The sequence below is a fragment of the Leucobacter allii genome, assembly GCF_022919155.1.
Classification (GTDB): domain Bacteria; phylum Actinomycetota; class Actinomycetes; order Actinomycetales; family Microbacteriaceae; genus Leucobacter; species Leucobacter allii.
This window is the reverse complement of record NZ_CP095045.1, coordinates 2,999,468-3,225,376: the sequence shown is the minus strand read 5'-3', so window position 1 is coordinate 3,225,376 and position 225,909 is coordinate 2,999,468. Positions and strand designations below refer to the sequence as shown.

The window sequence follows — 225,909 nt, the reverse complement described above, 5'->3', positions numbered from 1 at the left end:
CTCACGGTGCCGATGGCCGCCGCCCGCCTCGTGAGCCGCCGCTTCGGCGCGCTCATCCCGCTCGCGATCCTGCTCCCGCTCGCGGCGGGCGCGCTCGGGCTCTGGCTGTCCTTCGCGTGGTCGGTCGGCGCCGGGGCGACGGTGTCGCCCGGCGCGGTCGTCGTGCTCCTCCTCGTCGCCGGCTACGTGCTCGCCGCGCTCGCGCGCCGGATCGCGGGGGCGCTGCGCCGCCGGAGGACCGCATGAGCTACTTCGCCCTCGCCGCGCTCGAGCTCGCGCTCCTCGGCCTGCTCTCCGCCGTCGCGGGCACGCTCATCGTGCTGCGCCGGCGCTCGTTCTTCGCCGTGGCGCTCAGCCACGCGACCTTCCCCGGCGGCGTCGCCTTCGCCATCCTCGGCTGGAACCTGCTCATCGGCCAGGCGCTCTTCGCGCTCCTGCTGGTGCTCGCCATGACGCTGCTCGCGCGCATCCCCGGGCAGGGGCGCCAGGTGACGAGCGGCGTCGTGCTGTCCTTCGGCTTCGCCCTCGGCACGCTGCTCGCGGCGCTCACGCCGGGGCTCGGCGTGCCCGTCGAGGCCCTGCTCGTGGGCTCGCCCCTCGGCGTCTCCCCGAGCGACGTCGCCGCCACCGCGATCGTGCTCGTCGTGACGCTCCTCGTGGCGGCGGTCTTCGGCCGCCGGATCCTGTTCCACACCTTCGACCCGGTCGGGTACGCGGCCTCCGGCTTCCGCGTGTGGCCGATCGAGCTCGCCGTGACCGGCGCGATCGCCGCCGCCGTCGTCGTCGCGATGCCGGCCGTCGGCGCGATCCTCGGCGTCGCCGTGCTCATCGCCCCGGCCGCCGCGGCACGGGTGCTCGCGCCGCGGCTGGCCTGGATCCCGCCGCTGGCGGCCCTCATCGGCGTCGCCGGCGGGCTCATTGGGCTGTGGGCCTCGCGCGAGTTCGGGATCGCGGCCGGCGGCTCCGTCGGCGTCGTGCTCACGGGCATGTTCGTGCTGGCGCTCGCCGGGCGATGGCTCGCCCGCGCGCTGCGCCCGCGGCGACGTGCGCCCGTGGCGAACCCGCGCGCGGAGGAGGAATTCCGGGAACTTCGCTACGGTTGAGGCAGAGCGAGGCGGACGAGCGAGCGGGAGGTGCGAGGTGCAGCCGAAGCGGAATACCTGGCAGCGCGAGGCGGTGCGATCGGCGCTCGCGGAGCGCGAGGGCTTCGTGAGCGCGCAGGAACTGCACCAGGCGCTGCGCGACGGCGGCTCGACGATCGGTCTCGCGACCGTCTACCGCGCGCTCGGCGGCCTCGCCGACAGCGGCGAGGCCGACTCCCTGCAGTCGCCCGACGGCGAGAACCTCTTCCGCTCGTGCGAGACCCCGACGCACCACCATCACCTCATCTGCCGCAGCTGCGGGGCGACGCGCGAGCTCTCCGCCGCGGTCGTCGAGGAGTGGACGCGCCGCGTCGGCGCCGAGCACGGCTTCACCGAGATCGAGCACGTCGTCGATCTCTTCGGGATCTGCGCGGACTGCCGCGCCTGAGCGCGCGCTCGTATCGCCTGAGCGCGCGCGTGTCGCCTCAACGCGCTCCCGTATCGCCCGAGCGTCTCCTGGGTGACAGCTCGGTAACAATGCTTGCCGTGAAATGGGCGCACTGAGCCTGAGCTCTGACACATCTTCGTGAATGCCAGGGCGAAGTGCTCGTTGATCAGGACTTTACGGAAACACTAGTGGCTTTCGTCGATTCCGCACAAGGTCTGGTCAGCCAGCGGTCCGCCCCGCTACGATCCCGGGTATGACACCAGCTGAAGCGACGCAGCCCGGGGCGACGACGCCCGGCACGGCGAAGACCACCGCGGTCAGAGTGGTCCGCGACGACCGCGAACCCCTCGTCGTGGTCGAAGGCGTGAACAAGCACTACGGCGAGCTCCACGTGCTCAACGACATCAACACGCAGGTGGGCCGCGGCGAGGTCGTCGTGGTCCTCGGGCCCTCCGGCTCGGGCAAATCGACGCTCTGCCGCGCGATCAACCGCCTCGAGACCATCGACTCCGGCACCATCACGATTGACGGGCAGCCGCTCCCCGAGGAGGGCAAGGGGCTCGCGAAGCTGCGGGCCGACGTGGGCATGGTGTTCCAGTCCTTCAACCTCTTCGCGCACAAGACGATCCTCGAGAACGTCACCCTCGGGCCGATCAAGGTCCGCGGGATGTCCCGGAAGGCCGCCGAGGAGAAGGCCATGGCCCTGCTCGACCGCGTCGGGATCGCCAACCAGGCGAAGAAGCTCCCCTCGCAGCTCTCGGGCGGCCAGCAGCAGCGCGCCGCGATCGCCCGTTCGCTCGCGATGGACCCGAAGCTCATCCTGCTCGACGAGCCGACCTCGGCGCTCGATCCGGAGATGATCAACGAGGTGCTCGACGTCATGATCGGCCTCGCGAACGAGGGCATGACGATGGTCGCCGTGACGCACGAGATGGGCTTCGCCCGGCGCGCGGCGGACCGCATCGTCTTCATGGCCGACGGCCAGATCGTCGAGGAGGCGACGCCCGAGCAGTTCTTCACCGACCCCCAGACCTCCCGCGCGAAGGACTTCCTCTCGAAGATCCTCGGCCACTGAGCCGCCGGGAGGCGCGACCGACCACGCTCCGGCACCGCCGGACTCATCGAAGAGAAGGCAGGCACTCCATGCGAATCACCCAGTACGCGGCAGTCATCGCGGCCGTCGGCGCCCTCGCGCTCACGGCCTGCGCATCGGGCTCCCCGAACGACGCGGGCGGCGGGGAGGAGACCTCCGCGCCCGTCGAGGACGTCACGTTCGACGAGGGCACCACGATGGCGAAGCTCAGCGAAGCGGGCAAGATCACCATCGGCACGAAGTTCGATCAGCCCCTGTTCGGCCTCATGAATCCCACCACGAACGAGCCCGAGGGCTTCGATGTCGAGATGGGCAAGCTCATCGCGGCGAAGCTCGGCCTGTCCGAGGACCAGATCGAGTGGAAGGAGGCCGTGTCGGCGAACCGCGAGCCCTTCATCCAGAACGGCGAGGTCGACATCGTCGTCGCGACTTACACGATCAACGACGAGCGCAAGGAGGTCATCGACTTCGGCGGGCCCTACTACATCGCGGGTCAGGATCTCCTCGTGCTCACCGGCAACCCCGAGGGCATCGAGGGCATCGACGATGTCGCAGGCCAGAAGGTGTGCTCGGTGACGGGCTCCACCTCCGAGCAGAACCTCAAGGACGCCGGCGTCGAGGTGCTCGCCACCGACACCTACTCGAACTGCCTCGAGCCGCTGCGCTCGGGCGAGGTCGTCGCGGTCTCCACCGACAACGTGATCCTCGCGGGGCTCGCCGACCAGAACCCGGGCGAGTTCGAGGTCGTGGAGAACCCGTTCACGGAGGAGCCCTACGGCATCGGCCTGAAGAAGGACGACCAGGAGTTCCGCGACTTCATCAACGACACCCTCGAGGCGTCCTTCGAGGACGGCGCGTGGGCCGCTGCGTGGGAGAGCACCGCCGGCAAGGTGCTGTCGACGCCCGAGCCGCCGACGATCGACCGGTACTGACCCCGCGCCGGATCGGCGACGATCCGGCGCCCATCGACCCCCGGGGCCGCACGGCCCCGGGGGACCGCCCCGACGAAGGGATCCCGCGTGGACGTCCTGCTCGCGAACGCCGGCGACATCGCCGCCGGGTTCCTGATGACCCTGAGGCTGCTGCTCTTCGGCGGCCTCGGCGCGCTCGTGCTCGGGGTGCTCGTGGCGATCATGCGGATCTCGCCGATCGCCTCGCTGCGCGCCTTCGCGACGGTCTACACGGAGCTCTTCCGCAACACTCCGCTCACGCTGCTGCTGTTCTTCATGGTGTTCGTGCTGCCGATGATCGTGCCGGACAAGCCGCCGTACGTGGTGCTCGCCTCGATCGGCCTCGCTATCTACACCTCGCCATTCGTCGCCGAGGCCCTGCGCAGCGGCATCAACGGCGTGCCGGTCGGGCAGGCCGAGGCCGCGCGCTCGATCGGCCTGCCCTTCGGGCAGACCCTCACGCTCATCGTGCTGCCGCAGGCGCTGCGGATGGTCGTGCCTCCGCTCATCAACGTCTTCATCGCCCTCACGAAGAACACCTCGGTGGCCGGCGGCTTCTTCGTCGTGGAGCTCTTCGCCACCGCGCGTCAGCTCACCAACGCCAACGGGCAGGCCGTCATCCCCATCCTCGTCGGCGTCGCCTGCTTCTACCTGCTGATCACCATCCCGCTCGGCCTCATCGCCGGGCAGATCGAGAAGAAGGTGCGGGTGCTGCGATGACCCAGGCCAACGTCCTGTACGACGCCCCGGGGCCGCGGGCCCGCGCGCGCTCCCGCGTCATCTCCGTCGTCGGCGTGATCGCCCTCGTCGCGCTACTCGGCTGGGTGGTGTGGCGACTCGCGCAGCCGCAGGTCGCCGTCAACGGCAACGAGACGCCCGGCATGTTCTCGCCCAGCCGCTGGGACGTGCTCGCCTACGGCGAGGTGTGGCGCTACATCGTGTCGGGCGTCTGGAACACGCTCAGGGCCGCCTTCACCGCCATGGTCGGCGCGATGCTCGTCGGCATGCTCTTCGCCTTCGGCCGGCTCGCGGAGCGCGCCTGGATCCGGGTGCCGGTGACCGTCGTGCTCGAGTTCTTCCGCGGCATGCCCGTGCTGCTCATGATGCTCTTCATCCTCCTCGTGGCAGCGACCGGCGCCTTCTGGGCCGTCGTCATCGCGCTCATCGTCTACAACGGGGCGATCATCGGCGAGGCGCTGCGGGCCGGCATCGTGGCGCTGAACACGGGCCAGCGGGAGGCCGGCCTGTCCATCGGGCTCACGCCCGTGCGCACCCGGCTCATGATCGAGTTCCCGCAGGCCTTCACCCAGATGCTGCCGATCATCATCGCGCAGATGGTCGTGCTGCTGAAGGACACCTCGCTCGGCTACATCGTGGCGTACCCCGAGCTCGCGTCGACCGTGAAGAACGCCTCGAACTTCTACGGCAACGGCTACATGTTCACCTTCTGGGTGGTCGCCGTCGCCATCTACCTGGCCATCAACCTCACGGTGTCGTGGATCGGCCGCCGGGCCGCCCGCATGGCGGCCGCCAGGCGGGCGTGACCCCGGCCTACGTCGACCCGGCGGACGGGCGCCGCTACCCGCTCGCCGTGCCGCGATGGCGCGGGGACCCGGCCGCCGGCGGTCCGGAGGCGGGCGGCGCCGCGCGGGGTCCGCTCCGCATCACGCCGCACGCCGGACTCGGCTCCGGCGAGCCCGAGACCGGTGCGCGCGGCGTCTGGCGCTACCGCGCCGCCCTGCCGGTCGAGGTGCCCGAGCCGATCTCCCTCGGCGAGGGCGGCACCCCGCTCGTGCCGCTGCCCTGGGCGGGGGCCGGCGTGCTCGGCAAGCTCGAGTGGTGCTCGCCGACGGGGAGCTTCAAGGATCGCGGGGCGAGCGTCATGCTGTCCGTGCTGCGCGCCCAGGGGGTCGACGCCGTCATCGAGGACTCCTCGGGCAACGGCGGCGCCGCGGTCGCGGCCTACGCCGCGGCGGGAGGGATGCGGGCCGCGGTGTTCGCACCGGCATCGACCTCGCCGGCGAAGCTCGTGCAGGCCCGGGCGCACGGCGCGCGCATCGAACTCGTGGACGGTCCGAGGGAGGCGGCGCAGGCGGCCGCGATCGCCGCGGCCGAGCGCGGCGAGGGATGCTACGCGAGTCACAATTGGCAGGCGTTCTTCCTCGAGGGGACGAAGTTGTTGGCCTATGAGATCTGGGAGGATCTCGGCCGCCGCGCCCCCGACTGCGTCGTGCTGCCCGTCGGCGCGGGGAGCAGCCTGCTCGGCTGCGCCATCGGCTTCGGCGAGCTGCTGCGCTCCGGGAGGATCTCGCGGCTGCCGCGGCTCTACGCCGCGCAGCCGCTGCACTGCTCGCCGCTCGACGCCGCGCATCGCGCCCCCGGAGCGGCCCCGCGGCCGGTGCTGCCGACCGTCGCCGAGGGCACCGCGATCGCCCGGCCGCTGCGCCTGCGCGACATGCTCGACGCGGTCCGGGAGAGCGCGGGCGGCACGGTGGCCGTCTCCGAGGCGGGCATCCGCGCGGCGCACGCCGCCCTCGCCGCCCGCGGCCTCTACGTCGAGCCGACGAGCGCGACGGCCGCGGCGGGTCTCGCCGAGCTGCGCGCGTCGGGCGACATCGGGGCGGGGGAGACCGCGATCCTCGTCCTCACCGGGTCGGGGCTGAAGACCGCGGCGTAGCCGTTCACTCCCCGGGCTCGGGATCGGGCGCGTCCCGTCCGGCGCGCCGCGCGGCACGGCGCTCGGCACGGCGCTCGGCCCGGTGCTCGGCCGCGAGGCGGCGGCGCTCCGCGCGGGCCGCGCGCCGTTCGGCTCCCGCGCGCCGTCGATCCTCGGCGAAGCCCTGCTGGGCGTCCCTGGCCTCCGCGGCGGCCTCGGCGATGGGCTCGGAGCGGAGCCCGGCGCCGCCGGTACCCGCCCGCCGCGCGCGACGTTCGGCCCGCTTCGCGAGCCGTCGCTCGTGCCGCCGCTCCACGAGGGTGTAGAGGATCGGCACGAGGATCAGCGTGAGCAGCGTCGACGACACGAGCCCGCCGATCACGACGATGGCGAGCGGCTGGGAGATGAAGACCCCGCCGCCGGTGAGCCCGAGCGCCATGGGCACGAGGGCGAACACCGTCGCCGCCGCGGTCATGAGGATCGGCCGCAGTCGCAGCCGGGTGCCGTGCTCGACGGCCTCGGCGAGCGTGGCGCCCGCCTCGCGCAGGCGGTTCATGAGGTCCATGAGCACGATCGCGTTCGTCACCACGATGCCGATGAGCATGAGGAGGCCGATGAGCGCGGGGAGCCCGAGGGCCGTACCGGTCGCGAGGAGGCCGAGGATCGCGCCGGTCGCGGCGAACGGGACCGAGATGAGCAGGATCAGCGGACCCCGGAAGCTGCGGAACGTCGCGACCATGACGAGCAGCACGAGCATGATGGCCGCGAGCATCGCCGTGCCCAGCTGCCCGAACGCCTCGTCCTGCTCGGCGGCCGCGCCGCCCTGCTCGAAGGTCACGCCCGCGGGCAGTTCGGCCGTCGCGATCGCCTCGTCGATCGCGAGGCTCGCCTCGGTGAGGCGCCCGTCCTCCGGCGTCACGGTGAGGGTGACCTGGCGCTCGCCGTCGGCGCGGGTGATGGTGGGGGCCGTGAGCTCCTCCGTGACCTGCGCGATGGCCGAGAGCGGGATCGCGGTGCCCGTCACCTCGGCGGCGGCGCGCTGCTCCGCCTCCGCGGCCTCCGCCTCGGCGGCCTGCTCCGCGGCGTCGCGCTGCGCCTGCTGCAGCGCCGCGATCTGCTCGTCCATGCCGGCGACGCCCGACTGGGCGCCCTCCAGCGCGCCCTGCAGCGCGGCGATCTGCTCGGCGCGCTCCTGCTGCGCGCGGAGCATCGCATCCTCCTCGGGGCTGCGCGGCTCCTCGGGGACGACGGGGGCCTGCACGAGCGCCGCGAGCTGCTCGTTCAGCGCTCCGATCTGGGCCGCGAGCTCGGCGCGCTGCTGCGAGGCCTCGGCGAGCTGCCCGGCGAGCTCGTTCTCGGCGCCGGCCTGCGCCTCGGCGGCCTGGGCCTTGGCGCGCTCCTCGAGCGCGTCGGCGGCCGCCTTCTGGGCCGCGGCGGTCTGCTGCGCCGTCACCGGGAGGAGGATCTCCCCGAGCCGGTCGGCCGTCCGCTCCGCGCCCGGGGTGCGCAGCACGATGTCCCGCTCGCGCCCCTCGAACATGAGCGTGCCGACGGTCTCCCCGGCGAGCGCGTGCTGCACGGCGGCGGCGATCGTCGCGCGGTCGAAGCCCAGGCGGGTCGCCTCCGCCTCGTCGACGGCGACGCGCAGCACGGGCTGCTCGCCCGTCAGCTCGCTGCGCACCGAGCGCACCCCGTCGGCCTCCCCGAGCTGCTCCTCGAGCTGCTCGCTCGCCGTGCGCAGCGCCGCGGGGTCGTTGCCCGCGATCTGGAGCGCGATGCCCTCCCCCGTGCCTGCGGTGAAGGCGTCCTGCGAGGCCAGCGCGAGTTCGCCCGCGTCGGGGAGCCCGTCGATGGCGCGCTCGACGGCCGCCTCCACCGTCGCGGCCTCGGCCCCCTCGTCGAGCTGCAGGTCGTACCCGATCTCGGTCGGGGTGCCGGGGGTCGGCACGGGGATCGAGGTCATGACGTCGGCGATCCCGGGGATCTCCGCGAGCGCGGCCTCCACGGGCTCCGCCGCGGCGACGAGATCGTCGGCGGCCTCCGCGGGCGGCGCCTGGGTGAGCCGCAGCGTCTCCTGGCCCGACGAGCCGAGGAAGTCGGTCTGCAGGAACGCCGTCATGGCGAGCGTCGCGACGAGCAGCGCCCCCGAGGTCACGAGCGTGATGACGGGGTGCCTGCGGGTGGCGCGCAGCGCCGGCATGCAGGCGCGCTGCAGGCGGTCGGGCGCGGTGTCGAGCTCCGCGAGTTCGCCGTGCTCCGCGAGCTCGGTGTGCTCCGCGAGTTCTGCGTGCTCCGCGGGCTCGGTGTGCTCCGCGAGTTCTGCGGGCTCGGGATCGGGCGACTCCTCTCCGCCCGCCGCGTCGCGCCGCGGGGCGGGGGCGTTCCGCAGGAACCAGTAGGCGAGCACCGGGACGATGGTGAGCGCGACCACGAGCGACGCGACGAGCGCGAGCGAGACGGTGATCGCGAAGGGCCGGAAGAGCTGGCCCGCGATGCCCGAGACGAAGGCGATGGGGAGGAACACGGCGACCGTGGTCAGCGTGGAGGCGGTGATGGCGCCCGCGACCTGCCGCACGGAGGCCACGACCCCGGCCGTGGTGAGCGGACCGCTCCCGCGGCGCCTGCTGATGTTCTCGATGACGACGATGGAGTCGTCCACGACGCGGCCGATCGCGATCGTGAGCGCGGCGAGGGTGAGGATGTTCAGGGTGTTGCCGCTCCACCACAGCCCGATGAGGGTGATGAGCAGCGAGAGCGGGATCGACACCGCCGCGATGATGGTCGAGCGCCACGACCAGAGGAAGGCGAGGATGACGAGCACCGCGAACAGGAGCCCGAGCCCGCCCTCGACCGAGAGGTCGTGGATCGACTGCTCGATGAAAGGGGCCTGGTCGAAGATCGTGACGAACTCGGCGTCGAGCACGGGTGCGAGCCGGTCGAGCTCCGCGTGCACCGCGTGGGAGATGTCGACGACGTTGGCGCCCTGCGTCGGGGTGATCTGCAGCGTGAGCGCGGGCTTGCCGTTGACGCGCGAGAGCGCCTCGGCCGGGACCGTGTCGGCCGTGACGTCGGCGACGTCCTGGATGCGCACGACGCCGTCGGCGGTCGGGAGGGGCAGTGCGGCGATGTCCTCCACCGAGGCGAGGCCGGTGCCCACGGTGACGGGGATGGGCCCGTCCTCCGACGCGGCCTGCCCGGCGGGCAGCGCCGCTCCGTGCGCCTGGAGCACCGGCCCGATCGCCGCGGGATCGACGTCGAGCCGCTGCAGGTCGGCCGGGAGCAGGGCGATCGAGATCCGCTGCTCCGCCTGGCCGGCGAGCTCGACGGTGCGCACCCCCGGCACGGCCTGCAGCGCGGGCACGACCGTCTGCTCGAGCGCGTCGCCGAACGCCTCGCCCGCGTCGCTCGATCCCGCGCTGAGCACCATCGCGGGCATGTCGTCCGCCCCGCCGGAGACGACCTGGGTCTCGGTGCCCGAGGGGAGCGCGGAGCGCAGTCCGTCCACGGCGGAGCGGATCGTGCGCAGCGTCTCCTCGTCATCGCCGCCGAACGGCCACTCGACGAGGATCTGCGCACTCCCGCTCGTGGTGGTCGACGTGACGCTCGTCACGCCGGGGATGGCCCGCAGCGCCTGCTCGACCGGCTCCGTAACGGCCGTCGCCATCTCCTCGGGCGCGAGCCCGGAGGAGCCGGCCGCGACGTACGCCATCGGCACCTGCATCGACGGCATGAGCTCCTGCTTGAGCGCCCCCATGGAGACGATGCCGAGGACGGCGACCGCGAGGGTCGTGAGGCCCACGATGAGGCGGTTCTTGAGGCTCGTGCGGGTGAGGAGGGACATGGCGCCTTTCGGGCGGGCGCGGCGGCGTCGGGCCTCCCTGGCGGGAGTCGCCGGCCGGCGCGCGGACGGGGAAGCGCGGACCGGACGAGGTCGCGTCGCTCCAGTCTTCCCCCCGCGGTGCGGGGTCCGCATCGTGCCGGGGTACCATTTCCGCTCATCCCCCGGGAGGATTCCGGGAACCCCGAATCCTCCGGAGGGATGGCCCGCCGCGGCGCCCGCCTCAGCGCCGCGGGACGACCGTCACCCAGGCGGGGTGCTTCGCGGTGCGTCCGTCGCCGCTCGAGCGCCCGGTGAGACGGCGGCCGACCCACGGCAGCACGTGCTCGCGGGAGTAGCGCAGCTGCTCGCGCAGCGTCGGGGCCGCGATCGGTTCGGCATCGACGATCCAGTCGCGCGGCTGTGGGTGCCCGAGGGCGCGCAGCACGTTGGCGGCGACGCGATGATGCCCCACGGCCGCCAGGTGCAGGCGGTCGTGCGACCAGTACTGCCGGCCCGCGAGCTCGGCGTCGTTCCAGTTGTCTGCGAAGGCGCCGATGCCGAGCCGCTCGACGATCCCGCGCGCCGCCGCGACGAGCGCGTCGCCCTTCGCGCGGACCCGCGCCCCGCTCGGGAGCCCGCCCGTGGGGTTCGCCCCCGCGAGCAGCAGGGGCTCCGCGCCCGCCTCCTGGATGCGGCGGAGTGCGCGCTCCGTCTGCGCGGCGATCCACGCGATGTCGGTGCCGGGCCGGAGCATGTCGTTGCCGCCGCCGTTGAAGCTCACGAGGGTGGGGCCGAGCGCGAGGGCGGGCTCGAGCTGCTCCGCGATGATGGGCGCCAGGAGCCGGCCGCGGATCGCGAGGTTCGCGTACTGCACGGGGGCGCCCGTCGCGTCGGCGAGCCCCTGGGCGACGAGGTCGGCCCAGCCCCGCACCGAGCCGTCCGGCCGTTCGTCGCCGACGCCCTCCGTGAAGCTGTCGCCGATCGCGACGTAGCGGAGGGCGGCGGGCCGGGGCGTCTCGATCACCCGTCCAGCGTACGCCCGTCCGCGGCTTGCCAGAACGCCCGGGGTGGTCTAAGCTCGATCTTTGGCTGTGCGCAGTCCCAGCGCACGGACCGCGGGACCCCGATCCGGAACATCGATCCGGGGGCCTGCAGACAAGAAATCTTGGGTGGGGTCGTCCGGCTCCACGGTATGAGAGGAACCACCATGGCAGCAGTGTGCCAGGTGACCGGCGCCGTTCCCGGCTTCGGTCACAACATCTCGCACTCGCACCGTCGCACCAAGCGCCGGTTCGATCCGAACATCCAGAAGAAGACCTACTTCGTGCCCTCGCTCGGCCGCAAGGTGACCCTCACCCTGTCGGCCAAGGGCATCAAGGTGATCGATGCCCGCGGCATCGACGCCGTGGTCGCCGATCTCCAGAAGCGCGGGGTGAAGTTCTAATGGCGAAGGACAAGGACGTACGTCCGATCATCAAGCTCCGCTCGACGGCGGGCACCGGGTTCACCTACGTGACGAAGAAGAACCGTCGCAACACCCCCGACCGCCTCGTGCTCAAGAAGTACGATCCGGTGGTCCGCAAGCACGTCGACTTCCGAGAGGAGCGTTAATCATGGCCAAGAAGAGCATGATCGCGAAGAACAAGCAGCGTCAGGCCATCGTCGCCCGCTACGCCGAGAAGCGCCTCGAGCTGAAGAAGGCCCTCGTCGACCCCAACGGGACCGACGAGAGCCGCGAGGCCGCCCGCGTGGCCCTGCAGAAGCTCCCCCGCAACGCCTCGCCGGTGCGCGTGCGCAGCCGCGACGTCATCGACGGGCGTCCCCGCGGCGTCCTGTCGAAGTACGGCGTCTCCCGTGTGCGCTTCCGCGACATGGCGCACCGCGGCGAGCTGCCCGGCATCACGAAGTCGTCCTGGTAGGACGCGGCGACGCCGTCCGGTGACGGGCGGAGCGCCGAGCGGGCGCGGATCCTCCGGGGATCCGCGCCCGCTTTCGTCATCCCCCGGCGGCTCGCGTAGAATGCGGGGGTCGGGTGCAGGGGTCCGCCGATCAGGCGGACGGCGCGCGGCCCGCCGGCGTCCCGGCGGGTCCCGCGGAGCGGAGGGGGCTGGGATGGTCGAGTTCGCTCCCGTGCGGCCCGAGTCGACCGCGGCGCTCGTCGCGCGCAAGCTCCGCGAGCTCATCTCCGGCGGCGTGTTCCGCCCCGGGCAGCAGCTCATCGAGGTCGATCTCGCCCGGAGCTTCGGGGTGAGCCGAGGGATCCTCCGCGAGGCGCTGCAGCGGCTCGCGCAGGAGGGGCTGCTCGTGAGCCGCCCCAATCGCGGGGTCTTCGTCGCCGAGTTCGGACCCGACGAGGTGTTCGACATCTACACCGCCCGTCTCGCGATCGAGCGCGCCGCCTGTCTCAAGGTGATCGAGGTGCTGGGAGCCGGGCCGGAGCTCGCCGATGCCCTCGATGCGCTGAGCGACCGGCTCGAGGCCGCGGTGCGGGGCGATGCCTCGGAGTCCGCCGCCGTGGATCTCGACATCGAATTCCACGAGTGCATGGTCGCGGCGGCGCGGAGCCCCCGGCTCGACCGGATGCACGCGACGCTCGCGGCCGAGTCGCGGATGTGCCAGCGCGCGCTCGACGGTCCCGTGTATCCGGCCCCCGCGCGCATCGCCGAGCATCGGGGGATCGCCGCCGCCATCCGATCGGGCGATGTGCCGCGACTGCACGTCCTGCTCGCGGCGCACATGGATCGCGCGGTCGAGGCTATCGTCGCGCGCCTCGCCGACGCGCGCGAGGGGGCGCCGGGCGCGCTATCGCCGTAGGGCGATCACGCTCACCTCGACCGGGGCCCCGTCGGGGAGCGCGGCGACGCCGACCGCGGCGCGGGCGTGGCGACCGGCCGCTCCGAACGCCTCGATGAAGAGTTCGGACGCGCCGTCGATCACCCAGGGCTGGCGCGCGAACGCCGGGGTGCAGGCGACGTAGCCGGTGACCGAGACGATGCCGGCCACCTCCCGCAGATCGCCGAGGTGGGCTCGGAGCGCCGACACGGCGCCGAGCGCCGCATCGCGGGCGAGGAGCCGCGCCTCCTCGGGTGCGACGCCGTCGCCGACGATGCCGCGCAGCCGCAGTCGCCCGTCGACGTGCGGGGTCTGCCCCGCGACGCACAGCAGACCGCCGGCCTCCCGCACGGGGACGTAGTTCGCAGCCGGCCGGGGCGGCGGCGGCAGCAGCGGCGCGATGCGGGCGAGGCCGTCAGCGCCTTCGGAGTTCGTACTGGACATTCGGCCTCCCGAGTCGCACTCTAGATGGTAGGAATGTTGACAATCCTACCGGATGATGAGCGAAGGGGAACGAGATGGTCGAGTTGGGGGAGCTGCGGGGCCGGCCCGCGAAGCGGGAGGCGCTCGGGATCGTCGCGCCGTTCGATCTGGAGCTCGATCGCGAGCTGTGGCGGTGGCTGCCGCCGGACGTCGATCTGCTGATGACCCGCACCCCGGCGGTCGGCACCGCGGTGACCGTCGACTTCGCGCGCGAGCTCACGCGCGGCGCCGCGGTGCCCGAGGGGGTGCGCAGCGTCACCGCCGGGCGGGCGCGCGTCGTCGCCTACGCCTGCACCTCGGCGAGCTTCGTCGGCGGGCGGGCGGGCGACGCGGCCATCCGGGCCGCGATGCTCGCCGCCGGCGCCGACGGGGCGATCACCGCCTCGGGTGCGATCGTCGAAGCGCTCCGGGCGCTCGGGGCGGCGCGCGTCGCGGTGGCGACGCCGTACCTTCCCGAGCTCTCCGCGCTGCTCGACGTGTACCTGCGGGAGCACGGGATCGAACCGGTCGTGAACGCCGCCCTCGGCCTCGACCGCGAGATCTGGAACGTGCCGTACGCCCGCACGGCCGAGCTGATCCGCCAGGCGGATCGCCCGGACGCGCAGGCGATCGTGGTGAGCTGCACGAACCTGCCGACGTACGCCCTCATCGCGCCGTTGGAGCGGGAGCTCGGCAAGCCGATCGTCACCGCGAATCAGGCCACGATGTGGGCCGCGCTCGCGCGCATGGGGCGGCGCGCGAACGGACCCGGGCAGGCGCTCGTCGACCCGCCGGGCTACTCCGCGCGCTCGTAGCGCAGCGTCTCGCCCGCCGCCCCGTTCATCCAGAGATCCTGGCATGCCGCGGCGAACTCCCCGAAACCGTCCTCGATCTCGGCGAAGACGTTGCCGGGGATCCAGCCGCGGTCGCCGTTGATGAGCAGGTTGTTCCGGCCGTAGAACACGGCGAGGTCGACGATGCGGTCGCCGGTGTCCCCGCCTTCGCCCGTGCGGTAGCCGTAGCCTGGCGCGCCGAGCTCCGACCCCGTGAAGCTGAAGTAGCAGACGTCGCGCGGGATCGGGGTGATGGTGGTGTTCTCGGGGCCGGGCTCCTCGGAGGCGAACGCCGGAACGAGGTTGTAGATCTCGTTGCGCGCGTACTTGCCGTGGTAGACCTGGCCCTCCTGGGGGAGCGCGTCCCAGACCGCGTCGGCGGTGCGCGGGGCCGCGTCGTCGAGCAGCCGCGCGCGGCAGCTCACGCCGCGCTCGACGAGGGTGATGGTGATGTAGCGGGTCATGGCACTCCTTCGTGATGTGGCGTCGTGGCCCCCGGGTCGGCCGCGTCGCGGGCGGCGCCGCACCGGTTCCGAGGGAATCGATTGACAGGCTAGGTCGGGCCGTGCATCATTGTCAACAATCCTACTGTCCGAAGATATGCGAATCGCCGACGGCCTCGTTGCCACCTCGAGCCCAGCACGAAAGGATCGATATGTCGACCATCGGATTCCTCTACCCCGGGTACGGTGCGGAGGATGACTACCCCTACATGCAGTCGCTGATGCCGGAGGACGTCACCTTGAAGCTCATCCACACCTCCGTGGGCGTCGACGCCCACGAGGTCGATGCGCTGCTCGATCTCGGCCGGAGCGACCGGCTGCTCGCAGGGGCCGAGGCGCTCCGAGCCGACCGGCCCGACGCCGTGCTCTGGGCGTGCACCTCCGGCAGCTTCGTGTTCGGGCTCGAGGGCGCCCGCACCCAGGCGGCAGAGGTCGGTGCGGCGCTCGGCATCCCCGCCTCCTCGACCTCGCTCGCCTTCGTCGACGCGATCCGCGCGCTGGGCGTCGCGCGCGTGGCCATCGCCGCGACCTATCCGGAGGACGTCGCGCGGCACTTCCGCACGCTGCTGGAGGACGCCGGGATCGCGGTCGTGTCGCTCGTCAGCCACGACATCGTGACCGCCGCGCTCGCCGGCGAGCTGGACGACGACGGCGTCGTCGCGCTCGCCGCGAGCAACAACCCGGAGGAGGCCGAGGTCGTCCTCCTCCCCGACACCGCGATGCACACCGCCCGGCTCATCGAGCGCTTGGAGCGGGCGCTCGGCAAGCCCGTGCTCACGGCGAACCAGGTCACGCTCTGGCAGGGGCTCAGGCTCGCGGGCCGGGAGCTCCCCGTGCCCGCGATGGGCGCGCTCTTCGAGCGCACCGGATCCTGAGCCCGGAGCGCACGCGCGTCGGACGACCGAACCCCACCACCACCCCACCACCAGGAACACCAGGAACGCAGAACACCGAGGAACTGGAGAAACCCATGACCGAACTGCCAGCCCCCAGCGCCGCGGGCCCGGCCCGGACGACGGACGTCGACCCGAAGACGATCCGCAAGGCGGTCGCCGCCTCCGCAATGGGCAACGCGATCGAATGGTTCGACTACGGCGTCTACGCCGTCGCGGCCACCTACATCACCCTCAACTTCTTCCCGTCCGACACGGGCACCGGGACCGTCTGGACGCTCGCCACCTTCGCCCTCTCCTTCCTCGTCCGCCCGCTCGGCGGCATGTTCTGGGGCCCGCTCGGCGACCGGATCGGCCGCAAGGGGGTGCTCGCGCTCACGATCCTCATGATGGCGGCGTCGACGTTCCTCATCGGCTGCCTCCCCAACCACGACGCGATCGGGATGTGGGCCCCGGCGCTGCTCATCCTGCTGCGCATGGTCCAGGGCTTCTCGACCGGCGGCGAGTACGGGGGAGCGGCGACGTTCATGGCCGAGTACGCGCCGGACAAGAAGCGCGGCTTCTACGGCAGCTTCCTCGAGACCGGCACGCTCGGCGGATTCGCGCTCGGCTCCCTGATCGTGCTGCTCGTGAGCCTCGCGCTCGGCACCGAGATCATGGGGGAGTGGGGCTGGCGCATCCCGTTCCTCATCGCCGGCCCGCTCGGCCTCATCGGCTTCTATCTGCGGAGCAAGCTCGAGGACACGCCCGTGTTCCAGGAGCAGGAGGAGCAGAACGCGCAGGCGGCGAAGGAGGGCGTGCAGCGCGGCGTGTGGAAGGAGCTCTTCACCCACTACTGGAAGGCGATGCTCATCATGTCGGGGCTCGTCATCGCCCTCAACGTCGTCAACTACACGCTCCTCACCTACATGCCCACCTATCTCGAGCACAGCGTCGGCATCGACCCGACCGTCGTCCTCGTCGTGATGTTCATCGGGCAGTTCGGGATGATGCTCTGCGTGCCGTTCTGCGGCGGGCTCTCCGATCGGCTCCGCCGCAAGCCGATGTGGATCTTCTCGCTCGTCGGGCTCTTCGTCTGCGCGATCCCCCTCTACCTGCTCATGGGGCAGGGACTCGGCTGGGCCATCGTCGCATTCGTGCTGCTCGGGCTCCTCTACATCCCGCAGCTGGCCACCATCTCCGCGACCTTCCCCGCGTTCTTCCCGACGCACGTGCGGTACGCGGGCTTCGCGATCACCTACAACGTGGCGACGGCGATCTTCGGCGGCACCGCTCCGATGGTGAACGAGGCGCTCATCGAGTCCACCGGGTTCATCCTGTGGCCGGCGGTCTACATGATGGCCGCGTGCGTCGTCGGCCTCGTCGCGGCGCTCGCCATGAAGGACACCACGGGCGTCTCGATCCGCACCGCACCGGTCGGCGTCGTCGCGGTCGGCGAGCGCATCCCCGCGCCGGGCGAGGCGGTCGCCCGCCCCGCCTGAGCGGAGCCGGGGCGCGGCGGAGCCGCCGCGCCCCGCACGGAAGGAGGACGCATGCGCGTCGACTGCATCATCGAGCACGCGAGGATCCTCACGCAGGACGAGGAGCGGCCCGCGAGCGACCGGCTCGCGGTGCTGCACGGGCGCGTGGTCGCGCTCGGGGACGACTGCGCCGGGCTCGTGGCCGCGCGCACCGTCGATGCCGGCGGCGCGGTCGTCGTGCCCGGCTTCAACGACGCGCACGCGCACTCCGTCTGGTTCGGCCACACGCTGCTGGAGACGGACCTCTCGGCCTGCGCCGGGCTCGACGAGCTCTACGAGCGGATCGCGCGCGCCGCCGAGCGGGGGCGGTCCGAGCCGGAGGCCGATCCCGATGCGTGGATCGTGGCGTCCGGATACAACCAGATGGACACCGGGGGCGTCTACCCCGACGCCGCGGCCCTCGACCGGGCCGCCGGCGGGCGACCGGTCTGGGTCAAGCACACCTCGGGCCACTCCTGCATCGTCAGCGGACGGGGCATGGCGCTGCTCGGCATCGACGGGACGGAGCGCTTCGACGGGGGCCTCGTCGTCCTCGACGACGCGGGCCGGCCGACGGGCCTGCTCGAGGAGTCCGCGATGGAACTCGTGCAGTCGCGCCTGCTGCCGGCGTCGCAGGACCGGATCGTCGCCGCGCTCGCCGCCGCGGGGGCCGTCTACGCGGCGGAGGGGCTCACGAGCGTGACGGACGCCGGCATCGGCGGCGGCTGGATCGGGCACAGCGCCCAGGAGTTCGCGGCCTATCAGACGGCGCTCGAGCGCGGCCTGCTGCGCACCCGCATGCAGCCGATGCTCGTGGGCGACGTCCTCAGGGACGTCCCGCTCGGCGCGGAGACGTTCCGCGGGCTCCCCGGCGGGCTCCGCAGCGGGCTCGGCGACGAGCGGCTGCAACTCGGGCCCGTCAAGATGTTCCTCGACGGCTCCATCCTCGGCAACACCGCGCGCATGTCGGAGGGGTACTGCAACCACCCGGGCAACCACGGCTACTTCCAGGGAGACGTCGAGGAGATGCGCGGCCGCGCGCTCGCCGCGGCCCGCGCCGGCTGGGCGCTCGCGATGCACGCGGTCGGCGACGAGGCCGTTGGGCTCGCGATCGGGATCCTGCGCGAGCTCGAGGCGGAGGGCGTGCGGCCGCCGCTGCCGCACCGCATCGAGCACGGCGGCGTCGTGACCGACACCCAACTCGCGGAGCTCGCGCGGCTCGGGGTGCCGATCGTGGCGCAGCCGTACTTCCTGCGCGCCTACGGCGACGGGTTCCGGGGATACATCGGGGACGCGCGCGCCGCCGCATCGTTCCGGCTCGCGAGCCTGGTGCGCGCCGGGCTCCCGGTCGCGGGGAGCTCGGACCGCCCCGTCGCACCGGGGCGCCCGCTCGCCGTGATGCAGGCGGCCGTCGAGCGTCTCACGGACTCGGGCTGGGTCTACGGGGCGGATGAACGGCTCACGGCGGCCGAGGCGCTGCGCGCCTACACGGTCGGCTCGGCCGAGGCGACCGGCTGGGGCGGGCGCAAGGGGCGTCTCGCCCCCGGCTACCTCGCGGACCTCGCGGTGCTCTCGGACGACCCCACGCGGGTCGACCCGGGACGGATCGGCCGGATCGAGGTGCTCGCCACCGCCGTCGGCGGCGCGCCCACGCACGACGCGGCGGGCCTGTTCGGAGAGGCGGCGGCATGAGCGGCCGGGGTCTCGGCACCGCCCTGGTGACGGGCGGGACGTCCGGGATCGGGCTCGCGATCGCCCGCGGGCTCGTCGCGCGCGGCTTCGGCGTCGTCGTGACGGGGCGCACGGTCCCCGAGCGGGGCCTCGGCTCGGGGATCCGCGGCATCGCGATCGACCACGCGCGCCCCGACGCGGCCCACGCGGTCGTGGCGGAGCTCGACGCGCTCGGCGACGCGGGCGCGGTCGACTGGGAGGCGGAGCCGCTCACGGCGCTCGTCAACAACGTCGGCCGGCGCCACAACGACCGTATCGCGGAGCTCGAACGCGACTCGCTGCTCGAGACCTTCGCGCTCAACACCGTGTCGCACATGCTGCTCACCCGCGCCCTCGCGCCGCGCCTCGGCGCGGCGGCCGGCGGGCGCGGGGCCGCGGGCGAGCGGCGCAGCACCGCGATCGTCAACATCAGCTCCCGTCTCGCGGCCGTCGGCATGCCGGGCGTGAGCGGCTACGCGGCGAGCAAGGGAGCGCTCAACGCCTTCACCGTGGCCGCGGCGGTCGAGCTCGCGCCGAGCGGCGTGCGCGTCAACGCGGTCGCGCCCGGCATGACGCGCACGCCGCTCATCGCGGCCTGGCTCGCCGAGCAGCCCGACCCCGAGGCCGCGGAGGCGGAGGTCTCGGCGCGCGTCCCGCTCGCCCGGCTCGCGCAGCCGGAGGACATCGCGGGCGCCGCCGTCTTCCTCGCCTCCCCCGAGTCCGGGTACATCACGGGAGCGGTGCTGCCCGCCGACGGCGGCTACACGGCGTCGTGAGCGGCGATCGCGGCCCCGAACGCCGCCGCGATCGCGGCGCGGCACGCCGTGTTCGCCGCGGACCGCTCCGTGCCGCGGCGCAGCACCAGGGCGTGCTCGCGGTGCAGCCCCCGGGGAGATCCGGCGCGGCGCGCACGCGGCGGGGGAGCCCCGCCGCCGCGGTGGCGGGCAGGAAGGCCGCGGCGTGGCCGAGCTCGAGCAGGCGCCGGTGCACGGAGGGATCCGGCGAGACGTAGCGCACCCGCGGCTCGAAGCCTGCGCTCCGGCACAGCCCGAGCGCCCAGCGCGCCGCGTCGCTCGACTCGGGCTCCATCGCCCAGTCGAGCTCGGCCGCGGCGCCGGAGCCCGCGGGCAGGTACGGCACGACGGGCTCGTGCCCGATCCCGATCCGCACGATCCCGGCCGCGGGCGGCCGCGGGTACCCCGCGTACTCGTCGACCACGGCGATGTCGGCGCGCCGCGCCAGCACCTCGGCGAGGGCGCCCTCGGGCTCCCGCTCCTCGAAGACGAGGCGGAGGCCCGGGGCGCTCCGGCCGAGCCGGGCGACGACATCGCCGAGCAGCCCGACGGCGAAGGAGTGGAACCCGACGAGACGCACCTCGCGCGCGCCCGACGGCCCGCCGCCGCGGCCCGTCCGCTGCTCGGCGAGCTCCGCCTCGGCCTCCTCGAGGATGGCGAGCACGTCCTCGGTGCGGCGCACGAGCGCCTCTGCGGCCGGGGTGAGCCTGACGCCGCGGCCGCGCGCCTCGAGCAGCGCGATCCCGAGCGCGCCCTCGAGGCGGCGCAGCTGCTGCGACACGTTCGACGGCGTCGTGCGCAGCGCCTGCGCGGCCGCCGAGATGCCGCCGTGCACGGCGACCTCGCGCAGCAGCGTCAGCTTGTCGACGTCGAGCATCCCGCCTCCTCTCTTCACTGTCGATTCACAATACTGTTCGATCATGCCAGCTTCATCGAAATGTCGAGTCTCCCTAGGCTGGGGGCAGGCACCGTCGCACCGCACGCACCGTCGCACCGCAGGAGGACCCCATGACCGCAGCACTCGTCGCCCCGGCCGAGCTCGACGCGCGCCTGGAACGGGTGCGCGCGGCCATGCGCGGGGCGGAGCTCGACGGGCTCCTCGTCGCCGACCCGGCGAATATCTTCTACCTGAGCGGCTACAACGCGTGGTCCTTCTACACGCCGCAGCTCCTCTTCGTGCCGCTCGAGGGGGAGCCGGTGCTGGCCATGCGCGAGATGGACGCGCTCGGCGCGCACCGGACGGCGATCCGCTACGCGGACGGCGTGCTCGGCTACCCGGAGCCGCTCGTGCACCGGCCCGACACCCACCCGATGGTCTGGGTCGCCGAGCAGCTGCGCGAGCGCGGGCACGCCCGCCGCGGCCGCATCGGCTTCGAGGGCGACGCGCATTTCTTCGCGGTGCGCTCGTACCTCGCCCTGCGCGAGGGGATCCCCGAATGGGACCTCGTGGAGAGCCGGGAGCTCGTGAACTGGGTGCGGCTCGTGAAGTCCGACTTCGAGATCGGCGAGATGCGGGCCGCCGGGCGGGTCGCGAGCGCCGCGATGCGCGCGGCCGTCGACGCGATCGAGGAGGGCGTGCCGCTGTACGAGCTCGCCGCCCGGGTCCAGGCCGCGCAGGCCCGCGGCGTGGCGGGGGCCGACGGCGACTACCCCGCCATCGTCCCGATGTTCCTCTACGGCGACGGCGCGGACACGCCGCACCTCACCTGGACCGACGAGCGCTTCGGCGCCGACACGGCCGTCTCGATCGAGCTCGCGGGCGCGCACCACCGCTACCACGCCCCGCTCGCCCGCACCGTCGCGCTCGGCCGCCCGAGCCCCGAGCTCGAGCGCCTCGCCGCCGTCACGGTCGAGGGCCTCGACGCCGCGCTCGCCGTGCTCGAGCCCGGCAGGACCCCGGCCGACGCGCACGCGGCGTTCTCGCGCGTCCTCGCCGGGCACGGACTCGAGAAGCGCTCCCGCCTCGGCTACTCGATCGGCATCGGCTTCCCGCCGGACTGGGGCGAGCGCACCGTCAGCCTGCGCGCCGACGACCGCACCGAGCTGCGGGAGAACATGACCTTCCACGTCATCGCCGGCATGTGGATGACCGGCTACGGCTTCGAGGCCTCCGAATCCGTGCGCGTGGCCCCCGGTGGCGCCGACGTGCTCACCGACGCCCCGCGACGCCTCATCGTGAAGGAGACGCCATGACCCGCCTGCTCGCCCCGCCGCGTTCCGACCGGGAGCTCGTCGGCTCCCTGATCGATTCCTCGACGGCCCTGCTCGCCGCGCAGACGCACGACGTCGTGCGCTTCGCCATGGGCGCGCCGAGCGAGGACCTCATGCCGATCGCCGAGCTCGACGAGGCCTTCGCCACCGCGCGCCGTGGCCGCTACGACTACGGCGATTCGGCGGGCGAGCCCCGGCTGCGCGAGCAGATTCTCCGGCTCGCCGCCGAGGCCGGCGCCCCCACGCGCGACGAGCGCGTGCTGGTGACGACCGGCGGGATGCAGGGCCTCGACCTCGCGTTCAAGCTCTGCCTCGATCCCGGCGATCTCGTCATCGTCGAGGCGCCCACCTACACGAACGGCCACGCCACGGCGCTCAGCTACGGCGCCGAGGTGCTCGGCGCCCCGACGGACGCGGACGGACTCGTCGTCGACGCGCTGCCCGGGCTCGTGGAGCGCGCCGGCCGGCTCCCGCGGGCGATCTACACGATCCCGACCTTCCAGAACCCGACGGGCGTCACGATGAGCCGCGAGCGGCGCGTGCGCCTGCTCGAGCTCGCCGAACGCTGGGGCGCCCTCGTCATCGAGGACGACCCCTACGGCATGCTCCGCTTCGACGGGGATCCCGCCCCGAGCCTGGCGCAGATCGCCCCGGATCATCCCCTCGTCTTCCAGGTGCGCACCTTCTCGAAGACGATCGCCCCCGGACTCCGCGTCGGATGGATCGACGTCGATCCGGAGCTGCGCGAGCGCGCCGTCGCCGCCAAGCAGGCCATGGACACCTGCACGGGTGTACCGGTCCAGCACGGCGTCGCCGCCTTCCTCGAGGCCGGGCGGCTGCGGCCGCACGTCGACCGGCTGCTGCCGCTCTACCGCGAGCGCAAGGACGCCATGCGCCGCGAGCTCGACCGGGTCTTCGGCGACCGGGTCGTCGCCACCGATCCCGAGGGCGGCTTCTTCCTCTGGCTGACCTTCACCGGCGAGCTCGGAGGCCTCGACACCGAGGCGCTCTTCCCCGATGCGCTCGCCGAGGGCGTCGCCTACATCCCGGGGCCCGCGTTCACCGTCGACGGATCCATGCGGGACGCGCTGCGCCTGTGCTTCGCCACCTCCTCGCCCGAGCGCATCGCCGAGGGCGTCGAACGGCTGGCGCGGGCGGCCGAGCGAACCGCGGGCGGCGGCGCGGGCGGCGTCCGATGAGCGGCGCCGTGGGCGGCGCCGGCGCGGCCGCGCGGGCGATCGCGGCGATCGACGCGGCGCGCATCGCCGCCGACACCTGCGAGCTCATCGGCGGGCGCGGCGAGAACCCCGGCGAGACCGAGGCGGAGACCGTCAGGCGGCTGCGCGCGGCGTGCGAGCGCATCGGCGCGACCGTCGAGCTGCAGGAGCTCGCCCCCGGTCGCCCCAATCTGCACGCCGCGATCGGCCCCGAGGACGGGCCCGCCGTGCTCTTCCTCGGGCACAGCGATGTCGTGCCGGCGGGCGAGGGCTGGAGCGCCGACGCCTTCGCGGCGCGGCGCGTCGCGGGCGTGCGCGGCGAGGCGATCGTCGGCCGCGGCGCCGCCGACATGAAGGGCGGACTCGCCGCGGTGCTCGCCGCGATGGCCGCCGTGCACGGGGAGGCGCCCGGCATCCGGCTCGAGCTCCTGTGCACGGTCGACGAGGAGGACCGCTCGCAGGGGGTGCGCGCCTGGCTCGCCGAGCATCCGCCGCGCGACTACCTCGCCTGCATCGTCGCCGAGCCGACCGACCTCGAGATCGTGATCGGCTGCCGGGGTGCCACGAACCTGGCCGTCGACGTCGTCGGCGCCTCGGCCCATGCCGGTCGGCCGGCGGACGGCGCGAGCTCGATCTCGGCGGCCGCGCGCATCGTGGAGCTCGTGCGCGGACTCCACGACCGCGCCGTCGCCGGTCCCGCCGACCCGCTGCTCGGCACGCCGACATGGAATGTCGGCACCATCGCGGGCGGCAGCGGCACCTCGATGGTGCCGCGCGCGACGAGCCTCACGATCGATCGCCGCACGATGCCGGGGGAGGACCCGGGGCGGATCCTCGACGCGCTCCTCGGCCTCGCCCGCGCCGACATCGCGGCGTCGGGGATCGCCGGCGCCGAGCGCATCGAGGTGCGGGGGCGCGTCGACATGGTCATGCCGGGGTTCCGGGCCGACGACGCGGCGGCCGTGGTCGGCATCGCGGCCGACGCGCTCCGCCGGCTCGGCGCCGCCGTCGCGATCACCGGGTGGACCGCCGCCTGCGAGGGCGGCTTCATCGCCGAGCATCACGGCGCCCCGACGATCATCCTCGGCCCAGGCGACATCAACGCCCAGGCCCACCAGCCCGACGAGCGCGTCGAGCTCGCCGACCTCGTCACGGCGGCCAGGGCCTACGCGCTCATCGCCCTCGGGCTGGCGGCGTCCTCGCCGGCGACGCCGGCCGACCGCGGGCTCCCGCAGACCATCGCAGCAGGAGGAACAGCACATGACTGACGCACGCGTCGCCCTCGTGACGGGCGCCACTTCCGGGATCGGGATCGTCATCGCCGAGCAGCTGCGGGAGCGGGGGCTCCGCGTCGCCGTGACCGGCCGCAGCGCGGAGCGCGGCCGGGAGGTGGAGCGCCGCCTCGGCCCGGGGGCGCGCTTCCTCCGCGCCGACCTGACCGAGACCGGGGCGGCGGCGGAGGTCGTGGCGCGCACCGTCGCCGAGTTCGGTCGGCTCGACGTCGCCGTGAACAACGCCGCCATCGACCACACGAACGAGCTGCTGGAGGTCGGCGAGGAGGAGATCCGCCGCACCTTCGAGACGAACACCTTCGCGGCCATGAACCTGCTCATCGCCGCCGCCCGGCAGATGCGGGAGCAGGGCGACGGCGGCTCGATCGTGAACGTCACCTCCCGTCTCGCGAGCATCGGCGTGCCGACGATGGGGGTCTACAGCGCCTCGAAGGGGGCCATGCTCGCGTTCACGAAGGCGGCAGCGATCGATCTCGCGCCGCATGACATCCGGGTGAACGCCGTGGCGCCCGGCATGACGCGCACACCGCTCTACCAGGAGTGGCTCGACGGCCTGCCCGACCCCGAGGGCGAGGCCAGGCGCGTGGCCGAGGCGATCCCGCTCGGCCGGATCGCCGAGCCCGCCGACGTGGCGGCCGTCGTCGCCTTCCTCGCCTCGCCGGAGGCCGCGTACCTCACGGGCGTCTCGATCCCGGTCGAGGGCGGATACCTGGCGAAGTAGCGACCCGCGCACGGCCCGCACCGTTCGGACCCGATGCGGTGTCGAATGTTGTATTGTAGGACAACGGGACAACGTGTGTCCCGGATGAGCCGCATGGAAGGACGCATCACATGACCCTGCTCACGCCCTCCGCGGAGCGCACCGCCGCCTCCGACGCCGCCCTCGCGAGCCTGCCGGGCTTCGCGAACCACGAGCCGGGCGCGGGCGAGTTCGCGGTGCTCGACCCCTCGACCGAGGAGCGCATCGCCACGCTTCCGAGCTTCGATGCGGCCGCCGCCGTGGAGCAGCTCGGCATCGCCGACGCGGCGGGGCGCGCTTGGGCCGCGACCACGCCGCGCCACCGTTCCGACACCCTCCGCCGGGCGTACGAGGTGCTCCTGGCGAACCGGGACCGGCTCGCGGCGGTGATCAGCCGCGAGATGGGCAAGACCCTCGTCGAGGCCGCCGGCGAGGTGCAGTACGCGGGCGACTACGTCCGCTGGTACGCCGAGGAGCTGCTGCGGCCGGGCGGGAACTACCGCGAGAACCCGGCGGGCGGCTCGACGATCCTCACGAGGCGCGCCCCCGTCGGGCTGTCCGTGCTCATCGCCCCCTGGAACTTCCCCATGGCCATGATCACCCGCAAGATCGCGCCGGCGCTCGCCGCGGGCTGCGGGGCGGTGATCAAGCCCGCGAGCCTCACCCCGCTCACGACGCTGCTCACGGTCGAACTCATGGTCGAGGCCGGGGTGCCGCGCGAGCTCATGCGCGTCGTCACCACCACCGACTCGCGCGCCTTCAGCGAGGCCGTCCTCGCCGACCCCCGCACCCGCAAGATCTCCTTCACCGGTTCGACCGGGGTCGGCTCGACGCTCATGGGCCTCGCCGCGCGGCACGTGGTCAAGAGCTCGATGGAGCTCGGCGGCAATGCGCCCCTCATCGTGTTCGACGACGCGGATCTCGAACGGGCCGTGGAGGGGGCCTACGCCGCGAAGATGCGCAACGGCGGGCAGTCCTGCATCGCCGCCAACCGGATCCTCGTGCAGGACGGCATCGCCGACGCCTTCGTCGAGGCCTTCGCGGAGCGCATGGCCGGCGTGCGGCTCGGGCACGCGATCGCGGAGGGCGCCGGGCTCGGCCCCGTCGTGAACCGGGCCGCGGTCGAGAACTTCTCCCGGCTCGTCGGCGACGCGGTGGAGCGCGGCGCCGAGCTGCGCGCGGGCGGCTCGGCGCGGGAGGGCGCCGGCTACTTCTTCGAGGCGACCGTGCTCGACCGGGTGCCGGCGGGTGCCGAGATCGCGAACACCGAGATCTTCGGCCCGGTGGCGGCGATCAGCCGCTTCTCCGGGGAGGCCGAGGCGATCGCGGCCGCCAACCATACGCCCTTCGGGCTGGCCGGCTACGTCTTCACCGAGAACCTCGACCGGGCCCTCAACGTGGCCGACGCCCTCGAGACCGGCCTCGTGGGCATCAACAACGGCGTCCCCTCCAATCCGGCCGCCCCCTTCGGCGGGGTCAAGCAGTCCGGGCTCGGCCGCGAGGGCAGCGGCGAGGGGCTCGAGGAGTACCAGGAGATCCGTTTCTACAACATCGCCCGCCGAGCGACGGCCGAACCGCGCCCCGCATCCCGCACCGACGCATCCTGAAGGAGCCACGCATGACCACCATCGCCACCCGCCCGAAGCGCATCCGCACCGCGGTGCCCGGCCCCCGCTCGCAGGCCCTCAACGCCCAGCGCGAGGAGTTCGTCTCCGCCTCCGTCTCGCCGCTCCTGCCGGTCTACATCGACCGGGCCGAGGGGTCGATCCTCACCGACGTCGACGGCAACGAGTTCATCGACTTCGGCTGCGGCATCGGCGTCACCTCGCTCGGCCACGGCAACGAGGCGGCGCTCGGCGCCATGCTCGCGCAGAGCCGGAGGTTCACCCACACCCTCTTCACGATCACGCCGTACGAGCTCTACGTCGAGGTCGCCAGGCTCCTCACCGAGATCACCCCCGGAGACTTCGCCAAGAAGTCGGTGCTCTCCTCGACCGGCGCCGAGGCCATCGAGAACGCGGTGAAGATCGCGCGCGCCCACACCCGCCGCAACGGCATCGCCGTGGTCGACCACGGCTACCACGGGCGCACGAACCTCACGCTCGGCATGAACTACAAGGCGCAGCCCTACTCGGCGCACGTCGGTCCCCGTCCGGGCGAGATCTACCGGATCCCGAACTCCTACCCGTTCCAGGACGGGCTCGACGGCGCCGAGGCTGCGCGCCGCGGGATCCGGCAGCTCGAGAAGACCTCGGGCGCCCAGAACCTCGCCTGCCTCGTGATCGAGCCGATCCAGGGGGAGGGCGGCGTGGTCGTGCCCGCCCCCGGATACCTCGAGACGCTGCAGGCCTGGTGCCGTGAGCACGGCATCGTGATCATCGCCGACGAGATCCAGACCGGCCTCGGGCGCACCGGCAGGCTCTACGCGAGCGAGCACTTCGGGCTCGTGCCCGACCTCGTCGTCACGGCGAAGGCGATCGCGGCGGGGATCCCCGTATCGGCGGTCACCGGCCGGTCCGAGATCATGGACGCGATCCCCGCGGGCGGGCTCAGCGGCACCTTCAGCGGCAACCCCGTGGGGTGCGCCGCGGCCGTCGAGGTCATCCGTCAGCTCCGGGAGCCCGGCGTGCTCGAGCGCACCGTCGAGATCGGCGAGCGCATCCAGGCCGGCCTCCGTGCGCTGCAGGCGAAGCACGCCGTCATCGGCGACGTCCGCGGCCTCGGCGCGCTCCACGGCGTCGAGCTCGTCGACGCCGCCGGCGAGCCCGACGCCGCGGCCTTCGCGCGGGTGCACCGCGAGGCCGCGGCGCGGGGCCTCCTCACGATGGCGGGCGGCAGCGACGGGCACGTCCTGCGCCTCCTGCCCCAGGTGAACATCTCCGACGAGCTCATCGACGAGGCGCTGGAGATCCTCGACGCGGCGTTCGCCGCGCGGTAGCGGGCGCTCCGCCGCCGCTCCGGCCGCGCGGCTACCGGGTCGCGGCCGGAGCGGCGGCGGCGATCCGCGCGGTCAGGATCTCGGCGAGCCGCTCGTGGTTCTCCTCGATGTGCCCGGCGAGGAGGTCGTGCGCGCGATCCCGGTCGCCCGAGAGGATCGCATCGATGATCCCCTGGTGGCGGTCGATGATCGACGCCTTCGGATGCGCGTACTCCTCATCGGTGTAGGAGAGCACCGTGAAGTAGAAGACGAGCTCCTTGCCGATCTGCCGGTAGAAGCTGCTCATGCGCTCGCTGCCGAGCAGATCCACGATCGCCTGGTGCAGGGCGAGGTCGGCGGCCACGATGGCCTCGGCCCGCTGCTGCTCCGAGGTGCGCGTGAGCTGCGCGAAGGCCGCGCGGAGCTGCTCGAGCTGCGCCTCGCTCGGCGTGCAGCGCACCGCGGCGAGCTCGAGCTGGCGCCGGGTGCGGGTGAGATCGTCGAGGTCCTCGAGCGTCGGCGTGCTGACGATCGCGCCGCGGTGGATCTCGTACTGCACGAGACGGCTGCGCTCGAGCAGGCGGATCGCCTCGCGCAGGGAGTTCCGCGAGACGCCGAGCTTCGCGGCGAGGCTGCTCTCCCGCAGCGGCTCGCCGGCCGGCAGGGTGCCCGAGACGATGAGCCCCACTAGGGCGTCGGCGACGGCCTCCGCGGTGCTGACCCGGTGGAGCGCGATATCGGAGATCTCAGGCATTGTCCTACAACCTTAGCGCCTCGGGCGCCGGCGGCGCCCCGGTCCGCTTCGGGCGAACAGCGACACGCCGCATCGGGAAATCCGGCGTAAAATCCGCAGAATTCCAACGAACTGGGGTAGATTCGTAGCGATCAACCGATCGGACCCTCCGTAGCGGTGGGGAAACCTGAACCAGATCAGGGGCGTGGCGATCGCGTCGATGCCCTGGAAGGACACAACATGGCACTCAACAAGACCGAGCTCGTCGCGAAGATCGCCGCTGAGACCGGCCAGAGCCAGGCTGCGGTTTCGAGCGTGATCGACGGCCTGTTCGCCGCTGTCTCCGAGACCGTCGCCGGCGGCGAGAAGGTCTCGATCCCGGGGTGGATCTCCTTCGAGACCGCGACGACCGCCGCGCGCACGGGCCGCAACCCCCGCACCGGCGACACCATCGAGATCCCCGCGGGCAAGCGCGTCAAGGTCTCGGTCGGCTCGAAGCTCAAGGCTGCCGTGAAGTAAGTTCACCGCATCGATACGGCCCCGGCCCTCCGCAGGAGGACCGGGGCCGTTCGCGTTCGGCGGGAGCGCGTCAGCCCCAGACCTCCGCGGCGATGTCGACGACGGCGCGGACCTTCGCCCACTGCTCCTCCTCGCTCAGCAGGTTCCCCTCCTCGGTGGAGGCGAAGCCGCACTGGGGGCTGAGCGCCAGCTGCTCGAGCGGGGCGAAGCGCGCGGCGTCCGCGATGCGGCCGCGGATCACCGCGGGATCCTCGAAGGCGCCCGACTTGGTCGTGATGAGGCCGAGGACCACGCGCTTGGGACCCGCGGGGAGGAAGCGCAGCGGCTCGAAGCCGCCGGCGCGCTCGGAATCGTACTCGAGGAAGTAGCCGTCGTAGTCGGTCCCCGCCAGCAGCTGCTCCGCGATGGGCTCGTAGCCGCCGGAGGAGACCCAGGTGGAACGGAAGTTGCCGCGGCAGACGTGGGTCGTGACCGTGAGATCCTCCGGCTGGTCCGCGAGGATGCGATTGATGAGGTCCGCGTAGCGCTCCGCGATCCCGTCGGTGTCGATGCCGCGCGCCCGCGCCTTCTCGAGCTCCTCGGTGCTGCACAGGTACGCCCAGGCCGTGTCGTCGAACTGGAGGTAGCGCGCCCCGAGGGCGTAGAGGGCGCTCACGGCGTCGCGGTAGGCCTGCACGAGGTCGTCGACGATGGCGTCGCGCCCGCCCGGGTAGGCGACCGGGTCGATGTGGCCCTGCTCGAGACGGAAGTCGAGCACGGTGGGCGCGGGTATCGTGAACTTCGCCGCGAGCCCCGCGGCGGCCGCGAGGTCGCGGATGCGGACGAACTGCGCGAGGAACGGGTTGTCGGCGCCGAAGCCGATCGGACCGGAGATGTGCACGCCGCGCGGGCGGGTCTGTACGCCCTGGAACTGGATGCCGTGGTCGAGCTCGACGATGTCGACGCCCTCGAGGGAGCCGAAGAAGTCGAAGTGCCACCAGGACCGGCCGAACTCGCCGTCGGTGGCGAGCCGGAGACCGCTCGCGGCCTGCCGCGCGACGAGATCCGCGATGGCCGCGTCCTCGACGGCTCGGAGCTCGTCGGCCCCGATCCCGCCGTCGGCGAATCGGCGCCTGGCGTCGGCGAGCGGGGCGGGGCGGAGGAAGCTGCCGACGAGGTCGGCGCGGTACGGAGCGGCGTTCATGCTGCGATGATAACGGCCGGCGCGCCCGCGGGCGCGCGGCGGCGTCACGCGGCGTCGCATTGCCCTCCTCGTCGGGGCGGATCCCCACGCGGGTGCGCGTAGGCTGGTCGGGTGCCCCGTCTGCTCCGCGTCCTCGCCCCCGCCGTCCTCCTCGCGGCGACGCTCGCGGCGGTGCTCCTCGGGCTCGGGATCGGCGGCGCCGCGGACGAGCGCGCGCTCGCCGATCCCGGTGCCGTCGTGCGCTACGGGCTGCCCCTCTCGCGAACGCTCGTCAACGTGGCCATGGCCGGGCTCATCGGCGCCGTCGTGATGGCCGTCTGGGCGGTCGCGGGCGAGGGCCGCGACCCGGATGCGCGAGGCGCCGGCGCCGCTTCGGGCGGGCGCGAGGCGGGCATCGCGATGGACGTGGCCGCGGGCTCGGCCGCCCTCCTCACCGTCGCGAGCGCGGCCACGATCCTCTTCACCTACGTCGACGTCTCCGGCCTCGCCTTCTCCCTCGACGCGAGCTTCGGCGCCGGCCTCGCGCAGTTCGTCACCGAGATCGAGCTCGGCCGGCTGTGGCTCGTCGAGCTGCTGCTCGCGGCGGGCACCACGGTGCTCGCCTTCGCGATCCGCGAGCGCCGGCTCACGCTGCTCGTGCTCGTCGCCGCGCTGGCCACCGCGCTGCCGCTCGCCTCGCAGGGGCACGCCGCCGGCGCGTCCGGGCACGCCCAGGCCGTGAACTCGCTGCTCGTGCACCTCGTGGGCGCCGCGGTCTGGCTCGGCGGGCTCCTCACGCTCGTCTTCCTCGCGCGCGCCGTCGACCGCCCGCGGCTCGCGGTCCTGACGGCGCGCTACTCCACGCTCGCGCTCTGCGCCTTCATCGGCGTCGCCGCCTCGGGCGTGGTGAGCGCGTGGCTCCGCGTGGGCACCTGGGACGCCCTCCTCGGCACCGGCTACGGACGGCTCGTCATCCTGAAGACCGCGGCGCTCGTGCTCCTCGGCGGCTTCGGCGCGTTCCAGCGCTCCCGGCTCATCCCGCGCATCGTCGCGTCGCCCCGCGGCGGTCGGGTCTTCGCGTGGTTCGTCGTCGCGGAGCTCGCCGTGATGGGCGCCGCGAGCGGCATCGCGGGCGCGCTCGGCCGCACGGCGACGCCCGTCTCCTTCGAGCCGGCGCAGGAGCAGGGCTCGGGCATCAGCCCGGCCGAGTGGCTCACCGGCGACCCGCTGCCGCCCGAGCTCACCCCGCTGAGCTATCTCACCGAGTGGAAGTTCGACCTGGCCTGGGCCCTCGTGAGCGCCTTCGGCATCGCGCTCTACCTGGCCGGCGTGATCCGCCTCGCGCGGCGCGGCGATCGGTGGCCGGTCGGCCGCACCATCGCCTGGATCCTCGGGATGCTCGTCCTGTTCTACACGACGAACGGTCCGTTCAACGCGTACGAGGCGTATCTCTTCAGCGTGCACATGCTCGGCCACATGCTGCTCACGATGCTCATCCCGCTCGTGCTCGTGCTCGGCGCACCGGTGACGCTCGCCCTGCGCGCGTGCGAGAAGCGCGGCGACGGCTCCTGGGGCGGGCGCGAGTGGATCCTCTGGGGCGTGCAGACCCCGTTCTCCCGCATCGTCACGCACCCCGCGGTCGCGGCGGTCGTGTTCGCCGGCTCGCTCTGGGTCTTCTACTTCACCCCGATCTTCCGCTGGGCGATGGCCGAGCACCTCGGGCACCAGTGGATGATCGTCCACTTCCTCATCTCCGGCTACCTCTTCAGCCTGTCGATGATCGGCGTCGACCCCGTGCCCTACCGCTTCCCGTACCCGCTCAGACTCGTCACCCTCTTCGCGACGATGGCCTCGCACGCCTTCTTCGGGGTGACCCTGATGACGGGCGACGGGCTCATGCTCGCCGACTGGTTCGGGGCGATGGGACGCAGCTGGGGCGCGACACCGCTCGAGGATCAATCGGCGGGCGGGGGGATCGCGTGGGGCATCGGCGAGCTGCCGACCCTCGCGCTCGCCCTCATCGTCGCCGTGCAGTGGTCGCGGAGCGATGCGAAGGAGCAGCGGCGCAAGGACCGCGCCGCCGACCGATCGGACGACGCGGAGCTGCGGGCCTACAACGCGATGCTCGCCCGGCAGGCCGAGCGCGACGCCCGGGCGCCCCGGAGATAGGGACCCGGGCGCCCCGGGGGCAGGGGCGCCCGGGCGTCCCGCGGGACGGCGCTACGCGCCCGCGAGGGCGGCCGGCGCCGAATCCGGCTCGGGCTCCGGCTCCGGCTCCGCGGCCGGTCCGGTCGCGGCGGGCTCGGTCGCTGCCCGGGCGACGGCGGCCGCGACCGCGTCCGCGACGCGGGGATCGAGCGGGCTCGGCACGATGCGGTCGGCCGCGAGCTCGTCGCCCACCAGCGCGGCGATCGCCTGCGCGGCCGCGAGCTTCATCGCGGACGTGATGCGCTTCGCGCCCGCGTCGAGCGCCCCGCGGAAGATGCCGGGGAAGGCGAGCACGTTGTTGATCTGGTTGGGGAAATCGCTGCGGCCCGTCGCGACGACGGCCGCGTGGCGCGCCGCGACCTCGGGCCGGACCTCCGGATCCGGGTTCGACAGGGCGAAGACGATGGCGTCCTCGGCCATGCCGGCGAGGTGCGCCTCGGGCACGGTGGAGGACGAGACGCCGATGAAGACGTCGGCGCCGGCGAGCGCCTCCGCCGTGCCTCCGGAGACGCCGCGCGGATTGCTGCGCGCCGCGAGCTCCGCCTTGACGCCGTCGACGCCCGCGCGGCCGGGGAGGAGCACGCCGCGCGAATCGAGCAGGACGATGTCCTCGATGCCGGCGTCGAGGAGCATCTTCGCGACGGCGATGCCGGCGGCGCCCGCGCCCGAGATGACGACGCGGAGGCCGGCCAGCTCCTTGCCGACCACGCGCGACGCGCCGAGCAGCGCGGCGAGCGCCACGACGGCGGTGCCGTGCTGGTCGTCGTGCATCACCGGCATGTCGAGCGCCTCGATGAGTCGCGCCTCGAGTTCGAAGCAGCGGGGGGCCGCGACGTCCTCGAGGTTCACGGCGCCGAAGCTCGGGGCGATGCGGACGAGGGTCTCGACGATCTCGTCGACATCGGTCGTGTCGAGCACGATCGGGATCGAGTTCAGGCCGCCGAAGCGCTGGAAGAGCGCGCTCTTGCCCTCCATGACGGGCAGCGAGGCGGCGGCGCCGATGTCGCCGAGCCCGAGCACCGCGGTGCCGTCGGAGACCACGGCGACGAGGCGGGAGGCCCAGGTGTGGCTGGCGGCGACCGCGGGGTCGGCGGCGATCGCGCGGCTCACCTGGGCGACGCCGGGGGTGTACGCGATGGAGAGGTCCCTGGTGGTCTCCAGGGGGCGTGCGAGCGCGACGGAGAGCTTGCCGCCCTCGTGCTCGGCGAAGATCTCGGCCTCCGGGATCGGGGGCACGGCGGATGACGGGTCAGACTGCATGTACGGTTCCCTCACGGTGAGTGTCGTCGAATCGTCGCGGCGTTGCGCGATCAGGCGGCAGACGCGGTCACCGCGGGATGATGCGGGACGGCGCCCGTTACTGGGGCGTCTGATGTGACGTGGAAGGCCGAGTCTATCGGATGGTCGGCGGCGCCGAGCGCCGGGGCGCCCCGGGACGCCCGGGCGCTCAGCGTCCGGGCGCGCCCGCGTCGGTCGCCGTGACGTCGGCGCGATGGAAGTTGAGGTGCGAACGGGATGCCGTCGGCCCCCGCTGCCCGAGATAGCGCGAGTACGTCGCGCCCGAGCCGTAGGGCCGCTCGGCGGCTGAGGAGAGCCGGAAGAAGCAGAGCTGGCCGATCTTCATCCCGGGCCACAGGCGGATCGGCAGCGTCGCCACGTTCGAGAGCTCGAGGGTGACGTGGCCCTCGAATCCCGGATCGATGAAGCCGGCCGTCGAGTGCGTGAGGAGCCCGAGACGGCCGAGCGAGCTCTTCCCCTCGAGCCGCGCCGCGATGTCGTCGGGCAGCGAGACCTGCTCGAAGGTCGAACCGAGCACGAACTCCCCGGGATGGAGGATGAAGCCCTCGGCCGGATCGACCTCGATGAGGCGGGTGAGCTCCGGCTGCTCCTCGGCGGGGTCGATCACGGCGTACTTGTGGTTGTCGAACAGCCGGAAGTAGCGGTCGAGCCGTACGTCGACGCTCGAGGGCTGCACCATCGACGGTTCGCTCGGGGCGAGCCCGATGCGCCCGGACTCGAACTCGGCCTTGATGTCGCGATCTGAGAGCAGCACGTGCTCGATTCTACGGGGCCGCCGGCAGTCCCCGCGCGTCGATGATGTCCTGCACGAGGTGCTCGGCGATGGCCAGCGAGGCGGTCGCCCCGGGCGAGGGGGCGTTGCGCAGCAGCGCGACCGCTCCGCGGTGCTCGATCACGAAGTCGTCGACCAGGGTCCCGTCGCGGGCGACGGCCTGGGCGCGCACGCCGCGGGGGAGGCTCGTCACCGGCGCGTCGGCGATCGCGGGGACGTAGCGCGCGGCCCGCCGCACGAGGCGCCGGCTCGAGAGCACGCCCAGGCCCTCGGAGACCGCCGCGGGGAGGTTGCGGCCGGCGAAGCGCCAGAATCCCGGTTCGCGGAGCACCTCCCGGACGTCGCGGGCGTCCGCCCCGACGCCCGTGTAGCGCTCGCGGGCGGGCGAGAGGAAGGCGTTCGGGCCGATCGTCATCTCGCCGCCGACCCGCTTGGTGAGGTGGACGCCGAGGAACGGGTACCGCGGGTCGGGCACCGGGTACACGAGCCCGCGGGTGACCGTGCGGAACTCGTCTCCGAGCCGCAGGTACTGCCCGAAGAAGGGGATGATCGCGGGGGACCGGGCGCCGCCGGCGAGTCGCCCGAGGCGATCCGACTGGAGCCCGGCGCAGACGATCGCCGCGTCGAAGACCTCGCTGCTCCTCGGCGTCGAGATCCGCACGCCCTCCGCGCGCTGAGCGATCGAGACGACCTCGGCGCCCAGGCGGACGGCGCCGCCCCGGCCGCGCAGATCCGCCGCGAGGCGCTCGGTGAGCCGCGGGTAGTCGATGATGGCGGTCGCGGGCGAGTGCAGCGCCTCGAGGCCCACGGCCTGCGGTTCGAGCGCGCCGAGTCCCGCGGGCCCGACGAGCGACACTCCGGGGACGCCGTTCGCCCGGGCCCGCGCGTGGATGTCGCGCAGCCGCGGGAGCTCCTCGGGATCGAGCGCGACGACGACCTTGCCGCAGCGTTCGAACGGCACCGCGTGCTCGGCGGCGAACTCGGCGAGCAGCGCCGCGCCGCGGCGGCACAGCCGCGCCTTCAGGCTGCCCGGCTGGTAGTAGAGGCCCGCGTGCACCACGCCGGAGTTGTGGCCGGTCTGGTGCCGCGCGAGCTCCGGCTCCTTCTCGAAGACCGTGACCTCGGCCCCGGGGAATCGACGGGTGAGTTCTCGGGCGGTCGCCACGCCGATGATGCCGCCGCCGACCACGGCGAAGCGCGCGGGCGACGGCATCAAGACGGGCCTCCTCGGAGCGCCGGACGAACGGTCAGTGCTTGCGGTATTGGTAGGGGTTGCTGAGAATTTCGGTCTCGGGAATCTCGGGATACATCCCGGCCCGCCAGGTCTCCTCGCCGAGCGAACCCCGGAGGAATTCGATAGTGTTCTCCAGCTGCGTCCGCGCCGCGGGAACGCGCGTGCGGTCGACGAGTTTGCTGTCGAACTTAACCGGTGCTCCGCCGACGAGCACGGTGTGCACATCGCCCCGTCCCGCCTGATAGACGACATGGCCGTAGGGATTCAGGATCGGCGTCATCGTCGGCGAGTCCTCGTTCTTGATGAGGACAACATCGGCGAGCTTGCCGACCTCGAGACTGCCGACCTCGTCGAGCTTGCCGATCGCGCGGGCGCCGCCGCGCGTCGTCCAATCGACGACGTCCTCGACGCGTAGCGTGGCATGCGTGACGGTGTCGTTCGTCTGGTGCGCGATGTAATGCTCGAGGGAGCGATCGGCGCCGATTGTGGAGCGCATGGCGGAGAACATGTCGGAGCTGAACCAGACGCTCGTGTCGATCGACAGCGATGCCGGGATTCCGTGCTTGCGCAGCGCGCTGGCCGGCGGGTATCCCTGGCCGCACGTCTGCTCGCTCTCCGTGGAGAGGGAGACGGTGCCGCCCGTCGCAGCGATCTTCTGGTAGGACTCGTCGCTGAGCGTGGCAGCGTGCACGTAGGTGTAGCCAGGCTGCATCACGCCGTGCTGGTACATCATGTCGATGCCTTTGTCGCCGGTGGCTCCCCAGACGCCGGCGTGCGTCGTGACGGGGATCTCGAGCTCGCGGGCGGTCGCGAATGCGGCGGCCTCGGGGAAGCCGTCGTCGCCGGGCACATCGAAGGCGAGCTGCGTCGCGAAGATCCGCGAATCGTCGCGGGCCTCCGCGATCACTCGGCGTACCGCGGGGTCCTGAGTCCACTCCCAGGGCGCGGCGTGGATATTGCCGTAGGCGAAGACGAAGCGCCCCGGCGAGGTCGCGAGGACCTCTACGGCGGCCTCGCCGTGTGCCGGCGTGCTCAGCCCGTGCGACCAGTCGACGCTCGTGGTGACGCCGCCCTCGATCGCGTCGAGCGCAGAGATGAGGTTGCCGGCGGCGATGTCCTCGGGGCGGAACTTCATGCCGTGCTCGAGGTAGTACCAGACGAAGTACTGCGACAGCGTCCAGTCGGCGCCGTAGCCGCGCATCGCGGTCTGCCACATGTGGCGGTGCGTGTCGATCATGCCCGGCATCACGATGCCGCCAGCCGCGTCGATCTCGAACGCGTTGCTCGGGGCGTCGAGGTCCGGGCCCACGGCGGCGATCTTGCCGTCGATGACGAGCACGTCGGCGTCCCGCAGCACCGTGTGGGACTCGTCCATGGTCAGCACGATCCCGTTGCGGAACACGATGGGCTGCCCGTCCTGAGGCAGGGCGTGGTCGGTCATGGGCATATCCTCCTTGATTTGCTGGTGACGTCGCGAGCAGCGCCCGCATCCGGGACGGCGAAGTTGACATTCTTGCTCGGGTCGACTTGACTCCTGAGTTAAGCAGTACTGAACGAAGTTGTCCAGTCGGACTTCCGGGGGGTCGATCGAAATTGAGCCGATCCCCAGGTCGGTCGGACGCCACACCGAAGGAGAAATGTGAGCAAGAAGACTATCGTCGTCGTCGGGGGGACCTCTGGGATCGGCCTGGAGATCGCCCGGGACAGCATCGAGCGGGGCGACCGCGTCGTGATCACCGGGCGTGATGCCGAGCGCGCCCGGGCCAGAGCAGCCGAACTCGGACCGGAGGCGGATGGGATCGCCCTGGATATCTCGGAGCCGGAGCAAATCGCCGCGCAGCTCGCGTCGATCGAACGCGTCGACGGCCTGGTGCTCGCGGCGATCGAGCGTGACGCGAATACGATCCGCGACTACGACATCGCGCGCGCTCGACGGCTGGTCACGCTCAAGCTCGTCGGCTATGCGGAGACGGTGCACGCGCTGCTGCCGAAGATGGCGAGTTCCGTGGAGACGGGCGTTGTGCTCTTCGGCGGCCGGGCGAAGGATCTGCCCTACCCCGGATCGACGACGGTCTCGTCGATCAATGGCGGTGTCGTCGGGTTGACGAACACCCTTGCCCTCGAACTCGCTCCGATCCGGGTGAACGCCCTGCATCCAGGGATCATCGGCGACAGTCCGTTCTGGGCGGGCAAGCCGGAGGCTGTGCTGGATCAGTACAAGAACCGGACGCCGGGCGGCGAACTGGCGACGATGGAGGATGTCGTGGGCGCCACGCAGTTCCTGTTGCGGAATACGGGTGTATCCGCCGTCAACCTCTACGTGGATCGCGGCTGGAATGTCACCTGAGCGAGGAGGGGCTCCGCGAGTACCGGAGCCGACGATTCTCTGGGAGGGCGTCGCTCCGGAAAATTGTTATAGTTATCGAAACTAGTATTGTATGATCGCAGCGTGGCGGTCGCACGCCGTGCGACCGCCTCTTTTCAATGACGAGAGGACCACGATGACCGAGAGCCGATACGCGGAGCTGCTGACCGAGGATGCCCAGCAGCTCGAGGAGCGGCTGCTCGCCGCGGTGCGGGACATGGCGGATGAGATCCGCGAGCGCGCCGTAGAGGCGCAGCAGATCACGCACATCCACCCGGCGATCCACGAGCGCTTTCTGGAGCTCGGGCTCTACCGGATGTACATCCCGAGGGCGCACGGCGGCCTGGAGGTCGCGCCCGCGACGTTCTTCAAGGTCGTCATCGAGATCGCCCGGGCGGATGTCGGGACCGCGTGGTGCTTCTGCCTCTCGGCGAACCACGCGCTGATGGTCGCGAACTGGTTCCCGGCAGCGATCCATGCCGAGGTGTACAACAGTGGTGATTTCCGTGCAGCTTCAATGTACGCTCCGACAGTGAAAGCCACGCCGGTCGAGGGCGGCTACCAGCTCGACGGGGTCGTCAACTACTGCTCGGGCATTCCGTATTCCACCTACTTCCTCGGTCAGGCGCGCCTCCCCGGCCTCGATGCCGAAGGCAATCCCCGGATCGGTCTCTACCTGGCGCCCGAGGGATCGTACGAGATCCTCGACGACTGGGGCCATATGATCGGCCTCAACTCTTCCGGTTCCAACAGCATCCGATTCACCGAGGCCTTCCTGCCCGAGCGCTTCATGGTCGAGGACGCCAACCTGATCGACTACGCCTTCGACGCGGACAGCCCCGGCTATCAGGCCTATGGCAACTCGATGTACTCCGCGCGGCATAACAGCAGCTTCGCCCTGGCGCTCGGAGCGATCTGCGTCGGCGGCGCGAAGGGCGCGCTCGACGAATACCGGCACGCGATGGACACACGGAGGATCACCGTCCCGCCGTTCTCCCCGCGGACCGAGGACCCCGACTTCCAGCGCTACTACGGCGGCGCGATCGTGAAGATCGCCACCGGCGAGGCGGCGCTCCTCCACGCGTTGGACGAGTGGCTCGTGGCGACGGAGAAGAACGTCAGCGGCGAGCAGTCGTTCACGATCGCGATCGACAATCTGCTCGGCGGCATCGGCCGTGAGATCATGCTGCAGATGTGGGAGGTCGTGGAGAAGGACCTCTATCGCACGATCGGGGCCTCCGCGTCGAAGAAAGGCGAGCGTTTCGAGCTCGTCTTCCGCGATATGGCGCAGGCCGCCGGGCACCGGAATCCGCAACTGCGGGATGTCGCCTTCCGGCAGATCGCGCAGGACGCGCTGCAGGGCGCGTGAGCGGCATGGTGGCGGCGACGCTTCCCGAGGAGTTCGCAGCGTACCCGCTGCGGACCGTGCGGAAGGGGCAGTTCTGGATCGCGGGCGAGCGCGTCGACGGCGAACGCGGGCTCGTGCAGCGCGCGCCGCTCTACGTCGAGTGGGAAGCGCCGGCCGAGATCACGCAACCCTATCCGCTCGTGCTCGTGCATGGCGGCGGCGGCCAGGGAACGGACTGGAAGGGGACGCCAGACGGGCGCCCCGGATGGCTCGACCGCTTCGTCGACGAGGGGTACCTGACCTACGTCGTCGACCGGCCGGCGCACGGCCGTTCGTGGGCGCACCCCGACGTGGTGGGAGAGCTGGGTGCGCAGTTCAGCTATGACCTCGCCGTCGGACTCTTCGATACGCCGACCCCGGGGCACGACCAGGCGCCCTGGAGCGATCGGATCGGCGACCCGCACCTCGACCAGCTCATCGCCGGCATGGGATTCATGCCGGCTGACCTCGCCGAGTCCCAGCGCCTGGATCAGGAGCGGATCGGGAGGCTGCTCGAGCGGATCGGGCCGGCGGTACTCGTCACACATTCAGCCGGCGGCCCTGCGGGCTGGCTGGTCGCCGACGCGCATCCCGAGCTGGTACAGGCGATCATGGCGATCGAGCCGATGGGCCCGCCGTTCTTCGAGTTCGGACCGGGAAGCCGGTTGGACTGGGGCGTGACCGCGGCGCCGCTGCGGTACTCGCCGGAGGTGCGCGATCCCGCTGAGCTGGAGCGCGACCCCGCCGCCTACCGGCTGCCCTCGCTCGCGGGCATCCCGACCGTCGTGATGGTCGGCGCGTCCTCGCCCTTCGCCGCCTGGGCGGGGGGTCTGGTCGATTACCTGCGTACTGCAGGTGCGAATGTCGAGCTGATGAACCTCGCCGATCACGGCGTCCCGGGGAACGGGCACGCGATGATGTTCGAGAAGAACTCGAATGCCGCGATCGTGCCCGTGCTCGATTGGATCGCGGACGCGGTGTCCTGATTCCGGTTCCGCCGTAGCGGAAGGTCCGGGCCCGGTCTCAGGACCGGGCCCGGACCTTCCGATGCCGTCCCCGTGCTACATCGTCAGCGGCTGGCCGAGGAGCACCCGGCCGAGCGAGCCAAGGAGCACATCGTGTTGCGCTCCGATGTGGGTGCGATACATCGCGGCGTCGGCGGAGTATTTGCCGAGCTTCGAGCCGGCGAGGCCGGAGGCGGAGGTGCCGGCCGTCGAGCACGCGATCTCGATCGCCTGCTGGGCGAGCTTCGCGGCCTGCACGATCTGCCCACGCAGGCGCACGTCCTCAACGGTGGTGAACTCCGCGCCGCCGCGGGTCCACGCCGTGTTCAGTTCTTCGAACTCGCGCAGTGCGCCGAGCATGAGCGTCTCCGACGACTCGGCGAGCGAGACGACCTGGCCGTACCAGAGCTGATAGTCCGGCGACTGCGATCGCGGGATGCGCGGAGGGAAGCTCGAGCTGCGCTCCATGAGGGTCTCGTACTCGTCCTTGCAGGCGAGTGCCGCGCCGACCTGGGTCTGCGTGAGCCCGGCGATGAAGAAGGCCGAGGTGCGGCCGAGGTACAGGGGATTGCGGTGCAGGCGATAGCCGGGAGTGCCGTCCTCGCCCCATTCGACATCCTTGAAGTTGAACGGAACGACGTTGTACTCGGGGACGAACGCGTCCTCGATTTCAATGCTGTTGGAACTCGAGGCATGGAGTCCGATCGTCTTGCCCGCGCCCCAGTCGTCGAGGATGGTGAAGTCCTTCCGCGGGATGATGAACATGTGCAGTTCGCTCGAACCGTCTTCCTGGACGATCGGGGCGACCGGCATGAAGTGCGTGCTGTAGGTGCAACCCGAGTTGAAGTTCCACTTCCCGCTGAGCGTATAGCCGCCGTCGACCCGCTGCGCGTCGGCGCGGAGCGGAAAGGCGCGGGAAGCAGCGATGAAGGGTGCCGCGGATCCGAAGGCCTCGTCCTGCGCGCGCTGCGGGAAGTGGGAGGCGAACTGATATGCATGGCTTGCGCCGAGCTCCCAGGACCAGCCGACGCCGGGGTCGCCGCGCGAGATCTCGATCGCGACGCGGAAGAAGGTTTCCAGGGAGACCTCGAGACCGCCGTAGCGCTTCGGACGGAGCAGATCGTACAGTCGATGCTCGGCGAAGGCCTCGTGGATCTCCTGCGAGTAGGTGCCGAGCTCCGCGTGCTCGCCCTGCAGCTCGCGCAGGCGCTCGCGGAGCCCTCGGGCGCTGGCGACGAGTTCGTCGGCGCTCGGATCGGCCGCGACGGCCGTGGCCGGCGCGGTGGTTTCGAGAGTGGGGGTCATGGGGTCTCCCTTGCTTCTTTGCTGGGCGTGTGGCGCGCTTGAGGATGGATATATATAATAACTATATCTATTCCTGCGAGGCCGATCAAGACGACGACTGATTAGAGTGGTGGCATGAACAGCGAGGCGACGAAGGCCGAACTCCTCGGAGAGCTCGGCGAGCGTGTGGTGGAGATATTCCGAGCGCTGCAACCCGAAGTGCTCGTCGATCGCCCGGGGCTGATCGCGGTGACGCGCTCCGAGTCAGAAATCCTGCGCTTCCTCGTGACGGATCCCGGCACCACGGTGACCCACATGGCGCGGGTGTTCGGTCAGCACAAGAGCAACACGAGCACCCGCGTCGCCGCGCTCGTGGAGAAGGGGCTCGTGCGCAAATCCACCGGTGAGGGCGACGGGCGCGAGGTGCGGATCCACCTGACCGAGCTCGCCGAGCAGAACTTCGCGAGTTATCGCGAGATATGGGCGGAGCGGCTGGCGGAGGCTGCAGCCGGGCGCGAGGACGAGCTCGTGGCCGCCGTCGACCTGCTGCGTGCGCTCGCCGAGAACCTGGCGCGCGAGCGGAACGCCGAGTACCTCATCCCGGATCCGAGCTGAAGTCCACGAACACTCCGCTGAGGTCGTCCAGGCTCTGCGATCGGCGTGCGACGCCGTCGATCTCGTCGAGGCGGTAGCGTCCGGTCAGGATCCGAGAAGCGTCGATGCGCCCTGCCGCCAGCAGCGCGATCCACTCCGGCATGTCGCGATCCAGAACCAGTTGCCCGTTCTGGCAGCCGAGCACGCGCTTGCCGAGCACGGTGAGGTGCAGCTGCGGGATCGACACCTCGGTGTCGGCGTGAGCGACCCCGGTAAGCACGGCCGTGCCTGCCCGACGGGTCATCAGCACCGCCTCCCGTGTCGCCGTCGCCGATCCCGCGGCCTCAATCACGGCATCGGCGCCGCGGCCCGCGGTGCGGGCCCGCACGGTGTCGACGGCGTCATCCCCGGAGGGGTCCACGACGGCGTCCGCGCCGAGCTCCAGCGCGAGTCGACGGCGCTCCGGATGCGGGTCGATTCCGATCACCTCGCCGGCACCGGCGAGGCGCGCTGCCTGCACCGCCCAGAGCCCGAGGTGCCCGAGGCCGAGCACTGCGACCGCCTGCCCTGTCGCGACCTCCGCGATGCGGAAGACCGCGCCGAAGGCGGTGGAGATGCCGCAGCCCAGCAGGCTCGCCTCGGCGGCCGGAAGGTCCGCCGGCAGCGGGTGCAGCTGGATTCGATCGACGCGCAGGCGGCTTGCGTACGCGCCGACACGGCCCGCCGCACGGACCTCGGTGCCATCGGGCATGGCGCCGACGACAGGGTCGCCCTGCTCCATCAGTACCGAGCACTGGTCGGGCCGTCCCTGCCGGCAGTAGAAGCACTCCCGGCACTGCGGGGTCCCTGCGACGAGCACGCGATCGCCGATGGCGAGGTCGGTCACCCCGGCGCCGAGCGCCTCGACCTCTCCCACCGCCGTATGGCCGAGGACGACCGGCGGACGCTTGCCGCGCATTGCGCGCCACCCCATCCAATCGGTCGAGCAGAACGGGGCCGCAAGCGTCCGCACGAGCACCTGGCCAGGGCTCGGGCTCCCCAGATCGATCGACGTCAGCGCGAAGGGAGTGTTGAACTCCGTCAACACGGCGGCGCGGGCGAGCATGCGCGCCTCACTCCCCGTGGATGAGGCGCGCGACCTGGCTGCGCAGCTGCACGAAGCGCGGCAGCTCCCGCGTGGCGATCTGATCGCGGGGGAAGGGCAGGTCGATCTCGACGTCGCTCCGGACGTGCGCCGGGGGGTGGGAGAGCACGATGACGCGGTCGGCAAGGTACACGCTCTCATCGATGTCGTGGGTGACGAAGAGGATCGTCATCCCGTGGTGCTCGCGGATGCGCAGCACGAGGTCCTCGAGATCCTCCCGGGTCTGCGCATCGACCGAGGCGAAGGGCTCGTCCATCAGCAGCAGCGTCGGGCGGTAAGCGAGTGCGCGGGCGATCGCGACGCGTTGCTGCATGCCTCCCGAGAGCTGCCAGGGATAGCGCCGCTCGAAGCCAGCGAGGCCGACCTCGGCGAGCGCCTCGCTCACGGCGCGCTGCATATCCGCCTTCTGCGCGCCGGCGCGCTTGAGCGGGAAGCCGACGTTCGCCGCGACGCTCAGCCAGGGCAGCAGCGAACGGCTGTAGTCCTGGAAGACCATGGCCATCCCATCGGGTACCCCGGTGATCCGCGATCCGGCGACCCACACCGCGCCCTCCGTGGGCTGCTGCAGACCGGCGAGCGTGCGCAGCAGCGTCGTCTTGCCCGCGCCGGACGGGCCGACGATCGAGACGAACTCGCCCGGCATCACCGAGAAGTCGAGGCCGTCGAGCGCGTGATGCGCGGCGTCGCCCGTCCCGTAGACGTGGGAGACCGCGTCGACCCGTACCAGCGGTTCCGTAGCGGCGGGAGTGGTGGTCGGAGGCATGTCCGCTCCTTCTAGATCTTGGCGCGGGACAGCCGGTGCCACGCGAGGGTACGATGCTCGATGCGTTCGAGCAGCAGGTTGATGAGCAGGCCGAGGATCGCCAGCGCGAGCATCCAAGACCACATGTCGAGCATCTGGAAGCGCCCCTGTGCCTGGATGAGGAGGTAGCCGATGCCGTTCGTGGCGAGCATGAACTCGGAGACGATCGCGAGCAGCAGGGCCGCAGTGCTCGCGATGCGGAGCCCTGCGAAGATCTTGGGCATGGCCGCGGGGATGACGATGGCGAACAACTGCCGGGCGCGGGAGACCTGGAAGATGCGCCCCATCTCGAGCATGGTCTTCTGGATCGTGCCGACGCCGGAGGCGGTGTTGATGAGCACGAACCAGGAGACTCCGTACGCGATGAAGGCGACGCGCATGTCGTCGCCGCCGCCGAGCAGCGTGATGAAGAGCGGGAGTGCGGCCGTCGCGGGGACCGAACGGAGGAACTCGACGATCGGGGTGATCGCATCCCGGGCCACGCGGTTCAGGCCCATGAGCACGCCGAAAACGATGCCCCAGGCGGAGCCGAGGGCGAAGCCGAGCAGCATCCGTCCGACCGTCGCGAGGAAATCGCCGAGGGGACCGGCGACCCCGCCGGTGGAGAGTAGGCCCCACAGGTTCTCCGCGATCGCCAGTGGCGGGGGGAAGAACGGCGAAGCCGCGGCGACGGCGGCGAGCTGCCAGAGCGCAACGAGCACGAGCAGTGGGATGAGGAGATATCCGAGCGCGGCGGCGGCGTGCCGGGTGCGCCGCGGGAGCGGGGTGCTCCGCCGCGGCACGGCGATGCCGTGGGTGAGCAGCCTGCGGGGCGTCGTCTGTGTCATCACTGGACTCCTCGGGTCGTGGCGTCCCAGGCGAAGAAGCGGCGCTCGACCCAACCCAGGAGCAGGTTGATCACCAGGCCGAGCACGCCCGCGGTGAAGGTCGCGGCGAGCACGGTGAGATAGGAATCCGCGTCGCCGTAGGCGCGCGTGCGGGAGATGAACGCCCCGAGCCCCTGCGAGCCGCCCGCAATGAGCTCGACGGTGATCACGACGATCAGAGCGATGGAGGAGGCGATGCGCACGCCCGTCGCGATGAACGGGGTGGACGCCGGGATCACGATCCGCCGGATGACCCCGAAGCGGGAGACGCCGAAACTGCGCGCCATCTCCTTCGTGTAGGGGTCGACGTCGTGGACGCCGTAGAGGGTGTTGAACATGATCGGCCAGACGGCGGCGAAGACGACGATGACGAGCTTCATCTCGAGGCTCGAGCCGAGCACGAGGATCACCAGCGGCACGAGCGCGACCGGCGGGATCGGGCGGATGAGCTCGACGATGGCGCGCGCCGAGCGGTAGACCGGCTGGGACAGCCCGAAGACGACGCCGAGCGGGACGGCGATGGCAATGGCGATCGCCATGCCGAGCAGGTACGCGGTGAGCGTGGCGAGCACGTCGGCGCGGAAGATCGCGTCGCCCCAGAGGGAGACGGCACGCAGCAGCACCTCGGAGAACGGCGGGAGGAAGCCGCTCGTGATGAGCGAGGATCGCGAGGCGATCTCGAGGATCACGACCAGTGCGAGTACGCCGATGCAGCCGCGGCGGAGCGCGACGCGGCTGCCGCGCCGAGCGCTCCGGCGCGGTGCGGACCGTGGGCTCTCGGGGCCGGAGCTCCCGCCTCGCGCGGAGGCCTCAGCAGTCGGTCGGAGCGTCGAGGACATGATCCGTGAAATCGAACTCGTCGGCGAGCAGGCCGCTCTCGAAGTAGATGTCGGCGTTGCGCTGGATCTCTGCGAGTCGGTTCGTGCTCTGGTAGTCGAGCATCACCTCGGACGCGGCGACCTCCGCCGGGGCGCCGAGCAGCGACATGAACTGCTCCTCGAAGAGGTCGCGGTCATCCACGAGGGCGCCCTGCGCTTCGAGCAGCGTGCACTGGATGGCCCGGACCGTCGCGGGGTTCTGGTCGATGAATGCCTGCGAAGCGATCCAGCCGGACTCCGCCATGCCGGTGTACTCGCCGGTGCCGTAGTCGAAGACGGCCGTGCTCCCCAGGTCGCGGACGGCGGCGAGGGTCGGGCCGACCGCGCTGGACGCATCGATCGTGCCCTGCTCGAGTGCCGCGGCGACCTCGCCATAGGGGAGTTCCACCCAATCGACGGCGTCGGGGTCGAGCCCTTCGGCGAGCATCGCGTGGCGCAGCTTGATGGCGTGGCTCGAGGTGAGAGAGATCACGTTCACTGTGCGGCCCTCGAGATCCGCGAGGGAGGAGATCCCGGAATCGGGCAGTGCCTCGAGCGATCCGGTCTCGGGAGTGCTCGCCCAGCCCTCGGCGATGACGACGATCGGCAGGCCCTGGTTGATCGCGTCGATCACCCCGAAGTAGCTGGAGTTGGCGGCCGCCGTGTCGCCGGAGACGACGGAGGTGACGGCGACACCGCTGTTGTCCACGTACACCGGTTCGATCTCCAGCCCGTGCTCCGCACCGGTCTGCTCGACGGCGAGCTGGAGCGGGACCGTGCCGGGGCCCTGGATGCCGCTGATGCGTACTGCGCTCATTTCGGGGCCGTCATCCGTGGCCCCCTGAACAGCGGTACCGCCATCGCCGGAGGAGCAGGCGGCTAAGACGACGATCGCGCTGAGTGCGAGTGCCGCGCGGAATCTGCGACGGGAGATCGGGGCGTGGGAGACGAACATAAAGCGGTCACTCCTTCGTAACGGCGCATGACGAGCATTTCGTCAGACAGTAGTACATCACAAGTGATCCGTCAATCATACAATCCGGTGGCGCGGTGGCGCGGTGGCGCGGTGGCGCGGTGGCGGCAGGGCCGCCGGGAGGGGTGCGCGGCGCGGATGTCAGGCGGCGGAGCCCTGGGACTCCCGCAGATGCCGCAGTGCGGTCACGGCCGCATTGCGGACGTGCTGGGCGCAGAGCCGTGCGGCCTCCGCCGGTTCGCGGCGCGCCGCGGCCGCGGCGACCTCGCGCAGCTCGGCGACGGCCGCGCCCGAACGCCCCGGCTCGCTCATCGAGGTCGCGCGGAGCAGGCGCACGCGGGCCTGCAATCCCTCGATGATCCCCGCGAGGGTGGGGCTCCCCGCGCCCTCGACCAGGACCTCGTAGAACTGGTCCTTCGAGTCGAGCACGACGCGGATGTCCTCGGTGCCGGCGGAGGATGCCGCGAAGTGCTCCACGGCCTCGGAGAGCCGGGCGAGCTGAATATCGTCGGCGCGCTGCACGAATCGCTCGATGAGGAGCGATTCGAGCAGCGCGCGGATCTCGTAGAGGTCTTCGGCCTCGTCGAGGGAGGGTGTGGAGACGATGGCGCCACGCTGCGGGACGACGGTGACGAGGCCCTCGCTGGTGAGTTCGCGCAGCGCCTCGCGCACGGTGGTGCGCGAGACCTGGAGCTGCTCGATGAGCTCGCGCTCGACGAGGCGCTGTCCCGGGCGGAACTCGAAGTTGAGGATGGCGGTGCGCAGCGCCTGGATCACCTGCTGGCGCAACGGGGCGGCAACGCGATCCATCGCGGGCCTCGTCCAGGGGGATGCTGCAGGCGCTGAATCGCTCATGGCCTGTCCTCACTCTCGGTAGTGGTGATCATATCGCTCCGACGGCGAAGATGTATGACGAAGACCTTATCCGACGGCTGCGCAATAGCGCGAAGATATAGTACTGTATGACGATCGGTCAATCGATCGACAATGGTGTCGGAAGGAGCAACGGGAATGGACTACGCAGGGCTCGAGGGCAAGGTTGCGATCGTCACCGGGGGGACCGGAGGGATCGGCGAGGCGATCGTGGATCGCCTGATCCGCTCCGGATCGAAGGTCGTGATCGTCGGCACGAATGAGGAGCGCGCGCAGCAGCTCGCAGCGAAGTACCGTGAGCGCGCCATCGGGGTTGGGGCCGATGTGTCGACGGAGGCGGGCGTGGCGAGCTACATGGAGGCGGCGATCACCGTCTTCGGCTCTGCGGATCTCCACGTGCTGAACGCGGGCATCGCGGGCACTCCGGCGCAGCTGATCGCCGACGCCAGTGTCGAGGAGTGGGATCAGGTGATGGGGGTGAATGTCCGCGGACCGTTTCTCGGGATCCGGGCGGCGCTCCGCCACTACGCGACCGCGGGGGTGACGGGCTCGATCGTCGTGATGGCGTCGATCGCGAGCCTGCGCGGCGCGGCTGATCTGCTCGCCTACACGGCGTCCAAGCATGCGGTGGCGGGGCTCGTCGAGGGCGCCGCGGTGCATGCCGGGCCGGTCGGCGTGCGGGTGAACGCCGTGGCGCCAGGCCTGATCCCGACGCCGCTGTTCGGCGAGGCCGGGATGGAGAACATGCGCCAGCGCGCTTCCACCTCGCCACTGCGCCGCGCTGGCGATCCGGATGAGATCGCGGCGGCGACGGCGTTCCTGCTCAGCGAGGACGCCTCCTATATCACCGGCACGCTGCTGTCCGTCGACGGCGGCTCGAGCGTGCAGAACAACTGTCGTTACGGCGGCGGGGCGGGCCTGTGGGATCCTGCGGAGATCGACGCGCCGCTGCTGAAATCGTTCGGACGCCTGGACTAATCTGTCTGATTGTCATACGGTAATAACATCTGAAACGGAAGTGCTCGACGACGAGCACGGAGGGAGAACGCCGTGTATATCGTGACCGGAGTGGGCGGCTATGTGAGCTCGCGGGTTGCCGAGGCGCTACTCAGGAGCGAACCGGCCGAGCGCCTCATCGTGACAACGCGGAGCGCCGAGACGGCGGAGCGCTGGCGCGCGCGCGGCGTCGATGCGCGCATCGCGGACTACAATGATTCGGCCTCGCTGCAGCGCGGCTTCGAGGGCGGACGCTCCATCTTCATGATCTCCGGCATGGAGGCCGGCCCTCGCAGGCAGCGGCAGCACGGCGACGTGGTCGACGCCGCTGCCGCCGTCGGCGTGGAACACCTCGTCTACACCTCCTTCCTCGGCGCGGATCATCCCGGCGCGAGCTCGGTGGAGGTCGCCGATCATCAGTTCACCGAGCAGCGTGTGCGGGAGAGCGGCATGCGCTGGAACTTCATGCGCAACAGCCAGTACGCCGACGCCATGGCGGAGAACCAGGCGGCGATCGCTATCGCCTCCGGCGTGAGCGCGGGGAACACCGGCGGTGGCCGCGTCTCATTCGTCTGCCGCGACGACGTCGCCGAGGTCGCCGCAGCCCTGCTGCTCGGCGCGGGAGAGCCGAACACCGGGTACGACGTCACGGGTCCGGAGGCGTTCACCTACCGCGAGGTGGGGGAGATGATCTCCTCCCTCTCCGGTGCTCCGATCGAGATGCGGGACCTCAGCGACGACGAGATGTACGCCCTCTGGGACGGGCTCGGCGTGCCGCGCTCCGCGGACGGTGACTTCTCGGCCTCGCCCGTGCCGTGGGGTAGCGACGGGATGGTGACGCTCGGCCGAATGATCCGCGAGGGTCATTGCGGGAACGTGACCGATGTCGTCGAGCGGTTCACCGGGCGTCCGGCGCGGAGCCTCCGGGACCTGATGCGGGGCGCGCAGGCCGCGTGGCCCGCCCCCGGGAGCGCATCGGCATGAACGAAGCGCAGTACGAAGTCGTCATCGTCCGCTACGGCACCCGCAGCGGACACCGCGGCGAGGTCTACCTGAACTATTCGATCTACGGGGAGCCCGACGCCCCGATCGGCATGGACTACTACGTCTGGGTGATCCGCAACGCGCACCGCACGGTGCTCGTGGATACCGGCTTCTCCCCGCAGGGCGCGGAGCATCGGCAGCGGACCTTCGTCCGCGCGATCCCCGAGGTGTACGCCGCGCTCGGGATCGACCTCGCCGCGGAGCAGACGCTCGTCGTCACCCATGCCCACTACGACCACATCGGCAACCTCGCCCTGTTCCCGCGCGCGCAGGTGCACATCAGCGGCGCGGAGCTCGACTTCTGGCTGAGCCCGATGGGCGAGCGGAAGCAGTTCAGCCACTCCACGGAGCCCGACGAGATCGCGGCCCTCAGCACCGCCGTCTCCGAGGGTCGCGTCACGCGGGTCGGCGAAGGGGAGATCCTCGCCCCCGGCATCGAACTGCTCGAGATCGGCGGGCACACGCCGGGGCAGCTCGCGGTGAAGGTCGCCACCGACGAGGGGACCGTGCTGCTCGCCTCCGACGCGATCCACTACTACGAAGAGTACGAGTCGGACCTCCCCTTCGCCTTCGTCGCCGACCTTCCCGCGATGTACGCCGGCTTCGACCGGATCAGGGGCCTGATCGAGCGCGGCGAGGTCGACCACCTCGTCTCCGGGCACGACCCGGACACCCTGCAGCGGTTCACCCCGGTCGCGGACGGTCCGCTCACGGGCATCGCCGCGACCATCGGCCATGCGTCGCACGCACACCACCACGAGGAAGCAGAGCAATGACAGAACGAGCGGGATTCATCGGTCTCGGGAACATGGGCGGACGCATGGCGCGCCGTCTCATCGAGGGCGGCGTCGTCGTGCACGGCTTCGACCTGGATCCTGCGGCCGCGGCCGCGATCGGCGCGAAGGCTCACCCCGCCGCCGCGGACGTCCTCGCGCAGAGCGACGTCGTCTTCCTCTCGCTGCCCGACAGCCGCGTCGTGGAGCGCGTCGTGCTGCAGGACGAGCGCTTCCTCGCCGGCCTGCGGGCCGGGATGACCGTCGTCGACCTCAGCACCGCGGCCCCCGCCTCCACGAAGCGGATCGCGGCGGCCCTCGCCGAGCGCGGCGCCGCCTACGTCGATGCCGGCATCTCCGGCGGCGCCGCCGCCGCGGAGCGCGGCACGCTCACACTGATGGTCGGCGGCGACGCCGCAGCGCTCGAGCGCGCCCGACCGCTGATGGGCCGCTTCGCCGCGAAGATCGTGCATATGGGGGCCTCCGGCGCCGGGCACTCGACGAAGCTCCTCAACAACTTCCTGAACGCCATCAGCCTGTCGGCCACGGCCGAGGTGATGGTCGGCGCGAAGCGGGCGGGACTCGACCTGCAGCAGGTGCTCGAAGTGCTCAACGCGAGCTCCGGCGTCAACTTCGCGACGCTGAACCGCTTCCCGCACATCATCGAGGGGGACTATCTCGAGGGCGGGCTCACGAACGCACTGATGATGAAGGACGTCGTCCTCTACGTCGAGCACCTGCAGGAGCTCGGGGTCGTGTCCATGAACGCCCCCGGCCCGCTCTCCAGTTTCGGCCTCGCGAACGCCCTGGGCTACCGCGACGCCATCAGCAATACGGTCGTCGACGCCATCGGCGACGTCTCGGGCGGCGTCCGCCTGCACGACGGCGCCTGAGCGCGACGACTCCACAGAGATCGAGGAATCAGCATGACTGTCAATGAAGCGAGCCACCGCCAGACCTACGAGGAAGGGCTCGAGATGCGCCGTCAGGTGCTCGGGCACGACCACGTCGAGCGTTCCCTCGCGCAGGTGAGCGAGTTCGGCCGGCCCATCCAGGAGCTCGTCACCGAGTACTGCTGGGGCGGTGTGTGGACGCGGGAGGGGCTCGACCCCAAAACCCGCAGCCTGATGAACATCGTGATGCTCTCCGCGCTCAACCGCGGGCACGAGCTCGGGGTGCACGTGCGCGGCGCGATCCGCAACGGCGCCACCGTGGAGGAGATCCAGGAGGCGCTCATCCAGGTCGCCATCTACGTCGGCATGCCGGCCGGGCTCGAGTCCTTCCGCATCGCGGAGGCGAAGCTCGACGAGATGCGCGCGGCGGGCGAACTGTGAGCGAGCCGACCACGATCGGTTTCATCGGGCTCGGCAACATGGGCACGCCGATGTCGCGGCGCCTGCTCGATGCCGGTCTGGCCGTGCGAGGCTTCGACCTCGACGCCGCGGCGCGCGAGCGCTTCGCTAGCAACGGCGGCACCGCCTTCGACGACGTCGCCGCGATGGTGCCGGGCTGCGCGCTGCTCATCCTCATGCTGCCCAACTCCGACATCGTCGAGACCGTGCTCGAAGGCGAAGCCGGCGTGCTCGGGCGGATCGATCCGGACACCCTGATCGTCGACATGAGCTCCTCCGAGCCGCTGCGCACCCGGGCGCTGGCCGAACGTGTCGCCGCACGCGGCGGGCATCTGGTTGACGCCCCGGTGTCGGGCGGGGTCGGCGGGGCGAACGCCGGCACGCTCTCGATCATGGTCGGAGGGGAGGCCGCCGACGTCGCCCGCGCCGAGCCGGTGCTGGCGCACCTCGGCCGCGTCAGCCACGTCGGCGCCGCTGGCGCCGGGCACGCGCTGAAGGCCATCAACAACCTGATGTCGGCGACGCACCTGTGGGTGACGAACGAGGCGCTGCAGACCGGGATCTCCTTCGGTCTCGCCCCGGAGGCGATGCTCGAGGTGGTGAACCGCTCCAGCGGCCGCTCGGGATCGACGGAGCACAAGTGGCCGAAGTTCATCCTCGGGGAGAGCTACGACTCCGGCTTCAGCCTTGCGCTGATGCTCAAGGACATGCGGATCGCGACGGGACTGGCCGAGCATCTCGGGGTGCCGCACGCGCTCAGCGACGAGGCGGTGCGCCACTGGCAGATCGCCGCCGAGGATCTCGGCCGGGGCGCCGACCACACGGAAGTCGCGAGATGGCTCGCGCAGCACACGGAAGGACCGGAGGGACGATGAGCGAGAAGGACACGATCCGCGAGCGGGCGGAGGAGATCCTCGGCGAGTGGAACGGGAAGTTCCAGGCGGTCCTGGATCTGGACCCGGCGTTCATGGACGCCTACACGAAGCTCGAAGCGGTGCCGCATCGCAAGGGCGCGCTCGATGAGAAGATCCAGCATCTGATCCGGCTCGCCGTCGCCGCCAACGCCACGCACCTCTACGTGCCGGCCATCCGGCGCCATATCCGACGCGCGTTCCAGGCGGGGGCCACGCCGGCCGAGGTGATGGAGGTGCTCGAGTGCGCCGCGACCCTCGGCATTCACGCGATGAACATCGGCGTGCCGATCCTGGCCGAGGTGCTCGAGGAGGCCGGGCTCCGCTCCGGGCCGCGCGAGCTGGACGCGTACCAGCAGGGGCTGAAGGAGGACTTCACCCGCAACCGCGGCTACTGGCACGCCTTCTGGGATGAGATCCTCGAGATGGCGCCCGAGTTCTTCGAGGCGTACACCGACTTCTCCTCGGTGCCGTGGAAGAGCGGACCGCTCGAGCCGAAGGTGAAGGAGTTCGTCTACATCGCCTTCGACACCGCCGCGACCCACCTCTACACCTCCGGCCTGCGCCTGCACCTGCAGAACGCCGTGCGCTACGGCGCGACGGAGGGCGAGCTCGTCGAGGTGATGGAGATCGCCGCGACGCTGGGCATGCACGGCGTCTTCGAGGCCGCGCCCGTGCTCGCGGAGGAGATCCGCTCGCACGGCGAGGGGAGCGGAGCACGATGAGCGCGCAGCCCGCCTACCGGCTCGACGAGGCGACGCTCGCCGCGTTCCGCGAGATCCTGCCCGCCGACGCGATCGTCGTGGACGAGGCCGGCCGCGACGCGTACCGCGATCCCTACTGGCACCAGGAGGATCGCAGCTACGACTCCTCCGCCGTGCTCTACCCGGCCACCACCGAGGAGGTGCAGGCGGTGATGCGCGTCGCCGACGCGCACGGCGCCCCGATCTGGGTCTCGTCGCAGGGGCGCAACAACGGCTACGGCGGTCCCTCGCCCCGTGTGCGCGGCAGCGTGCTCGTGAGCCTGCGCCGCATGAACCGGGTGATCGAGATCAATCCGACGCTCGCCTATGCCGTTGTGGAGCCGGGGGTCACCTGGTTCGATCTGCACGAGGCGCTGCAGGCCGGCGGGCACGACGACCTGATGGTCTCCGTCCCCGATCTCGGCTGGGGCTCCGTGATCGGCAACACGATGGACAGCGGGGTGACCTACCTGCCGCTCGGCATGGACTACCAGGCGCCGACCGGGCTCGAGGTCGTGCTCGCCGACGGCTCCCTGCTGCGCACCGGCATGGGCGCGATCCCGGACTCCCCCTCCTGGCACGTCTACAAGCGCGGGCTCGGGCCCGTGCTCGATCCCCTGTTCGTGCAGTCGAACTTCGGCGTCGTCACCCGCATGGGCTACTGGCTGATGCGCCGGCCGGCCGTCTACGCCCCGCTCTTCCTGACGGTGCCGCGCGCCGAACAGCTCGAGCAGGCGATCGACATCCTCCGCGAGCTGCGTCTGGACGGGGTGATCCGCGGGGTGCCGGTGATGCAGAACACCATGACGCTCTCCTCGCACTTCCCGGAGCTGCTCGGGAAGATGCAGGCGCAGAACGCGACGTTCTCCGAGGCGCAGCTGCAACAGCTCGCCGACGAGAGCGGCGTCGGCCGGTGGGGGATGCGTACCGCGGTGTGGGGCGACGAGAGGATCGTCGCGCGCCAGATCGAGCAGATCCGCGAGGCGTGGGCGGCGATCGACGGCGCCAGGGTCGACCATCACCGCAGCTACCGGCGCGACGAGTGGGACCAGATCGAGCACTTCGTCGACAAGGTGCAGGCGGGTATCCCCAGCCTCGACATGATGGAGTCGTTGCCGGAGGGCATCGGCCATGTCGGCTTCTCCCCGGTGGTGCCGCTGGAGGGGGCGCGGATCCGCGAGGTGGCCGAGCTGCTCGAGCGGATCGTCGTCGAAGAGGCCGGCAGCAATTTCGTTGCCGGCATCTGCGTCATCAGCGAGCGCAGCGCCATGATCGTCAGCGGGCTGGTGTTCGACACGACCGATGCGGAGCAGACCACGCAGGCCTACGCGACCGCCAAGTCGATGGTGCGCGCGGCCGGCGAGCGCGGGTACGGCGAGTACCGTGCGCATCTCGACTTCATGGACCTCGCGGCGGAGCAGTACTCCTACGGCGACTTCGCCTACCGCCGCTTCGTCGAGAAGATCAAGGACGCCGTCGACCCGAACGGCATCCTCATGCCGGGACGCCACGGCATCTGGCCGAGCAACCGGCGCCCGGAGGACCGCGCGCAGTAGCCGCCGCGGAGGAGCTCAACGAGGAGTGGACTGGAACATGAGTACTGAATCGACCCCGGACGCGCTCGCCGCGCTGCGGGACGCCCTGACCGGCCCCGCGCATCTGCGCGGGGAGGACGGCTACGCTGAGGAGCTCGCGGGCTTCAACACGCTCTCCCCGCTGTCCCCCGATCTCGTCGTCGGCGCCGCCGATGAGCGCGACGTGCAGCTCGCGGTGCGCTACGCCCGTGCGGCGGGGCTGCAGGTGAGCGTGATGGCGACCGGTCACGGCTCCTACTGCTCGGTGCCGGAGGGCGTGCTCATCCGCACGCACCGGCTCGATGCGATCGACGTGGATCCCGGGGCCCGGCGCTTCACCATCGGCGCCGGCGCCCGGTGGATGGACATCCTCCCGAGACTCGCACCGCACGGTCTCGGCGCCGTGACCGGCTCCTCGCCGAGCGTCGGCGCCGTCGGGCTGACCCTCGGCGGCGGCATCGGGCCGCTCAGCCGCACCTTCGGCTGGGCGGCGGATCGCGCCGTCTCCTACCGGGTCGTCGACGGGCTCGGCGAGCTGCTGACGGTCTCCGCGGAGGAGCACCCCGATCTCTTCTGGGCACTCAAGGGCGGCAAGGTCGGACTCGGAATCGTCACCGAGATGACGCTGGAAGCGCTGCCGCTGCGGGAGGTCTACGGCGGGGGGATCTTCTTCGCCGAGGAGCACCTCGAGGCCGTGCTGCGCGCCTGGCTGCCGTGGGCGAAGTCGCTGCCGGAGTCCGCGAACACGTCCATCGGCATCCTGCGGCTCCCGGAGGACGTGCCCGCGCCGCTGGGCGGTCGGACGCTGGCCCACCTGCGCTACGCCTACGCCGGGCTCGAGCTCTCCCGGGAGGAGCTCGTCGCGCGCGGCGCCGAGCTCGTCGCGCCGATGCGCGCCGTTGCCGAGGCGCTCGTCGACGGCGTCGACGTGCTCGCCTGCGACCGGGTCGGCGAGATCCACGCGGAGCCCTTCGGGCCGTTGCCGATCTGGGAGCGCGGGGAGTTCCTCGACGAGGTCGACGAGGCCTACATCGAGACCCTGCTCGCGCATGCGGGCGCCGGCACCGATGCCCCGTTCTCGAATGTGGAGACCCGGCTGTTCGGCGGGGCGACGCAGCGCGAGCCCGCCGGCCCGAACGCCATCGGCGGGCGCGGCGCGGCCTTCTCGCTGCTGGTGATCGGCGTCGATGTCCCCGGCGTCACCGACGAGGCGCTGCGCCGCGTGGGCACCGCACTCTTCGACGATGTCGCCGACTACGCGCACGCCGAGGTCAACTACAACTGGGCAGGCCACCCGACCGCGCAAACGTGGCGGCGGCTGTGGTCGCCCGAGACAGCGGCGCGCCTCGCCGAGGTGCGCCGGCGCTACGATCCGGAGGCGCGCTTCGCCTACGGCAACCAGGAGGGATCGCGATGACGGAGATCAACGGGAGGGTCGCGGTCGTCACCGGGGGCGCCTCGGGTATCGGGCTCGGCATCGCCGAGGCGCTGCGGGAGGCCGGCGCGGCCGTGGTGATCGCCGATATCGAGGAGGCCGCGCTCGCGCGGGCGTCCGCCGAGCTCCGCGTGACGGGGAAGCGCGTCGACGTCGCCGACCCCGACAGTGTGCAGCGGCTGGCCGACGAGGTCGTCGCCGAGTTCGGTCCCGTCGGCATCGTGGTGAACAACGCCGGAGTCGGGCCGCTCGCCCGCATCGAGGATCTCACCCTCTCCGATTGGGACTTCATGCTGAACGTGAACCTCAAGGGCGTCATCCACGGCGTGCGGAGCTTCCTGCCGCTGCTCATCGCGAACCCTGACGGCGGGCACCTGGTGAACACCGGGTCGATGGCGTCCTTCGCGTCGATGGCGAGCGGCGGCGCGTACAACGTGACGAAGTACGGCGTCGCCGCGCTCACGGAAACGCTCGCGCTGGAGCTCGCCGAGGACCACCCCGCGGTGCGCGCGACGCTCCTCGCCCCCGGTACGGTGCGCACGAACATCAAGTCGAGCCTGCGCAATCAGCCGGCGGGCCGCTCCGGCGGGCTCGCCGATGTCGATATCTCGGGCGCGCAGGCCGCGGACATGCGCTGGATCGACCCGCTGGAAGCGGGCCGGATCACGGTCAATGCGATCCGGGAGAACCGGCTGTACGCACTGACCCATCCGGACTGGTGGCCGATCGTCGAGACGCGCTTCGCGCAGATCGAGCGGGCGTTCGCTGACGGGATCGCGGAGCTCGCGCCCGAGGCGGAGGCCGCGCCGTGAGCGGCCGCATCGCCCGGGCCGGGGTGCTGCGGGAGGTCGGACGGCCGTTCTCCATCGAGGAGGTGGAGCTGCTGGCTCCCGCCGCGGGCAGGGTCATCGTGCGGACGCACGCGAGCCCGTTCTGTTCCACCGATGTGAAGAACTGGAAGGGGCAGCTCTACAAGATCCCGCCGACGATCCTCGGGCACGCCTCCATCGGCGAGGTCGTCGAGGTCGGCCCCGGCGCCCCCGCGACGCTCATCGGTCGGCGCGTGGTGGTGCCGGGGACGCCGGAGTGCGGGCGGTGCTACTACTGCTCGATCGGCGAGCCGTGGCAGTGCGGCGAGCTCTTCGACCTCGGCGGCATCTACCCGGATGTGGCGCACGGCGCCGACGGTGCGCTGATCTCGTGTGCCGGCTGCGTCGGGGGCTATGCGGAACTCATGTCGATCTCGGCGAACCAAGTATTCCCCATCGACTCCGACCTGCCCTCGGACGTGCTGTCGATGCTCGGCTGCGGGATCAGCACCGGCGTCGGGTCGGTCGTCAACATCGCCGCGCTGCGCCCCGGCGAGAGCGTCGCGATCGTCGGGGCCGGGCACCTGGGGCTCTGGATGCTCCAGGCCGCGCGGTCGTTCGGCGCCGGCAGTATTGTGGTCATCGAGCCGCACGCCGGGCGGCGCGCCATCGCCGAGCGGCTCGGGGCCGACCTCGTGCTCGACGGCGTCGACGTCGAGGCGACCGTGGCGCGCGTGCAGGAGGCCGCGGGCGGGCGCGGCGTCGATATCGCGCTGGAGGCCGCCGGGCCTACCGCATCGCAGCGGCTCGCCGTGCGGCTGACGCGGCGTGGCGGCCGGACCGTGCTCAGCGGCTTCGAGATCGGCGGGGCGGATGTCGCGCTGCCGCAGGTGGAGACCGCGCTGCAGAGCCGGCGGATCCTGAGCACGCAGAACGGACACGTGCGCATGCGCACCGATCTGCAGCGCTACGCCGGGCTGCTGGAACGCGGCGTGCTCGATCCCGCGCCCATCTACACCCGGAGCTACGCGCTCGACGAGCTCGACCGCGCGCGCGACCGCTCCGGATCGCTCGACGACGTCTGCGGCATCGTCGTGTTCTGAACGTCGGATCCCCGACCCGAGACCGTCGAAGCGCTGAACTGCCGAACCGCTGAGTCCTCGCTGTACCGCTCCGCCCGGCGGACCCTCCGTCGCGCGGGTTATCCGCCTGCCGTCGAAGGAGATGCCACCGAATGTGCACCATCGCTCACCACGCTGCTACCGCAGCCGACGCCACCATGGGAACCGCCGCCGCGAAGCCCGGGGTCTCGCGCCGGAGAATGCTGCAGACCGCCGGTCTGGGGGTGCTGGCCGGCGGCGCGGCCGTCGCGCTCGCCGGCTGCGCGCCGGCCGCCGCTCCCGTGAGCGCCGCCGCCGCGCCCGTGCCTGTCGGCACCCGCTCCAAGCTCGTGCTCCTCGGCACGACGGGCGGCCCGGGGATCGTCGCCGACCGTGCGGGGATCTGCTCCGCCGTCGTGGTCGACGGCGCGGTCTACCTCGTCGACCTGGGGCACGGCGCCCCGAGCCAGATCGTGAAGGCCGGTCTCGCCTCCGCGGAGGACTCGGCCACGAACGCCTCCCTCGCGGCGTTGCGCGGGATCTTCATCACCCATATGCACTCCGACCACATCGCCGAGCTGCCCGCGCTGCAGATCACCGGGATGTGGAACGGGCTGAAGGACCCGGCGTCGCCCGTGCAGGTGTACGGGCCGGGGAACCGCGGCGGGCTCTCCCCGCTGGCCGGCGCGGCGGATCCCGCGGTGATCGCCCCCGACAACCCGACCGCCGGCACCGTCGACATGCTCGCCCTGATCAACCGGGCCTTCGCCGCCGACCTCAACGAGCGCATCCGCAGCAGCGGCGGCGTCGATCCGCTCGCCGTGCTGCAGGGCCACGACATCGCGCTTCCCTCCGGCGTCGCCTCGCCGATCGATGCGGAGCTGATGCCCGACATCGACCCGTTCGACGTCTACGAGGACGAACTGGTGAAGGTCACCGCCACGCTCGTGAATCACGCGCCCGTCTTCCCGTCCTTCGGCTTCCGCTTCGACACGGCCGACGGCTCGGTCACCTTCTCGGGCGATACCGGACCTTCGGCGAATCTCGCCCGCCTCGCGCAGGGGACCGACATCCTCGTGCACGAGGTGATCGACCGCGAGTGGGTCGAATCGATCTACCCGGAGCCGCGCACCGACGCCGCGGCGGCGACGGTCGCGCACCTGCTGAACTCGCACACCTCGATCGAGGAGGTGGGGCGGATCGCCACCGAGGCCGGGGCGAAGCACGTCGTGCTCAACCACATGGCGCCCGCGACGCATCCCGAGGAGAAGTGGCTCGAGGTGCGCGACCACTTCGACGGGGAGGTGACCGTCGGCACCGATCTCGCGGAGTTCGCGATCGGGTCCTGAGTATCCGACGGGACGACGAGGCCCGGTCACCGCGGTTCGCGGCGACCGGGCCTCGTCCGTCAGGGAGCCTCAGTCGCGGTAGCGCGCCGGCCAGATCCCGTGCCGGCCCGGCATGATGATGCCGCGCGGGTCGACCGCGTCTTTGATCGCTTCGACGAAGCGGCGGTAGGCGTGGTCGCCGAACGAGTACTGCGCGGCGGCCCGGTCCATCACGTCGATGTGGGCGCGGTACTCCCCGTAGCCGAGCTCCGCGATCTCGTCGATGAGCAGGCGCACGGTGTCGAAGGTGTCGCGCACGTGCTGCGGATCGCGCCGGTCGAAGCTGAGGGAACTCACGATCATGGCGCTGCGGTCGTTCGTCGGGAAGATCGCACAGACGAAGTTCGCCCCGGTGCGCTCGATCACGCGCTGCTTGATCCGTTCGACCACCGCGACGACCTCGCGCCCCTGCAGCGGCACGATCGGGGAGAACCCGACGTGCCCCACCCAGTCGGGCATCTGCTCCATCATCTCCATCCCGGGGATGCCGGCCGAGATCTTCTGCATGAACGTGCCGATCTCGTCCCAGTTCTCTGGCGTGAAGCGGCCGAGCACGTCGACGCGGGAGCCCTCGAGCGCGCCCCAGGCCTCCTGGATCCGGCGCAGGTGGTGCGCCACGACCGGGACGTCGCCCCACAGTGCGGTACGCACGCCCCAGCGGCCGATGCCGGTCGCGGCGGCGAGGCCGTCCAGGCGTTCCTCCGGCCAGGTGGCGTCGGCGCCGGGGAACATACCGAGGTGCTCGGGGAACTGCGTGCCCATCGTGATGAGGTTCTGCAGGTTCGGCACGCCGCGGATGACGCCGTCCAGGCGCAGCTCGCGGATGATGTCGATCGCCTGACCGAGCTGATGCTCCGCCGGGACCGAGAGGTACAGCGGCATGTACGCCTTCGGGCGGCGCATGAGCCAGACGCCCATGCGCGAGACGATACCGAAGTTCGACTGCGTGAACAGCGGGTCGAGCGTGGGCCCGAGCCCGCGCTTGTAGACGTGCCAGGAGGGGGAGTCCGGGATCGCCCCCATACCGGTGCGCAGCAGCGAGCCGTCGGCGAGCACCACCTCCATGCCGGTCGGGGCCTGGAAATCGGTGCCGAGCGGCAGATAGGTCATGCCGTTGTCCATCGAGTTACCGATGATGGACCCCCAGCCGACGTCGGGGACGGAGAGCATCAACTCGTCGCCGCGCTCGTGCAGGGCGGCGTGGAGGTCGATCCAGCGCACCCCCGGTTCGACGACGGCGTAGGCGAGCTCCGTATCGATGTGAATGATCTTGTCCATCCGGCGGAGGCTGATCAGCAGCGAGCCCGCGACCCGGGGCGAGGGACCGCCATAGCCGTTGTTGCGCCCCTGCGAGGAGACCCAGATGGGGATCTCATGACGGTGCGCGATGCGGACGATCTCCTGCAACGCCTCGCGGTCGGCGGGGAAGACCGCGCCGCAGGAGTCGTAGCTGCGATCTTCGGCGTGCCAGTAGGGGTCGCGGTACTGATCGCGCTCCTCCTCGGTGAGGAGTATGTGATCGCGGCCGACGACGGCGATGAGCTCGTCTCGGGCGGCGTCGGGGAGCTGGAACGGGGCGTGCTGCGCCATGGGGATCCCGCCCTCTATCCGTGCCGGACCGCGGCGGCGGCGCGGGCGTACTCGTCTTCGGTGACCTCGTCGAGCCAGGTGGTCTCGCCGAGCGAGATGGCGGTGTGGCCCATCAGCGAGTCCTCGCCGCCGCCGTGCCAGTGGTGCTCGCCGGCCTCGATCCAGACGGTGTCTCCCTGCGTGATCTCCCGCGTCGTGCCGTCCTCGCCGGTCACGTAACCGCGACCGCGGAACACCTGCAGGATCTGCCCGTGCTCATGGAAGTGCCAGTAGGTGCGGGCGCACGGCGTGAAGATCACCGAATTGATCTTCACGCCCGGGCGGTCGGTCATGACGGCATCCGCCCACACTTCGCCGGTGAAGGTGTGCTCGGAGCGGGTCGAAGGGGTGCCGGCTCGGCCTGCGAGGACGCGCATATGCCTGGCTCCTTTCCTGAGGGAGGTGGATTGTCGGACGATACGCTAGCAGGCCCGTCAAGGAATTAATAGTTTTAATAACTGTAACTACTTTGCTAGGCTGATGATGTCGTGAGTTGGAAGTGATGTATCGCGAAGGAGCGAAGCATGTCAGCAGCAGAGATCATCGAGCAGGATGCCCCGTCGAAGGGCGAATTCCGGGATGTGATGGGGCGGTTCGCCAGCGGCGTGACCGTGATCACCACCCATGAGAACGGCACTGACTTCGGGGCCGCTGTGAGCGCCGTCAGTTCTCTCTCGGATGAGCCGCCCATGCTCCTCGTCTGTCTGAATGTCAGTTCGACGACGGGGCAGGCGGTGAAGCGCACCGGCGTCTTCGCAGTGAACGTGCTCGCCGAGGATTCTGCGCCGCTCGCGTACCAATTCGCCTCGCGAGGGGACGACAAGTTCTCCTCCGTGGCATTCGAACGCGGCGAGGGCGACGTGCCGCTGATCTCCGGGTCGATCGCGCACTTCGAATGCGAGGTGCAGGAGGCCGTGCGCGGCGGGACCCACTTCGTCTTCCTCGCCCGGGTGCGCCGCGTGAGCTCGACCCCCGGCAACCCGCTGGCGTACTTCCGCGGGTCGTTCGGGCGGATGGAGATGAATGCCGATGCTGTGGCGCTGCGCGCGGTGCGCGACTATGTGGTGGCCAGGGTCGACGACGTCGCGGTACCGCTGGATGCGGAGGGCATGGCCGCCGCCCTCGATCTCGAGGTCGGCCGCACCTTCAGCGCGCTGATCGCGCTCGCCGGCGAGGGGCTCGTGAAGCGCAGTGGCACGGTCTTCGAAGTGGAGCCGGTGCCGGACCGCGTGCTCTACGACTACTACTCCGCCAAGCTCTCGATCGAGCTCGGTGTCGCCGCGCAGACGGTGGGGCGGGTCTCTGTCGAGCGGCTCGCCGAGCTCCGCCGGCTGATGGAGGCGACCCTCGAGCACGTCGACGGCGATCGCTTCACCGACCCCGAGGCCTGGGTGGTCTCGAACGCGGAGTTCCACGAGTACCTGGTCGGCCTCGCCGGGAGCGTCATTCTCGACGAGACGTACCGCGGCCTGCAGCTGCGCGCGGTAGAGCGGCGGGCGATCACCGCCACGACCCGCGCCACGGCGGAACTGCTGGAGGACCACCGGGCGATCGTCGCCGGCTACGAGGCCGGCAACGTCGGGGCGGTGCTCGCCACGCTGCAGGCGCACGCCCACCGCGCGGCGCAGACGCGCGCCGCCCTCGTGGGGTAGCGCGCCTACATCACCATGCCACCGTTGACGTTCACCGTTTGCCCGGTGATGAACTGGGCCTCGTCGCTGCAGAGGTAGACGATCGTCGCGGCCATCTCGGCGGGCGGGACGATGCGCGGGATCGGCTGCAGCTGTACCATCTCTGCGAGCAGTTCCTCATCGCGGGGGAGCATCCGCGTGCGCGTCGCGGCGGGGGCCACGGCGTTCACGCGGATATTCTCCGCGCCGAGCAGGGCGGCGACGGCGCGGGTGAGCCCGAGGACGCCGGCCTTCGCGGCTGGGTAGGAGGCCTGGAGCGGATAGGGCGCGAGGGCGCCGACGCTCGAGATGGTGACCACGGCGCCGCCGCGCTCCCCGGCGGCGCGCAGCAGCGGCGTCGCGGCGCGCAGGCAGTAGAAGGTGCCGGTCAGGTTGATGCGGAGCACGAGGTCCCAGGCTTCGTCGTCGATGGCGGTGATCTCGGGATCCGCGCCATGGTCGGTGATCCGCCAGGGGGCGTCGGCGATGCCGGCGGCGGTCACCAGCGCGTCGATGCGACCCTGCTCGGCCTCGATGCGGGCGAAGGCGGCATTCACCTGGGCGCTGTCTCCGACGTCCACGCCGAGCGCGGTCACCCGGGGAACGCCCGCCCAGCACGCGTCGAGCTCGGCGCCGGGGAGGTCGAGCGCGTAGACATGAGCGCCCTCGGCGGCGAAGCGCTCGGCGGCGGCCGCGCCGATGCCGCCGGCCGCGCCGGTGACGACGGCGATTCGGTCGGCGAAGCGCCGGGCGCCGTGGACGACGACCTCGTGCGGGCGGATGGTGGTGGAGGTGCTGGGCATGGGGGTCCTTTCGATGGGGAACCGGGATCCTGCGCCGCCCCGCCCGCGCCACGAGCATCAAACCGTGATGAACATGTTAAGTACTAGCGAACAGAACGTGTGCGTATTAGAGTATCGTCATACAGTATGTCGAACTGACTTTCGGGCGATGGTCGCGCGCTGAGCGCACCAGCCGGATCGCCGGGACGACTGTATGAACGCCGTGTGTGAACAAAGGAGTGAACATGGATCGACGTACCCGAACGAGCCGTCTGCGGGGCATCTCAGCGGCCGCCATCGCGCTCGGCCTCGCGCTGACCGGCTGCGCCTCGACCGGCGGCGGTGCCGCGGACACCGGCGGCGCCGCTACCGCCGCCGTGAGCTACCGAGCCGCCGACGGCAGCTGTGACGCGCCGCCGCGCGACGGCGTCGACTTCGACGAGGCGCAGGAGGTCATCGAGAGCTTCCGCCAGCAGACCGACAGCCTGCTGCAGACCGAGCCGCTGCCAGGAGTGATTCCGGAGGGGACGACCGTCGCCTTCCTGAACAACGACACTCCGGTCGCCGCCCTGATGTACGAGAACATGCTGCTCGCGGCCGAAGCCGCGGGCGTCGAACTGCAGAACGTCAGCACGGGCACGGACGCGCAGAGCATCAACTCGGCGCTCAACTCGGTCGTCGAATCCGATCCCGACATCCTGATCTCCACCTCGGTGGACGCCGTGTTCTTCCAGGACCAGCTGAAGCAGCTGCAGGATCAGGGTACGTCCATCGTCTATGCCTCGCAGATGAACGCCGAAGAATACGGCCTCGATGACACGCTCGGCGGATACAACGCCTCCTTGGTGAACGGCGAGCTGCTCGCCGCGAGCGCTGTCGCATTCACCTGCGGCACCGGCACCGAGTTCGTCTACTACAACATCCCCGAGATGGGCTTCTCCGCGGTGGTGCAGGGCGCGCTCGAAGAGAAGCTCGCCGAGCTCTGCGCCGACTGCACGCTGCGTGTGGTCGATATCTCGATCCTCGAGGCCAGTCCGGCCGATGCGATCGTGAGCGACCTGCAGGCGCACCCCGACACCGACTTCTTCGTGACGACGGGCGACCAGTTCCAGATCGGACTGCAGGAGAAGGCCGAACTCGCCGGGCTGAACAATGCCTTCGGCCTTGGCCAGGGCTCGCTTCCGCAGAACATCCAGCAGGTGGCGGACGGGACGCAGATCGGTGCGCAGGCCGTCGACTTCAGCATGTTCATGTGGGCGCTCCTGGATGAAGGCCTGCGCAAGCAGCAGGGCGTTTGGACCCCCTACACCGATTGGGAGCGCGTCAGCCAGTCCACCTCGCGCGTCCTCACCCAGGAGAACGCCGGCGAGTTCGTCGACGGCTTCGTCGCCTTCCCGGGGATGGAAGACGCGTACCGGGAACTCTGGGGGGTGTGAGCGGATCCCGCTCCGTGCCGTGCACGACCGGGGCGGCGCGGGCGACTGCGCCGCCCCGGGACCACAGGAAAACGATGAGGGTGTGATGGTGGTAGCAATTGATGGAAGCGGCGGGGCGGATGGAACGGCCCCGCAACAGCTCCTGACCGTGTCGGGGATCGTAAAAGAGTTCCCGGGGCTCCGGGCGCTCGACGACGTTTCACTCGACCTCGCCAGCGGCGAGATCGTCGCGGTCGTCGGACACAACGGCTCGGGCAAATCGACGCTCGTGAAGATCCTCGCCGGGATCTACACGGAGGACGCCGGCGAGGTGCACCTCGCGAATCAGGCGGGGGAGCAGTCCGAACTGTACGTGATCCATCAGGATCTCGGCCTCGCCGCCGAACTCACCGCGATCGAGAACCTCGGGCTCTCCCGCGACACCGGCCTCAGCGCGCTGGCCCCGTTCCGCGCGAATGCCGAGCGCGCACACGCCCGCGACTTGATCTCCCGCTTCGGAGAGCCGTTCGACGTCGATGCCCCCGTCGGCACGCTCGCTCCGGCGCAGCGCTCGATCATCGCGATCGCGCGGGCACTGGACGGTTGGGCGCATCCGCGCAATGTCCTCATTCTCGATGAGCCGACAGAGGCCCTGCACGCCAGTGAGGTCGAGGTGCTCTTCGCCGCGGTGCGCAGGCTCGCGGCAGCCGGTGCAGGGGTGATCTTCATCTCCCATCGTCTCGACGAGGTCATGGACCTCGCCGACCGCGTCGTCGTGCTCCGCGACGGTACGAAGGTCGCCGACGAGCCCACCGCGACGCTCGACCACGACCGACTGGTGACCTTCGTCACGGGGGTGACCAAGGAGGAAGAGGCGCACGGCGCCAGCGGACGCGGCGTCGGGGAAGTCGTGCTCGACGTCACCGGCCTGACCGGTGCAGTGATCGATGATGTCGATCTCCAGGTCCGTGCCGGCGAGGTCGTCGGGATCGCCGGTGTGCTGGGTTCCGGACGCGAAGCGCTGCCCGCGATGGTCTTCGGCACGGAGGAGTGCTCCGACCGCGGCTTCACACTCGCGGGTGAGCCCTACGCGCGACGCTCTCCGCGCGAGAGCATCCGGCGCGGGATCGGCTTCGTTCCGGGCGATCGCGCAAAGTACGGCTCCGTGCACCCGCTGACCGCGCGCGAGAACATGACCCTGCCCAACTTCTCCGCGCTCACGACGCGCTTCGGTACGGTCGACGAACGCGCTGAGCGCCGGCAGGCCGCAGAACTCGTCGCCGAATACGGGGTGCGTCCGCCGCGCCCCGAGCAGGTGTTCTCCCAGTTCTCCGGCGGCAATCAGCAGAAGATCGTGTTCGCCAAGTGGCTCCGCAACGATCCGTCGCTGCTGCTGCTGGAGGAGCCCACGCAGGGTGTGGACGTCGGAGCGAAGCGCGCGATCTATGACGCGGTCGACCGCGTCGCCGCCGACGGCACCGCGGTGCTCGTCTGCTCCTCCGATGCGAAGGAGCTCGTACGCCTGTGCGACCGCGTGCTGGTGCTGCGGGACGGGCGCGTCGGCGCCGAGCTCTCGGGAGACGAATTGACCGAGTCACGACTGATCATGGAGGGCTACGGCCTGATGAGCGAGGAATCGAAATGAAGAAGACGGAAACCATCACGCTGCAGGAAGTGGCACCGGAGCTGCCGGCACGGAGCCGCGTCCTCACCCTGCTCTCGTTCCGCAACATCAGCGCGCTCTACATCTTCGTGGTGCTGTTCGTGATCTTCGCGCTGGTCACCCCCAAGACCTTCCTGACCGCGGGAACCTGGCTCGTGCTTCTCGACGCGCAGTCCATCACCGTGCTCGCCGCGATCGCCGTGCTCGTGCCGCTGATCTGCGGCGTGTTCAACCTGGCCATCGGCGCGGAGGTGGGGTTCGCGGTGATCTTCGTCTCGGTGCTGCAGGTGAAGCTCGACCTGCCGTGGGGTATCGCGGCGCCGCTCGCGATCCTCGCCGGCGCCCTCATCGGTATCGTCTCCGGTCTGCTCGTGACGAAGGCGAAGATCGACTCGTTCATCGCCACGCTCGGCATGAGTTCCGTGCTGATGGCTGCTCTCGCCTATCTGTCGGAGAATCGGCAGATCATCGGCCTGCAGGACGGCTTCCGCATGCTGGCGACGAGCGGCATCCCGCTCTCGGCGTCGAACCCCAATTTCAAGATCAGCACGCCGGTGTTCATCATGCTCTTCGTCGCGCTCCTCGTCTGGTTCGTGTTGGAACGCACGCCGTTCGGCCGTCGGATGTACGCCGTCGGTTACAACCCGGACGGGGCCAGGCTGTCGGGCGTGAACGTCGACCGCATCAAGATCATCTCCCTCGTCGTCGGCGGCATCATCGCCTCGCTCGCCGGCACGCTCCTCGCCTCGCGGATCAATGCGGGGGATCCCACCGTCGGGCCGGACATGCTGCTCCCGGCGCTCACCGCGGTCTTCCTCGGATCGACGCAGTTCCGAGGCGGACGCTTCAACGTCTGGGGCACCGTCGTCTCCGTGTACGTGCTCGCCGTCGGGATCAAGGGACTGCAACTGCTCGGCGCGCAGGGCTGGGTGAGCGACCTGTTCAACGGTGTGGCGCTGCTCGCCGCAGTCGGGCTCTCGAAGTGGGAGCGCACGTCTCGTCGGGCCGGGGCGATCCGTCGCGTCCTGCCGTTCCAGAAGAAATCGAGCGGCTGAGCCGCGGCGCTGCCGGCCGGGTGCCGTACCGGGCAGCTCAGCACCGCATGACGATCGACAGAATAGGGGATGCGCATGACGCAACGTGCATCGCGCTCACGGGTCGCGGCGATCGCGATCGCCGCGGCAATCGCCGCCGGGGTCGGCGTCTCCGCGCAGACCTCCGTGAACGGCCACGTCAACGTCATCGTCGACTCCGCGGTGCTCGCAACGGCGCTCAACCACGGCAGCGCGCTCGTGCTGGCCACGGCGTTCGCGCTGGCCACCGGCGCGTTCCCGCGGGCCAGGGCGACGCTGCGGACCCAGCCGGTCCGGCCGCGCCCGTGGTGGTTCCTCGGCGGGCTGATGGGCTTCGTCGGCGTGCTCATCGTGATCTCCGTCACCCCGGTGCTCGGGGTCGTCGTCGTCGGCGTCGCCGTGACGCTCGGGCAGCTCGCCGGCTCGGTGATCGCCGACTCCGGAGGGCTCGGTCCGGGCGGGCGGCGGCCGCTGACCGCGTACCGCGCGATCGGCATCGTCATCGCTCTCGCGGCGATCGCCGTGGGCGCGACCGGGCGGATCGAGCTCGACAACGCCTGGCTGCTGCCGCTGATCGTGCTCTCGGGAGCGCTCATCGCCGTGCAGCAGGCGGCGAACGCCTGGCTCGTGGTCGTCACCGGCGAGTTCTCGGTGATGTCCGTCATCAACTTCTCCGTCACGCTCGTCTTCGTGCTGATCGCGCTCGCGATCTCTGCGGCGACGAGCGAGATCGACTTCGCCGCGATCCCGTACTGGGCGCCGCTCGGCGGGATCCTCGGCGCGGTGATCGGCGTCGTCTCGGCGCTCACCGTGCGGATCGTCGGGGTGCTCAGCGTGATGCTCTGCGTCGCGGCCGGGCAGGCGCTCGGCGGCATCGTCCTCGATCTCCTCGTCCCGGTCGATCGCGTCGGGCTCACCGCCGCCTCGGTCGGCAGCGCGGTGCTTGCCGTGCTCGCGGTCTCGATCGCGAGCCTACGCACCGGGCCGGGATCTTCGCGACGGCGCGACCGCCGTGCCGCAGCTTCGGCGCTCTCGCAGGAGGCGCGCTGATGGCGCGGCAGGTGCGCGCGGCGATCGCCGAGACCGGGGCGACGGAGTTCCGCATCGCCGAGCTCCGGCTGCGCGATCCTGGCCCCCGCGACGTCGTGGTCGAGCTCGCCGCGAGCGCGTTCTGCCTCAGCGACTGGATCGCCCTGCGCGGCGACATGGGCCTGGAGGCCACCGGCACGCTGCCTGCGGTTCTCGGCCATGCGGCCGTGGGCACGATCGCCGAGGCCGGGGCGGAGTCCGCGCTCCGGCCGGGGACCCGCGTGGTACTCACCGCGACGCCGGAATGCGGAGAATGCTACTGGTGTCGCGCCGGGCGCATCGACCAGTGCGCCGGACTCTTCTCGGGGGCGCCCGTGATGGGGGCGCTCGCCGACGGCCGCGAGGTCTTCGCACCGGGGGCGACCGGCGCGTACGCGGAGGCCACGGTCATCCGCGACACGCAGGTGTGGGCCGTCGACGACGCGCTGCCGGATGCGTGGCTCTCCATGCTCGGCTGCGGCATCGTCTCGGGCGCCGGCGCGGTCGTCAACGTCGCGCAGGTGGTGCCGGGCAGTTCGGTGCTGGTCGTGGGCTGCGGCCAGATCGGGCTGTGGATGATTCAGGCGGCGCGGATCCTCGGCGCGACGACGATCATCGCCGCCGAGACCTCCCCGGCCCGCGCCGCGCTCGCCGCCCGCGTCGGAGCGACCCGGGTCGTCGATCCCGCCGCCGAATCGCTGCTCGACGTCGTGCGCGCGGAGACCGGAGGGCGCGGCGCCGACTACGGCTTCGACGCGGGCGGCACCACCGATGCGGTGGAACAGGCCTTCCTCGGCACCCGCAACGGCGGCGTGACGACCCTCACCTCGTACGTCGCCCGGGACACGCGGGTGTCGCTCCCGCTCTACGACCTGGCGCTGCGCGGACGCGACGTACGGAGCTCGCAGAGCGGCCGCCTCGACATGCGCCGCGACCTCGCCAGATTCCTCCCCTGGCTGGCGGACGGCAGCTTCGACGTCGCCGCCATGCTCGGCGGCATCCGCCCGCTCGATGAGATCGCCGCCACGCTCGCGGCCGCGCGCGAGCGGCGCGAGATCACCCCGATCATCTCCTTCCCCCGCTGACCCCCTGACCGCGGGCCCGCGGTCCTCCCGTTCGCGCTCCGCACCCGGTTTGCGCGCCCCGCCCCGCAGAAAAGCCTCCCCGATGCACTCCGAATCCGCCCCCGTCGACCCGCGTCCCGTGCAGGCGATGCTCGCCGAGCTCGCCGCCGGGCTCGGCGACGCCCTACGTCTCCGCACTGCCCGAGCCGGGCACCGGCGCCATCGACGACCGCTACCTCGACCCCTGCGCCCTCGGCGACGACCGGGTGCGCACGGCAGCCGGCGTCGTGCGCCCGGCGAGCACCGCGGACGTGCAGGAGATCATGCGAGCGGCGAATCGCCACGGCGTCCCGGTGTGGCCCGTGGGGCAGGGGCGCAACCTCGGCTGCAGGCACCGCCCCGGTACCGCTCCCGCTGCGCGACGAAGCGGGAGCGGGGATCGATGGATCCCCGCCCCGCTTCGTCGTGCGTGCGCCGCCGCGCTCAGCGCGGTTCGCGTCCCTGGCGGCGCGAGGTCTCGGCGATCACACTCCAGTCCCCGTCGCGCAGCTCGGGATCGGCGAGCGCGGTCTCGAACGCCGCGATGAGCGCCGGCAGGGTCGCCGGGCGCACCCCGGTCGCCTCGGCCACGGCCTCGGCGAGTGCGAGGTCCTTCCGGCCGAGCGCCACGTGGAAGCCCGGCGGGTGGTACTCCTCGCGCGCGATGATCGCGCCGTAGCCGGAGTAGACGACGCCGCCGAAGAGCGTCGAGCTGAGCAGTTCGGTGAACACCTCCGGCGCGACGCCGAGCCGCTCGGTCATCGCGACGGATTCGCCGATGGCCTGCATCGCGTGGATGATGTTGTAGTTCACCGCGGCCTTCACCGCGTTCGCCACCGACGGCCGTTCGCCGAGATACCACGTCCGTTTCCCGAGGATCGCGAAGTAGGGCGCGAGCGCGTCGGTCGTGCGCTCGTCGCCTGCGGCCAGGATGTTGAGCTGCCCGGCGGCCGCGACGTCCGGGCGGCCGAGCACCGGGGCCGCGACGTAGTTCGCATCGGAACTTTCGAAGCGCGAGTGCAGTCGGTCCGAGAGCGCCGGGCTGATGGACGACATCATCACGTGGGTCTTCGCGCGGCACTCGGAGAGCGCCTCGTCCGTGAGGACCTCCGTGACGGCCGCGTCGTTGGCCAGCATGGAGAAGGAGAGTGTGGCGCTCAGCGCCTCCGCCGGGGTCGTGGCCGCGCGCGCGCCGGCCGCGACGAGGTCCTCCACCGCGGCGGCGGAACGGTTCCACACGATCACGTCGTGCCCGGCCTCGACGAGCCGGGCCGACATGGCCCGGCCCATCGTGCCGAGGCCGAGGAAGCCGACGGTGCTCATGCCTCGCCGCGTCCCCAGATCGTGTTCTTATGCGATTGGGAGTCGCGCTGCAGGTTGAGGGGCCCGTCGATCGTGTAGTATTGGCTGCCGGCAACGATGAGATCCTCCGCGGGGAACTTCGTGATCACCTCGCAGCCGTCAGCGGTCACGACGACCTCCTCCTCGATTCGGGCGGCGCCCCAGCCGTCGGCGGAGGGCCAGTAGGTCTCAAGGGCGAACACCATGCCCTCCTCGATGAGCTCGGGGTGCTCGAGCGAGGTGAGTCGGGAGAAGATCGGCTTCTCCCAGATCGAGAGCCCGACTCCGTGACCGTACTGCAGGGCGAAGGCTGCCATCTCATCGGGGAAGCCGAACTCCTCGGCCTTCGGCCAGACCTTGACGATGTCGGCGGTCGTGGCCCCCGGACGGACGAGCGCGATCGCGCGGTCCATGTACTCGCGCGCTCGCTTGTACGCATCGCGCTGGGCGATACTCGCCGAGCCGACGGCGAAGGTGCGGTAGTAGCAGGTGCGGTAGCCGTTCCAGCTGTGCAGGATGTCGAAGAATGCCGGGTCGCCCGGGCGGATCAGCCGATCCGAGAAGACGTGGGGATGGGGCGCGCAGCGCTCGCCGGAGATCGCGTTGACACCCTCAACGTATTCGGAGCCGAGGTCGTAGAGGGTCTTCGCGACGAGTCCGACGGCCTCGTTCTCTCGGACACCGGGACGCAGGAATCGGTAGAGCTCCTCGTACGCGGCATCGACCATGGACGCGGCCTGGGTGAGCAGACGGATCTCGTTGTGGGTCTTGATCCGCCGGGCCTCCATGAAAATCTGCTGCCCATCGACGACGTCGATTCCCTCCGCGCGCAACGCCATGAGCACCGGCATCTCGATGACGTCGACGCCGAGAGGCTCGTTCGCGACGCCGAACTTCTCGAGTTCGCGCTTGATCTTCTTCGCGAGGTCGGCCGCCATCTCGGCGTCCGGCGGGAACGCGCCGCGCAGTGTGGAGATCCCCGCGCGCGCGCCGTTCTCCAACCGGGGCCGCTTCGCACCCTCGTGCGGGGCGTGGGGGTTCGCATCCATCTCGGACGAGGTGACGTCGAGCCAGGGGTTGTAGAGCTGATGGTGCTTGGCCGCGGAGCCGAAGTCCCAGACGATCGGGTCGGTGTTGCGCGTGAGCAGCGAGAAGCGGATGAGCTTGTCCATCGCCCATGTGCCGATGTGGGTCGCGCTCATGTAGCGGATGTTCGAGAAGTCGAACGCGAGCACGGCGCCCAGCTCGGACTTCTTGAGTTCTGCCTTCAGCCGGTCGAGGCGGTCGTCCCGTAGCTGGTCGAAGTCGACCCGCTGCTCCCAGTCGACGCCGTTCGTGCCCGTGGTGCCAGTGCTCTTCATTGAAACCTCTCCTAGCATGGGGAATACACGCTCCCGCAATACAACAAGTTGTAAAGTAGAGCTTAACGCATCTCGTCGACCCTCCGGCGGGAAAATCGAGAGAATCTCGGAGAGACCATGTCCCCAGAGGAAAGTATTGGTGAACGCCTGCGTTCAGCCCGCCTGGCGCGTCGCCTGAGCCTGCGCGGTGTCGCGCAGGCACTCGGCGTCTCCGCGAGCCTCATCTCGCAGGTGGAAACCGGGAAGACCCGGCCCTCGGTGGCCACGCTCTACGCGCTGGCGAGCTACTTGGACGTCTCCCTCGATGAGCTGCTCGGGCTCGGCGCCGTCGAGAGGCCGGCTGAGCAGGTGAGTGAGGCGCGGGGGGACGCGCCGGCTCGCACCGTCCCCGTGAGCTCGAGCGTGCAGCGCGCCTCGGAGAACCCGGTGATCGAGATGGAGAACGGGGTGCGTTGGGAGCGCTTGGCGATGCAGCCGGGTGGGGCCGCCGATCCCGTGCTCGTCTCGTACGCCCCGGGGGCCTCCAGCTCCATCGAGGGCAAGTTCATGCAGCATCGCGGGCAGGAGTACGGCTACGTGCTAGAGGGGGAGATCACGCTGCGACTCGAGTTCGACACCTTCCTGCTCGGCCCGGGCGACTCCTTTCACTTCGACTCCGAGCGCCCCCACATCGTTTCGAACCAGGGAGCGGTCCCGGCGAAGGGCGTCTGGTTCATCGTCGGTCGCGGCAGCGCGGGAAGTGTAGTGGATGCCGGTACGGCTGAGCGAACGCACGGGTCCAGCGGCTCAGGGACGGATGCGCTGCACCGCAGCGTGAGCGCGTAGTTGCCCCCGGAACGACGATCGCCCGCCGCGATGCACTCGACGCGATGGGCGACCGTCGCATTCCGGATCACGGACGGACGTGCAGCGCCGGTCGGGGGACCTCGATCCAGGGATCGATGAGGGTTTTGATCTGCGCCGCAGCGCCGTTCAGTAGCGGATCGAGTGCCTGCGGGATCAGCTCGCCCAGCGGCACGACCTCGCTCGCGATGTCGCTCCAGTCCGGGCGGGTGCTCAGCAGTCGGATCGCTTCGGGGAAGTCGGTCGCGAAGACGTGGGCCACCGTGCCGACGATGAGATACTCGCTGAGCGTCCATGTGCCGATGGCCTGCTGCGGCGGAGTCCGCTGGACCCCGACCGGAACGATCGTCGACCCGGGGGCCGCCGCATCGAGGACCGAAGCGAAACCCGGAGCGGATCCGCTGACCTCGAAGAACACGTCGGGGTCGAGCCCGGCCGCGGAGAGCTGCTCGGCGAGTGGATCGCCGCCGGCCAGGAAGGTGTGGGCTGCGCCGAGCGCGCGGGCGAGCTCGAGGCGTTCCTCGTTGAGATCGACGACGATCACCTCGGCTCCGGTTCCTGCGGCGGCGACGGTGATGAACGCGCCGATGCCACCGGCGCCGACGATCACCGCGGTGTCTCCGGCGGTCAGTCCGCTGCGCCGCACGGCGTGCACCGCGATGGCCATCGGCTGAGTGAGCCCGAGGGTATCCACGGCGAGCCCGGAGTCGCTGACGTCGAGGACGATGGCCGCCGGTGCGACGACGTATCCTGCGAGGCCGCCGTCGTGGTGGAAACCCTGCGTCGTGTAGCTGCGGCAGAGGTTCGTGCGCCCGGCGAGGCAGGGTTTGCAGGCGCCGCAGGAGATGCCCGCGCCGGAGACGACCGTCGCGCCGACTTCGAGCCCGGTGACGTCGGTGCCGAGAGCCTCGACCGTGCCGACGAACTCGTGTCCGAGGGTGACCGGTGGGTGGGCCAGGACGAGCTGCTTGCCGTACTCCACCGCATCGCTGCCGCAGACGCCGCAGACCCCGATCTTGATGAGCACCTCGCCCGGACCCGGCACCGGCACAGGGACCTCATCGATCCGGAGGTCGCCGACGGCGTGCAGCACGGCCGCTCGCATCGTGCCCGCCTGTGATGAGCTCATGCGAAGCTGCCCGAGGCGATCGGCAGCTGGGCGGCCTCGCGGCTCTCGAGCATCGTGCCGAGGAAATCCGTGTAGACCTGCTGGTGCAGTGGATGATCGAGGTACGCGTCGAGCGCATCGCCGTCCGCGACGATCGCGGCGACCGCGTAGTCGGATCCGCCGGGACGCAGATGGAGATTGGGGCCGGCGGCGTACGACTGGATGCAGTCGAGCTGGGCGGCCATCTCCGTCAGTGCCGCTGTGAGCGCGGCGACGCGTTCTTCGGTGACCTCCGACTTCCAATGGAAATTGGCAATGTGCAGGATCATACGGCTCCTCCTTGAGTGATGTTTAGTGGAAGTGTACATTGTTCCGCATGGCTGCGCACTCGACGGTGCGCGGTGGCCGGATCGGACGGAAGGCGGAGCATCATGGGCGATGCGCGGATCGCGGTACTGGGTGCGGGTGCCAACGGCGCTTCGATCGGAGCGGATCTCTTCGAGGCCGGACACGACGTCACGCTCATCGAGCAGTGGCCGGCGCACGTGGAACGGATGCGCACAGTAGGGCTCACGATCGTGACCGAGGGGGAGGAGCGGACCGTTCGCCCGCGGGCGATCCACCTGTGCGAGGTCGCAGAGGAGCGCGCACCGTTCGACGTCGTGCTGATGTTGATGAAGGCGTACGATGCGAGGTGGGCGGCGCAGCTCATCGCCCCGCTTCTCGCCGAGAGCGGCGTGATGGCCGGCGTGCAGAACGGCATGACGACCCCCGCGGTGCGCGATGCCGTCGGCGCGGAGCGCACCGTCGGCACAGTGATCGAGTGCTCGGCGACGATGTTCGAACCCGGTCTCGTGCACCGGCATACCGGCAGGGAGAGCGCGTGGTTCGCCACTGGTCTGGTCGAGGGCGGGGATCCGGCGCGCGAGTCCGTCGTGACCGAGCTGCTCTCCGCCGCTGGCCGGGTCGAGCACTTCGAGGACATCGAATCGGCCAAGTGGATGAAGCTCGTCAGCAACGCGACGCTGCTTGTCTCCTCCGCGATCCTGAACCTGCCGATGCTGGATGCGATGCACCTGACGGGCTACCGGGAGTTGATGATCGAGCTCGGCGACGAAGCCCTCCGCGTCGGCGCTGCGCTCGGCCATGCGACGCTCCCCATCTTCGGCCTCTCGGAGCAGCAGGTGCGCGATCCCTCTCGGGTGGTGGCGAACATGACGGACCAGCTTTTCGCGGGTTTCGTCCGCCCCGGGGCGACGACGACGGTGCTGCAGGATTGGCAGCGCGGGCGTCGCAGCGAAGCGGAGGATCTGAACGGGCACGTCGTGCTGATGGCAGATCGGGTCGGAATCGAGGTGCCGGCGAATCGCCGTGTGCTGGAGCTCGCGCGGCGGATCGAGCGTGGCGAGGTCCGGCCCGACCCCGCGCTGCTCGGTGAGATGCGCGTGGGGTAGACCGGACTCTGTGTCCGCAAGTGCACCGCTACGCCCCGAAGATCTCCGGGTGCTTCGCGAGCTGCCGCCTGGTGCGCCTGATGTGTCCGGCGAGCACCCGCTCGGCCTCCTCGAAGTCGCCGTCGCGGAGCGTCTGGATCAGGATGTTGTGCTCGTCGTCCGCGAGGCGGCGCAGTTCGGGCGTCCAGGCCGCGACGTAGGCGCGACGGTAGGGCGCGGTCGTGTTCCACAGCTTCGCGATGACGTCGCCGAGCTGCTGGGTCCGCGCGTGCGCGTAGCTCGCCAGGTGGAAGGCCCGGTCGTGCCTGAGGAAGCCGTCGACGTCGGCCGCGGCGGAGGCCTCGGCGACGCGCGCCGCGAGCTCCTCGAGCCGCGCGAAGTCGGCCTCGTCGAGCCCGGGGGCGCTGAAGCGCAGCAGCAGCGGTTCGAGCCGCTCGCGCATGAGATAGACCTCCTCGCACTCGGCGAGCGTGAGGCGCGACACCCAGGAGCCGGCATTCGCGACCGAGGTGACGAGCCCCTCGTGGACGAGGATCCGGAGCGCCTCGCGCACCGGCACGCGGCTCGCGCCGAAGCGCTCGGCGAGCTCCTCCTGCCTGATCCGCGCGCCGGGGCTGAGCGCCCCCGCCAGGATCTCCTCGCGGATGCTGCCGGCGATGCGCTCGCCGGCGTCTCCGCCGCGCGTGGTCGCGGCCTCCGTCATCGTGCTCGTGTCCTTCTCCTGGCTGCCCATGTCCCCACCGTATCCCCGGCGTCAGTTCGCCGGGTCGTCCGGGTGCCACAGCCGCACGGGGGCCTCGCGTTCGTACGCCTTGCCGGTCGGGAAGCTGACGAGCTCGAACTGCATGCCCCAGGGCGCGCGGAAGTAGACCCAGCGCTGACCCTCGGCCGCCTGTCGGCTCGCCACCGGTTCGCCCATGACCTCCACTCCGCGGTCGCGGAGGTATGCGACGGCGGCGTCCATGTCCTGGACGTAGAGCGCGAGGTGATGCCCCCCGATGTCGCTGTTGCGGGGCTGCGGCCGCTGGCCGTCGGCGGCGGCGTACTTGAAGACCTCGAGGTTGGCGCCGGTGTGCAGCCGGTAGAAGCGGATCTCCTCGATCACGGTGCGCGGGTGGACGCCGATCTGCGTCCGCATCCACTCGTCGTCGGCGCGCTTCGCCCCGAGCGTGTAGATCGGCTCGGCGCCGAGGATGTCGACGAGGAAGCGTTCGGCCTCGTCGAGGTCGGGGACGGTGAAGCCGAAATGATCGGTGCCGCTGATGCCGGGGATCGCCATGGTCCTGCTCCGCTTCGTCGAATCGCTGAGTCGCGCAATTGCATCCAAAGTTTGCCATAGACGGGCGTGAATCGCGAGCTTTCCGGGTGGTCGTGCTTGAGATTGGATTCAATCTCCCGTACTCTCGGCAGCAATCATTCCCGCATCGATGGAGATCAACATGCCCAAACGCCGCAAGCTCGACACGGGGGTGCCCTGGGTCGAACTCAGCACCACGGCCGCAGACTGGAAGGCGGCGGACCCCCGGCTGCTCGCGACCATGCTCGGCGAGATCCAGCTGATCCGCAGCTTCGAGGAGACCGTGCTGGAGCTCGCGGGGGCCGGCCTCGTCCACGGCCCCGCCCACTCGAGCATCGGGCAGGAGGGCGGGGCGGTCGGTTCGATCGTCGCGCTGCGCTCGAGCGACGCGGTCAACGGCTCGCACCGCGGTCACCATCAGTTCCTCGCGAAGGCCATCACCCACGTCGCCGGCGGGGAGCTGTCGCTCGACGCCCTGGTCGACGGCGACATGCAGGCCATGCTGCAGCGCACCCTCGCCGAGATCCTCGGCCTCGCCCAGGGCTTCTCCGGCGGCCGCGGCGGTTCGATGCACCTGCAGTGGCTCGAGGCCGGGGCGCTCGGCACCAACGCGATCGTCGGCGGCGGCGCGCCGCTCGCCGGCGGCAACGGGTGGGCGCAGCGCTTCGCCGGCACCGACGACGTCTCGATCAACTACTTCGGCGACGGCTCGAGCCAGATCGGCTCGGTGCTCGAATCGATGAACCTCGCGGCGATCTGGCAGACGCCGCTCATGTTCTTCATCGAGAACAATCTCTACGCCGTCTCGACGCACGCGCGCGAGGCCTCCGCCGACCCGCGCTTCTCCATCCGTGGCCAGGGGTTCTCGATCCCGGCCTGGCGCGTCGACGGCATGGATCCGCTCGCCGTGCACCTCGCGACGCAGGAGGCGCTCGAGCGCATGCGGGCGGGCGAGGGCCCCGCGCTCATCGAGGCCGAGGTCTACCGCTTCTTCCACCAGAACGGACCCTTCCCCGGCAGCGCGTTCGGCTACCGCACGAAGGACGAGGAGAAGTCGTGGCGCGGCCGCGATCCGCTCGCTCTCATGGGTCAGAAGCTGCAGGAACTCGGGTACGCGAGCGAGGCCGAGGTCACGGCGGTGAAGGATCAGGCCAAGCAGGCCATGGCCGACGCCGTGCGCGCGCTCATCGAGGACGACCCCGAGCGTGAGGGCAAGCGTAGGATCATCCCGGCGCTGTGGCCCGACCCCGCGTGGGTCGATGCCGGGATCCGCAGCGACGCGAGCGAGCTCGCGGGGCTCGAGATCGTGGAGCCCTCCGAGATCGGCGGCGAGTGGCGCGACGTCAAGTTCGTGGATGCCGTGGCACAGGTCATGGATCGCCGCATGGAGCTCGACGACCGCATCGTCGTGCTCGGTGAGGACGTGCACAACCTCGGCGGCGGCACGAACGGCGCCACGAAGGGGCTCGCCGAGAAGTACGGCTCGAAGCGGGTCGTGGGCACTCCCATCAGCGAGAACGCGTTCTTCGGCTTCGCGACCGGAGCGGCGCTCGACGGGCGGATCCGCCCGGTCGTCGAGTTCATGTACCCCGATTTCATGTGGGTGGCAGCCGACCAGGTCTTCAACCAGGCGGGCAAGGCGCGCCACATGTTCGGCGACAACAACGACGTGCCGCTCGTGCTGCGCACGAAGGTCGCGATGGGCTCGGGCTACGGCTCGCAGCACCTTATGGATCCCGCGGGCATCTTCGCGACCGCGCCCGGGTGGCGCATCGTCGCCGCGTCGACCGCGGCCGACTACGTGGGCCTCATGAACGCCGCCCTCGCGCTCGAGGATCCGGTGCTCGTCATCGAGCACATGATGCAGTACGGCGACGCCGACCGGCTGCCCGCCGGCGATCTCGACTACATCATCCCCCCGGGGTCGGCGGCCGTCCGTCGCGAGGGATCCGAGGTGACGGTGCTCACCTACCTGAAGATGGTGGAGCACTCGCTCGAGGCCGTCGAGCAGACCGGCATCGACGGTGAGGTCATCGACCTGCGCTGGCTCGATCGCGCGTCGATCGACTGGGACACGATCGGCGAGAGCATCACGAAGACGAACGCCGTGGTGATCGTCGAGCAGGGCGCGCAGGGCCCCTCCTACGGGGCGTGGCTCGCCGACGAGATCCAGCGCCGCTACTTCGACTGGCTCGATCAGCCGGTGGCGCGCGTCACGGGCGGCGAGGCGAGCCCGAGCATCTCCAAGGTGCTCGAGCGGGCCGCGTTCGCCGGCACCGAGGAGGTCGTCGCGGGGCTCGAAGCCGTGCGGGCAGCATGGGGAGGCAAGTGATGGCCGCGATCGTACGCATGCCGGAGATCGCGACGGGCTCGGCCGAGGCCGCGATCGCGGGCTGGCTCGTCGCGGTGGGGGACGCCGTGGCCGACGGGCAGGAGATCGTCGAGATCGAGACCGAGAAGGCCACCGTCGAGTACGCCGCTGAGCAGGGCGGCGTCGTCGCCGGACTCTTGCTCGAGGCCGGCGCGTCGGCCGCCGTCGGCGCCCCGATCGCCGTGCTGGCCACGGGCGGTCAGTCCGCGGAGGAGGCGCTCGCCGAGGCGGGGGCGGCGTCCGGGTCGGCGGCGCCCGACCCGGCGGCCCCCGCCGAACCCATCTCGATCGACACCGCCTCGGTGCCGGATCCGGCAGCGGTGCCGGATCCGGCGGCGGTTCCGGATCGGGCTGGCGCTGACGCCGCTGCCGCAGCGCGTCCCGCGGCCGGGGCCCCCGAGCCGGGGGAGCGCCGTTTCGCGAGCCCCCTCGTGCGCAAGCTCGCGCGGGAGCGCGGCTTCGACCTGAGCGGTGTGCAGGGATCCGGCCCCAACGGGCGCATCGTGCGTCGCGACATCGAGGGGCTCGAGGCGGCTCCCGCCGCGCCGGCGGTCCCGGCAGCGGCTCCCGCCCGGGCGCCGGAGGCCCCGGCACCGGCCGCCCCGGCGTCGGTGGCCCGGCCGGCCGCGGGCTTCACGGACGTGCCGCACACCGGCATGCGCCGGGCGATCGCCCGCCGGCTCGCGGAGAGCAAGAGCACGGTGCCGCACTTCTACCTCGTCGCCGACTGCCGGATGGACGCGCTGCTGGCGCTCCGGGCGCAGATCAACGCGATCGAGGGCACGCGCGTCTCGGTGAACGACTTCGTCGTGAAGGCGGTGGCCGGCGCGCTGCGCGACGTCCCCGAGGCGAACGCGATCTGGACCGACGAGGCGACCCGTCGCTTCGAGAGCGTCGACATCTCGGTCGCGGTCTCCGTCCCTGGCGGGCTCCTGACCCCGGTCGTGCGCGGGGTGGAGCGCCTCGCGCTCGGCGAACTCGGCGCCGCGATCCGCGATCTCGCCGAGCGTGCTCGGGACGGCGGGCTCAAGCAGCACGAGCTCGAGGGCGGCTCCTTCTCCGTCTCGAATCTCGGCATGTACGGGACGAGCGCGTTCTCGGCGATCCTCAACCCGCCGCAGTCCGGCATCCTGGCCGTCGGCGCCGCCGAGAAGCGCCCCGTCGTGGAGGCGGACGGCTCGCTCGGGGTCGCGACCGTCATGACGGTGACCCTGTCGGCGGACCATCGCGTGCTCGACGGAGCGCTCGCCGCCGAGTGGCTCGCCGCGTTCACGCGGCGCATCGAGCAGCCGATGAGCATCCTCGTCTGAGCCTCCGTCGCCGGGGGCGCCCGCCGGTACCCCTGGACCCGAGCGCCCGGGGATGACATCGTGGAGGAGCAGTACACCTCGCCGCCTCCGGCGGATCGCACACGGAAGGAGCGGCCATGCCGACACTGCTGCACATCGACTCTGCGATCGCGGACGCTGAATCGCGGACGCGGCGGCTGACGCGCGCCGCGGTCGAGGCCTGGCGCGGCCGCGGTGACGGGTACACCGTCGTCAGCCGCGATCTCCATGCCGATCCGCCATCCCATCTGCGCGAGCGATCCCAGCACTGGCCCGAGCGGCTCCGCGAGGGTGCGCCGCTCGATCGTGCGACGGAGGAGATCCAGGAACGGCTCATCGCCGAGCTGCTCGGTGCCGATGCGCTCGTTATCGGCGCCCCGATGTACAACTTCAACATCCCGTCGACGCTGAAGGCGTGGGTCGACCTCGTGCATGTCCCCGGCATCACCTCGCCCTTCGACGCGGAGGTGCGGCCGCTCCGCGGAAGACCCGCGGTCATCGTCACATCGCAGGGCGGTCCGCGAGAGGACGCGGTCGAGCATCTCGCGACGGCGCCGCTGCGTCATCTTCTCGGTGCCGCGTTCGGCATGGAGGTGCATGTTGTCGGCACCAGTCGCACGCTCGCTGAGCGGATCCCGGAGCTCGGCGTCGACGAGGCCGATGCGCTCTTTGCGGACGCAGAAGCGGAGACAGTCAGACTCGGCTCCACGATCTGACGGCATCACGCCCGGGCGTCCGGTCCCGAGCGAACACCCCATCTCGACGTTCGCGTTCGCGCCCGTCCCGTTCGTCCGCTCCTTCGCACGTCCGCTCCTTCGCGCGTCCGCTGCTTCGCGCGTCCGCTGCTTCGCGCGTCCGCTGCTTCGCGCGTCCGCTGCTTCGCGCGTCCGCTGCTTCGCGCGTCCGCTCTTTCGCACGTCAGTCGTTGTCGGTATGCCGCCCGAATGCTGACAACTCCTGACGTGCGAAGGAGGAGGAAGGGGGCGTGCGCGGGGGAGAAGCGTGCGCGAGGGAGAGGCGCGCGAGGGCGGCGCTGCGTGCGGGAGGTGCGTGCGCGGGATCGGGGCGCGAGGCGCCTACGCCGCGAGGGGCTCCGTGATGGCGAAGAGGAGCTCGCTGATGCGCGTCGGGAGCGCCGCGAGCCCGTCCGCCGTGTGCGCGGCCCCCAGCGCCTCGATGCGCAGCGCGCGCTCGTACTCCCCGGAGAGCAGCGCCACGGCGTGCTCCGCCGGGAGGGTGAAGCGGCGCCCGGCGGCGGCGATGGCGGCCTCGACGAGCCCCGCGATGCTCGCGTAGGAGCGCGTGAGCAGCTCTGCGTACCCGGGTGCGCTCTCCGGATCGCGCATCGCGAGCAGCGCGAACTCCGTCTCGAGCAGGTACCAGTTCGCGGTGTCCCCGTCGGGGGCGAGGAACTCCGTGATGTAGCAGGCGGCGCGCTCGGGATCGAGCGAGCCCTGGTGGTCGCGGAGCGCGGGCGCGATCTCGGCGGTCTTCGCCTCCAGGTTCGCCGCGCGCCGCGCGAATTCCCGCTCGAGCAGGGCGAGGAACAACTCCTCCTTGCTCGAGAAGTTCGAGTAGAACGCCCCGCGCGTGAACCCGGCCCGCTGGCACACGGCCTCGACGGACGCGCCCTGGAGCCCCTCCTCGGCGAACACCTCGACCGCCGCCTCGAGCAGCCGTTCGCGGGTCGCGAGCCGGCGCGCGCTCGGCGCCGGGGCCGGGCTCGCGGGGGTCGTGGGGCGGGGCGTGGTCACGTGGTCCGTCGGCCTTTCTCGATCCCGGGCGACGCCGGGGCGTTCGCTGGACATTCCCTGGATACACTAGTGTATCGAACCCGATACACTCGTGTATCGAACCCCGTGCGACGGCGCCCGGCGACCCCAGGCCTCAGGCGCGCCGCCAGCGCGCAGCGCGCCGGCCCGTCGCCGATCCCGACGCGCGGCACCCGTCCGCGACCGAAAGGCCTGCCCCGCATGTCGACACTGCTCCACGCCATCGGGCGCTGGGCGATCCGCGCCAAGTGGCTCGTGCTGGTGATCTGGATCGCGATCCTCGCCGTGCTCGGCGCGGGTGCCGGGCTCTTCTCCCAGGGCGCGAACGCCCCCATCTCGATCCCCGGCACCGAATCGCAGGAGGCGATCGACACGCTCGGCCGCACCTTCCCCGAGGTCAGCGGCTCGAGCGCGACGATCATCGTCGTCGCCCCCGACGGCGAACGCGCCGATGACGCGGCGTACGAGCAGGCCATCACGGATGCCGTGGAGGAGCTCGAGGATCTCCCGCAGGTGAACGCCGTCACCTCTCCGTTCGCCGAGCTCGCCCCGAGCGAGCTCAGCGACGACGGCCGCGCCGCGCTCATCACCATCCAGATCGATGCGAGCCAGAGCGATGTCCCCGAGGCCACCTCCGCCGGCATCGTCTCCGCGACGGACGAGCTCCGCGCCGCGCTCCCCGCCGACGCTGAGGTCTCCTACGGCGGCGACGTGTTCTCGACCTCGATCCCCGGCTTCACCGTGACCGAGGCGCTGGGCGTCGTCATCGCGTTCATCGTGCTGCTCTTCACCCTCGGCTCCCTCATCGCCGCGGGCATGCCGCTCATCATCGCGATCCTCGGCGTCGGCGTCACCATCGCCGGCCTCTTCTTCACGACCGCCTTCGCCGAGATGACCTCCACGACGCCGATGCTCGCGCTCATGCTCGGCCTCGCGGTCGGCATCGACTACACCCTCTTCATCGTCAGCCGGCATCAGGAGCAGCTGCGCTCCGGGCTCGCGGTGGAGGACTCGATCGCGCGTGCGACCGCCACGAGCGGCTCGGCGGTCGTCTTCGCGGGACTCACCGTCATCATCGCGCTGCTCGGCCTCGCGGTCGCCGGCATCCCGTTCCTCACCGCGCTCGGCGTCGCGGCGGCGGCGGGCGTCGCGATCGCGGTGCTCATCGGCGTCACCCTCACTCCCGCGATCCTCGCGATGGCGGGCACGAGGATCCTGCCGAAGCAGCAGCGCGCGGCGCTCGCGACCCGCGCGGCGGGGGCCCCGGCCGAGCCCAACGGCACCGATGCGGCCGGCACCGATACCGCCGGCGCCGACGCACCGCCCGCGCCGGCGGCCGAGCCCGCCGGCGCCGCGCACCGCCCCTCCCGCGCGGATCGCTTCTTCGGCGGGTGGGTGCGCGCAGTCACGGCGAAGCCGATCGTCACCATCCTCGTCGTGCTCGTCGGCCTCGGCGCTGCGGCGCTCCCCGCCCTCGACCTCCGCCTCGCCCTCCCCGGTGCCGAGACGCTCGAGGAGAGCGACCCGGCGCGCATCACCTACGAGCTCACGGGCGAGCACTTCGGCGAGGGCGCGAACGGTCCGCTGATCCTCACCGGGTCGATCATCGGCAGCGACGACCCGCTCGCGCTCATGGACGACCTCGCCGACGAGGTTCGCGCGCTCCCCGGCGTCGCCGACGTGCCGCTCGCGACCCCGAACCAGAACGCCGATACGGGCATCATCCAGGTGATCCCGGAGGAGGGGCCGCAGTCGGAGAGCACCTCCGCGCTCGTCGCCGAGATCCGGGAGCACCATGACGAATGGGAGGACGCGTACGGCGTCAGCCTCGCCGTCACCGGCTTCACCGCCGTCGGCATCGACGTCTCGAATCTCCTCGGCGAGGCGCTGCTGCCGTTCGGCATCCTCGTCGTGGGCCTGTCGCTCATCCTCCTCGCGATGGTGTTCCGCTCCGTGTGGGTGCCCATCAAGGCGACCCTCGGCTACCTGCTGTCCGTCGGCGCGGCCTTCGGCGCCGTCGTCGCCGTCTTCCAGTGGGGCTGGCTCGACGGCGCGCTGAACGTCCACTCGACGGGGCCGGTGCTCAGCTTCATGCCGATCATCCTCATGGGCGTGCTCTTCGGGCTCGCGATGGACTACGAGGTCTTCCTCGTCTCCCGCATCCGGGAGGAGTACGTGCACGGCGCCACGGCGCAGGCCGCGATCCGCCGTGGCTTCGTCGGCAGCGCGAAGGTGGTCACCGCGGCGGCCCTCATCATGTTCGCGGTCTTCGCCGCGTTCGTGCCGGAGGGCGATCCGAGCATCAAGGTCATCGCGCTCGGCCTCGCGGTCGGCGTGTTCGTCGACGCGTTCATCGTCCGCATGACGCTCGTGCCCGCGGTGCTCGCCCTCCTCGGCGACCGCGCCTGGTGGATGCCGCGCTGGCTCGCGAAGATCCTCCCCTCCTTCGACGTCGAGGGGGAGGGGCTCGCCCGCGAGCTCGCGCACGCCGAGTGGCCGGCGGAGCTGCCGCAGGCGCGCATCGCCGCCGATCGCCTGCTGCTCGGGGGCGGGATCGAGATCGCCGAGATCCGGGTCGCCCCCGGTGAGGCGCTGCGACTCGATCCGGCGGATCCCGACGCCTCGGCGCTCGCCGAGGCGCTCACCGGACGCGCCCCGATCCTGGGCGGCACCGTCAAGGCCGTCGGCCTGCTGATGCCCGAGCGCGCCTCCTCGCTGCGCGCCCGATCCGCGTGGGCGACGGCCGAGACGCTCCGCGAGGCGCTGCGGGATCGGCCCGAGCTCCTCGTGCTCGACCTGCGGTCGCTCGCGAGCGCGGGCGCCGCGGTGCCGCTGCGCGCCGTCGACGGGCTGCGCTCCGCGCTCGCGGCGCAGGCCGTGGAGGCCGCGCGCGAGGCGGCGCCGACGCTCACGCTCGTCGTGATCGGCGATGAGGCGCTCACGGACCGGATCCTGCCCGAGGGAATCGCCGTCGTGCGCCCGCGCGGCGGAGCGCACGACGCCGGGCTGCACGGCTCCGGGGCTCACGCCGTCCCCGGAGCACCGGCCCCGATCCTGGAAGGGGGCGCCCGATGAGCGCCGCGCTGACCCGCCTGAAGACGAACTCGCCCGTCCGCTGGACGACGATCGTCGGTATCATGCTCGTCCCGCTCACCGTCGCCGGGCTGCTGCTCTGGGGGCTCTGGAACCCGACCGAGCGCCTCGAGAACGTCACGGCGGCCGTCGTCAACCTCGACGAGGGCGCGGAGGTCGACGGTCAGACCGTGCCGCTCGGGCGCGTGCTCGCCGGCGAGCTCATCGCGGGCGACGCCGAGTCGAACTTCACCTGGGTGCTCACCGATGCGGAGGACGCGGAGGCCGGGCTCGACGACGGGCGCTACGCCTCCGTCGTCACGATCCCCGAGAACTTCTCGGCGGCGGCCACGTCCCTCTCGGGGGACCCCGCGGACGCCGAGCAGGCGACGATCGACGTCTCCGAGAGCGACCGCGGCCGGCTCATCGACACCGCGCTCTCCGGCATCGTCACGCAGACGGCCACGAGCGTGCTCAATCAGCAGCTCGGCGAGCAGTTCGTCGGCGGCGTCTACGTCGGCTTCAACGAGCTCGGCGACGGGATCGGGGAGGCGGCCGACGGCGCCGCCGAGCTCGCCGACGGCACCTCCCAGCTCGCCGACGGCACCTCCGAGCTCGCGGACGGTGCGACGCAGCTCGCCGACGGTGCGACGCAGCTGGCCACGGGGACGCAGCAGCTCTCGAGCGGCACCTCGCAGCTCGCGAGCGGGGCCTCGGAGCTCGCCAACGGGCAGACGCAGCTGGCCGACGGAGTCGGCGCGTACGTCGCCGGCGCCCGCACGCTCTCCGACTCGTACGCGCAGCTCGGCGCCGGCGCCACGGCCGTGGTGAACCAGCTGCAGGGGGTCATCGCGGCGCTCACGCAGCTCCAGACGGACCTGGCCGGGCCCTCCGCGGATCTGGAGAACGGCCTGGCTGCGGCCGGGACGGGGGCGCAGGACCTCGGTGCCGACATCGAACCGCTGGTGACCGACTGCTACGCCTCGGGGGCCGCACCGGAGTACTGCGCCGGTCTGTCGACCACGCTGCAGGGCCACGCCGCGACGATCGGCACGGGTGTGCAGACCGCCGCGAGCGGTGCGACGGGCATGGGCGATGCGATGTCGAATGCGCTGTCCGTCCTCGGCTCCGGCTCCGCCGAGGGCGGCGACCCGAACGCGCAGCTCAATACGCTGAAGGACGGTCTCGCCGCCTTCGGCACGGGTCTCGGGGACTTCGCGGCGCAGGGCGAGCAGCTCGCCTCGGGTGCGCAGCAGTCCGCATCGGGGGCGCAGCAGCTGAGCTCGGGGGTCTTCGAGCTCGCGGCGAACGTGCCGCAGCTGGCCGACGGCGCCTCCCAACTGGCCGACGGCACGACGGAGCTCGCCGACGGCACGGGCGAACTCGCCGACGGCACGACGGAGCTCGCCGACGGCGCAGGCGCGCTGGCCGGCGGCCTGGGCGACGCGGTCGAGGGGATCCCGAGCACGACCGAGGCGGAGCGCGACGCGCTCGCCGAGACCGCGGTGACCCCGGTGCAGGCGGAGGGCGCGAGCGACGAGCTGTTCAACGCCTCCGGCGTGCCGCTCTTCGCGGGCATCGCCCTCTGGGCTGGGGCGCTGGCCGCCTTCCTCGTGCTCGCCCCGCTCTGGCGGCGCACCCGCGAGGCCGCGCGCGGCGTCGGCTACATCACGCTCCGCAGCGTGCTCCCCGCGATCGGCCTCGGGGCGATCCAGGGGGCCGCGGCCGGGATCGTGCTCCCGATCGCGCTCGGCTACGGCCTCGCGCAGGGCGCCGGATTCTTCGGCTTCTCCCTGCTGGCCGGCATCGCCTTCGCGCTCGCGGTGCAGGGCCTCTCGGCGCTGCTCGGCGGATTCGGCCGCTTCATCGGCTTCGCACTGCTCGTGGTCGCCTTCGCGGTCGGCATCGTGTCGACCGTGCCTGGGCCGCTCGCGGCGATCGGCGACGCGAGCCCCGTCGGCGCCGCCCTCGCGGGCTTCCAGTCGATCGCCGCGCAGGTCGCGGGGGCCGGCGGCAGCGCCGTGCTCCTCGTCCTCTGGGGCCTCGGCGGCGTGCTGCTCACGGCCTTCGCCGTGGTGCGCGCGCGGCGCGCCGCCGCCTAGCCTCGGCCGCCGCGCGGGGCTGCGTACGGCCGCGGGGCCCGGGATCGACGAGATCCCGGGCCCCGCGTCGTCGTGCGGCGATCCGCGTGCCCCACGGCGACGGCGCCGACGGGGCGGTCGTCGACGGAGCGGTCGGCGACGGCATCGTGGCGCGCCCGGCGGGCGTCGCCGCTCGCCCGCGGGACGTCGCCGCTCGCCCGCCGGATGCCGGACGTCCGCGTCAAACATCTGATGTGCGAGCGCCCTGCCGGGTTTCGGGACTGTTGTGCCCGCGCACATAGAAGGTGTCGGAACGAGCCAAGATGCTGGGGGTGTCCGGGCCCTGAGGACGGGCCTGGCGCATCGCGAGACAACGAAGTAGCAGCGTTTGCCAACCAATGATGGAGGACACGAATGGCCGCGAAGAGACTCCGCAGAGCCGCAGCGATGGCGCTCGCTCTGGGAAGCGTATCCGCCCTCGTCGCCTGCTCGGGCCCCGTCGCCGTGGGAGAGGGGGGCGACGCCGACGCCACCCTCATCTACGACCTCGGGCTGGAGATGACGACCCTCGACCCCGCCGCCGTCTTCGACGTCTCGGCGTCGATCATCAACGCCCAGGTGTACGAGCAGCTCGTCGGGTACGCCACCGACAGCGACGAGATCGAGGGCGAGCTGGCGGAGAGCTGGGAGCGCAACGACGACGCCACGGAGTACCGATTCGTGCTTCGCGACGATGTCGCCTTCGAGAGCGGCGGCGAGCTGAGCTCCGCCGACGTCGAGTTCTCCTTCAACCGTCTGAAGAACCTGCAGGGCGGCTCCGCCTACCTCATGGACGGGATCACGGTGGCCTCGGAGGACGAGCGCACCGTGGTCGTCTCGAGCGAGGTGCCGAAGCCCGAACTGCTCGCCATGCTCGCAACGCAGAGCTTCTCCGTGTACGACTCGGCGGCGGTGCAGGAGCGCGGCGGCCTGGCCGACGAGTCCGCGGCGACGGAGGACACCGCGGGCGACGCGTTCTTCGAGGAGTCCTTCGGCTCCGGGGCCTACGCGCTCGCGAGCTACGAGCCGAACGCCGAGGTCGAGCTCGTGGCGAGCGAGAGCTGGCGCGGCGACGCCCCCGACTTCGCGAAGGTGCTCGTGCGGAACTCGCGCAGCATCCAGCAGCAGACCCTGAACATCCAGAACGGCGGCTCGGACGTCACGAACTCCCTCTCCTCGCCGCAGGTGGCCGAGCTCGACGCCGAGTCGGTGAACGTGATCAGCCAGCCGCTGCCGCAGGTGATCTACTTCGCGCTCACGAACTCCGGCGGGCCCACGGTCAACGACGACTTCCGCCGCGCCGTCGCGCTCGGCATCGACTACGACGGCATCGTGGAGATGGCCGGGGAGGGCGCGCGGCAGGGGACCGGCGTGATCCCGACGACGCTCGCGGGGGCCATTCCCGAGGGCGAGGGGCTGCAGCGCGACGTCGAGGCCGCGAAGGCCGCCCTCGCGGCGAGCGGCATGGCCGATCAGCCCCTGTCGATCTCCTTCGGCAGCGACTACGCCGTCGGCGGGCAGGACATGGGACTCTTCGCGCAGAAGATCCAGTCGGATCTCGAGGAGATCGGCATGACCGTCGAGCTCGACGGCGCTCCCACCCAGGTCTCCCGCACCGCCAACCAGGAGGGCAAGGTCCAGGCGGCGCTCTGGCCGTTCCCGCCGGACTACGCGGACGCGAGCCAGTTCCTCATCCACAGCCCGGGCGGGCTGCTCGCCGAGCGCATCCACTGGACCGCCGAGGAGGCGCCCGAGATCGTCGCGCTCGCGGACGCCGCGCAGCACGCGGTCGACGACGCGGATCGGGCGGCGGCCTACGAGGCGTGGGCGCGCGCGCTGCGGGACACGAACCGCTTCATCGCGGTCGTGGAGGTGCCGCAGAACCTCGTCACCTCGAAGCGCGTCGGCAGCCTGAACATGGATGTCGCCGGCGAGCCGCAGATCAACCTCTTCACGCTCGAGCAGTAGACCGCCCATGTCGGTGTCAACGTCGACCGGCACGCCGGCCGGGACGGCCGGAGCCCTCGCGCTCCGGCTGTCCCGGCACCCCGTGCTGCGCTACACGCTCCGCCGCCTGGGGCTCACCCTCTTCCTCGCGCTGGGGGTCACGGTCGTCACCTTCGTCCTCTCGGCGCTCGTGCCCATCGATCCCACGGTGGCCGCGCTCGGCGAGCGGGCGGCCGCCGATCCCGAGATCGTCGCCGCCTACCGGGCCAAGTACGGACTCGACCAGCCGCTCGTGGTCCAGTACTGGGTCTACCTGACGGGACTGCTGCGCGGGGACTGGGGCATGTCCCAGCAGACCCAGCGGCCCGTGCTCGAGGATCTGCTGAGCTACGCGCCCGCGACCCTCGAACTCGTCCTCGCGACGATCGTCCTCGCCGTGGCCGTCGGGGTGCTCGTGGGCCTCGCGGCGGCGCTGTACCGCAACCGCTTCCCCGATCACGCGGCGCGCGTGATCGCGCTTCTCGGCGTGAGCACCCCCATCTTCTGGTTCGGCATCGTGATGACGATGATCTTCTTCGCGCAGCTCGGCTGGCTGCCGAGCGGCGGCCGCGTCGATCCGAACCTGCCGAAGCTCCAGGGAGGCACGGGATTCATCCTGATCGACTCCCTCCTCGCCGGGCAGCCCGCGATCTTCTGGTCGGGCGTGCAGCACCTCATCCTGCCGTCGATCGTCCTCGGGCTCGGCACCCTTGGGCTCATCATCCGCATCACCCGGGCGTCCGTGCTGGAGGTGCTCGGCAACGACTACGTGCGCGCGGGCCGTGCGAAGGGGCTCAGCGGCGGCGCCGTCGTGCGCCGCTACATCCTCCGCTCCGCCTCGGGATCCATCCTCACGGTCAGCGGCGTCGCCTTCGGCGGTCTGCTCGCCGGGACGGTGCTCATCGAGACGGTCTTCAACTGGCCGGGGCTCGGCCTCTACGCCTACCGATCGGCCACGACGGGGGACCTGAACGCGATCATGGGCGTCACCCTCTTCGTCTCCACCGCGTACATCCTCGTGAACCTGGTCGTCGACCTCTGCTACATGATCCTCGACCCGAGAGTGAGGCTCGCATGAGCGCCCCGCAGACGACCACCTCGATCCCGGCCGCCGTCGAACGGCGGCGCATGAAGGCTGCGGCGAGCTGGGGGGCCGTGCGCCGGGTGCTGCGCATGCCGCTCTTCGCGATCAGCCTCGGCATCGTGGCGCTGTGGCTGCTCGTGATCGTCTTCGCCGATCAGATCGCGCCGTACAGCGCGACCGCGCAGGGGGCGCCCCCGCTGCTCGCACCGTCGGCCGAGCACCTGTTCGGCACGGACGAGCTCGGTCGCGACGTCTTCAGCCGCGTGATCCACGGCGCCAGGGTGTCGCTCGTGTTCGCCGTGATCCTCGTCGCCGGCGCCATGGTCATCGGCACGCTCGTCGGCGTGGTCTCCGGGTTCTTCGGCGGCTGGATCGACGAGGCCCTCATGCGGCTCGTGGACCTCTTCTTCGCCTTCCCCGTGGTCATCCTCGCGATGGCGGTCGCCGCGGCGCTCGGGGCGAGCGTGCAGAACGCGGTGCTCGCCGGCATCATCGTGAGCTGGCCCATCTACGCCCGCACGGTGCGCGGCCTCGTGGTCGGCTACCGCGACGCCGAGTTCGTCATCTCGAGCCGGCTCGCGGGGATGAGCTCCTCGCGGTCGATCGTGGTCGACCTGCTGCCGAGCATCTCGGGGCCGACCCTCGTGCTCGCCACGCAGGACGTGGGCACCGCGATCCTGCTGCTCGCGAGCCTCTCCTTCCTCGGTGTGGGCGCGCAGCCCCCGATGCCGGAGTGGGGGGCGATGATCTCCGCGGGCGTGACCCACTTCAACGCCTGGTGGATCGCCGTGTTCCCCGGCCTCGCGATCGTCACCGTGGCGCTCGCGTTCAACCTGCTCGGAGACGGCCTGCGCGACGTCTTCGACCCGAAGATGAAGCGCTCCGTGCAGAGGAGGAAGCCATGAGCCTGCTGACGGTGGAGGGGCTGGGGGTGTCGCTGCCGATCGACGGCCGCATGACCCCGATCGTGGAGGGCATCGACCTGCGCGTCGAGCGCGGAGAGGTGCTCGGCATCGCCGGCGAGAGCGGCAGCGGCAAGACGATGTCGGCGATGGCCGTGATGGGCCTGCTGCCCGCGGAGGCGAGCGTGACCGGTTCGATCCGCTTCGAGGGGCGCGAGCTGCTCGGCCTCGGCGAGCGCGAGCTGCGCCGGCTGCGCGGGAACGACATCGCGATGGTGTTCCAGGATCCGCTCAGCAGCCTGCATCCCATGCTCACGATCGAGGGCCAGCTCACCGATCATCTCCGCGCGCATCGGCGCATCGGGCGCCGGGCCGCCGGCGCACGCGCCATGGAGCTGCTCGAGCTCGTACGGCTGCCGAACCCGCGCAAGACGATGCGGGCGTACCCGCACCAGCTCTCCGGCGGCATGCGCCAGCGCGTCGCCATCGCGACCGCGCTCGCCTGCGAGCCGGCGCTCCTCATCGCCGACGAGCCCACGACGGCGCTCGATGTCACGGTGCAGGCCGGCATCATCGAGCTGCTCCTCGGCCTCACGCGCGAGCTCGAGCTCGGGGTGATGATCGTGACCCACGACCTCGGTGTGCTCTCGAGCATCGCGGACCGCCTCGCCGTGTTCTACGCGGGCGAGGTCGTCGAGACCGCGTCCGCGGCGGACGTCTTCGCCCGCCCGACGCACCCCTACACCGAGGCGCTGCTCGCCGCCGTGCCGCACCGCAACGATGCGAGCGAGATCGAGCTGCTGCCGATGCGCGGCTCGCCCCCGGGCGCGGGCGAGTGGGCGGACGGGTGCCGCTTCAGCCCGCGTTGCGGGTACGTCGAGCCGTCCTGCCGCGCGCGGGGGCCGCGGCTGCTGGAGGTCTCGGGGGGCCACAGCGTCGCCTGCCACGTGAAAGGAGTCCCGTCATGAACGCCCCGATCCTCAGCCTCACCGACGTGTCGATCGAATACCGGCGCGGCGATCGCATGATCGTCAAGGCCGTCAACGGCGTCAGCTTCGACCTCGCGCCCGGGGAGATCCTCGGCGTCGTCGGCGAGAGCGGCTGCGGCAAGTCCACGCTCGCGAAGGGCATCATGGGCCTCGTGCCGCTCGCGGAGGGCGCGATCGTCTTCGAGGGGGAGCCGGTGCGTCCGCTCGGGCGCCGCAGACGGACGCGCGCGCAGCTGCCGGTGCAGATGATCTTCCAGGACTCCGCCGCCGCGCTGAACCCGAGGCGCACCATCGGCGCCCAGATCTCGGAGGTGATCGCGCTCCGGGTGAAGCATCGCGGCGAGCGCGGGGTGAACCCGCTCAACGAGGTGGCCGAGGTGCTGCGGAAGGTCGGCCTGCCGCCCTCGGCGGCCATGAAGTACAGCCACGAGTTCTCGGGCGGGCAGCGGCAGCGGATCGCGCTCGCGCGCGCCATCGCCTCGCAGCCGAAGGTGATCATCGCGGACGAGCCGATCTCCGCGCTGGACGCCTCGGCGCAGGCGTACGCCGCGAACCTGCTGGTCGACATCTGCCGCACCGAGGGCATCGCCCTCGTCTTCATCTCGCACGACCTCGCGGTCGTCCGCGCGATCGCCGACCGCGTCGTGGTGATGTACCTCGGCCGCGTGTTCGAGAGCGGACCGACCCGGCAGGTGTGGGAGCGCCCGCAGCACCCGTACGCCCGGGCGCTCATCGGCGCGATCCCCGTGCCCGACGGCTCCGGACGGCGCCCGGCGACCCTCGTCGGCGAGGTGCCGGATCCGGCGAACGCGCCCTCGGGGTGCGTGTTCCATCCGCGATGCCCGGTCAGCTTCGCGGGCTGCGACACGCACGTCCCCGCGCTGATCCCGCTGGATCCGACGCACGCGGCGGCGTGCCGGCTGCTCGAGTCGCCGCTGCCCGAGCCCGAGCGCTATGCGGCCGCACAGTGATCGGCGCAGTTGCTGTGCCTGAGGACATTCAGGGCGTCGGAGCCCGATGCATACGGTGATGGGGACACGCAGTTGCGCACCCGGAGAACCGGCGGACGAATCAAGGAGGATGCAATGCCGAAGCCGATCGACGAATTGATCGTTCAGGAGACGGGGCTCGTGAGCCGTGAGATCTTCGTGGACGAGGATCTCTTCAAACAGGAGCTCTCCCACGTGTTCGCGCGGGCCTGGCTGTTCGTCGCCCACGAGGACCAGATCGTGAAGAACGGGGACTACGTCGTCTCCAAGATGGGCACCGACACCGTCATCGTCACCCGCGACATGGAGGGCGAGGTGCATGTGCTCCTCAACACCTGCACGCACCGCGGCATGCGGCTGTGCCGCAACGACATGGGGAACGCGCGCACCTTCTCCTGCCCCTATCACGGCTGGTCCTACTCGATGGACGGCCGGATCGTCGAGACGCCGGGCGACCTCGCCGGCGTGCCGGGGCATGCGACGTACTACCACGGGGAGCTCGACAAGAAGGACTGGGGCCTCGTCCGGGCGCCGCGGGTGAAGGTCTACAAGCGGACCGTGTGGGCCTCGTGGGATCCGGATGCCCCCGAGTTCGAGGACTACCTCGGGGACATGCGCCAGTACCTCGACTTCGCGCTCGACGGGCGCGACGGGTCGCCGGGCAACAACGAGATGATCGGCGGCATCCTCAAGTGGCGTGTGCCCTCGAACTGGAAGTTCGCGCCCGAGAACTTCATCGGCGACAACTACCACGACATCTCCCACCGCTCCGTCGACCTCGTCGGCATCAACCCCTCGGGCGGCACCGGCCGCCGGGACGAGGAGCCCGACGAGGTGACGACGCTCGGCTTCCCGAAGCTCGGGCACGGGGTCATCGGCGAGATGCCGTACTTCGAGGAGCCGGAGTTCCAGCCGCAGTGGCAGGGCAACCCCGAGGTGGCCGAGTACTACCGGCGCTGCCACGAGCAGCGGGTGGAGCGCTTCGGCGACCAGCCCCGGGTGAGCATGACCGTGGGCACCATCTTCCCGAACATGTCCTTCCACGGGCGGCAGCCGCGCACGATCGCCGTCTTCCACCCGATCTCGCCGACGGAGATGGAGATGTGGCGCATCTTCCTCGTCGACCGCGACGCCCCCGACGCGGTCAAGGACATGGCGAGGCACTACCACCTGAGCTACTCGGGTCCCGGCGGCCTCACGGAGTCCGACGACATGGAGAACTGGTCGTACGCCACGGACTCGAGCCGCGGGGAGATCTCCCGGAGCATCTACTTCAACTACGAGATGGGGCTCGGGCACGCCCGCGAGGTGCCGCACCTGGAGGGCGCCGTCGAGAACGGCGTCTTCACCGAGGAGAACGCGCGCATCTTCTACAAGCGCTGGGCCGAGTTCATGAAGGCCGGCTCCTGGGACGAGCTCCACCCCGGCGCGGGCCCGGGACCCGACCGGCGCCGCGCCGCGGAGCCGACCGCGAACGTCGAGACGAAGTGAGGCGACCGTGAGCAATCTCGCAGAGATCGAACTGCTGCACGAGGTCACGCAGTTCTTCTACCACGAGGCGGATCTGCTGGACTACCGCGAGTACGCGGAGTGGCTGAAGCTCCTGCACCCCGAGGTGCGCTACTTCATCCCGCTCGTGCGGAACGTGCCCCGGATGCGCGACAACGAGTTCACGCGCGAGCAGCAGGACAACGCCTGGATGGACGAGGGATACGCGACGCTGGAGAAGCGGGTGAAGCAGATCCTCACGAACATCCACTGGGCCGAGGAGCCCCCGTCGCGCGTCTCGCACCTCATCAGCAACACCGTGCTGGTGCAGGTCGAGGGCGAGCCCGGGGCGCGGGAGGTGACCACCCGCTCACGGGTGTTCGTCTACCAGAACCGCATCGACGACGAGGTGAACCACTTCGTCGGCAAGCGGATCGACACCCTCGCCGAGACCGAGCACGGCTGGCTCGTCAAGCATCGCACCGTCCATCTCGACCAGAGCGTGCTGCTGGCCAAGGCGCTCACGGTGTTCATCTGATGGTGCGGGCGATCTTCCACGCCGCGGACGGCGCCTCGCGCGACGAGGTCGACGTCCCCGACGGCTGGACCCTCATGGAGGGCGCGCGCCAGGAGGGCGTGGCGGGGATCGTCGCCGACTGCGGGGGCGGGGCCATCTGCGGCACCTGCCACGTCCGGGTGCGGACCGAGTGGGCGCCCCTGCTCCCCGAGCCGGAGCCCAGCGAGGCCGCGCTGCTCACGATCGTCCCCGAACCCAGCGAGACGAGCCGCCTCGCGTGCCAGATCCCCATGGAACCCGAGTACGACGGCATCGAGGTCGATATCCCGAGCCGTCAGCTCGATCTCTAGCGCGGCGACCGCCGCGACACCTCCGGTCCCGACCGGCAACCCTGCGAAAGGTGACACCCGAACTATGGAAACCGTCTTCATCTCGTCCTCGATCCCCGAGGATCTCCGCGAGCGGCTGGCGCGGTCCTACCGCGTCGTCGACGTCCCGGAGGGGACGAGCTCCGGCTTCGAGCAGTACGGCGAGCCCGCCGGCTGGTTCATGGACGGCGGCACCCCGGTCGACGCCGCCGTGATCGCGCAGCTTCCCTCGCTCCGCGTCGTCTCGAACCACGGTGTCGGCTACGACAGCGTGGACCTCCCCGCCGCGACCTCCGCGCAGATCCTCGTGTCGAACACGCCGAGCGTGCTCGACAACGCCGTCGCCGAGCTGACCCTCGGGCTCATCCTCGCCCTGGGCCGTCGCATCGTCGCCTCCGACCGCTACGTCCGCGACGGCTCGTGGGAGCGCGAGTGGCCGGCGCTCAGCCATGACGTGCACGGCACGACGCTCGGCGTCGTCGGCATGGGACGCATCGGCCGCCGGCTCGCCGAGCTCGTCGCGCCGCTCGGGATCACGGTGCTTTACCACAACCGCTCGCCGCGCCCCGAGATCGACGAGTCCGGGCTCGCGGAGTGGGCCGAGTGGGAGGACATGCTCGCCCGCGCCGATTTCGTGAGTCTGCACACGCCCCTCACGCAGCGCACGCGCGGCTTCTTCGCCGCGGAGGACTTCGCGCTCATGAAGCCGAGCGCCTATCTCATCAACATGGCGCGCGGGGCGGTCGTGCGCACGCCCGATCTCGTCGCCGCGCTGCGCGACGGCACGATCGCCGGCGCCGCGCTCGACGTCTTCGACGAGGAGCCGCTCCCCGCCTCGAGCCCGCTCTGCGGCATGGAGAACGTCATCCTGCAGCCCCACAACGGCAGCGCCACGGAGGAGACGCGGCGCGCGATGGTCGAGCTCGGGGTGCGCAATCTCGAGCGCGGACTGCGCGGGGAGCGCCCCGAGACGCCGCTAAACTGGGACGACATCTACGGGGGATGAGCCGAGGGGCGCCGGGAGCGAACGCGACCGGCGCCCCGTCGCGCCGCGACGACGCGGGCGCGATCGAGCGATGGAGCTGGGAACTGGTGGCGATGACGCAGCAGAGCACGTTCGGTTCGTACGCGACGCTGCGCACCCTGCTCGCCGAGCGGTCGCTCAATCTCGAGGCCGTGCACGTGCCCGAGTACCTCCTCGACCGCAGCATCCGGTGGGTCACGGTGACCGAGATGGTCGATCCCGCGCCCTACCTGCTCGGCGACGAGCTCATCCTCACGCTCGGGAGCGCGTGGGAGGATCCGGACTCCCCCGAGATCGAGCGCTTCGTCCAGCGCATCTCCTCCGTCGGGGTGACGGCCGTCGGCATCGCGGTCGGCCTCTCGCACGAGGTCGTGCCGCAGCGCATGATCGACGCCGCGAGCCAGTACGGGTTGCCGCTCATCTCCGTCCCGTACACGACGACGCTGCGCTCCATCGGCGAGTACATCGTCGACTACACCCTCGGCGACAAGTTCGCCGCGGTGCAGAGCACCCTCCAGGCGCACACGGATCTCACGGAGGCACTCACCTCCAAGCTCGGCATGGAGGGACTGCTCGGGCGGCTGCGGCGGCTGCTCGAGGTCCCCGTCGCGGTGGTCGACTACTGGGGCAACCTCATCGCGAGCCAGCCGGCCTCGACCCCCTGGCCGATCGAGGGCATCGTGCAGCGCCGCGCCTCGGTGGTCTCGGGCGACGTCGTCGACGGGGCGACCGTGTACCCCGTGCTCATCTCGGATCAACGGGTGGCGTTCCTCTGCACGCAGGGGGTGGGGTCGGCGCCGGAGCTCATGCGCTTCGCGCTCGGGCTCGTCGCCCTGGAGCTCTCCAGACGGCAGGCCGAGCAGCACGGCCGCCGCGAGCTGCTCGGGCAGGTCATCAGCGACTACATCCAGGGGGACCTCGCCGACTTCGAGGCGCAGCGCCGGCTCGTGCGCGCGGGCATGAGCTTCGACGCGCCCAACCGCGTCGTCCTCGCGCACGTGCGCTGCGCCGAGCGTCTCCTGGAGGACGTGCCGTGGAACGCCGACACCCTGCTCCCGGCGGGCGCCGGCGAGTACGCGGTCGCGCTCGTCGACGGCATCGTCGCGGTCATGTGCTCGGAGTCCGTCGTCGTCGACGATCTCATCGAGACGCTGCGGATGCATCTCGGCCGACTCGGGGAGACCCGGATCGGCGCGGGCAACGCCTACCCCGGGGTCACGGGCCTGCGCCTGTCGTGGTTGGAGGCCCAGGGGTCTATGCGCTCGGGGATCTCCGCGACCTCCCGCGGGTCGATGCACCTGCCTCGGCTGATGCTCGCGAGCCTGAAGGTGCCGCTGCGGAGCGTCGGGGAGCAGATCCTGCGCACCCTCATCGAGTACGACCGCGAGAACGACTCGCAGCTCGTGCACACGCTGCAGGTCTATCTCGACAACGACTGCCAGAGCGCGGAGGCCGCCCAGCAGCTGTTCGTGCACCGCAACACCCTGCGCTACCGGCTGCGCCTCATCGAGAAGCTCACCGGGAGCGACCTCGACAGCTTCGAGGACCTCGTGAACTTCTACCTCGCCGTGCGCGCCCTGGAGATGGGGTAGCCGTCCGTGCCGCGGCCCAACGGGAGTCCGCATGCTTGTGCCGGCGCACATGTCCCACGCCCGAACCGCGCTCCTACGATGAGGGCATTGGGCGGCGCCGCTCCTCGGGCGGCCCCCGGCCGTGGAGAAGGAGAGACGGTATGCGCAACACCCTGGAACAGCTGGAACGGCTCGCCGACGGAGCCGTGACCCTCATCGACGGGGCATGGGTCCCGAGCGGATCGGGGCGCACCCGGGAGGTCCTCGACCCCGCGAACGGCGAGCGGGTGGGCATCGTCCCCGAGATGGACGCGGCGGACGTCGACCGGGCGGTCGAGGCCGCCCACGCGGCCTTCGGGGCCTGGCGGACGACCACCGCGAAGGAGCGCTCCGTGCTCCTCAGGCGCTGGCACGACCTCATCGGCGTCCACCTCGATGCGCTCGCGGCGCTGCTGACCGCCGAGCAGGGCAAGCCGCTTGCGGAGGCGGCGAACGAGCTGCGCCAGTCGCAGGCCTACATCGAGTTCTTCGCGGAGGAGTGCCGCCGGCTCACGGGGGAGACCATCCCGGCGAACACGAACGATCGCCGGCTGCTCGTGCAGCGGGAGCCGCTCGGCGTCGTCGGCGTCATCGCGCCCTGGAACTTCCCCGCCGCGATGATCGCGCGCAAGGCCGCCGCCGCGCTCGCCGCGGGCTGCACCGTCGTCGTCAAGCCGGCGGCCGAGACGCCGCTGAGCGCGCTCGCGCTCGCCGTCCTCGCCGAGGCCGCGGGGATCCCCGCCGGTGTCCTCAACGTCGTCACCGGCCGCGGCGGCGAGATCGGCGCCGCCATCACGGCGCACCCGCTGGTGCGGAAGATCTCGTTCACCGGATCGACGCCCACGGGCAAGCGGCTCGCGCGCGAGTCGGCGGAGACGCTCAAGCACCTCTCGCTCGAGCTCGGCGGGAGCGCGCCGCTCATCGTCTTCGACGATGCCGATGTGGAGCTCGCGGTGCGCGGCGCCCTGGCGAGCAAGTTCCGCAACGCCGGGCAGACCTGCGTGGCGACGAACCGAATCTTCGTGCAGCGCGGCGTCGCCGAGGAGTTCACGCGCCGGCTCGCCGAGGAGGCCGCGCGCCTCAGCGTCGGACCGGGGACCGAAGCGGGCGTGCAGATCGGGCCGCTCATCAACGAGGGCGCCGCGGCGGCGGTCCGCGAGATGCTCGAGACCGCCAGGGCCCAGGGCGCGACCGTGCTCACCGGGGGCGAACGGCTGGCGGGCGCGTTCGTCCAGCCCGCCGTCGTCGCCGACGTCTCCGACGACATGGAGCTCGTCCGCGCCGAGATCTTCGGGCCCATCGCACCGGTGTCGGTGTTCGACGACGCGGAGGAGGCGATCCGACGGGCGAACGCGACGCCGTACGGCCTCTCCGCCTACTTCTACACCACGGACTACCGGCGGATCGTCCGCGTCAGCGAGGCGCTCGAGTTCGGCATGGTCGGGGTGAACGAGACCCTCACGACGACCGAGGTCGCCCCCTTCGGCGGGATCAAGGACTCCGGCTACGGCCGGGAGGGCTCGCATTACGGCCTGGAGGAGTACACCCAGCTCAAGTTCGTCTGCATCGGGGGCCTGTGATGGGCGCGAACGGCGCCGCGACCGGGCTGCGAGAGGACGTCGTCGTCATCGGCGGGGGCCAGGCCGCGGCCGAGCTCGCCAAATCGCTCCGCCGCGAGGGGTACGCGGGGAGCGTCCGCGTGCTCGGCGCCGAGCAGTACCTGCCCTACGATCGGCCGCCGCTGTCGAAGGGCGTGATGCGGGCGGGCGTCGAGATCGACCGCCTCGCCTTCCTGGGGGCGAGCGGCTACGAGAAACTCGACGTCGCGATGGACACGGCGACCACGGTCACGGGCCTCGACGCCGCGCGGCGACGCATCGCGACCTCGGACGGCCGCGAGATCGGCTACGAGATCTGCGTGCTCGCGACGGGGGCGCGCGCGGTCCCCGCACCCTGGGGGGAGACGAGCCGGGTGCACTCGGTGCGCACCTACGAGGACGCGCGGCGCCTGCACGAGGCGATCTCCTCGGGCGCGCGGCGCTTCCTCGTCGTCGGCGGCGGCTATCTCGGGCTCGAGACGGCCAGCGCGCTCGCGCGGGCGGGACTCGAGGTGGCCGTCGTCGAGGCGAGCCCCTCGCTCCTGAGCGGTCGGGCCTCGGCGTTCACGGCGCGCTGGCTGCAGGAGCAGCACGAGGCCGCCGGCGTCGCCATCCATCTCGGCTCGCTCGTGGCCGAGCTCGAGGAGCGCGACGACGCCGTCCGGGTGCGCCTGGCCAACGGCGCGGAGCTCGTCGTCGATCAGGTGGTGTTCGCGGTGGGCGCGCTCGCCAATCTCGAGCTGGCCACGGCGGTCGGGGCCGAGTGCGGCCGCGGCGTGCTCGTCGACGCCGAGTGCCGCAGCTCCGTCGACGGGGTCTACGCCATCGGCGACGTCGCGAGCTTCCGCACCGCGAGCGGCGCCGAGGCGCGGGTGGAGTCCGTGTTCAACGCCACGTCGCAGGCGAAGACGCTGGCCCGGGTGCTGGCGGGCTCGGAGCGCAAGGAGCCCGGGGCGCCCACGTTCTGGTCGGATCAGGTCGGGGTGTCCCTGCGCCTCGCAGGCTGGGTGCCGCCGACGGTCGAGACGACGGACGTCGTCACCGAGGAGGCCGACGGCTGGTTCGTCGAGCGCTACCTGGGCGGCAAGCTCGTCGCCGTCGAGAGCATGAACCGCATCGCTGACTACCTGCGCGCGGTCCCGTCCATCGTCGATCTGAGGAGGAAGCTGTAGCCATGGGCATCGAGAACGGACTCACCGACTACGGCGACCCGGAGTTCGCCGCCTACCTGCGCCGGGCCTTCGCCTCGAGCATGGGGTTCAGCGACGAAGCGCTGGGCCGGCCCATCGTCGGCATCACCTGGACCGCGAGCGACTTCAACAACTGCCACCGCCTGGCGCCCGAGCTCATCGACGCCGTCAAGCGCGGCGTGCTCCTCGAGGGCGGCCTGCCGATGGTGTTCCCCACGATCTCGCTGGGGGAGGGGTTCCTGAACCCCACCTCGATGTACTTCCGCAACATGCTGGCCATGGAGACGGAGGAGATCGTCTCCGGCCAGCCGATGGACTCGGTCGTCATGATCGGCGGCTGCGACAAGACCATTCCCGGGCAGGCGATGGCGGCACTGTCGGCGGACGTCCCGGCCATCATGCTGCCGGTCGGTCCCATGATGACCGGCAGCTTCGAGGGCGAGCGCCTCGGCGCCTGCACCGACTGCCGCCGCTACTGGGGCAGATACCGCGCCGGCGCGCTGTCCCGGGAGCGACTCGCGCTCGTGCAGCAGAACCTGGCGGCGACCGCCGGCACCTGCCCGGTGATGGGGACGGCGAGCACCATGGCGAGCATCGTGGAGACCCTCGGTCTCGCGCTGCCCGGTTCGGCGACCATCCCGGCCGTCGCCGCCGATCGCCTCCGCATCGCGGAGGAGACGGGCAGACGGGCCGCCGTGCTCGCCCGCGACGGCGGCCCGTCGCCGCGCGACTTCGTCACCGAGCGCTCGGTCGAGAACGCGCTGCGGATGCTGCTCGCGCTCAGCGGATCGACCAACGCGCTCATCCATCTGACGGCCATCGCGCGCCGGGCCGGCGTCCGGGTCGATCTGCGCCGCTTCAACGAGCTGAGCGACGAGACGCCCGTCATCGTGTCGTTGAAGCCCACGGGCGACGGGTACATGGAGGACTTCCACCGCGCCGGGGGCGTCCGCGCCGTGCTGCGCGAGCTCGCGGACGCGTTCGACCTCTCGACGCCGAGCATCGCGGGCGGCACGCTCGGCGATCACCTCGACACCACGACGACCTGGCGCGACCACCGCGTCATCCGTCCCGTCGCCGATCCGGTGAGCCCGACGGGCGGACTCGTGGCGCTGTTCGGCTCGCTCGCGCCCACCGGCGCGATCCTGAAGCGCGCGGCGGCGACGCCCGAGCTCTTCGAACGCACGGGCCGCGCCGTGGTCTTCACCTCTCCGGAGGACCTCGCCGAGCGCATCGACGATCCGGAGCTCGACGTCACGGCCGACGACTTCCTCGTGATGCAGAACGGCGGACCCGTGGCCTCGGGAATGCCGGAGGCCGGCTACCTGCCGATCCCGAAGAAGCTCCTCGCGCAGGGGGTCACCGACATGGTGCGGCTCTCCGATGCGCGCATGAGCGGCACGGCCTACGGCACGATCGTGCTCCACATCTCGCCGGAGGCGGCGCTCGGCGGCCCGCTCGCCAAGGTGCGCACGGGGGATCTGATCCGGCTCTCCGTGCGCGACCGGATCCTCGATCTGCTCGTGCCGGAGGAGGAGCTGGCGGCGCGCGAGCCCGAGGTGCGCCTGCTCTCGCGCAAGAGCGCTTTCGCGACCATGTACCGCAGCGAGGTCATGCAGGCGCCCGACGGCTGCGACTTCCGCTCGGCGGTCGAGGACGACGCCGCGACGGGGCGCCCGGCCGAGGCCCTCGCGGGGACGCGCGAATGAGGCGCCTGACCATCGCGATCACCGGGGCCTCCGGCGCGGCGCTCGGCGTCGAGGCGCTCCGGCTGGCGGCCGCGGAGCCCGACATCGAGACCCACCTCGTCGTCACGGGTGCGGGCCTGCAGACGCTCCACCAGGAGACCGATCTGAGTTTCGGCGAGCTTAAGGGGCTCGCCGACCACGTGCACAAGAACCACGACCTGGGCGGCCCGCTCGCGAGCGGCTCGTACCGCTGCGACGCGATGATCGTGGCGCCGTGCAGCGTCACGACGCTCTCCGCGATCGCGAACAGCTACGACGCGAATCTCGTGGTGCGCGCCGCCGACGTGATGCTCAAGGAGCGCCGCCCCGTCGTGCTCCTGTTCAGGGAGACGCCGTTCCATCTCGGGCACATCAAGCTCATGGAGCAGGTGACCATGAACGGGGGCATCGTCATGCCGCCCATGCCGGCGTTCTACCTCCGTCCCGAGACGATCGAGGAGGTCGTCGCGCAGACGGTGGGGCGCGCCTTCGACCTCGCCGGCATGCCGCTGGACGGGACGCGGCGGTGGAGCGGCGTGGCGGTCCGGGAGGAGCGCGACGATGACTAGGGCAGGGATCGCCGCCGCGGGCCTGCGCGAGGAGCTCGACCGCTTCGCCGCGGCCGGACTCCTGCTGCGCGTCGAGCATCCGGTCTCCGCCCGGTTCGAGGCCTGCGCCCACGCCGCCGAGGCGGGCGACGCGCGGGCGGTGCTCTTCGCCGAGGTCGGGAGCGCCGCCCGGGCGGTGGCGATGAACACCACGGGGAGCCGCGCGCTTGTCGCGACGAGCCTCGGCGTGCGCCCCGAGGACTTCGCCGAGCGCTACCTCGAGGCGCTGTCGGCGCCCGTGCCGCCCGAGGCCTGGCCCGCCGAGCGGGGAGCCCCGCCCGTGCACGAGATCGTGGTCGAGGGCGAGGACATCGACCTCACCACGATGCTGCCCGTCCTCACCCACCACGAGCACGACGGCGGGCCGTACATCACCTCGGGCGTGGTGTTCGGCGAGCACGACGGCGTGCGGAACCTCTCCTACCACCGCATGCAGCTGCGCGGGCCGCGCGAGACCGGGATCGTCGTGGTGCAGCGTCACCTCCATCGCATGCTCGAGGCCGCCGACGCGGCGGACGAACCGCTGCCCGTCGCGGTCGCGATCGGGCTCGACGCCGGCATGCTGCTGGCCGCCGCGACCTCGGGCAGCGCCGCCCCCTACGGCTTCGACGAGCTGGGCATCGTCGGCGGCCTGCGCCGGGAGCCCGTGCGACTCGTGCCGGGGCGCACGGTCCCGCTGCAGGTGCCGGCCTGCGCCGAGATCGTGATCGAGGGGCACATCCTTCCGAACACGCGAGCGGAGGAGGGGCCGTTCGCCGAGTTCGACGGCAGCTACGAGCACGGCTCGGAGCGGGTGTTCCGCGCCTCCGCGCTGACGATGCGCCGCGGGGCGATCTACCAGGGCCTCGTGTCGGGGTCCGTGCCCCAGCTCAACATCATGGGCCTTCCGAACGAGGCGGTGCTGCTGCGCGCCATCCGCGCAGCGGTCCCCGGGGTCGAGCGCGTCCACGTCACGCTGGGGGGCCTGCGCAAGTTCCACGCGATCGTCTCCGTCCGCACGAGGATCGCCGGCGACGCCGCCGATGCGATCGTCGCCGCGTTCGCCGGGCACCGCGACCTCAAGCAGGTCGTCGTCGTGGACCACGACGTCGACGTGTTCGACGCGGAGGCCGTGGAGCGGGCCGTGGCCACGGCGTTCCAGCCGGATCGCGGCCTGGTGCTGCTGCCGCGGGGGCGCGGGAACCCGGTGGACCGGAGCCTGGACCCCGACGGCACGACCTCGCGGATGGGGATCGACGCGACTCGTCCGGTGGGGAGCGAGCCGCCCGTCCGCGCCCGGATCCCCGGCCGCGATCGCGTGCGATTGCCGGCCGGGGGCGGCACGGCGCCGCCCCCGGAGCTCAGCCCTCGGGGGTGACGTAGGCGATCGCCATGCCGCCGTCGATCTTGAGATCGACGCCCGTGATGTGCGACGCGCGATCGCTCGCGAGGAAGACGACCGACTCCGCGACCTCCTCCGCCCGCGTGAAGCGGCCGGTGGGGACGTGCACGAGCCGCCGCCGGCGTCCCGCGTCGTCGGCGTGATCGGTGAAGAGCGGCGTCTCGACCGGGCCGGGGGAGATCGAGTTCGCCCGCAGGCCCCGGCGGGCGAACTCGACGGCGATGTCGGCGGTGAGCGCGATCACCGCGCCCTTGGAGGCCGAGTACGAGATGCCGGGGATCGCGGATCCCATACTGCCGAGGAGCGACGCGGTGTTCACCACGGCGCCGCCGCCGCGGGCGAGGATCTGGGGGATGCCGTGCTTGTTCGCCAGGAACATCGAGGTGAGGTTGCTGCGGAGCGTGCGCTCCCACACCGCGAGCCCCGTGTCGAGGACGTTCGCGTCCTCGGCGAGGGCGACTCCGGCGTTGCTGAACAGCACGTCGATGCCGCCGAACTCGGCGCCGATCGTCTCGAACGCCGTCGCCACCGCCGGTTCGTCGGCGAGATCGATCGCGACGAATCGATCGCACGCCGTCGGGCCCGCGTCGATATCCATGCCGATCACGGTCGCGCCCTCCCGGTGGAATGCGGCGGTGGTCGCCCGGCCGATCCGGCCACCCGCTCCCGTGATGACGGCGATCTTCCCATCCAGCGCTCCCATGCCCTGTCCCTCTCCTCCGGTGGTGCGTCGGCGCCCGGTCGGGTCCGCGTGCTGCAGACGATAGTGCGCCGGGGCGCGCTGCGGCGCTGTGCGGGTGCAACGGGAGAGCGGGCTCGGCTTGGCGGCCTGCACCATGCCCGCGCGGCGCCGCAGGGGCACACTGAGAGCGGACCCCGACTGGATTGCTGAGGCGACATGACGAACATTCACTCCCCGATCGACGGCTCCGTGCTCGCGACCGTCCCCGACACCCCGCCCGCGGCCGTGCGCTCCGCGATCGACGCGGCGGCGCGGGCCTCCGGCGGCTGGGGAAGGACCTCGCCGATCGCGCGCGGGCGGGTGCTCCGCCGCATCGCCGAGCTCATGCTGGCGCACGAGGCCGAGCTCGCGGAGCTCGAGGCGCGCAACCTCGGCGCCCCGCTGGCGGCGAGCCTCGCGATGGTCCGCCGCGCGGCCGGATCCTTCGCCTACTTCGGCGAGCTCGCGGACAAGGTGTCGGGGGAGGTGATCCCCGTGGAGGGCGAGTACCTCGCCTACGCGAAGCGGCAACCGCACGGCGTCGTCGCCGCCGTCGTGCCGTGGAACGCTCCGCTCATCTTCGCGACGAAGAAGCTCGCGCCGGCGCTCGCCTTCGGCAACGCCTGCGTGCTCAAGCCGGCCCCCGAGACCCCGCTGAGCGCTCTGCGGCTCGCCGAGATCATGGCCGAAGCCGGGCTCCCCGCCGGGCTCGCCCACGTGCTGCCCGGCGGGACGGCGACCGGGCGCGCGCTCACGGAGGATCCCAGGATCTCCCTCATCGTGTTCACCGGCCACGACGCGACCGGCGCCGCGATCGCCGGCGCCGCCGCGGTGAACCTGGTGCCCACGGCGCTCGAGCTCGGCGGGAAGTCCGCGCAGCTCGTCTTCGCGGACGCCCCGGGGCACCGCGTCGTCGAGGGGCTCGTGAGCGGCGTGTTCGGCAACGCGGGCCAGGCCTGCATCGCGGGCAGCAGGATCCTGGTCGAGGCCCGTGCGCAGGAGGAGCTGCTGCGGGGGCTCGCGGAGCGCACGCGCGCCGTGCGCGTCGGCGACCCGCTCGACGCCGCCACGGAGGTCGGCCCGCAGACGACGCTCGCGCAGCAGCAGAAGACCGAGCGCATGATCCGCGACGCGGTGGCCGAGGGCGCTCGCGTGCTCGCGCGCGCCGAGCTCCCGGACGACGCGCGGCTGGGGGAGGGGTACTACGTCGCGCCGACGCTCCTCACGGACGTCTCGCCCGCGATGGAGATCGTCCGGGAGGAGGTGTTCGGCCCCGTCGCCGTGGTCTCCGCGTTCGTGTCCGAGTCCGATGCCGTCGAACAGGCGAACGCGACCGAGTACGGGCTCGCCGCCGGCGTCTGGACCCGCGACGTGGCGCGGGCGCATCGCGTCGCCGACCGGCTGCGCGCCGGGACCGTGTGGATCAACACCTACGGCGTCATCTCGGACCGCATGCCCTTCGGGGGCTTCGGGCGCTCCGGCTACGGCCGCGAGGGCGGCCAGGCCGCCGTGGAGCTCTACACGCGCCTGCAGGCGGTGTGGACGTCGCTGCACGAGGACGAGGCGACGCCGGAGATCGCCCTGCCCTGAACCGCACCCCCTCCCCCGCACGGCGCGGGCGCCGCGTGAACCTTGCGTGAACGCCGTGGCCTCGCGGTCGCGGGCGGCGGCCGCGAGGGGTAGCGTGGAGGGCGATAGCGCCTAGGGTTCCGGGGCTCTGCGGAGGCAGGGCCCGCCAGCGACCGAGCGGCGCCACGCCGGTTCCCGCGAGCCGGCGTCATCTGACAGGACAAAAGCCCGGAGGAACCGCGCTCGCCTGCCCTGAACCGGGCGAGCGGAAGGTTCCCCGTGTCCCAGACCGCATTCCTGCTCGTCCTCGCCGCCGCATTCGCGCACGCCGCCTGGAACATCATCGCGCACGGCTCGAGCCGCTCGGGGCTGCCGTTCCTGTGGTGGGGCTCCCTCGTGAGCGCCCTGCTCTGGGCGGGCGCGGTGCCGTTCACCGGCGGGCTCGGCACGGCGGACCTCGGCGGCTTCCTCCTCGGCGCCGGGGTCTCCGCGCTGCTGCACGTCGGCTACATGCTGCTCCTCCAGCGCGGCTACGCCATGGGGGACCTGTCCCTCGTGTACGCGACGGCGCGCGGCACGGGTCCGCTGCTCACCGTGCTCGTGGCGGTCCTCGCGCTCGGCGAGCGGCCGGCGCCGCTCGCGCTCGCAGGGATCGGGGTCATCCTCCTCGGGATCGTCGGGATCGGCTTCGCGGGCCGCGCGCCGCGCGGGGGCGCCGCCCGCGGGCCCGGGGCGGTCTCGGCCCCGGCCGCACCGCGTCCGCGCGCCGTGCCCGCCGTGGGCGACCCCCCTCGCTCCGCAGGCGTTCCCGGGCGCCGCGGCCGCCTGGATCCGGGGCTCGGCTACGGGCTCGCGACGGGCGTCGCGATCGCCGCGTACACGGTCTGGGACACGCACGCGCTGCGCGTCTGGGAGCTCTCGCCGGTGGCGTTCATGGTGGGCTGCGCGGCGCTCGAGCTCCCGCTCCTCACGGTCGGCGTCTGGCGCCGCCGCCGCGAGCTACTCCCCGTGCTGCGGACACAGTGGGGGCGGCTGCTCCTCTTCGGCGTGCTCTCCCCGCTCTCCTACATCCTCGTGCTCACGGCGGTCACGATCGCTCCGGTCGCGCTCGTCGCCCCGGTGCGCGAGGTGAGCGTCGTGCTCGTCAGCCTCTGGGGCGCGTTCGTCTTCCGCGAGCGCCGCCCGGCCGCCCGCATCGCCGCCTCGCTCGTCGTGGTCGGCGGGGTGCTGCTGCTCGGCGCGCCGTCGTAGCGGCCCTGGTGGCGCGCCCTCGGAGCGGCCGGGGAGGTGCGCCCGGGCCGGGAACGACCTGAGGCCCGGCCCCCGTGCGGGGGCCGGGCCTCAGGCGGCGGACGGAGCCGCCGGGATCGCGTCGTTACGCCTGGCGACGACGGGCCAGGAGCAGCGCCGTGCCGCCGAGGCCGAGCGCGAGGACCGCGCCGATCGACCAGGCCGCAAGGCTCTGCCCGCCGGTGACGGCGAGCGGGGCGGTCGAGGCGAGCTCGGCCGTCGAGGCGTTGCTGACCACGTCGGCGCCGTAGAGCGTGACGCCCGTCGCGGTCGCCGTGTTGGTCAGCGGCTTGCCGGTCACGTCACCGGGGAGCGCGGTGTAGACGCTCGTGCAGGTGATCGACTCGCCCGGATCCACGGTGCCGGTCGGGCACTTCGGGGTGGGGAGTTCGCCGGTGCCGCTGAAGGCGCCCTCGTCGATCGCGATGTCGTCGAGCGGGATGTTGCCCGTGTTGGTGACCTCGAAGGAGTAGGTGACCTTCTGGCCCGCGTGCGTGACAGTGTTCGCGTCGGCGGTCTTGACGAGCGTGAGCTCGGGGGCGGGAACGCTCTCGAGCGCCGCCGCGGACTCCTCGCTGACGACCGGGTGGCCCATGGGGGTCTCGCCGGCCGCGGTGGCGGTGTTCGTCAGATCCTCGCCGGTGATGTCCTCGGCGACCACGGTGTACACGGCGGTGCAGGTGACCGACTCGCCCGGGGCGACCGGGCCGGTCGGGCACTCGGGCGTCGGGAGCTCGCCCGCGCCGCTGAACTCGCCCTCGGCGATGGAGATGTTGTCCACCGAGATGTTGCCGGTGTTCGTGACGACGAAGGAGTAGGTGACCTTCTGGCCGATCTCCGTGATGTCCTCGGTGTCCGCGGACTTCACGAGGCCGAGCGACGGCGCGGCCGGCTGGATCTCGGCGGAGGCGGTGTTGTTCTCCTCGCTGCCGCGGTCCGTGATCGTGACGGTGTTGGTCACCGGCTCGGTGCCGGTCACGACGACGTCGTAGACGAAGGTGACGGAGTCGCCCGCGGCGAGGCCGCGGTGGCGCACGTCGGGGGTCTCGGGATCGTCGCTGACGTCGATCGAGTCGTACGCCTCGATGCCGGCGGCGGTGATCGCCTCGCCCGCGGCGGGCACGGAGGTGTCGAGGCCCTCGACGGAGACGAGCGTGCCGCCGACCGCGAGGTCGTCGACGAGGCTCACGGTGTCGCCGATCGCCATGTCGTCGGCGCCCTCGTTGGTCACGGTCACCGAGTAGGTCACGGTCTGGCCGTCCTCGTAGACGGGCTCGCCGACGACGCTCTTCGCGACCGAGAGGTCGTAGTCGCACATGATCCACTCGAAGGTGACCTGGCCGGGCAGCGTGTCGCCCTCGCCTTCCTGGCCGGCGGGCACGCGGTTCTTCGCGAGCGCCGGATCGCTCAGCAGCGCCGAGTCGGAGACGAAGGTGGAGCCGCCGCCGCCGCCGGCGCCGACGAAGTACTGCGCCGCGCCGCCGACCTGGCCGTCGGTGGAGGCGCCGCCGCCGCCGCCGAAGAAGCCGCCGCCGCCGCCGGCGCCGCCGTCGAGGCCGGGATCGTTGCCGCCGTTGCCGCCCTGCAGCGAGCCGCCGGGGAAGCCGTTGAAGTCGTAGCCCTCGGTCGCGCTGCGCGGGTTGACGCCGCCGGCGCCGCCGGCGCTCACGCCGCCGCCCAGGCCGGCGCCGGGCGCGGTCACCGGATCGGCGTTCCAGCCGAGGTCGAAGCCGGAGGTGCCGTCGCCGCCGGCGTACACGGTGCCGCCGTCGATCGCGACGCCGTCGACGACGCCCGCGTCGCCGCCGTGGCCGCCGTCGGCGGTGTGGCCGCCGCCGGTGCCGCCGCCGCCGCCCGCGAGGATCAGGAGGTCCCCGCCGACGCTGATGGAGGAGTAGCCGCCGCCGCCCGCGCCGCGGTGCCCGCCGGTGCTGCCCGCGCCGCCGCCGGGCAGGCCGGCCGCGCCGCCGTTGGCGCCGGTGCCGCCGACGGTGTACTGGATCGCGTCGCCCGCGCCGACCGCGAGGCCCGCGCTGACGGTGGCGCCGGAGCCGTTCGGGCCGCGGAACGCGCCCGGATCCTCGGGATCCTCGGCGTTGTCATCCGTGCCGGACGAGATCGCCGAGCCGCCGGGGGCGCCCGCGACGACGACGTTCACCGCGCACACGCCATCGGGCACGACGACCGTCTGGTCGACGCCGCTCGTGAAGGTGGTGGGCTCGGCGTCGGGCGCCGGGGCGGCCTGAGCCGCCGGCATGCCGAGGAAGAGCGACGCGCCGACGACCGAGGCGGCGACGAGCCAGCCCCCCGCCCTGCGTCCGATCGACCGTGAATCCTGATCCATAAGTATCGGTATCCCCTTTGCTTCAGCAAGGACGCCGGCCCGAAGCAGCTTTGACGGACTTCACAGCGCCCTCCAAGTTATGGATCTTATTTCGATGCCTCAGCGCAGAGGGGGTCGCGTTACGTCGTCGAAAGAAAATGACCCCGCTGTGGAGGTCACTTGGGGGTCCAGGGGGTCAGATCATCCCCCGAAGCTGCGCAGATACGCCTCGCCGTCGGCGGCGCGGGGAGCGCGGCCGCGGGAGGCGACGCTGAAGCGCACGATGTCGCTGCGGTAGTGGTCGTCGGACACCTCGATCGTGCGGCCGGAGGCGTCGCGCGACACCCGGTGCAGTCGGAGTACGGGAGTGCCCTCGGCCACCCCGAGCAGGCGGGCGTCGAGCGCGTCGGCCGCGACCGCGTCGATCTCGTGGTCGACCTCGGCCTGGGGGAAGCCGTGGGCGGCGAGCAGCTCGGTGATCGACACCCGGTCGAGGTCGTGGTCGAAGAGCGCGCGCGCGGTCTCGCCGAGGTACACGAGCCGCTCGACCATGGTCGGGCGGCCGTCGAGCAGTCGCAGCCGCAGCACCTCGACGACGGACTCCCGCTCGTCGATGCCGAAGGCGCGCGCCGTCTCCGGTCCAGCGAGCCGCCGCGCGAGCTGCTGGGTCACGGCGCCGGGCGTCGCGCCGATGGCCTCGGCCCATCGCGTGAACGGAATCGACACGTCGACGGCCTGGGTCGACTTCCGCGGGACGACGCGGGCGGGACGACCGCGCCCCGTCTCGATGAGCCCTTCGCCGCGGAGCACCGCGAGGGCGTTGCGCACGGGGCCGCGCGAGGTGTTCCATCGCGCGGCGAGCTCGGCCTCGGTCGGCACGTCCATGCCGGGGGCGAGGCCGCCGTCCGCGATGCGCTCGCGCAGCTCGTCCGCGATCCGCAGGTACACCACTTCGCTCACATAGGCATACTACTTCGCCGCTCCGGCGCGCCGCGCGCGCCGCCGGAGCGGTCACCCGATGTTCAACTTCGGGGCATTTCCCGTGAACAGCGGCTGAATACTCGCGAGATAGGTACATTTCTCGGCCCGGCCGGTGCGACAGTGGACGCGGTTCGTTTCCACCCCTTCCGAAAGGCCATCATGAACCTTCGTGCGATCCAGACGACCGCCGCCCTCGCGGGCGTCGCGCTCCTCGGCCTCGGCCTCGCCGGCTGCACCAGCGGCGCGAACGCCGAGGAGAGCGGCGGCGATTCCGCCGGCTACGCGGTCGACTCCGACACGCTCGTCTTCGGCGTCGTCCCCGACTCCGTCGACACCGAGACCAACTACCAGCCCATCGCCGACTACATCGCCCAGGAGACGGGCAAGACCGTCGAGTACCACGAGTCGACCGACTACGCGGCCCTCATCGAGGCGGCGATCGCCGGCAAGATCGACGTCGCCAGCTTCTCCGGCTTCACCTACGTCACCGCCACGAACAACGGCGCCGAGCTCACCCCGATCTCCTCCATCGTCACCGAGGAGGGGCAGGAGCCCGGCTACTACTCGCAGGCGATCGTCCCGGCGGACAGCGACATCTCCTCGATCGCGGACTTCGCCGGGCACTCGGTCTGCTTCGTCGATCCGTCCTCGACCTCGGGGTACCTCTTCCCCTCCTACAACCTGCTCGAGGCCGGCATCGACCCCGAGGCCGACGTCACTCCCGTGTTCGCGGGCAAGCACGACGTGAGCGTGCAGAAGGTCGGCGAGGGCGTCGAGTGCGAGGCGGGCTTCGCGGAGGACAGCGAGGTCGAGAAGTCCGACGCGGTGAAGGTCGTCGCCGAGACCATGGTCCCCGGCGCCCCGCTCGTCATGTCGAGCGCGCTGCCCGCGGAGCTCCAGGAGCAGCTCACGGGGATCCTCGGCGAGGTCACGATCGACGACATCATCGCCGCGGGCGTCGAAGGAGCCGACACCGACGGCTTCCGCTCCGTCTTCTACGCCGCGGAGCCCGTCGACGACGCCTACTACGACCAGATCCGCGACATCTGCGCGGAGACCGACGCGGAGCAGTGCCAGGCCTGATCGCCCGCACCGCCCGCTGACCGAGCCACCGCCCCGAACCCGAGAGGCACGACCATGCATCCCACGCCCACCGGCCCCGTCATCGAGATCGACGGGCTCACGAAGCGCTTCGGCGACACGACGGCGCTCGACGACGTCTCCCTCCGCGTGCACCGCGGGGAGGTCGCCGTGCTCCTCGGCCTCTCGGGCTCGGGGAAGTCGACGCTGCTGCGGCACATCGACGGGCTCGAGGCGCCGAGCTCCGGCACCGTGCGGGTGCTCGGTGCGGAGGTGCCGCGGCTGCGCGGGCGCGCCCTGCGCGGCCTGCGGCACCGCGTCGGCTTCATCTTCCAGCAGTTCGAGCTCGTGGGGCCGCTCACGGTGCTCGAGAACGTGCTGAGCGGGGCGCTCGGCGACCTGCGGGGTCCCCGGCTCGGCCTCTTCAGCTATCCGCGCGCGCTCAAGCACCGGGCGCTCGCGCATCTCGAGCGCGTGGGGCTCCTCGACCGCGCCTACCAGCGCGCCGACACCCTCTCGGGCGGACAGCAGCAGCGCGTGGCCATCGCCCGCGCCCTCATGCAGAACCCCGAGGTGCTGCTCGCGGACGAGCCCGTGGCCTCGCTCGACCCGGAGTCGAGCGCTCAGGTCATGGCGCTCATCCGCGAGATCGCCGCCGCAGACGGGCTCACCGTGCTCTGCACGCTGCACCAGGTCGATCTCGCGATCTCCTGGGCCGACCGCATCGTCGGCCTGCGCCACGGCGCGCTCGTGCTCGACACCCCGGCCGAGGGTCTCAGCCGGGCGGAGGTCATGGAGATCTACGGCCGCGTCGCGACCTCCACCGCGGAGCTCGAGGCCGTCGACGTCGAGGCCGCCGGCCTCGGGGCGTCCGGGCGCGAGCCCGCAGGGGTCTCCGCATGACCCTCCTCGCATCCGCGGCGTCCCCCGCGTCGACCGTCGCCGCGCGAGCGCCGCGGCGACGCCGCGACCCCCAGCGGATCGCGGCGGGCGTCTCGCTCCTCATCCTCGCGGGGCTCGCCGTCTGGGCGCTCGCGCGCATCGACATCTCGATCCCCGGCATGCTCGACTCCGCGGAGAACGCCGAGCGCTTCTTCGCCCGCGTCGGCGGGCTCGAGTTCCCCGAGCCGCTCGAACTCCTGCGGCTCACGGTGCTCACGGTCGGGCTCGTGCTCACCGGCACCGTGCTCGCCGCCGCGCTCTCGGTGCCCATCGCCTACCTCGCCGCCGAGAACACCACCCCCGGGCCGGGGTGGCGCGCCGCGGCGCGCTTCACGGGCGTCCTCACGCGGGCGCTCCCCGATGTCGTGCTCGCCATGGTGTTCGTGCTCCTCTTCTCGCTCGGCGCGCTGCCCGGCATCCTCGCGATCGGCATCCACTCCATCGGCATGATCTCCAAGCTCTTCGCCGACGCGATCGAGCAGATCGACGAGGGCCCCCGCCGCGCGATCCGCGCCGCGGGGGGCTCGCGGCTGCAGGAGTTCACCGTCGGGATCCTGCCGCAGGTGATGCCCTCCTGGGTCGCCACCGTGCTGCACCGCAACGACATCAACCTGCGCGGATCAGTCGTGCTCGGCTACGTCGGGGTCGCGGGCCTCGGCCTCGAGATGTCGCACGCCTTCAAGTCGCTGAACTACGGCCTCGGCCTCGGCATCGCGCTCGTCATCTTCCTCCTCTGCGTCGCGATGGAGATCGTCTCGAGCGCCGTGCGCGTCGCCATGCTCGGCGAGCGCGCCGGCACGGGCGTCTTCGTGCGGCTGCTCTCCCGCCGCGGCGCCGGGGCGCGTCCGTCGCCGCCCGGGGCGGCTCCCGTCGCCGCCTTCGCCTCGGTCGAGGCCGCGATGCGGCGCCCGTGGACGGCCGGGCGGATCCGGGGCACGGCAGCGGCCTGGCTCGCGGTCGCGGCGGTCGTCGGCGGCGTCATCGTGAGCGAGATCACCTGGGGCGACGTGTTCACCTTCTGGGGGAAGATCCCCGCCGTCGCTTCCTCCTTCTGGCCGCCGAACTTCGGCAGCTACGGCTTCGAGACGATCGCCGCCGCCATGCTCGAGACGATCGAGATCGCCCTCGCCGCCACGCTCATCACCGTCGTCGTCTCGATCGTCGTCGGTTCCCTCGCGGCCCGCAACGTCGCCCCGAACCCGGCCGCGCGATCCGGGTTCCGCCTGCTCCTCGTCGGCATCCGCGGCATCCCCGAGCTCATCCTCGCGATCGTGCTCATCGTCATCACCGGGCTCGGCGCCCAGGCCGGCACGATCGCCCTCGCCGTGGGCGGCGTCGGCCTCCTCGGCAAGCTCATCGCGGACTCCCTCGAGGAGGTGCCGCGCGGACCGGAGCGCGCGCTCATCGCCGGCGGCGCCTCCCGCACCCAGATGTTCTTCGGCGCGACGCTGCCGCAGGGGGCGCAGTCGCTCGTGGGGCACGCGTTCTACCTCCTCGACACGAACGTGCGCGCCGCGACGCTGCTCGGCATCGTGGGCGGCGGCGGCGTCGGCTACTACCTGCTCAATGCGGGACAGGGGTCGAACTACCAGCTCGTCGGCTCGATCGTGCTCATGATCCTCGTCACGGTGCTGCTCGTCGAGGGACTCGCGATGTGGATGCGGCGGGTCTTCAAGTGAGCGGGCGAGGCGCGGGCCCCACGGCGACCGCCATGATCTTCGACGGCCCGGGCCGGCCGCTCCGCGAGACGACCGTCGACGTCCCCGCGCTCGGCCCGGGCGAACTGCTCGTGGCGGTGGAGCTCGCGACCGTCTGCGGCTCCGACGTGCACACCGCGCTCGGGCACCGAGCGGAGCCGGTGCCGCTCGGGCTCGGCCACGAGGCCGTCGGCCGGATCGTCGCAGTCGGCGCGGCCGACGGATCCGCGCCGCGCGTAGCGGACGCCGCTCCGCTCGCGCCGGGCGATCGCGTCGTGTGGTCGATCGCCGCGCACTGCGGGGCCTGCGCGCGCTGCCGGCGCGGGATGCCGCAGAAGTGCCTGACGCTGCACAAGTACGGGCACGCGAGATTCGTCGCGGACTGGCCGCTCTCCGGCGGCTTCGCGACGCACGTGCAGCTGCTGGCCGGCACGCCCGTGGTCCGGGTCGGCGAGGCGCTCCCCGCCGCAGTCCTCGCCCCGGCGGGCTGCGGCACGGCGACGGCCTACGCCGCGCTCGCCGCCGCGGAGCGCGGACTGCGCGGGGGCGCGGGGGCGCTCGCCGACGGCGAGGTGCTCGTGACCGGCGCGGGCCTCATCGGGCTGACCGCGAGCGCCATGGCCGCCGAGCGCGGGGCCCGGGTCACCGTGTCCGATCCCGACCCGGAGCGCCGGGCGCTGGCCTCCCGCTTCGGCGCCGCGCGCACGCTCGATCCGCGCCGCGACGCCGTCCCGCCCGCGGTCTTCGACGCCGTCATCGAGGTCTCGGGCGCGCCTGCCGCAGTCGCCGCGGGGCTCGACGCGGTCGCCGTGGGCGGCGCCGTCGTCTGGGTGGGCAGCGTGTTCCCCGCCGACGCGGTCCCCGTCGACGCCGAGCGGATCGTGCGCGGTCTCGCGACCATCGCCGGGGTGCACAACTACGCACCGGCGGAGCTCGCGGGCGCCGTGGCCTTCCTCGAGGCGCACGGCGCGCGCTACCCCTTCGCGGAGCTCGTGGGGGAGATCCACCCGCTGCGGGGGAGCGACGCCGCCCTCGCGCGGGCCGCGCAGCAGCGCGAGGTGCGCGTCGGCATCGCCCCGGCGCTCGCGGCGGACGGGGCCGCATGACTCCCGGCGCGACCCCGACCCCGGCATCGACCCCGGCATCGATCGCGGGCGCGATCCCGGACCCGCCCACGGGCGCGGGCGCCGGGGCCGAGACGATCTTCCTCGGCGGGCCGATCGTCACGATGGACGCCGAGCGCAGCACCGCGGAGGCTCTCGCGGTCGCCGCCGGGCGCATCGTCGCCGTGGGGGAGGCGGAGGCGGTGCTGGCCCATCGCGGCCCCGCCACGGAGGTCGTGGATCTCGCGGGCCGCGCCCTGCTGCCCGGCTTCGTCGAGGCGCACGGGCACCCGATGATCGGGATGTCGTTCCGCGGGGACGGCGTGATCGACGTGCGGGCGGCAATCTGCCCCACGGCGGAGTCCGTGCTGCGAACCGTGCGCGCGGCCGTCGCCGCCGCGCCGGTCGGGATGCCGCTCACCGTCGTCGGCTGGGAGGAGCTGCTGCGACCGGGGCTCCCCGAGCCGCACCGCGCCTGGCTCGACGCGCTCGCGCCGCGGAATCCGCTCGCCGTGCTGCACAACAGCGCGCACTCGGCCTGGGCGAACTCCCTCGCGCTCGCGGCCGCGGGCGTCGACGCCGCGACGCCCGATCCGGAGGGATCGCACTTCGTGCGGGATGCGCTCGGCGAGCCGACCGGCCGGGCGGAGGAGCTGCCGGCGACGCTCATGCTCGCCGGTGCGCCGCTCGACGTCGCCCCCGAGCGGGCGCCGGCGCTGCTCGCGGCCGAGCTCGCCGCGTACGCTGCGGCCGGCGTGACCACCGTCGGCGAGCTCGCGCTCGATCCGGCCCAGGGGGCGCTGCTCGCCGGCGTGACCGCGTCGGAGGGGCGGGTGCGCGTGCGCGCGTACCGCATGTCGAACCGCCCGCGGGCCGTCGCGAGCGGGGTCGGATCCGCCGTGCCCGCCGACCCCGAGATGTACCGCGAGATCGGGGTCAAGCTCTGGGCCGACGGCTCGCCGTGGGTCGGCACCATCGCCGCGTCGTTCCCCTACGCCGACACGGAGACGGCGCGGCGCCTCGGTGTCGCGGGCGCGCGGGGCTGCTGCAACTACACGGCCGCCGAGGTCGAGGCGCTCTGCGCCGCGGGGCTGCGGGCCGGGGAGCAGGTCGCGGTGCACGCGCAGGGCGATGCGGCCCTCGATCTCGTGCTCGACGCCGTGGCCGCCGCCCTCGAGGGCGCGATCGCGGCGGGCGTCGACGTGGGCGATCATCGCATCCGTCTGGAGCACTGCTGCCTGATGACGCCCGAGCAGTTCCGCCGCGCCGCGGACCTCGGCCTCACCTGCTCGCTGTTCCTCGCCCACGTGCGCTACTGGGGGGACGCCATCGGCGAGCTCTTCGGCGAGCGCGGCGAGCGCTGGACGGCCGCGCGCTCGGCGCTCGACGCCGGGCTGCGGATCTCGCTGCACAACGACGTGCCCGTGACGCCGAGCGAGCCGCTCGCGAACGTCCACGCCGCGGTCACCCGGCGCACCCGTTCGGGGCGGGTGCTCGCCCCCGAGGAGCGGATCTCGGTGGAGGAGGCCCTCGCCGCCGTCACCATCGACGCCGCGTGGCAGCTGCGCTCGGAGCGGGAGCTCGGATCGCTCGAGCCGGGCAAGCACGCCGATCTCGTCGAGCTCACGGACGATCCCCGCGCCGTCGATCCCGAGGCGATCGACGGCATCGGCGTCGTCCGCACCTGGCTCGCGGGTCGTCCGGTCGGGGCCAGAGGGGCGTAGGCTCGCAGCATGACGACGATGCGAGCGATCAGGATCGAGCACGCCGGCGGGCCCGAGCTGCTGCACCCGGAGGAGGTCGCGGCCCCCGTCGCGGGGCCGGGAGAGCTGCTCGTGGAGACGGCCGCCGTCGGGGTGAACTTCATCGAGACGTACCAGCGCTCCGGGCTCTACGAGGTCGCGTACCCGTTCACGCCCGGGGCCGAGGCGAGCGGGCGCGTCGTGGCCCTCGGCGACGGGGCCGGCGCCTCCGGGGCGGGGTTCGCCGTCGGGGATCTCGTGACCACGGCCGAGGCCTCGGCGACGTACGCCGAGCGCTTCGTCGTCGCCGCAGCGCGCGCCGTGCGCGTGCCGGAGCCGCTCGCCTCGCGCGAGGACGCCGCGGCGCTCGCGGCCGCGCTGCCTCTGCAGGGGCTCACCGCGCACTACCTCGCGCGCTCGGCGTCGCGGCCCGAGGCGGGCGACACAGTGCTCGTGCACGCGGGAGCCGGCGGCGTGGGCCTGCTGCTCACGCAGCTGCTCGTCGCGCGCGGCGTCCGGGTGCTCACGACCGCCTCGCCGGCGAAGCGGGGACTCAGCGAGGCCGCGGGCGCGGCAGCCGTGCTCGACTACGCGGACTTCGCCGACCGTGCGCGCGAGCTCACGGACGGCGCGGGCGTCGCCGTCGTGTACGACGGGGTCGGACGCACGACGTTCGACGCGTCGCTGCGGGCGCTGCGCATCCGCGGCGAGCTGGTGCTGTTCGGCGCGGCCAGCGGCCCCGTGCCGCCCCTCGACCTGCAGCGGCTGAACGCCGGGGGGTCGCTGTCCGTGACGCGGCCGACCCTCGGTCACTTCCTGCGCACGCCCGAGGAGCGCGCCTGGCGCTACGGCGAGCTCTTCGACGCGCTCGCCGCCGGGACCCTGGAGCTCCGGGTCGGGGCACGCTTCCCCCTCGACGAGGCCGCCGCGGCCCACACCGCGCTCGAGTCCCGGGCGACCACGGGCAAGGTCGTGCTCGTCCCCTGACGCGAGGCGAGGCGGAAGGCGGCTACGGCACCCGCCTGATCCACTCCTCCGTCAGGAACTTCTGCTCGACGAGCCGCTCGGCCGCCTCGTACTCGCCGTCCGTGACCTCGCCGGGCACGCCGCCGTGCCGCTGCTGGAAGACCCGGATCAACTGCTCGATGATCTCCTCGCGGCCGAGGCCGGTCTGGCTGCGGAGCGGGTCGACGCGCTTCTGGGCGCTCGCGGTGCCCTTGTCCGAGAGCTTCTCCCGCCCGATCCGGAGCACCTCCGTCATCGCGACCGGATCCATGTCGTAGGCCATGGTGACGTGGTGCAGCACGGCGCCCGAGCCGAGCCGCTTCTGGGCGGCCCCGCCGATCTTGCCGTGCGGGCTCGTGATGTCGTTGAGCGGCTTGTAGACGGCGTCGATCCCGAGCGCCTTGAGCGCCTCGAGCACCCATTCGTCGAGGAAGGCGTAGGAGTCGGCGAAGCTCATGCCGCGCACGAGCTCCCCGGGCACGTAGAGCGCATAGGTGATGCACGCCTCGGGGGCCATGTACATCGCGCCGCCGCCCGAGATGCGGCGCACGAGCTGCGCGCCGTGCGCCGCCGCCTGCTCCTCGTCCACCTCGTTCTTCACCGACTGGAAGCTGCCGATGAAGACGGCGGGCCGGTTCCACTCCCAGATGCGCAGCGTCGGCCCGCGCAGGCCCTCGCCGACGGCCGTCGTGAGCACCTCGTCGAGCGCGGCGTTGAGCACCGGCGAGATGGGGGGCTCGTGCAGGATCTGCCAGTCGTAGTCCCGCCAGTGGGCGGCTCCCGTCACGGCGCGGCGGATCGCGACGCCGACGGATTCCGGGGTGAAGCCGAGCAGGTGGACCTCGCTCGGCAGCGCCCGCTGGATGAGCGAGCCGTACTCCTCGATCGTGGAGTTCGGGCTCGCGCCCTCGACGGCGGCGTCGATGCAGCCGAGCGCGTCGTCGGGTTCGAGGAAGAAATCGCCCGAGAGCCGGAAGTCCTGGATGCGCCCGTCGACGACCTCGAAGTCGACGACCACCAGCTTCCCGCCGGGAACCTTGTACTCACCGTGCATGCTCATGCCATCAGGGTACGCCCGCTGCCGGGGCCGCGCATCCGCCTGCGCGTGCGGCGTCGGCGCGTCAGGCCGGGGGCGGCACGAAGCCGTCCTGCGTCGCGGCCCGGAGCATCTCGAGCCGGCTGCGCACGGGCCGCCCGAGCTCCGCGTACTTGGCGCGGACCCGGTGCAGGTACTTCTTCGCCGTGCCGGGCTGCACCCCGATCTCCGCGGCCACCTCTGCGAGCGTCATGCCCGAGGCGTACAGGGTGAGCGCGCGCTCCTCCTGGACGCCGAAGCGCGGCCGCGGCGGCGCGTCGGCCACGACCGCGTCGAACTCGGGGCTCCGCCACGCCCGCCCGTCGAGCGTCGCGCGGATGGCGGCGAGGAGGTCCCGTTCCGTGTCGCGCTTGCCGACGAAGCTCTGCGCTCCGGCCTCCGCCACCCGCCGCACGAGCGGCGGCGAGGACATCGCCGAAAAGACGACGATCTTCAGGCCGGAGCGCGTGAGGCGCGCGACCGTCGCGGGGTCTGCGGCCGGCCCGCGCTCGACGAGCAGGTCGAGCAGCAGCAGCTGCGGGCGGCGCTCCGCCCGCTCGTACCAGCCCACGAACTCGGGCAGGGTCTCCGCGCTGTGCACGAGCTGCAGATCGGGCTGCGCGTCGACGAGCGATTCGGTGTAGCGACGCTGCATGAGGTGGTCCTCGACGACGGCGACGCCGCGACGCGCCGGACGGGGCGCGCGTGCGACGGGGGTCGTCGTGGACGGTGGTGACATGGCGCTGCGCCTCCCGGATCGAGCTGGGTCAGGCACAACGTAGCGGCTCGACGGCGTCCGGGCCGCGCCGCGCGGCGAAGTGACCCCTGCGCGGAGGTCAGGCTCTCGGGGTGTCGCCGGGGGCGCGGGTCACGCCCCCGGGAGGCGCTCCAGGATCCAGGAGATCACGTCGGCCGTGACGTCGTCCCGATTGGTCTCGTTGAACAGCTCGTGGCGGGCGCCCGGGTACTCCTTGAGGGCGACGTCGCGCACGCCGCGCCGACGGTACGCCTCGGCGAGACGGCGCCGTCCATCTGCGCGGCTGAGCGGATCGTCGCCGCCGCCGACGATGAGGATCGGCACCTCGGGGGCGACGGCCGGCCCCGGGGTCCCGAAGAGCCGCAGGCCGTCCGCCAGGCCGAAGAGCCCGAGCACATCGGCGTAGAAGCACAGCGGATCCGCGACGAAGGCGGCGCCCACGGCGGCGTCCCGGCTCAGCCACTCGAAGCCGTTCGCGCCGTCGCCCGCCCAGCGGCGGTTCAGCGCGCCGCTCTCCATGAAGCGGGGCGTGCGCAGGGCGGTGCCCGCGAGCACGACGGCATCCCAGACGCGCGGCTCTCGATTGAGGATGCGCTGGGCCATGAGCGTGCCCCAGGACTGCCCGACGAGCACCACGGGCAGGCCGGGGTGCGCCTCCCTGGCGAGCGCGGTGAGCTGCAGGATCGCGGCCTCCGTCGCCGCGAGCCCGCCCGGCCCCAGCCGCCCGAGCCGCGAGAGGTCCCCGCCGTGCTGGCGCCTGCCCGTCTCGCCGTGGCCGCGGTGATCGTCGGCGAGCACCGTGAGTCCGGCGGCGACGAGCGCGCGGGCGAAGTCGTCGTAGCGCCTGGCGTGCTCGCCGAGCCCGTGGGCGATCTGCACCACGCCGAGGGGTTCGGGTGCGGCCCACTCGTACGCCGTGATGACGACCCCGTGCGCGTCCGTGTAGCTGAAGGCGCGCGGGCCGTCCGGCTCGGTCTGCGCGGCGGGGCGCTCGGGATCGGTGCTCATGCCCCCAGTCTGTCGGCTCCGTCTGGACGGCGCCAGGGCGACGGCCTCAGGCCCCGACACTCACCCCCAGCCGGCACTCACTCCGCGGCGCGGTAGGCGACCTCGCCGTCGACCAGCGTGAGGCGCGCCGAGGAGCCCAGGAGCGTCTCGGGGGCGTCGGTGAGGGGATTCGCCGCCCAGACGACGACGTGCGCGCGGTAGCCCGCGGCGATCCGACCGGCCTCGTGGTCGCGCTTCGTCGCGTAGGCCGTGCCGAGCGTGAAGGCCTCCACGGCCTCCTCCGGGCCGAACACGCGCTCGGGGTGGTAGGCCGCGCGCTCGCGCTCGAGCGCCGACTTCGCCGTGAGCGCGATGAACAGGTTGTCGGCCGCCTCGTGCGGCGCGGTGGGCGCGTCCGTGCCGAGCGCGAGCCGCACGCCGGCGTCGCGGAACTTGTGCCAGGGGAAGCCCCCGTCGGCGCGCTCGTCGCCGAGCACCGCCTGCCAGTTGTCGAGCACGGCGGGGTCGCAGTGCACGGGCTGCATCGAGGCGGTGACGCCGAGTGCGGCCATGCGGGCGATCGTGTCGTCCGCCACCGACTCGAGGTGCTCGACCCGCGGCCGGCGGTGCGCGTCCGGCCCGTTCACGCGGATGCACTCCTGCACCATGTCGAGCGCGATCGTGCTCGCCTCGTCGCCGATCGCGTGCAGTGCGAACTGCAGCCCGGCGGCGTCGGCCGCGACCGCGACGGGCAGGGCGAACTCCCGCTCCCAGATCGGGCCGGGCAGTGCGCCGTTCGCATAGGGCGCGCGCATGGCGGCCGTGCACGCGTCGATCACGCCGTCGAGGATGAACTTCACGCCGACGATGCGCAGCCAGGCGTCGCCGTACTGCGCCGCGACCTCATCGCGGAGACGCGCGACCTCGGCGACCTCGGCGAGGTCGGTCTCGAGGTCGCCCGACGCCGTGAGCAGCCAGTGGGCGTTCACGGGGAAGGGGAGGCGGCCGTCGCGGTCGAGGACCCGCCGGTACGCGGCGAGGTCGGCATGGCCGAAGGACATCTCGCTCGCGCCGGTGACGCCCGTTGCGACGTAGGCGTCGAAGGCGGTGGCGAGGTAGCGGTCGCGGTCGGCGTCGCTCGCCACGCGGTCGAGGTAGCCCCACGCGTACTTCACGGCGGCCGTCTCGAGCAGGAAGCCGGTCGCCTCGCCGCGCTCGTCGCGCACGATCTCGCCGCCGACGGGATCGGGGGTGTCGCGGGTGATGCCCATGGCCTCGAGCGCGGCGGTGTTCACCCAGCAGGAGTGGAGGTCGTTGGCGTCGAGCAGCACGGGGACGTCGGCCACGACGGCGTCGAGCATCGCCGCGGTCGGCCGCTCGCCCTCGGCGAAGATGTCGAAGCGCCAGCTCACCCCGGTGACCCGCTGGGCGTCGGGCTGCGCGGCGCGCGCGGCGGCGATGCGCTCCTGCACCTCGCCGACGGTCGCCGCGTCGCGCAGCTGCACCTTCGAGAGCGCCTCGCCGAGCATGAGCATGTGGGCGTGGCCCTCGGTGATGCCGGGCGCGGCGAACGCGCCGCCGAGATCGATCTCCCGCGCGTCGGAGCCCGCGGCGCCGCGCACCGTCGCGAGGTCGCCGACCGCGAGGATCCTGCCCTCCTGCACCGCGAAGCTCTCGCGCGGGGGGATCGCGGCGTCGCCGGTGAAGACGGTCGCGTTGCGGTAGACGGTTGCGGGTGCCATGACTGCTCTTTCCTGGGTTCGGGTTCGGGGTCGGGGATCCGGGGATCGGGGTGCCCGGGCCGGGGCCGGTCGCTGCCTCGATGCTATCCGGGGCGGCTGCGACGGGCGGGGCGGCCGAAGCTTCTGCGGCCGGCTCGTTCAGGCCGGGGCTGGCTCGGCCGCGGCGGCGCGGGCGAGCGCCCGTTCGGCGCCGACGGAGACGCGCGCGATGAGCACGGTCGGCACGAGCACGAGGAAGCTCGTGAGGCCCGTGATGAGGCCGAAGGCGGGGATGCCGAGCCAGGCGATGACCGCGCCGCCGAGGACCGGGGCGAAGCTCGAGCCCACGAGATAGGCCCCGAGCAGCGGCCCCGACCAGCGGCCGCGCGCGTCGAGGCCGGCAGCGGTGGCGAGGAACAGCGCGAACGCGAAGGCGTAGACGGTGTTGATGACGATGATGAGGCCGGCGAGGATCGTCGGATCGGCGGTGAACCCGGAGGCGATCTTGAGCGCGCCCCCGAGCGCGAGCGCGACGGCGAGGGGGACGGCGCGGCCCATGCGATCGCCGAGCACGGTGACGGCGAGCATGCCGAGGATCCCGCCGCCGGCGGCGAGGCTGAGCATGAATCCGCTCGTGCGGGCATCCATGCCCACGGCGTCGCCGAGCACCTGCGCCATGGTCCAGACGGCGTCCTCGCTCGTGCCCCAGAGCGGGAAGACGATGAGGACGGCGATCCCGGCGACGGTGATGCGGCGGGGCGCGGCGATCCGCAGGCTCGTGGTCACGTCGACGGGGGCCGCGTGCTCGGGCGAATCGGGCAGCCAGGCCGCGAGGGCGAGGCCGGCGAGCGAGATGAGCGCGAGCGTGCCGAGGACGCTGCCCTGCGTGATCCCGATGAGCGGGATGGCGGCGAGGATGACGGTGACGAGGATGCGGTTCACGAGCCCGCTCGTCGCCGAGACGCGGTTCGGGTTCCGGAGCGCGGCGATCGCCGCGCCCGAGGTCGAGATCGCCGCGCCGACGCCCGCCCCGCCGAGAATGAGGCCGGTGACGGCGACGGCGGGAGCCGGCACGAGCGCGCCGGCTCCGAAGGCGAGGACGGCGATCGCGAGGCCGGCGATCGCGAGCGGCCGTCGGGCGGCGCCCGAGGCGAGGCGGGAGGTGGCGAGGCCGACGGCGGCGGAGGCCAGGAGGGCCCAGGTGAGGATGTTCCCCGCGGTGAGGGTGTCGAAGCCGAGCTCGCCGAGCGCGCTCATGACGAACGGGGAGAGGTTCGCCATCATGAGGCTCGCGAGCGCGATGACGAAGGTCGCGCTCCCGTTGCGCAGCGTCAGGGGGATGCGGGGATCGGGGGAGATCGGTGCGGATGTGCTCACGGGGGCGGTTCCTTCGGATGGTCCGGCGTCGGTGCGGGAGCCGGGGGCTGCGGCGCCCCGGTTCAGATAACCGAAACTGTTTCGATTAAATGCGAGCTTCATCTTCCATCCTGTGAGAGGATCTGTCAAGCGGCGACCGGCACCGGACCCGAGGAGGCGGCATGGCACGACCGAGGACCGCGCGACTGAGCCCCGAGCGCATCGGTCGCGAGGCGATCGCGCTCGTCGAGGGCGGGCAGGAGCTCCAGCTGATCCCGCTCGCGCGGCGGCTCGGCGTGAGCGTCTCCTCGCTCTACCACCATGTCGACGGCCGCGAGGGCGTCATCCACGCCATGCGGCGCGAGCTCGTCGCACGGCACCTCGCGCCGACGGCCGACGCCGGCGACTGGGAGGCGCGGATCCGCCAGGAGGTCGAGCGCACGTGGCGGATGTACGCCGAGCATCCGCGCGTGCTCCAGCACATGCTCACCGTCGTCATCGACGAGCCCGACGTGCTCCGCTTCTACTCGGCCCTCGCGGCGGCGCTCGACGAGGCCGGTCTGCCCGAGGAGGAGATCGTCACCGCCATCGAGGTGATCGACGCCTTCAGCTTCGGCGCCGCCCTCGACGCGCTCTCGCCCGACGAGCCCCTCGACAGCGCGGCGGTCGACCCCAGGCTCGCGGCGCTGCTCGCGACGCACCCGCGCGGCGCCGCCCGCAACCGACGGGTGTTCGACGCGGGACTCGAGCTGCTGCTCGCGGGGATCCGCGCCCGGGCGGCCGCCGCGCGCTCGGTACACTGAGCCTGTGCCGCGCCCCGACCGACGCTCCGCCCCCGCGAGGCGGGCGGGCCTTTCGCCCGCCCCCGGTTCCCGCGCGCCTTTCGCGCGGGCCTCGCGGCGCGGTCTCCGCGCGGCGCTCGGCGTCGCCGCGGTGCTCGGGATCGCGGCCGCACTGGGCGTCGGCGCCACCGTCCTGCTCGGTCGCGGCGGCGAGCCGGCGCGGGCCGCGGGCGGAGCGGAGCGGGAGGAGGCCGGGATGCGGATCACTGATCTCGTGCTCGCGGGGCCGGCGGCGACCGCCCGACCGGGGACGCCGAACCGCCTCGGATCGGCGTCGGTGCCCGTGCGGCGCTACGAGCCGGCCGCGGGATCGTGGGCGACCCTCGTGTGGGCGCACGGCGGATCCTTCGTGCACGGCGGTCTCGACTGGCCGGAGGCCGATTGGGCCGCCCGGCGCTTCGCCGAGGCCGGGCTGCGCGTCTACTCGGTCGACTACGCCCTCGCCTCCGAGGCGGTGCAGGCCCCGGCCGGCGCGAACGACGTCGGTGCGGTGCTCGACTGGGCGCTCGCCGAGCACGCCGGGGAGCCGGTCGCCGTCGGCGGCGCGAGCGCCGGCGGGCACCTCGCGGCGCAGGCCGCGCTCGACGCCGCCCGGGCCCGCGCGGCCGATCCGGCCGAGCGGGGCCCCGCGGCCCTCGTGCTCGAGTACCCGACGCTGCACCGGGTGCAGCGCCCGGATCCGGCGATCGCCGCCGTCACCGCCGCGCTGCCGGAGGCGCGGCGCTTCCCCCCGGAGCGCATCGCGGCGATGTACGACGTCGCCTTCGGCGGGGATGCCGCCGCCGCGATCCCGGTCGGGGAGCGCGCGGCGGCGGAGCTCGCCCTCCTGCCGCCCACGGTCATCGTCAACGCCGACGCCGACGACCTCCGCGCCTCGGCGGAGCAGTTCGCCGAGCAGCTCCGCGCGGCCGGCGTGCCGGTGACCGAGAGCGTGCAGCCCGGCACCGTGCACGGCTACCTCAACCGGCCGGAGGAGTCGGAGCGGGCCCGCGCGGACGCGCGCGACACGATCGGCCGCTTCGTCGCCGAGCTCCGCCGGATCACGGGTCCCGCGGGCTGAGCCCGCGACCGCTCAGATCTGGTACTCGATCTCCAGCTCGCGGTACCTCCCGCGATGGAAGATGAGCGGCCGGCGCTCGGGGTCGGTCGAGATCGCCGTCACCGCGACGAGGAAGATGAGGTGGTCGCCCGCCTCGATCTCCCGGTCGATCTCGCCCGCGACCCAGCCGGTCACGCCGTCGAGGATGGGCGCCCCGCCGCGCTCGGCGGGCGTCCACGCGACGCCCGCCCACTTGTCGGTGCCCGAGCGCGCGAACTGCCCGCTCAGCCGCTGCTGCTCGGCGCTCAGGAAGTTCACGGCGATGCGGCCGTGCTCGCGCAGCGCCGCGAGGCTCTGCGAGGTGCGGGCGACCGAGAAGGAGATGAGCGGCGGGTCGATCGAGACGCTGTAGAACGACTGGCAGGTGAAGCCGACCGGGCCGGCGGCCGCCTGCGTCGTGATCACCGTGACCCCGGAGGCGAAGCCGCCCATCGCGTCGCGGTACTCGCGCTCGTCGAACGCCCGCAGCGCGGCGGCGGGCGCGGCGCCGGCGGCGGGCGCGGCGCCGGCGGTCACGCGGGCACCGCCGCGGCGAAGGCGCCGGACTCGTTCGCGAACCACTCGTCGAGCAGCTCCTCGCGACGGTCGAAGCGCGGGGTCGCGAAGGCGAGGCCCCGGGTCGGTACGCTCGCGCCGAGCTCGACGAGCAGCGGGCGCAGCGTGAACTCGACCGCGAGCGCGTGCTCGTCCGAGGCGGTCGTGAAGACGGGGACCGCGGTCACGCCCGCGAGCCCCCGGGCGGGATAGCGGTCGAGGAAGGCCTTGAGGAGGCCCGTGTAGCTCGCCTTGTAGGTCGGCGTCGCGACGACCGCGAACGTCGAGCCGCGCAGCTGCTCGGCGAGCGCGTCGACCGCGGGCGCCGGCCAGCGGAACAGCTCATCGGCGTGGTCGATGAGCTCGACCGTCGGCAGGAGCTCGGCGCCGGTGCGCGCGGCGATGCGGCCGGCGAGCTCCTCGGCGATCTGGCGCGTGCGGGATCGCGGCTTCGGATTGCCGACGATGACGGAGAGGGTGGACATGGCGCTCCCTTCGCAGAGGTGTACGGGACGTGGTCCACGGTGGGATGTCGCGGAGGCGCCGTGGGATCTCATCCCCGGAACTGGAAGCCAGTGTAGGTCTGCGCCGCGGACGTGCGGCCGCACGCGTGCAACAGAGCGTAACGGTCATTGTTCGTCATCTGGGCCGTCGGACGCGCGGCCGCGTCATAAGCTCACGGCATGGCAGACATAATCAGAGCGGGCGATTCCGGATCGCCGATCACCGTCGGCGTCGCCCTCGAGGGCGGCGGGTGGCACCCCGCGGCCTGGCGCGAGGACGGTGCCGGGCCCGAGACACTCTTCACCGCGGCGTACTGGCAGGGACTCATCGACATCGCCGATGAGGCCGGCCTCGACTACGCCACGCTCGAGGACGCGCTCAGTACGCGCAGCGCCGGCTTCGGCGCTCCGGACGACGATCCGGGGCTCCGCCCCGAGATCGTGGAGGGCCGTCTCGACGCACTGCTCACCGCCAGCTGGCTCGCCCCGCGCACGACCCGCATCGGGCTGATCCCGACGGTCACCACGACGCACACCGAGCCGTTCCACGTCGCGACCGCCCTGCAGACCCTCGACCACGTCTCCGAGGGCCGGGCGGGGTGGCAGCTGCGCATCTCGGGGGACGCCGCCTCGGCCCGCGCCTTCGGGCGGCGCCCCGCTCCCGAGATCGACCTCGCCGACGTCCTCGCGGGCGAGCCCGACGCCGGCCTCGACGCGCTGCTCGGCGACGCGGCCGACGTCGCCGAGACGGCCCGCCGGCTCTGGGACAGCTGGGAGGAGGACGCCATCATCCGCGACGTCGCCACCGGTCGCTTCCTTGACCGCGACCGCGTGCACCACATCCGCTTCGCGAGCGAGCGCTTCTCGGTCATCGGTCCCTCGATCGTGCCGCGCTCGCCGCAGGGTCAGCTGCCCGTGACCCTGCTGTCGCACTCGCCGCGGGTCCACGCCCTCGCCGCCGAGACGGCCGACGTCGTCTTCATCACGCCCGAGAACCCCTCGCCCCGCGCGGGCGCCTCCCGCGGCAAGCCCGTCGCCGAGATCGTCGCCGAGGTGCGCGCCGCCGAGCGGGCGGCCGATCGCGCGGGGCGCGGGCTCGCGCCGCTGCGCATCGTCGCCGACCTCGTCGTCGCGCTCGACGCGCCGGGGGAGGCCGCGACGGACCGTCTCGATCGGCTCGACGACCTTGCCGGAACGCCGTTCGCGAGCGACGCGCGCGTCGCCGCCGGCTCCCCGGAACGCGTCGCCGACCTCATCGGCGACTGGCTCGGCGCGGGGATCGACGGCGTCAGGCTGCGCCCGCTCGCGCTGCCCCACGACCTCACCGCCATCGCGGAGCGGCTGCTCCCCGTGCTGCGCGACCGCGGCCTCGCGGCGCCCGGCGGCGCGGATCCCCGCCCCCTGCGCGAGGTCTTCGGCCTCGCGTCCGCTCCCAACCGCTATGCGGTCGCCCGCGCCGCGGGCGACGCGTCCGAGGAGGCCGCAGCATGACCACCCCCGATCCCGCGCGGCGCCAGGTCCATCTGGTCGCCCACTTCCCGGGCGTCAACAGCGCCACCGTGTGGAGCGATCCCGCATCCGGGAGCCAGATCGACTTCGCCTCCTTCCGCCACTTCGCGCGGACGGCGGAGCGCGGCCTCTTCGACTACGTCTTCCTCGCCGAGGGCCTGCGCCTGCGCGAGCACGGCGGCAGGATCCACGACCTCGACGTCGCCGGTCGGCCCGCGACCCTCGCGATCCTCGCGGCCATGGCCTCGGTGACCCGCAACATCGGCGTGGTCGGCACCCTCACGAGCACCTTCAACGAACCGACCGAGCTCGCGAGGCAGCTCGCCACGATCGACCACCTCTCCGGCGGGCGGGTCGGCTGGAACGTGGTGACGTCGCCCGACGCCTTCCACGGCGCCAACTTCCGCCGCGGCGGCTTCCTCCCGTACGCCGAGCGCTACACGCGGGCCGAGGAGTTCGTGGCGCTCGCGAAGGCCCTCTGGGACTCCTGGGAGGCCGGGGCGATCCTCGCCGACCGCGAGGCCGGGCGCTTCGTCGATCCCGAGCGCGTGCACCGGGTCCGCCACCGCGGCCCCCAGTTCGACGTCGCCGCGACGAGCACCGTGCCGCGCAGCCCGCAGGGCTACCCCGTCATCGTGCAGGCCGGCGACTCCCCGGCCGGCCGCGACTTCGCCGCGGCCAACGCCGAGATCATCTTCTCCCGCCACACCGGCTACGCCGACGGCCAGCAGTTCTACCGCGACGTGAAGGGGCGGCTCCCCGCGGCCGGCCGCGACGAGGACTCGCTCCTCATCCTGCCGGGTGCGAGCTTCGCGCTCGGGGACACCGACGCCGAGGCGCGCGAGCGGGCGCGGGAGATCTCCCTCGCCCAGACGAGCCCGCAGACCGCCGTCGCCTGGGTCGAGGCGATCTGGGGCCGCGCGCTGCCGGGTCTCGATCCCGACGGGCGGCTCCCCGACGCCGAGCCCGGCGAGGGAGAGCAGCGGCAGGGGCAGGTCTCGACCCGGGTGGAGGATCGCATCGCCCGCGCCGCGGAGCTGCGCGCCCGCGCCGAGGCCGAGCGGCTCACGGTGCGCGAGCTCGTCGCCGCCGAGACGGCCCACCACACCTTCGTCGGCTCGCCGGCGACGATCGCGGCGGAGATCGACCGCTACGTGCAGGGCCGCGCCTCCGACGGCTTCGTGCTCGTGCCGCACCTCACGCCCGGCGGCCTCGACGAGTTCGTCGACCGCGTCGTGCCGCTGCTGCAGGAGCGCGGCGTCTTCCGCACCGAGTACGCGGTGGACCCGGTCACCGGGGCGAACCCGACCCTGCGGCGCACGCTCGGGCTCCCCGAGCCGCAGCGGCCGGACTCGGCGCGGTACCGACCCGAGGGCGGGCCGGGCGACGCCTCGGCCGCGGAGTCCGTGCCTGAGGACGCCGCCGTGCCCGAGGAGGTGCCGGCGTGACGAGCGGCATCGCGGACGCGCCCCCGCGGCGCGAACCCACGCCCGCGGCCGCGGCGCTCGCCGCCCTCGGGCCCGACTACGCCTTCGCCTACGTCGGCTACCGCGACCCGCTCGCGGCGCCGCTGCTGCGGGACCTCGAGCGCGAGTACGACGAGCGCTACGGCGTCGAGGTCTTCGGGGAGGCGGCGATCGTCGAGATTGAGCGCTACCCCGCCGAGGACTTCGCGCCGCCGCGCGGTTCGTTCCTGCTCCTCCTGCAGGCCGGCGAGCCGGTCTCGGGCGGCGCCTTCATGCCGCACGCCGAGGGCGTCGCGGAGGTGAAGCGGGTGTGGACCCGCGGCGACCGGCGCGGCGAGGGACTCGCCCGCGTCGTGCTCACGGAGCTCGAGGAGCAGGCCGTGCGCCTCGGATACCGCCGCATCTACCTCACCACGGGGCCGCGGCAGCCCGAGGCCCGGGCGCTCTACCTGCGCCACGGCTACACGCCGCTCTTCGACACCGCGCTCTCGGGCGAGGAGATCGGCGGGACGCTGCCCTTCGAGAAGACGCTCGTCGGGCCCGGGGCCGACGCGAGCGCGTCGCGGCCGTGAGCGGGGAGGGCGCCGCGGCGACGGAGATGCGGATCGTGTGCGTCGGAGCCGGCCCCGCCGCCGTGATGATCCTCGAGCGGATCCTCGCGAACCACGCGAGGGACTTCGCGTCGCTCGTGCTCGACATCCGCCTCGTCGACCCGTACGAACCGGGGGGCGGGCGGATCTGGCGGCGAGAGCAGTCGCCGCTCCTGAAGCTCAACACGCTGCTGCGCGACGACACGGTGTTCACCGACGCCTCCTGCCGGATCGAGGGTCCCGTCGCCCCGGGCCCCTCGCTCGCCGAGTGGATCGCGGAGATGATCGCGGGGCGGATCCCCCGCCCCGACTGGTGGGACGCGCGCCTCGAAGCGGAGATCCGCGAGGCCCGCGACGACGCCTTCCCGACGCGGCGCCTGAACAACGCCTACCTGAGCTGGGCCTACGGCGAGATCGTGCGCCGGGCCGCGCCGGGCGCGACCGTCGCCTGGCACGAGGACCGGGTGACGGCGGTCGAGGATCTCGGGGATCCCGGGCCCGGAGCCGTGCCGGAGCGCGGGTCTCCGGGGGCGGGGTCCGCGCGCGCGTCGCGCTACCGCGTGCGGCTCGCCTCGGGGGCGGCGCTCGCCGCCGATATCGTCGTGCACGCGATCGGGCACAACGGGTCCGAGCCCTCGGGGCCATCCGTCGCCCTCGGCGACTTCGCCCGCCGTCACGGCCTGCGGTACGTGCCGCCGGCGTTCACGGCGGACGTGCCGCTCGACTGGGTGCCTGCGGGGGAGGACGTCATCGTGCGGGGCATGGGCCTCGCCGCCGTCGATCTCGTCGTGCTGCTCACCGAGGGGCGCGGCGGTCGCTACGAGCGCGCGGGGGATCGGCTCGTCTACCGCCCGAGCGGTCGCGAGCCCGTGCTGCACCTCGGCTCGCGCCGCGGCGTCCCCTACCGCTCCAAGATCACGAGCGCGCTCGCGGGCGATCCCGTGCGCCTCGAGTACGTCGGCCCGGCGTTCCGCGAGGCGGCGGCCCGCTCCGGCGAGCCGCTCGACTTCGAGCGCGACGTCTGGCCGCTCCTCGCCTCCGAGATGGTCACGGGGTACTACCGCGAGCTCGGCACCGGGCACCCCGAGGCGCTGCGGGGGTCGTGGGACGATTTCGCCGCGCGCCTGCGGGAGACCCTCGCGGAACCCGAGGGGTACCGCTCGGCGGCGCTGCGCGCGCTCGTCGCGGAGCGGGTCCCCGATCCGCTCGATCGCTTCGACCTCGACGCCTTCGACCGGCCGCTCGCCGTGCCCGAGGACGGCGACGGCGCCGGCGACGGCGCGGGTGCCGGCGCGGGTGCTGGTATGGGTGCCGGCTTCGGCGCCGGCGCCGGTGACGGTACGGCCGCCGCAGTCGGTGGCACCGCGGCTGATGCTGGCGCCGGTGCTGATGCCGGCGCCGCGGCTGATGCTGATGCCGACGCCGAAGCGCTGCAGCGCCGGGTGCGCGCTCACATCGCGCGCGACCTCGAGCTCCGCACCAGCCAGCGCCGCAGCGCGACGCAGGGGCTCTTCATGACCGTGCTCTTCGCCTACCTGTCGATCGCCGAGGTGCCGCCGGAGCGCTGGAACGCCCGCAGCCGGACCCGCCTGCTGCCGCGACGGTGGCTGCCGTACTTCAGCTATCTCGCGAGCGGGCCGCCCGGGCACCGGCTCGAGGAGCTCCTCGCGCTCTCGGAGGCGGGGCTGCTGCGCTTCCTCGGCGGCGAGCTGGAGCTCGAGACGGACGAGGCTGCGGGGGAGTTCGCGGCCCGCGGATCCGCCCGCGTCGCCGGGCGGACGGTGCGCGCCGCGGCGCGCGCCCGCATCCTCATCGACGCCTGGCTGCCGGAGGCGACGGCGGCGACGAGCGACAACCCGCTGCTGCGCCAGCTCATCGCGAGCGGGCAGGCGCAGGAGCTCGCGGTCGCCGATGCGCAGCACGCCGGCAGCACCGGGCAGCTCGCCGTGACGGCCGATGGCCGTCTCCCGGGCGTGGGCCGCCAGTTCGCGATGGGGCCCTTCACCGCGACGCCGACCGGCGGGGCCTTCACCCGGCCCGGCCTCGACTCGCTGCCGTTCCGGCTGAACGACCGTCTCGCGCGCGCCCTGCTCGCCGACGCCGCGGAGCTCGCCTCGGCCCGTGCGGCCGAGCGCTCTCCCGCAGGCCTCGCGTAGCGTCGGCGTTTCTTGCGCTGTGTTGCAACGGTGCTTGGTCGGCCGCATCGAGCCACATAAGCTCAACGCATATCTCCCATAGTCGAATGTGATCGAATCGGGCGCCCGCCCGAGATCCCGAACCGTGAAGGACCCGCACATGACCGCAACGCTCGAGGCCCCCGCAGAGGTGGTGAACCGATCCGCCACCCGGCCGACGCCGCAGGACGTCGTGCCGCTGAAGCACTGGTGGCGCTGGATCTTCAGCGCGATCGCGGTGTTCCTGCTGGCCCAGCTCGTGTGGACCTTCTTCTCGAACCCGCAGTGGCGGTGGCACGTGTTCGCCGAGTACTTCTTCAACGACGCCGTGCTGCGCGGCCTGTGGCTGACGCTCTGGCTCACCGCGGTCTCGGCCGTCATCGGCTTCCTGCTCGGCGGACTCCTCGCCCTCGCACGGCTCTCGGGATCGCCGCTGCTGAACTCCTTCGCATGGGGCTTCATCTGGTTCTTCCGCTCCGTGCCGCTCGTCGTGCAGCTGGTGATCTGGTACAACCTCGGCTACCTGTTCCCCACGCTCGGCATCGGCTGGCCCTTCACCTACGACTTCTGGGTCGTCGAGTTCGACACCGTCCGCCTGCTCTCCTCCTCCGTGGCGGCGATCCTCGGCCTCTCGCTGCACCAGGCGGCGTACTCCGCCGAGATCATCCGCGGCGGCCTCCTCTCCGTCGACCAGGGGCAGATCGAGGCGGCGAAGGCGCTCGGCATCCCGCGCAGCCGCCGCTTCTTCCGCATCACGCTGCCGCAGGCGGCGCGGGCGATCCTCCCCAATGCCTTCAACGAGGTCATCGGCCTCCTCAAGGGCACCTCGGTCGTCTTCATCGTGGCGCTGCCCGAGCTCTTCTACACAGTCCAGGTCATCTACAACCGCAATCAGCAGGTCGTGCCGCTGCTGCTCGTCGCCGCGGTCTGGTACACGATCTTCACGACCGTGCTCAGCGTGGCCCAGTACTACATCGAGCGCCGCTTCGCGCGCGGCACCGCGCGCGAGCTGCCGCCCACGCCGCTGCAGAAGCTGCGCCGCAGCATCCGACGCGTCGTCGGGCGGGGGAGCGGCGCCGCCCGCGACCGCTCGGAGGCGTCCGGCGCGGAGGCGCCCGCGAGCGCCTCGCCCCACACCGTCGCCGCACTCAACTCGAGCGTGCATTAGGAGGCCCGCCATGACGATCAATGCCATCACCGACACCCCGGTCGATCCCGCCGGGGCCGTCGCCGATCCCGCGGTCGCCGTCGATCCTGCTGCCGCGCCCGCGTCCGCTGCGGGATCCGACGCGAGCGCCGGGCCGGCGCCCCGCACGGGCCTCGTGGAGATCGCGGGCGTGCACAAGTCGTACGGCGAGCACGAGGTGCTCCACGACATCACGCTTACGGTGCGCCCGGGCCAGGTGGTCACGCTCCTCGGCCCCTCGGGCTCCGGGAAGTCGACCCTGCTGCGCGCCATCAACCACCTCGAGACGATCGACGCCGGATCGATCACGATCGACGGCGAGTACATCGGCTACGAGCGCCGCGGCGGCAAGCTGCACGAGCTCCACGAGAAGCAGGTGCTGCAGCGCCGCACGCGGGTCGGCATGGTCTTCCAGAACTTCAACCTCTTCCCGCACCTCACCGCGCTCGAGAACATCATCGAGGCCCCCTCGGGCTGAAGCGGGCGAAGAAGGCCGAGGCCATCGCCCAGGCGCGCGTGCTGCTCGACCGGGTCGGACTCGCCGACCGCGCCGATCACTACCCGAGGCAGCTCTCGGGGGTCAGCAGCAGCGCGTCGCGATCGCGCGGGCCCTCGCCCTCGAACCCGACGTGCTGCTCTTCGACGAGCCGACGAGCGCACTCGACCCCGAACTGGTCGGCGAGGTGCTCCGGGTGATTCGCGACCTCGCCCACGGCGGCACGACGCTCATCATCGTCACCCACGAGATCGGCTTCGCCACCGAGGTGTCGGATCACGTCGTCTTCCTCGACGCCGGCCGCGTCGTCGAGGAGGGCACGCCCGACCAGGTGCTGCGCGCTCCGGAGCAGGCGCGCACCCAGGAGTTCCTGGACTGGGTGATCTAGCCGAAGGATCCCCAGCCCGCCCGATCCCCGTCGCCGCCCCCGCTCCCGTCCTGCTTCCGCCCAGGCTCCCGTCCCGCTTCCGCATCGCGATCCTCTGCCCGCCCCGTTTCCGCCCAGCCCCGTTCCGCGCTCTCCGACCCGCCCCGCGCCCTCCGACCCGTCCCGCCCCGCTCCGCTCCGTTCCGCCCGCTCCGCTCCGCCCCGCTTCCGCCCCGCGCGCAGCTTCGGTCGTGGATGCGGCGTCGGTCGGACGAATGCGCCCGAAAACGTCTCACCGAACCCGCATCGCGCACCGAATCGCGATCCTCCGCCCACCCCATCCGTACACCGAAGGACTCATCATGCCCCTCACGCCCAGCACCCGACGCGCCGGCATCGGCCTCGCGCTCCTGACCGCCGTCGCGCTCTCCGGGCTCACCGCCTGCAGCGCCGTCGTCACCGACGAGGACTCGGCGGCCGCCGCGCCCGCCTCCTCCGGGACCACCGCCGGGGAGTCGCCGTTCGATCTCACCAGCGCGAACGCCGACGACCGCCCGCGCATCGACCCCGTCCCGGAGGCCGTCGAGGCGCTCGAGGCGAGCGGCTTCGAACCCATCCAGGACGGCAAGCTCACGGTCGCCGTCTCCGCGTACGAGGCCCCGCTCGGCTTCCTCGCCGAGGACGACAACGCGACGCTGCTCGGCATCGAGCCGGACATCGCGAGCCTCGTGGCCGACGGCCTCGGGCTCGAGTTCGCCCCGGAGAACGTCGCCTGGGCCGACTGGCCGCTCGGCGTCGAGTCCGGCAAGTACGACGTCGTCGTCTCCAACGTCACCGTGACGGAGGAGCGCAAGGACCTCTTCGACTTCGCCACCCACCGCAACGACGTGCTCGCCTTCTCCGTCGCCGCCGACAGCGACATCGAGTCGATCACGAAGGCCGAGGACGTCGCCGGCCTCAAGGTCGTCGTGGGCAGCGGGACGAATCAGGAGAAGATCCTGCTCGACTGGTTCGCCGAGAACGAGGCCAACGGGCTCGAGCCGGGCGAGCCCGTCTACTACGACGACAACGCCGCGGGGCAGCTCGCCCTCGTCTCCGGCCGCGTCGACGCCGTCTTCGGGCCGAACCCGACGGCCGCGTACGTCGCCGCGGTGAGCGGGGAGTCCAAGGTCGTCGGCACGCTCAACGGCGGGTACCCCGAGAACGCCCAGATCGGGGTGACCACGGCGAAGGGCAACGGGCTCATCGATCCCGTCGCGATCGTGCTCAACTCGATCATCGAGGACGGCACCTACGCCGAGGCGCTCGCGCGCTGGGACCTCGAGGACGAGGCCGTCGAGGAATCCCTGGTCAACCCGCCCGGCCTGCCCCGCCCGTAACCCGGGGCGGCACCCGCCGCAGCGGGCGGGGCATCGGCTCCCGATGTCCCGCCCGCTGCGCGCGAATCAGTGATCGCGCGCATCCCGGAGACGCGATCCCGCGCCACGGGGTCCGTTGCGATCCCGCCCCTCTCCCATTCACCCATTCCGAGACCTGGAGCATCATGTCACGTCGTACCCGCCTCTCCCTCGCCGTCCTGGCGGGGGTCGGAGCCCTCGCCCTCGCCGCCTGCTCGGCCATCGTCACCGACGACGAGAAGTCGGCGAAGGAGGCCGCCGCCCCCGAGACGAGCGAGGTCGCCTTCGACCTCACCTCGGCGAACGTCGAGACCCGTCCCCACATCGAGCCGGTCGCCGAGGCCGTCGACGCGCTCGCCGAGAGCGGCTTCGAGCCCGTCCAGGAGGGGAAGCTCACCGTCGCGATCCTCGGCGCGGGCGCCCCGCCGACCTCGTTCTTCGCCGAGGACGACTCCACGACGATCATCGGCAGCGACGCCGATTTCGCCTCGCTCATCGCCGAGGGGCTCGACCTCGAGTACGCGCCCGAGAACGTCGCCTGGGCCGACTGGCCGCTCGGCGTCGAATCCGGCAAGTACGACATCGCCCTCATCAACATCGGCGTCACCGAGGAGCGCAAGGAGCTCTTCGACTTCGCGACCTACCGCGACGCCGTCATGGCGTTCACCGTGGCCGCGGGCTCCGAGATCACGGAGATCGCCGAGCCCGCGGACGTCTCGGGGCTGAAGGTCATCGTCGGCAGCGGCACGAACCAGGAGGCGTACCTGCTCGACTGGTTCGCGCAGAACGAGCAGGCCGGGATCGACCCCGGCGAGGCCGTGTACTACGAGGATACGGCCGCCGGGCTCCTGGCGCTCACCTCGGGGCGCGCGGACGTGAGCATCCTGCCCTACTCCCTCGCCGCGTTCCAGGCCGCGACCCTCGGGGAGACCGCGGTCGTCGGCAAGTTCAACAGCGCGTACCCGGTCGACGGCCAGGTCGGCGCGGTGACGGCGAAGGGCAGCGGGCTCGTCGATCCCGTGTCGATCGTGCTCAACACCCTCATCGAGGACGGCACCTACGCCGAGGTGCTCGAGCGCTGGGGTCAGCAGGAGGAGGCGGTCGCCGAGTCGCTCGTCAACCCGCCGGGACTGCCCCGCCCGTAGACCTCCGCGCCGCGCTTCGCGGTTCTTGCGCTTTCTGAGTTCTTCGCACGTCAGGAGTTGTCACCTGGGACCGGTCCAGGCGACAACTCCTGACGTGCGAAGAGCGGGGAAGAAGCACGGGGAGGCGAAGTGCGGGGAGTGGAGAAACGGGGAGCCGGGAACCGGGGAACCGGGGAGAGCCGAGACGGCTCAGGCCGGGGGCTCGACGCCGGGACGGAGCTCCCCGGCCTCGACGCGGATCCGCAGCCGGTTCTCCGGGGGCGGGAAGGGGCAGGTCGCGCTGTCCGAATAGGCGCAGGGCGGGTTCGTGGCCCGGTTGAAGTCGATGACGACGGTCGTGTCGTCGACGGGGTCGACGGAGACGTTTCGCGCGGCAGGGAAGGTGAGCTCGCCGCCCGTCGCGTCCGCGAAGATCGCGCGGAGGTCGCCGGCCTCGGCCGAGCCGAAGAGCGTGAGCGCGACGGTCTCGCCGTCGACCTCGAACTCCGCGATCCCCGAGGAGTCGTAGTGCTGCGTGCGGTCGGCGCCCGCCGCGGACGGCACCTCCACGCCGGCTCGCGCATGCGGCGTGAAACGAGCCGTCACGCGCCACTCCTCGCGCGGAGCGAAGGTGCGGGTGCCGGTGTAGTCCGTGCGGGCGGGCGCGTTCGGATCGCGGGGGCGCACGATGATCCCGCCGCTGCGGGCGGCGATGTCGAGCTGCACCTCGCCCCAGGCGAGCGCGGTGCCGGCCATGCCGGTGAGCGGTCCCAGCTCGATCGTCCCAGAGACGGCCTCGCCGCCCCGGCTCACCCCGTCGCCGGGCTCCAGCTCCACCGTGACGAGCCCCTCGCCGTCGGCGCTCCATATGCCCGGGAGCCCGGGGAGCCGCCGGGGTTCGCCCGACAGCCAGTGCATCGCCGTGGGGCTCAGCGGTCCGTACGGCGCGGTGCGCGCCGCCTCGACTTCGGCGTGCCACGCCGCGTGCGCGTCCGTGAACGGCGTGCTGGCGGATGAGGCGGGATCGGTGCCCACGGGCACGGTGCGTTCGGTCACGTCGCTCCTTCGAGTCTGGACTGCAGCGTCCCCCCACGAAACCACACGAGCCCGAACGTCGGGTGAATGCGACGCCGGATGACGACGGACGGGGCCATCACTGTGCGCGCGGCAGGGGGCGGAGCAGCCGGTGCATGGACGACTCCGCCGTCGCCCAGGCGACGAAACGGTCCAGGAGGGCGTGGATCTCGGCCTCCCCGTGATGCCCCGCGTGCCAGCTCGCCCACTCCGTGATCTCGATGTCGTGCCCCTCCGCCGTGAGCAGTGCGGCCGTGAGACCGAAGCCCGGCGGCTCGACCCCGAGTGCGATGCCGCCGGATCCGGCGGCCATGGCCTGCGCCATGGGCCCGCTGCTGGCCTCCCGGAGGCGCGGCGGGCGCGGCATCCCCGACACGATCGATGCGAGACGTTCGAAGACGACCGTCTCGCGATTCGAGGTGAAGGCCTCCTCGTCGGCGAGCTCGGCCACATCGATCGTGGCCCTGCCGTGGTGGCGACTGCCCGGAGCGCAGTGGACGAGGAGGGGCACCGCGAAGAGCGCACGACTCGCGTACCCGTCCGCGGGTGCCATCGGCACGATCGCGATGTCGGCCCGATTGCGCACGAGGTGGTCGTGGACCGCCCGCGTCGGCGCCTCGATGACGTCGGAGACCCCCTGTTCGCCCGAGGCGATGAACGGAGCCAGGAAGGCCGACCCCACGATGCTCGGGCAGGCCACGGTGAAACGCATGCCCGAGCCCGCGCGGCCCCGGATGAAGCGCGAGGCTGTGCCGAACTGCAGCTGCAGGCTCCGGGCGACGGGCAGGAACTCGGCGCCCAGGGCGTTCAGGGCGAGACCCGTGGCGTTCCTGAGGAACAGCGGATGCCCCACCGCGGCCTCGAGTCCCTTGATGCGACGGGAGAGCGCGGGCTGGGTGATCCCCACCTCCGCAGCCGCGGCATTCGTGGATCCGTGGTCGACGACCGCGATGAACGCCTCGATCATCGAGTACTCGAGAGCGTTATGCGTCTTGTGCATATCGCATAGTATATGTCGCTATTTGACGCATAGCCCGCCACCGGGGAGGATGCTGAACGCGCCGCGAACCGCGCGTGCCACGCACTTGAGCGAAGAAGGTCAGTCATGTCATCAGTCCGCGACGCCGGGAAAAAGCCCGGCCTCGGCAAGGGAACGCTCGGCGCATTCGTCGGCACCGCGATCGAGTGGTACGACTTCTTCATCTTCGGCACGGCCGCGGCGCTCGTCTTCAGCCGGGTCTTCTACCCGGACATCGCACCGGGCGCGGGCCTGCTCGCGTCGTTCGCGACCTTCTGGGTGGGATTCCTCGCGCGCCCGCTCGGCGGGATCGTGTTCGGCCACTTCGGCGACAAGTTCGGACGGAAGAACGTCCTCGTCGTCACGCTGCTCCTCATGGGGATCGCGACGACGCTGATCGGAGCGCTCCCGAGCTACGCGCAGATCGGGATCGCCGCTCCCATCCTCCTCGTCCTCCTCCGCGCGCTCCAGGGCTTCGCGGTCGGCGGGGAATGGGGCGGCGCCGTACTGCTCGCCACCGAGGGCGCGGATGCGCAGAAGAAGGGGCTCGCGGGCACCTGGGTCCAGCAGGGCTCCCCGGCCGGAGCGATCCTCGCCGCCGTGATCTTCCTCATCGTGGGCAATCTCCCCGACGCGCAGTTCTTCTCGTGGGGCTGGCGCATCCCCTTCCTCCTGTCCGCGGTGCTCGTGATCGTCGCGCTGCTCATCCGCATGCGGGTGCAGGAATCCGAGGAGTTCGTCGCCACGAAGGCGACCAGGCAGGTCGTCAAGGTGCCGCTCATCCGGGTCTTCGCGACCGCGCCCCGCGCGCTGGTGTTCGGGATCCTCGCATCGATCCTCGGCATCTCCGTGGCGTACTTCACCAACACCTTCCTGCTCGCCTGGACCACCGGCACGCTGGAGATGGATCGCCAGACGATCCAGCTGATCCTGCTCGTCGGGTCGATCTTCCAATTCATCTGGCAGCCGATCGCGGCGCTCATCGCCGAGCGCGTCGGCGCACCCGCCGTCATGATCGCGAGTCTGGCGCTGACGCTGCTCCTCGTCGTCCCCTTCTTCCTGGCGATCATGTCCCAGAACTACGTCTTCCTGGCCGTCATGGCCGTCCTCAACACCTGCGCGGGCGCCGGCTACTACGGGCTCCTCGCGAACGCGCTGGCCGAGGCCTTCGACGTGAATGTGCGCTACACCGGGGTCTCCGCCGCATATCAGATCTGCGCCACGATCATCGGCGGCTCCACGCCGCTCATCGCCCAGTCGCTGCTGACCGGCGTCGGCCCCTGGGCGGTCGCGATCTACTACGCGGCGCTCGTGCTGCTCACCGTGCTCGGCGTGCTGGGGTTGCGCCGCGTCTCCCTGCGACGGTCCGCGACGACCACCGCCGCACCCCTTCCGACCACCGCCGACTGAGGAGTCCGCATGCTCATCGATACCATCTTCGAGAACGCGCGGGCGCGCACCCTGGATCCCGTCCGCCCCACCGCACGACGCTTCGGCGTGCTGCACGGCCGCATCGTCGGCCTCGACGAGGAACTCGACGGGGCCGAGGCGCGGCGCACGGTCGACCTCGCGGGCGCCCATGTGCTCCCCGGCTTCAACGACGCCCATCTGCACCTGTCGTTGTGGGGCGCACGGCTCGCGGCCATGGATCTCCGCCCGGGATCCGTCGACTCGCTCGACGAGCTGTATGCGGCCGTCGCGGAGCGCGCGCGCGGGCTCGGTCCCGACGAGTGGATCCGCGGTTCCGGCTACGACCAGAACGTGCTCGGGGGGCACCCCACCGCCGAGCGGCTCGACGCAGCCGCGGGCGGCCGCCCGGTGCTCCTCGAGCACGTCTCGGCGCACATGGTCGTCATCAACACGCGCGCCTTCGAGCTCGCGGGCCATCCCGGACGCCTCGATGTCCCCGACGTGGACGGCGGCGGCATCCCGAGGGACGCCGAGGGGCGGGCGACCGGCCTGCTCCAGGAGGCGGCGATGAACCTCGCATACAACCTCGTTCGTCCCACGCCGGAGGAGGAGGTGATCCGGAACCTGGGCCTCGCCTCCGAGCGCGCGTTGAGCTACGGGATCACCTCCGCGACGGAGCCCGGGCTCGGCGACCCGTTCATGGTGGGCAACAGTCCGATGGATTTCGGGATCTTCCAGGAAGCGGTCGACCGGGGCATCCTGCGCGTCCGGATGACGCTCATGCCCTACTTCACGACGCTGCACGGCATCGCCGCGTCCGGCGACCCGGCGTATCGCGGCATCGACCTCGGGATCCGGAGCGGAATGGGCGACGAGCGCCTGCGCATCGGTCCGGTGAAGATGCTCACCGACGGTTCGTTCATCGGCCGCTCCGCGGCCATGCACCGCTGCTACCACGGGGAGCCCGACAATCACGGCATCATGGTCGTCAGCCCGCAGGAGGCGGAGGAACTCGCTGTCGGCGCGCACCGCGCGGGCTGGCAGCTCGCCTTCCACGCGATCGGAGATGCCGCCATCGATGCGGCCCTCGACGCCTTCGAGGCCGCCCAGCGCGCGTATCCCCGTCCCGATGCGCGGCCGCGGATCGAGCACTTCGCGCTCGCATCGGACGCGCAGATCGCCCGCGCGGCGGCGCTCGGCGCGATCGCCGTACCGCAGGCGATCTTCATCCGGGACTTCGGGGACGGCATGGCGGCTGCGATGGGCGACGACCGCCGCGAGCTGATCTACCGGGTGCGATCGCTGCTGTCCGCGGGGATGACGGTGCCCGGGTCGACCGACGCCCCGGTCTCGGACGCGAACCCCATCGACGCGATCGCGTCGATGGTCACCCGGCGCACGAGCGGCGGAGAGGTGCTGAACGCCGCAGAGGCGATCACCGTCGATGAGGCCGTTCGCGCCTACACCCACGGCTCCGCCTACGCGACGCGGCAGGAGGAGCAGCTCGGTCGTCTGCGCGCCGGGATGCTCGCGGACTTCGTGACCCTCAGCCAGGACATGTTCGCCGTGCCGAGCGAGGAGATCGCCGACACGCGCGTCACGGCGACCTACGTCGGCGGCGAGCGGGTCTTCGTCCGCGGGCCGGGAGCATAATGGGGGCATGACCCTCGCGCATCCCGGCACCCTCCGCGGCCGGCTCGTCACCCTCGAGCCGCTCGCGCTCGAGCAGCACGACGAGCTCGTCGCGGCCGCCCGCGACGGCGAGCTCTGGCGTCTCTGGTACACCTCGATCCCGTCGCCCGATGCGATGGACGCGGAGATCCGCCGCCGGCTGCGGCTGCAGGAGGCCGGCTCGATGCTGCCGTTCACCGCGCGACGGGCGGACACCGGTCGCGTGATCGGCATGACGACCTTCATGAACATCGACGCGACGACCCCGCGCGTCGAGATCGGTTCCACGTGGAACGCCGCGAGCGCTCACGGCACGGGTACGAACGCCGAGTCGAAGCTGCTGCTGCTCGCGCACGCCTTCGAGGTCTGGGACTGCCCGGCCGTCGAGTTCCGCACCGACTTCCACAACCACCAGTCGCGCGCCGCGATCGCGCGGCTCGGGGCGAAGCAGGACGGCGTGCTCCGCGCGCACCTGCGCCCGGCCGCCGGGTACGTCAGGGACACCGTGGTGTTCTCGATCACCCGGCCCGAGTGGCCCGGCGTGCGCCTGGGGCTCGAGCACCGCGTCGCGCGGCATCTGCCGGACGCCGGCGGCGCTCCGGGCCTGGGATAGGCCGGGAGCGCCGCCCCGCCGGGAGCTCGGCGCGCGCCGGGCCCGTCGGGATCCGCTCAGAGCGCGGCGCCGCTTGCGACCCCCGCCTCGGCTCCGGCGACGGGGACCAGGCGCTGCAGTTGGGTCACATGGCGCGGCTCGAGCTCCGCGAGCGAGGAGACGCCGAGGAGCTGCATGGTGCGCTCGATCTCGGTGCGGAGGATCGCGATGGTGCGATCGACCCCGGCGCGGCCGCCGGCCATGAGACCGTAGAGGTAGGCGCGGCCGATGAGCGTGAACTTCGCGCCCAGTGCGACGGCGGCGACGATGTCGGCGCCGTTCATGATGCCCGTGTCGATCATGATCGTCGCGTCGCGTCCGACCTCGCGGACGACCTTCGGGAGGAGATGGAACGGGATCGGGGCGCGGTCGAGCTGACGCCCGCCGTGGTTGGAGAGGACGATGCCGTCCACGCCGAGCTCGACGAGCTTCACGGCGTCGGGCACGTTCTGCACGCCCTTGATGACGATCTTGCCCGGCCAGATCTCGCGGATCACGGCGAGATCCTCGTAGCTGATCGTCGGATCCATGGCGGCGTTGAGGAGTTCCCCGACCGTGCCGCCGGTCGTCGAGAGGGAGGCGAACTCGAGCTTCGGGGTGGTGAGGAAGTCGATCCACCACCAGGGTCGGGGGATCGCATTGACGATGGTGCCGAGCGTGAGCTGCGGCGGGATGGAGAAGCCGTTGCGCTTGTCGCGCAGCCGCGCGCCGGCGACCGGCGTGTCGACCGTGAACATGAGGGTGTCGAAGCCGGCCTCGGCGGCGCGGCGGGCGAGGCCGTAGGAGATCTCGCGCTCGCGCATCACGTAGAGCTGGAACCAGTTGCGCCCGTCGGGGTTCACGGACGCGACGTCCTCGATGGTCGTCGTGCCGAGGGTCGAGAGGGTGAACGGGATCCCGGAGGCCGCCGCGGCGCCGGCGCCGGCGGTCTCTCCCTCGGTCTGCATGAGCCGGGTGAAGCCGGTGGGGGCGATGCCGAAGGGGAGCGCGGAGGGGCCGCCGAGGATCTCGCAGCTCATGTCCACGCGCTCGGCCGGGCGGAGGATGTCGGGGTGGAACTCGACGTCCTCGAAGGCCTGGCGGGCGCGCGTCAGCGAGATCTCGCCCTCGGCGGAGCCGTCCGTGTAGTCGAAGGCGGCCTTCGGGGTGCGGCGCTTCGCGATGGTGCGCAGATCCGCGATGGTGAGCGCGGATTCGAGGCGCCGGCGCTTGGCGTTGAGATCGGGCTTCTTGAACTGCATGAGCTCGAGGAGTTCGACGGGGTTGGGGAGCTGGCGAGTGACCATGGGAGACCTAACGCGATGCGGGGGTGTAGCGGATGGGGGAGGAGGATCGGGCGACGACGGCGCGGAGCGCCCCCGGCTCGTCGGGGATGAGACCCAGGGCCTGGGCCTGGACGAGCAGATTGCCCATCGCGGTGGCCTCGACGGGGCCCGCGAGGACCTCGAGCCCCGAACGGTCGGCGAGCCGCTGGCAGAGGAGCGCGTTCTGGGAGCCGCCGCCGACGACGTGGATCACGGACACCGGACGGTCTGCCAGCCGCGAGGCGGTCCGCACCGCCTCCGTGAAGGCGAGCGCGAGGCTCTCGACGATGGAGCGGAAGATCTCGGCGCGGCTCTCGGGGGCGCGCTCGCCGCGCTCCCGGAACCACGCGACGATGCGGCCGGGGAGGTCGCCTGGCGGCATGAACGCGGGATCGTTCGCGTCGAAGACCGGGATCGGGCCGGTCACCTCGGCGGCGGCGCCGAGCAGTTCGACGAGCAGGCTCGAGCGCTGCGCGTCCGTCGCATCGGGTTCCCAGGCCCGCAGGGACTCGGAGAACAGCCACATGCCCATGACGTTGTGGAGGAATCGCGTCGTGCCGCCGATCCCGCCCTCGTTCGTGAAGTTCGCGAGCCGCGCCTCCTCCGTGAGCACCGGGGCGTCGAGCTCGAGCCCGACGAGCCCCCAGGTGCCGCAGGAGATGTAGGCGAAATCGGGGCGCGTGGCCGGCACCGCGGCGACGGCCGAGGCGGTGTCGTGCGAGGCGACCGCGATCACGTCGATCCCGCGGCCGACCGCGGACTCGGCGTCTCCGGTGAGCGGGCCGAGCCGGGTGCCGGCGTCGATCAGGGGCGGCAGCAGCCGATCCGGCACCCCGGCGCGGGCCGCGAGCTCGCGGTCCCACTCGCCGCTGCGCGGATCGAGCAGGCCCGTCGTGGAGGCGTTGCTGCGCTCCGCGGCGGAGACCCCGGTGAGCCAGGAGTTCAGCAGGTCGGGGATCAGCAGCAGCTCGTCGGCGAGCTCGAGGAACTCGCCCTCGGCCGCGAGCTGGAAGACGGTGTTGAAGTCCAGGTGCTGGAGGCCGTTGCGGGCGTAGAGCTCCTCGGCCGGGATGCGGCTGCGCACCGCGGCGACCCCGGCCGCGGTGCGCGCGTCCCGGTAGTGGAAGGGGACGCCCAGGAGGCGGCCGTCGCGCAGCAGGCCGTAGTCCACGGCCCAGGAGTCGATCCCGATCGAGGCGATCTCCCCGGGGTGCGCGCGCTCGGCGGCGGCGAGACCCTGGAGGGCCTGCCGGTACAGCTCGAGCAGGTTCCAGTGCAGCCCGTCGGGCGTGCGCACCGGATCGTTGGCGAAGCGCGCGACGTGCTGCATGCGCAGCTCGGCGCCGCCCGGGCCGTCGACGATGCGACCGAGGATCACGCGCCCGCTCGTCGCGCCGAGGTCGACGGCGGCGACGGCGCGGGCCGCGCCCGCGCCGTCCGTGGCTGCCGGATCCGTCATCGCAGGAACGCGGCGGCGACGCCGGAGTCGACGGGGATGTGGAGGCCGGTGGTGCGGCTGAGCTCGGGGCCGGTGAGCACGTACACGGCGTCGGCGACGTTCTCGGGGACGACCTCCCGCTTGAGGATCGTGCGGTTCGCGTAGAACTGGCCGAGATCCTCCTCCTTCACCCCGTAGGTCGCGGCGCGGTTCGCGCCCCAGCCCGAGGCGAAGATGCCGGATCCCCGAACGACGCCGTCGGGGTTGATGCCGTTGACGCGGATGCCGTGCTCGCCGAGCTCGACCGCGAGCAGGCGGACCTGGTGCGCCTGATCGGCCTTCGTCGCCGAGTAGGCGATGTTGTTCGGGCCGGCGAAGACGCTGTTCTTCGAGGAGATGTAGATGACGTCGCCGCCCATGCCCTGGGCGATCATCGCGCGGGCCGCGGCCTGGGACACGAGGAAGGAGCCCTTCGCCATCACATCGTGCTGCAGGTTCCAGTCCGCCTCGGTCGTCTCGAGCAGCGGCTTCGAGAGGGAGAGCCCGGCGTTGTTCACCACGAGGTCGATGCCGCCGAACGCGAGCACGGCCGCGTCCATCGCGGCCTGGACCGCCGCGGCGTCGGCGACGTTCGCCGCGACGCCGACCGCGACGTCGGTGCCGCCGAGCTCGGCCGCCGCGGCCTGCGCCTTCTCCAGGTCGAGGTCGGCGACGACGACGCACGCGCCCTCGGCCGCGAGGCGCGTGGCGATGGCCTTGCCGATGCCCGAGGCCGCGCCGGTGACGAAGGCGATCCTGCCCTGGTGCGACTTCGGCTTCGGGAGCCGCTGCAGCTTCGCCTCCTCGAGCGCCCAGTACTCGATGCGGAACTTCTCCGCGTCGCTGATCGGGGCGTAGCTCGACAGGGCCTCGGCGCCGCGCATCACGTTGATCGCGTTGAGGTAGAACTCGCCGGCGACCCGGGCGGTCTGCTTGTTCGCGCCGTAGCTGAACATCCCCACGCCGGGCACGAGGACGATGAGCGGATCTGCGCCGCGCATCGCCGGGCTCGCGGCGTCGGCGTGCGCCTCGTAGTAGGCCCGGTAGTCCGCGCGGTAGGCCTCGTGCAGCTTGCGCAGGCGGTCGATCTGCTCCTCGAGCGTCGCGGTCGCGGGGAGGTCGAGCACCATCGGCTTCACCTTGGTGCGCAGGAAGTGGTCGGGGCAGCTCGTGCCGAGCGCGGCGAGCGGGGCGAGCTTCTCGCGGGAGAGGAAGTCGAGCACCGCCGCGTCGTCGGAGAAGTGGCCCACCATCGGCCTGTCGTGGGAGGCGATGCCGCGCAGCACGGGGGCGAGGGCCGCGGCCCGGCTGCGGCGCTCCTCGGCGGGGAGCGGGGCGAAGCCGTCGACGACCGCGCCGAAGGGCTCGGCGGCGCCGTGCTCGGCGATGTACGCCGCCGCGGTGTCGATGATCCAGAGCGAGTGGCGCTCGCACTCCTCGCTCGTGTCGCCCCAGGCGGTGATGCCGTGCCCGCCGAGGATGCAGCCGATGGCCTCGGGGTGCTCCGCCTTGATCGCGGCGATGTCGAGGCCGAGCTGGAAGCCGGGGCGGCGCCAGGGCACCCAGACGACGCGGTCGCCGAAGATCTTCGCGGTGAGCGCCTCGCCGTCGGCCGCCGTGGCGATCGCGATCCCGGAGTCGGGGTGGAGGTGGTCGACGTGCGCGGCGTCGACGAGCCCGTGCATGGCCGTGTCGATCGACGGGGCGGCTCCGCCCGTGCCGTGCAGGCAGTAGTCGAGCGCGGCGACCATCTCGTCCTCGCGCTCGATGCCGGGGTAGACGCCGGTCAGGGCCCGCAGCCGGTCGACGCGGAGCGCGGCGAGTCCGGTCTCGGTCAGCGTGCCGAGGTCGCCGCCCGAGCCCTTCACCCACATGAGCTCGACGTCGTCGCCGGTCACGGGATCGGCGGCGACGCCCTTCGCCGAGGTGTTGCCCCCGCGAAGTTCGTGTTCTTCTTGTCGGCGCCGAGGCGGTTCGATCGGGTGATGAGTTCGTCGACTGCGACGCTGCGGCTCATGGAGTCTCCTGGGGTGGGTGCGGGATCCGCGATTCGAGGAATGTTCTTTCGTGTGAATCTAACATGACATAACATCCTGGGCAAGATGCGGGCGGGAGCCGCGGGCGGGGGATCCCGCTCAGTCGGCGCGCAGCAGCAGCTCCCCGGTCTGGCTGTTCCAGATGCGGTCCTGATCCGGCAGATCCGCCCCGGGATAGCCGGTCAGATCCGGTGCCGCGACGCCCGCGGGGAGCAGCACTCCGAGCGGGGCGCCCTCCAGGGCGATGCCGAGTCCGCCGTCCTGTGGCCAGCTGCTCATGATCGTGCTCGTGCCGCCGGTCTCGTGGCTCACGGTGGGCGCCGCCACGGTCAGGCAGCCGCCGCCGAAGCTCTCGGGGGTGGGGCACCAGCGGCCGTTCGCGTCCTCGACGGTCGGCTCGGCCGCGGTGCCTCCGCCCGCGCCCCCGTCCTCGCCGGCCGCGGGCAGCTCGCGCCCCGCGAGGAACCAGGCGCGGGAGACCTGCGCCGTCGAGGTGCCCTCGGCCCCGTCCGTACCGGTGACGACGTTCCAGAGCGCCGCGTCGGTGTCGATCAGCGGGTGCGATCCGTCGTCCGGGACGAGCAGTTCGTTCGGTGTATCGGCGTTCGCATCGCCCGCGGCGCCGTCGCCGGCGGAGACCAGGACGTAGCCGACGAGGTAGCCGGCCGGCGGCGAGAAGGCGCCGCCGGAGACCGCGCTGTAGACGGAACCGTCGGTGAGCTCGAGCCAGAGCGGACGCGGCTCCTCCACGGGCTCCGTGGTCGCGGGCGCGGGGCCGTCCAGGGGGATCAGACGCAGCGTCTGCTCCTCCGGAGCGGCGACGTCGAGGCAGGCGATGCGCGTCGCGGTCTCCGTGAGCCAGCAGGCCGGGAGCGCAGCGGCCGTGGGGCCGCAGCTCACGGTGTTCTCGCCCGTGCCGTACTCGGATGCTCGGCAGTCGGACGGGGCCGCACCGCCGTCGAGCGGGCTCTCGTCGAGCGTCCACCCCTCGGAGAGGGCGCCATCGTCGTCGTAGGGGGCGAGCTCGATGACCTCGGTCTCGGGCTCCGGCTGCGGGTCCGCCGTCGCGGTCGGCGTCGGGGCGGTCTCCGGCCGTTCGCCGCATCCGGCGAGGCCGAGCGCCGCGCAGGCGACGAGTGCGGCGATCGCGGTACGGGTGACGAGCGGGCGGATCCGGGCAGGGCGTTCCATGCGTGTCCTTCGGGCCGTGGCGGGGCGACGGATGCCCCGCCGCGCCTTCCACCGTACGCGAACGCCGAGGCCGCACGGGCGATCCGGCGCTGGGTGGGGGTCAGGGCGCCGGTGCGGGACGCGGAGTCCCGATCCCGACCCGCGCCGAGCTCAGAGGAGCTCGACGTGTGCGCGATACGGGTCGAGCCGGTCGTCGTCCGGGTCGAGCTCGGTGATGAGCGTCGCGATCTCCGCGAGGTCGAGCGCCGCCCCCGTCGAGCGCTTGCCGAGCTTCGAGGAGTCGATGCACAGCACGGTGCGATCCGCCGCCGCGGCGAGATGCCGCTTCACCTCGGCCTCCGCGAGGGAGGCCTCCGACGTGCCGAGCACCGGATGCAGGGCGTCGGCGGAGGCGAAGAAGACCCGGGTGAGCAGCAGCCCCGCACCGGCATTCGCGATCGGCCCGACGAGGCTGCCCGTCACGGGCTCGTGACTGCCGCCCGTGAGCTGCGCGTCGAGGCCGGGCACGCGGGCGAGCGCCTCGAAGGTCTGCACCGAGTTCGTGCACGCGGCCAGCCCGTCGCGATCCCCGAGGGACTCGGCGAGCCCCTGCACCGTGGTCGAGGCGTCGAGCGCGATCGTCCCCGTGCGCGGCACGAGCGCGAGGGCCTTGCGGGCGATCACCCGCTTGGCCGCGGCCCGCGTGGCGAGCCGATCGTCGTGGCTGCGCGGCACCGGCGACGCGACGGCGCCCCCGCGGACCCGGCGGAGGAGTCCATCGATCTCGAGCGTTTCGAGGTCCCGCCGGATCGTCATCGATGACACCTCGAAGCGTGCCGCCGCCCGCTCGATCGAGAGCTCGCCCGACTCGCGAACGAGCTCGACGAGCTCCCTGCGGCGTCGTTCGCCGTCGATGCTGCCGTTCACCGCCATGATCCTGAAGTGTAGTGAAGTGCGGTGACGCGCAGTGATCCCCGGGCGGGCGCGTGATCCGGCGGTCCGTCGCGCTCGCCGCTTCCCGCCTCCCGCCGCCCCCGCCTTCCCCGTCTCGCCCCGCCTGCCCTCCCCGTCTGGCCCCGCCCTCCTCGTTTCACCCCGCCCTCCCCATCCCACCCCGCGTTCGCACGTCAGGCGTGGTCGCCGCCGGCCGCCCACCGTTCGCACGCCAGGAGTTGTGGGTAGATCGCCCGGGAAGTCGCAACGACTGACGTGCGAGGCAGGGTGAGGGGGCGAGCGGGGGTGGGGGCGTCAGAGGGGGTGGGGGCGTGAGAGGTGGTGGGGAGAGTCGAATCCGGACGCGCCCTCCCCGGCGATTCCTTCGCACGTCAGGAGTTGTGGGTTGATCGCCCGGGAAGTCGCAACGACTGACGTGCGAAGCGGGGTGTGGGGGCGGGCGGGGCGAGGGCGGGCGGGGTGGGGGACGAGCGCCGTTGGGGGCGAGCGCGAGCGGAGGCGAGGAGCGGGGCGAGCGCGGGCGCGGGCAGCGAAGCCGGCGCGCACCGCTTCATTGATCGCTCGGGAGCGCGGCTGCGCTCCCCGCGGGCACGGGGGACGCGGGCGGCGTCCGCCGCCGGCGTCGGGGATCGCGATCGCGGACCCGACGCCCGAGCCGTGCCGAGGCCCCGCACCTCCAGGCAACGCGGGGCGCGTGTCCTCCAGATAACGATTGCGTCTCGCTCGAGGGAGTGGTTGTGCGAATCGTCACGGGCTGGTAGTTTCAATGAAACATTCGAGGTTCATTGAACCAGTTTGACGATCGATCGCGGCGCGCAGCCTCGCGAGCGCATCCGTTCGCGGCGCGAAGTATCGCGGACGCGCACACCGCACCACCACGAAGGAGTGACCGAGATGGCACAGGCCGGCCCTTACGCAGGCGTGACGAGTTCCGAAGCCGCGATCGAACGCGCGATGAACCATGCGGGCGGGGTGCTGCGCCTCGCGCCCACCTGGGTGCCCCGCGCGTTCTGCACCCCGGGCCGGCGCATCAGGCTGCACCCCGACGACTACTTCCCGCTCGGCAAGGAGCGCGGCGGCATCGACGAGCGCTGGCTCGCGAGCGCGATCCGGGCCGAGAACGGCCCGCGCACCGACCCCTTCGAGGGGCTCAGCCTCGTCCGCGATCCCGAGGGCGGCGTCATCCCGCTCGACGAGCTCATCGCGCACGCGCAGGGCGACGCGATCGGCGCGTTGTGGGCCTCGCACGGCCTCTGGCCGATGTACTCGAAGTTCTTCGACAACGAGTTCCCCCTGCCCTTCCACATCCACCACCGCGACGAGCACGCGGCGCTCGTCGGCAAGCCGGGCAAGCCCGAGGCCTACTACTTCCCGCCGCAGATGAACAATCACGGCGGCCAGTTCCCCTACACCTTCTTCGGGCTGCACCCCGAGACCACGCGGGAGCAGCTGCGGGATCGGCTCGAGGCCTTCCTGCGCGGCGGCGACAACCGCATCACCGACCTCTCGAAGGCCTACCGCATCACGCCGGGCACCGGATGGGACGTGCCCGCCGGGGTGCTCCACGCCCCCGCGAGCATGTGCACCTACGAGCCGCAGGCGGCCTGCGACGTCTTCGCCATGACGGAGTCGTGGTCGAACAACCGCGAGGTCCCCGACGAGCTCATGTGGAAGGACGTGCCGGAGGACCGGGTCGGCGATCTCGACTTCATCGTCGATCTGGCGGACTGGGACCTCAACGTCGATCCCGAGTTCTGGAGCCACCGCTTCACCCCGCCCGTCGAGACGCTCGAGAGCCGGGCGGGCTCGCCCGAGTACGTGGAGCGCTGGATCACCTACCGCTCCGAGGCCTTCAGCGCGAAGGAGCTCACCGTCGCGCCCGGGGGATCGGTCACGATCGCCGACCGCGACGCGCACGGCCTCATCGCCGTCGCCGGCCACGGCACGATCGGGGACGCCCACATCGCGGCCATCTCGAGCATCCGCTACGGCCAGTTCTCGAGCGACGAGTTCTTCGTCACCGCGGGCGCCGCGGCCGATGGCGTGCGCGTGGTCAACACCTCCGCGACCGACGACCTCGTGATGCTCAAGCACTTCGGCCCGGGCAACCGGCAGCTCGCCGCCGAGCGCGGCGAGCTGGGGATCTGACCGTGGCCGAGGACCCCGAGCTCTACGGGCGCCCGCTCGCCGAGGCGAGGCGGCGCGTCGGCGCGCCCGCGCAGCTCGCCCGCATCGACGAGTACGAGGTGATGCAGGGCCCCGGCCGCGGATCCCGGCGTACCGTGCTGACGTCCGGCGGCGGGCTCACGGTGGAGCTGCTGCCCGACCGGGCGCTCGACATCGGCGCGGCGAGCTACCGCGGCGTCCCGATCGCCTGGCACTCGCCCACGGGCTTCACCGCCCCGGGCCTGACGAGCGATGCCGGCACGGACTGGCTCCGCGGCTTCGGCGGCGGGCTCCTCGCGACCTGCGGCCTGGACGCCTACGGCCCGCCGAGCACCGATGCCGGCGTCGACTATCCCATGCACGGCCGCATCGGCGCCGTGCCGGCGGTCGTCACCCGCGCCCAGGTGACGGACGCCGAGCTCGTGGTCGAGGCCGAGGTGCGCCAGGCCGCCGTGCACGGCGAGCACCTCGTGCTGCATCGGCGGGTGTCGGTGCCGCTCGGCGGCGCTGCGATCGTGGTCGAGGATCGCGTGACGAACGCCTCGGACGCGTCCACCGGGCACATGGTGCTCTACCACGCGAACCTCGGCTGGCCGCTCCTCGACGACGGGGCCGTCCTCGAGATCCCGTCGAGCTCCGTCTCCCCCCGAGACGCCGATGCCGAGCGCGGTCTCGCGCGGTGGTTCGAGATCACGGGGCCCGTGCCGGGCGCTGCCGAGCAGGTGTTCAAGCACGACTTCACGGGCGCCGGCACCGCCGAGGTCTCCCTCGACAACGCCGCCCGCGATCTGCGCGTCGCCGTGCGGTTCGACGCGGAGACGCTCCCGGCGCTCCACCAGTGGAAGATGCTCGGCGAGGGCCAGTACGTCCTCGGCCTCGAGCCCACGAACGTCGACTGGAGCCGCGGCCGGGCCGCAGCCCGAGAGGCGGGCGTGCTGCCCGAGCTCGGCCCGGGCGAGAGCGTCGCATACCGAATCGAGTTCCATTGCGGGCCGAGCCGCCAGGGCGCCTCGGCCGAGACGGGAGGTGCCGCATGAACGCGGCTCTGGAGATGCGGGGCATCTCGAAGTCGTTCCCCGGCATCCGGGCGCTCGCCGACGTCGACCTCGTCGCCCGCGCGGGCGAGGTGCACGCGATCGTCGGCGAGAACGGCGCGGGCAAGTCGACGCTGATGAAGATCCTCGCCGGCGTGTACCAACCGGACGAGGGATCCATCAGCCTGAACGGCGAGCGCACGCGCATCGCCGGGCCGATCGACGCCCGCAAGCGCGGCATCGGCATGGTCTACCAGGAGCTCAATCTCGTCCCCGACCTCACGGTGGCCGAGAACATCATGCTCGGATCGACGCCCGCACGGCTCGGCTTCGTGCGCCGTCGCGCCCTCACGGAGGCCGCCACGAGCGTGCTCGAGGCCTTCGACGCGCGCATCGACCCCGGCGCCGTCCTCGGGTCGCTCACGGTGAGCCAGCAGCAGATCGTGGAGATCGCGAAGGCGTATGCGCAACGGCCGAGCATCATCGTGCTCGACGAGCCGACCTCGTCCCTCAGCGAGCACGAGGCGCAGGCGCTCTTCCACATCGTGCGCCGCATGCGGGCGGACGGCATCGCCATCATCTACATCAGCCACCGCCTGCGCGAGGTGCTCGATCTCGCCGACCAGGTCACGGTGCTCCGCGACGGCAGGCAGATCGAGACGCGGGCGGCCGAGGGACTCACGGCGGGCGAGATGATCCGGCTCATGGTGGGACGCGATCTCACCGACATCTTCCCGAAGCGCGAGGTGCCGATCGGGGAGACCGTCCTCGAGGTCGACGGACTGACGCGGCCCGGGGCGTTCGCCGATGTCTCCCTGCGCGTGCGCGCCGGCGAGATCGTCGGGCTCGCCGGCCTCGTCGGCGCCGGCCGCACGGAGGTCGCCCGCGCCGTCTTCGGCCTCGACCGCGCCCAGTCGGGCGAGGTGCGCGTTGACGGGGCGCCCGTCGCCGCGCGCACGCCCGCCCAGGGCGTCGCGGCGGGGATCGCCTACGTGCCCGAGGACCGCAAGCGCGACGGCATCGTGCCGTCGGCCTCCATCAAGGACAACATCGCGCTGCCGGTGCTCGGCGGGCTCTCGACGGCGGGCTGGATCTCCCGCGGCCGGGAGCGCACGATGGCCCGTACGCAGGTCGAGACGCTCGGCGTCTCGCCGCCGGTCATCGAGCGCGCCGTCGACACCCTGAGCGGCGGCAACCAGCAGAAGGTCGTCATCGCCAAGTGGCTCGCGGCGCGGCCGCGCGTGCTCATCCTCGACGAGCCGACGCGCGGCGTCGACGTCGGCGCGAAGGCCGACATCCACGAGATCATCGGCGAGCTCGCCGCCGCGGGCACCGCGATCCTGCTGATCTCCTCCGAGCTCCCCGAGGTGCTCGCGGTGAGCGACCGGATCTACGTGCTCCACGAGGGGCGCGTCTCGGCGGAACTCGACCGATCGGAAGCCGACGAGGCCGCGGTGATGCACGCGGCGACCGGAGAGGCGGTGCGCGCATGAGCGACGCGAAGCTGGACACGAGACTCGACACGACCGCCACGGGCGTGCCGGGCACGAGCCGGGTGACCCGCGCCAAGCTGGGCGCGCGCCTCGGCCCGCTCATCGGCATGCCCGTGGGCATCGTGCTGCTGCTCGTCATCGGCGCCCTGCTCTCCGATCGCTTCCTCTCGATCGGCAACCTCGTCAACGTCCTCATCAACATCTCGATCCTCGGCGTGATCGTCGTGGGCATGACCTTCGTGTTCATCACGCGCGGGCTCGCCGACCTCTCGGTGCCGGCGACGGTCGCCGTGGGCGCGATCCTCACGCTCGGGCTGCAGCCGGCCATTGGCACCTTCCCCGCCGCGCTCGTCGGCATCCTGGCCGCCTGCGCGGCGGGGGCGGTCAACGGCCTGCTCATCGGCTACGCCCGCATCAACCCCGTGATCACGACGCTCGGGGTCAGCACGATCGTGCTCGGCATCGCGCAGTGGAGCGTGGGCGGGGTGATCGTCTACGGCTCGGACCCGGCGGCGCAGGCCTTCATCAACGGCCGGGTGCTCGGCATCCCCGTCATCGTCATCATCTTCCTCGTCGTCGCGCTGCTCGGGCATCTCGTGCTCTCGCGGACCGTGCTCGGCCGGTGGGTGTACGCCGCCGGCAGCAACCCCGATGCGACGCGCGCGAGCGCTGTGCCGCTGGCGCGCACCCGGGCGACGGCCTTCGTGATGACCGGGGCGCTCAGCGGCCTGGCGGGGGCGCTGCTCGGGATCACCCTGCAGACCGCGCGGCCAGCGATCGGCGTGGGCTACGAGTTCGATGCCATCACCGCGGTCGTCGTGGGCGGCATCAGTCTGCTCGGCGGCTCCGGGAGCATCCCCCGCGCGCTCGGCGGCCTGCTGTTCGTCGCCCTGCTCAACAACATCCTCGTGCTGCAGGGCGTGCCCACCGCGGTGCAGGGGATCGCCAAGGGACTGCTCATCGTCGGAGCGGTCTCCCTCGACATCTACCTCCGACGGAAGGGAGGCCGGTCATGAGCACCGCAGCCTCGCCCCGGGGCGGCTGGAGCCTGGCGCTGCTCGGGCTCGTGCGCTACCGGGTCATCGTGATCCTCGCCGCGACGCTCGTCATCGCCGCGACCTTCGTCCCCGGCTTCTTCGACGCCCGCACGCTCAGCCTCGGCATCGACCGCGTGGCCACCATGGGCCTCATCGCCATCGGGCTCACGGTCGTGCTCATCGCCGGCCAGCTCGATCTCTCCGGCGGCGCGATCCTCGCGCTCTCCGGGATCGCCGCGGTCGGTCTGCAGGAGCCGCTCGGGCAGATCCCCGCGGCGTTCGTCGGGCTCGGCGTCGGCCTGCTGGCGGGCTGCGTGAACGGGGTGCTCGTGGTGATCCTGCGGATCAACTCGCTCGTGGCCACGCTCGCCTCCATGCTGCTCTTCCGCGCCGTCTGCCACCTCATCACGGACTCGCGGCCGGTCAGCGGCATCGACCCGTTCTTCGGCATTCCGCTGACCCAGCCCGTGCTCGGCACCCTCTCGACTCGGGTCTTCATCTTCGTCGTGCTGATCCTGCTGCTGCACGTGTGGCTCACGCGCATGGTCTCCGGGCGCAACCTCTTCGCGGTCGGCAGCAACGCCACGAGCGCGGCGGCGAGCGGCATCCGCTCGCGCTGGTACCTGTTCGGCGCCTTCGTCTTCAGCGGGCTCATGGCCGGGATCGCCGGGGTGACCTTCGGGATCGCCTCGAACACCGGCTCCCCGGTGTTCGGCGACACGATCGTGCTCACCGCGATCGCCGCCGTGGTGATCGGCGGCACCCGGCTCGAGGGCGGGATCGGCTCGGCGCTCGGCACCCTCGGCGGGCTGCTCACCCTCGCGGCGCTCACCACCGCGATGGAGTACCAGAGCATCCCCGCCTACGTGCAGGACATCGTGACCGGCGCGATCCTGCTCCTCCTCATCCTGCTCGACCGACTCACCCATGCCCGACGCGGCACCGACGTCTCACCCGCCGCGCTGCTGCGGCGCCTCTCATCGCAGAGCGGCGCCGAACACCCCCAGGAAACCGAAAGGACACCCGCATGATCACGAAGGCACTCACCGGAGGCGTGGCGCTCGCCGCCGCGCTGCTCCTCGCCTCCTGCTCCGGCTCGGGCGGCGCGCCCGCCGCCTCCGAGGGCGCCGCCGCCGACGGCGCCGGCAAGGAGATCTGCTACATCACGGCGGCCGAGTCGCACGCCTACGCGACGCCCGCGAACGAGGCGTTCCAGGCCGCGGCCGATGAGGCCGGCGCCAAGGTCACCATGCTCAGCCAGGACTTCGACGTGCAGACCGGCACCGAGCAGCTCACCACCTGCATCGGGCGCAGTCCTGACGGCATCGTGCTGTGGCCGCTCGACCCGCAGGCGTACATCCCCGGGCTCATCCAGGCGCAGACCGCGGGCATCCCCGTGGTGCTCATCAACTCGCCCATGGACGACGAGGCGCTCGAGCTCGTGGCGAGCTTCACCGGACCCGACGTCTACGAGGAGGGCGTGCTCTCCGCCGAGGCCATGGACGAGGCGCTCGGCGGCGAGGGCGGCGTCGTCATCATCGCCGGCCAGGCGGGCAACGGCACGAGCATCGGCCGCACCGACGGCTTCACGGAGCAGCTCGAGGAGCTCGGTTCCGGGATCGAGGTGCTGCAGACGGTGAACGCCGACTTCGATCAGCAGAAGGCGCTCGTCGCGAGCCGCGACCTCATCACGCGGTTCGGCGACGACATCGACGGCGTCTACGCGAACGACGACACGATGGCCCGCGGCTTCATCGACGCCTGGGCCGAGGCGGGGAAGGACCCCGGGGCGATCCCGCCGATCGTGGGCATCAACGGCCAGCAGGACGCCTTCGACTCGATCCGTGACGGCCAGTTCTACGCGACGATCGTGCAGTCGCCGGTCGAGGACGGCAAGCTCGCGCTCGAGACGATCCTGCAGGCGGCCGCGGGCGAGCAGGTCGAGGCGCGGATCCCGATCCCCCTCACCGTCGTCACGGCGGAGAACGTCGAGGACGTCGAACCGGCCTTCTGAGTCCGGATCGGCCGTCCGAGTCCGGATCGGCGGGGGCGGGGCGCACGCGGTGCGCCCCGCCCCCGCTCGCGTCCATCGGCCCTGCGGCACTGGGATCCTACGGCACTGGGATCCTGCGGCACTGCGGCCCTCCCGATCCCGATCTCCCGATCCCGATCTCCCGATCCCGATCTCCCGATCCCGATCTCGATCCCATTCCCGCGTCGCGGCCGGGATCGGGGCCGCCGAGCGCTCAGGCCGAGGCGCGCACGACGAGCTCCGGGGCGAGCACGATGTGGTTCGCCTCGGGGAGCGGCCCTGCGGGATCGATGAGGTGCATCATCATCTCGACCGCGGTCCGCCCGAGGAGCTCGCGGGGCTGGGCGATGGTCGTGAGCGGCACCGCGCCGAGCTCGGCCCAGGCGATGTCGTCGTAGCCGACGACGGCGATGTCCTCGGGCACGCGCAGTCCGGCGCCGAGGAGCTCCTGCACGAGCCCGAGCGCGAGCATGTCGTTGGCGCACAGCACCGCCGTCGGGCGCTTGTCCCGCGGGCGGGCGGCGAGCGCGGCGCCCAGCCGGCGCCCGTCGTCGACGGTCCACGACGCCGCGGAGACGAGCTCGAGGGTGATGTCCCCGTCGGAGCGGTTGACGACCTCGCGCGCGCCCGCGTAGCGGAGACGGACCTTCGGCGAGCGGTGGGGGTGCCCGAGGAAGGCGATCCTGCGATGCCCGCCGGCGATGAGGTGGCGCGCGCCGAGCCGTCCGCCCTCGCGGTCGTCGATGACGACGGACCACACGTCGCGGTCGTCGCCGACGCGGTCGACGAAGACCATCGGCACGCCGCGGTCCTTGAGCATGTCGAGCCGGGAGCTCTTCTCGTCGACGGGCGAGATGATGATGCCCTGCACGCGCTGCTGCACGAGGAGGTCGAGGTTCTGCGACTCGAGCTGCGGGTCGTACGAGCTGTTGCAGAGCACGACGCCGAGATCCTGCTCCCGGCACACCGCCTCGGCGCCGAGGGCGACGTCCACGAAGAAGGGGTTGCCGAGCTCGGCGACGGCGATCCCGATCGTCCGCGCGCGGCCCGGGCGGAACTGCCGGGAGCGCTGATCGGGGACGAAGTCGAGCTCGGCGATGGCCTGCAGCACGCGCTCGCGGGTGTCCGTGCGGACGTAGGACGGCCGATTGAGCACATTGCTCACGGTGCCGGAGGAGACTCCGGCGAGGCGGGCGACGTCACGGATGGTCGCCATGGGCTAGCGCCTCGCCGGGGTCCGGGAATGGTTCATTGAACAATACTATCCCCCGCGCCGCCGCTCGCACGTCAGGAACGGCCTACGCCCTGCTCGCTTCTCACCGCTCGCACGTCAGGAGTTGTCGGTAGATCGCCTGCGAAGTCGCAACGACTGACGTGCGAGGGGGAGACGGGCCGAGTCGACCCGGCCCGGCCCTACCCGGCCCGGCCCGTCGGCCGGAGCTACGCGCCCCAGCTGGCCTGCGTGCCGCCGACCCGCTCCGCGGAGATCTTCTCGAAGTAGCCCGAGGCCGCATAGGCCGCCATCGGATCCTCGGGGAGCCCGCGGGAGGCGCGCCACTCCGCGAGCGCGGGGCGCACGTCAGTCTGGTAGGCGTCCATGAAGATCGCGTTCGCGCCGAGCACGTCGCCCGCGCGCTGCGCCGTCGCGAGCGCTTCGCGGTCCACGAGCAGCGCGCGCGCCGTCATCTCCTGCACGTTGAGCACCGAGCGGATCTGGCCGGGGATCTTGTCCTCGACGTTGTGGCACTGGTCGAGCATGAAGGCGACCGGGCTGTCCTCGTCGAGCCCGCCGCCGCGGAGCACCTCGAAGAGGATGCGGAAGAGCTGGAAGGGATCCGCCGCGCCGACGATGAGGTCGTCGTCGGCGTAGAAGCGGGAGTTGAAGTCGAAGGAGCCGAGCTTGCCGAGGCGCAGCAGCTGCATGACGATGAACTCGATGTTCGTCCCGGGGGCGTGGTGCCCGGTGTCGAGGCACACCATGGCGCGCTCGCCGAGCGCGGACACCTGCGCGTAGGAGGTGCCCCAGTCCGGCACATCGGTGTGGTAGAACGCCGGCTCGAAGAACTTGTACTCGAGCACCAGGCGCTGATCGCCCGAGAGCCTGGCGTAGATCTCCTGCAGGGACTCCTGGAGGCGATCCTGACGCCCGCGCAGATCGGCCTGCCCGGGGTAGTTCGACCCCTCGGCGAGCCAGATCTTCAGATCGCGCGAGCCGGTCCGCCCCATGATGTCGATGCACTCGAAGTGGTGATCGATCGCCTTGCGCCGGATCGCCGCGTCCTCGTGGGTGAGCGCGCCGAACTTGTAGTCGTCGTCCTGGAACGTGTTCGAGTTCACCGTGCCGATCGCGACGCCCTGATCGTGCGCGTAGCCCGTGAGCGCGTCGTAGTCCTCGACCTTGTCCCACGGGATGTGGATGGCCACGGCGGGGGCGAGGCCGGTGTAGCGGTGCACCTGGGCGGCGTCGGCGACCTTCTCGAAGGGATCGCGCGGCGTGCCCGGCGTGCCGAACACCTTGAAGCGGGTCCCGGAGTTGCCGTAGGCCCAGGAGGGGACCTCGATGGCCTGCCGCGCGAGGACGGCGAGGGAGTCGGGGGACAAGGGGGTGCTCATGATCTGCGCTTCCTATCGGGGTTCTGCAGCCGCGGTCTCGGGATCCCCGCGGCGGGAGGAGCCCGCGCGATGGCGGGCGAGCTGGTCTTCGAGGTGGAACACCTCGGGAATTCTGGGGGCCTCCTGATCCGGACGCCCGGAGGAGGAGACGAAGTAGTCGGCCATGCGGGCCTCCCACGCGGCGGTGCGCGGGTCGGCGGCCAGCGCCCGCTGGGCGGCCTCGTCGTCATCGGTCTCGTAGTAGCCGATGAGCAGGCCGTCGGGGCGGAGGAAGAGGGAGTAGTTGCGGCGGCCGGCGGCCTCGATGGCCTCGAGCATCTCGGGCCAGACGGCGGCGTGGTGGGCGGTGTAGGCCTCGAGGCGATCGGGCTTCACCTGCATCTGGAAGCAGACGCGCACGGGTCCTCCTCGGGGTGGGGATCGGGATCGGGGCGCGGATCGGGACCGGAGTGCGGGATCGGCGATCCGCGAGCGGACGAGGGATCCGGGCGCCGGGAAGCGGTCGGCGTCCGCGGCGGCCGGGGGACCCGCGGGGCCCGACCGGGCCCCGCGGGGACGACTCAGAAGTCGAAGTCGTCGATGTTCTCGGCGTTGAAGCGGAACGGGTCGCCGAGCAGGACAACGCCGTCGGCGCCGACCTCGTACTCGCCGAGATCGCCGGCCTCGAAGGTGTCGCCCTCGGCGCCGGTGATGTCGCCCGCGACGAGCGCGTTCGCGGCGTAGGCGGTGAGGTAGCCGAGCTCCTCGGGGTTCCACAGCGCGAACTCGGTGACGGTGCCGTCCTCGACGTACTCGCGCATCTGGTTCGGGGTGCCGAGGCCCGTGACCGCGACCTCGCCCTTCGCGTCGGAGGTGGAGAGGTAGCGCGCCGCCGCGGCGATGCCGACGGTGGTCGGCGAGACGATGCCCTTGAGCTCCGGGTAGGTCTGCAGCAGGGCCGCGGTCTTGTCGAACGAGGTCTGGTCGTCGTCGTCGCCGTAGACGACCTCGACGAGCTCCACGTCCGGGTGGTTCGCCTCGAGCTCCTCCTTCATGAGGTCGATCCAGGCGTTCTGGTTGGTCGCGTTGGCCGCGGCCGAGAGGATCGCGATCTGGCCCTTGTCGCCAATCTGCTCGGTGATCATGTCGACCTGCACCTGGGCGATGCCGGCGGCGTCGGCCTGGTTGATGAAGAGGTCGCGGCAGTCGGTGTTCGTGTCGGAGTCGAAGGTGACGACCTTCACGTCGTTGTCGCGCGCCTCGTTGAGCGCGTCGCAGATGGCCTGCGGATCGTTCGCCGAGACGGCGAGCGCATCCACGCCCTGCTGCGTGGCCGTGTTGATGAAGCTGACCTGCGCGTCGGGCGTGGCCTCGGCCGGGCCGACCTCGTTGAAGGTGCCGCCGAACTCCTCGACGGCCGCCTCGCCGCCCTTGCTCGAGGTGTCGAAGTAGGGGTTGCCGAGGTTCTTCGGCAGGAAGGTGACGCTCGCGCCGGAGCCCGAGTCACCGGAACCGGCGTCGCCCGATCCCGAATCGCCGCTGCTGGAGCAGCCCGACAGCACCAGGGCGGCGCTGGCAGCGAGGGCGATGATCGCGCCGGCCTTCTTCGTGTTCTTCTGGAACCACATCGTTCTGTTTCCTTTCGTGCCCCGAGGGGCGGTGGGTGATGCGTGGGGGTTTCGGTGGGGCGGTGCGGGTGGCTCAGGCGTTGCCCGGTCCGGTCCCGACGAGTCTGGGTTTCCGCGTCGACTTCCGACGGCTTCGGATCGCGGCGAGCACGCTCGAGGAGACGACCGCGGCGATGAGGAGCACGCCGGTGATGATGTTGATCACGTCGCTCGTGACGTTCGCGAGTCGCAGCGCGCTGCCGAGGACGCCGATGAGGAGCACGCCGGCGACGACGCCGTGGAGGGCGCCGCGGCCGCCGAAGATCGACACGCCGCCGAGGAGGACCGCGGCGATGACCTGCATCTCCATGCCGGTCGCGTTGTCGCCGCGGGCGGAGCCGTAGCGCAGCGTGTAGTAGATGCCGCCGAGCGCCGCGACGGCGCCGCTGAGGACGAAGAGGATGAGCTTCGTGCGCCCCACGTCCACGCCCGAGAAGCGCGCGGCCTCGGGGGAGAGGCCGATGGCGAAGACGCCGCGGCCGAAGCGGGTGAAGTGCAGCAGGATCGCGAAGGCCGCGAGCAGCACGATGAAGAGGATCACGACGACCGGGATGCCGGTCGAGCCGATCTTCTCCTTGGCGAGGTCCGTCCAGAAGGCGGGGAAGTCGGTGACCGCCGTGGTGCCGAGCAGTCCCACCGCGAGTCCGCGGTAGAGGGCCAGGGTGCCGATCGTCACGGCGAGCGACGGCAGGCCGACCACCGTCACGAGGAAGCCGTTCACGGCGCCGCAGAGGACGCCGGCGATGATCGCGAGGACGATCGTGAGCCCGAAGGGCACGCCCGCCTGGGTGAGGACGCCGGTGAGGACGCTCGAGAGCCCGACGACGCTCGCGACGGAGAGATCGATCTCGCCCGTGACGATGATCGCCGTCATGGGGAGGGCGATGATGAGCACCGGGAACATGTCGAGGAGCAGGTAGGTCATCGTGATCTTGCTGCCGAAGTTCGGCACGATCACCGCCGCCGCGACGACGACGATCACGAAGAGCGCGATGATGGCGGTCTCCCGGGTGAGGAGCAGGCGCTGCCACAGCGGGCGGTCGTACTCCGCGATGGGGCGCAGCCCCGTCGTGCGGGTGCTGGTCGTCGTGGCGCTCATTGCTTCGCCTCCCGTCCTTCGATGAGTTTTCGGTGCTGCCGGAGCGAGAGCACCCGGTCGAGCACGATCGCGCCGATGATGAGGACGCCGACGACGGCGCGCTGCCAGAAGTCGGGCACCCCGATGACGGGGAGCACGCGGTTGATGGTCATGAGCAGCACCGCGCCGATCGCGGCGCCCCAGACGGTGCCGACGCCGCCGAAGATCGCGACGCCGCCGATGACGGCGGCTCCGACCGCGTCGAGCTCCCAGCCGGATCCCGCCTGCGAGTTGATGGTGCCGTAGCGCGCGGCGTAGAGCACCCCGGCGAAGCCGGAGAGCGCTCCCGAGAGCACGAAGGCCGTGAGGATGCGCCGCGTGACGGGCAGGCCGTAGAGCTCGGCCGCCGCGGGATCGGAGCCGATGGCGTAGCACTCGCGACCCGCGCGGGTGTTGCGCATCCACCAGGCCACGGCGATGAGCACGACGACCGCGATGATGGTGAGCACCGGGATGGTGAGGATCTGCGCGGTGCCGAGCGCGAGGAACGGCTTCGGCATGTCGGAGGCGTTGATGCGGTCGGATCCGGTCCACCATACGTTGATGCCGCGGTAGGCGTACATCGTGCCGAGGGTGATGACGAGGGCCGGGACCTTGGCGAAGGCCACGAGCGCGCCGTTGATGAGGCCGAGGAGACCGCCGAAGACGACCGCGATGAGGATCACGGCGATCATGGGGAGCCCGGGCAGGTCGATGAAGAGGCGCCCCGTGAGGTAGGCGCTCAGCCCGAGGATCGAGCCCACGGAGAGGTCGACGTTGCGCGTGATGAGCACGACGGCCTGGCCGATGGCGACGAGCGCGAGGAGCGAGGGCGTGAGCCACAGGTCGCGGTAGCCGTCGGCGGAGAAGAGGAAGTTCGGGTTCGTCAGCGTCGCGGCGAGCACGACGATGAGGACCGCGAGGACGATGCTCGCCTCGCGGGCGCGGGCGAGCCGCCCGAAGGCGGTGCCGAAGCCGCTGCGGCGCTCGGGGGTCTGCGCCGGGGCCGGCGCGGTCGTGGTGCTCATGCCTGCTGCTCCGTCTCGGTGTGGTCGGCCGCGGGGTGGTCGGAGTGCGGAGCGGGCTCGCCCGCGGCGCGATCGTCGGATCCGGTGCTCTGCGTGGCCGCGCGCATGACGTTCTCCTGGGTGGCGTCCGCGCGGTCGATGGTCGCCGTGATCCTGCCCTCCCGCATCACCACGACGCGGTCGGCCATGCCGAGCACCTCGGGCAGCTCGCTCGAGATCATGAGCACGCCCATGCCCTGCTGGGCGAGGGTCGAGAGCAGCCGGTGGACCTCGGACTTCGTGCCGACGTCGATGCCGCGCGTGGGCTCGTCGATGATGAGCACGCGCGGATCCGTGGCGAGCCACTTGCCGAGCACCACCTTCTGCTGGTTGCCGCCCGAGAGGGTGCCCGCGATGGTGCTCATCGCGTTGGTCTTCACCTCGAGGCGCTCCGACCAGGGCCGCGCCGCGCGGTTCTCCGCGCCGGCCGTCACGAGCCCGAGCTTCGCGATGGAGTCGAGGACGACGGCGGCGGTGTTGCGCGCGACGCTCTCCTCGAGCACGAGGCCCTGCTTGCGGCGATCCTCGGGGACGAGCGCGAGGCCGGCGCGCATCGCGGCGGTGGGCTTGCCCTTGGGGACCCGCTTGCCCGCGAGGGTCACGCGGCCGCTGCGGTAGCCGTCCACGCCGAACACGGCGCGGGCGACCTCGCTGCGGCCGGCGCCGACGAGCCCGGCGAGGCCGACGATCTCCCCGGCGCGCACCGTGAAGCTGATGTCGGAGAAGACCCCGGGGCTCGTGAGGCCCTCGACCTCGAGCAGGGGCGCGCCGATCTCGGCCTCGAGCTTCGGGAAGAGCTCGGTAATCTCGCGGCCGACCATCTCGGCGACGACGCCGTCGGGATCCGTCTCCGCGATGTCGCGGGTCGAGACGTAGCTGCCGTCGCGCATGACCGTGATGGTGTCGCAGAGGTCGAAGACCTCGTCGAAGCGGTGGGAGATGAAGACGAGCGCCCGGCCCTCGTCGCGCAGTGCGCGGGCGACCTGGAAGAGGCGGTCGACCTCGATGCCCGAGAGGGCCGCGGTCGGCTCGTCCATGATGAGCACGCGCGCGTCGAGCGAGATGGCCTTGGCGATCTCGATCATCTGCTGGTCGGCGATCGAGAGCCCGTCTGCGGTGCGGTCGGGATCCATCGTCACGCCGAGTCGGGCGAAGAGCGTCTCGACCTCGGCGTGCATGCGCGCGCGATCGATGCGGCCGAAGCGACCGCGCGGCTGACGCCCCATGAAGATGTTCTCGGTGACCGAGAGGTCGGGGAAGAGCGTGGGCTCCTGGTAGATGACCGCGATGCCCGCGGCCTTCGCCTCGGCCGTCGTCGTGAAGTCCACGAGCTCGCCCGCGAGGCGGATCTCACCGGCGTCGCGGCGGTAGAGCCCGGCGATGATCTTGACGACCGTGGACTTGCCGGCGCCGTTCTCGCCGACGAGCGCGTGGATCGAGCCGGGGTGCAGGGCGATGCAGCCGTCGCGGAGCGCGATGACCTGGCCGAAGGCCTTGGTGACGCCGCTGAGCTCGAGCAGCGGCTCGCTGGCGGGTGATCTCTTCATTGAACTCACGGGTTTCCTGCCGCCTGCGCGGCAATCGGGAGAGAAGGGCTGGAGGGTGAAATGAATCGTTTCAACCTCGGTCATCGAGGATTTAAGCACGATTGTTTCACGTGAGTCAAGGCGGGGTTTCGGCCGTCGCCGAAATGTTATTGAAGCGTTTCAATTTCGTGAAAGTCTCGCTAGACTCGGGGCACCAGCCGCGGGAGCCTGTCGCGCGGAGAGCGAAGGGGACGCGAGATGGCCGTGAGTATCCGGGACGTCGCCCGTGCCGCCGGCGTCTCCGTGGGCACCGTCTCGAACGTGCTGAACCGCCCGGAGGTCGTGGCACCGGCGACCGTCGAGCGCGTCGCGGAGGCGATCGAGCGCCTCGGCTTCGTGCGCAACGACGCGGCGCGGCAGCTGCGGGCGGGCCGCAGCCGCAGTTTCGGCCTCGTCGTGCTCGACACGCGCAACCCCTTCTTCATGGACGTCGCCCACGGTGCGCAGCACCGTGCGGTCGACGACGGCTACACCGTGCTGCTCGGGGCGAGCGACGACTCGGCGGCGCGCGAGCGCGCCATGCTCGAGATGTTCGAGCAGCACCGCGTCGCCGGCGTGCTCATCACGCCGGTGCAGGCCGACCTCACGGGGCTGTGGCGGCTGCGCGAGGCGGGCACCCCGGTGGTCCTCGTCGACCGCGGATCGAGCGACCGTTCCTTCTCCTCCGTCTCCGTCGATGACGTCGAGGGCGGCCGGATCGCCGCGGCGCATCTGCTCGACCGCGGTCGGCGCCGCATCGCCTTCGTCGGCGGGCCGGTCGACATCCAGCAGGTCGCCGACCGCCTCAACGGCGCGCGGTCCGCCGTCGCGGCGCGGCCCGACGCGACGCTCGAGGTGTTCCCGACGCAGGCGCTCAGCGTGCTCGAGGGGCGCCGCATCGGCGAGCGGATCGCCGGCATGCCGGCGTCGGAACGCCCCGACGCCGTCTTCGCCGCGAACGACCTGCTCGCGATGGGCGTGCTCCAGGCGCTCGTCATGACCGGATCGCTCCGGGTGCCCGAGGACATCGCGCTCATCGGCTACGACGACATCGACTTCGCGAGCGCGGCCGTCGTGCCGATCAGCTCGGTGCGGCAGCCGGCCATCGAGATCGGCAGCACGGCCGTCGAGCTGCTGCTGCGGGAGGCGGATGCCGGCTCCGCGTCGGCGCACGAGCAGATCGTGTTCACCCCCGAGCTCGTCGTGCGGGCCTCGACCGGGGGCTGAGCGCGGGAGAACGGGAGCGCGGAGTTCACGGAACGGCGCGTTCGGGGTGCGGTGGTGGCCGGTTCCGCGGCCGGTCGTGAAGACGAGTTTGCGCGTGTCGCCCGTCCCCCCTGCACGAAGCGCAGGTTCGGCGCGACGCCAGGCGACACCCCGATCGGGGACGAGGAGCGCCGCCGCCGGAGCGCGTCCTTCCGCGCCGCCGTCACCCCTCCCGGGTGTGCGCCCAGACGACCGCCTGGATGCGGTCGCGCACCCCGAGCTTCTGCAGCGTGTTGGAGACGTGGGTCTTGACGGTGGCCTCCCCGAGGAAGAGCGCCGCGGCGATCTCGCCGTTCGAGCGGCCCTCGGCGACGAGGCGGAGCACCTCGCGCTCGCGCTCGGTGAGGCCGGCCGCCGCCATCGCCCGGCCCAGCGGATCGCCGCCCCCGGCATCGGCGCCCGGCGCATCGGTGCCCGCCGTATCGGTACCCTGCGCATCCTCCGCGCCCGCTCGCGCCGAGCCCGTGACCGGTTCCGCGGCGGCGGAGCCCTCGCGCCCCGCATCGCTGCCGTCCGCACCGCCGCTGCGCTCGGCGCGATCCTCGGAGACCCGGGCGATCACGGCGCGCGTCACATCCGGGCCGAGGAGCGCCTGGCCGTCCGCGAGCGCGCGCACCGCCTCGATCAGCTGCTCGGCGCGCGAGCTCTTCAGCAGGAATCCGCTCACGCCCGCCGCGAGCGCGTCGAAGAGGTAGCGCTCGTGCCCGAAGGTCGTGAGCACGAGGATCGCGGGCGCGGTCCCCTCCCCGGCCCCCGCCGCGGCGCTCATGATGCTCCGGGAGGCCTCGATGCCGTCGAGCCCGGGCATCTCGACATCCATGCAGATGACGTCGGGGGAGAGGCGCCGGGCCAGCGCGACCGCCGCGGCGCCGTCGGCCGCCTCGCCGACCACCTCGATGTCGGGCTCCGACTCGAGGATGATGCGGAAGCCGGAGCGGACGAGCTCCTGATCGTCGACGACGAGGACGCGGATCATGCGGGCCTTTCGGTGGCGGTGGCGGTGGCGGTGGCGGTGGAGCGGGCGGTGGTCTCGGTCCGAGCGGCAGCGGGCGGCGCCGCGGTCGCGGCCCCGGTGGCGAGGCCCGCCGGCGCGGGATCGGCCGCCGCCGATGTCGGCACCGCGGCCCGTACGAGGAACCCGCCGCGTTCGCGGCGCGCGGCGGCGACCGTGCCGCCGACGGCGCCGATCCGCTCGCGCATGCCGCGGAGGCCGAGTCCCGAGCCCGGCTCGCGCGCGCCGAGCCCCTGCCGCACCCCGTCGTCGGTCACCTCGACCTCGACCGTCGTGCTCCCGAAGCGCAGCCGGACTTCCGCGATCGCGCCTCGTCCGGCGTGCTTGCGGACGTTCGTGAGCGCCTCCTGGACCACGCGGTACAGCGCCACGTCGACGAGCATGGGGAGCGGCCGCGGCGTTCCCGCGACGATGAGCGTCGTCGGGGTGCCGACGCTCTGCGCCTCCGCGACGAGCGCCGGGAGCTGGGCCACCCCCACCGTGGTCGGCGCATCGCCCTCCCGCTCGGGCGTGCGGAGCGTGCCGACGAGGCGGCGCAGCTCCGTCACGGCGTCGCCCGCGCTCGTCTCCACGACCTCGAGGGCGGCGGCCGCGCGGTCGGGGTCGCGCTCCAGTAGCCGCCGGGCGGCGGCGGCCTGGATGCCCATGACGGAGACGTGGTGCGCCACGACGTCGTGCAGTTCGCGGGCGATCGCGAGGCGGTCGAGCGCGACCGCCTGCGCCGCGCTCGTCTGCCGCTCGAGCTCGAGCTCGCGGCCCTGCGCCTCCAGCCGCGCCTGCGTGCGGGCCGCGCGCCAGGAGCGCTCGCCGAAGAGGAAGGCGCCGCCGAAGTAGAGGAGGTTCGTGATGATCTGGATCACGGCGTACGTCGCGTAGGCCGAGAAGATTCCCGAGCGCGACACGCCGGGGATGACATCGTCCGAGGAGGAGGCGACGATGAGGGAGACGACGAGCCAGCCGATCATGGCTGCGCCGATCCCGAGCCGCGCCCAGACCGCGAGCGTTCGCCGCCGTTCCCATGCGCCCACCGTGTAGAGCGCGCAGAACAGCGTGATGTTGATGATGAGCACCTCTGGCACGCCGAACTGCCCGCAGACGAAGAAGCCTGCGGCGACGACGATCGCCACCGGCACCGGATACCGCCGCCGCACGGCGAGCGGCAGCGTCGCGAGCCCGAGGCCGAGCACCCAGACCCACGGCTCGGCGGGGTCGGGGTACATGCCGGTGCGCGCGTAGAGCAGCGCCGTCGTGAGCGATGCGAAGGCGAGCAGCAGCGCGAGCCCGAGGTCGGCGCGGAGGCCGGCGCGGCCCACGGGCGGGCGCGTCCAGCTCGCGGGGTCGTGGGGGGCGGACATGCCTCCAGGCTAGGCGACCGGCGAATGCCGCGCCTCAGCCGTGCGGGGGAGGACGGCGGCGCGCACGGTCCGCGACGTTCCGCCGCACGGGGGAGGCGCGGCCGCACGGCCGCTGCCAGGCTGGAACCACGACGAAAGGACCGAGATGATCGAGATCGCAGGCATCTCCCGCAGCTTCGGCGAGCGGCGGGTGCTCGACGAGGTGAGCTTCCGCGTCGCCGGCGGGCGGATGACGGGCTTCGTGGGCGGCAACGGCGCGGGCAAGACCACGACCATGCGCATCATCCTGGGGGTGCTCGCGGCCGACGCCGGCACGGTGTCGCTGGACGGCGCTCCGCTCACGCCGGGCGACCGCGCCCGCTTCGGCTATATGCCCGAGGAGCGGGGCCTCTACCCCAAGATGAAGGTGCTCGAGCAGCTCGTCTACCTCGGCCGGCTGCACGGCATGAGCGCGTCGGCCGCGAAGGCCTCGGCCTCCGGGCTCGTGGAGCGCCTGGGCCTCGGCGAGCGCGCGAACGACCCGCTCGAGAGCCTCTCCCTCGGCAACCAGCAGCGGGCCCAGATCGCCGCGGCGCTCGTCCACGAGCCGACGGCGCTCGTGCTCGACGAGCCCTTCTCCGGCCTCGACCCCATGGCGGTGGAGGTCGTGCTCGGAGTGCTCAGGGACTTCGCGGCGCAGGGCGCCCCCGTCCTCTTCTCCTCCCACCAGCTCGACATCGTCGAGCGGCTCTGCGACGACGTCGTGGTGATCGGCGGCGGCAGGATCCTCGCCCAGGGCTCGCGCGAGGAGCTGCGCGCCGCGCACGCGGGGCGCAGCTACGAGATCGAGCTCGCGGGCGCCGGGGCCGACGCCGGCTGGGTGCGCGAGCAGCCGGGCGTCGAGGTCGTCCACCTCGACGGCGGCTACGCCCGATTCGAGGCCGACACGGACGCGAGCGCGCAGTCCGTGCTCACCCGGGCCGTGAACGGCGGCGATCCCGCGCTCAGCCACGTCCGCCGCTTCGCGCCCGTCACCCCCACCCTCGCCCAGATCTTCAAGGAGGTCGTCCGATGACCCGTCAGCAGACCGCGAGCGCCGCCCGGCCGCTGAGCGGCGCCCAGGGCGCCTGGCTCGTCGCCGAGCGCGAGATCACCACGAAGCTGCGCAGCAAGGCCTTCCTCGTCTCCACCGGCGTGCTGCTCCTGCTCGTGCTCGGCTCCGTGGTGTTCAGCGGCATCATGGCGAAGACCGGCGGCTTCGGCGACGCCACCCGCGTGGCCGTCGCGAGCGGCGCCCTCGACGGCGCCGCCGCCGCGGGCCTCGAGGGCGCCGGCCTCGACGTCGTCGGCGCCGACGGGGCCGCGGCGGCCGAGGAGCTCGTGCGCGACGGCTCGGTCGATGCGGCCGTCGTCGCGGGCGGCGACTCGCCCCTCGGCGTGACCGTGCTCGCGCTCGACAGCGCTCCGGCCGACGTCGTGCAGGCGCTCTCGGCCGCGCCGACGGTGGAGCTCCTCGCTCCCACCACCGACAATCCCTTCCTCGCCTACCTCATCGCGATCGCCTTCGGCATCGTGTTCATGATGAGCGCGATCACCTTCGGCACCACCATCGCGCAGAGCGTCGTCGAGGAGAAGCAGACCCGCATCGTGGAGATCCTGCTCGCCACCGTCTCCGCCCGCACCATGCTCGCGGGCAAGATCCTCGGCAACTCGATCCTCGCCCTCGCGCAGGTCGTCGCCATCGCCGCGCTCGCCTCGGTCGGCATGCTCGCGACCGGTCAGGACATCCTGCTCGGGGAGCTCGGCACGGCGCTCATCTGGTTCGGCATCCTCTTCGCCTTCGGCTTCGTGCTGCTCGCCGCCCTCTACGCCGCGCTCGCGACCCTCGTCTCGCGGCAGGAGGACGTCGCCTCGGCGGTGAGCCCGGTGATGTGGCTCGTCATGATCCCCTACATCGCCATCATCGTGTTCAACGACAACCCGCAGGCCCTCGCGATCATGAGCTACATCCCCTTCTCGGCCCCGGTCGGCATGCCGATGCGGCTCTACCTCGGCACGGCCGAGTGGTGGGAGCCCGTGCTCTCGCTCGGGATCCTGGTGGTCGCCATCGCGATCGTGCTCTGGATCGGGGCGCGGATCTACGAGCACTCGATCCTGCGCACCGGGGGCCGCGTGAAGCTCGCCGACGCGATCCGCGGCTGACGCGCCGCGGCTACGCTTGCGGCATGAGCATCGCGGGGACGCAGGACGGGGCGGGGACGCCGCCCGAGATCGACTGGGCCGGGCTGCGGCGGGCGGCGCTCGCCGCAGCCCGCCGCGCCTACGCGCCCTACTCGGGGTACGCCGTCGGCTGCGCGGCGCTCGTCGACGACGGCCGGGTGATCTCCGGCTGCAACGTCGAGAACGCGAGCTACGGCGTGACGCTCTGCGCGGAGTGCGTCCTGGTCGGCCAGCTGCATCTGGGCGGCGGATCGGCCAGCCCGGAGGCGGCCGCCCGTGAGGCGGGCGGCGCGGATCCGGGATCGCCCCGCCTGCTCGCCTTCGACTGCGTGAACGGGGCGGGCGAGACGATCACGCCCTGCGGTCGCTGCCGGCAGCTGCTCCGCGAGGCCGCGGCGCCGGGCATGCGGCTCAACACGCCTGCGGGCCTGCGCACGATCGAGGAGATGCTGCCCGAGAGCTTCGGGCCCGCGAACCTCGCCTGACGGCGGCGTCGGCGGCCCGGAGTAGGCTTTCCGCGTGAGCAGCGACGAGACGCCGGACCCCCAGACCGCAAGCCCGATCCGCCCCTGGCCCGCGCTCTGGTCGATGGTGCTCGGCTTCTTCATGATCCTCGTGGACACCACGATCGTGTCGGTCGCGAACCCGTCGATCATGCGCGGCCTCGACACGACGATGACGGCGACGCTGTGGGCGACGAGCGCGTACCTGCTCGCCTACGCGGTGCCGCTGCTCATCACGGGGCGCCTCGGCGACCGCTTCGGCCCGCGCCGTCTGTACCTCTCGGGGCTCGCGCTCTTCACGGTGTCCTCCCTCGCCTGCGGGCTGGCGAACGGCATCGAGATGCTCATCGCGGCGCGCGTGCTGCAGGGGCTCGGGGCCGCGATGATGACGCCGCAGACCATGGCCGTGATCACGCGGATCTTCAAGCCGCGGGAGCGCGGTTCGGCGATGGCGGTCTGGGGCGTGACCGCGGGCGTCGCGACGCTCGTCGGCCCCATCCTCGGCGGCTTCCTGCTCGACGCGTGGGGCTGGGAGTGGATCTTCTTCATCAACGCGCCCGTCGGGGTCATCGGCTTCGTGCTCGCGCTGCGCTTCGTCCCGAAGCTGCCGACGCACGCGCACCGCCTCGACTGGTTCGGGGTGCTGCTCAGCGCGGTCGGCATGTTCCTCCTGGTGTTCGGGATCCAGGAGGGGGAGTCCTTCGCCTGGGGCGTCATCTGGGGCCCCGTGACGGTCTGGGGCCTCATCGTCGCAGGCGCGCTCGTGCTCGGCCTCTTCGTGTGGTGGCAGCATGCGCAGCGCGGCGAACCGCTCATGCCGCTCGCCATCTTCCGCGACCGCAACTTCTCGGTCGGCACGGCCGCCATCGTGACGGTCGGCGTCACCGTCACCGCGATGAGCCTGCCGCTCATGTTCTACTTCCAGAGCGTGCGCGGCCTCACCCCGACTCAGTCGGCGCTCATGCTCGTGCCCATGGCGGTCGTCTCCATGGGGCTCGCCCGGCCCATCGGGCGGCTCATCGATTCCCGGGACACGCGCCGCCTGGCGACGCTCGCGCTCGCGCTGCTCGCGGTCGGGCTCCTCGTGTACCGGGCGATGATGAGCCCGGAGGTGCCGATCCTCTGGCTCCTCGTGCCCTCGGCGATCCTCGGCCTCGCGAACGCGTTCATGTGGGGGCCGCTCGCCTCGATCACGACCTTCGGGCTGCCGCCCGAGCTCGCGGGGGCCGGGTCGGGCGTGTACAACACCAGCCGCCAGATCGGCGCCGTGCTCGGGGCGGCGGCGATGGCCGCGCTCATGCAGGCCCGGCTGACCGCGGAGCTCGGCGCCTCCGCCTCGGCCGCCGGCGGGATGGGTGCGGGTGGCGGCCAGGTGCCCGAGCCCTTGCGGCAGGGCTTCGCCGACGCGATGGCCCAGTCGATGCTCCTGCCCGCGGTCGTCATCGCGGTGGGGGCGCTCGTGACGCTGCGCTTCGCGCCGAAGCCGCCGGTCACCGACCGGGTGCGGGTCGTCGCGGAGTGATCCCGAGGGGCCGGCCGGACGCGCCCGCGCCGCCGGCCGGCACGATAGGCTGGCGCCGACCCCGGGAGGAACTCGTATGATCGTCGCATTCTCCGTCGCCCCGAGCGGCGCCCCGGCCGACGCGGAGGCCCGGCTCCCCGCGGACGGGTCCGTCTCCGCGGCCGTCGCCGAGGCGGTGCGCGTCGTCCGCGCGTCGGGGCTGCCGCACCGCACCTCGTCGATGTTCACGGAGATCGAGGGGGAGTGGGACGAGGTCTTCGACGTGGTGAAGCGCGCGACGGAGGCTGTGGCGCCTTTCGGATCGCGGGTGTCGCTCGTGCTGAAAGCCGACATCCGTCCGGGGTTCGCGGGCGAGCTCGACGGGAAGCTGGATCGTCTCGAGCGCGCGATCGGCGCGCCCTCGGCATAGCGCAGCGCGCCCTCGGCGGGGCGCAGGGAGTGATCGGCGGGGCGGGGCTGCCGTCCCTCCTGCGGGGCGGCGCGTGCGGTAGCGTGGAGATCCCGCGGATCCCGGGCGATGACCGCGGGAGATGGGGGAGATTCGTGGCGGCAAGACGTTCCAGGTACGCGCGGTCGGCTGCGGCGGCGGGCGCGGCGATCGCCGCGACCTCGCTGCTGAGCGGTTGCGGGCTGATCCCGAGCTTCATTTCGGGAACGCCCTCCGCCGAGTCGCCGGCGGAGCCCTCCGCCCCGGATGCGACCACCGATGCGCGCGCGCAGCAGCAGTTCTTCGACAACACGATGCTGATGATCCCCATGGTCGCGAGCGTCGATCCGAGCTCGTCATGGGCGTCGATCGAGCCGGTGCCCTGGGACCAGGCGGACCCTGCGCTTCGCGAGACCATCGTCGGCATGGGCGAGGACGCCTGCGTGCGCGCCGACGCGGCCGCGGGAACGTCGGAACTCGAGGATCCGGCCATGACCTGGCTCGCGGCGCGCTTCCTCTGCCCGGAGCACCGCGAGCTCGCCGACGAGTTCCTCTCGAACGGCGCGAGCGTCTCGCCCACGCACTCGATGGCCGACCTCTTCGAGCTGGCCCTGCTCCAGGACGACGACGCGTCGACCGACGAGGTGCTCACGGCGAACGACTCCTGCATGGGCGCGCTCGCGATCGCATGGGAGGTCGCCGACGGGGCCACATTCGAGATGACGTGCTGGCTCATCCGCGTGCAGTCGGTCGAGGCGACCGGCGGCGGTTCGGAGTACCGTTCCCTCTTCACCGACGCCGGCGAGCTGGGGAACGCCGAGTCCGACGCCCGCTTCTCGGAACTCGCGGAGGCGTCGGGCGCGGCGCCGAACCAGCTGTCCGAGCTGCTCGACGGGGCGGAGTAGGCACCGCGGCCGGAGCGGGGCGCGTGCCCCGCAGCGCCCCGCGCAAGCCGCGGCCTGCCACCACCCCCGCCTGCGGGGCGGCGGGGAGGAACCGGGGAGGGCCCCCGCCCGCGCGTCACGCCGCCGCGTCGTCGCCCTCCGGCCCACCCTCGGGCATCCCGCCGTCCGCCGGGGCTCCGCCGCCCGGTGCGCCGCCCGCGGCACCGCCGCCCATGCCCGTCGCGGCCTGCTGCTCGACGCTGTTCGCGTAGTCGTTCGTCGGGTCGCGGTAGATCGTGTGCACGTGCCCCCACCCGGAGGTCGAGACACCCGAGACGTCGGCGCCGGCGGAGCCCTGCTGCGCCTGGAGCGCCACGTAGACGTTCGGCCCCGAGATGGAGAAGGAGATCCCGTCGCCCTGGCTCATGTCGTAGACGGTCTCGCCCGACCAGGCGATCACCGTGTCGTCGAGCGTCGCCTCGATCTTCGCGAGTGCCGCCTCCGTCGTCTCCGCGTCGGCCATGCCCGCCCAGTTCGCGATGAGTTCGAGGAGCAGCTCGCGCTGCGCCTCGGTGAGCTCGGCGCCGGTGAGCCCCGTCCCGGTCGCGAAGTCGCAGGTGTCCCCGGGGGCGCACATGCTCACTGCGCCCGAGGCGAGGGTCGCCTGCTGCTCCGTCGTGAGGCTGTCGAAGAAGGCGAAGGCGTCGGTGTAGATGCCGTCGAAGGGCTGCACCTCCGTGCCCTCCGCGTCCGTATAGACGGCGGGCTGCACGCCGAGATGCGTCGGCGCGAAGGTGATCTCGCCCGCCGCGCCGTCGAGCGTGGCGTTGATGCCGAGATGGTGCCCGCCGAACTGCACCTCGTACGCCTCGGTCTCCGAGGCGTCGCCGAAGAGCGCGATGGTGTACTGGCCGAGGGAGGTCTCGGTGCTGCTCGAGTGCTCGAGCAGATACGCGTCGCCGCCCATGATGCCGGTCACGGTCTCGTAGGCCTCCTCGCTGAGGAGCGAGGCCAGCACCTCCATCGCCGCGGCGCGCTGCGCCTCGCTCAGGTCGTTCAGGTTGAGACCGGCGCGCTCGACGAAGGTGATGGGGAAGTTCGACCACGAGGTCGTCTTGGTCTCGTCGTCGTAGTCGTAGAGCACGGCATCGCGCTGCTCGTCGGTCAGCGTGGCGAGGAACGCCTCCGCCGCCGCGGTGGTCTCCGCGATCGTCTCGCTCGTGGTCGTCGCATCGCTCGCGGCGCTCGCGGCTGAGGCTGCCGTCGCGTCGGTGGATGATGCGGCGGTCGGTGCGGTGGATCCGGTGGCGACCTGGGTGCCGACGGCGCAGCCGGTCAGCAGCATTCCGGTGACGAGGAGGGATGCGGCGGCGGCGACGGTGCGCGTGCGCGCTGAGGGGGAGGGCATGAGGACTCCTTCGCTGGGGATGAGGGAGTTCCAGGACAGCGCCGGAACATTCATGCTCGATATGCATCGGGCAAGAACTCGGTATGGGCGACCCGGATCGGCTGCGCGGGCGGTCGCGATCGGCGAGACTGGGGGCATGCCGCACGCCACTCCGCCGCAGATCACCCGCATCGACGGATCGCCCATCCGCGCCGTCGTCGTCGATGACGAGCGCAATCTCACCGAGCTGCTCGTCATGGCGCTGCAGGCGGAGGGGTGGCGGGTCGAGAGCGCGGCGAACGGGCAGGAGGCGCTCAACGCCATCAGGGAGACGGGCCCGGACGTCGTGGTGCTGGACGTCATGATGCCCGGGATCGACGGGCTCGAGGTGCTGCGACGGCTCCGCGGATCCGGCAACGACGTGCCCGTGCTGTTCCTCACGGCGAAGGACGCCGTCGACGATCGCATCGAGGCGATCACCGCCGGCGGCGACGACTACGTCACGAAGCCGTTCAATCTCCAGGAGGTGGTCGCGCGCCTGCGCGGCATGGCGCGCCGGTACGCGGGGGTCACGGGCGAGGACGGCCCGCTCGTGGTCGGCGACCTCACCCTCGACGACCGCAGCTACGAGGTGCGGCGCGGCGGCGTGCCCGTCCAGCTCACCGCGAAGGAGTTCGAGCTGCTCCGGTACCTGATGCAGAACCAGCGGCAGGTGCTCACCCGCCCGCAGATCCTCGAGAACGTCTGGAGCTACGACTTCGGCGGCAAGTCGGGCGTGGTCGAGATCTATATCTCCTACCTGCGCAAGAAGATCGACACGCTCGGCCCCGCGCTGATCCACACGGTGCGCAGCGTCGGCTACACGATCAGACCGGCCGACGGATGACGGGCCTCGGGCGGAGCTGGCCGCTCAGCCGTCGGCTCGTCGTCGGCACCATCGCGCTCGTGCTCGTCACGCTGATCCTCTCCGGCGGGGCGGCGCTGCTGGCGCTGCGCGCGTCGCTGTACGAGCGCCTGGACCAGGAGGTGCGGATGGGGCTTGCGATCCTCGCCGGCCCGGCGCGCGATGCGCCGGGCGGCGGGGCGGGCGAGGGCGGTGGCGTCGTCGATCCCGGGCCGGATGACGGTTCCGGCGGCGGGGGCGGCCCCGATGCGGGATCCGCTCCCCGGCTCCGGCTCGACACCCTGGAGGTGGTGATCGCCGCGGACGGCACGGCGACGCGGGCGAGCACCGTCGGCCCCGACGGCACCGTCGCCTCGCTCACCGCTGCGCAGCTCGAGGTCGTCACCGAGTCGGCAGACCGTGCCGAGCAGCCGACGACCGTCGATCTCGGCGGCACGGCGGGATCCTTCCGCATCGCCGCGCAGTCGGGGCCGGACGGCACGGTCGTCGCGGGCACGTCGCTCAGGGACACGACGGCGACGATCGCGTCGCTCGGCGGCATCCTCGTCGTCGTCGCCGTCGCGGCCCTGATCCTCGTCGGCGCCGGGATCGCGTGGCTCGTCACCTCGGCGCTGCGCCCGCTGCGGCGCGTCGCCGGCACGGCGGAACGGGTCGCGCAGCGGCCGCTCGCGGTTGGCGCTGTGACGCTGCCCGAGCGCGCCGGCCTCGCCGAGGACCCCGGCACCGAGGTCGGTCGCGTGGGCGCGGCGCTCGACACGCTGCTGAATCATGTCGAGACGGCTCTCGGTGCGCGGCAGGAGAGCGAGGAGCGACTGCGCGCCTTCATCGCCGACGCGAGCCACGAGCTGCGCACCCCGCTCGCCTCCATCCGCGGCTACGCGCAGCTCGCGCACGCCGAGACTTTCGAGATGCCGGCCACGCAGGCGCGTTCCCTCGAACGGATCGAGTCGGAGGCCGAGCGCATGGGCGCGCTCGTGGAGGATCTGCTGCTGCTCGCCCGCCTCGACTCCGGCCAGCGGCTGCGCCGGGAACCGGTCGACGTGACGATGCTCGCGATCGAGACCGTGAGCGACCTCCACGCGGCGATGCCCGATCACGAGTGGATCGTCGAGGTCGACGAGCCCGTCGAGGTGCGCGGCGACGCGCCGCGGATCCGCCAGGTGCTCATCAATCTGCTCGGCAACGCCGGACGGCACACCCCGGCGGGTACGCGCGTCACGGCCGCGGTGACGCGCGTCGGCGGCGAGGCCGTCATATCCGTCTCAGACGACGGGCCGGGGATCGCTCCCGAGCTGCTCCCGCGGCTGTTCGACCGATTCACGCGCGGGGACGCGGCGCGCAATCGCGACGCGGGCAGCACCGGGCTCGGCCTCGCCATCGCGAGCGCGATCGTGCAGGAGCACGGCGGGAGGATCGACGTCGCGAGCGGATCCGCCGGCACCTCCTTCGAGGTCGCGCTACCGCTCCTCGGGGCCGGCGAGATCGAACAAGTTGACAGTTAGGGGTCAAATAGTCATAATTCTAACTATGACCGAACCCGAACCCCGGCTCACCACGAGCCTCGACCTCATGCGCTGGATCGGCTGGGCCCAGCGCAAGTCGCTCGAGGAGTGGATGCGTGCGCGCGATCTGAGCCACGAGCAGGGGTTCGTGCTCGGCTATCTGGTGCAGCACCCCGGCGCGATCCAGCGCGATATCGCCGAGGCGAGCCGCACGACGCCCGCGAGCGTCTCGAGCCTGCTGCAGGGGCTCGAGCGCCGCGGGTACATCGAACGACGGCCGGACCCCGCCAATGCGCGCATCAAGCGCGTCCATCCGACCGCCGAGGGCATCGCCGTCATCTCCGGATTCGACACCGCGGCCGCCGATGTGGAACGCGCCGTGCTCGCCCCGCTCACCGCGGGCGAGCAGGATGCCCTGCGCATCCTCCTCCAGAAGATCACCGAAGAGCTCCCGCGCCCCGCACGGGACTGACCCCTCCCGCCGCCCCAGCGGTCGTCCGGCCCGATCGCCGCGACCCGATCTGAGGCGCCGCGATCCGGCGCGCTCCGATCCGGCGCGCTCCGACCCTCTGCCCTGATCCGGCGCGCCCCGGCTCCCGGATCCCGCCGCGCCCGGCTCGCGCCGGACGCCGGATGACGCCGCGCATCGACCCGGCGCCACCCGGCGCGCTCCGGCGCGCCCGAACGAGGACGCCTCCCTCCGCCCGCCCCGAAAGGAACCCCCATGTCCGAGAACCGCACCGACACCGCGTCCGGGATCGCGCCCGAGGCCCGGTCCGAGACCGCTCCGCCGCTCGCCGGCGCCGATTCGCCCGCCGACCGCAACCGCTGGATCCTGTCGGCCGCCCCGATGCTGCGCGCGCTGCTGCACCTGAGCGTGCCCATGGCCGCGGCGCTCGTGGTCGGCGCGCTCTACAACGTCGTCAACGCCGGGTTCATCGGGGCGCAGCACAGCACCGTGCTCCTCACCGCCGTCACGCTCGGCACGCCGGTGCTCGGGCTCATCATCGCGCTCGGCAACTTCTTCGGTGTCGGCGGCGGCGCGCTCGTCTCGCGGCTGCTCGGCGCCGCCGAGCACGATCCCTCCGGTATGGCCGATGTGCGCCGGGCGGCCTCCTTCTCCGTGTGGGGCGCCGCGCTCGCCGGCGCCCTCCTCGCCGTGCTCGGCCTGCTCCTGCTGGGCCCGCTCGTCGCGGGGCTCGGGGCGGACGCCGCCGCCACGGCCGCCACCGCGGAGTACGTCGGCGTGCTGCTCGGCTTCCTCCCCGTGCTGGCCGCCTCCTTCAGCATGGAGCAGATCGTCCGCGCGCAGGGCGCCGCCCGGCAGGCGATGGCCGGCCTCCTCGTCTCCACGGCGGCGAGCCTCGTCCTCGACGTGCTGTTCATCCTCGTGCTGCACTGGGGCGTGGGCGGCGTCGCCCTCTCCATGGGGCTCGCGAACCTCGTCAGCCTCGTCTACTGGCTGCGGTGGCTGCGGCGCAGCGGGGCCGAAGCGGACGCCTCGCCGCGCGCGTTCACCCTGGCGCCGCGCATCGTCGGTCCGGTGCTCGCGATCGGAACGGGCGTGCTGCTCGAATCGGGCTTCATGATCGTCACGAGCCTCGTGCTGAACCACCTCGCGGCCGCCCACGGCTCCGGAGTGCTCGCCGCCATGGGCGTGGCGGTCCGGATCGCCCAGGTGCCCGAGTTCCTGATCATGGGCGTGACGATGGGCGTGCTCCCGCTCCTCGCCTACGCCTACGGCAAGGGGGATCGGGATCGGCTGCGCCGCGCGGCACGGTCCTCGGCCATCGCCGTGGGGCTGCTCGGGCTCGGCTTCGCAGTGCTCCTCTTCGCCGTCCGCGAGCCCCTCTTCGCGCTCTTCTCGCAGGATGCGTCGCTGCTCGGCATCGGCGCGACGATCATCGCCGCGCAGCTCGCCGCGATGATCGCCAACGGCTTCGCCGGGCTCGTCACCACGATCTTCCAGGCCACCGGGCGCGCCGTGCCGAGCCTCGTGATGTCGCTCGCGCAGGGCGCCCTGTTCATCCCGGTCGTCTTCGCGGCGAACGCGTGGTTCGGGCTGGGCGGCATCATCTGGGCGCTCACGATCAGCGAGATCGCCGTGCTGCTCGCGGGCCTCGTGCTGCTCGCCGGGTACCGCCGAGCGATCGCACGCGGTCTCGCCCAGGGCTCGGAGGAGCGGGCCGAGGCGGCGCTCGCCGCGCAGTAGTCCCGGTCGTCCGTCGGCCTCCGCTGGCCCGTCCGCGGGTGCGGCTCGTCGGCGCCCGCGGCCCTTCGGTGCCCGCCCACCTGCCCGTCGGTGCCCGCCCACCTGCCCGTCGGTCCCGCCCGCCCCTCGCAGACCGCCCGCCCCTCGCAGCCCGAGGAAATGACGCGACGTGGGGGAACGCCCCGGTCGAAACCCCCGAATGCGTGATTTCCCCGAGCGAGCGGGACGGGGAACGGGCGAGGGCGAGAGCGCGGGGAACGGGCGAGGGCGAGAGCGCGGGGAACGGGCGAGGTAGGAGCGGGGGCGGGCGGAAGCGAGCGCGCGAAGGGCGGCGCCGAGATCTAGCGGCGCTCGTAGCGGCGGGACGCGCCGCGGATCCCGGCGAAGCGGAAGGGCGCCTCCGTGACGCGCGGCGTCTCGACGTCGACGGCGCTCGGCAGCTGCTGCGCATGCAGCTCCCGGTACGCCGCGACGTCGAGCGGCACCCGGGCGTCGAGCGCGGCGGTGAAGCGGTCGTCCCGCCCGGCAGCGCCGGGCCGCACGACGCCCGTGAGAAACTCGCTCACGCTGCCCGAGCCGTAGCTGAAGAGTCCGAGGCGCTTGCCGACGAGGCCCGGCTCGTGGTCGAGCACGGAGGCCACGCCGGCGTAGAGCGACGCGGTGTAGGCGTTGCCGATGCGGCGGTTGTAGACGGCGCCCTCGGCGAGCCCCGCCTCCCCGAGCTCCGCGCCGGTGTGCTCGGCGAGGCGCGCCTGCGCCTTCTTCGCCATCTTCGTGTACGGCTGGTGGTAGACGAGCCGGTCGATCGCCCCGATATCGGGGCCGCCGTGCGCGACGAGGTCGTCCCACGCGCCCGTCATGGCGTCGAGGTAGGCCGAGATGGAGAGCTTGCCGTCGACGATCGCCGTGGAGGAGTCGTTCGGGCGCCAGAAGTCGTCCACGTTCTCCGAGAAGAGCCCGGAGGCGGCTTCGATCTCGACGAGCGCGGGGTCCGCGGAGACGAGGATCGCGGCGGCGCCGGCGCCCTGGGTGGGCTCGCCCGGCGAGTCGAGCGCGTACCGGGCGACGTCGCTCGCGATGACGAGCACGCGCTCGTCGGGGTGCCGCTGCACGATGCCCACGGCCGCCTGGATCGCGGCGGTGGCCCCGTAGCAGGCCTGCTTGATCTCGGCGACGCGCACCTGCGGCGGCAGGCCGAGCAGCTGGTGCACGAACACCCCGGCCGCCTTCGAATGGTCGATGCCCGACTCGGTGGCGAAGAGCAGCGTGCGCACGCCGCGGGTGCCGGTGCGCTCGAGCAGCGCGAGCGCCGCACTCGCCCCCATCGTGACGATGTCCTCGTCGGGCGCGGGGACGCTGAACTCGTCCTGCCCGAGCCCGAGCCGGTACTTCGCCGGATCGACGCCCGTGTGCTCGGCGAGCACGCCGAGGTCGAGCACGTGATGCGTGCTCGCGAGTTCCAGATCGTGAATGCCGATGGCGGTCATGCGCTCGGCGTCTCCTTCCGCTCGATGCGCAGGTGCGCAGCCATGAGTTCCCCGGGGTTCGTCTGCGCCGCGATGAGCGAGAGCTCGCCGCAGAGCACCGTCGCGGCCATGAGCTCGGCGAGGCGGCGCGAGTTCTCGCCCGGTTCGCGGGGCTCGCGGCAGCCGATGCGGGTCAGCGCCTCCTCGATGTGGGGGAGGTGCTTGCCGTTGCCGACGGTGCCGACGATGAGGTGGGGCACCGTGCACGAGAAGTACAGCCCGTCCTCCCGGTGCTCCGCGTAGGTGATCCCCTGCGATCCCTCGACGATGTTCGCGGCGTCCTGCCCCGTCGCGAGGTAGAACGCGAGCAGCATGTTCGCGTAGTGGGCGTTGGCGGAGCGCAGCGCCCCGGCGATCGTCGAGCCCACCAGGTTCTTGCGCACGACCATCTCGGTGATGCGCTGCGCGTCGCTGCGGAGCCCGTCGCGGACGATCTCGTGCGGAATCAGGATCTCGGCGACCACGCTGCGGCCGCGCCCGAGGATCCCGTTCACGGCCGTCGCCTTCTTGTCGGAGCAGTAGTTGCCCGAGATCGAGCCGTAGTCGATGCCGAGGCCCCACGACAGGATGCGCTCCATGAGTGCGTCCGCGGCGTTCGTGACCATGTTGTGCCCCGAGGCGTCGCCCGTGGAGAAGGCGAAGCGCACGAAGAGGAGGTTGCCCACGATCTCGGGATGGGCCTCGAGGAGGCGGGCGAAGCGGCTGCCCGACTCGACGAGCTCCTGCAGCTCCCCGAGCCGCGCCTCGATGGTCCGCGCGGCCCGTTGCGCGGCGACCGCGCCGGGGGCGACGAAGAGCACGGAGCGCGTCATGCGCTCGCCGGTGACGACGGTGCGGATCCCGCCCTCGACGCGGCGGGAGATGCGGGCTCCGCGGCCCACCGACGGCCACAGCGGCGTCTCGTAGGTGGCGAGCGGCACGGAGACCTCGCCCGTCACCGCCTCGCCGGTGATGCGGATCGGGCCGACCCAGCTGGTCGGGATCTCGGTGACGGCTGCGCGCGCGTCGGCGTCGGGAGTGCTCACGGGGTCCTCCGGGGGTCTGGGCGGCGGCCTGCTCGGGGGCCGCGCGATGGGATGACGTCATGCGCCGGCTCGCTCCGACCGCGTGGCGAGCGCGCGGACGTCGACGCCGCGGGCCTCGCAGTACTCGCGCAGCGCGCCGCGGACGATGAGATCGGTGGCCAGGAGCCCGCCGCGCTCGCGCGCGCCGAGCAGCGCGTAGACGGCGCGGGTGCGGTCGCGCCAGTCCTCGACGAGGGCGATGAGCGCGGCGGCGCCGCCGCCCGGTCGTTCCGGATCGACGGCGGCGAGGAACGCCCCGGCCACGCCGACGGCGGCGGCGCCGGCGGCGAGGGCCTTCACCACGTCGAAGGGGCTGCGCACCCCGCCCGAGGCGAGGAGCACCGGTGCGGGACCGGACGCGGCCCCGGCCTCGAGCAGGCACGCGAGCGCCGACTGGCCGAAGCCGGAGAGGATCGACAGGTCGCCGGCCCGGCCGGGCCGGCGCGCGTTCTCGATCGCGAGGAAGTCGGTGCCGCCGCGTCCGCTGACGTCGGCGATCCCGATCCCGATCTCGGCGAGGCGCCGGAGCGTCCCGCGGCTGAGGCCGAAGCCGACCTCCTTCACGATCACCGGCACCGGGGAGGCCGCGGCGAGCCGCTCGACGGAGCGCAGCCATGAGGAGAAGTCGCGCGAGCCCTCGGGCATCGCGGTCTCCTGGACCGCGTTCACATGGAGCTGCAGCGCGTTCGCGCCGAGCAGCTCGACGGCGCGCCGCGCGTCGTCTGCGGGGCGGCCGACGCCGACGTTCGCCATGACGAAGCCGTCGGGGTTCTCCTCGCGGATCACGGTGAAGCCCGGCGCGGTCTCCGGCTCGTCGAGGGCGACGGATACGGAGCCGCACGCCAGGGGGAGGCCCGTCTCACGGGCCGCGATCGCGAGCTCGCGGTTGATGCGCCGCGTCCGCTCCGTGCCGCCGGTCATCCCGTTCACGTAGAAGGGGGTCTCCCAGCGCCAGGTGCCCGCGGCGTGCCCCGGTCCCGCGGCGAACGCGATCGTGGTGCCGAGGTCGACCCGCTCGGGGTCGACGCCGGCGAGGGCGTGGTGCACGAAGTCGAGCTCGGCGAAGGGCGAGGCGCCCGGGCCCGCGGCGCCCGAGGCGTCCGGCTCGGCGGCGCGGCGCTGCTGCGCGAGCGCGAGGGCGACGTGCTCGTCCTTGCGGGCGGCGCGGGAGGCGTCGAGCCCGTGCGCGGGCGTGAGGTCAGCAGGCATCGATGCTCCCGGTGGCGGCGTGGGGCGCGAGGCTCAGGCGGCGGATGTCGTTCGCCTCCCACTCGCGCAGGATCGGCGCCGTGCCGAGCCCGGCGTCGGCGAGCACGATGCCGCAGTCGCCGCCGCCGGCGCCCGAGGGCTTCCCGGCGGCGCCGTGGCGCTCGGCGACGTCGCACAGGGTGCGCAGCTGCGCCGTCTCGATCGTGATCCCGGAGGAGGCGCTCAGCTGCTGCAGCACGCGGCGCGCGCGGCGGATGGTGGGCAGGGCGCCGCGGGACTGCGCCGCGGGTTCGGGCTGCTCGAACGCCTCGACGAGCGCGTCGACGCAGGCACGGCTGTCCGACGTGAACTCGGGGTACGGTCGCGGGCTGCGGCCCGCGCCGGGGTGCCGCACCTGGTCGACGAGCCGCTCGGTCGACGCGGGGGATCCGGTCCAGCCGACGAGGAACTGCAGACCGTCGGGATCGGGCAGGCGCGTCACGCCGCACCCCGCCCACTCGCCGGATGCCGCCAGCGTGGCCGCGACCCCGTGCACGGAGCGGTGCAGGCGCAGCGCCTCGCGGTCGGGGGAGGAGTAGCGGATCCAGCCGCCGAAGGCGCTCGCCGCGAGGTCGCCGCCCGAGGCCTTGGGGGCGATCTCGATCGTCGCGAGGAGGGCGAGCTTGAAGCGCTCGGTGCGGGTGAGCTCGAGGCCGTAGAAGGCGTCGAGCGCGGCGACGACGGCGGTCGTGACGGCGGCGGAGGAGCCGAGGCCGAACTTGCGCCCGCTCACGTCGTCGAGCTCGCTGCCGATGTCGAGATCGTAGTAGCGCGGGGCGAGCCCGAGCTCGGAGCGCAGCTGCTCGACGGCGCCGATCGCGGCGAACACGTAGTCGGTGGGCTGATGCTCGATGACGATGCGGTCGCTCGCGTCGTCCCGCACCCACACGAGCGGCGAGCGGCCGTAGGCGCTCGAGCGCACCCGCCCGAGCTCGGAGCCCTCGGCGAGCCCGACGGTAATGTAGCGGTCCACGGCGACGAGGACCGCGGGCTGGCCCGGGTCGACGACGGCGTACTCGCCGGCGATGTAGAGCTTGCCCGGGGCGCGCGTCTCGATCATGCGAGCGTCTCCGCGCCGGGACCGGGGCCGACCACGCGCACGGCCTCGGCCCCGAGGCCGAGGCGCCCGCCGAGCCCGCGCAGCTCGTCGGCGAGCTCTTCGGCCTGCTCGGGGCGCACGATCGCGCACACGTTCGGACCGGCGTCGGCGGTGCCGTAGGCCTCGAGGCCCTCCCCGCGGAGCGCGGCGATGCGGTCGAACAGGGCGACGCTCGCGGGCGCGAGGTAGCGGATCGGAGGATCGCAGGACTGGATCACGGCGTGCATCCGCATCGCGTGCGCCTCGGTGATCCGCCCGATGCGCGTGAAGTCGCCCGCCGCGCAGGCCTCCAGCATCGCGGCGAGCGACTCCTCCGTTGAGGTGATCCAGGCGGGGAAGAACGGCGAGGTGAGCGCCGTACGGCGCATCGCGGCGCGGCTCGACACGGCCTTCTGCGCGGTGTCGACGGTCGCGATCACCATCCGCAGCTCCGGGGCGGGCACGGGCTCGGCGAAGGAGCCCGCATCGTCATCGCCGGCGTGCCACACGGCGACTCCCGGCACGATGCTGCGGGCGGCCGAACCGGAGCCGCGACGCGCGAGCCGGCTGAGCTCGCGCGGGGCGAGCTCCAGGCCGTACGCCCGGGCGGCGGCCGTCGCGAGCGCCGCGAAGCCGGAGGCGGAGGAGGCGAGTCCGGCGCCCGTGGGCGCCTCGTTGCGGGAGTCCACGACGGCCCGGGCCCCCGAGCCGGCGAGCCCGCGCACCCGATCGAGGAAGCGGCTCACCCGCGCGGCGGCCTCACCCGTCTGCGGGGCGTCGTTGAGCGCGAAGGCGTCGGCCTCGGCGTCGGGGGCGAGACGCACGGTCGTCGTCGTGGGGAGGGCGTCGAGAGTGAGGGAGAGGCTGCCCGCGACGGGCAGGATCAGCTCCTCGTCGCGCTTGCCCCAGTACTTCACGAGGGCGATGTTCGGGTAGGCGCGCGCGGTGGCGGTGCCGGGCGTCGGGGTCATGCGGCGGGGACCTCCACGGTCCAGCTCCGCTCGGCGCCGGCGCCGCGCATCGCGTCGCCGAGCTCCTCGGCGTGGGCCGGGGAATCGGCGACGGCGATCACGCAGCCGCCCAGCCCGCCCCCGGTGAGCTTCGCGCCCGCGGCGCCCGCCCCGACCGCCGCCTCCACCAGCGCGTCGAGGCGCGGCGAGCTCACGCCGACGCTGCGGAGGATGCCGTGGGCCTCCCGCATCCTCGCCCCGATGGCCGCGCGGTCGCCCGCGGCGAGATCCGCGATGGCCCCCTCGGCGATCCCGGCGAGGCGCGACAGCAGCGCCTCGGTGCGCTCGGGCTGCTGCCTCCGCAGCCACTGCACGGAACCGACGGCCTGCGCCGTCGAGCCCGGCGTGCCGGAATCCGCACAGGCGAGGATGAGCGGGGCGCCGATGCGCACGGGGGCGACCGCCCCGCGGTCGAAGCGGATCGCGCCCTCCGCGGCGACGGTGCGCGCGTCGATGCCGCTCGGCGAACCGTGCGCGACCCGCTCGGAGGTCTGGATCAGCTCGAACAGCGTCTCCCGGTCGAGCGGGGCGCCGGCGAGGTCGAAGGCGGCGCGGGCGATCGCCGCCGCGACCGCGGCGCTCGAGCCGAGGCCGCGCTCGTGGGGGATCGTGCTGCTGATGCGCACGCGCGCCGCGGGGAGCGCGAGCCCCGCGCGCGCGAGCGAGGCGTCGAGCGCCGCGCGGACGGGGGCGAGGCGCCGCGGTGCGTCCGCGAGCGCGCCGGTGAAGAGGGTGCTCTCGAGGAGGATCCCCGGCGCCGCGCCGGGGGCGAGGGGGACGATCTCGGCCTCGGCGCTCAGGCTGTCCACGGGAATCGCGATGGCGGGCGCGCCGTACACGACGGCGTGCTCCCCGAAGAGGATCGCCTTCGCGTGCGCCGACCCCGTGCCGCGGCCTCCCACCCGTGCCGCCGCCGCGCGCGCGGCCGGGGCCTGGACGGGGAGCGAGCTCGTGGAAGGGCTCTGGTTCATTCGGATCCGTTTCGCTCGGCTCCCGCGCGGAATGCCGGGCGGGCAGACGAAAAGAGGGCCGGACCTCGCCGTCCCTCTTCCCGTCATCAGAACTTCCAGTTTACGCCGAAGATGCTGAAGACGCGACATGTATCCGCGGGGCCGCGGGGAGCCGATGGCGCCGGCCGCGAACATCCGCCCGCGCGGCGCGCCCGCGCGCTATCCTGCGAGGCATGAGCATGGGCGGCGGCATGGGACCGGGCGGGCGCGGGTCGCGCATCTCCTCCGGCGACACCGATCGGCAGCGCGAGCTCAACAGCGCGGCCCCGTCGATCCCCGACATCGGTCGGCGCATCGCCGAGCTGTTCCGTCCGTACCGGTGGCAGCTCGCCGTCATCATCGTGCTCGTGCTGCTCTCGGCGGCGCTCGCGATCCTGCCGCCGCTGCTCACCCAGCGCGTCTTCGACGACGGGCTCTTCCCCGTGGACGGCGGGGGTCCGCGCCTCGGGATCCTCGGCTGGCTCGTCGGCGCGATGATCGCGGTCTTCGTCGTCTCCTCCGGGATCGGGATCGTGCAGACCCGGTACACGGCGCGCGTGGGCAACCGGGTGATGGGGGATCTGCGGGTGCAGCTCTTCCGGCACCTGCAGTCGATGGAGCTCGGCTTCTTCACCCGCACGAAGACGGGGGTGATCCAGTCGCGGCTGCAGAACGACGTCGGCGGGGTCGCGAACGTGCTCACCAACACCGTGACGAACGTCGTCGGCAACACCGTCACGGTCATCTCGGCCGCCGTCGCCATGCTCGTGCTCAGCTGGGAGCTCACCCTCATCGCCCTTGTGCTGCTGCCGGTGCTCGTGATCGCGCAGCGGCGGGTGGGGCGGATCCGCGCGAAGATCGCCGGGAAGACCCAGGAGTCGCTCTCGGAGATGACCGCGATCACGCAGGAGGCGCTCTCGGTCTCCGGCGTGCTGCTCGCGAAGACCTACTCGCGGCAGAGCGACGAGACGGCCCGCTACGCCGCGGAGAACGCGCGGCAGATCGACCTGCAGGTGCGGCAGACGATGAGCGGCCAGGTCTTCTTCGCGCTCGTCCAGGTCTTCCTCTCGGCGGTCCCGGCGATCGTGTACCTCGTCTCCGGCTGGATCATCGCCGCGGCGCAGGGGGAGGGCTTCGAAGCCGGGATCACGGCCGGCACGATCGTCGCCTTCACGACGGTGCAGTCGCGGCTGCTCTTCCCGCTCATGGCGCTCATGCGGATCGCCCTCGACCTGCAGACCTCCCGAGCGCTCTTCGCGCGGATCTTCGAGTACCTCGACCTGCGCCCCGCGATCGTCGACGCCCCGGACGCCCGCGAGCCCTCCGATGCGCCCGGACGCGCCGGACGCATCGACTTCGACGCGGTCTCGTTCCGCTATCCCGACGCCGCCGCGGGCGACCGGCCGACCCTCGACGGGGTGACGTTCCACGTGGAACCGGGCGAGTTCGTCGCCTTCGTGGGGGCGTCGGGGTCGGGCAAGACGACGATCGGCAACCTGATCCCGCGCCTCTACGACGCGAGCGCGGGCGCGGTGCGCTACGGCGGGGACGACGTGCGCGAGCTCGCCCAGGAAGCGCTCATGGACCGCATCGGCGTCGTGACCCAGGAGCCGTACCTCTTCCACGCCTCCGTCGCGGCCAACCTCCGCTACGCGAAGCCCGACGCGAGCATCGAGGAGATCGAGCGAGCGGCCGGGCTCGCGAACATCCACGACACGATCGCGGGCTTCGCGGACGGCTACGACACGATCGTGGGGGAGCGCGGCTATCGGCTCTCCGGCGGAGAGAAGCAGCGCATCGCGATCGCGCGGGTCCTGCTGAAGAACCCGAGAGTGCTCGTGCTCGACGAGGCGACGAGCGCGCTCGACACGGTGAACGAGCGCATCGTGCAGCACGCGCTCGAGGACGCCCGCAGCGGGCGGACGACGATCGCGATCGCGCATCGCCTCTCGACCGTCGTCGACGCCGACCGCATCTACGTCATCGGCGCCGGGCGCATCCTCGAGGAGGGCACCCATGCCGAGCTCCTCGCGCTCGGCGGCGCCTACGCGGAGCTCTACGCCCAGCAGCAGTAGGATCGTGGCGTGCGCGCTACCAGTCGTCCCATCACGCAGTCGAGCAAGCTGAAGGGCGTCCGCTACGACGTGCGCGGCCCGATCCTGCAGGAGGCCGAGCGCCTCGAGCGGGCCGGGCACGAGATCCTGAAGCTCAACATCGGCAACCCGGCGCCCTTCGGCTTCGCGGCGCCGCCGGAGATCGTGGAGGAGCTCCGCGCCACCGTCGCGAGCGCGCAGGGCTACAGCGATTCGCGCGGGATCCTCCCGGCGCGCGAGGCGGTCGCCCGCGTCTACACGGAGGAGGGCGTCGCCGGGGTGGGGCCGGAGCAGGTGCTCATCGGCAACGGTGTGAGCGAGCTCATCTCGCTCGTGCTCCAGGCGCTCGTCGACGACGGCGACGAGATCCTCGTCCCGTCGCCCGACTACCCGCTGTGGACGGCGCAGGTCACGCTCTCCGGCGGCCGCGCCGTGCACTACCCCTGCGACGAGGCGAACGGCTGGATGCCCGATCTCGAGGCCATCGAGCGGCTCGTGACCCCGCGCACCAAGGGCATCGTCCTCATCAACCCGAACAACCCGACCGGCGCCGTCTACTCCGCGGAGCTCGTGCGCGGCTTCGCGGCCCTCGCCGAGCGCCACGGCCTCGTGCTCATGTCCGACGAGATCTACGACCGGATCCTCTACGACGGCGCGCGCCACGAGCACGCGGCGCTGCACGTGCGCGAGACGCTCTGCCTCACCTTCAGCGGACTCTCCAAGGCGCAGCGGGTGGCCGGGTACCGGGCCGGCTGGCTCGTCATCTCCGGGGATCGCGCCGTCGCCGGCGACTTCCTCGAGGGGCTCACCCTGCTCGCGAACATGCGGATGTGCGCGAACGTGCCCGCCCAGCACGCGATCCCGGTCGCGCTCGACCCCGCGTCGCGATGGTCGGGCATCGCGGAGCTCTGCGCCCCCGGCGGCAGGCTGCGCGAGCAGCGCGACGTCGCTCACCGGCTCCTCACGGCGATCCCGGGGGTGAGCTGCGCGCTGCCCGGCGGGGCCATGTACCTCTTCCCGAGGCTCGATCCCGAGGCCTATCCGATCGCCGACGACCAGGCCTTCGTGATCGAGCTCCTGCGCGCCACCCGCGTGCTCGTGACGAACGGCCGCGGCTTCAACCTCGCGACCCCCGACCACCTGCGATTCGTCACGCTGCCCGCGGTGCCGGTGCTCACGGAGGCGATCGGGCGGATCGCCGAGCATCTCGACGCCGTGCGCGTCGGCTGAAGCGGGAGCCGCGATGAACATCAGGATCCTCGCCGTCGGCAAGAAGCACGAGAGCTGGGTGGCCGAGGGCATCGAGCGCTACGGCAAGCGGCTGCGCAAGCCCTTCGACGCGGCGTGGCTGCTGCTGCCGCACTCGGCGCGGGAGCACGAGGCGGCGCGTGCCGAGGAGTCCGAGCGCATCCTCGCGAAGCTCGATCGCGACGCCTTCGTGGTGCTCCTCGACGAGCGCGGGCGCAACGTGGACTCGCCCGGCCTCTCGCGCACGCTGCAGGGGGCGTTCGACGCGGGCAGATCCGTGACCGCGGTGATCGGCGGGGCCTACGGGGTCGACGATCGGGTGCGCGCCCGGGCCGATTTCGTGTGGAGCCTGTCGGGGCTCGTCTTCCCCCACCAGCTCGTGCGGCTCGTGCTCGCCGAGCAGCTCTACCGCGCCCAGGAGATCGCGGCGGGGCGTCCCTACCACCACGTGTGAACGGCGGGGCTGCGGCGCGGGCGCGGGGCGCTGCGGGCACGCGCCGGGGCTGCGGAGCCGCGGAGCCCTCGCGCGTCGCTCCGGTGGGCCGTGCGGCTTCGGTGAGTCCGGATCGGCCCGATCGGACTCACCGAAGCCGCATCGCCGACGGAAGCCGCGCTGCAGAGGCCCGCGGGCCGCGGCCGCTCAGTAGCCGAGCCGGGCGCGGAGGTCGTTGAGCAGCTGGGAGGAGCGCAGCGCGGAGTCGGGGGCCACGGCGGAGATGCCCTGCGCGAGGACGTCCGCGACGAGGATCCCCGCGAGGCCGTCTGAGGTGAGCCCGGTCGGGGTGTGCGGTGCGATGAGCGTCGCGTCGACGCGGTCGGCGAGGCGGTCGCCGAGCTCGTCGGTGATGAGGATGCGGCTCGCCCCGACGAGCGATGCGTGGTCGAGCAGCACGTTGATATCCCGGGTCACCCGGCCGGGGGCGAAGACCACGAGGGCGTCCTTCACCCCCATGCTCATCGCCTCGTCGGCGAGCCGGAAGCCGTCGGAGTCGAGACTGCGCGTCGCGAGCCCCGTGCGGCGGAGCCGGAGGGCGAGATGCCCGGCGGCGATGCCGGAGGCGCCGAGCCCGTAGCAGTAGACGGTCTCGGCGCGCACGAGCCGGTTGATCGCGGCGGAGTACGCGTCGTCGTCGTTGGCGGAGGCGGCGAGCTCGACGAGCGACGCCGCCTCCTCCCACACCTCCTGCTGGATGCGCGCGAGGTCCTGGCCGATGAGGTCGAGCCGGTGCTTCAACCGGACGTCGGGGGCGACGGTGCTCGTGAACGGCGCCGCCACCTCCTGCTTCAGCTGCGACAGCCCCGAGTACCCCAGACGCTGGAGGGTGCGCACGACGGAGGCGTTCGAGGTGCCGCTCTGCGTGCCGAGCTCGGCGGCGCTCGCGTAGAGCAGGCGTTCCGCCGACGTCGCGGAGAGCACCCGGCACACGGCCCGCTCCGACTTCGAGAGCTCGTCCCACGCCCCGGAGATCCGCTCGCGGAGCCCGGCGAGGGCCGGGTTGTCCGTATCGGTTGTTACAAACGATTCCATTGATGTATCATTCTGTTCTAAACGAGGATCATCCGTAACGGATGTTCCAATCATCTTCCCGGCAACGCCGGAAATGCGCAAGACGTATCGCGCACGACAGGGAGGTCGCATGGCAGCCACGACGCCGATCCGCACGATCGAGATCAGCGGAGCGCCCCGTGAGCGCGGTCGGCAGTACGGCGAGGCCGCGGCGGATCTCATCGCCGACGCCATCGCCTACTACACCGAGGCGCTCACGCAGCAGACGGGGATGAGCTGGGCAGCCATCACGGACTCCGTCTCGCAGTGGCTCCCCGTGAGCGAGCGGCACGCCCCGCACCTCGTCGAGGAGATGCGGGGGATCGCCGAAGGGGCGGGCGTGGCGTTCGCCGAGATCCTCACCCTCAACGTCCGCGGCGAGTTCGTCTACAACCATCAGGCGAACGCCGCGCCGAGCCCGCCGCCGGAGCCCGAGGCCGATGAGGAGCGCGACGCGGTCGACGGCTGCACCTCCTTCTTCCTCACCGGCCGCGCGAGCGGGACCGGGCACACCCTCGTCGGCCAGAACTGGGACTGGCGCACGCGCACGGCCGGCACGACGCTCATCGTCCGCATCGTGCAGGATCCGCTGCCGACGATCATCATGCAGCTCGAGGCGGGGCAGGTCGGCCGGCACGGCGCGAACTCCGCGGGCATCGCCCTCAACGCCAACGGGCTCGGCGGCAGCTTCGGCTCCGGCATCGGGCTGCCCCAGACGCTCATCCGGCGCCTGGTCCTCGACCACGGCGAGATCGCCGCGGCGCTCAAGACGCTCGTGAAGACCCGGCCGCACATCGCGAGCAACGCGCTGCTCGCGCACCGCAGCGGGTTCGGCATCGACCTGGAGACGACCCCGGGCGGCGTGGACTGGCTCTACCCCGCGGACGGCCTGCTCGCGCACACGAATCACTTCCAGGCCTCGGTCCCGCCGCAGCTCGCGGGCTCCTACCGACCCGTCTCCGCCGATTCGCTGCTGCGCCTGCCGCGCGTCACCGCCGGGCTCGCGCGGGTCGCCGGGGCGACGTCCACCGCGGAGAGCCTGGCGCTCGTGCGCGCCGCGATGTCCGACCATCTCGGCTACCCCGAGGGCGTCTGCACCCACCCGCATCCCGATGCGCCGGCCGTGAAGCAGTGGTCCACGCTGCTCTCGAGCTGCGTGGACCTCACGACCGGCGAGTACCGCATCGCGAACGGCTTCCCCTGCGAAACGCCGTACGAGCTGCTGCCCTGGAACCTCTACGACGGGCCGGGCGATCCGTTCGCGGCGCACGCCCCGTCACCGACCGCACCCTGACCCCGATGAGGAGACGAAATTCGATGAAGAACACGCATCATCCCCTGGGACTGGCCGCCGCGACCGTGAGCGTCGCGGCGCTCGCGCTCACCGGCTGCAGCTCCGGCGGCGCCGACGACGGGGCCGCCGCCGCGATCGAGGCCCCCTTCGCCGCCGAGACGCCCGCCGCGAGCGGCCCGCTCGACCGTGCGACCTGGATGCTCGGCGGCGAGCCGACCACGCTCGACGCCGACATCGACGCCACGACCGCCGACGACACGATCCTCGCGAACGTGTGCGACCGCCTCATGCGCGTCCAGCCCGACCTCAGCCTCGGGCAGGGCATCGCCTCCGCGGCCGAGTGGGCGGACGACACGCACCTCGTCTTCACGATCCGGCAGGACGCCGTCTTCCACGACGGCAGCCCCGTCAGCACCGCCGACGTGCTCTGGAGCCTGCAGCGCCACGCTGCGGAGGGGGCCGCGGAGTCCGACGAGTACGCGAACGTGGTCGCGATGGAGCAGACCGCCGCGGACGAGATCACGATCACGACCTCCCAGCCGGACGCGATCCTGCTGCAGGCCATGGCCGGGGACGGCGGCATCGTCTGGAACCCCCGCGTCATCGAGGCCGAGGGCGACGCCTTCGGCGGCCCCGGCGCCGCCTCGGCGTGCAGCGGCCCCTACGAGGTGACGGCGTGGGAGGCGGGCTCCTCGCTCACCATCACCAAGTTCGCCGACTACTGGGACCCCGAGGTCGATGCGCTGACCGACGAGGTCGTCTTCCGCTGGGCCGAGGAGTCGGCGATCGCCAACAGCCTCACCACGGGCGAGGCCCAGGGCGCCTACCTCGAGAACGCGGGCGCCGCGACGAGCTTCGCCGGCAGCACGGACGTCTCCGTCTTCCAGGGGCCGTCGACGAACGCCTGGGTGCTCGAGGCGACGGACCGCGGCGCGCTCGGCGACGAGCGGATCCGGAAGGCCCTCTCCCTCGCCCTCGACCGCGAGGGCATCGCGACGGCGGCCTTCGGCGGGCTCGCGAAGCCCTGGAAGACGCCGGTCGGCTCCGGCGCCTGGGGCTATGAGGCCGAGGCGTTCGAGGCGGCCTACGACGCGCTCGAGGGAGCGCCCGCGAAGCCGGGCGAGGACGACCTCGCCGCAGCGGAGGCGCTCGTCGCCGAGGCCGGAGGGCCCGAGGAGACGATCGTCGTCGCCTCGAACGGCTCCTCCTCGCACAACGTCATCGCGAACGCCCTCGTCGCCGCGGCGAAGTCCATCGGCCTCGAGGCGGAGATCCTCGTCGTCCCGCAGGTGCAGTACGGCGACTTCTACTCAGACGCGGAGCTGCGCGGACAGGCCGATCTGTGGCCCGACGAGTACTACATCTCGAAGAACGACCCGCTCGGCTTCTACAAGAACGGCAAGTCCGACGCGAGCGTGAACTTCACCGGCTTCGCCGACCCCGAGTACGACGAGCTCGTCGCCGCCGGCTACGCGGCGACGGACGACGCCGAGCGCGCGGAGATCACCATCGAGCTGCAGCAGCGCTGGGTCGACCACGCCGTCTGGATCCCGGTCGTGGCGACTCCGGCGACGCTCATCATGGCGAACGACGTCACCGGCGTCCCCTCCTCAGCGGCCTACATCTACACCCCGTGGGCGGCCTCGCTCGGCAGCGCGGAGCGCTGATCCCGATGTCCCACGCGATCCGCAAGCTCGCCGGCATGATCCTCACGCTGGTGATCGCCTCCTTCATCATCTTCGCGGCGATGTTCGCCGCTCCGGGGGATCCGGTCACCTTCCTGATCGGCAACCCCGAGAACTTGACCCCGGAGCGGATCGCGAGCGTCCGGGCCCAGTACCACCTCGACGAGCCGCTGCTCGCGCAGTACTGGCACTGGGCCTCGGGCGCGCTCACCGGGGACTTCGGGCAGTCCTTCCAGTACCACCAGCCCGTGAGCGCGCTGCTCGCGGCCCGGGTGCCCGTCACGCTCGCGCTCGTCGGCTACGCCGCCGTGATCCTCGCGGTCGTGGGGATCGGCCTCGGGGTCCTCGCTGCCGTGCGGCGCGGTCGGGCGACCGACACGCTCGTCGTCGGCGGCACGACGCTGGCCGCGAGCATCCCCTCCTTCGTGCTCGGCATCGCCTTCGTCGCGCTCTTCGCCGTGCAGCTGCGGTGGTTCCCCGTCGCCGGCGCCGGCTCGGGCGGGGTCGATCGGCTCGTCTCCCTCACCCTCCCCGCCCTCACGCTGTCGATCACCGCGCTCGCGATCGTGAGCCGGGTCACCCGGCAATCGATGATCGAGCAGTTCACCTCCGAGCACGTCGAAGCGGCGCGCGCGACCGGACTGCGCGAGCGCTTCATCGTCCGCGATCACGTGCTGCGCGGATCCTGGGGGCCGATCATCACGATGGTCGCCCTCGTGATCGCCAGCATGATCGCGGGCACCGTCGCGGTCGAGACCGTCTTCGGGCTCTCGGGAGTGGGCTCGCTCCTCGTCGACGCGATCAACACCCACGACTTCCCCGTGGTGCAGGCCGTGCTCCTTTTCATGGTCGTCGCCTACATGGTGGTCACGACGATCGTCGACCTCCTGCTGCCCGTGCTCGACCCCCGCATCGACCGAAGGAAGGTGACCGCGTGACCGCGCTCCTGTCCCCGCGCCTGCGCTCCCGGAAGCGCCGCGGTTCCGCCGTCGGGTTCTGGGTCGCCGCCGGCTTCCTCGCGCTCGTCGTGCTCGCGGCCCTCCTCGGCCCCCTGCTCGCGCCCTACGCGTCCGACGAGATCGACTTCGCGGCCATCTGGGCGCCGCCGAGCGCGCAGCACCTGCTGGGGACCGACCAGCTCGGGCGCGACCTCTTCTCCCGGCTCCTCATCGGCACGGGGGAGACGCTGCTCGGACCCGTGCTGCTGCTCGCGCTCGCGACCGTCATCGGCGTCGCGATCGGCGTCCTCGCCGCGTGGCGCGGCGGCTGGGTCGACACGCTCCTCGCGCGCGTCACGGATGTCATGTTCGCCTTCCCCGGCCTGCTGTTCGTCGTGCTCGTGATCGCGGTCTTCGGCAAGGGCCCCGCCACCGCGGTCGTCGCCCTCGCCCTCGCGTACGCGCCGGTGATCGCGAAGTACACGCGCAGCCTCGCCCTCAGCGAGATGGCGCGGCCCTACATCGACGCCTATCGCGTGCAGGGTCAGGGCGGGCTCTCGATCTGCCTCCGCGGCGTCGTGCCGAACCTCCTCCCCGCGCTCGTGGGCTACCTCGTCGTCCTCTTCGGCGAGGCGCTCATGAGCCTCGCGACGCTGAGCTTCCTCGGCTTCGGCGCCCAGCCGCCGAGCTCCGAGTGGGGCCTCATGGTCCAGGAGGGCCAGGCGGGCATCATCCAGGGCCACTTCCTCCCGACGCTCGTGCCCGGCGCGGCCATCGCGCTCGTCGTCATCGCGGTGAACGTCGCGGGCGTGCGCGTCGCCGACCGACTCCTCGCGAAAGGGTGAGCGATGCTCCTCGACATCACGAATCTCGAGCTCGCCTTCGCGGCGGGCCCCTCCGATCCCGGCGCCGATCCGACGCCGATCCTCCGCGGGATCAGCCTCGGCGTCGACCGCGGCGAGCTCGTCGGCCTGGTCGGCGAGTCCGGCTCGGGGAAATCGACCACGGTGCGGGCGGCGCTCCGGCTGTACGGCGATGAGGCGCGGATCTCGGGCAGCATCCGCGTCGACGGCGTGGAGATGGTCGGCGCCGATCCCGCCACTCGGCGCCGCGTGCGCGCCGAGTCCGTGGCGCTCGTGCAGCAGGATCCGCGCGCGGCGCTCAACCCCGTGCGCCGCATCGGCGACTCCCTGGCCGAGCGGCTCGTCCGCGTCCACGGCTGGAGCCGTGGACGCGCCGACGAACGGATCCGCGAGCTGCTCGGCGCCGTCGGGCTGAGTCAGCCCGAGCGCCGCATGCGGCAGTATCCGCACGAGCTCTCGGGCGGCATGCTGCAGCGCGTCGTCATCGCCGCGGCGCTGAGCACGGACCCGGCGCTCATCCTCGCCGATGAGGCGACGAGCGCGCTCGACGTGACCACGCAGGCCGAGATCATCGCGATCTTCCAGCGGCAGATCCGCGAACGCGGGCTCGGCATGCTCTTCATCACCCACGATCTCCACCTCGCCGCCGCGATCTGCGACCGGATCCATGTGCTGCGGCACGGGGAGATCGTCGAGACGCTGGCGAAGCCCGGCCTCTTCGCCGAGGCCGCCCATCCCTATACGCGCTCCCTCATCGAGGCCGCGCCCGTGCTTGCCCCGAAGGAGCCGTCATGAGCCTCGTCGAAGTCTCCGAGCTGCACCGCGTGTTCCGCATGGGGCGCGGCGCCGAGGATGTCACCGCCGTCAACCGGGTGAGCTTCGCCATCGAGCCGGGCGAGGCCCTCGGGCTCGTGGGGGAGTCGGGATCGGGCAAGTCGACGATCGCGCGGATCCTCGTCGGCCTCGAGCACGCGGACGACGGCAGCGCCGTGATCGACGGCGTCGACCGCCTGCGGCCGGCCAGGAGCCGCGCCGAGCGCCTCGCCCGGGCCCGTGCCGTGCAGATGGTGTTCCAGGATCCGAACGGCTCGCTCGACCGCCGACTCACCGTCGAGGAGACGCTGCGCCGCGCGATCCGCCTGCACGACCGCGGCGCGGACGTCTCCGCGGGCGCCCTGGCCGCGCTGCTCGACCGGGTGCGGCTGACCGAGCGGCACGCGCGGGCGAAGCCGCACGAGCTCTCGGGCGGGCAGCGGCAGCGGGTCGCGATCGCGCGGGCGCTGGCGGTGTCGCCGAAGCTCGTCGTCCTCGACGAGGCGGTGTCCGCCCTCGACGTGTCCGTGCAGGCGCAGGTGCTCGAGCTCCTCGCCGAGATCCAACGCGAATCCGGCGTGAGCTATCTCTTCGTGAGCCACGACCTCGCCGTCATCCGCGAGCTGTGCTCCCGGGTGCTCGTGCTCTTCCGCGGGACCGTGGTCGAGCAGGGGGAGACGGCGCGCGTGCTCTCCGCCCCCGAGCACCCGTACTCCCGGCTGCTCATCGCCTCCACGCCGGGGCCCGGGTGGGACCCCGAGCGGGTGGTGCGCGAGCGCATGAGCTTCACCCAGCGGATGGAGGCGGTCGCCGAGGGCGGGTGAGGGCGCTCGGCCGGGTGCCTGGGGGCTGGGTGCTGCGGGGCTGGGTGCTGCGGGGCCGGGTGCTGGGTGTGCTGCGGGGCCGGGTGTGCTGCGGGGCCGGGCGCGGGGGACGCGCCGGGATCCGCCGCTGCGGTTCCGACGTGCGCTCCGTCGGCGATGCGGCTTCGGTGAGTCAGGATCGGCCCGATCGGGCTCACCGAAGCCGCATTGCCGACGGAAGCCGCGCGGGATCGGCCCCGGGCGGCGGGCGGGCGGCGCCAGGAGATCCCGATCGCGTAAGAACTTGCACAATGGTGTGAAAGTTCTTACGATGGGGGGATGACCACCCGCACCCCCGCGCGCCGCCGGGACGCCGAGGCGAACCGCGCCGCGATCCTCGCCGCCGCCACCGAGCTGCTCGCGCGCGACCCCGGCGCGTCCCTCGATGCCATCGCGACAGCCGCCGGCCTCAGCCGGCGCGCCCTGTACGGCCACTTCGCCGACCGCGGCGCGCTCACGGCGGCCGTCATCGCGCAGGGAGCCGAGCGCTTCAACGAGATCGCCCGCGCGCAGCGCGCCGACGCCGAGGCCGCCGCGGAGCCGCTGCTCGCGCTCGCCGCGCTGGCCGCCGAGCTCTGGGAGGCGGCGGTGCACGTGCACGCCCTCGCGGCCCTGGCCCTCGACGAGCAGCACCTCGCCGCGAGCGCCGCCGCCCTCGCGCCGGTGCGCGCGCGCCTGCTCGAGATCTGCCGCGCCGGTCGCGCGGACGGCGCGATCCGCGCGGACGTCCCCGCTCGGGTCACCGCCCGGCTCATCGAGGAGGTCGTGCGCGGCGCCGTCATGCGGATCGATCCCGCGGAGGCGACCCGCCACGCGCTCGCGCCCCGCGCGGCGCTCAGCGCCGCAGGTCTCGGCTGGCGCGAGGCCGAGGCGCTCCTCGCGCGCCTCCCGCGACGCGCTTCGGCGCGGCCGGCGCCCGGCGGGCCCGGTGGATCCGGCGCGGCCGACGCGGCCGACACGGCCGGCGGGCTCGATGCGGTCGGCGGGCTCGATGGGGCTGGCGGGGTCGACGCGGTCGGCGGTCCCGGCGGATCCGCCGCGGTCGATGCACCCGCGGCAACCGATGCGCCCGGAGCGCCCAGTGCGCCCGGTGCGCCCGCAGCGGACGAGGGGGCGCGGCGATGAGGATCGAGCTGCGGGAGGTCACGAAGGGCGCGCGCGCCAGGATCCTCGCCCCCACCTCCGCCGTCGTCTCCTCCGGCGAGGCCGTGCTCGTGCAGGCCGAGACGGAGCAGCGGCCGACGGTCCTCGGGCTCATCGCCTCGGGGCGCATGCGGCCCGACTCCGGCGCCGTGCTCGTCGAGGACGGCGACCGGCTCTCCGGCGCGGCGGCGCGGCGGCGTCTCCGCCGGACCTCCGCGCTCGTCGACGCGCCGACCGTGAGCGAGCCCGACCGCGATGTGCTCGCCGTGGGCGTCGTCACCGAGGAGCTCATGTTCGCCGGTCGGCCCGCGAACCCCATCACCGCGCGGCGCTGGATGCACGAGCACGGCTTCGAGGACCTCGTCGGCGTGCCGATCGGGCAGGTGGAGCCGTCCCGGCGCATCCGGATGCTCTGCGAGCTCGCGGCGAGCCGTCCGGGGGTCCGGGCGCTCGTGCTCGTCGCCCCCGATCGCCACGGCGGTCGGCCCCGGATCTGGTGGCGGATCGCCGAGGAGCTCGCGGGGCGCGGTCTCGCCGTGCTCGTCATCGCGGGCCGCGCCTCCTGGGAGGTGCTGCACGGGGAGGGTCCCGATCCCGCACCCGCGGAGGTCCCCGCCTCGGACCATGCGGAGCTCCCGGCCCAGGTCCCGACCCAGATCCCGCCCCAGCGCCCGGCCGCCGATTCCGCGTCGCGATCGCACCCGCTCGCCGGATCCCCCGGATCCCCTGAATCTCACGAACCGCTCGAGTCGTCCGAAGGGAGCGCCGCATGAAGATCGCGCAGATCGTCACCGCCGAGTTCCGGCGGCTCCTCTCCAGCAAGATGTCCGTGCTCGCGCTCGTGGCGCTCGTCTGCGTGCCCATCCTGTACGGCGGCCTGTACCTCTGGGCGAATCAGGATCCCTACGGGAAGCTCTCGCAGGTGCCCGTGGCGCTCGTCGTCGAGGACGACGGCGCGACGGTCTCCGGCAGCGCGCGCAACATCGGCGAGGAGGTCGCCGAGCAGTTGCTCGACAGCGACACCTTCGACTGGCACGCCGTCGACCGGGGCGCCGCCGAGGCCGGCCTCGACGACGGGGGCTACGACTTCGCGGTCGAGATCCCGAGCGACTTCACGGAGGCCATCGCCTCGATCCAGGGCGACGAGCCGCGCGCGGCCGACATCGTCCTGCTCACCAACGACGCCAACAACTACCTCGCGTCGACCATCGGCAAACAGGCCGTCGAGAGGATCCGCACGACCGTCACGGAGACCGTCGTGCACGAGGCGGGGCTGACCATGCTCGACGCGCTCAACACGATCCGGCTCAGCCTCGTCGACGCGGCGGACGGCGCCGCGCAGCTCCACGACGGGCTCGGCGACGCCGTTGACGGCTCGGGCGAGCTCGCCGACGGCGCGACCCGGCTCGCTGACGGGACGGCCGAGATCCACGAGGGGGCGGCGCGGCTCTCCGCGGGCAGTGTGAGCATCCACGACGGCGCCGCGCGCCTCGCGGACGGGAACGCCCAGCTGGCCTCCGGCCTCACCGAGCTCTCCGGCGGCGCGGAGCAGCTGCGCGGCGGCACCGCGCAGATCGCGGCCGTCGCGGACGCGGTCGACGACGCCGTACAGGGCGCCGCCGGCCAGCTCCCGACGCTCCGCGAGGACCTCCGTGCGGCCCTCGCCGAGCGCGGGCTCAGCGAGGCCGAGATCTCCGAGGTGCTCGCCCGGCTCGACCCCGTCGCGGCGACGCTCATCGACGCGGCCGGACGCGTGCAGGGCGCCCGCGCGCAGATCGAACAGCTCGATGCCGGGGCCGGGCAGCTCGTCGACGGGGCGACGCAGCTCTCCGCCGGCGCCCAGACCGCCGCGAGCGGGGCGTCCGAGCTCTCCGCCGCCACGGCCACCGCGGACTCCGGCGCCGCGGAACTCGACGCGGCCACCGGCACCGCGGCCACGGGCGCGGCGACGCTCCGCGATGGCATCGGCACGCTCGCCGCCGGGCTCGAGTCGGCCGAGAGCGGCGCGGCCGAGCTCGCCTCCGGCCTCGCCGACGGCGCCGCCGAGCTCCCCGACGCGGATGCGGACACGCGGCAGGCGCAGGCCGAGACGCTCGGCGCACCGGTCGAGGTGCGCTCCGACGCCGTGACGCAGGCGCAGAACTACGGGGCCGGCCTCGCGCCCTTCTTCGCGGCCCTCGCCGCCTGGATCGGCATCTACGCGCTCTTCCTCATCGTGAAGCCCATCTCCAAGCGCGCGGTGACCGCGCTCAACGCGCCCGTGCGGGTCACGCTCGCGGGCTGGGCCACCCCGGCGCTCCTCGGGGGGCTGCAGATGCTCGGCCTCTTCGGCGTGCTCGCCATCACGCTCGGCTTCCAGTTCGCGAACCCGCTCGCGACCTTCGGGCTGCTCGTGTGCGCCTCGGCGACGTACAGCGCCATCATTCTCGCGCTCAACGTCTGGCTCGGCTCCGTCGGCCAGTTCATCGGCCTCGTGCTCATGGTCCTGCAACTCGTGACCGCCGGCGGCACCTTCCCCTGGCAGACCCTCCCCGCACCACTCGCGGCGCTCCACCACGTGCTCCCCATGGGCTACGTCGTGGATGCGATGCGGCAGGTGATGTACGGCGGCGCCGGATGGGATCGCGTCGGCGGGGACGTCGCCGTGATCGCGCTGTGGCTCGTCGCGGCGCTCGCCGCCGCCATGGCCGGCGTGGCCAGGCAGACGCGGCGGCGCACGCTCAGGGACCTGCAGCCGAGTCTCATCGGGTAGGGGAGACCAACCCCTCCCTATGTCGGTGGTCCCTGCTGTGATGGAGGCATGAACCCCTTCCGCCTCTCCACCCGGCTGCAGGCGCCCGTGCGCGGGCGTCGTGCGGTGCGGCTCGTCCCCGGGGCCGACGGCGCCGCGTCGCCCGCGGCCGCGCCTGCCGCGGCTCGCGAATCCGCCGTCGCGGTGCCGGTGCCCTGGCGGGTCGTCGCGCGCTCGCCCGCCGGCGTGGTCGAGGTGGAGCACCGGGGCGAGTCCGCGCTCCATTCGGTGCGGTTCGCGCTGGCCGGGGCCGGCATGCTCGGGCTGTCGCTGCCTCGGACTGTCTTCCCGGGGGAGCGGCTGCGCGTGGCGCTGCGGGGGACGCGGGGCGACGCCGCCGTGGAGTCTCCCGACGCGATGCTCGTACTGCGCTGGTTCCAGCCCGACGGAACGGAGCTGCTGTGGCCGATCGCGCTCTGAATGCGGGTCCTTCGCAGGGGTGCGCGGCGTCCCGGAGAGGGCGCGCGGCCGTGCTCGGACGGCTCCGCGAGGGCATCCGGACGGCTCCACGCGCGACACGCCGGGGGAGGGGTGCCGAGCGAAAAATTCCGGGGCTCCCGAAGCTGTGGATAACCCTCGGAAAGGGGCGGAACTCCGCCGAAAGTTCTCCCCAAGATCGGGCTCCCGGCGGTGGAGAGGCGGTGGAAAACTACATTCGTGTAACTACATCATGTTGTGGTCGGCTCCGGTATGATTCACTATATGTAGTGCCTCGGACGGGGCCGACGAGTTTCGAGAGAAGGGCGTGACATGGCCATCACGGTATACACCAAGCCGTCGTGCGTGCAGTGCACCGCGACGTACCGGGCGCTCGACAGCAAGGGCATCGAGTACGACGTGCTCGACCTCTCGCAGGACGCCGGCGCGCTGGAAGCGGTGAAGGAGCTCGGCTACCTGCAGGCTCCCGTGGTGGTGACGGACGACGAGCACTGGTCGGGCTTCCGCCCCGACAAGATTTCGGAGCTCGCCAGCCGTCTCGCGTAATCGCGTCGGCGCGATCGGCGCCCGCCCGGCGGAGCCATGATCGCATCCGTTCGAACGATACCGTTCCCGAACCGCCCACGGCGTCCGGAGGCCTCGGCCCCGGGTCGCCGGGGGCGGTTCCGTAGCACCGAGGATCAGGCGACGGGGGTGAGCGCATGACGGATCTGGTGTACTTCTCGAGCGTGTCGGGGAACACGCGCCGCTTCGTCGAGCAGCTCGGCCGGCCCGCGCTGCGGATCCCGCTCCACGCGAAGGACGATCCGCTCGTCGTGACCGACCCCTTCGTGCTCATCCTCCCCACCTACGGCGGCGGCCCGGAGACCCGGGCGGTGCCCAAGCAGGTGATCCGATTCCTCAACGACGAGCGCAACCGGAGCCGGCTGCGCGGGGTGATCGCCGCCGGCAACACGAACTTCGGCGAGGCCTACGGCATCGCCGGCGACATCGTCGCGAGGAAGTGCCGGGTGCCCTTCCTCTACCGATTCGAACTCTTTGGAACCCCGGACGACGTGAGCGCCGTCCACGATGGATTGGAACAGTTTTGGAAACAGCAGTGATGGAGCCGGGGCTCGACTCCTCGAAGATCAGCGACATGGACTACCACTCCCTGAACGCGATGCTGAACCTGTACGACGCCGACGGGAACATCCAGTTCGAGAAGGACCGCGAGGCCGCGCGGCAGTACTTCCTGCAGCACGTCAACCAGAACATGGTGTTCTTCCACAACTTCGAGGAGCGCATGCGCTACCTCATCGACAACGACTACTACGAGCGCGAGCTCGTCGAGAGCTACCCGCTGGCGTTCATCGAGCAGCTCCGCGACGAGGCGTTCGCCATGAAGTTCCGCTTCCCGACCTTCCTCGGCGCGTTCAAGTTCTTCACCTCGTACGCGCTCAAGACCTTCGACGGCAAGCGCTACCTCGAGCGCTTCGAGGATCGCGTCGTGATGGTCGCCCTGGGTCTCGCGGAGGGCGACCACGAGCTCGCGCGCGGCCTGGTCAGGGAGATCATCTCCGGCCGCTTCCAGCCGGCGACGCCGACCTTCCTGAACCTCGGCAAGGCGCAGCGCGGCGAGCTCGTCTCCTGCTTCCTGCTCCGCATCGAGGACAACATGGAGTCGATCTCGCGCGGCATCAACTCCTCGCTGCAGCTGTCGAAGCGCGGCGGCGGCGTGGCCCTCCTGCTGTCGAACGTGCGCGAGGCCGGCGCGCCGATCAAGAAGATCGAGAACCAGTCCTCCGGCATCATCCCCGTGATGAAGCTCCTCGAGGACAGCTTCAGCTACGCCAACCAGCTGGGCGCGCGTCAGGGCGCCGGCGCCGTGTACCTCTCGGCCCACCACCCCGACATCATGAAGTTCCTCGACACCAAGCGCGAGAACGCGGACGAGAAGATCCGCATCAAGACCCTCTCGCTCGGCGTCGTGATCCCCGACATCACCTTCGAGCTCGCGAAGAAGAACGAGGACATGTACCTCTTCTCGCCGTACGACGTGGAGCGCATCTACGGGGTGCCCTTCGGCGACATCTCCGTGTCGGAGAAGTACTACGAGATGGTCGACGACGCGCGGATCAAGAAGACCAAGATCAGCGCGCGCCAGTTCTTCCAGACCATCGCCGAGCTGCAGTTCGAGTCCGGCTACCCCTACATCGTGTTCGAGGACACGGTGAATCGGGCGAACCCGGTCAAGGGCCGGATCAACATGTCGAACCTCTGCTCGGAGATCCTGCAGGTCAACACGCCCACCACCTACAACGAGGATCTGAGCTACGACCAGATCGGCAAGGACATCTCCTGCAACCTCGGCTCGATGAACATCGCCGCGGCCATGGACGGGGGCGACCTCGGCTCCGCGGTGGAGCTCGCGATCCGCGCGCTCACCTCGGTGAGCGATCAGAGCCACATCTCCTCGGTGCGCTCCATCGAGGACGGCAACGATCAGTCCCACGCGATCGGCCTCGGCCAGATGAACCTGCACGGCTACCTCGCTCGCGAGCACGTCCACTACGGCTCCGTCGAGGGCATCGACTTCACGAACATCTACTTCTACACGGTGCTCTTCCACGCCCTGCGCGCCTCGAACCGCATCGCGATCGAGCGCCGCACGGTCTTCGGCGGCTTCGAGGACTCGAAGTACGCCTCGGGCGAGTTCTTCGACAAGTACACGGAGCGGGCGTGGGAGCCCGAGACCGAGCGGGTGAGCGAGCTCTTCGCGAACGCCGGCATCGCGATCCCGACGCAGGAGGACTGGCGCGAGCTCAAGGCGAGCGTCATGGAGCACGGGATCTACAACCAGAACCTGCAGGCCGTTCCCCCGACCGGCTCCATCTCCTACATCAACAACTCGACCTCCTCGATCCACCCGATCGCCGCGAAGATCGAGATCCGCAAGGAGGGCAAGCTCGGGCGCGTCTACTACCCGGCGCCGTTCATGACGAACGAGAACCTGGAGTACTACCAGGACGCGTACGAGATCGGCCCGGAGAAGATCATCGACACCTACGCCGCGGCGACGCAGCACGTCGACCAGGGGCTGTCGCTCACGCTGTTCTTCAAGGACACCGCCACCACGCGCGACATCAACAAGGCGCAGATCTACGCCTGGCGCAAGGGCATCAAGACGATCTACTACATCCGTCTGCGCCAGCTCGCCCTCGAGGGCACGGACATGAGCGAGTGCGTCAGCTGCATGCTGTAACCACTGATCAGACGCTATTTGAGTAACTCGCGGAGTAGAGAGAACCGATGAACTTCAAGCTGGGACACGCGGTGCAGGCGATTAACTGGAACCGCATCCAGGACGACAAGGACCTCGAGGTCTGGAATCGCCTCGTCAACAACTTCTGGCTGCCCGAGAAGGTGCCGCTGTCCAACGACGTGCAGTCGTGGGCGACGCTCACCGAGGCCGAGAAGCTGCTCACCATGCGCGTGTTCACGGGGCTGACGCTGCTCGACACGATCCAGGGCACCGTCGGCGCCGTGTCGCTGATCCCCGACGCGATCACCCCGCACGAGGAGGCCGTCTACACGAACATCGCGTTCATGGAGTCGGTGCACGCGAAGAGCTACTCGTCGATCTTCTCGACGCTGTGCTCCACGCAGGAGATCGACGACGCCTTCCGCTGGTCGGTGGAGAACCCGAATCTGCAGAAGAAGGCGCAGATCATCGTCGACTACTACGAGGGCGACGACCCGCTGAAGCGCAAGGTGGCCTCGACCCTGCTCGAGTCCTTCCTGTTCTACTCCGGGTTCTACCTGCCGATGTACTGGTCGAGCCACGCGAAGCTCACGAACACGGCCGATCTCATCCGCCTCATCATCCGCGACGAGGCCGTGCACGGCTACTACATCGGCTACAAGTTCCAGAAGGGACTCGAGGGCGAGACGGAGGAGCGCCGCCAGGAGCTCAAGGACTACACCTTCGCGCTGCTGTACGACCTCTACGAGAACGAGGCGAAGTACACGGCGGACCTCTACGACCCGGTGGGGCTCACCGAGGACGTCAAGAAGTTCCTCCACTACAACGCGAACAAGGCGCTCATGAACCTCGGCTACGAGCCGATGTTCCCCAAGGAGATGACCGACGTGAACCCGGCCATCCTGTCGTCGCTCTCGCCGAATGCGGACGAGAACCACGACTTCTTCTCGGGTTCGGGATCGAGCTACGTCATCGGCAAGGCCGTCGCCACCGAGGACGAGGACTGGGACTTCTAGAAAACCCGATCAGGATATATTTCGAGATCGAACGCCCCCGCGGCGGCCGGACGGAGAGTCCGGGCGCCGCGGGGGCGTCCTCGTGTTCGTACCCTGATCTGGCCACATGCTGCCCGCACTCCACCCATGCTCCGGCCCGTCGCCCGCGCGTCCCGCGCATCATCTCGCGGCCCGCAGCGGCTCCGCGTCCCCGATCCTGAGCCCCGGGATCAGCGCGAGCGCGAGCACGGCCGCGGCGGCGACGAACACGGCCGGGAACCCGGAGCCCGCGAGCGGGAAGGCGAGGAAGGCGAGGCCGCTCGCCGCGACGGCGAACGCCGATCCGGTCGCATCCGAGACGGACAGCGCCGAGGAGTTGAAACCCTCCTCTGAGGGTGTCGAGAACGCGAGCGTCAGCACCGTCAGCCGCGGGTAGACGAGGCCCATCCCGCCGCCCGCGACGCCCCAGCCGACCACCACGAGCCAGGGGTCCCGCCCCGAGACTGCGACGAGGAGGAGGGCGAGGATCCCGGCGGCCATGAGCGCGACGCTGATCGCGACGATGGCCGTGCTGCCGATCCGATCGCCGTACCGGCCCTGGACGAACGACGCCGACGACCAGGCGAGCGCGGCGGCCGTGAGCGCGAGCCCCGCGACCACGGGGGTGAACGCGAAGCGGTCCATGAGGAGTTTCGGCACGAAGGCCTCCGCCGAGAGGAACGCTCCCGCGACGAGACCGCGCATCAGGATCACGCTCGGCAGTCCCGGGCGTGCGCGGAGCGTTCCGGTCGGGAGCAGGGGCGCGATGGCGACGCCGATGAGCAGCAGGCAGCCGCCGGCGATCGCCCAGCCCGCCGCGGGCGGCACCTCTGCGGCGAAGCCGGCGCCGACGCACGCGCCGGCCACCACGATCGAGAGCAGCAGGCGGCCCCCGATCGCCCGCAGGCTCGGGATGTCGCGCGAGGGGTCGCGCGCGGTTTCGCCGCTGCGGTTCATCGAGACGCCGCGCAGCTGCGCCGCGAGGAGGAGGAACGACAGCGCAGTGAGCGCGGCGACGCCGAGGAACGCCCATCGCCAGTGCAGGAACTGCGCCGCGGCGCCGGCGAGCGCGGGCCCCACCATGGACGGCACGACCCACGCCGCCGCGAAGGCGGCGAAGATCCTGCCGTGCAGCTCGCGCGGATACACCCGCGCGATCAGCACGTACAGCGACACCGTCTGCCCCCCGACGCCGAGCCCCTGGATGAGGCGGCCGGCGATGAAGACATCCATGTCCACGGCGATCCCGGAGACGACGAGGCCGAGCAGGAAGAGTGCGACCGCCGCGAAGAGCGGCCCCCGCGGCCCCGACCGGTCGCTCCACCCGCCGGCGGCGACCATCCCGATCACGCTCGTGGCGAGCGTGCCCGAGAAGGCGAGCGCGTAGAGTCTCTCGCCCTCGAGCTCGGCGCTGACGACCGGCATGACGGTGGTCACGGCGAGCGCCTCTATGGCGGCGAGGAAGATCAGCGCGACGGAGCCCAGGGTGATCCCCCAGCGCGCGGGATCCCAGATCGTTCCCTGCTGTGCGGCGTTCGTCATGTCTGGACCGTTCGGTTCGGAGCATCGGCTCGGGCGGCACGCGGACGGCGCACTCGCTTCCCACTGTAGGCCGGTACGTCGATCCGGGCGCCATCGGGAACAGTCGAGGCGCCTCCGCGTTGTACTGCAGAGAGCGCGGCGCCGTCGCAGGAGGACTCGCGAGGCGGCGCCCTGTCGTTCACGCGAGTCCGAGGAGCGCAGCGTCATGGACGATTTCTTCACCGGAGGCGGCGGGGATCTGGTCATCGACTGGACCACCATGCCGACCTACAACACCATCATGTCGATCGCGGCGGGGGCGGGGCTGCTGCTGCTCGTGTCCCTCGGCCGATCGCTGCACCGGGACGAGCGCTTCCGGAGCGAAGGCTGGGCGCTCGGCGCCGGAGTGCTCGGAGTGCTCCTCACGCTGACGGGCGCGCACATGACCCTGACCTGGCCGTTCGCGAAGTACTTCCCGTTCGACAACATCATTTTCGGCGAGACGAGCCTCGGGCTCGGCGTGCTGCTGCTCGCAGCCGCCTTCTACCTCTGGAAGCGGGCCGCGGTGCTCGCGGACGCGGAGGATCGTGCGGAGGAGGTCGCGGCGACGGCGAAGCCCCTCTCCGTCTTCGTCTTCGGCCTCGGGCTCGCGCTGTTCGGCATCGCCGCCGCGGGGATCGTCTTCCAGCTCTTCGCGGCTCCGGCGGAGGAACCGGTCTCCGGCGCCTTCGCGCAGTGGCCGTGGCTCGAGGCGAGCTTCATGTCGGGCCTCTTCGCCCTCGTGGGGCTCGGCGCCGTGCTCTTCCCCTTCGCGCTCCGCTCATTTTCGCGCACGCGTCCGCTGAGCGGCACGGCGAAGACCATGGGCGTCGTCTGGGCGATCGCGGGCGTCGCGTTCCTGCTCTTCGGCGCGCTCAACTTCTACACCCACATCGGCCTCATCGTGAACACGATGGGCTGAGCGGGGCGCGGCCCGGAGCGGTGCTCCGGATCGGCGACCGCTCACCCGTAGGGGTTGACGGTCTTCTTCCCGGCGTCGATGTCGCGGATGAGCGCGGGATCCGACTGCCCCTTGCGCGGGTCGACCTCGGTCTCGGAGTGGTCGGTCGCTCCGTCCATGACGGGGGCGTCGATGGTCCCCTCGGCGCCGGTCTCGGGGCGGGTCGCGGAGCCGCGCCCGGTCTCGGCGCCCGTCGCAGTGTCGGCGCCTGCCCCGGCGTCGGCGCCCTCGTCACGGTCGTCCTGGTGGTGTTGTTCGGTGTTCATAGGTTCACGCTAGTCCCGCCCCCGACGCCCCTCAACGCCTTGCGCAGGCGGCGCCCAGGGGGTATACGGCTCCCTCGCTCACCCCCGCGTCGCGTCGGGGCCCGCGCCCACCCCGACGCCGAGAGGTGCCGCGCCGCCGTGGAGCTGCGAGACCGTCACCAGGGTGAAGCCGCGGTCGTGCAGGCCGTCGATGATCGCCGGGGCCGCCTCCACCGTGCCGGCGTGGATGTCGTGCATGAGCACGATGTCGCCGGGCACGGGGGTGCCGACGGCGGTGGCGACGAGCTCCTCGGGCGGCGGCCCCTTCCAATCGTTGGTGTCGACGCTCCAGAGGATCGCCGGGAGCCGGGCGGCGCGGAGCGTGGCGCCGGTGTATTCGCCGTAGGGCGGCCGGAACATCGTCACGGGTCGCCCCGTGATCCCGGTGAGGGTCGCGCTCGTCGTATCGATCTGCTCGCGGACCTTCGCCGCCCGCAGCTTCGGCAGCGCGGGGTGGTTCCAGGTGTGGTTGCCGATCTCATGGCCCTCCGCGGCGGCGCGGCTCACGACGTCGGGGAACGCGGCCGCCGCGCTGCCGAGCATGAAGAAAGTGGCTGCGGCCCGACGTTCGGCGAGCGCATCGAGCAGGGCCGGGGTCAGCGCCGAGGGACCGTCGTCGTAGGTGACGGCGACGCAGGGCACGAGCGTGCAGTCGACGTGGCGCTCACCGGGCGCGGGGAGGGCGGGGCCCGTGTAGTCGCCGCTCGCGGCGGCGGCGATAAGCGAGGCCCCGGCCTCGCTGAGCAGCGGCGCGCTCGCCCCGGGCGGCAGCGCGACGACGCGATCCGACGGCTCGAGCCCGGACAGCTCCGCGGCGCTGAAGCCCTCGGGCACGCGCACCACCAGCGAGCCGTCGTCGGCGACCTCGGCGGAGCCGATCGCGTCGCGCAGCTCGTCGCGCTGCGCCTCCGATGGGTCCGCGATCTCCGCGAGCGAGAGGGATCCGGCCTCCCGCCTGGCGGCCTCGACGAGTCCGCCCCAGATCTCGGCTTCGGCCTCCGTGCGCCACAGCTCCGACGGGCGCAGCACGGCGCCCGAGGCGGTGTCCGCGTACAGCGTCGATGTCCGGTCCTCCGCCACGGCCCCCGGCTCTCCGAGCACGACGCGCACGCGGATCCCGAGCACGCTGCCCGCGGCGAGCACGGCGTCGCAGGCCAGCACGAGCCCGACGCCGGGACCGGGCAGCGTCGCGAGCAGTTCGTCGGCGCCGAGCTCCGTGGAGCCCTCGACGCAGCCGCGCTCGCTCAGCCCGGTCCCCGCGGCCGGCCGGTACGGCGCCGAGCCGGCCGCGGCGAGGCGCCCGAGCGCCTCCCGGATCGTCTCGTCGATGTGCGCGTTGAACGCCTCGTGCGGCAGGTACGCGAACCGGGCCTCGACGTTCGCCCCGGCGTGGACGATGCGCTGCGGCGCCAGGGGGAGACCTTCGGGGGAGCGGGGAGCGACCGGGTCCGACACCGCGAAGGCGCGCTCGGGCCAGGCGGGCGGCTCCCATGCCGCCGCGGTCTCCGCTTCCGCCGCCGTTCCCGTCGCCGTCCCCGCCGCCGTTGCGGTGGTCACCGCCGCTGCCGAGCCGACTCCGAGCTGCAGCGCGGTGCCGAGCACCAGCAGTGACGCCAGGGCGAGCCGCGGTCCTCGGGCCCGCGATCGATGCGCGCGCGGGCTGCGATCCGGCTGATCGCGATCCGGCCGTCCGCGCCCCGGCAGTCCGAACCGCAGGGGGCTCATGAGACGCTCTCCAGGATCCCGGCGATCGCGGGCCGGTATACCTCGATTCCGCGGTCGTCATCGCCGGCGTCGCCCGCTGAGACGACGAACACGAGGGGCGGCTGCGACGCGACCACGGCGACGAGCCGCGGTCCGTCGGCGCCGTGGGTCACGGTGTGGCCCGAGCCGAGCGTCTCGCGGTTCACGAACGCGTCGATGCCGAGCGTCTCGCGGACGAGCGCCTCGGGATCCTCCTCAGCGCTGCCCGCGCTGATCTCCACCGCGACGCCGGCATCCGGGCTCCGCAGCCACAGCCGCTCGGCGACGGGGCCCTCGACGCGCCAGCCCGCCGGGGGCAGCACCGAGGCCGAGGCGTCCGGGCCGAGCAGCACGGGCTCGTCGCCGGTCGCCGTGCGTCCGGTCGCGGAGGCCAGGGCGCGCTGGCCCGCCGGGGTGACGACGACGAGGAGCGCCGCGATCACGAGGCCCGCGAGGGCGCCCCCGATCCAGAGCAGCGCGCGCCGCGCCGCGCCTCCACGACCCTTCGACACCGCGGCCCCTTCCGCTCGGGTGCCGCCCGGCTCGCGCCGGGCGGACTCCCGAGCAGTGTATCGACTGCGCCCCGGATCTTCACGGGGTGCGCGAGGAAATCGCGTAGCCTCCGCTCGCGAGCCCCGGAGCCGGCGTGCACCCCGACGAGCGACGGATCGGCGTCAGAGGCTGATCGCCGCGAGCGTCACGAGCGTGACGACGACCACGACGAGGATGCCGCCGCCGCAGCCGAGTCCGAGAATCAGCCCGTACCCGGCGCGCGAGGTGCGTGCTCCGGACTGCCGCGCGGCAGCGAGGAACTCGGGCCCTCCGCCGAGATGGAACGAGTACGCGGAGCCGGCGACGTTGATCGTGCGCGCGAAGTCCACACCCAACTCGAAACGGGGCTTGTCGAGGATGTCGGCGACGCCGCCGAGAATCGCATGCTTGATTGCCCGATCGACCGCGCGCGGGTCCGCCAGGAGGGGGAAGCTCTGGCCGCGCACGACGAGGGTGATGCGCTGCGCCGCCGACTTCACCGTCACCTCGGCGGCGGGCACGCTGAAGTACTGCGCCCAGCCGTTCGGCTGTGCGACCCAGAGGGTGATGCATCCGTTGCCGACCTCGGCGCGTGCGGGGAACCACGCGCCGGAGACGTTGTCGCCGAATGCGCCTGAGAACACGGCGGAGGGCAGCGGCGGGTACTGGTGCGGTGCCGGAGCGTAGGCGTTCATCTGTTCCTCGGAGTAGTGGTGCGCGGAGCGCGTTCGAGGTGCGCAGTCGCGAGTGATTCTGGGGCCAGCGTAGCGGCGGGGCGGTGCGCGCCGCTGATCGCGGGTTCATCCGGCGGGTCCGGGCCGTGCGGCACGCAGCCGCCGGCCGTCCGCGCGGTGCGACTCATCGGACGGATGGAGCGGATCACCAGGGGCGTGCGGATAGCGTGGGGGCATGTCGCCCCGCCTCCTGTTCCGCGTCTTCGCCTTCGCCGAGCTCGTCACCTGGGCGGGGCTGATCACCGCGCTCATCCTCCGCGGGGCGGGCGTCACCGATGGACTGATCGGCCCGGCGGGCGGCGCGCACGGCTTCGTGTTCCTCGCCTACTGCGCCGTCACCGTCTTCGTCTGGGTGAACCAGCGCTGGCGCGCGGGGATCGGCGTCGCGGGGCTCGCCGTCGCCGTGATCCCCTTCGCGACGCTGCCGTTCGAGATCCTGGCGGATCGACGCGGCTGGCTCGCGGGCGACTGGCGCCTCGCCCCGGGCCGGGAGCGGCCGCGCGGTCTCCTGGAGCACCTCCAGGCCTGGGTGCTCCGGCACCCGTGGTGGGCGATCCTGCTGCTCGTTCTCGCCGTGACCGCGGTGTTCTCCGTGCTCCTGTGGCTCGGTCCGCCCGTGCCGCGGGAGTAGCGCGACGGACGCGGCGCCGCGCGGGATCGGCCGGCCGTCGTGCCGGCTGCGTGTGAGGCCGCCGGCCGCGCGCCGGAGGGGCGGCAGTGCGCCGTGCCGACTGGGCGCCGTGCCGCCGCGCGCTGGGCCGCCGCCTCAGCCGCGCTGCCGGCAGCGCGTCGCACCGCACCGCGCCGCCCGCACCGCGCCGCCCGCACCGCGCCGCCCGCGTCGCACCGCCGGCAGCGCGCCGCGTCAGCCGCGCGCGACGAGGCGCGCGAGCAGCCGATCGAGGCCGAGGTAGACGTAGCCGAGCGCGATGAGCGCGACCGCGAGCACGACGATCCAGCTCGCGACGCCGGCGACGCCGAGCGCGGCGACGTCGAGGAACGGGTACGGGTAGTGCACTCCCGGGGCGAACTCGCCGCCGAAGCCGCCATACACGAGCGCGAACACGAGGTACGCGATCGGGATGAGCGTCCAGCGCATCGGATCGCCGCCGCGCACCCGCCCCTTCGGGACGAACAGCAGCCAGTCGAGGATCAGCAGGCACGGCGTGATGATGTGGATGAGGTTGTCCGTGAGCGTGAACGGCTCGTAGCCGTTGCCCTGCACGAAGGTCATCGGGACGAGCACGATGAGATAGATCGCCATCGTGACCGAGATCGCCATCATCACGGCCGCGCTCCATCTCGCGGAGGGCGTCGAGGTGCCGCGCGGCCCGTCGGTGCGCAGATCCCGCACCGTGCGGATGATCAGGAGGACGACCCACACGAGGCAGAGCAGATTGCTCAGCACGGTGTAGTAGAGGAGCGCGCTCCACGTGGGGTTCGGGGTGAAGATCCCGGTGATGCGCACGACGCCGAGCAGGATGCCGGCGAGCGAGACCAGCCTGAAGACGAGGGCGAGGGGGCGGAGCGGGATCGCCGCGCGATCCGCGAGCGGCTCGGGGGCGGCGGCGCTGCGTGTGGTCACCGCTCCATTGCACCACAGGTGTGCGGCTATCGCCGTGATCCGGGTCGCTTTCGCAGGGTGTCGCGGTGGATCACCCTGCGCGAGCGACTCGGATTCGGAGGCGGGGAGGGGAGAGGAGGGGGAGGTAAAGAGAGGGGGACGGGAGGGGAGAGAGGGGAGGGATGGGGCGCGGAGCGCGCGGGATACACTGAAACGAGGCGGCGGAGGAGCATCCCGCCGCGGACGCCGACAGGAGCAGGGATGAGCGGATCAGGTCGATCGCAGCGCGGGAGACTGGATCGTCGCGTGATCGTCGACGCGCTGCTCGAGCTCGCGCGCACCGATCCGCGCTCCCGCATCACCTTCAAGCGCCTCGGCGAGGCGCTCGGCGTCGATGCGACGGCCATGTACCGGCACTTCCGCAACAAGGACGATCTCACTCGCGCCGCACTCGACGTGCTCGCCGGTGCGGCCGCGCGCGATGCCGCGGCCGCACCGGGGGGCTGGCGGGACCGGTTGGAGGCGTATCTGCTCAGGGTCGCGGAGTTGAGCCTCGAGCACCCCTCCATCGGAGCGGAGGGCGCCGTGATCGATCCGGTCGGCCCCGGGGATGTCGCCGCCGACGAGTTCATCCTCACCGAGCTCAGCGCGGGCGGACTCGCGGGGGACGCGCTCATCCGCGCCTACGCCGCGATCTCGGGCTTCGCGCTCGCGCAGAGCGCCGCCCTGGCGCAGGAGGTCATGGCGCGCGCCGATGCCGCACGAGACGGCTCGATCCCGTGGATCAGTACCTTCGGCGCGGTCGACCTCTCCCCGTTCCCGCTCGTCTCCGCGCACCGGGATCGGCTGCTCGCGATCAGCGGCATCGAGGTGTACCGCGCCGGCGCCGAGGCGATCCTCGATTCCATCGAGCGCGCCGCAGCGGCGGAGGCGTCCCGTGTCTGAGCGGGTCGAGCCGTTCGAGGAGGAAACGGCGCCCACGGGCCCCGCGGCCGATGCCGTCGCGCTGCTGCAGGAGCTGATCCGCGCGGGCTGCGTCAACGACGGCACCCCGGGCTCGGGTCAGGAGATCCGGGCGGTGCGCGTGCTGCAGCGCTTCCTGGCGCCCGCGATCGCCGCAGGGCGTCTCGAGACGCACGTCTTCGAAGCGGCGCCCGGACGCGCCTCGCTCGTGGCCCGCGTGCGCGGCACGGACGACGCCGCGCCGGTGCTCGGGCTGCTCGGCCATCTCGACGTCGTGCCGGTCGACCCGAACGGCTGGACGCGCAACCCCTTCGGCGGCGAGCTGATCGACGGCGAGGTGTGGGGTCGCGGCGCCGTCGACATGCTCTACCTCACGGCGGTCTTCGCGACCGTGGTCCGCGAGCTCGCCCTCGCCCCGGAGCGGCCCCGCGGCGGCCTCGTGCTGCTCGCGGTGGCCGACGAGGAGGCCGGCGGCGAGCACGGCATCCACTGGCTCGTGCGCGAGCATCCGGAGGCCGTGCGCGTCACCGAGGCGATCTCGGAGTCCGGCGGCATGCGCATGGGGCGCCACGTCGCGATCGAGGTCGCCGAGAAGGGCTCGGCGGGCCGCCGCCTCGTGATCCACGGCAAACCGGGTCACGCCTCGATCCCCTATGGCGCGACGAGCGCCGCGTACCGCGTCGGCGAGGTGCTGCAGCGTCTCGGCGAGGTGATGCCCGCGGCCGAGCTCGGGGAGCTCTGGGACGCTTTCGTCGCGGCCCGGATCGACGATCCCGAGCTCGCGGAGCGCCTGCGCGACCCGGTGCGTCTCGATGCGGCGCTGCCGTTGCTCGGCGGCATCGCGGGCTACGCGCACGCGGTCTCCCGCGTCACCATCTCGCCGACGGTGCTGCGCGCCGGCAAGACGCACAACGTCATCCCGCCCCTCGGCACGATCGACCTCGACATCCGCACGCTCCCCGGCACGAGCGACGCGGAGGTCGACGAGCTCCTCCGGGCGGTGCTCGGCGAGCTCGCGAGCGGGGTCGAGATCCGCCACCTGCGCGGCTGGGCGGCCACCTCATCGAGCCCCGACACGCCCCTGTACGCCGCGATCGAGCGCGCCGTCGCTGCCGTCGCGGCCGCCCCGACGGTGCCGATCATGGCCGCCGGCGGCTCCGACGCGCGTGTGCTCCGCGAGCTCGGCATCCCCGCGTACGGCTACGGCATCCTCGGACCCGGCTGGAGCTACGAGCGCTACCGCGAGGGCGTGCACGGCAACGACGAGCGCATCGACGTCGCCTCGGTGGAGCTCTCGCTCGCCGCCCTCCGGCGCATCGTCGCTGAACGGATCGGCGCCGAACGGATCGCCGCGCGCTGAGTGGATCGGAGCCGGCCCGGCGGATCGGGGCCCGAGCGGGTCGGATCGGGCCCGGCGGATCGGGGTCCGGGCGGATCTGAGCGAGCCGGGCGGCTCAGTTGCCCAGCGGCTCAGCAGCCGGGCGGATCAGGGGCCGAGGCGCCGCCCGAGCCGATGCGCGTGCTCGAGCAGCAGCTCCCCGAGCTCGGCGCGGCGCTCCGGGGCGAACCGCGCCGCGATGCCGGTGAGGCTGAGCGCCCAGACCGGCTGCCCGGCCGAGTTGAAGACCGCGGCGCCCATGCCCCAGCTGCCCTCGACGACGAGTCCGGGGTTCACGGCGTAGCCCGTCCGCCGGGTCTCGGCGATGCGCCGGCGGATCCCGGCCTCGGCATGGGCCTCGCCGAACTCCCCCGCGAGCGCTGCGGCGGCGAGATAGCGGTCCACGGCCTCCGGCGGGAGATAGGCGAGGATCGCGAGTCCCGCGGAGGCGACCCCGAGCGGGAAGCGCTTCCCCTCGTACAGCACGAAGGAGCGGATGGGGAAGCTGCCGTCGGCGCGGAGCAGGCAGACGGTCTCCCCGCCGCGCCGCACCGAGAAGAACGCGCTCTCGCCGGTCGCCGCCGCGAGCGCGTCGACGTGCTCCCGCGCGAGCTCGGTGACGTCGTAGCGCTCCGCCGCGATGGTGCCGAACACGAAGAGTTCGGGGCCGAGCATCCAGTGCCCCGTGCGCCGGTCGCGGTCCACGAAGCCCTCGCCCGCGAGCGCGGCGAGCAGGCGGTGCGCCGTCGGCCGGGTGAGTCCGGCCGCGGCGGCGACCGCGGTGGTGCCGAGCCCCGCGGGCATCTCCGCGCTGACCGCGCGCAGCACCGCCGCGACCCGGCCGACGACCTGGGCGCCGGGGATCGATCCGTCCATATCGTGAACGATAGCCCATCGAGCGATCATCATGCGAGCGATTACCGCGCCACACGATCCTCGCCATTGCAGCGATGCACCGCGCCGACCTAGCCTCTGAGGCACGCGGCGGATGCTCCGCTATCTGGACGAGAAGGGAAGCGGTGTGGCTTCGAAGGCATACGGCAGCGCGGCGGAGGCGCTCGCCGACACGGTGCGGGACGGCATGACGATCGCGGTGGGCGGCTTCGGGTTGTGCGGGATCCCGCACAACCTCATCCGCGCGCTGCGCGACACGGGGGCGACGGACCTCACGATCGTCTCCAACAACATGGGCGTCGACGGCAAGGGACTCGGCCTGCTGCTCGAGAACCGTCAGGTGGCCAAGGTGCTCGGCTCCTACGTCGGCGAGAACAAGCTGTTCGCCGAGCAGTACCTCTCGGGCGCGCTCGAGGTCGAGTTCGTGCCGCAGGGCACGCTCGCCGAGCGGCTGCGGGCCGGCGGCGCCGGCATCCCCGCGTTCTACACGCCGACGGGCGTCGGCACCCCCGTGGCCGAGGGCAAGCCCGAGGCGGAGTTCGACGGCCGACGCGCGATCCTCGAGCGCGGGATCGTCGCGGACGTCGCCCTCGTGCGCGCCGACACAGGCGATGCGGAGGGGAACCTCCGCTACCGGCTCACGGCGCGCAACTTCAATCCGCTCGTCGCGATGTCGGGGCGGACGACCATCGCCGAGGTCGAGCGGCCGAGCGCGGAGTATCTGGACCCCGAGCGGGTGGACACCCCCGGGGTGTTCGTGCAGCGCTGGGTCGCCGTCCTCGACGGCACCAAGGACATCGAGCAACGGACGGTGCGCCCGCGGGCCGCCGCGAACGGAGAGGCGGCATGACCGTGTGGAGTCGCGATGAGATGGCCGCGATCGCGGCCGCCGAACTGCAGGACGGCCAGTACGTGAACCTCGGGATCGGCATCCCGACCCTCGTCGCCAATCACCTGCCCGAGGGGGTGAGCGTGATGCTGCAGTCGGAGAACGGGATCCTCGGCATGGGGCCGTTCCCGTTCGAGGGCGAGGAGGACGCGGACCTCATCAACGCCGGCAAGCAGACGGTCACGCTCGTGCCCGGCGCCTCGATCTTCGACTCGGCGACCTCCTTCGGCATGATCCGCGGCGGGCACGTGCAGACGGCCATCCTCGGCGCGCTGCAGGTCGCCGGGAACGGCGATCTGGCCAACTGGACCATCCCGGGCAAGCTGGTCAAGGGCATGGGCGGCGCCATGGACCTCGTCGCCGGCACGCCCCGCGTGATCGTGATCACGGACCACGTCGCGAAGGACGGCGCACCGAAGATCGTGGAGCGCTGCGAGCTGCCCCTCACGGGGGTCGGCGTCGTCGACCGCATCATCACCGACCGCGCCGTGTTCGACGTGCGCGACGGCTCGCTCGTCCTGCGCCGCCTCGCACCGGGGCAGGGGATCGCGGAGATCCGCGCTGTGACCGGCGCGGCGTTCGACGTGGACCTCGAGGAGGCCGCGGACGCCGCGGCCTGAACGTCGTCCTCGCGAGGCGCGACGCGCGGCGCGCGTGCACGCGGCGGCGCGGCCTCCGGATGCGCTCGCCGCGCGTTCCGCGCCCGCGGGCGGGGACGGGTCCGCCCGCCTGGGAGAATGGACGCGGATGCTCTGAGGAGAGGGGTGGCGCGCGCATGGCGGAGGCGGGAACGGCGGACGACGGGACCGGGGGTCGACGGCTGAACCCGCCGACCGCGGTGATCAAGGCGGTCCGCAGCCTCGTCGAGATGCCGGCGGGCCCCGGCCCGCGGGTCTGGATCGCGGTGCGCGCGGCCCTCTCGATCGGCGCGCCCTTCGGCGTGCTCACCGCGCTCGGCCACGAGGACATCGGGCTGCAGACCGCGGCCGGCGCATTCGTGGCGCTCTTCGCCGCCGATCGATCCGCCGCCGAACGCGGCAAGGTGCTGCCCTTCGTCGCCCTCGCCCTCCTCGCCTGCTGCGGGCTCGGCGTGCTGCTCGCGCCGTGGCCGCTCGCCGTCGCCCTCGGGCTCGTGGCGGTCGCCGCCGTCACGGGGCTGCTCGCCTTCGCCTTCCGGCTCGGCCCGCCCGGGCCGGTCTTCTTCGTGCTGAGCTACGGGCTCGCCGCGAACATCACGATGGTCGTCGACAGCGCGCGGCTGCATCCGCCGCTCGTGCTCCTCGCCGCGGTGGCCGGCGGGGCGCTGTTCTCGATCCTCGTCGCCCTCGCGCCGCTGCTGCGCGCCGCGGAGCGCGCGAAGCCGGTCCGGCCGCTCGGCGAGCTGCTCCCCGGTCCCTGGATCGGGCCGCAGGAGCGCGAGCTCCTCCTGCGCATCCTCATCGTCGCGGTCCTCGGAACCGTCGTGACCGTGCTCTGGATCGACCCGCACCGCGCCTACTGGACCGTCTCCACGGGCGTCGCGGTGATCGGTCTGAGCGCCGTGCGACGCCATTCGCTCGCCCGCGGACTGCACCGCACGGTCGGCACCCTCGTCGGCGCCGTGCTGTTCCTCGTCATCTCACCGCTCGGGGCGCAGCCGGCCGCGCTCGTGCTCATGCTGGTGGTGCTGCAGTTCTGCATCGAGCTCGTCGTCGTGCGCAACTACGCGCTCGCCCTCGTCTTCATCACGCCGCTCGTGCTGCTCATCAGCGGCGCGGCGACCGGGGGCGACCTCGTCGCGACCGCGGGGGAGCGCGTCCTCGACACGATCATCGGCTCCGCGATCGCCGTGGCGACGGCGCTCATCCATCGCCGAACGCGCCGCGGTTCCTGACGGGCGCGGCTCCCGAGCGACGCGTGGTCGCCGCGGCGGCACCCGCGGCGGCGACCACGGCCGCGGCGGCCTCCGGGTCAGTCGAAGATGTCGCCGAGGAAGTCGAAGGGGCTCTTCTTGCGCCGCCCCCGGTAGCGCGGATCGTCCGATCGGTACCCGTCGGATCGGTAGCCGTCCGACCGGGAGTCCTCTCGCGAGCGCTCGCGGTACCGCCGGTCGTCGTCGTACCCGCGGTCGAAGCCCCGGTCGCGGTCGCGGGGATCCGCGCCGTACCCGGTGTCCCTGCGCTCCTCGAAGCGCGGCTCGGCGACGGGCCGCGCCGGTTCCGGCGCGCCGTACGTCGCCGCGGGCCCGGCGGCGGCCGGGGGCTGCTGCGGCTCGGCGAAGGTCGCGGCCTCGGCCTGGGCGCGCTCGAGGAGCTTGTCGAGCTCGCCGCGGTCGAGCCAGATCCCCCGGCACTGGGGGCAGTAGTCGATCTCGATCCCCTGCCGCTCGCTCATGAGCAGGGTCGTTCCATCCGTGGGGCAGTTCATGACTCCCAGCGTAGGGCGGTCGCGCACGCCGCGACCGTCGATTCCCGCGACTCCGGGCGGATTCGAAGCCGGGCCGCGCCGGGGGAGCTGCGCCCGGGCGGCGCCCCGCCCGGGCGCAGCGAGTAGCCTGGAGGGGTGACTGCTCCGCACGGGCTCCGCGCCATCCCGACCGACGACCGCGCATGGCTCATGGCCGCCCTCGGCGACGCGCTCGCCGGCGGCGCACCGGTGCTCCCCGTCCCCGCGGGCACCGATCCCGACGCGGTCGCCCGCCTGCAGGAGGCGGAGCTGCCCGCGGGCACCGCCCTCGTCGTCCGCACCTCCGGCTCGAGCGGCGTTCCGAAGGCCGTCGCGCTCGAGGCGTCGGCGCTGCGCGCGAGCGCCGACGCCACGCACGAGCGCTTCGGCGGCCCGGGCCGGTGGCTCGTCTCGCTCCCCGCGCACCTCATCTCCGGGATCCAGATGCTCATCCGCAGCGAGATCGCGGGGCTGCCCCCGGTCTTCGTCGACGGCCCCTTCGACCCCGGGGCGCTGCTCGCCGCCGCGGAGACGATGGAGGCCGAGCGCCGCTACGTCTCCCTCGTGCCGGTGCAGCTGTCGCGACTGCTCGACCTCGCGGACGAGGATCGCGACGCCGCCGACGCGCTGGCGCGCTTCGACGCGGTCCTCGTCGGCGGCCAGTCCGTCTCCCTCGTGCTCCGCCGGCGGGCGCACGAGCGCGGCGTCGCGCTCCGGCGCAGCTACGGCATGACCGAGACGGCGGGCGGCTGCGTCTACGACGGCGTCGAGATCGGGGACACGCGCGTGCGGATCCGCGCGGGCGAGGTGCAACTGGCGGGGCCCTCACTGGCGCTCGGCTACGTCGGCGACCCGGCGCTCACGGCCGAGCGCTTCCTCACCGAGGCCGACCGTGCGGGCCGACCGGTGCGCTGGTACCGCACGGGCGACGCCGGCGAGCTCCTCGGCGGCATGCTCACCGTGACGGGGCGCCTCGATCGCGTCATCATCTCCGGCGGGGTGAACGTCTCCCTCGACGAGATCGAGCGGGTCGCGCGCGAGCTCCCCGGCTGGTCCACGGCGGTCGCGCTCGCCGTCCCCGATCCCGAGTGGGGCGAGCGGGCCGGCCTCGTCGTCGAGACCGAGCCGGGGGCGCTGCCCTTCGCCGAGGTGCGCGCCGCGCTCCGCGAACGCCTCGGCGCAGCGGCCGCGCCGCTGTGGGCGACCGAGACCGACGCGATCCCGCGCCTTGCGGGAGGCAAACCCGATCTCGCGGCGCTCACCGCCTGGATCGGCCGAGTGCGCGACAGCTTCCGCCAGGCGCGCGGCGGCGGCCCTGCCGACCCCGCCACCCGACGGTCCCCGAACGAGGAGGAGAACGCGTGAATCAGGCCAAGGATCGCCGCCGCTCCGGCAACCCCGCGGTGCGGGCGGCCGCCGCACGAATCACCGCGGCGGGCGGGCAGCCGCGGATCACCTGGCGGAACTGGGTCGGCGGCGCGCGACTGCGCACCCTGCCGCTCGCCGTCGCGCCCGTCGCCGCGGGCGCCGGCATCGCCCACATGGTGCGCGACTTCTCCTGGCCGCTCTCGCTGCTCGCGCTCGCGGTCGCCGTGTTCCTGCAGATCGGCGTGAACTACGCGAACGA

At 72.3% G+C, this 225,909-nt stretch carries 202 protein-coding genes and 2 pseudogenes (2 of these 204 only partly in view); 134 read left to right on the top strand and 70 right to left on the bottom strand.

Annotated features, from left to right (window positions below; translation table 11 throughout):
* The 8 genes from MUN78_RS14905 to MUN78_RS14870 form a co-directional block, all read left to right on the top strand.
* Positions 1–246, top strand: the final stretch of a protein-coding gene (locus MUN78_RS14905) for a metal ABC transporter permease (RefSeq protein WP_244727485.1). 636 nt of this gene lie to the left of the window's left edge; 246 of the gene's 882 nt are visible here — the last part of the coding sequence; its start codon lies beyond the left edge, outside the window; it ends in the stop codon at positions 244–246.
* Positions 243–1,103, top strand: a complete 861-nt coding sequence (locus tag MUN78_RS14900) for a metal ABC transporter permease (RefSeq protein WP_244727483.1) — start codon at positions 243–245, stop codon at positions 1,101–1,103. Before MUN78_RS14905 ends, MUN78_RS14900 begins: the two co-directional genes overlap by 4 nt.
* 37 nt (positions 1,104–1,140) lie before the next feature.
* Positions 1,141–1,530, top strand: a complete 390-nt coding sequence (locus MUN78_RS14895; RefSeq protein WP_244727482.1) for a Fur family transcriptional regulator — start codon at positions 1,141–1,143, stop codon at positions 1,528–1,530.
* 253 nt (positions 1,531–1,783) lie between these two features.
* Positions 1,784–2,605, top strand: coding sequence for an amino acid ABC transporter ATP-binding protein (locus MUN78_RS14890; protein WP_244691996.1), 822 nt, complete (start codon positions 1,784–1,786; stop codon positions 2,603–2,605).
* 68 nt (positions 2,606–2,673) lie between these two features.
* A complete protein-coding gene (locus MUN78_RS14885) occupies positions 2,674–3,555 on the top strand; it encodes a glutamate ABC transporter substrate-binding protein (RefSeq protein ID WP_244691994.1) in 882 nt (293 codons plus the stop codon).
* An 87-nt stretch (positions 3,556–3,642) separates the two neighbouring features.
* Complete coding sequence (locus MUN78_RS14880; protein ID WP_429951059.1) at positions 3,643–4,293, top strand: amino acid ABC transporter permease; 651 nt, start codon at positions 3,643–3,645, stop codon at positions 4,291–4,293.
* A complete protein-coding gene (locus MUN78_RS14875) occupies positions 4,290–5,117 on the top strand; it encodes an amino acid ABC transporter permease (RefSeq protein WP_244727480.1) in 828 nt (275 codons plus the stop codon). The genes MUN78_RS14880 and MUN78_RS14875 overlap by 4 nt, the downstream gene beginning before the upstream one ends.
* A complete protein-coding gene (locus MUN78_RS14870) occupies positions 5,114–6,250 on the top strand; it encodes a pyridoxal-phosphate dependent enzyme (protein WP_244727478.1) in 1,137 nt (378 codons plus the stop codon). Before MUN78_RS14875 ends, MUN78_RS14870 begins: the two co-directional genes overlap by 4 nt.
* A gap of 4 nt (positions 6,251–6,254) precedes the next feature.
* On the opposite strand, the gene MUN78_RS14865 is transcribed toward MUN78_RS14870, so the two are convergent.
* A complete protein-coding gene (locus tag MUN78_RS14865) occupies positions 6,255–10,070 on the bottom strand; it encodes an efflux RND transporter permease subunit (protein ID WP_244727476.1) in 3,816 nt (1,271 codons plus the stop codon).
* Between the two features lie 220 nt (positions 10,071–10,290).
* Positions 10,291–11,073: an SGNH/GDSL hydrolase family protein gene (locus MUN78_RS14860; protein ID WP_244727474.1), complete on the bottom strand. Its 783-nt coding sequence runs from the start codon at positions 11,071–11,073 to the stop codon at positions 10,291–10,293.
* 183 nt (positions 11,074–11,256) lie between these two features.
* Here MUN78_RS14860 and rpmB point away from each other — a divergent pair, with 183 nt between their 5' ends.
* The 4 genes from rpmB to MUN78_RS14840 all read left to right on the top strand — a co-directional run bounded on the left by rpmB (position 11,257) and on the right by MUN78_RS14840 (position 12,863).
* Positions 11,257–11,493 carry a 50S ribosomal protein L28 gene (gene rpmB, locus MUN78_RS14855; RefSeq protein WP_119074738.1) on the top strand — a complete coding sequence of 79 codons (237 nt, stop codon included), beginning with the start codon at positions 11,257–11,259 and terminating at the stop codon, positions 11,491–11,493.
* Entirely contained in the window at positions 11,493–11,660 is a 168-nt protein-coding gene (gene rpmG / locus MUN78_RS14850) for a 50S ribosomal protein L33 (protein WP_025134216.1), read from the top strand. The genes rpmB and rpmG overlap by 1 nt, the downstream gene beginning before the upstream one ends.
* 2 nt (positions 11,661–11,662) lie before the next feature.
* Positions 11,663–11,968, top strand: coding sequence for a 30S ribosomal protein S14 (gene rpsN / locus MUN78_RS14845; RefSeq protein WP_244691985.1), 306 nt, complete (start codon positions 11,663–11,665; stop codon positions 11,966–11,968).
* A gap of 193 nt (positions 11,969–12,161) precedes the next feature.
* Positions 12,162–12,863 carry a GntR family transcriptional regulator gene (locus MUN78_RS14840; protein ID WP_244727472.1) on the top strand — a complete coding sequence of 234 codons (702 nt, stop codon included), beginning with the start codon at positions 12,162–12,164 and terminating at the stop codon, positions 12,861–12,863.
* Here MUN78_RS14840 and MUN78_RS14835 read toward each other — a convergent pair.
* Positions 12,852–13,325, bottom strand: coding sequence for a RidA family protein (locus MUN78_RS14835; protein ID WP_244727471.1), 474 nt, complete (start codon positions 13,323–13,325; stop codon positions 12,852–12,854). The genes MUN78_RS14840 and MUN78_RS14835 overlap by 12 nt on opposite strands.
* A gap of 74 nt (positions 13,326–13,399) precedes the next feature.
* On the opposite strand from MUN78_RS14835, the gene MUN78_RS14830 reads away from it, so the two are divergent.
* Positions 13,400–14,158 carry a maleate cis-trans isomerase family protein gene (locus tag MUN78_RS14830; protein WP_244727469.1) on the top strand — a complete coding sequence of 253 codons (759 nt, stop codon included), beginning with the start codon at positions 13,400–13,402 and terminating at the stop codon, positions 14,156–14,158.
* Here the strand turns inward: MUN78_RS14830 and MUN78_RS14825 are convergent.
* Entirely contained in the window at positions 14,140–14,640 is a 501-nt protein-coding gene (locus MUN78_RS14825; protein ID WP_244727467.1) for a DUF3830 family protein, read from the bottom strand. The two genes, MUN78_RS14830 and MUN78_RS14825, sit on opposite strands and share 19 nt — an antisense overlap.
* A 191-nt stretch (positions 14,641–14,831) precedes the next feature.
* Here MUN78_RS14825 and MUN78_RS14820 point away from each other — a divergent pair, with 191 nt between their 5' ends.
* The 4 genes from MUN78_RS14820 to MUN78_RS14805 all read left to right on the top strand — a co-directional run bounded on the left by MUN78_RS14820 (position 14,832) and on the right by MUN78_RS14805 (position 19,557).
* On the top strand, positions 14,832–15,554 hold the full coding sequence (locus tag MUN78_RS14820; RefSeq protein ID WP_244691976.1) for a maleate cis-trans isomerase family protein: 723 nt from the start codon (positions 14,832–14,834) through the stop codon (positions 15,552–15,554).
* Positions 15,555–15,649: 95 nt separating this feature from the next.
* Positions 15,650–17,053, top strand: coding sequence for an MFS transporter (locus MUN78_RS14815; protein WP_244691975.1), 1,404 nt, complete (start codon positions 15,650–15,652; stop codon positions 17,051–17,053).
* Between the two features lie 51 nt (positions 17,054–17,104).
* The gene (locus MUN78_RS14810; RefSeq protein ID WP_244727466.1) at positions 17,105–18,763 is read left to right on the top strand and encodes an amidohydrolase; all 1,659 of its coding nucleotides are present in this window, start codon (positions 17,105–17,107) and stop codon (positions 18,761–18,763) included.
* Complete coding sequence (locus MUN78_RS14805; protein WP_244727464.1) at positions 18,760–19,557, top strand: SDR family NAD(P)-dependent oxidoreductase; 798 nt, start codon at positions 18,760–18,762, stop codon at positions 19,555–19,557. Before MUN78_RS14810 ends, MUN78_RS14805 begins: the two co-directional genes overlap by 4 nt.
* Here the strand turns inward: MUN78_RS14805 and MUN78_RS14800 are convergent.
* The gene (locus tag MUN78_RS14800; RefSeq protein ID WP_244727462.1) at positions 19,511–20,452 is read right to left on the bottom strand and encodes a LysR family transcriptional regulator; all 942 of its coding nucleotides are present in this window, start codon (positions 20,450–20,452) and stop codon (positions 19,511–19,513) included. The two genes, MUN78_RS14805 and MUN78_RS14800, sit on opposite strands and share 47 nt — an antisense overlap.
* Positions 20,453–20,583: 131 nt before the next feature.
* Between MUN78_RS14800 and MUN78_RS14795 the strand changes: the two genes are divergently transcribed.
* The 6 genes from MUN78_RS14795 to MUN78_RS14770 all read left to right on the top strand — a co-directional run bounded on the left by MUN78_RS14795 (position 20,584) and on the right by MUN78_RS14770 (position 27,972).
* On the top strand, positions 20,584–21,768 hold the full coding sequence (locus MUN78_RS14795; RefSeq protein ID WP_244691968.1) for a M24 family metallopeptidase: 1,185 nt from the start codon (positions 20,584–20,586) through the stop codon (positions 21,766–21,768).
* Positions 21,765–22,985, top strand: coding sequence for an aminotransferase-like domain-containing protein (locus MUN78_RS14790; RefSeq protein ID WP_244727460.1), 1,221 nt, complete (start codon positions 21,765–21,767; stop codon positions 22,983–22,985). Before MUN78_RS14795 ends, MUN78_RS14790 begins: the two co-directional genes overlap by 4 nt.
* On the top strand, positions 22,982–24,271 hold the full coding sequence (locus tag MUN78_RS14785; protein WP_244727458.1) for a M20 family metallopeptidase: 1,290 nt from the start codon (positions 22,982–22,984) through the stop codon (positions 24,269–24,271). Before MUN78_RS14790 ends, MUN78_RS14785 begins: the two co-directional genes overlap by 4 nt.
* A complete protein-coding gene (locus MUN78_RS14780) occupies positions 24,264–25,016 on the top strand; it encodes an SDR family NAD(P)-dependent oxidoreductase (RefSeq protein ID WP_244691962.1) in 753 nt (250 codons plus the stop codon). The genes MUN78_RS14785 and MUN78_RS14780 overlap by 8 nt, the downstream gene beginning before the upstream one ends.
* A gap of 110 nt (positions 25,017–25,126) precedes the next feature.
* Complete coding sequence (locus MUN78_RS14775; protein WP_244727456.1) at positions 25,127–26,641, top strand: NAD-dependent succinate-semialdehyde dehydrogenase; 1,515 nt, start codon at positions 25,127–25,129, stop codon at positions 26,639–26,641.
* An 11-nt stretch (positions 26,642–26,652) separates the two neighbouring features.
* Positions 26,653–27,972 (top strand): aminotransferase class III-fold pyridoxal phosphate-dependent enzyme, encoded by a 1,320-nt coding sequence (locus MUN78_RS14770; RefSeq protein ID WP_244727455.1) that lies wholly within the window; start codon positions 26,653–26,655, stop codon positions 27,970–27,972.
* Between the two features lie 31 nt (positions 27,973–28,003).
* Here MUN78_RS14770 and MUN78_RS14765 read toward each other — a convergent pair whose 3' ends face one another.
* Complete coding sequence (locus tag MUN78_RS14765; protein ID WP_244691956.1) at positions 28,004–28,705, bottom strand: GntR family transcriptional regulator; 702 nt, start codon at positions 28,703–28,705, stop codon at positions 28,004–28,006.
* Between the two features lie 219 nt (positions 28,706–28,924).
* Between MUN78_RS14765 and MUN78_RS14760 the strand changes: the two genes are divergently transcribed.
* Positions 28,925–29,203: an HU family DNA-binding protein gene (locus MUN78_RS14760; protein WP_244691954.1), complete on the top strand. Its 279-nt coding sequence runs from the start codon at positions 28,925–28,927 to the stop codon at positions 29,201–29,203.
* Positions 29,204–29,273: 70 nt separating this feature from the next.
* Here the strand turns inward: MUN78_RS14760 and MUN78_RS14755 are convergent, their stop codons facing one another.
* Positions 29,274–30,386 (bottom strand): 5-methyltetrahydropteroyltriglutamate--homocysteine S-methyltransferase, encoded by a 1,113-nt coding sequence (locus tag MUN78_RS14755; protein WP_244727453.1) that lies wholly within the window; start codon positions 30,384–30,386, stop codon positions 29,274–29,276.
* A 111-nt stretch (positions 30,387–30,497) separates the two neighbouring features.
* Between MUN78_RS14755 and MUN78_RS14750 the strand changes: the two genes are divergently transcribed.
* On the top strand, positions 30,498–32,534 hold the full coding sequence (locus MUN78_RS14750) for a bifunctional copper resistance protein CopD/cytochrome c oxidase assembly protein (protein WP_244727451.1): 2,037 nt from the start codon (positions 30,498–30,500) through the stop codon (positions 32,532–32,534).
* A 51-nt stretch (positions 32,535–32,585) separates the two neighbouring features.
* Here the strand turns inward: MUN78_RS14750 and MUN78_RS14745 are convergent, their stop codons facing one another.
* The 4 genes from MUN78_RS14745 to MUN78_RS14730 all read right to left on the bottom strand — a co-directional run bounded on the left by MUN78_RS14745 (position 32,586) and on the right by MUN78_RS14730 (position 37,319).
* Entirely contained in the window at positions 32,586–33,833 is a 1,248-nt protein-coding gene (locus MUN78_RS14745; RefSeq protein WP_244727450.1) for an NAD(P)-dependent malic enzyme, read from the bottom strand.
* Between the two features lie 187 nt (positions 33,834–34,020).
* On the bottom strand, positions 34,021–34,626 hold the full coding sequence (gene dcd, locus MUN78_RS14740; protein ID WP_244727448.1) for a dCTP deaminase: 606 nt from the start codon (positions 34,624–34,626) through the stop codon (positions 34,021–34,023).
* Positions 34,627–34,636: 10 nt separating this feature from the next.
* Entirely contained in the window at positions 34,637–35,857 is a 1,221-nt protein-coding gene (gene lhgO, locus MUN78_RS14735; protein WP_244727446.1) for an L-2-hydroxyglutarate oxidase, read from the bottom strand.
* A 34-nt stretch (positions 35,858–35,891) separates the two neighbouring features.
* On the bottom strand, positions 35,892–37,319 hold the full coding sequence (locus tag MUN78_RS14730; protein WP_244727444.1) for an amidohydrolase family protein: 1,428 nt from the start codon (positions 37,317–37,319) through the stop codon (positions 35,892–35,894).
* 198 nt (positions 37,320–37,517) lie between these two features.
* Here MUN78_RS14730 and MUN78_RS14725 point away from each other — a divergent pair, with 198 nt between their 5' ends.
* The 3 genes from MUN78_RS14725 to MUN78_RS14715 all read left to right on the top strand — a co-directional run bounded on the left by MUN78_RS14725 (position 37,518) and on the right by MUN78_RS14715 (position 40,616).
* Complete coding sequence (locus MUN78_RS14725; RefSeq protein WP_244727442.1) at positions 37,518–38,225, top strand: SDR family NAD(P)-dependent oxidoreductase; 708 nt, start codon at positions 37,518–37,520, stop codon at positions 38,223–38,225.
* 154 nt (positions 38,226–38,379) lie between these two features.
* Entirely contained in the window at positions 38,380–39,612 is a 1,233-nt protein-coding gene (locus tag MUN78_RS14720; RefSeq protein ID WP_244727441.1) for an acyl-CoA dehydrogenase family protein, read from the top strand.
* A 5-nt stretch (positions 39,613–39,617) separates the two neighbouring features.
* Positions 39,618–40,616 carry an alpha/beta fold hydrolase gene (locus MUN78_RS14715; protein WP_244730116.1) on the top strand — a complete coding sequence of 333 codons (999 nt, stop codon included), beginning with the start codon at positions 39,618–39,620 and terminating at the stop codon, positions 40,614–40,616.
* A gap of 75 nt (positions 40,617–40,691) precedes the next feature.
* Here MUN78_RS14715 and MUN78_RS14710 read toward each other — a convergent pair whose 3' ends face one another.
* Positions 40,692–41,939 carry an acyl-CoA dehydrogenase family protein gene (locus tag MUN78_RS14710; protein WP_244727439.1) on the bottom strand — a complete coding sequence of 416 codons (1,248 nt, stop codon included), beginning with the start codon at positions 41,937–41,939 and terminating at the stop codon, positions 40,692–40,694.
* A gap of 114 nt (positions 41,940–42,053) precedes the next feature.
* Here MUN78_RS14710 and MUN78_RS14705 point away from each other — a divergent pair, with 114 nt between their 5' ends.
* Positions 42,054–42,533 carry a MarR family winged helix-turn-helix transcriptional regulator gene (locus tag MUN78_RS14705; protein ID WP_244727437.1) on the top strand — a complete coding sequence of 160 codons (480 nt, stop codon included), beginning with the start codon at positions 42,054–42,056 and terminating at the stop codon, positions 42,531–42,533.
* Here the strand turns inward: MUN78_RS14705 and MUN78_RS14700 are convergent.
* The 6 genes from MUN78_RS14700 to MUN78_RS14675 all read right to left on the bottom strand — a co-directional run bounded on the left by MUN78_RS14700 (position 42,514) and on the right by MUN78_RS14675 (position 48,009).
* Positions 42,514–43,617: a zinc-binding dehydrogenase gene (locus tag MUN78_RS14700; RefSeq protein ID WP_244727435.1), complete on the bottom strand. Its 1,104-nt coding sequence runs from the start codon at positions 43,615–43,617 to the stop codon at positions 42,514–42,516. The genes MUN78_RS14705 and MUN78_RS14700 overlap by 20 nt on opposite strands.
* A gap of 7 nt (positions 43,618–43,624) precedes the next feature.
* The gene (locus MUN78_RS14695; protein WP_244727433.1) at positions 43,625–44,419 is read right to left on the bottom strand and encodes an ABC transporter ATP-binding protein; all 795 of its coding nucleotides are present in this window, start codon (positions 44,417–44,419) and stop codon (positions 43,625–43,627) included.
* Between the two features lie 11 nt (positions 44,420–44,430).
* A complete protein-coding gene (locus MUN78_RS14690; RefSeq protein ID WP_244727431.1) occupies positions 44,431–45,285 on the bottom strand; it encodes an ABC transporter permease in 855 nt (284 codons plus the stop codon).
* The gene (locus MUN78_RS14685; protein ID WP_244727429.1) at positions 45,285–46,013 is read right to left on the bottom strand and encodes an ABC transporter permease; all 729 of its coding nucleotides are present in this window, start codon (positions 46,011–46,013) and stop codon (positions 45,285–45,287) included. Before MUN78_RS14685 ends, MUN78_RS14690 begins: the two co-directional genes overlap by 1 nt.
* Positions 46,014–46,134: 121 nt before the next feature.
* Entirely contained in the window at positions 46,135–46,998 is an 864-nt protein-coding gene (locus MUN78_RS14680; RefSeq protein ID WP_244727427.1) for an ABC transporter substrate-binding protein, read from the bottom strand.
* Between the two features lie 297 nt (positions 46,999–47,295).
* Complete coding sequence (locus tag MUN78_RS14675; protein WP_244727425.1) at positions 47,296–48,009, bottom strand: GntR family transcriptional regulator; 714 nt, start codon at positions 48,007–48,009, stop codon at positions 47,296–47,298.
* A gap of 156 nt (positions 48,010–48,165) precedes the next feature.
* On the opposite strand from MUN78_RS14675, the gene MUN78_RS14670 reads away from it, so the two are divergent.
* The 12 genes from MUN78_RS14670 (at position 48,166) to MUN78_RS14615 (ending at position 60,113) form a co-directional block, all read left to right on the top strand.
* Positions 48,166–49,005: an SDR family NAD(P)-dependent oxidoreductase gene (locus MUN78_RS14670; RefSeq protein WP_244727423.1), complete on the top strand. Its 840-nt coding sequence runs from the start codon at positions 48,166–48,168 to the stop codon at positions 49,003–49,005.
* Between the two features lie 72 nt (positions 49,006–49,077).
* The gene (locus MUN78_RS14665; RefSeq protein WP_244727421.1) at positions 49,078–50,007 is read left to right on the top strand and encodes an NAD(P)H-binding protein; all 930 of its coding nucleotides are present in this window, start codon (positions 49,078–49,080) and stop codon (positions 50,005–50,007) included.
* Positions 50,004–50,843: an N-acyl homoserine lactonase family protein gene (locus MUN78_RS14660; RefSeq protein ID WP_244727419.1), complete on the top strand. Its 840-nt coding sequence runs from the start codon at positions 50,004–50,006 to the stop codon at positions 50,841–50,843. Before MUN78_RS14665 ends, MUN78_RS14660 begins: the two co-directional genes overlap by 4 nt.
* Complete coding sequence (locus MUN78_RS14655; RefSeq protein WP_244727416.1) at positions 50,840–51,733, top strand: NAD(P)-dependent oxidoreductase; 894 nt, start codon at positions 50,840–50,842, stop codon at positions 51,731–51,733. The genes MUN78_RS14660 and MUN78_RS14655 overlap by 4 nt, the downstream gene beginning before the upstream one ends.
* Before the next feature lie 33 nt (positions 51,734–51,766).
* Complete coding sequence (locus MUN78_RS14650; protein WP_244727414.1) at positions 51,767–52,174, top strand: carboxymuconolactone decarboxylase family protein; 408 nt, start codon at positions 51,767–51,769, stop codon at positions 52,172–52,174.
* On the top strand, positions 52,171–53,067 hold the full coding sequence (locus MUN78_RS14645; protein ID WP_244727413.1) for an NAD(P)-dependent oxidoreductase: 897 nt from the start codon (positions 52,171–52,173) through the stop codon (positions 53,065–53,067). The genes MUN78_RS14650 and MUN78_RS14645 overlap by 4 nt, the downstream gene beginning before the upstream one ends.
* The gene (locus MUN78_RS14640; RefSeq protein WP_244727411.1) at positions 53,064–53,828 is read left to right on the top strand and encodes a carboxymuconolactone decarboxylase family protein; all 765 of its coding nucleotides are present in this window, start codon (positions 53,064–53,066) and stop codon (positions 53,826–53,828) included. The genes MUN78_RS14645 and MUN78_RS14640 overlap by 4 nt, the downstream gene beginning before the upstream one ends.
* Entirely contained in the window at positions 53,825–55,402 is a 1,578-nt protein-coding gene (locus tag MUN78_RS14635) for an FAD-binding oxidoreductase (RefSeq protein ID WP_244727409.1), read from the top strand. Before MUN78_RS14640 ends, MUN78_RS14635 begins: the two co-directional genes overlap by 4 nt.
* A gap of 37 nt (positions 55,403–55,439) precedes the next feature.
* Entirely contained in the window at positions 55,440–56,837 is a 1,398-nt protein-coding gene (locus MUN78_RS14630) for an FAD-binding oxidoreductase (RefSeq protein ID WP_244727407.1), read from the top strand.
* Positions 56,834–57,667, top strand: a complete 834-nt coding sequence (locus MUN78_RS14625; protein ID WP_244727405.1) for an SDR family NAD(P)-dependent oxidoreductase — start codon at positions 56,834–56,836, stop codon at positions 57,665–57,667. The genes MUN78_RS14630 and MUN78_RS14625 overlap by 4 nt, the downstream gene beginning before the upstream one ends.
* A complete protein-coding gene (locus MUN78_RS14620) occupies positions 57,664–58,767 on the top strand; it encodes an alcohol dehydrogenase catalytic domain-containing protein (RefSeq protein ID WP_244727403.1) in 1,104 nt (367 codons plus the stop codon). The genes MUN78_RS14625 and MUN78_RS14620 overlap by 4 nt, the downstream gene beginning before the upstream one ends.
* Before the next feature lie 131 nt (positions 58,768–58,898).
* The gene (locus MUN78_RS14615; protein WP_244727401.1) at positions 58,899–60,113 is read left to right on the top strand and encodes an MBL fold metallo-hydrolase; all 1,215 of its coding nucleotides are present in this window, start codon (positions 58,899–58,901) and stop codon (positions 60,111–60,113) included.
* 69 nt (positions 60,114–60,182) lie between these two features.
* Here the strand turns inward: MUN78_RS14615 and MUN78_RS14610 are convergent, their stop codons facing one another.
* Positions 60,183–61,742 carry an FAD-binding oxidoreductase gene (locus MUN78_RS14610; protein ID WP_244727399.1) on the bottom strand — a complete coding sequence of 520 codons (1,560 nt, stop codon included), beginning with the start codon at positions 61,740–61,742 and terminating at the stop codon, positions 60,183–60,185.
* A gap of 14 nt (positions 61,743–61,756) precedes the next feature.
* Positions 61,757–62,158 carry a cupin domain-containing protein gene (locus MUN78_RS14605; protein ID WP_244727397.1) on the bottom strand — a complete coding sequence of 134 codons (402 nt, stop codon included), beginning with the start codon at positions 62,156–62,158 and terminating at the stop codon, positions 61,757–61,759.
* A 147-nt stretch (positions 62,159–62,305) separates the two neighbouring features.
* Between MUN78_RS14605 and MUN78_RS14600 the strand changes: the two genes are divergently transcribed.
* A complete protein-coding gene (locus MUN78_RS14600; RefSeq protein ID WP_244727395.1) occupies positions 62,306–63,433 on the top strand; it encodes a flavin reductase in 1,128 nt (375 codons plus the stop codon).
* A 5-nt stretch (positions 63,434–63,438) separates the two neighbouring features.
* Here the strand turns inward: MUN78_RS14600 and MUN78_RS14595 are convergent, their stop codons facing one another.
* Positions 63,439–64,254, bottom strand: a complete 816-nt coding sequence (locus tag MUN78_RS14595; protein WP_244727393.1) for an SDR family NAD(P)-dependent oxidoreductase — start codon at positions 64,252–64,254, stop codon at positions 63,439–63,441.
* A 224-nt stretch (positions 64,255–64,478) separates the two neighbouring features.
* Between MUN78_RS14595 and MUN78_RS14590 the strand changes: the two genes are divergently transcribed.
* From MUN78_RS14590 to MUN78_RS16840, 6 genes are all read left to right on the top strand, one after another.
* Positions 64,479–65,669 (top strand): substrate-binding domain-containing protein, encoded by a 1,191-nt coding sequence (locus tag MUN78_RS14590; protein ID WP_244727391.1) that lies wholly within the window; start codon positions 64,479–64,481, stop codon positions 65,667–65,669.
* Positions 65,670–65,817: 148 nt separating this feature from the next.
* Positions 65,818–67,293: a sugar ABC transporter ATP-binding protein gene (locus tag MUN78_RS14585; protein ID WP_244727389.1), complete on the top strand. Its 1,476-nt coding sequence runs from the start codon at positions 65,818–65,820 to the stop codon at positions 67,291–67,293.
* Entirely contained in the window at positions 67,290–68,366 is a 1,077-nt protein-coding gene (locus tag MUN78_RS14580; RefSeq protein WP_244727388.1) for an ABC transporter permease, read from the top strand. The genes MUN78_RS14585 and MUN78_RS14580 overlap by 4 nt, the downstream gene beginning before the upstream one ends.
* Positions 68,367–68,441: 75 nt before the next feature.
* The gene (locus MUN78_RS14575) at positions 68,442–69,434 is read left to right on the top strand and encodes a DMT family transporter (RefSeq protein WP_244727386.1); all 993 of its coding nucleotides are present in this window, start codon (positions 68,442–68,444) and stop codon (positions 69,432–69,434) included.
* Complete coding sequence (locus tag MUN78_RS14570) at positions 69,434–70,537, top strand: zinc-binding dehydrogenase (RefSeq protein ID WP_244727384.1); 1,104 nt, start codon at positions 69,434–69,436, stop codon at positions 70,535–70,537. Before MUN78_RS14575 ends, MUN78_RS14570 begins: the two co-directional genes overlap by 1 nt.
* Positions 70,538–70,839: 302 nt before the next feature.
* Complete coding sequence (locus MUN78_RS16840) at positions 70,840–71,103, top strand: hypothetical protein (protein ID WP_429952332.1); 264 nt, start codon at positions 70,840–70,842, stop codon at positions 71,101–71,103.
* Here the strand turns inward: MUN78_RS16840 and MUN78_RS14565 are convergent.
* Both MUN78_RS14565 and MUN78_RS14560 read right to left on the bottom strand, forming a co-directional pair.
* Positions 71,000–71,878, bottom strand: coding sequence for an NAD(P)-dependent oxidoreductase (locus tag MUN78_RS14565; RefSeq protein ID WP_244727382.1), 879 nt, complete (start codon positions 71,876–71,878; stop codon positions 71,000–71,002). The genes MUN78_RS16840 and MUN78_RS14565 overlap by 104 nt on opposite strands.
* Positions 71,875–73,257, bottom strand: a complete 1,383-nt coding sequence (locus MUN78_RS14560; RefSeq protein WP_244727380.1) for a M24 family metallopeptidase — start codon at positions 73,255–73,257, stop codon at positions 71,875–71,877. Before MUN78_RS14560 ends, MUN78_RS14565 begins: the two co-directional genes overlap by 4 nt.
* Before the next feature lie 117 nt (positions 73,258–73,374).
* Here MUN78_RS14560 and MUN78_RS14555 point away from each other — a divergent pair, with 117 nt between their 5' ends.
* Entirely contained in the window at positions 73,375–74,082 is a 708-nt protein-coding gene (locus MUN78_RS14555) for a helix-turn-helix domain-containing protein (RefSeq protein ID WP_244727378.1), read from the top strand.
* Positions 74,083–74,149: 67 nt separating this feature from the next.
* Here the strand turns inward: MUN78_RS14555 and MUN78_RS14550 are convergent, their stop codons facing one another.
* Together MUN78_RS14550 and MUN78_RS14545 are read right to left on the bottom strand one after the other, a co-directional pair.
* On the bottom strand, positions 74,150–75,229 hold the full coding sequence (locus MUN78_RS14550) for a zinc-dependent alcohol dehydrogenase (RefSeq protein ID WP_244727376.1): 1,080 nt from the start codon (positions 75,227–75,229) through the stop codon (positions 74,150–74,152).
* Entirely contained in the window at positions 75,226–75,537 is a 312-nt protein-coding gene (locus MUN78_RS14545; protein WP_244727374.1) for a Dabb family protein, read from the bottom strand. The genes MUN78_RS14550 and MUN78_RS14545 overlap by 4 nt, the downstream gene beginning before the upstream one ends.
* A 102-nt stretch (positions 75,538–75,639) precedes the next feature.
* Here MUN78_RS14545 and MUN78_RS14540 point away from each other — a divergent pair, with 102 nt between their 5' ends.
* Positions 75,640–76,662 (top strand): ketopantoate reductase family protein, encoded by a 1,023-nt coding sequence (locus MUN78_RS14540; protein ID WP_244727372.1) that lies wholly within the window; start codon positions 75,640–75,642, stop codon positions 76,660–76,662.
* Between the two features lie 28 nt (positions 76,663–76,690).
* Here MUN78_RS14540 and MUN78_RS14535 read toward each other — a convergent pair whose 3' ends face one another.
* Both MUN78_RS14535 and MUN78_RS14530 read right to left on the bottom strand, forming a co-directional pair.
* Entirely contained in the window at positions 76,691–77,395 is a 705-nt protein-coding gene (locus MUN78_RS14535) for a GntR family transcriptional regulator (RefSeq protein ID WP_244727370.1), read from the bottom strand.
* Between the two features lie 21 nt (positions 77,396–77,416).
* Positions 77,417–77,941: a VOC family protein gene (locus MUN78_RS14530; protein ID WP_244691850.1), complete on the bottom strand. Its 525-nt coding sequence runs from the start codon at positions 77,939–77,941 to the stop codon at positions 77,417–77,419.
* A gap of 160 nt (positions 77,942–78,101) precedes the next feature.
* Here MUN78_RS14530 and MUN78_RS14525 point away from each other — a divergent pair, with 160 nt between their 5' ends.
* The 3 genes from MUN78_RS14525 to MUN78_RS14510 all read left to right on the top strand — a co-directional run bounded on the left by MUN78_RS14525 (position 78,102) and on the right by MUN78_RS14510 (position 82,374).
* Positions 78,102–80,291, top strand: coding sequence for an alpha-ketoacid dehydrogenase subunit alpha/beta (locus MUN78_RS14525; RefSeq protein WP_244727368.1), 2,190 nt, complete (start codon positions 78,102–78,104; stop codon positions 80,289–80,291).
* Positions 80,291–81,640, top strand: a complete 1,350-nt coding sequence (locus tag MUN78_RS16720; RefSeq protein WP_283248403.1) for a 2-oxo acid dehydrogenase subunit E2 — start codon at positions 80,291–80,293, stop codon at positions 81,638–81,640. Before MUN78_RS14525 ends, MUN78_RS16720 begins: the two co-directional genes overlap by 1 nt.
* 116 nt (positions 81,641–81,756) lie before the next feature.
* Complete coding sequence (locus MUN78_RS14510; protein WP_244727366.1) at positions 81,757–82,374, top strand: FMN-dependent NADH-azoreductase; 618 nt, start codon at positions 81,757–81,759, stop codon at positions 82,372–82,374.
* A gap of 360 nt (positions 82,375–82,734) precedes the next feature.
* Here the strand turns inward: MUN78_RS14510 and MUN78_RS14505 are convergent, their stop codons facing one another.
* Complete coding sequence (locus tag MUN78_RS14505; protein WP_244727364.1) at positions 82,735–83,466, bottom strand: TetR/AcrR family transcriptional regulator; 732 nt, start codon at positions 83,464–83,466, stop codon at positions 82,735–82,737.
* A 165-nt stretch (positions 83,467–83,631) separates the two neighbouring features.
* Here MUN78_RS14505 and MUN78_RS14500 point away from each other — a divergent pair, with 165 nt between their 5' ends.
* The 17 genes from MUN78_RS14500 to MUN78_RS14420 all read left to right on the top strand — a co-directional run bounded on the left by MUN78_RS14500 (position 83,632) and on the right by MUN78_RS14420 (position 106,059).
* Positions 83,632–86,505 carry an MMPL family transporter gene (locus MUN78_RS14500; RefSeq protein ID WP_244727362.1) on the top strand — a complete coding sequence of 958 codons (2,874 nt, stop codon included), beginning with the start codon at positions 83,632–83,634 and terminating at the stop codon, positions 86,503–86,505.
* A complete protein-coding gene (locus tag MUN78_RS14495) occupies positions 86,502–88,604 on the top strand; it encodes a YhgE/Pip domain-containing protein (RefSeq protein WP_244727360.1) in 2,103 nt (700 codons plus the stop codon). The genes MUN78_RS14500 and MUN78_RS14495 overlap by 4 nt, the downstream gene beginning before the upstream one ends.
* A 393-nt stretch (positions 88,605–88,997) precedes the next feature.
* Positions 88,998–90,590, top strand: a complete 1,593-nt coding sequence (locus MUN78_RS14490; RefSeq protein ID WP_244727358.1) for an ABC transporter substrate-binding protein — start codon at positions 88,998–89,000, stop codon at positions 90,588–90,590.
* A gap of 7 nt (positions 90,591–90,597) precedes the next feature.
* Entirely contained in the window at positions 90,598–91,686 is a 1,089-nt protein-coding gene (locus MUN78_RS14485; RefSeq protein ID WP_244727356.1) for an ABC transporter permease, read from the top strand.
* Positions 91,683–92,597: an ABC transporter permease gene (locus MUN78_RS14480; protein WP_244727354.1), complete on the top strand. Its 915-nt coding sequence runs from the start codon at positions 91,683–91,685 to the stop codon at positions 92,595–92,597. Before MUN78_RS14485 ends, MUN78_RS14480 begins: the two co-directional genes overlap by 4 nt.
* Positions 92,594–93,562 carry an ABC transporter ATP-binding protein gene (locus tag MUN78_RS14475; protein ID WP_244727352.1) on the top strand — a complete coding sequence of 323 codons (969 nt, stop codon included), beginning with the start codon at positions 92,594–92,596 and terminating at the stop codon, positions 93,560–93,562. Before MUN78_RS14480 ends, MUN78_RS14475 begins: the two co-directional genes overlap by 4 nt.
* Positions 93,559–94,554 (top strand): ABC transporter ATP-binding protein, encoded by a 996-nt coding sequence (locus MUN78_RS14470; protein ID WP_244727350.1) that lies wholly within the window; start codon positions 93,559–93,561, stop codon positions 94,552–94,554. The genes MUN78_RS14475 and MUN78_RS14470 overlap by 4 nt, the downstream gene beginning before the upstream one ends.
* Before the next feature lie 114 nt (positions 94,555–94,668).
* Positions 94,669–96,063, top strand: coding sequence for an aromatic ring-hydroxylating oxygenase subunit alpha (locus MUN78_RS14465; protein WP_244727348.1), 1,395 nt, complete (start codon positions 94,669–94,671; stop codon positions 96,061–96,063).
* Positions 96,064–96,070: 7 nt separating this feature from the next.
* Positions 96,071–96,598: an aromatic-ring-hydroxylating dioxygenase subunit beta gene (locus MUN78_RS14460; protein WP_244727346.1), complete on the top strand. Its 528-nt coding sequence runs from the start codon at positions 96,071–96,073 to the stop codon at positions 96,596–96,598.
* Positions 96,598–96,927, top strand: coding sequence for a 2Fe-2S iron-sulfur cluster-binding protein (locus MUN78_RS14455; RefSeq protein WP_244727344.1), 330 nt, complete (start codon positions 96,598–96,600; stop codon positions 96,925–96,927). Before MUN78_RS14460 ends, MUN78_RS14455 begins: the two co-directional genes overlap by 1 nt.
* Before the next feature lie 64 nt (positions 96,928–96,991).
* On the top strand, positions 96,992–97,951 hold the full coding sequence (locus tag MUN78_RS14450; RefSeq protein ID WP_244727342.1) for a 2-hydroxyacid dehydrogenase: 960 nt from the start codon (positions 96,992–96,994) through the stop codon (positions 97,949–97,951).
* Between the two features lie 92 nt (positions 97,952–98,043).
* Positions 98,044–99,561, top strand: coding sequence for a PucR family transcriptional regulator (locus MUN78_RS14445; protein WP_244727340.1), 1,518 nt, complete (start codon positions 98,044–98,046; stop codon positions 99,559–99,561).
* A 140-nt stretch (positions 99,562–99,701) separates the two neighbouring features.
* Positions 99,702–101,159: an NAD-dependent succinate-semialdehyde dehydrogenase gene (locus MUN78_RS14440; RefSeq protein ID WP_244727338.1), complete on the top strand. Its 1,458-nt coding sequence runs from the start codon at positions 99,702–99,704 to the stop codon at positions 101,157–101,159.
* Entirely contained in the window at positions 101,159–102,349 is a 1,191-nt protein-coding gene (locus MUN78_RS14435) for an NAD(P)/FAD-dependent oxidoreductase (protein WP_244727336.1), read from the top strand. The genes MUN78_RS14440 and MUN78_RS14435 overlap by 1 nt, the downstream gene beginning before the upstream one ends.
* Before the next feature lie 2 nt (positions 102,350–102,351).
* Complete coding sequence (locus tag MUN78_RS14430; RefSeq protein ID WP_244727335.1) at positions 102,352–104,076, top strand: dihydroxy-acid dehydratase; 1,725 nt, start codon at positions 102,352–102,354, stop codon at positions 104,074–104,076.
* The gene (locus tag MUN78_RS14425; protein WP_244727334.1) at positions 104,073–104,663 is read left to right on the top strand and encodes a UbiX family flavin prenyltransferase; all 591 of its coding nucleotides are present in this window, start codon (positions 104,073–104,075) and stop codon (positions 104,661–104,663) included. Before MUN78_RS14430 ends, MUN78_RS14425 begins: the two co-directional genes overlap by 4 nt.
* A complete protein-coding gene (locus MUN78_RS14420; protein WP_244727332.1) occupies positions 104,656–106,059 on the top strand; it encodes a UbiD family decarboxylase in 1,404 nt (467 codons plus the stop codon). Before MUN78_RS14425 ends, MUN78_RS14420 begins: the two co-directional genes overlap by 8 nt.
* Here the strand turns inward: MUN78_RS14420 and MUN78_RS14415 are convergent.
* A complete protein-coding gene (locus MUN78_RS14415) occupies positions 106,043–106,786 on the bottom strand; it encodes an SDR family oxidoreductase (RefSeq protein ID WP_244727331.1) in 744 nt (247 codons plus the stop codon). The two genes, MUN78_RS14420 and MUN78_RS14415, sit on opposite strands and share 17 nt — an antisense overlap.
* A 195-nt stretch (positions 106,787–106,981) precedes the next feature.
* On the opposite strand from MUN78_RS14415, the gene MUN78_RS14410 reads away from it, so the two are divergent.
* Positions 106,982–108,394 carry an aldehyde dehydrogenase family protein gene (locus MUN78_RS14410; protein ID WP_244727330.1) on the top strand — a complete coding sequence of 471 codons (1,413 nt, stop codon included), beginning with the start codon at positions 106,982–106,984 and terminating at the stop codon, positions 108,392–108,394.
* 258 nt (positions 108,395–108,652) lie between these two features.
* Entirely contained in the window at positions 108,653–109,624 is a 972-nt protein-coding gene (locus tag MUN78_RS14405) for an EamA family transporter (protein ID WP_244727328.1), read from the top strand.
* Between the two features lie 124 nt (positions 109,625–109,748).
* Here MUN78_RS14405 and MUN78_RS16715 read toward each other — a convergent pair whose 3' ends face one another.
* Together MUN78_RS16715 and MUN78_RS14390 are read right to left on the bottom strand one after the other, a co-directional pair.
* The gene (locus tag MUN78_RS16715; protein ID WP_283248402.1) at positions 109,749–112,007 is read right to left on the bottom strand and encodes a DUF7507 domain-containing protein; all 2,259 of its coding nucleotides are present in this window, start codon (positions 112,005–112,007) and stop codon (positions 109,749–109,751) included.
* A 180-nt stretch (positions 112,008–112,187) separates the two neighbouring features.
* Positions 112,188–112,946, bottom strand: coding sequence for a GntR family transcriptional regulator (locus tag MUN78_RS14390; RefSeq protein WP_244727326.1), 759 nt, complete (start codon positions 112,944–112,946; stop codon positions 112,188–112,190).
* 180 nt (positions 112,947–113,126) lie between these two features.
* Between MUN78_RS14390 and MUN78_RS14385 the strand changes: the two genes are divergently transcribed.
* From MUN78_RS14385 to MUN78_RS14360, 6 genes are read left to right on the top strand one after another with little or no spacing between them, the layout of a single operon-like run.
* On the top strand, positions 113,127–114,050 hold the full coding sequence (locus tag MUN78_RS14385; protein WP_244691820.1) for a phosphate/phosphite/phosphonate ABC transporter substrate-binding protein: 924 nt from the start codon (positions 113,127–113,129) through the stop codon (positions 114,048–114,050).
* Positions 114,051–114,104: 54 nt separating this feature from the next.
* Positions 114,105–114,950 carry a phosphonate ABC transporter ATP-binding protein gene (gene phnC, locus MUN78_RS14380; RefSeq protein ID WP_244727323.1) on the top strand — a complete coding sequence of 282 codons (846 nt, stop codon included), beginning with the start codon at positions 114,105–114,107 and terminating at the stop codon, positions 114,948–114,950.
* The gene (locus MUN78_RS14375) at positions 114,947–116,668 is read left to right on the top strand and encodes a PhnE/PtxC family ABC transporter permease (protein ID WP_244727320.1); all 1,722 of its coding nucleotides are present in this window, start codon (positions 114,947–114,949) and stop codon (positions 116,666–116,668) included. Before phnC ends, MUN78_RS14375 begins: the two co-directional genes overlap by 4 nt.
* Positions 116,665–117,792 carry an alcohol dehydrogenase catalytic domain-containing protein gene (locus MUN78_RS14370; RefSeq protein WP_244727318.1) on the top strand — a complete coding sequence of 376 codons (1,128 nt, stop codon included), beginning with the start codon at positions 116,665–116,667 and terminating at the stop codon, positions 117,790–117,792. Before MUN78_RS14375 ends, MUN78_RS14370 begins: the two co-directional genes overlap by 4 nt.
* Positions 117,789–119,513, top strand: a complete 1,725-nt coding sequence (locus MUN78_RS14365) for an amidohydrolase (protein ID WP_244727316.1) — start codon at positions 117,789–117,791, stop codon at positions 119,511–119,513. Before MUN78_RS14370 ends, MUN78_RS14365 begins: the two co-directional genes overlap by 4 nt.
* Before the next feature lie 9 nt (positions 119,514–119,522).
* The gene (locus MUN78_RS14360) at positions 119,523–120,518 is read left to right on the top strand and encodes a quinone oxidoreductase family protein (RefSeq protein ID WP_244727314.1); all 996 of its coding nucleotides are present in this window, start codon (positions 119,523–119,525) and stop codon (positions 120,516–120,518) included.
* A gap of 22 nt (positions 120,519–120,540) precedes the next feature.
* On the opposite strand, the gene lplAB is transcribed toward MUN78_RS14360, so the two are convergent.
* The 5 genes from lplAB to MUN78_RS14335 form a co-directional block, all read right to left on the bottom strand.
* Positions 120,541–121,590, bottom strand: a complete 1,050-nt coding sequence (gene lplAB / locus MUN78_RS14355) for a lipoate-protein ligase LplAB (RefSeq protein WP_244730110.1) — start codon at positions 121,588–121,590, stop codon at positions 120,541–120,543.
* A gap of 67 nt (positions 121,591–121,657) precedes the next feature.
* A complete protein-coding gene (locus tag MUN78_RS14350) occupies positions 121,658–122,350 on the bottom strand; it encodes a response regulator (protein WP_244727312.1) in 693 nt (230 codons plus the stop codon).
* A gap of 129 nt (positions 122,351–122,479) precedes the next feature.
* On the bottom strand, positions 122,480–123,376 hold the full coding sequence (locus tag MUN78_RS14345) for an alpha/beta fold hydrolase (protein ID WP_244727310.1): 897 nt from the start codon (positions 123,374–123,376) through the stop codon (positions 122,480–122,482).
* A 77-nt stretch (positions 123,377–123,453) separates the two neighbouring features.
* Entirely contained in the window at positions 123,454–125,097 is a 1,644-nt protein-coding gene (locus tag MUN78_RS14340) for an amidohydrolase (protein ID WP_244727308.1), read from the bottom strand.
* Positions 125,098–125,235: 138 nt separating this feature from the next.
* On the bottom strand, positions 125,236–126,453 hold the full coding sequence (locus MUN78_RS14335; protein WP_244727306.1) for an MFS transporter: 1,218 nt from the start codon (positions 126,451–126,453) through the stop codon (positions 125,236–125,238).
* A gap of 161 nt (positions 126,454–126,614) precedes the next feature.
* Between MUN78_RS14335 and MUN78_RS14330 the strand changes: the two genes are divergently transcribed.
* Both MUN78_RS14330 and MUN78_RS14325 read left to right on the top strand, forming a co-directional pair.
* Complete coding sequence (locus tag MUN78_RS14330) at positions 126,615–127,235, top strand: TetR/AcrR family transcriptional regulator C-terminal domain-containing protein (RefSeq protein WP_244691794.1); 621 nt, start codon at positions 126,615–126,617, stop codon at positions 127,233–127,235.
* Between the two features lie 4 nt (positions 127,236–127,239).
* Complete coding sequence (locus tag MUN78_RS14325) at positions 127,240–128,334, top strand: alpha/beta hydrolase (RefSeq protein WP_244727305.1); 1,095 nt, start codon at positions 127,240–127,242, stop codon at positions 128,332–128,334.
* A gap of 12 nt (positions 128,335–128,346) precedes the next feature.
* Here MUN78_RS14325 and MUN78_RS14320 read toward each other — a convergent pair whose 3' ends face one another.
* Together MUN78_RS14320 and MUN78_RS14315 are read right to left on the bottom strand one after the other, a co-directional pair.
* Positions 128,347–128,889, bottom strand: a complete 543-nt coding sequence (locus MUN78_RS14320; RefSeq protein ID WP_244727303.1) for a flavin reductase family protein — start codon at positions 128,887–128,889, stop codon at positions 128,347–128,349.
* Positions 128,886–129,392, bottom strand: a complete 507-nt coding sequence (locus tag MUN78_RS14315; RefSeq protein ID WP_244727301.1) for an NADPH-dependent FMN reductase — start codon at positions 129,390–129,392, stop codon at positions 128,886–128,888. Before MUN78_RS14315 ends, MUN78_RS14320 begins: the two co-directional genes overlap by 4 nt.
* A 198-nt stretch (positions 129,393–129,590) precedes the next feature.
* On the opposite strand from MUN78_RS14315, the gene MUN78_RS14310 reads away from it, so the two are divergent.
* From MUN78_RS14310 to MUN78_RS14275, 8 genes and pseudogenes are all read left to right on the top strand, one after another.
* Positions 129,591–130,901 (top strand): LLM class flavin-dependent oxidoreductase, encoded by a 1,311-nt coding sequence (locus MUN78_RS14310; protein WP_244727300.1) that lies wholly within the window; start codon positions 129,591–129,593, stop codon positions 130,899–130,901.
* Positions 130,898–132,367, top strand: coding sequence for an NtaA/DmoA family FMN-dependent monooxygenase (locus MUN78_RS14305; RefSeq protein ID WP_244727298.1), 1,470 nt, complete (start codon positions 130,898–130,900; stop codon positions 132,365–132,367). The genes MUN78_RS14310 and MUN78_RS14305 overlap by 4 nt, the downstream gene beginning before the upstream one ends.
* Positions 132,364–132,957, top strand: a complete 594-nt coding sequence (locus MUN78_RS14300; protein ID WP_244727296.1) for a GNAT family N-acetyltransferase — start codon at positions 132,364–132,366, stop codon at positions 132,955–132,957. The genes MUN78_RS14305 and MUN78_RS14300 overlap by 4 nt, the downstream gene beginning before the upstream one ends.
* A complete protein-coding gene (locus tag MUN78_RS14295; protein WP_244727293.1) occupies positions 132,954–135,131 on the top strand; it encodes an FAD/NAD(P)-binding protein in 2,178 nt (725 codons plus the stop codon). Before MUN78_RS14300 ends, MUN78_RS14295 begins: the two co-directional genes overlap by 4 nt.
* A 139-nt stretch (positions 135,132–135,270) precedes the next feature.
* Positions 135,271–136,317 (top strand): amino acid ABC transporter permease, encoded by a 1,047-nt coding sequence (locus tag MUN78_RS14290; protein WP_244727290.1) that lies wholly within the window; start codon positions 135,271–135,273, stop codon positions 136,315–136,317.
* A gap of 10 nt (positions 136,318–136,327) precedes the next feature.
* A pseudogene (locus tag MUN78_RS14285) lies at positions 136,328–137,219 on the top strand (amino acid ABC transporter ATP-binding protein).
* Positions 137,220–137,560: 341 nt separating this feature from the next.
* A complete protein-coding gene (locus MUN78_RS14280) occupies positions 137,561–138,577 on the top strand; it encodes an ABC transporter substrate-binding protein (RefSeq protein WP_244727289.1) in 1,017 nt (338 codons plus the stop codon).
* A gap of 164 nt (positions 138,578–138,741) precedes the next feature.
* Entirely contained in the window at positions 138,742–139,740 is a 999-nt protein-coding gene (locus tag MUN78_RS14275; protein ID WP_244727287.1) for a transporter substrate-binding domain-containing protein, read from the top strand.
* Between the two features lie 189 nt (positions 139,741–139,929).
* Here the strand turns inward: MUN78_RS14275 and MUN78_RS14270 are convergent, their stop codons facing one another.
* Entirely contained in the window at positions 139,930–140,775 is an 846-nt protein-coding gene (locus MUN78_RS14270) for a DUF1684 domain-containing protein (protein WP_244727285.1), read from the bottom strand.
* Between the two features lie 97 nt (positions 140,776–140,872).
* Positions 140,873–141,793: a LysR family transcriptional regulator gene (locus tag MUN78_RS14265; RefSeq protein WP_244727283.1), complete on the bottom strand. Its 921-nt coding sequence runs from the start codon at positions 141,791–141,793 to the stop codon at positions 140,873–140,875.
* Between the two features lie 105 nt (positions 141,794–141,898).
* Between MUN78_RS14265 and MUN78_RS14260 the strand changes: the two genes are divergently transcribed.
* From MUN78_RS14260 to MUN78_RS14250, 3 genes are read left to right on the top strand one after another with little or no spacing between them, the layout of a single operon-like run.
* Positions 141,899–143,221: an MFS transporter gene (locus tag MUN78_RS14260; protein WP_244727282.1), complete on the top strand. Its 1,323-nt coding sequence runs from the start codon at positions 141,899–141,901 to the stop codon at positions 143,219–143,221.
* A 9-nt stretch (positions 143,222–143,230) separates the two neighbouring features.
* Positions 143,231–144,874: an amidohydrolase gene (locus tag MUN78_RS14255; RefSeq protein WP_244727280.1), complete on the top strand. Its 1,644-nt coding sequence runs from the start codon at positions 143,231–143,233 to the stop codon at positions 144,872–144,874.
* Positions 144,875–144,881: 7 nt separating this feature from the next.
* The gene (locus MUN78_RS14250; protein ID WP_244727278.1) at positions 144,882–145,505 is read left to right on the top strand and encodes a GNAT family N-acetyltransferase; all 624 of its coding nucleotides are present in this window, start codon (positions 144,882–144,884) and stop codon (positions 145,503–145,505) included.
* Between the two features lie 56 nt (positions 145,506–145,561).
* Here MUN78_RS14250 and MUN78_RS14245 read toward each other — a convergent pair whose 3' ends face one another.
* From MUN78_RS14245 to MUN78_RS14225, 5 genes and pseudogenes are all read right to left on the bottom strand, one after another.
* Positions 145,562–146,830, bottom strand: coding sequence for an alpha-hydroxy acid oxidase (locus tag MUN78_RS14245; protein WP_244727276.1), 1,269 nt, complete (start codon positions 146,828–146,830; stop codon positions 145,562–145,564).
* A 7-nt stretch (positions 146,831–146,837) separates the two neighbouring features.
* On the bottom strand, positions 146,838–148,307 hold the full coding sequence (locus MUN78_RS14240; protein WP_244727275.1) for a rhamnulokinase: 1,470 nt from the start codon (positions 148,305–148,307) through the stop codon (positions 146,838–146,840).
* Positions 148,304–150,342 (bottom strand): annotated as a pseudogene (locus tag MUN78_RS14235) (bifunctional aldolase/short-chain dehydrogenase). Before MUN78_RS14235 ends, MUN78_RS14240 begins: the two are co-directional and overlap by 4 nt.
* 118 nt (positions 150,343–150,460) lie before the next feature.
* Positions 150,461–151,552 carry a hypothetical protein gene (locus tag MUN78_RS14230; protein WP_244727273.1) on the bottom strand — a complete coding sequence of 364 codons (1,092 nt, stop codon included), beginning with the start codon at positions 151,550–151,552 and terminating at the stop codon, positions 150,461–150,463.
* 150 nt (positions 151,553–151,702) lie between these two features.
* The gene (locus tag MUN78_RS14225) at positions 151,703–152,464 is read right to left on the bottom strand and encodes a DeoR/GlpR family DNA-binding transcription regulator (protein ID WP_244727271.1); all 762 of its coding nucleotides are present in this window, start codon (positions 152,462–152,464) and stop codon (positions 151,703–151,705) included.
* Between the two features lie 915 nt (positions 152,465–153,379).
* Here MUN78_RS14225 and MUN78_RS14215 point away from each other — a divergent pair.
* Genes MUN78_RS14215 through MUN78_RS14190 form a run of 6 tightly spaced genes read left to right on the top strand, consistent with a single transcriptional unit; the run spans position 153,380 to position 160,229 of the window.
* Positions 153,380–154,633 carry a cupin domain-containing protein gene (locus MUN78_RS14215; RefSeq protein ID WP_244727269.1) on the top strand — a complete coding sequence of 418 codons (1,254 nt, stop codon included), beginning with the start codon at positions 153,380–153,382 and terminating at the stop codon, positions 154,631–154,633.
* 2 nt (positions 154,634–154,635) lie between these two features.
* Positions 154,636–155,688, top strand: a complete 1,053-nt coding sequence (locus tag MUN78_RS14210; protein WP_244727267.1) for an aldose 1-epimerase family protein — start codon at positions 154,636–154,638, stop codon at positions 155,686–155,688.
* Complete coding sequence (locus MUN78_RS14205) at positions 155,685–157,178, top strand: sugar ABC transporter ATP-binding protein (protein ID WP_244691759.1); 1,494 nt, start codon at positions 155,685–155,687, stop codon at positions 157,176–157,178. Before MUN78_RS14210 ends, MUN78_RS14205 begins: the two co-directional genes overlap by 4 nt.
* Entirely contained in the window at positions 157,175–158,194 is a 1,020-nt protein-coding gene (locus tag MUN78_RS14200) for an ABC transporter permease (protein WP_244691757.1), read from the top strand. Before MUN78_RS14205 ends, MUN78_RS14200 begins: the two co-directional genes overlap by 4 nt.
* Positions 158,191–159,246 carry an ABC transporter permease gene (locus MUN78_RS14195; protein ID WP_244691755.1) on the top strand — a complete coding sequence of 352 codons (1,056 nt, stop codon included), beginning with the start codon at positions 158,191–158,193 and terminating at the stop codon, positions 159,244–159,246. Before MUN78_RS14200 ends, MUN78_RS14195 begins: the two co-directional genes overlap by 4 nt.
* Entirely contained in the window at positions 159,243–160,229 is a 987-nt protein-coding gene (locus MUN78_RS14190; protein ID WP_244727266.1) for a sugar ABC transporter substrate-binding protein, read from the top strand. Before MUN78_RS14195 ends, MUN78_RS14190 begins: the two co-directional genes overlap by 4 nt.
* 232 nt (positions 160,230–160,461) lie before the next feature.
* Here MUN78_RS14190 and MUN78_RS14185 read toward each other — a convergent pair whose 3' ends face one another.
* The 7 genes from MUN78_RS14185 to MUN78_RS14155 form a co-directional block, all read right to left on the bottom strand.
* Entirely contained in the window at positions 160,462–161,463 is a 1,002-nt protein-coding gene (locus tag MUN78_RS14185; RefSeq protein WP_244691751.1) for a LacI family DNA-binding transcriptional regulator, read from the bottom strand.
* A gap of 224 nt (positions 161,464–161,687) precedes the next feature.
* Entirely contained in the window at positions 161,688–162,860 is a 1,173-nt protein-coding gene (gene rhaI / locus MUN78_RS14180) for an L-rhamnose isomerase (protein WP_244727264.1), read from the bottom strand.
* Between the two features lie 12 nt (positions 162,861–162,872).
* Entirely contained in the window at positions 162,873–163,259 is a 387-nt protein-coding gene (locus MUN78_RS14175; protein WP_244691747.1) for an L-rhamnose mutarotase, read from the bottom strand.
* 161 nt (positions 163,260–163,420) lie between these two features.
* Positions 163,421–164,467, bottom strand: coding sequence for a rhamnose ABC transporter substrate-binding protein (gene rhaS, locus MUN78_RS14170; protein WP_244691745.1), 1,047 nt, complete (start codon positions 164,465–164,467; stop codon positions 163,421–163,423).
* A 73-nt stretch (positions 164,468–164,540) separates the two neighbouring features.
* A complete protein-coding gene (locus MUN78_RS14165) occupies positions 164,541–165,605 on the bottom strand; it encodes an ABC transporter permease (RefSeq protein ID WP_244691743.1) in 1,065 nt (354 codons plus the stop codon).
* The gene (locus MUN78_RS14160) at positions 165,602–166,651 is read right to left on the bottom strand and encodes an ABC transporter permease (protein WP_244691741.1); all 1,050 of its coding nucleotides are present in this window, start codon (positions 166,649–166,651) and stop codon (positions 165,602–165,604) included. Before MUN78_RS14160 ends, MUN78_RS14165 begins: the two co-directional genes overlap by 4 nt.
* On the bottom strand, positions 166,648–168,237 hold the full coding sequence (locus tag MUN78_RS14155; protein ID WP_244727262.1) for a sugar ABC transporter ATP-binding protein: 1,590 nt from the start codon (positions 168,235–168,237) through the stop codon (positions 166,648–166,650). Before MUN78_RS14155 ends, MUN78_RS14160 begins: the two co-directional genes overlap by 4 nt.
* A gap of 237 nt (positions 168,238–168,474) precedes the next feature.
* Between MUN78_RS14155 and MUN78_RS14150 the strand changes: the two genes are divergently transcribed.
* Positions 168,475–169,482: a LacI family DNA-binding transcriptional regulator gene (locus tag MUN78_RS14150; protein WP_244691738.1), complete on the top strand. Its 1,008-nt coding sequence runs from the start codon at positions 168,475–168,477 to the stop codon at positions 169,480–169,482.
* Between the two features lie 202 nt (positions 169,483–169,684).
* Here MUN78_RS14150 and MUN78_RS14145 read toward each other — a convergent pair whose 3' ends face one another.
* Entirely contained in the window at positions 169,685–170,497 is an 813-nt protein-coding gene (locus MUN78_RS14145; protein WP_244727260.1) for a response regulator, read from the bottom strand.
* A complete protein-coding gene (locus MUN78_RS14140; protein ID WP_244727258.1) occupies positions 170,494–171,888 on the bottom strand; it encodes a sensor histidine kinase in 1,395 nt (464 codons plus the stop codon). Before MUN78_RS14140 ends, MUN78_RS14145 begins: the two co-directional genes overlap by 4 nt.
* A 145-nt stretch (positions 171,889–172,033) precedes the next feature.
* On the opposite strand from MUN78_RS14140, the gene MUN78_RS14135 reads away from it, so the two are divergent.
* The 6 genes from MUN78_RS14135 (at position 172,034) to MUN78_RS14110 (ending at position 177,444) form a co-directional block, all read left to right on the top strand.
* Positions 172,034–172,942: an ABC transporter ATP-binding protein gene (locus MUN78_RS14135; RefSeq protein ID WP_244727256.1), complete on the top strand. Its 909-nt coding sequence runs from the start codon at positions 172,034–172,036 to the stop codon at positions 172,940–172,942.
* Positions 172,939–174,069 carry an ABC transporter permease gene (locus tag MUN78_RS14130; RefSeq protein WP_244727255.1) on the top strand — a complete coding sequence of 377 codons (1,131 nt, stop codon included), beginning with the start codon at positions 172,939–172,941 and terminating at the stop codon, positions 174,067–174,069. The genes MUN78_RS14135 and MUN78_RS14130 overlap by 4 nt, the downstream gene beginning before the upstream one ends.
* A 23-nt stretch (positions 174,070–174,092) precedes the next feature.
* A complete protein-coding gene (locus tag MUN78_RS14125; protein ID WP_244727253.1) occupies positions 174,093–174,572 on the top strand; it encodes a cytidine deaminase in 480 nt (159 codons plus the stop codon).
* A gap of 103 nt (positions 174,573–174,675) precedes the next feature.
* On the top strand, positions 174,676–176,112 hold the full coding sequence (locus MUN78_RS14120) for a DHA2 family efflux MFS transporter permease subunit (RefSeq protein ID WP_244730109.1): 1,437 nt from the start codon (positions 174,676–174,678) through the stop codon (positions 176,110–176,112).
* A gap of 76 nt (positions 176,113–176,188) precedes the next feature.
* Positions 176,189–176,521, top strand: a complete 333-nt coding sequence (locus MUN78_RS14115; RefSeq protein ID WP_244727251.1) for a thiamine-binding protein — start codon at positions 176,189–176,191, stop codon at positions 176,519–176,521.
* Positions 176,522–176,655: 134 nt separating this feature from the next.
* The gene (locus tag MUN78_RS14110) at positions 176,656–177,444 is read left to right on the top strand and encodes a hypothetical protein (RefSeq protein ID WP_244727249.1); all 789 of its coding nucleotides are present in this window, start codon (positions 176,656–176,658) and stop codon (positions 177,442–177,444) included.
* 115 nt (positions 177,445–177,559) lie between these two features.
* Here MUN78_RS14110 and MUN78_RS14105 read toward each other — a convergent pair whose 3' ends face one another.
* Complete coding sequence (locus MUN78_RS14105; protein ID WP_244727247.1) at positions 177,560–178,831, bottom strand: DUF3500 domain-containing protein; 1,272 nt, start codon at positions 178,829–178,831, stop codon at positions 177,560–177,562.
* A gap of 136 nt (positions 178,832–178,967) precedes the next feature.
* Here MUN78_RS14105 and MUN78_RS14100 point away from each other — a divergent pair, with 136 nt between their 5' ends.
* The 4 genes from MUN78_RS14100 to MUN78_RS14085 all read left to right on the top strand — a co-directional run bounded on the left by MUN78_RS14100 (position 178,968) and on the right by MUN78_RS14085 (position 183,428).
* The gene (locus MUN78_RS14100; RefSeq protein WP_283248401.1) at positions 178,968–179,696 is read left to right on the top strand and encodes a response regulator transcription factor; all 729 of its coding nucleotides are present in this window, start codon (positions 178,968–178,970) and stop codon (positions 179,694–179,696) included.
* The gene (locus tag MUN78_RS14095) at positions 179,693–181,216 is read left to right on the top strand and encodes a sensor histidine kinase (RefSeq protein WP_244727245.1); all 1,524 of its coding nucleotides are present in this window, start codon (positions 179,693–179,695) and stop codon (positions 181,214–181,216) included. Before MUN78_RS14100 ends, MUN78_RS14095 begins: the two co-directional genes overlap by 4 nt.
* 25 nt (positions 181,217–181,241) lie before the next feature.
* Entirely contained in the window at positions 181,242–181,688 is a 447-nt protein-coding gene (locus tag MUN78_RS14090; protein ID WP_244691642.1) for a MarR family winged helix-turn-helix transcriptional regulator, read from the top strand.
* Between the two features lie 252 nt (positions 181,689–181,940).
* The gene (locus MUN78_RS14085; RefSeq protein WP_244727243.1) at positions 181,941–183,428 is read left to right on the top strand and encodes an MATE family efflux transporter; all 1,488 of its coding nucleotides are present in this window, start codon (positions 181,941–181,943) and stop codon (positions 183,426–183,428) included.
* Positions 183,429–183,769: 341 nt separating this feature from the next.
* Here MUN78_RS14085 and MUN78_RS14080 read toward each other — a convergent pair whose 3' ends face one another.
* The 6 genes from MUN78_RS14080 to mvk are packed head-to-tail and all read right to left on the bottom strand — an operon-like array spanning position 183,770 to position 190,325.
* Positions 183,770–184,915 carry a hydroxymethylglutaryl-CoA synthase gene (locus MUN78_RS14080; protein WP_244691638.1) on the bottom strand — a complete coding sequence of 382 codons (1,146 nt, stop codon included), beginning with the start codon at positions 184,913–184,915 and terminating at the stop codon, positions 183,770–183,772.
* Positions 184,912–185,979: a hydroxymethylglutaryl-CoA reductase gene (locus MUN78_RS14075; RefSeq protein WP_244727241.1), complete on the bottom strand. Its 1,068-nt coding sequence runs from the start codon at positions 185,977–185,979 to the stop codon at positions 184,912–184,914. Before MUN78_RS14075 ends, MUN78_RS14080 begins: the two co-directional genes overlap by 4 nt.
* A gap of 57 nt (positions 185,980–186,036) precedes the next feature.
* A complete protein-coding gene (gene fni, locus MUN78_RS14070) occupies positions 186,037–187,227 on the bottom strand; it encodes a type 2 isopentenyl-diphosphate Delta-isomerase (protein WP_244727239.1) in 1,191 nt (396 codons plus the stop codon).
* Positions 187,217–188,326, bottom strand: a complete 1,110-nt coding sequence (locus tag MUN78_RS14065) for a phosphomevalonate kinase (protein WP_244727237.1) — start codon at positions 188,324–188,326, stop codon at positions 187,217–187,219. The genes fni and MUN78_RS14065 overlap by 11 nt, the downstream gene beginning before the upstream one ends.
* Positions 188,323–189,315, bottom strand: coding sequence for a diphosphomevalonate decarboxylase (mvaD, locus tag MUN78_RS14060; protein WP_244727236.1), 993 nt, complete (start codon positions 189,313–189,315; stop codon positions 188,323–188,325). The genes MUN78_RS14065 and mvaD overlap by 4 nt, the downstream gene beginning before the upstream one ends.
* Entirely contained in the window at positions 189,312–190,325 is a 1,014-nt protein-coding gene (gene mvk / locus MUN78_RS14055; protein ID WP_244727234.1) for a mevalonate kinase, read from the bottom strand. Before mvk ends, mvaD begins: the two co-directional genes overlap by 4 nt.
* 218 nt (positions 190,326–190,543) lie before the next feature.
* On the opposite strand from mvk, the gene MUN78_RS14050 reads away from it, so the two are divergent.
* Genes MUN78_RS14050 through rlmH form a run of 3 tightly spaced genes read left to right on the top strand, consistent with a single transcriptional unit; the run spans position 190,544 to position 194,138 of the window.
* On the top strand, positions 190,544–192,418 hold the full coding sequence (locus MUN78_RS14050; RefSeq protein ID WP_244730106.1) for an ABC transporter ATP-binding protein: 1,875 nt from the start codon (positions 190,544–190,546) through the stop codon (positions 192,416–192,418).
* 9 nt (positions 192,419–192,427) lie between these two features.
* A complete protein-coding gene (locus MUN78_RS14045) occupies positions 192,428–193,666 on the top strand; it encodes a pyridoxal phosphate-dependent aminotransferase (protein ID WP_244727232.1) in 1,239 nt (412 codons plus the stop codon).
* 13 nt (positions 193,667–193,679) lie between these two features.
* Positions 193,680–194,138, top strand: coding sequence for a 23S rRNA (pseudouridine(1915)-N(3))-methyltransferase RlmH (rlmH, locus tag MUN78_RS14040; protein WP_244727231.1), 459 nt, complete (start codon positions 193,680–193,682; stop codon positions 194,136–194,138).
* 186 nt (positions 194,139–194,324) lie between these two features.
* On the opposite strand, the gene MUN78_RS14035 is transcribed toward rlmH, so the two are convergent.
* Positions 194,325–195,212: a MurR/RpiR family transcriptional regulator gene (locus MUN78_RS14035; protein ID WP_244727229.1), complete on the bottom strand. Its 888-nt coding sequence runs from the start codon at positions 195,210–195,212 to the stop codon at positions 194,325–194,327.
* 109 nt (positions 195,213–195,321) lie between these two features.
* On the opposite strand from MUN78_RS14035, the gene MUN78_RS14030 reads away from it, so the two are divergent.
* The 14 genes from MUN78_RS14030 to nrdF all read left to right on the top strand — a co-directional run bounded on the left by MUN78_RS14030 (position 195,322) and on the right by nrdF (position 210,318).
* Positions 195,322–196,524 carry a C45 family autoproteolytic acyltransferase/hydrolase gene (locus MUN78_RS14030; RefSeq protein WP_244691621.1) on the top strand — a complete coding sequence of 401 codons (1,203 nt, stop codon included), beginning with the start codon at positions 195,322–195,324 and terminating at the stop codon, positions 196,522–196,524.
* Positions 196,525–196,547: 23 nt separating this feature from the next.
* Positions 196,548–198,191 carry an ABC transporter substrate-binding protein gene (locus MUN78_RS14025; protein ID WP_244727227.1) on the top strand — a complete coding sequence of 548 codons (1,644 nt, stop codon included), beginning with the start codon at positions 196,548–196,550 and terminating at the stop codon, positions 198,189–198,191.
* A gap of 5 nt (positions 198,192–198,196) precedes the next feature.
* Entirely contained in the window at positions 198,197–199,147 is a 951-nt protein-coding gene (locus MUN78_RS14020) for an ABC transporter permease (RefSeq protein WP_244727225.1), read from the top strand.
* Positions 199,144–199,992: an ABC transporter permease gene (locus MUN78_RS14015; protein ID WP_244727223.1), complete on the top strand. Its 849-nt coding sequence runs from the start codon at positions 199,144–199,146 to the stop codon at positions 199,990–199,992. Before MUN78_RS14020 ends, MUN78_RS14015 begins: the two co-directional genes overlap by 4 nt.
* Before the next feature lie 3 nt (positions 199,993–199,995).
* Positions 199,996–200,805, top strand: coding sequence for an ABC transporter ATP-binding protein (locus tag MUN78_RS14010; protein WP_244727222.1), 810 nt, complete (start codon positions 199,996–199,998; stop codon positions 200,803–200,805).
* Positions 200,802–201,647, top strand: coding sequence for an ABC transporter ATP-binding protein (locus MUN78_RS14005; protein ID WP_244727220.1), 846 nt, complete (start codon positions 200,802–200,804; stop codon positions 201,645–201,647). Before MUN78_RS14010 ends, MUN78_RS14005 begins: the two co-directional genes overlap by 4 nt.
* Before the next feature lie 318 nt (positions 201,648–201,965).
* Complete coding sequence (locus MUN78_RS14000) at positions 201,966–202,811, top strand: TetR family transcriptional regulator (protein ID WP_244727218.1); 846 nt, start codon at positions 201,966–201,968, stop codon at positions 202,809–202,811.
* A complete protein-coding gene (locus MUN78_RS13995) occupies positions 202,808–203,602 on the top strand; it encodes a phospholipase D-like domain-containing protein (RefSeq protein WP_244727216.1) in 795 nt (264 codons plus the stop codon). Before MUN78_RS14000 ends, MUN78_RS13995 begins: the two co-directional genes overlap by 4 nt.
* Positions 203,599–205,581 carry a YhgE/Pip family protein gene (locus MUN78_RS13990; protein WP_244727215.1) on the top strand — a complete coding sequence of 661 codons (1,983 nt, stop codon included), beginning with the start codon at positions 203,599–203,601 and terminating at the stop codon, positions 205,579–205,581. The genes MUN78_RS13995 and MUN78_RS13990 overlap by 4 nt, the downstream gene beginning before the upstream one ends.
* A 48-nt stretch (positions 205,582–205,629) precedes the next feature.
* Positions 205,630–206,040 carry a hypothetical protein gene (locus tag MUN78_RS13985; protein WP_244727213.1) on the top strand — a complete coding sequence of 137 codons (411 nt, stop codon included), beginning with the start codon at positions 205,630–205,632 and terminating at the stop codon, positions 206,038–206,040.
* A gap of 330 nt (positions 206,041–206,370) precedes the next feature.
* Complete coding sequence (gene nrdH / locus MUN78_RS13980; protein WP_244691604.1) at positions 206,371–206,604, top strand: glutaredoxin-like protein NrdH; 234 nt, start codon at positions 206,371–206,373, stop codon at positions 206,602–206,604.
* 155 nt (positions 206,605–206,759) lie between these two features.
* The gene (gene nrdI / locus MUN78_RS13975; RefSeq protein WP_244691602.1) at positions 206,760–207,161 is read left to right on the top strand and encodes a class Ib ribonucleoside-diphosphate reductase assembly flavoprotein NrdI; all 402 of its coding nucleotides are present in this window, start codon (positions 206,760–206,762) and stop codon (positions 207,159–207,161) included.
* Positions 207,161–209,302, top strand: a complete 2,142-nt coding sequence (gene nrdE, locus MUN78_RS13970) for a class 1b ribonucleoside-diphosphate reductase subunit alpha (protein WP_244694068.1) — start codon at positions 207,161–207,163, stop codon at positions 209,300–209,302. Before nrdI ends, nrdE begins: the two co-directional genes overlap by 1 nt.
* Before the next feature lie 47 nt (positions 209,303–209,349).
* Entirely contained in the window at positions 209,350–210,318 is a 969-nt protein-coding gene (gene nrdF / locus MUN78_RS13965) for a class 1b ribonucleoside-diphosphate reductase subunit beta (protein ID WP_244691600.1), read from the top strand.
* A gap of 159 nt (positions 210,319–210,477) precedes the next feature.
* On the opposite strand, the gene MUN78_RS13960 is transcribed toward nrdF, so the two are convergent.
* Complete coding sequence (locus MUN78_RS13960) at positions 210,478–211,878, bottom strand: MFS transporter (RefSeq protein ID WP_244727211.1); 1,401 nt, start codon at positions 211,876–211,878, stop codon at positions 210,478–210,480.
* 205 nt (positions 211,879–212,083) lie between these two features.
* On the opposite strand from MUN78_RS13960, the gene MUN78_RS13955 reads away from it, so the two are divergent.
* Positions 212,084–212,818, top strand: coding sequence for a DUF981 family protein (locus MUN78_RS13955; protein ID WP_244727209.1), 735 nt, complete (start codon positions 212,084–212,086; stop codon positions 212,816–212,818).
* A 41-nt stretch (positions 212,819–212,859) separates the two neighbouring features.
* Here MUN78_RS13955 and MUN78_RS13950 read toward each other — a convergent pair whose 3' ends face one another.
* The 4 genes from MUN78_RS13950 to MUN78_RS13935 form a co-directional block, all read right to left on the bottom strand.
* A complete protein-coding gene (locus MUN78_RS13950; RefSeq protein WP_244727207.1) occupies positions 212,860–213,123 on the bottom strand; it encodes a hypothetical protein in 264 nt (87 codons plus the stop codon).
* 78 nt (positions 213,124–213,201) lie between these two features.
* Positions 213,202–214,719 carry a polysaccharide deacetylase family protein gene (locus MUN78_RS13945; protein WP_244727205.1) on the bottom strand — a complete coding sequence of 506 codons (1,518 nt, stop codon included), beginning with the start codon at positions 214,717–214,719 and terminating at the stop codon, positions 213,202–213,204.
* 164 nt (positions 214,720–214,883) lie between these two features.
* Positions 214,884–215,417, bottom strand: a complete 534-nt coding sequence (locus tag MUN78_RS13940; RefSeq protein ID WP_244727204.1) for a hypothetical protein — start codon at positions 215,415–215,417, stop codon at positions 214,884–214,886.
* Positions 215,418–215,579: 162 nt separating this feature from the next.
* Positions 215,580–216,131, bottom strand: a complete 552-nt coding sequence (locus MUN78_RS13935; protein ID WP_244727202.1) for a hypothetical protein — start codon at positions 216,129–216,131, stop codon at positions 215,580–215,582.
* Positions 216,132–216,345: 214 nt separating this feature from the next.
* On the opposite strand from MUN78_RS13935, the gene MUN78_RS13930 reads away from it, so the two are divergent.
* The gene (locus MUN78_RS13930) at positions 216,346–216,801 is read left to right on the top strand and encodes a DUF3817 domain-containing protein (protein ID WP_244691587.1); all 456 of its coding nucleotides are present in this window, start codon (positions 216,346–216,348) and stop codon (positions 216,799–216,801) included.
* A 234-nt stretch (positions 216,802–217,035) separates the two neighbouring features.
* Here the strand turns inward: MUN78_RS13930 and MUN78_RS13925 are convergent, their stop codons facing one another.
* Positions 217,036–217,755 carry a Pr6Pr family membrane protein gene (locus MUN78_RS13925; protein ID WP_244727200.1) on the bottom strand — a complete coding sequence of 240 codons (720 nt, stop codon included), beginning with the start codon at positions 217,753–217,755 and terminating at the stop codon, positions 217,036–217,038.
* A gap of 240 nt (positions 217,756–217,995) precedes the next feature.
* On the opposite strand from MUN78_RS13925, the gene MUN78_RS13920 reads away from it, so the two are divergent.
* Positions 217,996–218,679 (top strand): TetR/AcrR family transcriptional regulator, encoded by a 684-nt coding sequence (locus tag MUN78_RS13920; protein WP_244691583.1) that lies wholly within the window; start codon positions 217,996–217,998, stop codon positions 218,677–218,679.
* Positions 218,672–220,057, top strand: coding sequence for a M20/M25/M40 family metallo-hydrolase (locus MUN78_RS13915; RefSeq protein ID WP_244727198.1), 1,386 nt, complete (start codon positions 218,672–218,674; stop codon positions 220,055–220,057). The genes MUN78_RS13920 and MUN78_RS13915 overlap by 8 nt, the downstream gene beginning before the upstream one ends.
* Before the next feature lie 126 nt (positions 220,058–220,183).
* Here the strand turns inward: MUN78_RS13915 and MUN78_RS13910 are convergent, their stop codons facing one another.
* Entirely contained in the window at positions 220,184–220,951 is a 768-nt protein-coding gene (locus MUN78_RS13910; RefSeq protein ID WP_244727196.1) for an IclR family transcriptional regulator, read from the bottom strand.
* A 205-nt stretch (positions 220,952–221,156) separates the two neighbouring features.
* On the opposite strand from MUN78_RS13910, the gene MUN78_RS13905 reads away from it, so the two are divergent.
* From MUN78_RS13905 to MUN78_RS13895, 3 genes are all read left to right on the top strand, one after another.
* Complete coding sequence (locus MUN78_RS13905) at positions 221,157–221,819, top strand: CoA transferase subunit A (RefSeq protein WP_244730104.1); 663 nt, start codon at positions 221,157–221,159, stop codon at positions 221,817–221,819.
* Complete coding sequence (locus MUN78_RS13900; protein WP_244727195.1) at positions 221,816–222,478, top strand: CoA transferase subunit B; 663 nt, start codon at positions 221,816–221,818, stop codon at positions 222,476–222,478. Before MUN78_RS13905 ends, MUN78_RS13900 begins: the two co-directional genes overlap by 4 nt.
* Positions 222,479–222,633: 155 nt before the next feature.
* Positions 222,634–223,731 carry an FUSC family protein gene (locus MUN78_RS13895; protein WP_244727193.1) on the top strand — a complete coding sequence of 366 codons (1,098 nt, stop codon included), beginning with the start codon at positions 222,634–222,636 and terminating at the stop codon, positions 223,729–223,731.
* 77 nt (positions 223,732–223,808) lie between these two features.
* Here the strand turns inward: MUN78_RS13895 and MUN78_RS13890 are convergent, their stop codons facing one another.
* Entirely contained in the window at positions 223,809–224,264 is a 456-nt protein-coding gene (locus MUN78_RS13890) for a TFIIB-type zinc ribbon-containing protein (protein WP_244727191.1), read from the bottom strand.
* A gap of 135 nt (positions 224,265–224,399) precedes the next feature.
* Between MUN78_RS13890 and MUN78_RS13885 the strand changes: the two genes are divergently transcribed.
* Positions 224,400–225,647, top strand: a complete 1,248-nt coding sequence (locus tag MUN78_RS13885; RefSeq protein WP_244727190.1) for an AMP-binding protein — start codon at positions 224,400–224,402, stop codon at positions 225,645–225,647.
* Positions 225,644–225,909, top strand: the beginning of a protein-coding gene (locus MUN78_RS13880) for a 1,4-dihydroxy-2-naphthoate polyprenyltransferase (RefSeq protein WP_244727188.1). The gene runs 691 nt beyond the window's last position; 266 of the gene's 957 nt are visible here — the first part of the coding sequence; it begins with the start codon at positions 225,644–225,646; the stop codon falls past the right edge of the window. The genes MUN78_RS13885 and MUN78_RS13880 overlap by 4 nt, the downstream gene beginning before the upstream one ends.

Bases quoted from the DNA above. Each gene is read 5' to 3' on its own strand.
- MUN78_RS14730 (WP_244727444.1), bottom strand. From the start codon at position 37,319: ATGACCGACCACGCCCTGCCTCAGGACGGGCAGCCCATCGTGTTCCGC.
- MUN78_RS13990 (WP_244727215.1), top strand. From the start codon at position 203,599: ATGAAGATCGCGCAGATCGTCACCGCCGAGTTCCGGCGGCTCCTCTCC.
- phnC (WP_244727323.1), top strand. From the start codon at position 114,105: ATGCATCCCACGCCCACCGGCCCCGTCATCGAGATCGACGGGCTCACG.
- MUN78_RS13895 (WP_244727193.1), top strand. From the start codon at position 222,634: ATGGCGGAGGCGGGAACGGCGGACGACGGGACCGGGGGTCGACGGCTG.
- MUN78_RS14135 (WP_244727256.1), top strand. From the start codon at position 172,034: ATGATCGAGATCGCAGGCATCTCCCGCAGCTTCGGCGAGCGGCGGGTG.
- MUN78_RS14115 (WP_244727251.1), top strand. From the start codon at position 176,189: ATGATCGTCGCATTCTCCGTCGCCCCGAGCGGCGCCCCGGCCGACGCG.
- MUN78_RS14510 (WP_244727366.1), top strand. From the start codon at position 81,757: ATGCCGACACTGCTGCACATCGACTCTGCGATCGCGGACGCTGAATCG.
- MUN78_RS14785 (WP_244727458.1), top strand. From the start codon at position 22,982: ATGAGCGGCGCCGTGGGCGGCGCCGGCGCGGCCGCGCGGGCGATCGCG.
- MUN78_RS14655 (WP_244727416.1), top strand. From the start codon at position 50,840: ATGACAGAACGAGCGGGATTCATCGGTCTCGGGAACATGGGCGGACGC.
- MUN78_RS14800 (WP_244727462.1), bottom strand. From the start codon at position 20,452: ATGCTCGACGTCGACAAGCTGACGCTGCTGCGCGAGGTCGCCGTGCAC.
- MUN78_RS14315 (WP_244727301.1), bottom strand. From the start codon at position 129,392: ATGTCCACCCTCTCCGTCATCGTCGGCAATCCGAAGCCGCGATCCCGC.
- MUN78_RS14900 (WP_244727483.1), top strand. From the start codon at position 243: ATGAGCTACTTCGCCCTCGCCGCGCTCGAGCTCGCGCTCCTCGGCCTG.
- MUN78_RS14840 (WP_244727472.1), top strand. From the start codon at position 12,162: ATGGTCGAGTTCGCTCCCGTGCGGCCCGAGTCGACCGCGGCGCTCGTC.
- rpmG (WP_025134216.1), top strand. From the start codon at position 11,493: ATGGCGAAGGACAAGGACGTACGTCCGATCATCAAGCTCCGCTCGACG.
- rlmH (WP_244727231.1), top strand. From the start codon at position 193,680: ATGAACATCAGGATCCTCGCCGTCGGCAAGAAGCACGAGAGCTGGGTG.
- MUN78_RS14865 (WP_244727476.1), bottom strand. From the start codon at position 10,070: ATGTCCCTCCTCACCCGCACGAGCCTCAAGAACCGCCTCATCGTGGGC.
- MUN78_RS14820 (WP_244691976.1), top strand. From the start codon at position 14,832: ATGTCGACCATCGGATTCCTCTACCCCGGGTACGGTGCGGAGGATGAC.
- MUN78_RS14805 (WP_244727464.1), top strand. From the start codon at position 18,760: ATGAGCGGCCGGGGTCTCGGCACCGCCCTGGTGACGGGCGGGACGTCC.
- MUN78_RS13910 (WP_244727196.1), bottom strand. From the start codon at position 220,951: ATGGACGGATCGATCCCCGGCGCCCAGGTCGTCGGCCGGGTCGCGGCG.
- MUN78_RS14125 (WP_244727253.1), top strand. From the start codon at position 174,093: ATGAGCATCGCGGGGACGCAGGACGGGGCGGGGACGCCGCCCGAGATC.
- MUN78_RS13890 (WP_244727191.1), bottom strand. From the start codon at position 224,264: ATGAACTGCCCCACGGATGGAACGACCCTGCTCATGAGCGAGCGGCAG.
- MUN78_RS13960 (WP_244727211.1), bottom strand. From the start codon at position 211,878: ATGACGAACGCCGCACAGCAGGGAACGATCTGGGATCCCGCGCGCTGG.
- MUN78_RS13920 (WP_244691583.1), top strand. From the start codon at position 217,996: ATGAGCGGATCAGGTCGATCGCAGCGCGGGAGACTGGATCGTCGCGTG.
- MUN78_RS14675 (WP_244727425.1), bottom strand. From the start codon at position 48,009: ATGAGCGATTCAGCGCCTGCAGCATCCCCCTGGACGAGGCCCGCGATG.
- MUN78_RS14120 (WP_244730109.1), top strand. From the start codon at position 174,676: ATGGTGCTCGGCTTCTTCATGATCCTCGTGGACACCACGATCGTGTCG.
- MUN78_RS13955 (WP_244727209.1), top strand. From the start codon at position 212,084: ATGGACGATTTCTTCACCGGAGGCGGCGGGGATCTGGTCATCGACTGG.
- MUN78_RS14225 (WP_244727271.1), bottom strand. From the start codon at position 152,464: ATGGCGGTGAACGGCAGCATCGACGGCGAACGACGCCGCAGGGAGCTC.
- MUN78_RS14635 (WP_244727409.1), top strand. From the start codon at position 53,825: ATGAGCGCGCAGCCCGCCTACCGGCTCGACGAGGCGACGCTCGCCGCG.
- MUN78_RS14455 (WP_244727344.1), top strand. From the start codon at position 96,598: ATGGTGCGGGCGATCTTCCACGCCGCGGACGGCGCCTCGCGCGACGAG.
- MUN78_RS14545 (WP_244727374.1), bottom strand. From the start codon at position 75,537: ATGATCCTGCACATTGCCAATTTCCATTGGAAGTCGGAGGTCACCGAA.
- MUN78_RS13985 (WP_244727213.1), top strand. From the start codon at position 205,630: ATGAACCCCTTCCGCCTCTCCACCCGGCTGCAGGCGCCCGTGCGCGGG.
- nrdH (WP_244691604.1), top strand. From the start codon at position 206,371: ATGGCCATCACGGTATACACCAAGCCGTCGTGCGTGCAGTGCACCGCG.
- MUN78_RS14590 (WP_244727391.1), top strand. From the start codon at position 64,479: ATGGATCGACGTACCCGAACGAGCCGTCTGCGGGGCATCTCAGCGGCC.
- MUN78_RS14610 (WP_244727399.1), bottom strand. From the start codon at position 61,742: ATGGCGCAGCACGCCCCGTTCCAGCTCCCCGACGCCGCCCGAGACGAG.
- MUN78_RS14505 (WP_244727364.1), bottom strand. From the start codon at position 83,466: ATGTCCAGCGAACGCCCCGGCGTCGCCCGGGATCGAGAAAGGCCGACG.
- rpmB (WP_119074738.1), top strand. From the start codon at position 11,257: ATGGCAGCAGTGTGCCAGGTGACCGGCGCCGTTCCCGGCTTCGGTCAC.
- MUN78_RS14760 (WP_244691954.1), top strand. From the start codon at position 28,925: ATGGCACTCAACAAGACCGAGCTCGTCGCGAAGATCGCCGCTGAGACC.
- MUN78_RS14600 (WP_244727395.1), top strand. From the start codon at position 62,306: ATGTCAGCAGCAGAGATCATCGAGCAGGATGCCCCGTCGAAGGGCGAA.
- MUN78_RS14430 (WP_244727335.1), top strand. From the start codon at position 102,352: ATGGGCATCGAGAACGGACTCACCGACTACGGCGACCCGGAGTTCGCC.
- MUN78_RS14090 (WP_244691642.1), top strand. From the start codon at position 181,242: ATGACCGAACCCGAACCCCGGCTCACCACGAGCCTCGACCTCATGCGC.
- MUN78_RS14580 (WP_244727388.1), top strand. From the start codon at position 67,290: ATGAAGAAGACGGAAACCATCACGCTGCAGGAAGTGGCACCGGAGCTG.
- nrdE (WP_244694068.1), top strand. From the start codon at position 207,161: ATGGAGCCGGGGCTCGACTCCTCGAAGATCAGCGACATGGACTACCAC.
- MUN78_RS13935 (WP_244727202.1), bottom strand. From the start codon at position 216,131: ATGAACGCCTACGCTCCGGCACCGCACCAGTACCCGCCGCTGCCCTCC.
- MUN78_RS14305 (WP_244727298.1), top strand. From the start codon at position 130,898: ATGACCACCCCCGATCCCGCGCGGCGCCAGGTCCATCTGGTCGCCCAC.
- MUN78_RS14495 (WP_244727360.1), top strand. From the start codon at position 86,502: ATGAGCGCCGCGCTGACCCGCCTGAAGACGAACTCGCCCGTCCGCTGG.
- MUN78_RS14790 (WP_244727460.1), top strand. From the start codon at position 21,765: ATGACCCGCCTGCTCGCCCCGCCGCGTTCCGACCGGGAGCTCGTCGGC.
- MUN78_RS14565 (WP_244727382.1), bottom strand. From the start codon at position 71,878: ATGAGCACCGTCGGCTTCCTCGGCCTCGGCACGATGGGCCGGGCCATG.
- MUN78_RS14155 (WP_244727262.1), bottom strand. From the start codon at position 168,237: ATGAAGAGATCACCCGCCAGCGAGCCGCTGCTCGAGCTCAGCGGCGTC.
- MUN78_RS14780 (WP_244691962.1), top strand. From the start codon at position 24,264: ATGACTGACGCACGCGTCGCCCTCGTGACGGGCGCCACTTCCGGGATC.
- MUN78_RS14190 (WP_244727266.1), top strand. From the start codon at position 159,243: ATGATCACGAAGGCACTCACCGGAGGCGTGGCGCTCGCCGCCGCGCTG.
- MUN78_RS14530 (WP_244691850.1), bottom strand. From the start codon at position 77,941: ATGGCGATCCCCGGCATCAGCGGCACCGATCATTTCGGCTTCACCGTC.
- MUN78_RS14260 (WP_244727282.1), top strand. From the start codon at position 141,899: ATGTCATCAGTCCGCGACGCCGGGAAAAAGCCCGGCCTCGGCAAGGGA.
- MUN78_RS14360 (WP_244727314.1), top strand. From the start codon at position 119,523: ATGACGACGATGCGAGCGATCAGGATCGAGCACGCCGGCGGGCCCGAG.
- MUN78_RS16720 (WP_283248403.1), top strand. From the start codon at position 80,291: ATGGCCGCGATCGTACGCATGCCGGAGATCGCGACGGGCTCGGCCGAG.
- MUN78_RS14710 (WP_244727439.1), bottom strand. From the start codon at position 41,939: ATGACCCCCACTCTCGAAACCACCGCGCCGGCCACGGCCGTCGCGGCC.
- rpsN (WP_244691985.1), top strand. From the start codon at position 11,663: ATGGCCAAGAAGAGCATGATCGCGAAGAACAAGCAGCGTCAGGCCATC.
- MUN78_RS14695 (WP_244727433.1), bottom strand. From the start codon at position 44,419: ATGCCTCCGACCACCACTCCCGCCGCTACGGAACCGCTGGTACGGGTC.
- MUN78_RS14000 (WP_244727218.1), top strand. From the start codon at position 201,966: ATGACCACCCGCACCCCCGCGCGCCGCCGGGACGCCGAGGCGAACCGC.
- MUN78_RS14025 (WP_244727227.1), top strand. From the start codon at position 196,548: ATGAAGAACACGCATCATCCCCTGGGACTGGCCGCCGCGACCGTGAGC.
- MUN78_RS14435 (WP_244727336.1), top strand. From the start codon at position 101,159: ATGGGCGCGAACGGCGCCGCGACCGGGCTGCGAGAGGACGTCGTCGTC.
- MUN78_RS14605 (WP_244727397.1), bottom strand. From the start codon at position 62,158: ATGCGCGTCCTCGCAGGCCGAGCCGGCACCCCTTCGACCCGCTCCGAG.
- MUN78_RS14830 (WP_244727469.1), top strand. From the start codon at position 13,400: ATGGTCGAGTTGGGGGAGCTGCGGGGCCGGCCCGCGAAGCGGGAGGCG.
- MUN78_RS14720 (WP_244727441.1), top strand. From the start codon at position 38,380: ATGACCGAGAGCCGATACGCGGAGCTGCTGACCGAGGATGCCCAGCAG.
- nrdF (WP_244691600.1), top strand. From the start codon at position 209,350: ATGAACTTCAAGCTGGGACACGCGGTGCAGGCGATTAACTGGAACCGC.
- MUN78_RS14810 (WP_244727466.1), top strand. From the start codon at position 17,105: ATGCGCGTCGACTGCATCATCGAGCACGCGAGGATCCTCACGCAGGAC.
- MUN78_RS14485 (WP_244727356.1), top strand. From the start codon at position 90,598: ATGTCGGTGTCAACGTCGACCGGCACGCCGGCCGGGACGGCCGGAGCC.
- MUN78_RS14100 (WP_283248401.1), top strand. From the start codon at position 178,968: ATGCCGCACGCCACTCCGCCGCAGATCACCCGCATCGACGGATCGCCC.
- MUN78_RS14445 (WP_244727340.1), top strand. From the start codon at position 98,044: ATGACGCAGCAGAGCACGTTCGGTTCGTACGCGACGCTGCGCACCCTG.
- MUN78_RS14345 (WP_244727310.1), bottom strand. From the start codon at position 123,376: ATGAGCACCGATCCCGAGCGCCCCGCCGCGCAGACCGAGCCGGACGGC.
- MUN78_RS14385 (WP_244691820.1), top strand. From the start codon at position 113,127: ATGAACCTTCGTGCGATCCAGACGACCGCCGCCCTCGCGGGCGTCGCG.
- MUN78_RS14525 (WP_244727368.1), top strand. From the start codon at position 78,102: ATGCCCAAACGCCGCAAGCTCGACACGGGGGTGCCCTGGGTCGAACTC.
- MUN78_RS14690 (WP_244727431.1), bottom strand. From the start codon at position 45,285: ATGACACAGACGACGCCCCGCAGGCTGCTCACCCACGGCATCGCCGTG.
- MUN78_RS14030 (WP_244691621.1), top strand. From the start codon at position 195,322: ATGGCAGCCACGACGCCGATCCGCACGATCGAGATCAGCGGAGCGCCC.
- MUN78_RS14010 (WP_244727222.1), top strand. From the start codon at position 199,996: ATGCTCCTCGACATCACGAATCTCGAGCTCGCCTTCGCGGCGGGCCCC.
- MUN78_RS14165 (WP_244691743.1), bottom strand. From the start codon at position 165,605: ATGAGCGCCACGACGACCAGCACCCGCACGACGGGGCTGCGCCCCATC.
- MUN78_RS14375 (WP_244727320.1), top strand. From the start codon at position 114,947: ATGACCCTCCTCGCATCCGCGGCGTCCCCCGCGTCGACCGTCGCCGCG.
- MUN78_RS14240 (WP_244727275.1), bottom strand. From the start codon at position 148,307: ATGACGGATCCGGCAGCCACGGACGGCGCGGGCGCGGCCCGCGCCGTC.
- fni (WP_244727239.1), bottom strand. From the start codon at position 187,227: ATGCCTGCTGACCTCACGCCCGCGCACGGGCTCGACGCCTCCCGCGCC.
- MUN78_RS14050 (WP_244730106.1), top strand. From the start codon at position 190,544: ATGGGCGGCGGCATGGGACCGGGCGGGCGCGGGTCGCGCATCTCCTCC.
- MUN78_RS14540 (WP_244727372.1), top strand. From the start codon at position 75,640: ATGGGCGATGCGCGGATCGCGGTACTGGGTGCGGGTGCCAACGGCGCT.
- MUN78_RS14195 (WP_244691755.1), top strand. From the start codon at position 158,191: ATGAGCACCGCAGCCTCGCCCCGGGGCGGCTGGAGCCTGGCGCTGCTC.
- MUN78_RS14490 (WP_244727358.1), top strand. From the start codon at position 88,998: ATGGCCGCGAAGAGACTCCGCAGAGCCGCAGCGATGGCGCTCGCTCTG.
- MUN78_RS13995 (WP_244727216.1), top strand. From the start codon at position 202,808: ATGAGGATCGAGCTGCGGGAGGTCACGAAGGGCGCGCGCGCCAGGATC.
- MUN78_RS14085 (WP_244727243.1), top strand. From the start codon at position 181,941: ATGTCCGAGAACCGCACCGACACCGCGTCCGGGATCGCGCCCGAGGCC.
- lplAB (WP_244730110.1), bottom strand. From the start codon at position 121,590: ATGCACGGTGAGTACAAGGTTCCCGGCGGGAAGCTGGTGGTCGTCGAC.
- MUN78_RS14575 (WP_244727386.1), top strand. From the start codon at position 68,442: ATGACGCAACGTGCATCGCGCTCACGGGTCGCGGCGATCGCGATCGCC.
- MUN78_RS14625 (WP_244727405.1), top strand. From the start codon at position 56,834: ATGACGGAGATCAACGGGAGGGTCGCGGTCGTCACCGGGGGCGCCTCG.
- MUN78_RS14230 (WP_244727273.1), bottom strand. From the start codon at position 151,552: ATGGAACGCCCTGCCCGGATCCGCCCGCTCGTCACCCGTACCGCGATC.
- MUN78_RS14215 (WP_244727269.1), top strand. From the start codon at position 153,380: ATGGCACAGGCCGGCCCTTACGCAGGCGTGACGAGTTCCGAAGCCGCG.
- MUN78_RS14365 (WP_244727316.1), top strand. From the start codon at position 117,789: ATGACTCCCGGCGCGACCCCGACCCCGGCATCGACCCCGGCATCGATC.
- MUN78_RS14465 (WP_244727348.1), top strand. From the start codon at position 94,669: ATGCCGAAGCCGATCGACGAATTGATCGTTCAGGAGACGGGGCTCGTG.
- rhaI (WP_244727264.1), bottom strand. From the start codon at position 162,860: ATGAGCACCCCCTTGTCCCCCGACTCCCTCGCCGTCCTCGCGCGGCAG.
- MUN78_RS14630 (WP_244727407.1), top strand. From the start codon at position 55,440: ATGAGTACTGAATCGACCCCGGACGCGCTCGCCGCGCTGCGGGACGCC.
- MUN78_RS14755 (WP_244727453.1), bottom strand. From the start codon at position 30,386: ATGAACGCCGCTCCGTACCGCGCCGACCTCGTCGGCAGCTTCCTCCGC.
- MUN78_RS13930 (WP_244691587.1), top strand. From the start codon at position 216,346: ATGTCGCCCCGCCTCCTGTTCCGCGTCTTCGCCTTCGCCGAGCTCGTC.
- MUN78_RS14145 (WP_244727260.1), bottom strand. From the start codon at position 170,497: ATGATCCGCGTCCTCGTCGTCGACGATCAGGAGCTCGTCCGCTCCGGC.
- MUN78_RS14535 (WP_244727370.1), bottom strand. From the start codon at position 77,395: ATGGGCAGCCAGGAGAAGGACACGAGCACGATGACGGAGGCCGCGACC.
- MUN78_RS13950 (WP_244727207.1), bottom strand. From the start codon at position 213,123: ATGAACACCGAACAACACCACCAGGACGACCGTGACGAGGGCGCCGAC.
- MUN78_RS14330 (WP_244691794.1), top strand. From the start codon at position 126,615: ATGGCACGACCGAGGACCGCGCGACTGAGCCCCGAGCGCATCGGTCGC.
- MUN78_RS14660 (WP_244727419.1), top strand. From the start codon at position 50,004: ATGAACGAAGCGCAGTACGAAGTCGTCATCGTCCGCTACGGCACCCGC.
- MUN78_RS14775 (WP_244727456.1), top strand. From the start codon at position 25,127: ATGACCCTGCTCACGCCCTCCGCGGAGCGCACCGCCGCCTCCGACGCC.
- MUN78_RS14005 (WP_244727220.1), top strand. From the start codon at position 200,802: ATGAGCCTCGTCGAAGTCTCCGAGCTGCACCGCGTGTTCCGCATGGGG.
- MUN78_RS14185 (WP_244691751.1), bottom strand. From the start codon at position 161,463: ATGGCGACCATCCGTGACGTCGCCCGCCTCGCCGGAGTCTCCTCCGGC.
- MUN78_RS14560 (WP_244727380.1), bottom strand. From the start codon at position 73,257: ATGAAGAGCACTGGCACCACGGGCACGAACGGCGTCGACTGGGAGCAG.
- MUN78_RS14765 (WP_244691956.1), bottom strand. From the start codon at position 28,705: ATGCCTGAGATCTCCGATATCGCGCTCCACCGGGTCAGCACCGCGGAG.
- MUN78_RS14875 (WP_244727480.1), top strand. From the start codon at position 4,290: ATGACCCAGGCCAACGTCCTGTACGACGCCCCGGGGCCGCGGGCCCGC.
- MUN78_RS14835 (WP_244727471.1), bottom strand. From the start codon at position 13,325: ATGTCCAGTACGAACTCCGAAGGCGCTGACGGCCTCGCCCGCATCGCG.
- MUN78_RS14415 (WP_244727331.1), bottom strand. From the start codon at position 106,786: ATGGGAGCGCTGGATGGGAAGATCGCCGTCATCACGGGAGCGGGTGGC.
- MUN78_RS16840 (WP_429952332.1), top strand. From the start codon at position 70,840: ATGCGAGCGGCGAATCGCCACGGCGTCCCGGTGTGGCCCGTGGGGCAG.
- MUN78_RS14550 (WP_244727376.1), bottom strand. From the start codon at position 75,229: ATGAGCTCATCACAGGCGGGCACGATGCGAGCGGCCGTGCTGCACGCC.
- MUN78_RS14885 (WP_244691994.1), top strand. From the start codon at position 2,674: ATGCGAATCACCCAGTACGCGGCAGTCATCGCGGCCGTCGGCGCCCTC.
- MUN78_RS14280 (WP_244727289.1), top strand. From the start codon at position 137,561: ATGCCCCTCACGCCCAGCACCCGACGCGCCGGCATCGGCCTCGCGCTC.
- MUN78_RS14700 (WP_244727435.1), bottom strand. From the start codon at position 43,617: ATGCTCGCCCGCGCCGCCGTGTTGACGGAGTTCAACACTCCCTTCGCG.
- MUN78_RS14470 (WP_244727350.1), top strand. From the start codon at position 93,559: ATGAACGCCCCGATCCTCAGCCTCACCGACGTGTCGATCGAATACCGG.
- MUN78_RS14140 (WP_244727258.1), bottom strand. From the start codon at position 171,888: ATGTCCGCCCCCCACGACCCCGCGAGCTGGACGCGCCCGCCCGTGGGC.
- lhgO (WP_244727446.1), bottom strand. From the start codon at position 35,857: ATGCCGTCGCCCGCGCGCTTCGCCGTGGTCGGCGGCGGCATCATCGGC.
- MUN78_RS14715 (WP_244730116.1), top strand. From the start codon at position 39,618: ATGGTGGCGGCGACGCTTCCCGAGGAGTTCGCAGCGTACCCGCTGCGG.
- MUN78_RS14105 (WP_244727247.1), bottom strand. From the start codon at position 178,831: ATGCCCTCCCCCTCAGCGCGCACGCGCACCGTCGCCGCCGCCGCATCC.
- MUN78_RS14410 (WP_244727330.1), top strand. From the start codon at position 106,982: ATGACGAACATTCACTCCCCGATCGACGGCTCCGTGCTCGCGACCGTC.
- MUN78_RS14255 (WP_244727280.1), top strand. From the start codon at position 143,231: ATGCTCATCGATACCATCTTCGAGAACGCGCGGGCGCGCACCCTGGAT.
- MUN78_RS14570 (WP_244727384.1), top strand. From the start codon at position 69,434: ATGGCGCGGCAGGTGCGCGCGGCGATCGCCGAGACCGGGGCGACGGAG.
- MUN78_RS14680 (WP_244727427.1), bottom strand. From the start codon at position 46,998: ATGAGCGCAGTACGCATCAGCGGCATCCAGGGCCCCGGCACGGTCCCG.
- MUN78_RS14020 (WP_244727225.1), top strand. From the start codon at position 198,197: ATGTCCCACGCGATCCGCAAGCTCGCCGGCATGATCCTCACGCTGGTG.
- MUN78_RS14440 (WP_244727338.1), top strand. From the start codon at position 99,702: ATGCGCAACACCCTGGAACAGCTGGAACGGCTCGCCGACGGAGCCGTG.
- MUN78_RS14310 (WP_244727300.1), top strand. From the start codon at position 129,591: ATGGCAGACATAATCAGAGCGGGCGATTCCGGATCGCCGATCACCGTC.
- MUN78_RS14745 (WP_244727450.1), bottom strand. From the start codon at position 33,833: ATGCAGTCTGACCCGTCATCCGCCGTGCCCCCGATCCCGGAGGCCGAG.
- MUN78_RS14095 (WP_244727245.1), top strand. From the start codon at position 179,693: ATGACGGGCCTCGGGCGGAGCTGGCCGCTCAGCCGTCGGCTCGTCGTC.
- MUN78_RS14825 (WP_244727467.1), bottom strand. From the start codon at position 14,640: ATGACCCGCTACATCACCATCACCCTCGTCGAGCGCGGCGTGAGCTGC.
- MUN78_RS14065 (WP_244727237.1), bottom strand. From the start codon at position 188,326: ATGATCGAGACGCGCGCCCCGGGCAAGCTCTACATCGCCGGCGAGTAC.
- MUN78_RS14130 (WP_244727255.1), top strand. From the start codon at position 172,939: ATGACCCGTCAGCAGACCGCGAGCGCCGCCCGGCCGCTGAGCGGCGCC.
- MUN78_RS14275 (WP_244727287.1), top strand. From the start codon at position 138,742: ATGTCACGTCGTACCCGCCTCTCCCTCGCCGTCCTGGCGGGGGTCGGA.
- MUN78_RS14670 (WP_244727423.1), top strand. From the start codon at position 48,166: ATGGACTACGCAGGGCTCGAGGGCAAGGTTGCGATCGTCACCGGGGGG.
- MUN78_RS14200 (WP_244691757.1), top strand. From the start codon at position 157,175: ATGAGCGACGCGAAGCTGGACACGAGACTCGACACGACCGCCACGGGC.
- MUN78_RS14640 (WP_244727411.1), top strand. From the start codon at position 53,064: ATGAGCGAGAAGGACACGATCCGCGAGCGGGCGGAGGAGATCCTCGGC.
- MUN78_RS14795 (WP_244691968.1), top strand. From the start codon at position 20,584: ATGACCGCAGCACTCGTCGCCCCGGCCGAGCTCGACGCGCGCCTGGAA.
- MUN78_RS14340 (WP_244727308.1), bottom strand. From the start codon at position 125,097: ATGGCACCCGCAACCGTCTACCGCAACGCGACCGTCTTCACCGGCGAC.
- mvk (WP_244727234.1), bottom strand. From the start codon at position 190,325: ATGAACCAGAGCCCTTCCACGAGCTCGCTCCCCGTCCAGGCCCCGGCC.
- MUN78_RS14500 (WP_244727362.1), top strand. From the start codon at position 83,632: ATGTCGACACTGCTCCACGCCATCGGGCGCTGGGCGATCCGCGCCAAG.
- MUN78_RS14205 (WP_244691759.1), top strand. From the start codon at position 155,685: ATGAACGCGGCTCTGGAGATGCGGGGCATCTCGAAGTCGTTCCCCGGC.
- MUN78_RS13905 (WP_244730104.1), top strand. From the start codon at position 221,157: ATGACGATCGCGGTGGGCGGCTTCGGGTTGTGCGGGATCCCGCACAAC.
- MUN78_RS14265 (WP_244727283.1), bottom strand. From the start codon at position 141,793: ATGCACAAGACGCATAACGCTCTCGAGTACTCGATGATCGAGGCGTTC.
- MUN78_RS14595 (WP_244727393.1), bottom strand. From the start codon at position 64,254: ATGCCCAGCACCTCCACCACCATCCGCCCGCACGAGGTCGTCGTCCAC.
- MUN78_RS14615 (WP_244727401.1), top strand. From the start codon at position 58,899: ATGTGCACCATCGCTCACCACGCTGCTACCGCAGCCGACGCCACCATG.
- MUN78_RS14160 (WP_244691741.1), bottom strand. From the start codon at position 166,651: ATGAGCACCACGACCGCGCCGGCCCCGGCGCAGACCCCCGAGCGCCGC.
- nrdI (WP_244691602.1), top strand. From the start codon at position 206,760: ATGACGGATCTGGTGTACTTCTCGAGCGTGTCGGGGAACACGCGCCGC.
- MUN78_RS14080 (WP_244691638.1), bottom strand. From the start codon at position 184,915: ATGACCGCCATCGGCATTCACGATCTGGAACTCGCGAGCACGCATCAC.
- MUN78_RS14815 (WP_244691975.1), top strand. From the start codon at position 15,650: ATGACCGAACTGCCAGCCCCCAGCGCCGCGGGCCCGGCCCGGACGACG.
- MUN78_RS14250 (WP_244727278.1), top strand. From the start codon at position 144,882: ATGACCCTCGCGCATCCCGGCACCCTCCGCGGCCGGCTCGTCACCCTC.
- MUN78_RS13900 (WP_244727195.1), top strand. From the start codon at position 221,816: ATGACCGTGTGGAGTCGCGATGAGATGGCCGCGATCGCGGCCGCCGAA.
- MUN78_RS16715 (WP_283248402.1), bottom strand. From the start codon at position 112,007: ATGGATCAGGATTCACGGTCGATCGGACGCAGGGCGGGGGGCTGGCTC.
- MUN78_RS14480 (WP_244727354.1), top strand. From the start codon at position 91,683: ATGAGCGCCCCGCAGACGACCACCTCGATCCCGGCCGCCGTCGAACGG.
- MUN78_RS14420 (WP_244727332.1), top strand. From the start codon at position 104,656: ATGACTAGGGCAGGGATCGCCGCCGCGGGCCTGCGCGAGGAGCTCGAC.
- MUN78_RS14705 (WP_244727437.1), top strand. From the start codon at position 42,054: ATGAACAGCGAGGCGACGAAGGCCGAACTCCTCGGAGAGCTCGGCGAG.
- MUN78_RS14150 (WP_244691738.1), top strand. From the start codon at position 168,475: ATGGCCGTGAGTATCCGGGACGTCGCCCGTGCCGCCGGCGTCTCCGTG.
- mvaD (WP_244727236.1), bottom strand. From the start codon at position 189,315: ATGACCCCGACGCCCGGCACCGCCACCGCGCGCGCCTACCCGAACATC.
- MUN78_RS14035 (WP_244727229.1), bottom strand. From the start codon at position 195,212: ATGGAATCGTTTGTAACAACCGATACGGACAACCCGGCCCTCGCCGGG.
- MUN78_RS14555 (WP_244727378.1), top strand. From the start codon at position 73,375: ATGTCCCCAGAGGAAAGTATTGGTGAACGCCTGCGTTCAGCCCGCCTG.
- MUN78_RS14890 (WP_244691996.1), top strand. From the start codon at position 1,784: ATGACACCAGCTGAAGCGACGCAGCCCGGGGCGACGACGCCCGGCACG.
- MUN78_RS14650 (WP_244727414.1), top strand. From the start codon at position 51,767: ATGACTGTCAATGAAGCGAGCCACCGCCAGACCTACGAGGAAGGGCTC.
- MUN78_RS14245 (WP_244727276.1), bottom strand. From the start codon at position 146,830: ATGGTCACTCGCCAGCTCCCCAACCCCGTCGAACTCCTCGAGCTCATG.
- MUN78_RS14475 (WP_244727352.1), top strand. From the start codon at position 92,594: ATGAGCCTGCTGACGGTGGAGGGGCTGGGGGTGTCGCTGCCGATCGAC.
- MUN78_RS14770 (WP_244727455.1), top strand. From the start codon at position 26,653: ATGACCACCATCGCCACCCGCCCGAAGCGCATCCGCACCGCGGTGCCC.
- MUN78_RS14425 (WP_244727334.1), top strand. From the start codon at position 104,073: ATGAGGCGCCTGACCATCGCGATCACCGGGGCCTCCGGCGCGGCGCTC.
- rhaS (WP_244691745.1), bottom strand. From the start codon at position 164,467: ATGTGGTTCCAGAAGAACACGAAGAAGGCCGGCGCGATCATCGCCCTC.
- MUN78_RS14450 (WP_244727342.1), top strand. From the start codon at position 96,992: ATGGAAACCGTCTTCATCTCGTCCTCGATCCCCGAGGATCTCCGCGAG.
- MUN78_RS14350 (WP_244727312.1), bottom strand. From the start codon at position 122,350: ATGTCACCACCGTCCACGACGACCCCCGTCGCACGCGCGCCCCGTCCG.
- MUN78_RS14290 (WP_244727290.1), top strand. From the start codon at position 135,271: ATGACCGCAACGCTCGAGGCCCCCGCAGAGGTGGTGAACCGATCCGCC.